The organism is Thioalkalivibrio sp. ALD1 (genome assembly GCF_000381245.1).
Lineage (GTDB): Bacteria > Pseudomonadota > Gammaproteobacteria > Ectothiorhodospirales > Ectothiorhodospiraceae > Thioalkalivibrio.
In genome coordinates this window covers 340090-569130 of record NZ_KB906241.1, presented here as the reverse complement: position 1 = coordinate 569130, position 229041 = coordinate 340090, and the positions used below count along the sequence as shown (strand labels likewise).

General features: G+C 65.1%; 214 protein-coding genes, 1 tRNA gene and 1 pseudogene (2 of these 216 cut by a window edge). 98 read left to right on the top strand and 118 right to left on the bottom strand.

Going from position 1 to position 229041, the window contains the following annotated elements; translation table 11 throughout:
• The 3 genes from F623_RS0102685 to F623_RS0102675 all read right to left on the bottom strand — a co-directional run.
• Positions 1-673, bottom strand: partial view of a molybdopterin-binding protein gene (locus tag F623_RS0102685; RefSeq protein WP_018860836.1) — the 5' portion only. Its footprint begins 107 nt before the window's first position; 673 of the gene's 780 nt are visible here — the first part of the coding sequence; the start codon lies at positions 671-673; its stop codon lies beyond the left edge, outside the window.
• A 6-nt stretch (positions 674-679) separates the two neighbouring features.
• Positions 680-1774 carry a ferrochelatase gene (hemH, locus tag F623_RS0102680; RefSeq protein WP_018860837.1) on the bottom strand — a complete coding sequence of 365 codons (1095 nt, stop codon included), beginning with the start codon at positions 1772-1774 and terminating at the stop codon, positions 680-682.
• 109 nt (positions 1775-1883) lie between these two features.
• Positions 1884-2465, bottom strand: a complete 582-nt coding sequence (locus F623_RS0102675; protein WP_018860838.1) for an HNH endonuclease — start codon at positions 2463-2465, stop codon at positions 1884-1886.
• A 392-nt stretch (positions 2466-2857) separates the two neighbouring features.
• Here F623_RS0102675 and F623_RS0102670 point away from each other — a divergent pair, with 392 nt between their 5' ends.
• The 8 genes from F623_RS0102670 to F623_RS0102635 all read left to right on the top strand — a co-directional run bounded on the left by F623_RS0102670 (position 2858) and on the right by F623_RS0102635 (position 15884).
• A complete protein-coding gene (locus F623_RS0102670; RefSeq protein WP_018860839.1) occupies positions 2858-3991 on the top strand; it encodes an NAD(P) transhydrogenase subunit alpha in 1134 nt (377 codons plus the stop codon).
• Positions 3988-4296 carry an NAD(P) transhydrogenase subunit alpha gene (locus tag F623_RS0102665; protein WP_018860840.1) on the top strand — a complete coding sequence of 103 codons (309 nt, stop codon included), beginning with the start codon at positions 3988-3990 and terminating at the stop codon, positions 4294-4296. The genes F623_RS0102670 and F623_RS0102665 overlap by 4 nt, the downstream gene beginning before the upstream one ends.
• Positions 4293-5681 carry an NAD(P)(+) transhydrogenase (Re/Si-specific) subunit beta gene (locus F623_RS0102660; protein ID WP_018860841.1) on the top strand — a complete coding sequence of 463 codons (1389 nt, stop codon included), beginning with the start codon at positions 4293-4295 and terminating at the stop codon, positions 5679-5681. Before F623_RS0102665 ends, F623_RS0102660 begins: the two co-directional genes overlap by 4 nt.
• Positions 5682-6056: 375 nt before the next feature.
• Entirely contained in the window at positions 6057-8252 is a 2196-nt protein-coding gene (locus F623_RS0102655) for a primosomal protein N' (RefSeq protein ID WP_018860842.1), read from the top strand.
• A 75-nt stretch (positions 8253-8327) separates the two neighbouring features.
• A complete protein-coding gene (argS, locus tag F623_RS0102650; RefSeq protein WP_018860843.1) occupies positions 8328-10091 on the top strand; it encodes an arginine--tRNA ligase in 1764 nt (587 codons plus the stop codon).
• 3 nt (positions 10092-10094) lie between these two features.
• Positions 10095-10679 carry an SPOR domain-containing protein gene (locus F623_RS0102645; protein ID WP_018860844.1) on the top strand — a complete coding sequence of 195 codons (585 nt, stop codon included), beginning with the start codon at positions 10095-10097 and terminating at the stop codon, positions 10677-10679.
• The gene (hrpA, locus tag F623_RS0102640; RefSeq protein ID WP_018860845.1) at positions 10679-14602 is read left to right on the top strand and encodes an ATP-dependent RNA helicase HrpA; all 3924 of its coding nucleotides are present in this window, start codon (positions 10679-10681) and stop codon (positions 14600-14602) included. Before F623_RS0102645 ends, hrpA begins: the two co-directional genes overlap by 1 nt.
• Before the next feature lie 25 nt (positions 14603-14627).
• Positions 14628-15884, top strand: coding sequence for an FAD-dependent oxidoreductase (locus tag F623_RS0102635; RefSeq protein ID WP_018860846.1), 1257 nt, complete (start codon positions 14628-14630; stop codon positions 15882-15884).
• 64 nt (positions 15885-15948) lie between these two features.
• On the opposite strand, the gene F623_RS0102630 is transcribed toward F623_RS0102635, so the two are convergent.
• Genes F623_RS0102630 through F623_RS0102620 form a run of 3 tightly spaced genes read right to left on the bottom strand, consistent with a single transcriptional unit; the run spans position 15949 to position 18351 of the window.
• The gene (locus F623_RS0102630; RefSeq protein ID WP_018860847.1) at positions 15949-17271 is read right to left on the bottom strand and encodes a HAMP domain-containing sensor histidine kinase; all 1323 of its coding nucleotides are present in this window, start codon (positions 17269-17271) and stop codon (positions 15949-15951) included.
• A gap of 40 nt (positions 17272-17311) precedes the next feature.
• Complete coding sequence (locus tag F623_RS0102625; RefSeq protein ID WP_018860848.1) at positions 17312-18028, bottom strand: response regulator transcription factor; 717 nt, start codon at positions 18026-18028, stop codon at positions 17312-17314.
• On the bottom strand, positions 18025-18351 hold the full coding sequence (locus F623_RS0102620) for a PepSY domain-containing protein (RefSeq protein WP_018860849.1): 327 nt from the start codon (positions 18349-18351) through the stop codon (positions 18025-18027). Before F623_RS0102620 ends, F623_RS0102625 begins: the two co-directional genes overlap by 4 nt.
• A 96-nt stretch (positions 18352-18447) precedes the next feature.
• Between F623_RS0102620 and F623_RS0102615 the strand changes: the two genes are divergently transcribed.
• The gene (locus F623_RS0102615) at positions 18448-18762 is read left to right on the top strand and encodes a DUF2288 family protein (protein WP_026278592.1); all 315 of its coding nucleotides are present in this window, start codon (positions 18448-18450) and stop codon (positions 18760-18762) included.
• A 7-nt stretch (positions 18763-18769) separates the two neighbouring features.
• A complete protein-coding gene (locus F623_RS0102610) occupies positions 18770-19162 on the top strand; it encodes a DUF3775 domain-containing protein (protein ID WP_018860851.1) in 393 nt (130 codons plus the stop codon).
• Between the two features lie 33 nt (positions 19163-19195).
• On the opposite strand, the gene F623_RS0102605 is transcribed toward F623_RS0102610, so the two are convergent.
• Positions 19196-19507, bottom strand: coding sequence for a PilZ domain-containing protein (locus F623_RS0102605; protein WP_018860852.1), 312 nt, complete (start codon positions 19505-19507; stop codon positions 19196-19198).
• Between the two features lie 225 nt (positions 19508-19732).
• Between F623_RS0102605 and F623_RS0102600 the strand changes: the two genes are divergently transcribed.
• Positions 19733-20047, top strand: coding sequence for a c-type cytochrome (locus F623_RS0102600; RefSeq protein ID WP_018860853.1), 315 nt, complete (start codon positions 19733-19735; stop codon positions 20045-20047).
• Between the two features lie 18 nt (positions 20048-20065).
• Positions 20066-21361 (top strand): FCSD flavin-binding domain-containing protein, encoded by a 1296-nt coding sequence (locus F623_RS0102595; RefSeq protein WP_018860854.1) that lies wholly within the window; start codon positions 20066-20068, stop codon positions 21359-21361.
• Between the two features lie 80 nt (positions 21362-21441).
• Here F623_RS0102595 and F623_RS0102590 read toward each other — a convergent pair whose 3' ends face one another.
• The gene (locus F623_RS0102590; RefSeq protein WP_018860855.1) at positions 21442-21642 is read right to left on the bottom strand and encodes a YdcH family protein; all 201 of its coding nucleotides are present in this window, start codon (positions 21640-21642) and stop codon (positions 21442-21444) included.
• A 90-nt stretch (positions 21643-21732) separates the two neighbouring features.
• Here F623_RS0102590 and F623_RS0102585 point away from each other — a divergent pair, with 90 nt between their 5' ends.
• A complete protein-coding gene (locus F623_RS0102585) occupies positions 21733-22503 on the top strand; it encodes a carboxylesterase (protein ID WP_018860856.1) in 771 nt (256 codons plus the stop codon).
• A gap of 103 nt (positions 22504-22606) precedes the next feature.
• On the opposite strand, the gene F623_RS0102580 is transcribed toward F623_RS0102585, so the two are convergent.
• The gene (locus tag F623_RS0102580; protein WP_018860857.1) at positions 22607-23347 is read right to left on the bottom strand and encodes a ferredoxin--NADP reductase; all 741 of its coding nucleotides are present in this window, start codon (positions 23345-23347) and stop codon (positions 22607-22609) included.
• 143 nt (positions 23348-23490) lie between these two features.
• On the opposite strand from F623_RS0102580, the gene F623_RS0102575 reads away from it, so the two are divergent.
• Both F623_RS0102575 and F623_RS0102570 read left to right on the top strand, forming a co-directional pair.
• Complete coding sequence (locus F623_RS0102575; protein ID WP_018860858.1) at positions 23491-24072, top strand: thioredoxin family protein; 582 nt, start codon at positions 23491-23493, stop codon at positions 24070-24072.
• Positions 24073-24181: 109 nt separating this feature from the next.
• Complete coding sequence (locus F623_RS0102570; protein WP_018860859.1) at positions 24182-24712, top strand: hypothetical protein; 531 nt, start codon at positions 24182-24184, stop codon at positions 24710-24712.
• 94 nt (positions 24713-24806) lie between these two features.
• Here the strand turns inward: F623_RS0102570 and F623_RS0102565 are convergent, their stop codons facing one another.
• On the bottom strand, positions 24807-25184 hold the full coding sequence (locus F623_RS0102565; protein ID WP_018860860.1) for a hypothetical protein: 378 nt from the start codon (positions 25182-25184) through the stop codon (positions 24807-24809).
• 86 nt (positions 25185-25270) lie between these two features.
• Here F623_RS0102565 and F623_RS0102560 point away from each other — a divergent pair, with 86 nt between their 5' ends.
• Positions 25271-25477: a hypothetical protein gene (locus F623_RS0102560; protein WP_017926221.1), complete on the top strand. Its 207-nt coding sequence runs from the start codon at positions 25271-25273 to the stop codon at positions 25475-25477.
• Between the two features lie 161 nt (positions 25478-25638).
• Here F623_RS0102560 and nadA read toward each other — a convergent pair whose 3' ends face one another.
• Positions 25639-26721 carry a quinolinate synthase NadA gene (gene nadA / locus F623_RS0102555; protein ID WP_018860861.1) on the bottom strand — a complete coding sequence of 361 codons (1083 nt, stop codon included), beginning with the start codon at positions 26719-26721 and terminating at the stop codon, positions 25639-25641.
• A gap of 135 nt (positions 26722-26856) precedes the next feature.
• Here nadA and F623_RS0102550 point away from each other — a divergent pair, with 135 nt between their 5' ends.
• On the top strand, positions 26857-27288 hold the full coding sequence (locus F623_RS0102550) for a hypothetical protein (protein WP_018860862.1): 432 nt from the start codon (positions 26857-26859) through the stop codon (positions 27286-27288).
• Positions 27285-27824: a protein disulfide oxidoreductase gene (locus tag F623_RS0102545; protein WP_018860863.1), complete on the top strand. Its 540-nt coding sequence runs from the start codon at positions 27285-27287 to the stop codon at positions 27822-27824. The genes F623_RS0102550 and F623_RS0102545 overlap by 4 nt, the downstream gene beginning before the upstream one ends.
• Positions 27825-27936: 112 nt before the next feature.
• Here the strand turns inward: F623_RS0102545 and F623_RS0102540 are convergent, their stop codons facing one another.
• Positions 27937-28782 carry an SUMF1/EgtB/PvdO family nonheme iron enzyme gene (locus tag F623_RS0102540; protein WP_018860864.1) on the bottom strand — a complete coding sequence of 282 codons (846 nt, stop codon included), beginning with the start codon at positions 28780-28782 and terminating at the stop codon, positions 27937-27939.
• Positions 28783-28917: 135 nt separating this feature from the next.
• Complete coding sequence (locus F623_RS0102535; RefSeq protein ID WP_026278593.1) at positions 28918-29352, bottom strand: type IV pilin protein; 435 nt, start codon at positions 29350-29352, stop codon at positions 28918-28920.
• Between the two features lie 172 nt (positions 29353-29524).
• Here F623_RS0102535 and F623_RS0102530 point away from each other — a divergent pair, with 172 nt between their 5' ends.
• The 12 genes from F623_RS0102530 to F623_RS0102475 all read left to right on the top strand — a co-directional run bounded on the left by F623_RS0102530 (position 29525) and on the right by F623_RS0102475 (position 41521).
• Positions 29525-30076 carry a GspH/FimT family pseudopilin gene (locus tag F623_RS0102530; protein WP_255349343.1) on the top strand — a complete coding sequence of 184 codons (552 nt, stop codon included), beginning with the start codon at positions 29525-29527 and terminating at the stop codon, positions 30074-30076.
• The gene (locus F623_RS0102525; RefSeq protein WP_369772111.1) at positions 30028-30849 is read left to right on the top strand and encodes a PilW family protein; all 822 of its coding nucleotides are present in this window, start codon (positions 30028-30030) and stop codon (positions 30847-30849) included. The genes F623_RS0102530 and F623_RS0102525 overlap by 49 nt, the downstream gene beginning before the upstream one ends.
• 83 nt (positions 30850-30932) lie before the next feature.
• Entirely contained in the window at positions 30933-32081 is a 1149-nt protein-coding gene (locus tag F623_RS0102520; protein ID WP_018860868.1) for a pilus assembly PilX N-terminal domain-containing protein, read from the top strand.
• Positions 32078-33940: a hypothetical protein gene (locus F623_RS0102515; RefSeq protein ID WP_018860869.1), complete on the top strand. Its 1863-nt coding sequence runs from the start codon at positions 32078-32080 to the stop codon at positions 33938-33940. Before F623_RS0102520 ends, F623_RS0102515 begins: the two co-directional genes overlap by 4 nt.
• Positions 33941-34082: 142 nt before the next feature.
• Positions 34083-34607, top strand: a complete 525-nt coding sequence (locus tag F623_RS0102510; protein WP_018860870.1) for a GspH/FimT family pseudopilin — start codon at positions 34083-34085, stop codon at positions 34605-34607.
• Positions 34608-34699: 92 nt separating this feature from the next.
• A complete protein-coding gene (locus tag F623_RS0102505; RefSeq protein WP_018860871.1) occupies positions 34700-35218 on the top strand; it encodes a GspH/FimT family pseudopilin in 519 nt (172 codons plus the stop codon).
• Positions 35219-35227: 9 nt separating this feature from the next.
• Complete coding sequence (gene pilV, locus F623_RS0102500) at positions 35228-35698, top strand: type IV pilus modification protein PilV (RefSeq protein ID WP_018860872.1); 471 nt, start codon at positions 35228-35230, stop codon at positions 35696-35698.
• Positions 35695-36729 (top strand): PilW family protein, encoded by a 1035-nt coding sequence (locus F623_RS0102495; protein WP_026278595.1) that lies wholly within the window; start codon positions 35695-35697, stop codon positions 36727-36729. Before pilV ends, F623_RS0102495 begins: the two co-directional genes overlap by 4 nt.
• Positions 36730-36731: 2 nt before the next feature.
• A complete protein-coding gene (locus tag F623_RS0102490) occupies positions 36732-37229 on the top strand; it encodes a PilX N-terminal domain-containing pilus assembly protein (RefSeq protein WP_026278596.1) in 498 nt (165 codons plus the stop codon).
• Positions 37230-37260: 31 nt separating this feature from the next.
• On the top strand, positions 37261-40785 hold the full coding sequence (locus tag F623_RS0102485; protein WP_231367683.1) for a pilus assembly protein: 3525 nt from the start codon (positions 37261-37263) through the stop codon (positions 40783-40785).
• Between the two features lie 14 nt (positions 40786-40799).
• Positions 40800-41111: a hypothetical protein gene (locus F623_RS0102480; protein WP_026278598.1), complete on the top strand. Its 312-nt coding sequence runs from the start codon at positions 40800-40802 to the stop codon at positions 41109-41111.
• Complete coding sequence (locus F623_RS0102475; protein WP_018860876.1) at positions 41108-41521, top strand: type IV pilin protein; 414 nt, start codon at positions 41108-41110, stop codon at positions 41519-41521. Before F623_RS0102480 ends, F623_RS0102475 begins: the two co-directional genes overlap by 4 nt.
• A 123-nt stretch (positions 41522-41644) precedes the next feature.
• Here the strand turns inward: F623_RS0102475 and typA are convergent, their stop codons facing one another.
• The 3 genes from typA to speA form a co-directional block, all read right to left on the bottom strand.
• Entirely contained in the window at positions 41645-43465 is a 1821-nt protein-coding gene (gene typA / locus F623_RS0102470; protein ID WP_018860877.1) for a translational GTPase TypA, read from the bottom strand.
• 253 nt (positions 43466-43718) lie between these two features.
• Positions 43719-43967: a YcgL domain-containing protein gene (locus F623_RS0102465; RefSeq protein WP_018860878.1), complete on the bottom strand. Its 249-nt coding sequence runs from the start codon at positions 43965-43967 to the stop codon at positions 43719-43721.
• A 4-nt stretch (positions 43968-43971) separates the two neighbouring features.
• The gene (speA, locus tag F623_RS0102460) at positions 43972-45876 is read right to left on the bottom strand and encodes a biosynthetic arginine decarboxylase (protein WP_018860879.1); all 1905 of its coding nucleotides are present in this window, start codon (positions 45874-45876) and stop codon (positions 43972-43974) included.
• A gap of 106 nt (positions 45877-45982) precedes the next feature.
• On the opposite strand from speA, the gene speE reads away from it, so the two are divergent.
• Positions 45983-46834, top strand: a complete 852-nt coding sequence (gene speE / locus F623_RS0102455; RefSeq protein WP_018860880.1) for a polyamine aminopropyltransferase — start codon at positions 45983-45985, stop codon at positions 46832-46834.
• A gap of 148 nt (positions 46835-46982) precedes the next feature.
• Here the strand turns inward: speE and fetB are convergent, their stop codons facing one another.
• The 6 genes from fetB to folB all read right to left on the bottom strand — a co-directional run bounded on the left by fetB (position 46983) and on the right by folB (position 51635).
• Positions 46983-47789: an iron export ABC transporter permease subunit FetB gene (gene fetB, locus F623_RS0102450; RefSeq protein ID WP_018860881.1), complete on the bottom strand. Its 807-nt coding sequence runs from the start codon at positions 47787-47789 to the stop codon at positions 46983-46985.
• Positions 47780-48400 (bottom strand): ATP-binding cassette domain-containing protein, encoded by a 621-nt coding sequence (locus tag F623_RS0102445; protein ID WP_018860882.1) that lies wholly within the window; start codon positions 48398-48400, stop codon positions 47780-47782. The genes fetB and F623_RS0102445 overlap by 10 nt, the downstream gene beginning before the upstream one ends.
• A gap of 203 nt (positions 48401-48603) precedes the next feature.
• Positions 48604-49857, bottom strand: a complete 1254-nt coding sequence (locus F623_RS0102440; RefSeq protein WP_018860883.1) for an ammonium transporter — start codon at positions 49855-49857, stop codon at positions 48604-48606.
• A 37-nt stretch (positions 49858-49894) separates the two neighbouring features.
• A complete protein-coding gene (locus F623_RS0102435; RefSeq protein WP_012981610.1) occupies positions 49895-50233 on the bottom strand; it encodes a P-II family nitrogen regulator in 339 nt (112 codons plus the stop codon).
• 65 nt (positions 50234-50298) lie between these two features.
• Complete coding sequence (locus F623_RS0102430; protein ID WP_018860884.1) at positions 50299-51015, bottom strand: TorF family putative porin; 717 nt, start codon at positions 51013-51015, stop codon at positions 50299-50301.
• Between the two features lie 254 nt (positions 51016-51269).
• Positions 51270-51635, bottom strand: a complete 366-nt coding sequence (gene folB, locus F623_RS0102425; protein WP_017926523.1) for a dihydroneopterin aldolase — start codon at positions 51633-51635, stop codon at positions 51270-51272.
• 111 nt (positions 51636-51746) lie between these two features.
• On the opposite strand from folB, the gene F623_RS0102420 reads away from it, so the two are divergent.
• Together F623_RS0102420 and F623_RS0102415 are read left to right on the top strand one after the other, a co-directional pair.
• A complete protein-coding gene (locus tag F623_RS0102420) occupies positions 51747-52739 on the top strand; it encodes an amidoligase family protein (RefSeq protein ID WP_018860885.1) in 993 nt (330 codons plus the stop codon).
• Positions 52740-52749: 10 nt separating this feature from the next.
• Positions 52750-53544 carry a gamma-glutamyl-gamma-aminobutyrate hydrolase family protein gene (locus tag F623_RS0102415; RefSeq protein ID WP_026278599.1) on the top strand — a complete coding sequence of 265 codons (795 nt, stop codon included), beginning with the start codon at positions 52750-52752 and terminating at the stop codon, positions 53542-53544.
• Here F623_RS0102415 and hmpA read toward each other — a convergent pair whose 3' ends face one another.
• Positions 53545-54726, bottom strand: a complete 1182-nt coding sequence (gene hmpA, locus F623_RS0102410; protein ID WP_018860887.1) for an NO-inducible flavohemoprotein — start codon at positions 54724-54726, stop codon at positions 53545-53547.
• 169 nt (positions 54727-54895) lie between these two features.
• On the opposite strand from hmpA, the gene argB reads away from it, so the two are divergent.
• Positions 54896-55774, top strand: a complete 879-nt coding sequence (gene argB, locus F623_RS0102405; protein ID WP_018860888.1) for an acetylglutamate kinase — start codon at positions 54896-54898, stop codon at positions 55772-55774.
• A 9-nt stretch (positions 55775-55783) separates the two neighbouring features.
• Here the strand turns inward: argB and F623_RS0102400 are convergent, their stop codons facing one another.
• A complete protein-coding gene (locus tag F623_RS0102400; protein WP_018860889.1) occupies positions 55784-56440 on the bottom strand; it encodes a DUF4124 domain-containing protein in 657 nt (218 codons plus the stop codon).
• On the opposite strand from F623_RS0102400, the gene F623_RS0102395 reads away from it, so the two are divergent.
• Positions 56433-57194, top strand: a complete 762-nt coding sequence (locus tag F623_RS0102395; RefSeq protein WP_018860890.1) for a sulfite exporter TauE/SafE family protein — start codon at positions 56433-56435, stop codon at positions 57192-57194. The two genes, F623_RS0102400 and F623_RS0102395, sit on opposite strands and share 8 nt — an antisense overlap.
• 75 nt (positions 57195-57269) lie before the next feature.
• On the opposite strand, the gene metH is transcribed toward F623_RS0102395, so the two are convergent.
• On the bottom strand, positions 57270-61061 hold the full coding sequence (gene metH / locus F623_RS0102390; RefSeq protein ID WP_018860891.1) for a methionine synthase: 3792 nt from the start codon (positions 61059-61061) through the stop codon (positions 57270-57272).
• 151 nt (positions 61062-61212) lie between these two features.
• Between metH and F623_RS0102385 the strand changes: the two genes are divergently transcribed.
• The gene (locus tag F623_RS0102385) at positions 61213-61953 is read left to right on the top strand and encodes an arginyltransferase (protein ID WP_018860892.1); all 741 of its coding nucleotides are present in this window, start codon (positions 61213-61215) and stop codon (positions 61951-61953) included.
• A 25-nt stretch (positions 61954-61978) separates the two neighbouring features.
• Here F623_RS0102385 and F623_RS0102380 read toward each other — a convergent pair whose 3' ends face one another.
• Both F623_RS0102380 and F623_RS0102375 read right to left on the bottom strand, forming a co-directional pair.
• The gene (locus tag F623_RS0102380) at positions 61979-62827 is read right to left on the bottom strand and encodes a methyltransferase domain-containing protein (protein WP_018860893.1); all 849 of its coding nucleotides are present in this window, start codon (positions 62825-62827) and stop codon (positions 61979-61981) included.
• Positions 62824-63621 (bottom strand): class I SAM-dependent methyltransferase, encoded by a 798-nt coding sequence (locus F623_RS0102375; RefSeq protein WP_019572142.1) that lies wholly within the window; start codon positions 63619-63621, stop codon positions 62824-62826. The genes F623_RS0102380 and F623_RS0102375 overlap by 4 nt, the downstream gene beginning before the upstream one ends.
• A gap of 472 nt (positions 63622-64093) precedes the next feature.
• Here F623_RS0102375 and purH point away from each other — a divergent pair, with 472 nt between their 5' ends.
• The 3 genes from purH to F623_RS0102360 are packed head-to-tail and all read left to right on the top strand — an operon-like array spanning position 64094 to position 69486.
• Complete coding sequence (gene purH, locus F623_RS0102370; protein ID WP_018860894.1) at positions 64094-65659, top strand: bifunctional phosphoribosylaminoimidazolecarboxamide formyltransferase/IMP cyclohydrolase; 1566 nt, start codon at positions 64094-64096, stop codon at positions 65657-65659.
• Between the two features lie 8 nt (positions 65660-65667).
• Positions 65668-66957 (top strand): phosphoribosylamine--glycine ligase, encoded by a 1290-nt coding sequence (purD, locus tag F623_RS0102365; protein WP_018860895.1) that lies wholly within the window; start codon positions 65668-65670, stop codon positions 66955-66957.
• A gap of 42 nt (positions 66958-66999) precedes the next feature.
• Entirely contained in the window at positions 67000-69486 is a 2487-nt protein-coding gene (locus F623_RS0102360; protein ID WP_018868090.1) for a glycogen/starch/alpha-glucan phosphorylase, read from the top strand.
• A gap of 13 nt (positions 69487-69499) precedes the next feature.
• On the opposite strand, the gene F623_RS0102355 is transcribed toward F623_RS0102360, so the two are convergent.
• From F623_RS0102355 to F623_RS0102335, 5 genes are all read right to left on the bottom strand, one after another.
• On the bottom strand, positions 69500-70381 hold the full coding sequence (locus F623_RS0102355) for an NAD(P)-dependent oxidoreductase (RefSeq protein WP_018860897.1): 882 nt from the start codon (positions 70379-70381) through the stop codon (positions 69500-69502).
• A gap of 13 nt (positions 70382-70394) precedes the next feature.
• The gene (locus F623_RS0102350) at positions 70395-72020 is read right to left on the bottom strand and encodes a BCCT family transporter (RefSeq protein ID WP_018860898.1); all 1626 of its coding nucleotides are present in this window, start codon (positions 72018-72020) and stop codon (positions 70395-70397) included.
• Between the two features lie 226 nt (positions 72021-72246).
• On the bottom strand, positions 72247-72828 hold the full coding sequence (gene rsmD / locus F623_RS0102345) for a 16S rRNA (guanine(966)-N(2))-methyltransferase RsmD (RefSeq protein ID WP_255349347.1): 582 nt from the start codon (positions 72826-72828) through the stop codon (positions 72247-72249).
• 28 nt (positions 72829-72856) lie between these two features.
• Positions 72857-74191, bottom strand: coding sequence for a pitrilysin family protein (locus F623_RS0102340; protein ID WP_018860900.1), 1335 nt, complete (start codon positions 74189-74191; stop codon positions 72857-72859).
• Positions 74191-75579, bottom strand: a complete 1389-nt coding sequence (locus F623_RS0102335; protein ID WP_018860901.1) for a pitrilysin family protein — start codon at positions 75577-75579, stop codon at positions 74191-74193. Before F623_RS0102335 ends, F623_RS0102340 begins: the two co-directional genes overlap by 1 nt.
• Before the next feature lie 89 nt (positions 75580-75668).
• Between F623_RS0102335 and ftsY the strand changes: the two genes are divergently transcribed.
• From ftsY to rpoH, 4 genes are all read left to right on the top strand, one after another.
• Positions 75669-76691, top strand: coding sequence for a signal recognition particle-docking protein FtsY (gene ftsY / locus F623_RS0102330; RefSeq protein ID WP_018860902.1), 1023 nt, complete (start codon positions 75669-75671; stop codon positions 76689-76691).
• A 311-nt stretch (positions 76692-77002) separates the two neighbouring features.
• Complete coding sequence (gene ftsE / locus F623_RS0102325; protein WP_018860903.1) at positions 77003-77674, top strand: cell division ATP-binding protein FtsE; 672 nt, start codon at positions 77003-77005, stop codon at positions 77672-77674.
• On the top strand, positions 77671-78600 hold the full coding sequence (locus F623_RS0102320) for an ABC transporter permease (RefSeq protein WP_018860904.1): 930 nt from the start codon (positions 77671-77673) through the stop codon (positions 78598-78600). Before ftsE ends, F623_RS0102320 begins: the two co-directional genes overlap by 4 nt.
• A gap of 103 nt (positions 78601-78703) precedes the next feature.
• A complete protein-coding gene (gene rpoH / locus F623_RS0102315; RefSeq protein WP_018860905.1) occupies positions 78704-79573 on the top strand; it encodes an RNA polymerase sigma factor RpoH in 870 nt (289 codons plus the stop codon).
• Between the two features lie 293 nt (positions 79574-79866).
• Here rpoH and ccoS read toward each other — a convergent pair whose 3' ends face one another.
• The 10 genes from ccoS to F623_RS0102260 all read right to left on the bottom strand — a co-directional run bounded on the left by ccoS (position 79867) and on the right by F623_RS0102260 (position 90437).
• Positions 79867-80085: a cbb3-type cytochrome oxidase assembly protein CcoS gene (ccoS, locus tag F623_RS0102305; RefSeq protein WP_018860906.1), complete on the bottom strand. Its 219-nt coding sequence runs from the start codon at positions 80083-80085 to the stop codon at positions 79867-79869.
• Between the two features lie 31 nt (positions 80086-80116).
• Positions 80117-82672: a heavy metal translocating P-type ATPase gene (locus tag F623_RS0102300; protein ID WP_026279338.1), complete on the bottom strand. Its 2556-nt coding sequence runs from the start codon at positions 82670-82672 to the stop codon at positions 80117-80119.
• Positions 82673-82687: 15 nt separating this feature from the next.
• Positions 82688-83515, bottom strand: a complete 828-nt coding sequence (locus F623_RS0102295) for a FixH family protein (RefSeq protein WP_018860908.1) — start codon at positions 83513-83515, stop codon at positions 82688-82690.
• 96 nt (positions 83516-83611) lie between these two features.
• On the bottom strand, positions 83612-85012 hold the full coding sequence (gene ccoG, locus F623_RS0102290; protein ID WP_018868092.1) for a cytochrome c oxidase accessory protein CcoG: 1401 nt from the start codon (positions 85010-85012) through the stop codon (positions 83612-83614).
• A gap of 165 nt (positions 85013-85177) precedes the next feature.
• Positions 85178-86116 (bottom strand): cytochrome-c oxidase, cbb3-type subunit III, encoded by a 939-nt coding sequence (ccoP, locus tag F623_RS0102285; RefSeq protein WP_018860910.1) that lies wholly within the window; start codon positions 86114-86116, stop codon positions 85178-85180.
• A complete protein-coding gene (locus tag F623_RS0102280; protein WP_018860911.1) occupies positions 86113-86331 on the bottom strand; it encodes a cbb3-type cytochrome c oxidase subunit 3 in 219 nt (72 codons plus the stop codon). Before F623_RS0102280 ends, ccoP begins: the two co-directional genes overlap by 4 nt.
• A gap of 29 nt (positions 86332-86360) precedes the next feature.
• Positions 86361-87095: a cytochrome-c oxidase, cbb3-type subunit II gene (gene ccoO / locus F623_RS0102275; RefSeq protein WP_018860912.1), complete on the bottom strand. Its 735-nt coding sequence runs from the start codon at positions 87093-87095 to the stop codon at positions 86361-86363.
• Positions 87096-87113: 18 nt separating this feature from the next.
• Positions 87114-88601, bottom strand: coding sequence for a cytochrome-c oxidase, cbb3-type subunit I (gene ccoN / locus F623_RS0102270; RefSeq protein WP_012981573.1), 1488 nt, complete (start codon positions 88599-88601; stop codon positions 87114-87116).
• A 206-nt stretch (positions 88602-88807) separates the two neighbouring features.
• Positions 88808-89680, bottom strand: coding sequence for a malonyl-ACP O-methyltransferase BioC (gene bioC / locus F623_RS0102265; RefSeq protein WP_018860913.1), 873 nt, complete (start codon positions 89678-89680; stop codon positions 88808-88810).
• A gap of 10 nt (positions 89681-89690) precedes the next feature.
• On the bottom strand, positions 89691-90437 hold the full coding sequence (locus F623_RS0102260) for an alpha/beta fold hydrolase (RefSeq protein WP_018860914.1): 747 nt from the start codon (positions 90435-90437) through the stop codon (positions 89691-89693).
• 105 nt (positions 90438-90542) lie between these two features.
• Here F623_RS0102260 and plsY point away from each other — a divergent pair, with 105 nt between their 5' ends.
• A complete protein-coding gene (gene plsY, locus F623_RS0102255) occupies positions 90543-91169 on the top strand; it encodes a glycerol-3-phosphate 1-O-acyltransferase PlsY (RefSeq protein WP_018860915.1) in 627 nt (208 codons plus the stop codon).
• Between the two features lie 9 nt (positions 91170-91178).
• Here plsY and tsaD read toward each other — a convergent pair whose 3' ends face one another.
• Both tsaD and F623_RS0102245 read right to left on the bottom strand, forming a co-directional pair.
• Complete coding sequence (gene tsaD / locus F623_RS0102250; protein ID WP_018860916.1) at positions 91179-92189, bottom strand: tRNA (adenosine(37)-N6)-threonylcarbamoyltransferase complex transferase subunit TsaD; 1011 nt, start codon at positions 92187-92189, stop codon at positions 91179-91181.
• 70 nt (positions 92190-92259) lie between these two features.
• Positions 92260-93393 (bottom strand): class I SAM-dependent methyltransferase, encoded by a 1134-nt coding sequence (locus F623_RS0102245; protein ID WP_018860917.1) that lies wholly within the window; start codon positions 93391-93393, stop codon positions 92260-92262.
• Between the two features lie 133 nt (positions 93394-93526).
• Here F623_RS0102245 and F623_RS0102240 point away from each other — a divergent pair, with 133 nt between their 5' ends.
• From F623_RS0102240 to F623_RS0102230, 3 genes are read left to right on the top strand one after another with little or no spacing between them, the layout of a single operon-like run.
• Positions 93527-94249 carry a pteridine reductase gene (locus F623_RS0102240; RefSeq protein ID WP_018860918.1) on the top strand — a complete coding sequence of 241 codons (723 nt, stop codon included), beginning with the start codon at positions 93527-93529 and terminating at the stop codon, positions 94247-94249.
• A gap of 56 nt (positions 94250-94305) precedes the next feature.
• Positions 94306-94560, top strand: coding sequence for an accessory factor UbiK family protein (locus F623_RS0102235; protein ID WP_018860919.1), 255 nt, complete (start codon positions 94306-94308; stop codon positions 94558-94560).
• Between the two features lie 60 nt (positions 94561-94620).
• Positions 94621-96126, top strand: coding sequence for a YifB family Mg chelatase-like AAA ATPase (locus F623_RS0102230; RefSeq protein ID WP_018860920.1), 1506 nt, complete (start codon positions 94621-94623; stop codon positions 96124-96126).
• Positions 96127-96191: 65 nt separating this feature from the next.
• On the opposite strand, the gene F623_RS0102225 is transcribed toward F623_RS0102230, so the two are convergent.
• A complete protein-coding gene (locus F623_RS0102225) occupies positions 96192-97037 on the bottom strand; it encodes a c-type cytochrome (protein ID WP_018860921.1) in 846 nt (281 codons plus the stop codon).
• A 190-nt stretch (positions 97038-97227) separates the two neighbouring features.
• On the opposite strand from F623_RS0102225, the gene F623_RS0102220 reads away from it, so the two are divergent.
• Both F623_RS0102220 and F623_RS13465 read left to right on the top strand, forming a co-directional pair.
• Positions 97228-97304 (top strand) — tRNA-Arg (locus F623_RS0102220).
• Between the two features lie 485 nt (positions 97305-97789).
• Positions 97790-97927 (top strand): hypothetical protein, encoded by a 138-nt coding sequence (locus F623_RS13465; RefSeq protein ID WP_018860922.1) that lies wholly within the window; start codon positions 97790-97792, stop codon positions 97925-97927.
• A gap of 132 nt (positions 97928-98059) precedes the next feature.
• Here F623_RS13465 and F623_RS0102210 read toward each other — a convergent pair whose 3' ends face one another.
• From F623_RS0102210 to F623_RS0102200, 3 genes are all read right to left on the bottom strand, one after another.
• Entirely contained in the window at positions 98060-99109 is a 1050-nt protein-coding gene (locus F623_RS0102210; RefSeq protein WP_018860923.1) for a DmsC/YnfH family molybdoenzyme membrane anchor subunit, read from the bottom strand.
• A gap of 25 nt (positions 99110-99134) precedes the next feature.
• A complete protein-coding gene (locus F623_RS0102205; protein ID WP_018860924.1) occupies positions 99135-99830 on the bottom strand; it encodes a 4Fe-4S dicluster domain-containing protein in 696 nt (231 codons plus the stop codon).
• A 67-nt stretch (positions 99831-99897) separates the two neighbouring features.
• Positions 99898-102804: a molybdopterin oxidoreductase family protein gene (locus F623_RS0102200; RefSeq protein ID WP_018860925.1), complete on the bottom strand. Its 2907-nt coding sequence runs from the start codon at positions 102802-102804 to the stop codon at positions 99898-99900.
• 229 nt (positions 102805-103033) lie between these two features.
• Between F623_RS0102200 and moaA the strand changes: the two genes are divergently transcribed.
• The gene (gene moaA, locus F623_RS0102195; RefSeq protein ID WP_018860926.1) at positions 103034-104038 is read left to right on the top strand and encodes a GTP 3',8-cyclase MoaA; all 1005 of its coding nucleotides are present in this window, start codon (positions 103034-103036) and stop codon (positions 104036-104038) included.
• A gap of 96 nt (positions 104039-104134) precedes the next feature.
• Here moaA and F623_RS0102190 read toward each other — a convergent pair whose 3' ends face one another.
• Together F623_RS0102190 and F623_RS0102185 are read right to left on the bottom strand one after the other, a co-directional pair.
• A complete protein-coding gene (locus F623_RS0102190) occupies positions 104135-105391 on the bottom strand; it encodes an inorganic phosphate transporter (protein ID WP_018860927.1) in 1257 nt (418 codons plus the stop codon).
• A gap of 27 nt (positions 105392-105418) precedes the next feature.
• Positions 105419-106099, bottom strand: a complete 681-nt coding sequence (locus F623_RS0102185) for a TIGR00153 family protein (protein WP_018860928.1) — start codon at positions 106097-106099, stop codon at positions 105419-105421.
• Positions 106100-106672: 573 nt separating this feature from the next.
• Here F623_RS0102185 and thiC point away from each other — a divergent pair.
• Both thiC and F623_RS0102175 read left to right on the top strand, forming a co-directional pair.
• Positions 106673-108562 carry a phosphomethylpyrimidine synthase ThiC gene (gene thiC / locus F623_RS0102180; protein ID WP_018868093.1) on the top strand — a complete coding sequence of 630 codons (1890 nt, stop codon included), beginning with the start codon at positions 106673-106675 and terminating at the stop codon, positions 108560-108562.
• A gap of 188 nt (positions 108563-108750) precedes the next feature.
• A complete protein-coding gene (locus F623_RS0102175) occupies positions 108751-109365 on the top strand; it encodes a hypothetical protein (protein ID WP_018860930.1) in 615 nt (204 codons plus the stop codon).
• Between the two features lie 158 nt (positions 109366-109523).
• Here F623_RS0102175 and F623_RS0102170 read toward each other — a convergent pair whose 3' ends face one another.
• Complete coding sequence (locus F623_RS0102170; RefSeq protein WP_018860931.1) at positions 109524-110621, bottom strand: diguanylate cyclase; 1098 nt, start codon at positions 110619-110621, stop codon at positions 109524-109526.
• Positions 110622-110742: 121 nt separating this feature from the next.
• The gene (locus F623_RS0102165; RefSeq protein WP_018868094.1) at positions 110743-111114 is read right to left on the bottom strand and encodes a DUF5362 family protein; all 372 of its coding nucleotides are present in this window, start codon (positions 111112-111114) and stop codon (positions 110743-110745) included.
• A gap of 132 nt (positions 111115-111246) precedes the next feature.
• Between F623_RS0102165 and F623_RS0102160 the strand changes: the two genes are divergently transcribed.
• Both F623_RS0102160 and F623_RS0102155 read left to right on the top strand, forming a co-directional pair.
• Positions 111247-111780 (top strand): FHA domain-containing protein, encoded by a 534-nt coding sequence (locus F623_RS0102160; protein WP_018860933.1) that lies wholly within the window; start codon positions 111247-111249, stop codon positions 111778-111780.
• 14 nt (positions 111781-111794) lie between these two features.
• Positions 111795-113480 (top strand): serine/threonine-protein kinase, encoded by a 1686-nt coding sequence (locus F623_RS0102155; RefSeq protein ID WP_018868095.1) that lies wholly within the window; start codon positions 111795-111797, stop codon positions 113478-113480.
• A 20-nt stretch (positions 113481-113500) separates the two neighbouring features.
• Here F623_RS0102155 and F623_RS0102150 read toward each other — a convergent pair whose 3' ends face one another.
• The 12 genes from F623_RS0102150 to soxY form a co-directional block, all read right to left on the bottom strand.
• Positions 113501-113857, bottom strand: coding sequence for a cupin domain-containing protein (locus F623_RS0102150; protein WP_018868096.1), 357 nt, complete (start codon positions 113855-113857; stop codon positions 113501-113503).
• An 8-nt stretch (positions 113858-113865) separates the two neighbouring features.
• Entirely contained in the window at positions 113866-115416 is a 1551-nt protein-coding gene (gene gpmI / locus F623_RS0102145) for a 2,3-bisphosphoglycerate-independent phosphoglycerate mutase (protein WP_018868097.1), read from the bottom strand.
• Positions 115417-115532: 116 nt separating this feature from the next.
• The gene (gene tatC, locus F623_RS0102140; protein WP_018868098.1) at positions 115533-116723 is read right to left on the bottom strand and encodes a twin-arginine translocase subunit TatC; all 1191 of its coding nucleotides are present in this window, start codon (positions 116721-116723) and stop codon (positions 115533-115535) included.
• Positions 116720-117427 carry a Sec-independent protein translocase protein TatB gene (gene tatB / locus F623_RS0102135; protein WP_018868099.1) on the bottom strand — a complete coding sequence of 236 codons (708 nt, stop codon included), beginning with the start codon at positions 117425-117427 and terminating at the stop codon, positions 116720-116722. Before tatB ends, tatC begins: the two co-directional genes overlap by 4 nt.
• 44 nt (positions 117428-117471) lie before the next feature.
• A complete protein-coding gene (gene tatA, locus F623_RS0102130) occupies positions 117472-117774 on the bottom strand; it encodes a twin-arginine translocase TatA/TatE family subunit (protein WP_018860939.1) in 303 nt (100 codons plus the stop codon).
• Between the two features lie 73 nt (positions 117775-117847).
• Positions 117848-118225 (bottom strand): phosphoribosyl-ATP diphosphatase, encoded by a 378-nt coding sequence (locus F623_RS0102125; protein WP_018860940.1) that lies wholly within the window; start codon positions 118223-118225, stop codon positions 117848-117850.
• Positions 118225-119016, bottom strand: coding sequence for an imidazole glycerol phosphate synthase subunit HisF (gene hisF, locus F623_RS0102120; RefSeq protein WP_018860941.1), 792 nt, complete (start codon positions 119014-119016; stop codon positions 118225-118227). Before hisF ends, F623_RS0102125 begins: the two co-directional genes overlap by 1 nt.
• Before the next feature lies 1 nt (position 119017).
• Positions 119018-119749 (bottom strand): 1-(5-phosphoribosyl)-5-[(5-phosphoribosylamino)methylideneamino]imidazole-4-carboxamide isomerase, encoded by a 732-nt coding sequence (hisA, locus tag F623_RS0102115; protein WP_018860942.1) that lies wholly within the window; start codon positions 119747-119749, stop codon positions 119018-119020.
• Positions 119750-119759: 10 nt separating this feature from the next.
• Entirely contained in the window at positions 119760-120416 is a 657-nt protein-coding gene (gene hisH, locus F623_RS0102110) for an imidazole glycerol phosphate synthase subunit HisH (protein ID WP_018860943.1), read from the bottom strand.
• Between the two features lie 28 nt (positions 120417-120444).
• Positions 120445-121038: an imidazoleglycerol-phosphate dehydratase HisB gene (gene hisB / locus F623_RS0102105; protein ID WP_018860944.1), complete on the bottom strand. Its 594-nt coding sequence runs from the start codon at positions 121036-121038 to the stop codon at positions 120445-120447.
• Between the two features lie 150 nt (positions 121039-121188).
• On the bottom strand, positions 121189-121473 hold the full coding sequence (gene soxZ / locus F623_RS12790) for a thiosulfate oxidation carrier complex protein SoxZ (RefSeq protein WP_038040115.1): 285 nt from the start codon (positions 121471-121473) through the stop codon (positions 121189-121191).
• Between the two features lie 46 nt (positions 121474-121519).
• Positions 121520-121993 carry a thiosulfate oxidation carrier protein SoxY gene (soxY, locus tag F623_RS0102095; RefSeq protein WP_018860946.1) on the bottom strand — a complete coding sequence of 158 codons (474 nt, stop codon included), beginning with the start codon at positions 121991-121993 and terminating at the stop codon, positions 121520-121522.
• 313 nt (positions 121994-122306) lie between these two features.
• Here soxY and F623_RS13000 point away from each other — a divergent pair, with 313 nt between their 5' ends.
• From F623_RS13000 to hslU, 8 genes are all read left to right on the top strand, one after another.
• The gene (locus F623_RS13000) at positions 122307-122444 is read left to right on the top strand and encodes a lipoprotein (RefSeq protein WP_018860947.1); all 138 of its coding nucleotides are present in this window, start codon (positions 122307-122309) and stop codon (positions 122442-122444) included.
• Positions 122445-123734 (top strand): diaminopimelate decarboxylase, encoded by a 1290-nt coding sequence (gene lysA, locus F623_RS0102085; RefSeq protein WP_018860948.1) that lies wholly within the window; start codon positions 122445-122447, stop codon positions 123732-123734.
• Positions 123731-124405 (top strand): trans-aconitate 2-methyltransferase, encoded by a 675-nt coding sequence (locus F623_RS0102080; protein ID WP_018860949.1) that lies wholly within the window; start codon positions 123731-123733, stop codon positions 124403-124405. Before lysA ends, F623_RS0102080 begins: the two co-directional genes overlap by 4 nt.
• Complete coding sequence (dapF, locus tag F623_RS0102075; RefSeq protein ID WP_018868100.1) at positions 124405-125241, top strand: diaminopimelate epimerase; 837 nt, start codon at positions 124405-124407, stop codon at positions 125239-125241. The genes F623_RS0102080 and dapF overlap by 1 nt, the downstream gene beginning before the upstream one ends.
• On the top strand, positions 125238-125978 hold the full coding sequence (locus F623_RS0102070; RefSeq protein WP_018860951.1) for a DUF484 family protein: 741 nt from the start codon (positions 125238-125240) through the stop codon (positions 125976-125978). Before dapF ends, F623_RS0102070 begins: the two co-directional genes overlap by 4 nt.
• Positions 125950-126903 (top strand): tyrosine recombinase XerC, encoded by a 954-nt coding sequence (gene xerC / locus F623_RS0102065; protein WP_018860952.1) that lies wholly within the window; start codon positions 125950-125952, stop codon positions 126901-126903. Before F623_RS0102070 ends, xerC begins: the two co-directional genes overlap by 29 nt.
• 180 nt (positions 126904-127083) lie before the next feature.
• On the top strand, positions 127084-127626 hold the full coding sequence (gene hslV, locus F623_RS0102060) for an ATP-dependent protease subunit HslV (protein ID WP_018860953.1): 543 nt from the start codon (positions 127084-127086) through the stop codon (positions 127624-127626).
• Between the two features lie 45 nt (positions 127627-127671).
• Entirely contained in the window at positions 127672-129006 is a 1335-nt protein-coding gene (hslU, locus tag F623_RS0102055) for an ATP-dependent protease ATPase subunit HslU (protein ID WP_018868101.1), read from the top strand.
• A 199-nt stretch (positions 129007-129205) separates the two neighbouring features.
• Here hslU and F623_RS13615 read toward each other — a convergent pair whose 3' ends face one another.
• From F623_RS13615 to F623_RS0102020, 7 genes are all read right to left on the bottom strand, one after another.
• Complete coding sequence (locus tag F623_RS13615; protein WP_018868102.1) at positions 129206-129502, bottom strand: hypothetical protein; 297 nt, start codon at positions 129500-129502, stop codon at positions 129206-129208.
• Between the two features lie 36 nt (positions 129503-129538).
• Positions 129539-130174, bottom strand: a complete 636-nt coding sequence (locus F623_RS0102045) for a hypothetical protein (RefSeq protein WP_018860955.1) — start codon at positions 130172-130174, stop codon at positions 129539-129541.
• Positions 130171-131403: a hypothetical protein gene (locus F623_RS0102040; protein WP_018868103.1), complete on the bottom strand. Its 1233-nt coding sequence runs from the start codon at positions 131401-131403 to the stop codon at positions 130171-130173. Before F623_RS0102040 ends, F623_RS0102045 begins: the two co-directional genes overlap by 4 nt.
• A 155-nt stretch (positions 131404-131558) precedes the next feature.
• Positions 131559-132593 carry a hypothetical protein gene (locus F623_RS12995; RefSeq protein ID WP_018868104.1) on the bottom strand — a complete coding sequence of 345 codons (1035 nt, stop codon included), beginning with the start codon at positions 132591-132593 and terminating at the stop codon, positions 131559-131561.
• A 37-nt stretch (positions 132594-132630) separates the two neighbouring features.
• Entirely contained in the window at positions 132631-133608 is a 978-nt protein-coding gene (locus tag F623_RS0102030; RefSeq protein ID WP_018868105.1) for a hypothetical protein, read from the bottom strand.
• Positions 133605-134219: a hypothetical protein gene (locus tag F623_RS0102025; RefSeq protein WP_018860959.1), complete on the bottom strand. Its 615-nt coding sequence runs from the start codon at positions 134217-134219 to the stop codon at positions 133605-133607. Before F623_RS0102025 ends, F623_RS0102030 begins: the two co-directional genes overlap by 4 nt.
• Before the next feature lie 97 nt (positions 134220-134316).
• Positions 134317-135369 (bottom strand): hypothetical protein, encoded by a 1053-nt coding sequence (locus tag F623_RS0102020; protein ID WP_018860960.1) that lies wholly within the window; start codon positions 135367-135369, stop codon positions 134317-134319.
• Between the two features lie 490 nt (positions 135370-135859).
• Between F623_RS0102020 and F623_RS0102015 the strand changes: the two genes are divergently transcribed.
• A complete protein-coding gene (locus F623_RS0102015; protein ID WP_018860961.1) occupies positions 135860-136765 on the top strand; it encodes a DMT family transporter in 906 nt (301 codons plus the stop codon).
• Between the two features lie 74 nt (positions 136766-136839).
• Here the strand turns inward: F623_RS0102015 and F623_RS0102010 are convergent, their stop codons facing one another.
• From F623_RS0102010 to F623_RS0101985, 7 genes and pseudogenes are all read right to left on the bottom strand, one after another.
• Positions 136840-138264, bottom strand: a complete 1425-nt coding sequence (locus F623_RS0102010; RefSeq protein ID WP_018868106.1) for an HlyD family type I secretion periplasmic adaptor subunit — start codon at positions 138262-138264, stop codon at positions 136840-136842.
• An 8-nt stretch (positions 138265-138272) separates the two neighbouring features.
• Positions 138273-140426: a type I secretion system permease/ATPase gene (locus tag F623_RS0102005; protein WP_018868107.1), complete on the bottom strand. Its 2154-nt coding sequence runs from the start codon at positions 140424-140426 to the stop codon at positions 138273-138275.
• 136 nt (positions 140427-140562) lie between these two features.
• Positions 140563-144393, bottom strand: coding sequence for a calcium-binding protein (locus F623_RS0102000; protein WP_231367687.1), 3831 nt, complete (start codon positions 144391-144393; stop codon positions 140563-140565).
• Between the two features lie 689 nt (positions 144394-145082).
• Positions 145083-146081 (bottom strand): hypothetical protein, encoded by a 999-nt coding sequence (locus tag F623_RS0101995; protein ID WP_018868109.1) that lies wholly within the window; start codon positions 146079-146081, stop codon positions 145083-145085.
• A gap of 209 nt (positions 146082-146290) precedes the next feature.
• Positions 146291-146987: pseudogene (locus F623_RS0101990) on the bottom strand (calcium-binding protein); the annotation flags it as partial.
• Between the two features lie 632 nt (positions 146988-147619).
• Positions 147620-148225: a hypothetical protein gene (locus tag F623_RS12990; protein WP_155984188.1), complete on the bottom strand. Its 606-nt coding sequence runs from the start codon at positions 148223-148225 to the stop codon at positions 147620-147622.
• Between the two features lie 268 nt (positions 148226-148493).
• A complete protein-coding gene (locus F623_RS0101985; RefSeq protein WP_018860967.1) occupies positions 148494-149852 on the bottom strand; it encodes a calcium-binding protein in 1359 nt (452 codons plus the stop codon).
• 441 nt (positions 149853-150293) lie between these two features.
• On the opposite strand from F623_RS0101985, the gene F623_RS0101980 reads away from it, so the two are divergent.
• Genes F623_RS0101980 through ubiB form a run of 4 tightly spaced genes read left to right on the top strand, consistent with a single transcriptional unit; the run spans position 150294 to position 153727 of the window.
• Positions 150294-150659, top strand: coding sequence for a gamma-butyrobetaine hydroxylase-like domain-containing protein (locus tag F623_RS0101980; RefSeq protein ID WP_018860968.1), 366 nt, complete (start codon positions 150294-150296; stop codon positions 150657-150659).
• Between the two features lie 2 nt (positions 150660-150661).
• Positions 150662-151411 carry a bifunctional demethylmenaquinone methyltransferase/2-methoxy-6-polyprenyl-1,4-benzoquinol methylase UbiE gene (gene ubiE, locus F623_RS0101975; protein ID WP_018860969.1) on the top strand — a complete coding sequence of 250 codons (750 nt, stop codon included), beginning with the start codon at positions 150662-150664 and terminating at the stop codon, positions 151409-151411.
• Positions 151412-151418: 7 nt separating this feature from the next.
• Complete coding sequence (locus F623_RS0101970) at positions 151419-152042, top strand: SCP2 domain-containing protein (RefSeq protein ID WP_018868111.1); 624 nt, start codon at positions 151419-151421, stop codon at positions 152040-152042.
• Positions 152042-153727, top strand: a complete 1686-nt coding sequence (ubiB, locus tag F623_RS0101965) for a ubiquinone biosynthesis regulatory protein kinase UbiB (protein ID WP_018860971.1) — start codon at positions 152042-152044, stop codon at positions 153725-153727. The genes F623_RS0101970 and ubiB overlap by 1 nt, the downstream gene beginning before the upstream one ends.
• 152 nt (positions 153728-153879) lie before the next feature.
• Here ubiB and odhB read toward each other — a convergent pair whose 3' ends face one another.
• Positions 153880-155193, bottom strand: a complete 1314-nt coding sequence (odhB, locus tag F623_RS0101960) for a 2-oxoglutarate dehydrogenase complex dihydrolipoyllysine-residue succinyltransferase (protein ID WP_018860972.1) — start codon at positions 155191-155193, stop codon at positions 153880-153882.
• A gap of 28 nt (positions 155194-155221) precedes the next feature.
• Positions 155222-158023, bottom strand: coding sequence for a 2-oxoglutarate dehydrogenase E1 component (locus F623_RS0101955; RefSeq protein WP_018868112.1), 2802 nt, complete (start codon positions 158021-158023; stop codon positions 155222-155224).
• A gap of 177 nt (positions 158024-158200) precedes the next feature.
• On the opposite strand from F623_RS0101955, the gene uvrD reads away from it, so the two are divergent.
• A complete protein-coding gene (gene uvrD, locus F623_RS0101950) occupies positions 158201-160414 on the top strand; it encodes a DNA helicase II (protein ID WP_026278604.1) in 2214 nt (737 codons plus the stop codon).
• 46 nt (positions 160415-160460) lie between these two features.
• On the opposite strand, the gene F623_RS0101945 is transcribed toward uvrD, so the two are convergent.
• Complete coding sequence (locus F623_RS0101945; RefSeq protein WP_018860975.1) at positions 160461-160991, bottom strand: DsrE family protein; 531 nt, start codon at positions 160989-160991, stop codon at positions 160461-160463.
• 160 nt (positions 160992-161151) lie between these two features.
• On the opposite strand from F623_RS0101945, the gene rpsT reads away from it, so the two are divergent.
• Positions 161152-161421 carry a 30S ribosomal protein S20 gene (gene rpsT, locus F623_RS0101940; protein WP_012981510.1) on the top strand — a complete coding sequence of 90 codons (270 nt, stop codon included), beginning with the start codon at positions 161152-161154 and terminating at the stop codon, positions 161419-161421.
• Positions 161422-161539: 118 nt separating this feature from the next.
• Here rpsT and ggt read toward each other — a convergent pair whose 3' ends face one another.
• Genes ggt through coaD form a run of 3 tightly spaced genes read right to left on the bottom strand, consistent with a single transcriptional unit; the run spans position 161540 to position 164019 of the window.
• Positions 161540-163243: a gamma-glutamyltransferase gene (gene ggt / locus F623_RS0101935; protein ID WP_018868113.1), complete on the bottom strand. Its 1704-nt coding sequence runs from the start codon at positions 163241-163243 to the stop codon at positions 161540-161542.
• Between the two features lie 2 nt (positions 163244-163245).
• Positions 163246-163494 (bottom strand): YfhL family 4Fe-4S dicluster ferredoxin, encoded by a 249-nt coding sequence (locus F623_RS0101930; RefSeq protein WP_018860977.1) that lies wholly within the window; start codon positions 163492-163494, stop codon positions 163246-163248.
• Positions 163495-163527: 33 nt separating this feature from the next.
• Complete coding sequence (gene coaD / locus F623_RS0101925; RefSeq protein ID WP_018860978.1) at positions 163528-164019, bottom strand: pantetheine-phosphate adenylyltransferase; 492 nt, start codon at positions 164017-164019, stop codon at positions 163528-163530.
• 142 nt (positions 164020-164161) lie between these two features.
• Between coaD and F623_RS0101920 the strand changes: the two genes are divergently transcribed.
• Positions 164162-164389, top strand: a complete 228-nt coding sequence (locus tag F623_RS0101920; protein ID WP_018860979.1) for a hypothetical protein — start codon at positions 164162-164164, stop codon at positions 164387-164389.
• 11 nt (positions 164390-164400) lie between these two features.
• Here the strand turns inward: F623_RS0101920 and F623_RS0101915 are convergent, their stop codons facing one another.
• The 3 genes from F623_RS0101915 to F623_RS0101905 all read right to left on the bottom strand — a co-directional run bounded on the left by F623_RS0101915 (position 164401) and on the right by F623_RS0101905 (position 166463).
• Positions 164401-165429: a PA2778 family cysteine peptidase gene (locus F623_RS0101915; protein WP_018868114.1), complete on the bottom strand. Its 1029-nt coding sequence runs from the start codon at positions 165427-165429 to the stop codon at positions 164401-164403.
• Positions 165430-165436: 7 nt separating this feature from the next.
• Positions 165437-165856 (bottom strand): PA2779 family protein, encoded by a 420-nt coding sequence (locus tag F623_RS0101910; RefSeq protein ID WP_018860981.1) that lies wholly within the window; start codon positions 165854-165856, stop codon positions 165437-165439.
• Positions 165857-166022: 166 nt separating this feature from the next.
• The gene (locus tag F623_RS0101905; protein ID WP_026278605.1) at positions 166023-166463 is read right to left on the bottom strand and encodes a hypothetical protein; all 441 of its coding nucleotides are present in this window, start codon (positions 166461-166463) and stop codon (positions 166023-166025) included.
• A gap of 157 nt (positions 166464-166620) precedes the next feature.
• On the opposite strand from F623_RS0101905, the gene F623_RS12985 reads away from it, so the two are divergent.
• Positions 166621-166860, top strand: coding sequence for a GDCCVxC domain-containing (seleno)protein (locus F623_RS12985; protein WP_081616571.1), 240 nt, complete (start codon positions 166621-166623; stop codon positions 166858-166860).
• Between the two features lie 9 nt (positions 166861-166869).
• Here F623_RS12985 and F623_RS0101900 read toward each other — a convergent pair whose 3' ends face one another.
• Positions 166870-168135 carry a 6-phosphofructokinase gene (locus F623_RS0101900; RefSeq protein WP_018868115.1) on the bottom strand — a complete coding sequence of 422 codons (1266 nt, stop codon included), beginning with the start codon at positions 168133-168135 and terminating at the stop codon, positions 166870-166872.
• Between the two features lie 220 nt (positions 168136-168355).
• Between F623_RS0101900 and F623_RS0101895 the strand changes: the two genes are divergently transcribed.
• The 4 genes from F623_RS0101895 (at position 168356) to F623_RS0101880 (ending at position 172767) form a co-directional block, all read left to right on the top strand.
• Complete coding sequence (locus F623_RS0101895; RefSeq protein WP_018868116.1) at positions 168356-169369, top strand: class 1 fructose-bisphosphatase; 1014 nt, start codon at positions 168356-168358, stop codon at positions 169367-169369.
• A gap of 106 nt (positions 169370-169475) precedes the next feature.
• Positions 169476-170447, top strand: a complete 972-nt coding sequence (locus tag F623_RS0101890; protein WP_018868117.1) for a chromate resistance protein ChrB domain-containing protein — start codon at positions 169476-169478, stop codon at positions 170445-170447.
• Positions 170444-171796, top strand: coding sequence for a chromate efflux transporter (chrA, locus tag F623_RS0101885; protein ID WP_018868118.1), 1353 nt, complete (start codon positions 170444-170446; stop codon positions 171794-171796). Before F623_RS0101890 ends, chrA begins: the two co-directional genes overlap by 4 nt.
• 11 nt (positions 171797-171807) lie before the next feature.
• Positions 171808-172767, top strand: coding sequence for an MBL fold metallo-hydrolase (locus tag F623_RS0101880; RefSeq protein WP_018868119.1), 960 nt, complete (start codon positions 171808-171810; stop codon positions 172765-172767).
• 63 nt (positions 172768-172830) lie between these two features.
• Here F623_RS0101880 and F623_RS0101875 read toward each other — a convergent pair whose 3' ends face one another.
• Positions 172831-173832, bottom strand: a complete 1002-nt coding sequence (locus tag F623_RS0101875; RefSeq protein ID WP_018860988.1) for a 2-hydroxyacid dehydrogenase — start codon at positions 173830-173832, stop codon at positions 172831-172833.
• Between the two features lie 297 nt (positions 173833-174129).
• Here F623_RS0101875 and F623_RS0101870 point away from each other — a divergent pair, with 297 nt between their 5' ends.
• The 3 genes from F623_RS0101870 to F623_RS0101860 all read left to right on the top strand — a co-directional run bounded on the left by F623_RS0101870 (position 174130) and on the right by F623_RS0101860 (position 177002).
• Positions 174130-175080, top strand: a complete 951-nt coding sequence (locus tag F623_RS0101870) for a PDC sensor domain-containing protein (protein WP_018860989.1) — start codon at positions 174130-174132, stop codon at positions 175078-175080.
• Positions 175081-175152: 72 nt separating this feature from the next.
• The gene (locus F623_RS0101865; protein ID WP_018860990.1) at positions 175153-175983 is read left to right on the top strand and encodes a PP2C family serine/threonine-protein phosphatase; all 831 of its coding nucleotides are present in this window, start codon (positions 175153-175155) and stop codon (positions 175981-175983) included.
• Between the two features lie 2 nt (positions 175984-175985).
• Complete coding sequence (locus tag F623_RS0101860; protein ID WP_018860991.1) at positions 175986-177002, top strand: LysM domain-containing protein; 1017 nt, start codon at positions 175986-175988, stop codon at positions 177000-177002.
• A gap of 5 nt (positions 177003-177007) precedes the next feature.
• Here the strand turns inward: F623_RS0101860 and pyrE are convergent, their stop codons facing one another.
• On the bottom strand, positions 177008-177643 hold the full coding sequence (gene pyrE, locus F623_RS0101855; protein WP_018860992.1) for an orotate phosphoribosyltransferase: 636 nt from the start codon (positions 177641-177643) through the stop codon (positions 177008-177010).
• A gap of 103 nt (positions 177644-177746) precedes the next feature.
• On the opposite strand from pyrE, the gene F623_RS0101850 reads away from it, so the two are divergent.
• Positions 177747-178520 carry an exodeoxyribonuclease III gene (locus tag F623_RS0101850; protein WP_018860993.1) on the top strand — a complete coding sequence of 258 codons (774 nt, stop codon included), beginning with the start codon at positions 177747-177749 and terminating at the stop codon, positions 178518-178520.
• An 18-nt stretch (positions 178521-178538) separates the two neighbouring features.
• Positions 178539-179966, top strand: a complete 1428-nt coding sequence (locus F623_RS0101845; protein WP_018860994.1) for an AmpG family muropeptide MFS transporter — start codon at positions 178539-178541, stop codon at positions 179964-179966.
• A 154-nt stretch (positions 179967-180120) separates the two neighbouring features.
• On the opposite strand, the gene F623_RS13460 is transcribed toward F623_RS0101845, so the two are convergent.
• The 6 genes from F623_RS13460 to F623_RS0101815 all read right to left on the bottom strand — a co-directional run bounded on the left by F623_RS13460 (position 180121) and on the right by F623_RS0101815 (position 184608).
• A complete protein-coding gene (locus F623_RS13460; RefSeq protein WP_012981484.1) occupies positions 180121-180285 on the bottom strand; it encodes a hypothetical protein in 165 nt (54 codons plus the stop codon).
• 92 nt (positions 180286-180377) lie between these two features.
• Entirely contained in the window at positions 180378-180890 is a 513-nt protein-coding gene (locus F623_RS0101835) for a peptidylprolyl isomerase (protein ID WP_018860995.1), read from the bottom strand.
• Positions 180891-180906: 16 nt separating this feature from the next.
• Positions 180907-181257 carry a hypothetical protein gene (locus F623_RS0101830; RefSeq protein ID WP_018860996.1) on the bottom strand — a complete coding sequence of 117 codons (351 nt, stop codon included), beginning with the start codon at positions 181255-181257 and terminating at the stop codon, positions 180907-180909.
• 157 nt (positions 181258-181414) lie between these two features.
• Positions 181415-183313, bottom strand: a complete 1899-nt coding sequence (gene aprA / locus F623_RS0101825; RefSeq protein WP_018860997.1) for an adenylyl-sulfate reductase subunit alpha — start codon at positions 183311-183313, stop codon at positions 181415-181417.
• Positions 183313-183792, bottom strand: a complete 480-nt coding sequence (gene aprB / locus F623_RS0101820) for an adenylyl-sulfate reductase subunit beta (protein ID WP_038029702.1) — start codon at positions 183790-183792, stop codon at positions 183313-183315. Before aprB ends, aprA begins: the two co-directional genes overlap by 1 nt.
• 42 nt (positions 183793-183834) lie before the next feature.
• A complete protein-coding gene (locus F623_RS0101815; protein WP_018860999.1) occupies positions 183835-184608 on the bottom strand; it encodes a hypothetical protein in 774 nt (257 codons plus the stop codon).
• Positions 184609-185179: 571 nt separating this feature from the next.
• Between F623_RS0101815 and sat the strand changes: the two genes are divergently transcribed.
• On the top strand, positions 185180-186370 hold the full coding sequence (gene sat / locus F623_RS0101810; RefSeq protein ID WP_018861000.1) for a sulfate adenylyltransferase: 1191 nt from the start codon (positions 185180-185182) through the stop codon (positions 186368-186370).
• A 67-nt stretch (positions 186371-186437) separates the two neighbouring features.
• Here the strand turns inward: sat and F623_RS0101805 are convergent, their stop codons facing one another.
• Both F623_RS0101805 and F623_RS0101800 read right to left on the bottom strand, forming a co-directional pair.
• On the bottom strand, positions 186438-187043 hold the full coding sequence (locus F623_RS0101805; RefSeq protein ID WP_018861001.1) for a CBS domain-containing protein: 606 nt from the start codon (positions 187041-187043) through the stop codon (positions 186438-186440).
• Between the two features lie 132 nt (positions 187044-187175).
• Positions 187176-187712: a metallophosphoesterase family protein gene (locus tag F623_RS0101800; protein WP_018861002.1), complete on the bottom strand. Its 537-nt coding sequence runs from the start codon at positions 187710-187712 to the stop codon at positions 187176-187178.
• Positions 187713-187949: 237 nt separating this feature from the next.
• On the opposite strand from F623_RS0101800, the gene F623_RS0101795 reads away from it, so the two are divergent.
• The 3 genes from F623_RS0101795 to F623_RS0101785 are packed head-to-tail and all read left to right on the top strand — an operon-like array spanning position 187950 to position 192543.
• On the top strand, positions 187950-190814 hold the full coding sequence (locus F623_RS0101795) for a molybdopterin oxidoreductase family protein (protein WP_018861003.1): 2865 nt from the start codon (positions 187950-187952) through the stop codon (positions 190812-190814).
• Entirely contained in the window at positions 190811-191542 is a 732-nt protein-coding gene (locus F623_RS0101790) for a 4Fe-4S dicluster domain-containing protein (protein WP_018861004.1), read from the top strand. Before F623_RS0101795 ends, F623_RS0101790 begins: the two co-directional genes overlap by 4 nt.
• Positions 191543-191559: 17 nt before the next feature.
• On the top strand, positions 191560-192543 hold the full coding sequence (locus F623_RS0101785; protein ID WP_018861005.1) for a DmsC/YnfH family molybdoenzyme membrane anchor subunit: 984 nt from the start codon (positions 191560-191562) through the stop codon (positions 192541-192543).
• A 70-nt stretch (positions 192544-192613) separates the two neighbouring features.
• Here the strand turns inward: F623_RS0101785 and F623_RS0101780 are convergent, their stop codons facing one another.
• The gene (locus tag F623_RS0101780) at positions 192614-193780 is read right to left on the bottom strand and encodes a hypothetical protein (protein ID WP_018861006.1); all 1167 of its coding nucleotides are present in this window, start codon (positions 193778-193780) and stop codon (positions 192614-192616) included.
• Positions 193781-193929: 149 nt separating this feature from the next.
• On the opposite strand from F623_RS0101780, the gene adk reads away from it, so the two are divergent.
• Entirely contained in the window at positions 193930-194586 is a 657-nt protein-coding gene (adk, locus tag F623_RS0101775; RefSeq protein WP_018861007.1) for an adenylate kinase, read from the top strand.
• 103 nt (positions 194587-194689) lie between these two features.
• On the opposite strand, the gene F623_RS0101770 is transcribed toward adk, so the two are convergent.
• The 4 genes from F623_RS0101770 to F623_RS0101755 all read right to left on the bottom strand — a co-directional run bounded on the left by F623_RS0101770 (position 194690) and on the right by F623_RS0101755 (position 198550).
• Complete coding sequence (locus tag F623_RS0101770) at positions 194690-195898, bottom strand: 6-phosphofructokinase (RefSeq protein ID WP_018861008.1); 1209 nt, start codon at positions 195896-195898, stop codon at positions 194690-194692.
• 267 nt (positions 195899-196165) lie between these two features.
• Positions 196166-197041 carry a dienelactone hydrolase family protein gene (locus F623_RS0101765; RefSeq protein ID WP_018861009.1) on the bottom strand — a complete coding sequence of 292 codons (876 nt, stop codon included), beginning with the start codon at positions 197039-197041 and terminating at the stop codon, positions 196166-196168.
• Positions 197042-197104: 63 nt separating this feature from the next.
• A complete protein-coding gene (locus F623_RS0101760; protein WP_026279340.1) occupies positions 197105-197980 on the bottom strand; it encodes a dienelactone hydrolase family protein in 876 nt (291 codons plus the stop codon).
• 105 nt (positions 197981-198085) lie between these two features.
• Positions 198086-198550, bottom strand: coding sequence for a tRNA (cytidine(34)-2'-O)-methyltransferase (locus tag F623_RS0101755; protein ID WP_018861011.1), 465 nt, complete (start codon positions 198548-198550; stop codon positions 198086-198088).
• Here F623_RS0101755 and F623_RS0101750 point away from each other — a divergent pair.
• The gene (locus tag F623_RS0101750; RefSeq protein ID WP_018861012.1) at positions 198549-199541 is read left to right on the top strand and encodes a dihydroorotate dehydrogenase; all 993 of its coding nucleotides are present in this window, start codon (positions 198549-198551) and stop codon (positions 199539-199541) included. The genes F623_RS0101755 and F623_RS0101750 overlap by 2 nt on opposite strands.
• A 32-nt stretch (positions 199542-199573) precedes the next feature.
• Here F623_RS0101750 and ntrC read toward each other — a convergent pair whose 3' ends face one another.
• The 6 genes from ntrC to F623_RS0101720 form a co-directional block, all read right to left on the bottom strand.
• Entirely contained in the window at positions 199574-201010 is a 1437-nt protein-coding gene (ntrC, locus tag F623_RS0101745; protein WP_018861013.1) for a nitrogen regulation protein NR(I), read from the bottom strand.
• Positions 201010-202107, bottom strand: a complete 1098-nt coding sequence (gene glnL / locus F623_RS0101740; RefSeq protein WP_018861014.1) for a nitrogen regulation protein NR(II) — start codon at positions 202105-202107, stop codon at positions 201010-201012. The genes ntrC and glnL overlap by 1 nt, the downstream gene beginning before the upstream one ends.
• A gap of 177 nt (positions 202108-202284) precedes the next feature.
• A complete protein-coding gene (locus tag F623_RS0101735) occupies positions 202285-202941 on the bottom strand; it encodes a DUF4124 domain-containing protein (protein WP_018861015.1) in 657 nt (218 codons plus the stop codon).
• Between the two features lie 87 nt (positions 202942-203028).
• A complete protein-coding gene (locus F623_RS0101730; protein ID WP_018861016.1) occupies positions 203029-203865 on the bottom strand; it encodes a hypothetical protein in 837 nt (278 codons plus the stop codon).
• Entirely contained in the window at positions 203865-204263 is a 399-nt protein-coding gene (locus F623_RS0101725) for a DUF2782 domain-containing protein (RefSeq protein WP_018868121.1), read from the bottom strand. The genes F623_RS0101730 and F623_RS0101725 overlap by 1 nt, the downstream gene beginning before the upstream one ends.
• Before the next feature lie 2 nt (positions 204264-204265).
• Positions 204266-204991 (bottom strand): TIGR00730 family Rossman fold protein, encoded by a 726-nt coding sequence (locus F623_RS0101720; RefSeq protein WP_018861019.1) that lies wholly within the window; start codon positions 204989-204991, stop codon positions 204266-204268.
• Positions 204992-205109: 118 nt separating this feature from the next.
• On the opposite strand from F623_RS0101720, the gene polA reads away from it, so the two are divergent.
• From polA to F623_RS0101705, 3 genes are read left to right on the top strand one after another with little or no spacing between them, the layout of a single operon-like run.
• The gene (polA, locus tag F623_RS0101715; RefSeq protein ID WP_026278609.1) at positions 205110-207827 is read left to right on the top strand and encodes a DNA polymerase I; all 2718 of its coding nucleotides are present in this window, start codon (positions 205110-205112) and stop codon (positions 207825-207827) included.
• Positions 207828-207841: 14 nt separating this feature from the next.
• Entirely contained in the window at positions 207842-208339 is a 498-nt protein-coding gene (locus F623_RS0101710; protein ID WP_018861021.1) for a hypothetical protein, read from the top strand.
• 10 nt (positions 208340-208349) lie between these two features.
• Positions 208350-208997 (top strand): SCO family protein, encoded by a 648-nt coding sequence (locus tag F623_RS0101705; protein ID WP_018861022.1) that lies wholly within the window; start codon positions 208350-208352, stop codon positions 208995-208997.
• Positions 208998-209256: 259 nt separating this feature from the next.
• Here the strand turns inward: F623_RS0101705 and yihA are convergent, their stop codons facing one another.
• Positions 209257-209871 carry a ribosome biogenesis GTP-binding protein YihA/YsxC gene (gene yihA, locus F623_RS0101700; protein ID WP_018861023.1) on the bottom strand — a complete coding sequence of 205 codons (615 nt, stop codon included), beginning with the start codon at positions 209869-209871 and terminating at the stop codon, positions 209257-209259.
• Between the two features lie 445 nt (positions 209872-210316).
• Here yihA and F623_RS0101695 point away from each other — a divergent pair, with 445 nt between their 5' ends.
• From F623_RS0101695 to F623_RS0101660, 8 genes are all read left to right on the top strand, one after another.
• A complete protein-coding gene (locus F623_RS0101695; RefSeq protein ID WP_018861024.1) occupies positions 210317-210940 on the top strand; it encodes a cytochrome c in 624 nt (207 codons plus the stop codon).
• A gap of 265 nt (positions 210941-211205) precedes the next feature.
• Positions 211206-213263, top strand: coding sequence for a cytochrome c biogenesis protein ResB (locus F623_RS0101690; RefSeq protein ID WP_026278610.1), 2058 nt, complete (start codon positions 211206-211208; stop codon positions 213261-213263).
• 25 nt (positions 213264-213288) lie between these two features.
• Positions 213289-214461, top strand: a complete 1173-nt coding sequence (gene ccsB / locus F623_RS0101685) for a c-type cytochrome biogenesis protein CcsB (RefSeq protein ID WP_018861026.1) — start codon at positions 213289-213291, stop codon at positions 214459-214461.
• Entirely contained in the window at positions 214462-215094 is a 633-nt protein-coding gene (locus F623_RS0101680; protein ID WP_018861027.1) for a thiol:disulfide interchange protein DsbA/DsbL, read from the top strand. It begins immediately after the preceding gene.
• A gap of 44 nt (positions 215095-215138) precedes the next feature.
• On the top strand, positions 215139-216782 hold the full coding sequence (locus tag F623_RS0101675; protein ID WP_018861028.1) for an acetolactate synthase large subunit: 1644 nt from the start codon (positions 215139-215141) through the stop codon (positions 216780-216782).
• Positions 216783-216832: 50 nt separating this feature from the next.
• On the top strand, positions 216833-217687 hold the full coding sequence (locus F623_RS0101670; protein WP_018861029.1) for an endonuclease/exonuclease/phosphatase family protein: 855 nt from the start codon (positions 216833-216835) through the stop codon (positions 217685-217687).
• Positions 217688-217801: 114 nt separating this feature from the next.
• Positions 217802-219082 carry a diguanylate cyclase gene (locus F623_RS0101665; protein ID WP_018868122.1) on the top strand — a complete coding sequence of 427 codons (1281 nt, stop codon included), beginning with the start codon at positions 217802-217804 and terminating at the stop codon, positions 219080-219082.
• Positions 219079-219966 carry a PfkB family carbohydrate kinase gene (locus tag F623_RS0101660; protein WP_019572136.1) on the top strand — a complete coding sequence of 296 codons (888 nt, stop codon included), beginning with the start codon at positions 219079-219081 and terminating at the stop codon, positions 219964-219966. Before F623_RS0101665 ends, F623_RS0101660 begins: the two co-directional genes overlap by 4 nt.
• 30 nt (positions 219967-219996) lie before the next feature.
• Here the strand turns inward: F623_RS0101660 and asnB are convergent, their stop codons facing one another.
• The 8 genes from asnB to F623_RS0101620 form a co-directional block, all read right to left on the bottom strand.
• The gene (gene asnB / locus F623_RS0101655; RefSeq protein WP_018861032.1) at positions 219997-222015 is read right to left on the bottom strand and encodes an asparagine synthase (glutamine-hydrolyzing); all 2019 of its coding nucleotides are present in this window, start codon (positions 222013-222015) and stop codon (positions 219997-219999) included.
• A gap of 88 nt (positions 222016-222103) precedes the next feature.
• Entirely contained in the window at positions 222104-223177 is a 1074-nt protein-coding gene (locus tag F623_RS0101650; protein WP_018861033.1) for an aspartate carbamoyltransferase, read from the bottom strand.
• Positions 223174-223296: a hypothetical protein gene (locus F623_RS13570; protein WP_018861034.1), complete on the bottom strand. Its 123-nt coding sequence runs from the start codon at positions 223294-223296 to the stop codon at positions 223174-223176. The genes F623_RS0101650 and F623_RS13570 overlap by 4 nt, the downstream gene beginning before the upstream one ends.
• Positions 223293-224759, bottom strand: coding sequence for a sodium:solute symporter family protein (locus F623_RS0101640; protein ID WP_018861035.1), 1467 nt, complete (start codon positions 224757-224759; stop codon positions 223293-223295). The genes F623_RS13570 and F623_RS0101640 overlap by 4 nt, the downstream gene beginning before the upstream one ends.
• Positions 224756-225499: a cysteine hydrolase family protein gene (locus tag F623_RS0101635; RefSeq protein ID WP_017925589.1), complete on the bottom strand. Its 744-nt coding sequence runs from the start codon at positions 225497-225499 to the stop codon at positions 224756-224758. Before F623_RS0101635 ends, F623_RS0101640 begins: the two co-directional genes overlap by 4 nt.
• Positions 225500-225535: 36 nt before the next feature.
• Positions 225536-226777 (bottom strand): Zn-dependent hydrolase, encoded by a 1242-nt coding sequence (locus F623_RS0101630; protein WP_018861036.1) that lies wholly within the window; start codon positions 226775-226777, stop codon positions 225536-225538.
• A gap of 69 nt (positions 226778-226846) precedes the next feature.
• Positions 226847-227245, bottom strand: a complete 399-nt coding sequence (locus F623_RS0101625; RefSeq protein WP_018861037.1) for a hypothetical protein — start codon at positions 227243-227245, stop codon at positions 226847-226849.
• A gap of 25 nt (positions 227246-227270) precedes the next feature.
• Positions 227271-227789, bottom strand: a complete 519-nt coding sequence (locus F623_RS0101620; protein WP_038040103.1) for a MarR family winged helix-turn-helix transcriptional regulator — start codon at positions 227787-227789, stop codon at positions 227271-227273.
• A gap of 405 nt (positions 227790-228194) precedes the next feature.
• On the opposite strand from F623_RS0101620, the gene F623_RS0101615 reads away from it, so the two are divergent.
• On the top strand, positions 228195-229041 hold the 5' portion of the coding sequence (locus F623_RS0101615) for a hypothetical protein (protein WP_018868123.1). 359 nt of this gene lie beyond the right edge of the window; 847 of the gene's 1206 nt are visible here — the first part of the coding sequence; the start codon lies at positions 228195-228197; its stop codon lies off the right edge, out of view.

The following is a 229041-nucleotide window of genomic DNA, read 5'->3' as shown; positions in this document are numbered from 1 at the left end:
GGCGGTCCATCCGCGGCAGGCAGGAGATGCGCAGGTCGGGGAAGGCGGCCTCCATGGCCTCGAGCACCGGGACCAGGCGGCTCTCGGTCACGTTCTCGAGCACCAGGACCTCCTCGACCGAGCCGGCAGCGGCGTCACGTCCGGGGAAACGCTGGTCCAGCACCCAGCGCACCATCGGTTCGGCCATGACCGGGAATCCCGGCACGCAGTGATGACGCTGGCAGCTAAGCCCCGGGATACCGTTGACCGGATTCGGGATCAGGCTGGCCCCTTCCGGCAGTTCGGCCATGCGCACGCGGTGCGGCCAGGCCTCTGCGCCAAAGCGTTCCTCGAGGATGGACATGAAGTCCGGGTGCGGCTGCAGGGGAAGCCCAAGCGCCTCGGCGAGGCAGGCGCGGGTGCGATCGTCCGGCGTGGCGCCGATCCCGCCAAAGCTGAAGACCTCCGCCCCGGTCGCCAGCGTCTCGCGAAAGGTCTGCGTCAGGCGGCCTGCGTGGTCCCCGACAATACGAATCCAGGCCAGCTCCAGCCCCTTCTCTGCCAGAGCGGCAGTGAGGTGTTCCTGATGCCGGTCACGGCGCTTCCCGCTGAGCAGCTCGTCGCCGATGATTACGGCGCCGATCTCGGTCTCGCCGGTTTGCTCGGCTCGCCCGGGCGCGGTGGTCTCGTCCATTGCGGCCTACTGCTGCGCGCCCAGGGCCAGCGCCCGTTCGCGGGCGGCGGCGCGGGCCTCGGGGGCATTGTCCGGATCGTCCAACCACGGGGCGATGTGCTGGTGGGCCAGCCCGGCCAGGAAGTCGAGATGGTCGTCCCGGTCGTTCAGCGCCGGGATGTAGTGGAAGCGTTCGCCACCGGCCTTGAGGAAGATCTCGCGGTTCTCGTCGCCAATCTCCTCGATGGTTTCCAGGCAGTCGGCCGAGAAGCCGGGGCAGATCACATCCACCGAGCGCACGCCCTCCTTGGGCAGTGCCTTCATGGTCTTGTCGGTATAGGGCTTCAGCCACTCCTCGCGGCCGAAACGCGACTGGAAGGTCACCTGCCACTGGTCGTCGTTCAGGCCAAGTTGGGCCGCCAGCTTCTGGCCGGTGGCATGGCACAGACAGTGGTACGGGTCGCCCTTGAGCAGATAGCGCTTCGGGATGCCGTGGAACGACATCACCAGGCGGTCTGCCCGGCCGTGCGTATTCCAGTGCTCGCGCACGCTGCTGGCCAGGGCCTCGATATAGCCGGGCTCGGCGTCGTAGGAGGCGACGAACTGCAGATCCGGAACCCAGCGCCAGCCCTTCAGTACGTCGGCCACCGCGTCGAAGGTGGAGCCGGTGGTGCTCCCCGAATACTGCGGATAAAGGGGCAGCACGATCACGCGGCGAACGCCCTGGCGGCGCAGCTCGTCCAGGCCCGCCTCGATCGACGGGTTGCCGTAGCGCATCCCCAGCGCGACCGGCACCTCCTCGCCGACCTGTTCGGCCAGGCGGTTGCGCACGCCCTCGGCCTGACGCCGCGAGATGGCCAGCAACGGCGAGCCGTCGTCGGTCCAGACGGTGGCGTACTTGGCGGCCGAGCGCCGCGGGCGGATGTTCAAAATGACGCCGTTGAGGATCAGCCACCACAGCGGGCGCGGGAACTCGACCACGCGCGGGTCCCAGAGGAATTCCTTCAGATAGCGCTTGAGCGCCGGGGCGGTGGGCTCGTCCGGCGTACCGAGGTTGGTCAGCAGTACGCCCGCCTTGCGCGGCTGGCCATGGCGGTAGTCCGCCTCTCCGAAGTACTTCATGGTGCTCCCTGCGGCAATAGAGGATGGATGACTCCTGTCGGAGTCACGCGGGTCAGGTTGGTTCCCTGCCAAGGATAGCGCGACCCACGCGCGGGGCGCGCGGGTGCGATCAGCCGAGGCGGCCGCGCAGGGGGCTGGTCCGGGGGAAATGTGCCAGCAGGAACTCCATCTGGTCGGCCAGCACCCGCTTGCCTTTTAGATAGATGTACTCCGCATGGGTGGGCGTGAACGGGATCGCCAGCAGCTGCATGTCGGCCTGCTCGGGGGTGCGCCCGGCTTTGTGGTTATTGCAGCGCTTGCAGGCGGTGACCACGTTGTTCCAGGTGTCCGCCCCGTTCTGGCTGATTGGGGTGACATGGTCGCGCGAGAGATCGCGCTCGTAGAAGTGCTGGCCGCAGTACAGGCAGAGATGCGCGTCGCGACGGAACAGCGTGGTGTTGTTGAGCGGCGGGGTGTAGTGATTGAAACGGGACTGGCGGGTACCGAAGGTGGCGATGATCGAGTTGACCTCGACCCGGGACTGCAGCCCGGTGCGGGCGTTGATGCCACCACGCACGCGATACAGCAGACTCCCGCAGGCGTAGGCGACCTGCTCGGTGTAATAGAGGCGCACGGCCTGCTCCAGGCCGATCCACTCCAGTGGCATGCCCGCTGCATCCGTACGCAGGACCTGATGCTCGGTCGGCAACATGACCTCGTCCCGTCTCCAAGGAAACACGGATTTGCTCACGCGGAATTTGAGCAGGCTCTACGCCGCCGGGCGTGAGCAAATCCATGCCCCCTTCGCCAAGTGGGCCGCTTGTGCGGCGCGGGATCGCACGAAACTTGCTTGACAATAAACAGGCCGAGCCCGCAACGCAATTACAGCCGCCTGAACACCGGTTGGCCACGTGGTTGCGGGCCCGGAGAACGCGCCCCATCAACGGGCTGTTTAAGCGCGAAGGCGATTCCGCTACACTTGCTGGCCGTTTTTTCCGCCGAACGGGCCACAAAAGCCACGTCCGGCGTCCTGATTTACCACCCGCGAGCGCGGCCGAACGTCCCGGAGGGATTGCGGGAACGTTTGGCCCGGGGAGAGAGCGCATGGCAATCAAATTATCCGTTCCCAAGGAGAGTGCCAGCGGCGAGCGCCGCGTGGCCCTGGATCCGACGGTGGCGGCCAAGTTCGCCCAGTTGGGTGTCACCGTGCAGTTGGAGAAAGGGGCCGGCACCAACGCCCATTTCCCGGATGCCTCTTACGAGTCGGCCACCGTGGTCGACACCGAGACGGCCTACGGCCAGGCGGACCTGATGGTCCGCGTGGCACCGCCGACGGTGGAAGAGGTCAATCAGCTGCCGGAGGGCTCGACCGTCGTCAGCCTCTTCCACGCCCATCGCAACCCGGACGTGGTCAAGGCGATGCAGGAACGCAAGATCCTGAGCTTCGCGATGGAACTGATCCCGCGTATCTCGCGCGCCCAGAGCATGGACGTGCTGTCCTCGCAGGCAGCCGTGGTCGGCTACAAGGGCGCGATCATGGGGTCGGATCTCTCCTGCCGCTTCTTCCCGATGCTGACCACCGCGGCTGGCACCATCCGCCCGGCCAAGGTCATCGTGATCGGTGCCGGCGTGGCCGGGCTGCAGGCGATCGCCACGGCCAAGCGCCTGGGCGCGATGGTCGAGGCCTACGACGTGCGCTCCGCGACCAAGGAGCAGGTCGAATCGCTGGGTGCGAAGTTCCTGGATCTGGGCGTCTCCGCCGAGGGTGAAGGCGGCTATGCCCGCGAACTGACTGCGGAAGAGAAGAAACAGCAGCAGGATGCCCTGAGCGAGTTCATCGCCAAGGCCGACGTCCTGATCACCACCGCCGCGATTCCGGGCCGCGAGTCCCCGAAGCTGATCCCGAAGGACATGGTCGAGGGCATGAAGCCGGGCGCGGTGATCGTGGATCTCGCGGCCGAGGGTGGCGGCAACTGCGAGCTGTCCAAGCCGGGCAAGACCAGTCGACACAAGGGCGTGATCATTCACGCCCCGCTGAACGTGCCCTCGCAGGTCCCGCTGCATGCCTCCGAGATGTATGCCAAGAACCTGCTCAATTTCCTCACGCCAATGATCGCCGAGGGCGGCGAGTTCAAGCCGGACTGGGACGACGAGGTCATCGCCAAGAGCGTGCTGACCCGCGACGGCGAGATCGTGCACGAGGCCACCCGTGAGGCCCTGAAGGGAGCGCAATCATGATCATCGAAGGCTTTATCGCGCTGTACATCTTCATGCTCGCGGCCTTCACCGGCTACGAGATCATCTCCAAGGTGCCGGTCATCCTGCATACCCCGCTGATGTCCGGTTCCAACTTCGTCCACGGCATCGTGCTGGTCGGGACCATGGTCGCGCTGGGCCATGCCCAGACGCCGCTGGAACAGGCGATCGGCTTTGTCGCCGTGATCCTGGCCGCGGGCAACGCCGTGGGCGGCTATGTCGTCACCGAACGCATGCTGGAGATGTTCAAGACCAGCAAGGACGACAAGAAGGGAGATAAAGCATGAGCCTGATCATCAACCTCGCCTACTTCGCGGCGGCGGTGCTGTTCATCGTCGGCCTCAAGCAGATGTCCTCCCCGACCACCGCGCGTCCGGGGATCATCTGGGCCGGCGTGGGCATGGTGATCGCCACGCTTGTGACCTTCGTGCATCCGGAGATCTCCGGTGGCGTGAACTACACCCTGATCATCCTGGGTATCGCCATTGGTGGTGCACTGGCCTGGTGGAGCGGCAAGAAGGTCGCGATGACCGACATGCCGCAGATGATCGCGCTGTACAACGGCATGGGCGGCGGCGCCGCAGCCGGTATCGGTGCGATCTACCTGCTGCAGGCCACCCCGGAGACGGTCACCAACACCGGCCTGGCGATCGCCGTGACCGGCTCGCTGATCGGCTCGGTGGCTTTCTCCGGCTCGCTGGTGGCCTACGCCAAGCTCGAAGGCCTGATGAAGAAGACCTTTACTTTCGGCGGCCAGCAGATCGTGAACATCGCGATCTTCGCGATCACCGTGTTGCTGGGCTTCATGATGGCCACCAGCGGCGGCGAGATCGGCTCGTTCAGCCTGCTGCTGTTCTTCGTGCTGGCACTGGCCTTTGGCGTGCTGATGACCCTGCCGATCGGCGGCGCCGATATGCCGGTGGTCATCTCGCTGTACAACGCCCTGACCGGCCTCGCGGTCGGCCTGAAGGGGATCGTCCTCGACAACCCGGCCCTGATGATTGCCGGTATCGTGGTCGGTGCGGCCGGTACTCTGCTCACACAGCTGATGGCCAAGGCGATGAACCGCCCGATCAAGAACATCCTGTTCAGCCAGTTCGGCGGCTCCTCCGGCGGTGCCGAGGAAGAGATCGAAGGCACGATGAAGGAGATCCAGGCCAACGACGCCGGGATCATGATGGCCTACGCCGAGAAGGTCATTATCGTGCCGGGCTACGGTATGGCCGTTGCGCAGGCGCAGCACAAGATCTGGGAGTTCACCCAGCTGCTGCAGAAGCGGGGCGTGGACGTGAAGTTTGCGATCCATCCGGTCGCGGGCCGCATGCCCGGGCACATGAACGTGCTGCTGGCCGAGGCCGGCGTGCCTTACGACATCATCTTCGATCTCGACGAGATCAACGAGGAGTTCAAGACCGCGGATGTTGCAATGGTGATCGGCGCGAACGACGTCGTGAACCCGGTGGCCCGGACCAATCCGGATTCGCCGATCTATGGCATGCCAATCCTGAACGCCGACCAGGCCCAGAACGTCATCTGCGTGAAGCGCGGCAAGGGCGCGGGATTCTCGGGCATCGAGAACCACCTGTTCTACGCCGAGAACAACCAGATGCTGTACGGCGATGGCCAGAAGGTGGCCGCCGAACTGGTAGCCTCGGTCAAGGCCCTCGGCTAGGCCAAAGCTGGGCCTCGCGCCCGGTACTCGCTTGCGAGCCCGGCCCCGTTTTTCGGCGGCCGGGCTTTTTTGTGCGCGGCCCCGGCAGGCGAATATCGAAGCAATCCCTGTACACGACCTGTACAGGATACCCACAGGCCGGGCCAAACGATGGCAGTTAGATGACAAAACACCCAACCGGAATCACGAATATCTTTTAAGATACTGATAAATATAAATAAAAATGGATTGGTCGGTTTTTAGCCATTCTGACACGACCCAAGCAGCAACAAGCATTTAGTGCCTTTCACCCCATTTCCTCCACAGAGTTGTCCACAGGTTTTGTGGATAACGATCACACTCTTGTGTCCACACGGACTGGCGTAGACTAGCCACATGCCCGAGACCGGAATTGCCCAGGTCGTACTCGACCGACCGCTGGATCAAGTGTTCGACTACCGCATCCCCGTCGGCACCGATCTGACGCCCGGACAGCGGGTCCGTGTGCCGTTCGGACGGGGTGAAACCATCGGCATCGTCGTCGCACTCGCGAACCAGAGCGACGTGCCCGAGAACAGGCTGCGCGAGGCGCTGCCCTCCCCCGATGCGGGACCCATCCTGACACCCACGGTACTGGAACTTCTGCGCTTCGGGGCCCGCTACTATCACCACCCGCTGGGCGAGGCTGCCTTGGGCACACTGCCACCCGGCCTGCGGCGGGGCCATCCCTTGCCCACCCTGACTCCGGAACCCCTTTGGCGGCTTACCTCGGCAGGTCACACGGCGCTCGCGGAAGGGCAGGTACGGGGCCGCCGACAACTCGCCATCCTGCGCGCCCTGCCCGCGCTCGGGGCCGCGCTGGACCGGACGACGCTGTCCACCACGGCTGCCCTACAGATCACTGCCAAGGACCTGCGACAGCTGGAGGAACACGGCTGGCTGGAACAGACGCGCGCCGATCCGCGCGAGCCCGTCCCCCCAACCGGTACCGACTACACCCTGACTCCCGAGCAGGAGACGGCCATCGCAACGGTCTCACCGGACGATCCTCGCCCGATGCTGCTGGAGGGCGTCACCGGCAGCGGCAAGACCGAGGTCTATCTGCGCATGGCCGCCGATGCGGTCGCGCGCGGCCGTCAGGTCCTGTTCCTGATACCGGAAATCGCGCTGACACCGCAGCTCGCCGGGCGCATCCAGCAGCGCTTCCCGGGACAGGTGGCGCTGCTGCACTCTGGACTGGCCGAGGGCGAGCGCCTGCGCGCCTGGGAGGCCGCCCGGCAGGGCGAGCGCCGCATCGTGGTCGGGACCCGTTCGGCCCTGTTCGTCCCGTTGCCCGAGCCGGGCCTGATCATCGTCGATGAGGAACACGACAGTGCGTTCAAGCAGCAGGACGGCTTTCGCTACAGTGCGCGGGATCTGGCGGTCAAGCGTGGCCAACTGGAGCACACCCCGGTCGTGCTGGGCTCGGCGACGCCCACCCTGGAGACCCTGCACGCCGCGCGCCAGGGCCGCTACACCCATGTACATCTGCGCACCCGGCCGGACGGCACGCAACCACCCGGTGTGGAAACGATCGATACCCGCGTGCACAACCCGGACGAGGGCCTGACCGCACCGCTGCTGGATGCGATGCAGCAGACCCTGGCCGAGGGCCAGCAGTGCTTTGTCCTGCTCAACCGACGCGGCTTTGCCCGTGTCCTGACTTGCGAGACATGCGGCTGGGTCGCCGACTGCCCGGACTGCGATGCTCACCTGACCGTGCATGCCCATGATCGCCGCGCGATCTGCCATCTGTGCGGGCACCAGGAGTCCCGCGCCGAACGCTGTCCGGAATGCGGCGAGACTCTGTCCCATCGCGGACTGGGCACCCAGCGTCTGGAGCAGGCCCTGGCCCGGCACTTCCCACAGACACCGATCATCCGTCTCGACCGCGACAGCGTGCGCCACAAGGGCGCCTTGGAGGCCGCACTGGATCGTATCCGGCAGATGGACGCCGCGATCGTCGTCGGCACCCAGATGCTGGCCAAGGGCCATGACTTCCCGCGCGTCGGACTCGTCGGCGTGATCGACGTCGATCAGGGGCTGTTCAGCGTGGACCTGCGTGCCACGGAACACACCCTGCAACTGATCGTGCAGGCCGCCGGTCGTGCGGGCCGGGGTGACGGTGGCGGGCGGGTCCTGTTGCAGACCGGCCACCCCGATCACCCGCTGATGCGCGGACTGGATGCCGGTAACTACCCGGCGATGCTGGAACCCCTGCTGGCGGAACGCGAGGCGGCCAGGATGCCGCCGTACGGGCATCTGGCCCTGGTCCGCGTCGAGGCCGCCGAGGCCGCGGCGGCGCACCGCCACGCGGAGACCATTGCGGGACACCTGCTCGCGACGCGGCACGGGGACCTGCGCGTGCTGGGCCCGGCCCCCGCCCCGCGCCACCGCGTGAACCGGCGTTTCCGCGAGCAAGTCCTGCTGCGTGCGGCCGAGCGCCAGGCCCTGCACCGAACGCTCGCGCAGGCGCGGCATTCCTGGCAGACCGAGGATCTGCCTCGCGGGGTTCGCATCGCAATCGACGTAGACCCAGTCTCGCTCGCTTGAACCCCGCATCCAGCGGGCACCGGGACCGGATTCTGGTTAGAATGCGGGCCTTTTGAGACGACGGACCCGGTTCCCTTGAAAGACGCCCTTACCCAGGCCCTCGCGGCCGCCCTGGAGACCCTGGTGGCCGATGGCCGTGTACCCGCCGATCACGGTGTCGAGGTACAGGTCACGCGTGCCCGCGACCGCGAGCATGGCGACTTTGCCAGCAACCTGGCGATGCAGCTCGCGCGCCCAGCGAAGACCAAACCGCGCGACCTGGCCGAGGCCCTGTGCGCCGCGATGCCGGCCGTGCCCGGCCTGGCCGGCACCGAGATCGCCGGCCCCGGCTTCATCAACTTCCGCCTCGCCGCGGATGCCCGCACCCAGGTGCTGGGCCGCATCGCCACCCAGGGCGCCGACTTTGGCCGATCGAGCGTGGGGAACGGCCGCCCGGTGCAGGTGGAGTTCGTCTCCGCCAACCCCACCGGCCCGCTGCATGTCGGCCACGGCCGCGGCGCGGCCTTCGGTGCCACCGTCGCCGACCTGCTGGATTTCTGCGGCTTCGACGTCACCCGCGAGTACTACGTGAACGACGCCGGGCGGCAGATGAACATCCTCGCCGCCAGCGTCTGGCTGCGCTACCTGGAACAGCACGGCGTGCAGGTCCTGTTCCCGGCCAACGGCTACCAGGGTGACTACATCTACCCGGTCGCCGAGTCCCTGACCGCGCAGATCGGCGAACAGGCCGTACACCCGGCCGAGGCCGTGACCCGCGACCTGCCGCCGGACGAACCGGCCGGCGGCGACAAGGAGATCTACATCGACGCGGTGATCGCCCGTGCCCGCGAGCTGCTGGGCCCGGAACTGTACCGCACGGTGTTCGACTGTGGACTGAACGCGATCCTCGAAGACATCCGCGACGACCTGCGCGAGTTCGGGGTCGAATACCAGTGCTGGTTCTCCGAGCGCAGTCTGGCCGACTCCGGCGCGATCGACGCCGCGGTGCAGGATCTCGAGGCGCACGGCGCGCTGTACGAGAAGGACGGGGCGCTGTGGTTCCGCTCCTCCGACTACGGCGACGACAAGGACCGCGTGGTGCGCCGCGAGAACGGCGACTACACCTACTTCGCCTCCGACATCGCCTATCACCGCGAGAAGTTCCAGCGCGGCTTCGAGCGCGTGATCAACATCTGGGGTGCCGACCACCACGGCTACGTCCCGCGCGTGCGCGCCGCGCTGCAGGCCCTGGGCCTGGAGGCCGACCGCCTGGACGTGTTGCTGGTGCAGTTCGCGATCCTCTACCGCGGGGGCGAACGCCTGCCGATGTCCACCCGCGCCGGGCAGTTCGTCACCCTGCGCGAGCTGCGCGACGAGGTCGGGTCGGACGCCGCACGCTTCTTCTACGTGCAGCGGCGCTGCGACCAGCACCTGGACTTCGACCTGGATCTGGCCAAGTCGCAGTCCAACGACAACCCGATGTACTACATCCAGTACGCCCATGCGCGCATCGCCAGCGTGCTGCGTACCGCCGCCGAACGCGGCCATACCGCCAGCGCGCTGGACGACGCCGGGCTGTCCGAACGCCTGACCGAGCCGCAGGAAGACGACTTGCTGGATCGCCTCGACCGCTTCCCCGAGGTGATCGCGGCGGCCGCCGAGGCCTGCGAGCCGCACCAGATCGCCCAGTACCTGCGCGAGCTGGCCGCCGGCTTCCATACCTACTACAACGCCGTGCCATTCCTGAATGCCGAGGACGCCAACGTCATCGGCGCGCGCCTGGCGCTGCTGACCGGCATCAAGCAGGTGCTGCACAATGGGCTGCGCCTGCTCGGCGTCACCGCCCCCGAACGGATGTAGCCCATGGCCCAGGCCCGCCGCAAGCGCCGCAAGACGACCCCCGCCCGATCTTCACGACCGATCCCGGGCTGGGTCTGGATGTTCGCCGGCCTGCTGATCGGGCTCGGGATCGCGGCCGTGCTCTATCTCCAGGGGGCCGACCGTTCGCCCGACATCGGCGCCCTGTTCGGCGAGCCGGAGACCCCGGCCGAGCGCGCACCCGCAGCGCAGCCGGAGCGCCTGCCCACCGATGATGAGCCGCGGTTTCGCTACTACGAGCTGCTGCCCGAAGACGAGGTGCGTGTCCCTCGGGGTGAGCGCGAAGTCCCGCAGGACCAGGTGGTCCCACCCCCGGCCTCCCCGGCCGAGGGCGATCCGGTGATCCTGCAGATCGGATCCTTCCGGCGGTTCGAACAGGCCGACGAGATGAAGGCCCGCATCTCCCTCCTGGGCCTGAGCCCGCAGGTACACGAGGTCCAGGTCGAGGGCGAGACCTGGCACCGAGTCTTTGTCGGCCCCTTCACCCAGGAGGACGACGTCAACCGCGCCCTGGACCGCCTGCGCTCGGAGAACATCGAGGCCCTGCGCCTGCGTCACCGGGACGGTTGATGGCCGCGGCCGGCCCGGACCTGGACGCGCTGGCGAGGACCGTGGAGGCCCTGCCACAGGGCAGCGAACGCCGCGAACTGGGCGAACTGCTGCGCCGGGCCCGCCAGCGGCACAAGCGCGGCCAACCCTGTGACCGGCTCGTCTCCACCCTGACCGAACGCCTTGCACACGCCGAACATGGCGCCGCCGAGCGCGAACGCCTGCGCCCGCAGCCCGTCTACGCCGGCGACCTGCCGATCCACGCCGAGCGCGAGCGGATTGTCGCCGCGATCCGCGAACACCCGGTGCTGGTGCTGTGCGGCGAGACCGGCTCCGGCAAGACCACCCAGCTGCCCAAGCTGTGCCTGGAGGCCGGGCGCGGCGAGGCCGGGCTGATCGGCCACACCCAGCCGCGCCGCATCGCCGCGCGCTCGGTCGCCAGCCGCATCGCCGAGGAGCTGGGCACGACGCTGGGGGGCGATAAGACCTCCACCGTCGGCTTCAAGGTCCGCTTCTCCGACCAGACCGGGCCGAACAACTGGGTCAAGCTGATGACCGACGGCATGCTGCTGGCGGAGCTGGCGCATGACCCGGAGCTGCGCACCTACGACACCCTGATCGTCGACGAGGCGCATGAGCGCAGCCTGAACATCGACTTCCTGATGGGAGTGCTCAAGCGCCTGTCGAAGAAGCGCCCGGAGCTGCGCATCATCATCACCTCCGCGACGCTGGATCCGGAGCGGCTGTCCGCGTTCTTCGACGACGCCCCGATCCTGACCGTGGCCGGCCGCACCTATCCGGTGGAGCTGCGCTACCGCCCGATCGAGCCGGAAGACGCGGCCGACGACGAAGACGCAGGCCGTGGCGAGCGCGACCTGTTCGACGGCATCCGCGACGCGGTCGCCGAATGCGAGCGTGCCGGCCCCGGCGATATCCTGGTGTTCCTGCCCGGCGAACGCGAGATCCGCGACGCCCACAAGGCCCTGCGCGGCCAGGTGCGCGCGGACACCGAGGTCCTGGCGCTATACGCGCGCCTGTCCGCGCGCGAGCAGTCACGGGTATTCCAGTCGCACGCCGGCCGACGCATCGTGCTGGCCACCAACGTCGCCGAGACCGCGCTGACCGTCCCCGGCATCCGCTTCGTGATCGACTCGGGGCTGGCCCGCGTCTCGCGCTACTCCTGGCGCTCCCGCGTGCAGCGCCTGAGCCTGGAGCCGATCTCGCAGGCCGCCTGCGACCAGCGCGCCGGGCGCTGCGGACGGCTGGGCCCCGGCATCTGCATCCGTCTGTTCGCGGAAGACGACTACCACCTGCGCCCGCCGTTCACCGACCCGGAGATCCAGCGCTCCAACCTCGCCTCGGTGATCCTGCAGATGGCCGCGCTGAAACTCGGCCAGCCGCGCCAGTTCCCGTTCGTCGACCCGCCCGACCCGCGCCTGGTCAAGGACGGCTACCGCCTGTTGGAGGAGCTGGGCGCGGTGGATGCCCGCGGCCGCATCACCCCGCGCGGTCGCCAGCTTGCACGCATGCCCATCGACCCGCGCCATGGCGCGATGCTGCTGGCCGGGGCCGACCACGGCTGCGTAACCGAGACCGCCACCATCGCGGCCTTCCTGTCGCTGCAGGACCCGCGCGAACGCCCGGCGGAGGCCACCCAGGCGGCGGACCAGGCCCATCGGGAGTTCCAGGTCGAGGGCTCCGACTTCATGGGTATGCTGCGGCTGTGGGAGGCCTGGCACACCGCGCGCGAGGACCTGGGCTCGAATGCCCTGAAACGCTGGTGCCGCGAGCACTTCCTGAACTTCCTGCGCATGCGCGAGTGGCAGGAACTGCGCGTGCAGCTGCTGCGCCAGGCCCGCGAGATGGACCTAAAGCCGAACCACCAACCGGCCGACGCCGAGCCCGTGCACCGCGCACTGCTGACCGGGCTTGTCAGCCAGATCGGGCAGAAGACCGAGCGCGGCGACTACCTCGGCGCGCGCAACCGCCGCTTCCAGATCCATCCCGGCTCGGTCCTGGCGAAGAAGAAACCGGCCTGGGTGATGAGCGCGGAGATCGCCGAGACCACCCGCGTCTACGCCCGCGACAACGCCCGCATCGAGCCCGACTGGATCCTGGCCGCGGCGGCGCATCTGCTCAAGCACCACATCTTCGAGCCGCACTTCCAGCGCCGCAGCGGACGCGTCGGGGCCTTCGACCGCATCACCCTGTACGGCCTGGTCGTCGCCCCGAAAAAGCCGGTGGACTTCGCAAGACACGACCCCGCCGAGGCCCGGCGCATCCTGATCCGCGAGGGCCTGGTCGGTGGCGAGCTGCGCACCCGCTCGAAGGGGGTGCAGGCCAACCGCGAGGCGGTGGCCGAGATCGCCGAGCAGGAGGCGCGCGGACGCCGGCGCGACCTGCTGGTGGAAGAGGATCGCCTGTTCGACTTCTATGACGCCCGCCTGCCGGCGGAGATCACCGACGGCACGAGCTTCGAGACCTGGGCGCGCAAGACCGAGAAGCGGGACCCCGACGCCCTTCGGATCGACCGCGCGGCGCTTCTGAACGAACCGGACACCACGCTCCCGCAAGGGGCCTACCCCGACCACCTGGAGGTCGAGGGCCTGCGTCTACCGCTGGCCTACCGCTTCGAGCCGGGCCAGCCGGACGACGGCGTGACCGTGACCATCCCGATCGCCGCGCTGAACGCGGTGCCCGACTGGCTGGGCGACTGGCTGGTGCCGGGGCTGCTGGAGGAGCGCGTGACCGGCCTGTTGAAGAGCCTGCCCAAGGGTCTGCGCCGCCAGTTCGTGCCCGCGCCGGACTTCGCGCAGGCCGCGCTGGCGCGCATCGAACACCGCCAGGGCCCGCTGATCCCGGCGCTGGCCGAGGCCCTGCACGCGATGACCGGCACCGAGATCCCGCTGGATGCCTGGCGCCCGGAGAACCTGGAGCCCCACCTGGTGATGCGCTTTCGCATCCTCGATCCAGAAGGCAACGAGCAGGCCAGCGGCCGCGACCTGGCCGCGCTGAAGCGCCGGCTGGGCGACAGCGCCGAGGCCCACTTCGACGCCAGCCGCCCGGACGAGATTACCCGCGAGGGGATCACCGAGTGGGACTTCGGCGCGCTGCCGGAGAGTGTCGAGTTCGACCATCAGGGGGCGCAGCTGCGTGCCTTCCCGATCCTGGTCGATCGCGGCGACGCGGTCTCGCTGGAGCTGGAACCGGACCCGACTCGGGCCACGCGCGCCCACCGCGCGGGCCTGCGCCGGCTGTTCCTGCTGGGCGCGCGCAAGACCGCGCGCGACCTGCGCCGCCAGCTCCCGGAGATCGAGCGCGCCTGCCTGAACTACTCGACGCTCGGCAGCTGCGAGGCGCTGCGCGACCAGATCCTGGAAGCCGCGGCCGACCGCGTGTTCCTGGCCGAGCCATGGCCGCGCGATACCGAGGCCTTTCGAGAGCGCCTGGAGGCCAGCCTGCCCGAGTTCTCGCCGACGGTGATGGAACTCTCGCGCTTGGCCGCCGAGATCCTGCGCCACTGGCACGACCTGCGCACGCGGCTGCAGGGGGATCTGCCGCTGTCCTGGATCGAGGCCGCGCGCGACATCCGCGGCCAGCTCGAGGCGCTGGTCCCGGCCGATTTCCTGCTGCGTACCCCGCACGCCGTGCTGCCCGAGCTGCCGCGCTACCTGCAGGCAATCGACAAGCGCCTGGAACGCCTGACTCAGGCGCCGGACAAGGACCGCGCGCGACGTGTGGCGGTCGAGCCGCTGTGGCAGCAGGCACAGGAGCTGATCGCGCGGGCGCCGGACCACCCGGATGTGCTCGCCTTTCGCTACCGCATTGAGGAGTTTCGCGTCTCGCAGTTCGCCCAGGAACTGGGCACTCGCGAGAAGGTGTCGCCGAAGCGGCTGGAACGCGAATACGCCGACGTAATCCAACGACTGGCAAGCGGTACATGAGCGTTCTTGATAGGGGAAGCAGCGGATGCGCGTAGTCGTGATCGGGGCCGGTGTGATCGGTGTGACCACTGCCTGGTACCTGCAGGAGGCCGGCGCCGACGTCGTGCTGGTGGACGCAGGCCCGCGGCCCGCCACCGGCTGCAGCCAGGCCAATGGCGGCATGCTGCATGCGAGCCATGCCGAGCCCTGGAACACCCCCGGCGTCGGCCTGGACCTGCTGCGCTTTCTCGGCCGCACGGAGTCGCCGCTGCTGTTGCGCCCCCGCGCCCTGCCCGGGCTGGCCGGATGGGGTCTGCGCTTTCTGTGGCACAGCCGCCGCTCACTGTTCGAGCAGCACACCCGCCTGAATGCCCGCCTGGCGGCGTTCTCGCTCCGGGAGATCGACCGCCTCCAGCAGGAGCTGGCAAGCGAGGGGCTGGACTTCGACTTTCGCCGCTGCGGCATCCTGAAGCTGTTCCAGGACCCGGCCAGCCAGACCCACAACCGCGCCGCGAGCGAGGCGATGCGTGATGAGGACGTGCGCTTCGAGGACTGGGACGTGGAGCGGATCATCGCGGAAGAGCCGGCACTGGCGCCGGTGCGCGAGCGCCTGTGCGGCGGGCTGTTCTTCCCCGGCGATGCGATCGGCGACGCGGCCCGCTTCACCGAGCAACTGCTCGCGATCGGCCAGCGCCGGGGCATCCGCTATTACCCGAACGTCACCGCCCGGCGCCTGCGCACCCACCGCGGCCGGATCGACGCGGTGGAGACCTCCGAAGGGCCGATCGCGGCGCAGGCCTGCGTGGTCGCCAACGGCTACCACGCCGCGGACCTGCTGCGCCCGCTGGGGCTGCACCTGCCCGTCGCCCCGGTAAAGGGCTATTCGCTGACCCTGCCGATGGACGCAGACTGCCGGCTGAACCTGCCGCTGATCGATGACGCCAACAAGGTGGTGATGACCCCACTGGGCAAACGCCTGCGCCTGGCCGGCACCGCCGAATTCGCCGGCCGTGACCGCCACCTGAACACCGAGCGGAGCGCCAATGTCCTCGACCAGTGCCGGCGCACCCTGACCGGCCTGCCCGCGACCTTCGACCCGGCGACGATGGCCCCCTGGACCGGGCTGCGCCCAATGAGCGCCCGCGGTACGCCGATCCTGGGGCCCACCTCCATCAACGGCCTGCACCTGAACACCGGGTCCGGACATCTGGGCTGGACGTTTGCCTGCGGGGCGGCGGCGCTGGTGCGTGCGGGGGTGCTGGGCGAATCGCCGTCTCTACCCATGGAAGAACTGAGGCTCTGATCGGCTCTGGGGCGATGCGTTGAGCAACGCGAAACGCATCATGAGGCAATACAGACCACGCCATTTACGACGCCGGGAATACCATGCGGATCCGTGCCCCATGCAGCTCCGGTGCCTGTTCGATATGCAGCTCGCCACCGTGATCCTGCACCAGGGCCTGGATAATGCTGAGACCCAGGCCCTGGCCGGCCTCGGCGTCGCTGCGTACGTCTGCGCGTTCCCCCCGCTCCAGCACCCGGGCGCGATCCGCCGGCGCGATACCGGGCCCATCATCGTCGATGGTCAGCGTAACGGCCTGCGGCGTGCACTGTGTCGAGATTCGCACACGGCTGGTCGCATGGCGGATCGCGTTGTCCAGGGTATTGCCGAGAAGCTCGAAGATCGCGCCCGGTTCCATGCGCAGGGCACAGCCCGGTTCGAGTTCGCTGTCCAGATCCACACCCTGCTGGCTGGCGAGCCGTCCAAGCGCCTGACAGGTTCGCTCGATGATGGGCGCCAGTAGCTCGGGCGCCTGGAAGGGCGCCGGACCCAGGCGCTGTGCCTGGCTGAGCTGGTGCTGCACCATGGCCTGCAGCCGGTCAACCTGGCGCTGCATGTCCTCGGAGTCGAGGTTCTGGCTCTCGAGGTTGAGACGCAGCGCGGAGATCGGGGTCTTCAGGCTGTGGGCCAGGTCGGCCAGGGCATTCTGCTGGCGTTTCAGTCGCGCGCGCTCGAATTCGATCAGGTCGTTGATGCTCCCGGTCAGGGCCTGCACCTCGGTCGGGTACGGCCCCTCCAGGCGCCTGTGGTCCCCGTGCCGCAGTGCCTCCAGATCGCCCTGTACGCGGCGCAACGGCCACAGTCCCCAGAACCACAGTGCCAGCCCAAGGGCGACGATCAACGAGATCGTCATGGTCATCAGCCCCTGCCAGAGGCTGGCGCGATACTGCTCCACCTGTTCTTCAAAGGCCTCACGATCTTCCAGCATCTGGAAAGTCAGTCCGACCTGGCCACCGTCCAGCTCCCATTGCACGGGCAGGCTGAAGGCGAAGAAGTCGTCCTCCGACCAGTCACGCAGGGAGATCCCCACTGCGGACGGGGAGCGCCAGAGCGTGCGCCCGTCCGGACCGAGGATGCGGGCATAGAGACCACTGGCGGGCAGTTGCAGGCGACTCTCGGGCAGCATCTCGGGGACGCGGACCTCGTTGCGCCCGACGACCTCGACCAGCCCCATCAACAGCAGAACCTGGGCCTCCAGGCGGGTCTCCACGGCATCCGCCGCATTGTCGCGAAATGCGGCCTCCAGCACCCAGGCCGTTAGCAGGGAAAACACCAGTACAGTAGCCCCTGCTACCAGCGCCAGGCGCAGGGTCAGGCTACTGCGGATCTGGCGCAGAGGGCGTCTCATCGGATATCGAACAAGGAGCCGGCGTCGCCCGTGCGCAGCGTCATGAGCCCGAGGCGGGATCGGACGGGGTGGCGGCATCCGCCTCGCGTACAAAGCGATAGCCCCGGCCGCGCAGGGTCTCGATCAGGCCCAGGCTGCCGTCCGGGTCCAGCTTGCGGCGCAGGCGCCCGATCAGCACCTCAATCACGTTGCTCTCGCGATCCTCGTCGTGTTCGTAGAGATAGTCCGCCAGCACTTCCTTGCTCAGCACACGCCCCGGCTGGCGCACCAGTGTCAGGAGCAGGCGGTACTCGAACGTCGTCAGCGAGACCGGCTCGTCGTTCAAGCGAACATCGTCGGTGGCGGTGTCGATCAACAGAGGGCCGAACTGCAGCTGTTCGCGACCGGCCTGCAGACTCCGACGCGCAAGGGCGCGCAGGCGAGCCACCAGCTCCTGAATGTGGAACGGCTTGGTCAGATAGTCGTCGGCACCCGCCTCGAGACCCTCGACCTTGTCCTGCCAGCGGTCGCGGGCCGTGAGGATCAGGATGGGCAGTTGCGGCTTCACCTCGCGAGCCTTGCGAATGACATCGAGGCCATCCATGCCGGGCAGCCCCAGATCCACCACCGCAATATCGCAGTGATACTCGGTTAGCAGGTACAGGCCGGTGTCGCCGTCCGAGGCGGTATCCACGCGGCAGCCGTTGTTCTCCATCTCCTCGGCGATCTGGCTGCGCAGAGCCAGATCGTCCTCGATCACCACTACGCGCAGATTCATGGGTCCAGCTCCGTCCCTTCCTCGATCTTGATCGTTCGCACCTGCTGGTTGTCGGTCAGGATACGCACGATAAACACGCGATTCCCGTACTCGGTCAAATCTTCGCGCGCGGACAGGACCCGCCCTGGATAGTTGGCTTCGACACGCGCCACCGCCTCGTCCAGCGTCCAGACGGCCGCATGCGGATCTTCGGTAATGAATTGCGCCTGCGCCGCGAAGGGCGCCAGCAGGACCGCCAGCAGGATCCCGAGCGCGCCCGCACGACCGATGAATCGGCGTCTCCGGGCACCGCCTTTGGCAACGGTCTCCGGTCCGGGGCGCATAACGGTGATCTCCGTGACAGGGTGGGTGAGCAAACTCTTGCAGCTACAAGGCTATAGGCCTAGCCTGAACGTTATCTGAAACCGGACGTTCCCGTCATGACTCAAGCCCCTGCCCACTCCGAACCCGAGGTACCTTTGGAGGAAGAAGCCGGCCCTCTGCGCTGGAACGAACTGATGCCGCATTTCGCCCGTGGCGTGGTGATTCGCGTGGCGCCCGAGCTGGACCTGATCGCGGTGGCCCGCGCGTTCCGTGACGACGCCACGCATCAGGTCAGCGAATGGCTGGCCAATGACCAGGTCGCCCGTGCCTCGGATGACGATGCACGCCGCTGGGCCGCGAATGACCCCGTGTTCACCGCGATCGTCGCCGCACCCTGGGTGCTCGCCCAGGAACGCAGCACGGCCCACTGATCCCGCCATGACCTCGCCGCTGGGCATCGAGGACGACACGCTGGCCCGCCTGATCCAGGCGGCGCGGGAGTTCCATGCCAAGGAGGAGGTCGTATTTCCGGACTCGAACCCCGACACGTCGGACGACGACTGGGCCATGCAGATCCTCGCCGATCATGCCGGCGATCTGACCCTGCGCGAGCTGGAAGACACCCTCAGCGGCCTCGGGCCGGAGTACCAGGCAGAGCTGCAGGCCCTCAGCGCCCTCGGGCGTGGCGACTACGGTGCCGAGGAATGGGAAATCGCACTGGAGGATGCCCGCGACGACTGGACACCCGATACCGCCCATCGCCTGATCGCCAACCCGATGATCGCGGACGAGTGGGAGGCCGGGCTGGAGCAGATGCAGGCTGTTGACTAGGGAGAAGGCAGCCCGGGGCCAGAGCGGCCCGAGTCACGCCCCCAGCTCGGACGGATCGAACTGCACGGCCACCCCGTCTTCCATGACGCGCACGACCTGTGCCCGCACCCGGGGTGGCTCGCCCCCGTCCCCGAGCAAGCCGAACACCTGCAGCATGAGTTCGTCGCCCGGATCGAGGCCCTTCAACACGCCAATCCCGGGCTGCTCCCGATCTTCCCAAGCGAGGAAGGCGCCTCCACCGGAGATATCATTCGTGGTGAGTCTTACCTGACTCCCGTCACTGCATTCCGCCACCACCTCGACGGTCATCGGGATGCGCGGATGGCGCCGACGTTCCCCTGTCATGGCCTTTCTCCTGCTGCAGATACCTTTTCGATGCATCGAAAAGGCGGATGGGTTGTGCTATATCCCAAATCAATGATCGTTCCATCACACGATCAGGCGCAACTCCGGGCGAACAAACCCGGAAATGCATCCCAGCCCGGCGACCACACCGGGTGCGAGGAGCGAGGCAGTACCGAGAAGACTGTCGCCATACAAAGCCACTTCAAGACGGAGGAGTCCGTTCACATGAAGCAATCACGTTTGTTTGTGGCGGGGCTTGTGGCCTCGCTGGCGATGGCCGGTACCGCATCCAAGGCAATCGCCGATAATGACGAAATCACCCGTGGCCAGCTGATGGCCGCTTCCTGCAAGGCCTGCCACAACGCTGCTGGCGCCGAAAAGGGCGTGCCCGACCTGGCTCGAATCTCGCCAGAGGTCATCCAGAGCCAGATGCGCGCGTTCCGCGATGGCGACCGTGACGCGACCATCATGGACCGCCACGCCAAGGGCTACACGGACGAAGAGATCGAAGCGATGTCGGTCTACTTCTCGCGCTTCTGATCACGGGGGATGACAACAATGCACAATTTTACTCGACGCCACTTTCTTAAGGCCTTCGGGGTCACCAGCGCGGCCGCACTGACCGGTATCGGCTGTGCCCCTCGTGCCGCCCGTAACGGCGCAAAGGCCCATGTGGTCGTGGTCGGGGGCGGTTCCGGCGGTGCCACGGCAGCGCGCTATCTGAAACAGTTCTCGCCCGACATGATGGTCACGCTGATCGAACCCAACGCCACCTACGTCACCTGCTACGGCAGTAACTGGGTGATCGGCGGGTTCGAGAGCATGGATGCGATCACGCACGGCTACCAGAACCTGCGCGACCGCGACGGTATCGACGTCATCGAAGACAAGGTCGTCGGTGTAGACACCGACAGCCGAACCGTGCGCCTCGAAAGCGGTGGCAGCGTGCAGTACGACAAGCTGGTCATGTCGCCGGGGATCGACTTCAAGTACGACGACATGCCCGGCATCGATGAGGCCGACGCCGAACGGATTCCACACGCCTGGAAAGCCGGTTCGCAGACCGAACTGCTACGTTCTCAGTTGCTGGAGATGCCCAATGGGGGCGTCTTTGTAATGGTCGCACCACCGAACCCGTTCCGCTGCCCGCCCGGACCCTACGAGCGGGTCTCGCTGATCGCGCACTACTTCAAGGAGCACAAGCCACGCTCCAAGATCATCGTGCTCGATGCCAAGGACAACTTCTCCAAGCAGGGCCTGTTCGAGGAAGGCTGGGCCCAGCACTATGGCGACATGATCGAGTGGCGCGGCGCCTCCGACGGTGGTCTGGTCGAGGAGATCGACGTCGGCGGGATGACCGCCCGCTCCGACAGCGGCTTCGAGCGCGTGCGCGCGGATGTAATGAACTTCATCCCGGCGCAGCGGGCTGGCCAGATCGTCCACGATGTCGGCCTCACCAACGACCAGGGTTGGGTCCCGGTCAACCAGCGGACCTTCAAGTCGGAGATGGATGACAACATCTACGTGCTGGGGGATGCCAGCGTGGCGGGCGCGATGCCGAAGTCCGGCCATTCGGCCAACAACCAGGGCAAGATCGTCGCCGCGGCGATCGTGCGCGAGTTGATGGACCAGGAGCCGATCGATCCCTCCTCGGCCAACACCTGCTACAGCCTGATCACCCCGGAACACGGGATCAGCGTGGCGGCCGTCTACAAGTACCAGGATGGTGCCCAGGCGGGCGTCGAAGGCTCTGGCGGTGTCAGCCCCTCGGGCGAAACCTCGAGCTTCCGTCGTCGCGAGGCCGAGTACACCCGGGCCTGGTACGCCGGGATCACCCGGGACATCTGGGGCTAGACTCGATTACAGCCGTCACGGCTGTAATCGATGGATGAAGACGGCGCCTGCGGGCGCCGTCTTCTTTTGGGTGCTTCGAATCAAGCGTTCAGGTCGGGAATCAGGCGACTGCGCAGTCGCTGGATGGAGTCTTTCAGCTGCAGCTTGCGTTTTTTCAACCGCTGAATCGCAAAGGCATCCGGCGCCGGTTGCTCGTGCATCACCGCAATTGCGGAATCCAGCGCCCGATGCTCGGACTCGAGCTCCGCCAGTCGTGCACGAATCTGACTCTCCGTCTCCAACAGCCCATCCTCGCTTGTTTGTTCGGGTCACGAGATACATCCAGCTCGCGTATCATCGCAGACCCACCTTGCCCGAACCATCCCGAACCCATGGCCATCCGCAACACCAGCCTGTCCATCGATACCCCGCGCGGCATCCAACTGAACGGCGTTCTGGCAGAACCCGACCAGGGTCCGCTACTCGGCCAGGCCTGCATCGCACACTGCTTCGCCTGTTCCAAGGACTTCCCCGCCACCGTGCGTCTGGCACGCGCGCTGGCGGAAGAGGGCATCGCCACGCTGCGCTTCGACTTCGCCGGCCTGGGCGACTCCGAGGGCCGCTTTCGCGACAGCACGCTCGAAACCTATTGCGAGGACCTGAACGCCGCACTGGACGCGGTGCAACAGGCCACCGGCGAGCCCACCGATCTCCTGATCGGGCACAGCTTCGGCGGGGCCATGGCCATCCATGTGGGCAGCCAGCGCGAGGAGTTGGGGGGTATTGTCACCATCGCCGCGCCCAGCCGGCCCGGCCATGTCGCGCATCTGTTCGGCGACATCGCCGACACCATCGAGCGCGAAGGCTTCGCCCGCGTCAATATTGGCGGCCGCCCGGTCGAGATCGGAAAACCCTTCCTGGACTCGATCGAAGAGCCAACGCTGGACAGCGCCCTGGAGCGCATGACACAACCACTGCTGCTCCTGCACGCCCCCGGCGATACCGTGGTCAGCGTCGATCATGCCCGTCGGATCTTCCAGCAGGCCCACCACCCCAAGAGCTTCGTCGCCCTGCACCAGACCGACCACCTGCTCTCGCGTCCCGAACACACGCGCTATGCCGCCGGGCTGATCCACGCCTGGGCCGCCAACCTGTTCGATTAACCCCAGCGCACGCTGAACTGTAGGAGGCCAGCCCTCTGGCCGATGGGGTTTTATTGGCGTCCAATCGGCCAGAGGGCTGGCCTCCTACAGCATGAACCAGGCTCTACCAGTAGTTTTCGGTCGTGATCTGCCCCGGCTTGCGGCGGCGATTCTTTTCCAACCCGCGCTCGCGGAGGATGGAGGCGGTGTCCTTCACCATGGCCGGGTTGCCGCACAGCATCACCTGCGAATGTTCCGGCGCGATCTTGAGCCCGGCGTGATGCTCCAGGCGACCTTCGGCAATCGCGGCCGGGATACGACCCTCGAGGCCGCCCGGGCAGGGTTCGCGGCTGACGAACGGGATGTACTGGAACTGTTGCGAGTCGCGTTCCTGGAACTGCCGGATCGTATCCTGGTAGGTCAGTTCGTCCGCCTTGCGCACGGCATGGATCAGCCGGATATTATCGAAGCGTTCCCAGGGGGTGTCGGTCTTCAGCATCGACAGGAAGGGTCCCAATGCGGTGCCGGTGGACAGCAACCACAGATCGCGGCTGTCCGGCAGCTCGTCCAGCGTGAAGAACCCCGTGGCGCGCGGCATCAACTCCACCGTGTCACCGGACTTCAGTTGCACGAGCCGGTTCGACAACGGGCCCTCGGGCACCGTGATCAGGTAGAAATCCAGCGGGGTTTCGTCCGGCGCGTTCACATAGGAATAAGGACGCGCGACCGGCTCGCCGTCGATCTCCAGGCGCAGCCGGTTGAACTGCCCGGCCTTGAACGGCTCCACATCCGCCTCCACCCGCAGCGAGAAGAGACGATCCGTCCACTGCTTGCACTCCTGCACGGTCCCCGTGACCCAGCCCATATTTCCGACTCCATGACTCAAGTATTATCCAGACTGGTGGCGTATCCGGATCGTTTCAAGCCGTCCTCCAGACGACGCGGATTAATCCACCCAGTCCCAATCCGTATAATCGGCACCCACACCTAACAGGCACTGGAGCAACCATGGCCCGCACCCCCTCGCAGATGATCGAACTCGGCACCGAGGCCCCGAACTTCTCCCTGCCGGACGTCGTCTCCGGCGACACCATCAGCCTCGACAGCTTCCCCGATGCGAAAGGCTACATGATTGCCTTCATCTGCAATCACTGCCCGTTCGTGCAACTGATCCGCCACGAGTTCGCACGCTATGGCCGCGAGTACGCGGACAGGGGCATTGCGGTGATCGCGATCAACTCCAACGACATCCAGGCGGTACCGGACGACGCCCCGGACAAGATGCGCGACGATGCCCGCCGTTTCGGCTACAAGTTTCCCTACTGCCTGGACGAGGACCAGTCCGTGGCCAAGGCCTACCATGCGGCCTGCACCCCGGACCTGTACCTGTTCGACGCCGACCGCAAGCTGTACTACCGCGGCCAGTTCGACGAAACGCGCCCCGGCTCCGACACCCCGGTCACCGGGCGCGACCTGCGCGCGGCCAGCGATGCCCTGCTGGCCGGCCAGACTGCCCCGGAGCCACAGCACCCGAGTCTGGGCTGCAACATCAAGTGGCGCCCGGGCAACGAGCCGGACTACTACGGCTGACCCACCTGCCGCAATGGGCTGGCCGAATCGACCGTGCGGGAGCGGGCTTGCCCGCGCGGCGGCCGTGCCCGCCGTATACTGAACGCACACTCCGAACCATGGCCACCGCATGCCGCCCAGCAACGTGATCGACGGCCCGCGGGTCGCCACCTGGCGCTGCCCGTCCTGCCAGGAGGCCGTCCCGCGCCTGCTGCCCAACGGCGAGAGCAACCGCATCCCGATCCCGCCGGCGCGCATGGCACTGCCGGACAATACCGTGCGCCAGGCCTGCGAACGTGTGCAGGGGCTGCGCGCACCGGAGATCTGCTTTGCCTGCGGCCAGGCCTACCAGGAGCTGCTGGGCACGCTTGTGCGCCCACCGGCCGAGCTGGGCGACGCCCGTGGCGAGCCCGGGCTCAATGACACCGGCATCATCGGGGCCCTGTTGCCTATCGCCGACCAAGGTACGCAGATCCTGATCTTCAACGTGGTCGACCAGGAACTGCGCTGCACCGAGATCGAGCGCCTGGCCACCTTCAATCCCGACCGCCTGACCTACCCTGGTTCGCGCGGCGCCATCGCCCCGCGCATCTGGGCCCTCTACGAAGACCACCTGGCCCAGCTGCATGCCCGGCCGCCCGTTCCATACCACCCCGAATAGCCGTTGTCATCGCGTGGCGCGCAGCGCCGAGGCGATCTTTCGGGGCACCCCCGGGCGCTCACATCAACGCGGCCTCTCGACAACACGCGATCCGTTACGCGTGACCGCCTTCCCCGTCATCGCCCCCGGCAGCATCCACACGCGCGAGCATGCGCATCCCGCCGGCCATACAGCGCAACGCCTCCAGGGTCTGCAGGTCGAAATCGGCCCCGGTCTCGTCGGGCAACTGCCAGTACTTCGGCCGACAACTCGCGGGACGGCGTGCCGGCATGACGCGGGCGGCAGACGTGTCGACCGCCACCAGCAGATCGGCCCAGGACAGGTCAGCGTCCGTGACGTCGGCCATCGCGTCCGCCGGGCGCACCTCGATCCAGTCCTCGAACTCGGCCGCCGCGGCCAGCTCCGCCACGCGCGCAGCGCGCCCATCCGGCCGTTCCGCCGCCACCAGCAGACGCGCACGGCGCTTATACATCTCCACTTCCTCGCAGGTGCTTTTGAATGGCACCGCAGGCCACCGTCAGGCTATAACCCAAATGATCGAAACGGAGAACGGACGCCATGGCCCACCTCGACTGGTCGCATTATCCGGTGAATGAACTCAAGCTCGTCTACAGCACGCTGCACGCGCAGCTGACGCTGGCGCCGGAGTTGATGGATTCGCAACTGATGGATGACCTGCAGACCCACCTGCAAAAGGCCGCGAAGGCCGACGGCGTGGACGTCTCCACCCACTCCCAGTGGGCCGCCTGGCTGAACGACCGCTGAGCCCCAGGAGCATCACTGCTTACAAGGGCCCGATCGGCCAGGGGGCTGGCCTCCTACAGTGGGTGACACCAAGGGCGTAGCAACCTCCATGCGAAAACCCGCACCTTGTGCCACCCCCGAAGGTCGCCTCGGCGCTGCGCGGCGCGCGATGACGGGCACCCCTAGGCGTCGCCGGCGGTGGCCTTGCGGTGTTCGGCGGCGAAATCGAGCATGCGCTGGGTAGCCACCAGGGCCTTCTGGCGCGCGGTTTCATCAACGAAGATCTCGTTCTTCGCGGGTTCCGCGGCGTCTTCCAGCGTCTCGGCTAGCGAAACCAGGTCGTTCATGGCCATCCACGGGCAGTGGGCGCAACTGGTGCAGGTGGCGCTGTGGCCGCCGGTGGGGGCCTCGATCAGGGTCTTCCCCGGGGCCGCCTGCTGCATCTTGTAGAAGATGCCCTTGTCGGTGGCAACGATGAACTCCTGTTCCGGGCGGTTCTTCACCGCCGCGATCAGCTGGCTGGTGGAGCCGACCACATCGGCCTGATGGATCACCTCCCGCGGGGATTCCGGATGCACCAGCACCGCGGCGCCGGGGTGGCGGCCGCGCAGGTCCTCCAGCGCCCAGGCGCGGAACTCGTCGTGCACCACGCAGGAGCCGTCCCACAGCACCATGTCGGCACCGGTGGTGCGGCGAATGTAGTCGCCAAGATGTTTGTCTGGGGCCCACAGAACCTTCTTGCCCTGATCGCGCAGGTGCTCGACCAGCGGCACGGCGATGCTGGACGTGACGACATAGTCGGCCTGCGCCTTCACGTCCACCGAGGTGTTGGAGTACACCACCACCGTGTGATCCGGATACTGGGCGCGGAACTTCGCGAACTCGTCAGCCGGGCAGCCTAGATCCAGCGAGCACTCGGCCTCCAGCGTCGGCATCAGCACGCGCTTCTCCGGGCTCAGGATCTTGGCCGTCTCGCCCATGAATCGCACCCCGGCGACCACCAGCGTCTCGGCCGGGTGCTCCTTGCCAAATCGCGCCATCTCCAGGGAGTCGGCCACACAGCCGCCGGTCTCGTCCGCCAGACGCTGTAACGACTCGTCCACATAGTAATGCGCCACCAGCACCGCGTTGCGCTCGATCAGCAGGCGCTTGATACGGCGCACCAGTTCGTCGCGCTGGGCATCGGTCAACGCATGCAGCGAAGCCGTCACGTGATCCGTGCGCGGAACCTGGAAGATTGGAATTTCGGCCACCGGTGCGGTCATGGGTCCTCAACACCCCGGCATGCGGGGTAAATTATCGTTGGCTAATAGTACGACAGGCTCCCGGGCGCTGTCGTTCCTACACATTGTGGGGGCGTCGCCGCGCATCCCAACCCGGGCGCCTATAATGCCCCGGCCATGACCGACCTGAAGCAGCAATACAAGGCAATGACATTCGAGGAACGCATGGACCTCGCACTGTCCGCGGACCTCGAGGCGCACTGGCGGCCCCTGCTGGTGCGCGACCAGCATGCCCAGGTGAAGGCCTACTTCTCCCGCCGCATGGATCTCACACCCGAGGAGGTCGCCCTGCTGCTGGCCGACCCCAACCAGACCGTGCGCCTGAACTGCGCCAAACGCCCCGACCTGACGCCCGAGCAGGTCGACGCCTGTGTGAACGACCGCGACCCGAATCTGCGCTACTTCGTCGCCCGCAATCCGCTTCTGACCGAAGCCCAGCGTGAACGCCTGATGGCTGACGAGGACGAACTGGTGCGCATCGCGGTGCGCAAGGGCCCGAAAAAACGCGGGACCCGCGCCCGCCCCGGACAGGCCGAGATGATCCGTTGACCGAGACCCGCCCCGACAAACCGAAACGCCCGAAGCCTTCCCGGCGCCGCCGCGCCCTGAGTTGGGGCATCCAGATCGGGATCGCCCTGGTGATCTTCCTGGCCGTGCGCGCCTGGATGGCGCGCGACATGGTCGAGGGCCCCGCCCCCGAGTTCGAGGCCCAGCTACTGGATGGCACGCCAGTAACACTCGCCGACTACGCGGACGAGCCCATGCTGCTGCACTTCTGGGCCACCTGGTGCCCGATCTGTCGCCTCGAGGAAGGCGAGATCGTGCGCCTGTCGCAAAGCCACCCGGTGCTCACGGTGGCCATGCAATCCGGCACGCCGGAAGAGGTGCTGGAGCACCTGAACGACCGCGAGCGCGAGCTGGCCGTGATCAACGACCCGCAGGGCAAACTCGCTTCGCAATACAACGTTCGCGGTGTACCCGCGACCTTCATCATCAACCCCGACGGCGAGATCGTCTTCCGCAAGCAGGGCTACGCCCCGCCCCTGGAGCTGCGCCTGCGCCTCTGGCTCGCCCGCTGGCTGTAGCCCCACCGCTCCACGGTGCAGTTCGCTGCGCTCAGTGCGCCCTACGCGTCACATCCCAACCGTAGGATGCGTTGAGCAAAGCGAAACGCATCGCGCTCAGGCAACCGAGCGTTTAATCATCCAACTCCCGCAGGACGCGGAAGCCGAGGTTGGTATCCATCTCGTCGATGTTGCGGCGACGCCGGGCGGCGCTGCGGGTGGCGACCGCCGGGTCGAACCACGAGCCGCCCTTGACCACGACCCACTCGTTGTCCGGGTCGCGACGGTATACGCCGTCGCGCGGCATGTTCGCGTGATCGTCATGCCAGGGCGTGGAAGTGAACTCCTGCACGTTGCCGTGCATGTCGTACAGGCCCCACAGGTTCGGCTGGAAGCTGCCGACATCCAGCGGACGGGACAACGGGAAACAGGCGGGCAGATACCACTTGCGGCGCTGCCGGCGCTCCTCGTAGGGGAACAGGGAATTGAAGTGCACGTCGCGGCAGCCAACCACCTCGCCGAAGGCAAAAGGCGTGCGTGTACCGGCCCGGCAGGCGTATTCCCACTCGGCCTCGGTGGGCAGACGATAGCGCTTGCCGGTTTCCTCGCTCAGCCAATCGAGATACTGCTGAATCGACGCGGGCTTGATGTTGAAGATCGGCGTGCGTGGCGTCCTTGGCCACACCAGCCAGTCCCAGGTCTCCCAGCCCGTCGCCTCGGCAAAGGCCTCCCACTCCTCCCGCGTAATCGCGAAACGGCCCAGCGCAAAAGGCTTCTCCAGCACCACATAGCGCCGCGGTGACTCATGCTCCTGATGCCCGTACTCCGAAGCATCCGAACCGATCTCGCACTCGCCCGCCGGGATCACCTGCAACTCGGGCGTCACCGCACCCGAACGCGCCTCGTCACGGAACGTGACATCCAGCCGCGCCTTGCGCGCCGCCCGCTGCTGCAGATCCAGCAGATCCGCCTGCTCCAAGTCCTGAACGCTCCGGGCTTTATCCAATTGCATTCCACAAGTGTCTGCCTACATGAATCATCAGGCAACAACAAATGCCCGCAAGTTCGGGCACTTGCTGAATGAATAAGGCCGATCAATGGAACACAGAGAAGGCTAGAAGCACTCCTCGGGAGTTCGATCCGTTTCACCCGTATCGCGCGTCACCGTCACAACCATGGGATTACACGTCGAGTCCGTGCGCCCGGAAACCTTGTCCGCCTGCACGGTAAAGGCGTTGGTTCCCGAAGAAGTGATCGAAAGTCGCCACCGCCCCTCATCACTATCGTACGTGGCCGACTGCCCATCACTCACAAGCCTCAGCCCGTCGTCATCCGACCCGAAATTACTCGAGTACTGCGGGTTATTGGCCCGGAATCGCTCCTGGCGGAGCAGTACATCTGTCAACGCATTCTGCCCATCCGCTCGCTCGGCCCGTGTGACGTAGCGGTCATAGGCAGGGAAAGCGATCGACGCGAGTATGGCCACGATCACAACGACGATCATGACCTCGATCAGCGTAAACCCGAGTACTCTGCGCTTTGCATACATGATCGTGCCCCCCTGCCCAGCGATTTCCCTGCCCCGAGAATACCACCAGTTCGTCAATCTTCCGGAACGCTCTTGCGAGCGGGGCATTCGCCCCCATGAGCGGTCAACCCGTGCCCGCTCGTTCAACCCATACTACATACACGAAATCGTATACCCGGCGAGGTCAATCCGCATGCCGCTTGCGCCCCCCATTTCTGCAAGCCAAATCACCCGCAGGTCACAGCCCTGCACGGGCTTCACCTTGATCGAATTGATCGTGGTGGTGTCCGTGCTTGCAATTATCGCGACGCTGGCAGCTCCCAACCTGATCAACTTACTCGACAACCGGCGCCTGAACGGTGCTGCCGAAGCCATCCTGGCGGAACTCCAGTTCGCACGATCGGAAGCGATCATGCGCTCCGGCGAGGTTACGCTGGAACTACCTTCCAACGGAGCCTGGCTTGTGGTCCGCGATGCCAACAATCAAGACATCCGACGGATCAACAACGATGATTTTCCCCGCATCCAGATTGCCGCCAACGAAACCTGGGATGACGGGATCCTGATGGATCCGGTGCGCGGCCTGGCGCTTCGCACGACCAACACCGATCAGGTGATTTCACCGGTCGCCTCCATAACGGTATCCGACCCGCGCGGACGATCCCTGGAAATTCGCCTGAACGCGCTTGGCCGGTCATGGATTTGCCAGCCCGATGGCAGTGGGCGTTTCGGGGCCTGCACCTGATGCGCACAGTAACGACGAAAGACACGGTCGTCACCCGCCCAGGGAAAGCAGTCCCTGGGCGACGGACTGCTCAGCATGGTGTGACACTGATCGAACTGATGATTGGTCTCGTCGTGGGCCTGATCGTGCTGCTCGCGCTTTCCACGGTTTACATCGTCACCGTAAATGCCAGCAACGAGACATTGTCATCGGTTCGTCTGAATCAGGACATGCGTTCCACCATGTTGATCGTCTCGTCGGACGTCCGGCGGGCCGGATACTGGAATCAGAATCTGAACGCGGCCAGCCCTTTCGCTCAGGGAACCGGACAGGGCTTGCAACTGGACGACTGCGCTTCCGAGAGCACCAACTGCGGGCGCCTGAATTACGCCTTCGACCGGAATCGTGACGGCACCATTGGCAACAACGAGTTGTACGGGTTCCGTCTTAGCGAAGGGTCGATCCAGATGCTGAATCCGTCATCGGACCCCGATGACGAAGAATGGGTGGTACTCGTCGGCGGGGCCAATGACCCAGTGGAAATCACCAATCTGACCTTTACGGCGATCGGAGATCCAGGGCAGGAAGGTCAGTTTCTCTGTCGAAACATCTCCACGGGCGAAGGGAGTTTTTCATCCTGCTCTGCTGATGCCAGCGAAGCCGGCGACCCAGGACAGACCATTCTGCAAAAGCGCCGCATTCGGATTGTCATGGAGGGTCAACTTGGTGACCACCGGGTCACGCTGACCGAGATCGTACGGGTGCGCAACGACCGACGGGTAACACTGCAATGAATCGAGTGACCCAGACTACGAGATCGACCCGCATGCGAAACTTTCCAGCGTTGTCGTCGCCTCCGAGGAGACAGGCCGGTGCCATGGCGTTGGTCGTTGGCGTCATCCTTTTCTTCGGCGCCACCCTGATCGCCCTTTACACCACCGACCCTGTTCGCACCGAGCAGCAAATGGCGGGCAACGAATACCGGTCGTTTCAGGCCCTAAACGCGGCTGAGGCTGGGCTGGGTTACATGCAGTCCATTTTCGTTTCCTACGACGTCGACAACCTCGATTGCGGCCCTCATTTTCTCGGCCCCAACAGTGATCGAGGTAGTTTCGAGATCGTCCGCATTGATGGTCAGGCATGTTCCGATTTCGAAGCCCCATCCGACGTCGCCGCAATCGGCTATGTAACCCTCGATATCGAGGTGGAAGGCCGTAGCGACGATGGATCCGCCGTTCGCCAGTTGTCGCAAAGCGTGTTCTTGATGGACTTTGGCGAAGGCGCTTCAGAAGGGAGCCTGGCTCCCCTCAACTTTGCTGGCGACGTCGACTTCGACGCACCAAACAGTAACTCGTTTCGGGTGGATGGCGCTGGCGGGCCGGCCATCTCACTCCAGGATGCAGCGAACCGCGACGCAGTAATCAACGCAATCGCGGAAGTGGGGCGTGCGGACAACTACGACGGGCCCATCTCGGACGGTGGTTTTGGCGAACCCTGGGACAATCCCAACGCACTGAATGACTTTGTCAGCGCCATCGAAGCAGAGGCCAATGTGATATCTGGCAACCATTCGGTTGGCGGCAACAGCAGTCTCGATGGCGTGAACGTCGTGAATGGAGATATGGAATTCAGCGGCAACGCGGGGGGGTCGGGTGTCCTGGTGGTGAAAGGGGGTCTGACCACATCCGGGACACCGCAGTTCGACGGACTCATCATCGTCCTGGGCGGAAGCTACACAGTGACCGGTGGTGGCAGTGGCGGCCTCGAAGGCTCCATGTTCGTCTCGAACTTGATTCAGAACAATGGGAGTTATGAATACGGCGAGACCACCTTCCAGAGCTCAGGCGGTGGTAACGCCGACTTCAATTACAATTTTGCGGCGCTCAATGCCGCCCGTGACCTTCTGAGCCAACAGGCACGGGACCTCTGGTATCTGGAGGATCCCACGGGACCGTCCGGGCCCAATATCTATGGCGCGGGCATTCAGACGGGCATCATCGCAGGCAGCTGGGTGGACTTCGAATGAAATATTCTTTCTATCGCACAGGCGATGCAGCGCTGCCAAAGGCGCGCACCCACGGCTTTGCTCTTCTTGAGGCCTTGATTGCGTTGATCGTATTCGCGGTAGGCCTGCTCGCCATCGCGCAGTTCCACGGCACACTGATGCAAACGAGCGGCCAGAGCAAAGCGTCCAGCGAAGCCCTCTATCTGGCCCAGCAGAAGATTGACGAATTGCGATCCGTCAGCTGGGAAGAGATGGAAAGCGGTAGCGAAACTGGGCTCGCGGGAACCAACGATGTCTTTGAACTGACCTGGGAAGTGACGAAGGTCGATGACCTCGCCAATATCACGGTACGCGTAGACGGCTCGGAGATTGAGGGCATACAGCTTTACACCTCGATTTCCCGCGTCGCTGATATCGCACTCGCGCAAAGCGACGGAGACGGCACTACCGGCACGTATCGAAACGAAGATGGCGAAGTCGAATTACCCAGTGATGCCCATGAAGGGCAAACGGTCGATGGCATGATGGTCCGCACGGACGAAAGCGGGGAGATCACCGAGATCATTGACCCGGATACCGGAGACTTCCTGGAAGTTCCGAACGGCAGTGCGCGCATTAGTGGGAACATCTTTTTCCGCGGGGACGACTTCCTGGACAACGGGCTCCCTCCAATCCAGATCACAGCCACGGGGAACACCCTTTGCCGTGTATTCCCCGGACAGGGACTCAGCCACAGCACCACATTTGGTAGCTATGAGGCGATCGGATATTCGTGTTACGTGTCCAACGGCTGGCTGGGCAATATCGTGGCCTTCCCGCAGGACCCGACGACACAGGTTTGCATTGGTTCGCCCAACGAGCGGCCTCAGGCATTCTCCGGCGGACTGGGCGGGGCCGTGGAACGCCGTTACTTTGGCAATCGCATCACCGAAGAGGACACGATTGTCGAAATCGGGATCACGGGTAGCACCATCGAAGGAAAGGCCAGCATCGGCACCGTATGCGATCGCGACGGAGACTGCCGCGACACGGAGGTTGAATATTTCGTCCCCGGAGGCCATCACTTCCTGGTAAAAGACGACTCCAGTGACTGCGAGCAAGCGATGCTCCAGTTCAGCGAGGAACACGTCGGGCACGAAAATCACCAAGCCGACAGTGCGGACAACCCCAATAACCCGTTCTACGACAACCCTGCCGGCCTGGTCTGCACTACGCGCCCGACTTGCGGTGCTGTAACGCAAACACGCACCACCTTCCGCACCCGAATGAGTGGATTCCTCGACGCGGACAGCAACGTCTCGACCGCCGATGCACGGATGTCGGGCGGCTCTCTCGAGTGCCAGACGTTCGGGCGCCTCGGGGACGGGGATGGCAGCGGAGCCTACTGGTGTCCGGTTACCGACCCCATGCGCAATTCCGCTCAGGGCGTCGTCGGCGCAGCCTCCGGATCCGGAGTCGAGGTAGACGAACTTTGGGGGTACCGAATCGAGCGCGACGGGCAGGGCGAGCTCATCGAAAAGCGTGCCGGGCGCTCGGCTTCCTCACTCAACATTGAAAAAATACTCGACTTCAACAGCTTCGGATTCGTACTAGCTGCCCGCGACAGTGGTGACGACGACGATGGTGACGACGACCCTCCCCCATCCGGATCGGAATGTACGACCGTCGTGCAGGGGAGCCGCCACAACCGAAATCAGATCGTTTCGGTCGATCTGCCCACTTCAGGGGGGACTTGTTCCCATCCGAGCAACAGTACCTATTCCTGCTCCATTGAAGCGCTCGAAGGGGAGACGATCGAACTGTTGGCTTCGGGGCCCGGTAACCAACTGCGTGAGTTCCGCGGAACAACGAACTGCGGCACGATCAACCATAACTTCTAGCAGCGTCAGACGGGTTGCGTCACGAGAACAAGGCTCGTGCCCGGATGACACGGACATCAAGCATATGGCACGTTCGCACCAGTGGCGATAATTTACGAACGCCTTTAGAGTCATAGCTAAACAACTCAGGGAGGAGTCTGGTATGCGCAAGGATGCGCTCGGGCTGACGCTCGTGGAATTGATGGTGACGCTGGTGGTTTTTGCGGTGCTGGTCGGTATCGCGGCCCCCGCTTTCGGCAATCTGGTCGAGCAGAATCGCGTGACCAGCGCGACGAATTCCTTTCTGACCACCCTGCACCTGGCGCGTAGCGAGGCGATCCGTCGCGGCTCGCCGGTCACGCTGTGCACATCTCAGGATGGCGCCACCTGTTCGGCGGCGATCGACTGGGACGGCGGCTGGATCCTTTACCAGAACGCCGCACTGGCCACACAACCGACAGGACCTGATGCGATCGTGCGCGTGGGGCAGGAGGCGCCGCGCGTGGGAATCACTGGCAACACCCCCACCCGTCACTACATCAGTTTCGATGCATTGGGACAGTCACAGCAGCTCTCCGGTGCCTGGCTAATGGGGACCGTCAGTGTCTGCGCGGGAGAAGGCTCGGGACGGGCGATCGTGCTGTCGAATACCGGGCGACCGCGCGTGGGCGAAGCAACATGCGGCTAAAGTAATTAAGACACCGTCCATTGCTGTATTTGGACCGCCGGTTAGAACAGGTCTACACGCGACCCTTCCCATCATCTAGAAATGAGCCCGTCATGGAAGACTCGGCTATCCGACAAACCCGGCGAAAGGGATTTTCGCTGGTGGAGTTGATGATTACGATTGCCGCGCTGGTAATCCTGATCAGCCTCGCCATCCCGCACTTCTCCACCCTCGTGGAGAATCACCGCACCTCGGCGACCACCAACGAACTCGTCAATGCCCTGAATCTCGCCCGCAGCGAGGCAGTCCGCCGCGGGCTGCCCGCAGCCGTATGCCCGGATGGCAACGACTGGGAGGGTGGCTGGGAGGCACGGGTGTTTGCCGTGGACGAAGACCCGAACGACTGCGGCCAGGGCACGGCCCTGCAGCAATGGTCAGGCCCGGCCAGTTCCATTCGGATCGCGGTCAATGGCTCACTCGCCTTCGACGCCCTGGGTGCCCAGTCCAGTCCGGAACCGACCGATGCCGCTATGCGCATCTGGCCACAAGACTGCAGCGGCGAGCGCGGCCGTTCGCTGCATGTCGAGCCGGGCGGACGCGTATCGACACAGCCCGAAAGCTGCCCGGAATAGGCCAAGTCGATGTCATCACGTCCACTCCCCGCCGCCCGTGTGGCCCGTACCCGTGGCGTCACCCTGATCGAGGTGCTCGTCGCCCTGGTGGTGCTCTCCATTGGCGTGATTGGGCTGGCGGCCCTCCAGGCGCAGGCGCTTCAGCTCAACCAGGGTGCCTATATGCGTGCACAGGCGACCAACCTTGCCTACGACATCGCCGATCGCATGCGCACCAACCGAGAGGCCGCCCTGGATGGCAACTATGACACGGGCTTCCAGTCACCACCCGATTGCGAGGCCCCGGGAACGGGGCCCGACCTGGCAAGCGCCGACCTGACGCAATGGCGGATGGCGCTGGCCTGTGCCCTGCCCGAAGGACAGGGCCGCATCGAACGCAACGGTGAGGTTTTCACCATCACCATTCGCTGGGACAACCGCCGCCTGGCGGAGGATGGCGAAGAGCCCTTTGAAGAGTTCGTCACGAGGACCGGGATATGAGTGCCGACTCCTCATCTGGCCGGAACAGGAACCGTGTGCGCGGCTTCACTCTGGTGGAGCTGATGGTCGCGATGGTGCTCGGGCTGTTGATCGTGGGCGGGGTCATCGCCCTGTTTGTCTCCACCCAGCAGACCTCGCGCACACAGGAAGCCATGTCGCGCGTGCAGGAGACCGGGCGCTTTGTGATCGAACGCATCGCTCGCGATGCGCGGGAGGCCGGCCACGAGGGCTGCCGTGGCGGCAATGTCAACAACCTGCTCGACACGGCAAGCGCGGATTTCGACCCCTGGTCGCACACGGTCGAATCGGCATTCCTGCCCCCGCAGCCACCCAGCGACCATCTTCGTGGTGACGTCCTGACCCTGCATGGCATGACCTCGATCGGGTCGGTTGCCGTCGCGGTGCCCAATACCACCGCACCGATCAACACGGTTGACCCGGTCGATGTTGCCCAGGGCGAGATCGTGCTGGTCGCGGACGAGGCCGGCACCACCTGCGAGCTTTTCCAGAACGCTCCAGCCCAGCCCGGCGTGCTCAGCCGCGCGACGGGCGCGAACATCTCGCCAGGGAACGTGGGCGGCGACCTCACGGATTTCTCCGGGCCCGCCACCCTCTCGATCTCCCGACTCGAAACCATCACCTATTACATCGGCGAATCCTCGGCCAGCCCCGGTGTGGCCAGCCTGTTCCGGCGCAGCACGGCGGATACCGATAGCAACGGCAACCCGGTGCGCCGCGAGATCGCCGAGGGGGTGTACGACATGCGCCTGGAGTTCGGGCAGGACAACAACGACAACCAGCAGGTCGACGGCTTCGTGGCCGCGGGCAATACCACCAGCTGGAGCGAAAGCGACTGGGCCAGAGTCGCCGCCGTGCGCGTCCACCTGCTCGTCTACAACGGGCTGGACAACAACGTGGTGGATCAGCCCCGCACCGGACTGCTGTTCGCCAACGAACTGTTCGATGCGCCGGACCGGCGTCTGTACCAGGTGTTCACCACCACCGTCGCCACGCGCAACCGGCTGGAATGACCATGAACGCAACACCTCGAAGCGTGCCCTGTCGGCATGGGCAGCAGGGCTCGGCCCTGATCGTCGGGCTGGTACTGTTGCTGGTGATCACGCTGATCGCCGTTACCGGCATGCGCAACACCATTCTGCAGGAACGCATGACCGGCAACATGCTGGACCGCAACCTGGCGTTCCAGGTCGCCGAGGCTGCCCTGCGGCATGGCCAGATGAATCTTGATCCCAGTACAGCAGCGGAGCCCGTGGGCGCGCCTGCCGATCCTCTCGCCTGGGAGGAGCGGCTCGCCAACGGAGGCGGAACGGCCTATGCCCCGCCGGACGCGGAGAGCTTCGGCCTGTACGCGATGCCCCGCTACTACATCGAGGCCGTGCCGGTTCCCCCGGTGGATGCGCTCGCCGCAGACGAAGCCCTGCCCAATCAGGATCTCTACCGGATCACGGTGCGCGCTCAGGGCGGATCACCCGAGGCTGTCGTAATCCTGCAGGCCACCTTCCGCCACTAACCCTCGGCCACCGCATGACGCAAGGATGCCCATGACGCCAGGAATCTCCACGCCACGAGCCGCACCCCGCCACGCCCTGGTTGCGGCCGCGCTGGGCCTCGCGCTGGCCAGTATGCCGGCGAGCGTGGCGGCACAGGTCGCCAACAAGCCGCTGTTCCTCACCGGGCCAGGCCTGCCACCCAACGTACTGCTGATCCTCGACAACTCCGACAGCATGCAGGAGGGCCTGAGCCAGGGCCGGGTCGCGATGGACTGGGATCAGTGCGCCCCGGGCGAGGACCTGGAGCCCGACACGTGCCCGGCCGGTGCGCGCTACGAGGACAGCAAGGGCAGCATCGTCAAACGTGTAGGCCAAAACCTGATCAACGAGTATCGAGGGCGCATCAACCTGGGACTGATGGCCTATCAGCAACATCCGCCTAGCAATGCCCGCAACGACGTCTTCATCAGCGCGGTAGACGACCCAGCCGACCTGGGTACCGTGCTCTGGCGCCTGGTCCACCGCCCGCATGACGTGCGCTACGCCTCCACCCCGAATCCCGATTTCTACGATCCGGACCACGAGGGCCCGTGGGATTCGGATACCAAGCGCTTCCGCGAACCCCACCCCACACGCGACGACGTCTGGGTCTTCTACAACGTGGCCGTGCCCGGCTATCAGTGGATCACGGCGGAGGATGGAGCGACCGGCTTTCCGGAACACGACGAGACCTGGTTCTGCGAATACACCGGAGACTTCACCGAGGACGACCTGTTTCCGTTCGACTGCTACCGCGATGTCACCGCGGGTTTCGGCGGGCAGCCCGTCTATTCGAACCAGATCCCGCTGAACCTGCTCGGCACCCTGACCGACAGCATGCGCCAGCGCGGTGTTACGCACTGGGGCGAGCACATGATCTTTTCCCAGCTCAATCAACCGGAATGGCGTGCCAACCATTCGCCGGGCCTCGGCTACCTGCATGTGCCCATCGGCGGATTCGATGCCGACGGCAACGTGGATCCCAACCACTGGGAAGCGATCGAGCGCAAGCTGGAGCCCCAACGCCACGACTGGTCACCCGGCGATGGCAATGTACTGGTGGACCCGGACTGGCCACTGATTGCCGCCGGGCTCACGCCACTCGAGGGGACGATGCGCACCGCGCGTGACTACTTCCTCGGACAAACCGAGCACTTCGGCAGCGATCAGGGGAATCTCGATACGCCCGAGATCCCGCGCAGTTGCGATGTCAACGCCGCGGTCTGGGTCACCGACGGCCTCCCTTCGGTACAGGCCGACGGCACCGAACTGGGCGACGACCCGGCCACCGCGATCCGCCAGGCGTCCGACGCGATCGAGGACTTCCACGCCACAACCGACGTCGACACCTACATCGTGGGCTTCGCTTTGCCTCCCGGAATCGGAGGCCTGGACGACGACATGCCGGAGAACCCGCTGGACCTTCTGGCCGAATCCGGTGGTACCGGTTCCGCCTTTGACGCGACCAGCGAGGACGGTCTGCAGGACGCCATGTCGCGCATCTTCGAGGGCGTAATCGCGGAGGCGACCGGCAGCTCGGCTGCTGTCGCAGCCAACTCCACCAGCCTGCAGGCGGGATCCGCGATCTTCCAGGCCGGCTTCGACTCCAGCGACTGGTCGGGAGAGTTGCGGGCCTTTCGGCTAACCAGCCCCGCCCTGGATGACGGCGAACTGATCGAGTCCATCCCCGCTTGGGATGCCGAGGCCCAGCTGCCACCACCTGCGGGGCGCAACCTGCTGACCTGGGCACCCAGCGAAGAACCGGATGATTTCTCACCGAGCTGGAGCCAGGGCGAGACCGTCGCCTTCGAATTCTCGGCACTGACCGATCCCCAGCAGGAAGCGCTGGGCGGAGAAGGGACGGGCCCGGAGCGGCTCGACTGGCTGCGTGGCATGTCGGATAACGAGGGTTTTGGCGCAGACCAGTTACGCCCCCGGCAGCGCCTTCTGGGCGATATCGTGAATTCACGCCCGTTGTTCGTACATGCACAGGACTTCGGGTATGGGCGTCTCGAAGGGGTCGGCGAGTCCTACAGCGACGCGCTGGACTCCTGGAGGACCCAGCGCCCACTAGTGGCCGTCAACGCGAACGACGGCAAATTCCATGCTTTCGACGGCCGACTCCCCTGCCAGGACAACACTGCCGAACCCATTGGTGGCTGCTCCTCGGAAGGCGGCCTCGAGGTCTTCGCGCTCGTCCCCAACGCCGTCTATGGCGACCTTCAGGATCTCTCCAGACCCGATTACGACCGGCGCTATGTGCTGGATGGCTCACCCCGGCTCGGTCACGTGCATGACGGAACCGGCTGGCGGCGCATCGTGGTGGCCTCGCAGGGGGCGGGTGGAACCGGCGTGTTCGCGCTGGATATCGACCGGCAGGAAGTCCTGTGGGAGATCGACCACCGTCACGAGGCATTCGAGTCCTCTCTCGGCCGGGTCATCGGCGACCCCGTGCTCGGGCGCGCCGCCAGCGGGCAATGGATCACCGCGATTCCGAACGGCTACGGCAGCGAGAACGGCCAGGCCTCAATCCTGATTCTCGACACCCTGAGCGGCGAACGGCTGTTCGAATGGACACCGAACCACTCGGACAACACCGCAGACAACGGCATGTTCAGCCCCGTACCCGTCGACACCAGCGGCGACCGCAAGATCGACCGCATCTACGCCGGGGATCTGAATGGCAATCTCTGGCGTCTGGATCTGGGTGGAAACGGACCCGCGCAGTGGGGTGCCCCGGGGTTCCTCACTACCGGCACCCAGACTTCACCGCTATTCCAGGCGCATGATGCGGGTGGCACCCGGCAACCGATCACGGCGCGTCCGGCGGTCGCGCGCGACGACAGTGGGCACGTGAACCTGTTCTTTGGTACCGGCCAGTATTTCGAGGTCGGCGACAACGACCCCGGCAACAGCTCCACGCAGAGCCTGTACGGGGTACGAGATCGCGATGAGGGCATCGTCGAACGCTCCGATCTGCTGGTCCAGGAGATCCAGCACGAGGTCCAGGCATTCGACTTTGATCTGCGCGTCACCAGTGATCACACCATGGAGGACAGCCAAGCCGGCTGGGTGATGGATCTTGTCTCGCCGCTGTTCGGTTTTCAGGGCGAACGGGTGGTGGAAGATGCCCTGATCCGCCACGGCGACCGTGTCGTCTTCGCGACCCTGATCCCCGAGCCCAGCAGCGATCCCTGCGACCCCGGTGGCGGGACCGGCTGGATCATGGAGTTCGATGCCTTCAGCGGCGGCCGGCTGGAGCGGTCGCCCTGGGACCTCAGCGGCGAAGGCTTTGGCGAAGAAAGTTTCGTGGACGTCCCGGTCGAGAACGAGGATGGCACCGTGGAATCGATCGCCCTGCCCGCCCACGGAATCCGCTCGCCAGTCGGCATCCCCTCGCGGCCAACCGTGGTCGAGGACCAGCAACGGCGGGATCGCGAATACAAACTGCCCGTTGGCTCCGGGGGAGAGGTCTGGCAGATGCCGGACGAGGAACGTCCGGGCTTCAACTGGCGCAGCTGGCGTCAGCTCCGATAACGGGGGGATACAGGATGAAAAAACCGAGAACAACCTTGCCCGCGATGGGCCGCAGACGGGCGATCGGGGTGCTGGTTGCGTTGAGTCTGTCCCCGACCTTCGCGATGGCTTACGTCGAGCAGGAACGCACGGTTGAAGGCGTGCTGGAACGCAGCCTTCCGGAACAGAAGCAGGTCGTCATCAATGGCGAGCGACTGCGCCTGCATTCCCGCATCCCGCATCCGAAACACCGCCGCACTCATGACGACACGAGCCCGGCGGTCGGCGACCGGGTGAGGGCCACAATCGCGGACGGCCGGGTCGTGCAGCTGGAGCGAAAACCATGACCCCCAAAGCACCTCGGGGCGGTCTCGGGTTCACCCTCATCGAGGTAATGGTGGTGGTCGCGGTCGTGGGCATCCTCGCAGCGATTGCCTACCCCTCCTACCAGAACCATGTGACCAACACCTGGCGGGGCAATGCCGCCGGCTGCCTGACCGAGGCTGCACAGTCGATGGAGCGACGCTACACCCGTGAAATGAGCTACGAGGGCGACCTGCCCAGCCGTGGCTGCATGACCGAAAACGGCATGCCGGATCGGTACAGCTTCCGTCTGGCCGAGGTCGAGCGGGCCTCGTTCCGGCTCGAGGCCGTACCCCAGGGGGTCCAGGCCAGCCGTGACACCCGGTGCGGCACCCTTACCCTGAACGAGCGCGGCGAACGCGGTGCCAACGGTACCGCGTCCGATTGCTGGTGAAATCGACGGGCCAGCCCGAACAAGCCCCGGCGATCCGATGCCCAAACAAAAGCGCCCGGCGGGTAAACCCGGCCGGGCGCCTGTTATTGCCTTGCCCCTTGTAGGAGGCGCTGGCGTTGACCGTTACGCCGAGGCGGCGCGGGCGGCCTTTTTGCGTTCGTGTTCGAGCAGGAACTTCTTGCGGATGCGGATGTTTTCCGGAGTGACCTCGACGAGTTCGTCGTCGTCGATGAACTCGATGGCCTGCTCCAGCGTCATGCGGATCGGCGGGGTCAGCTGGATGTTCTCGTCCGTGCCAGCGGCGCGGATGTTGGTCAGCTGCTTGGCCTTGAGCGCATTCACGACCAGGTCGTTCTCGCGCGAGTGCAGGCCGATGACCATGCCCTCGTAGACCTCGTCGCCGGGGCCGATGAACAGCTTGCCGCGATCCTGCAGGTTGAACAGCGCAAAGCCGAGCGCCTTGCCGGCAGCATTGGCGATCAGCACGCCGTTCTGGCGCGAGGCGACCGCACCCGGCTGGTAGGGGCCGTAGTGGTCAAAGATGTGGTGCAGGATGCCGGTGCCGGAGGTCGCGGTCATGAACTCGGTCTGGAAGCCGATCAGCCCGCGCGACGGGATGATGAAGTCCAGGCGCACGCGGCCCTTGCCGTCGGGCACCATGTTGGTCATGTCGCCGCGGCGTTCGCCGAGCTTTTCCATGATCGTGCCCTGGTGCTGCTCCTCGACGTCGACGGTGACGGCCTCGTAGGGCTCCTGCTTTACGCCGTCCACTTCCTTGATGACCACTTCCGGACGCGAGACGCCCAGCTCGTAGCCTTCGCGGCGCATGTTCTCGATCAGAATGCCGAGATGCAGCTCGCCACGGCCCGAGACCTTGAACTTGTCGGCGTCGTCGGTCTCTTCCACGCGCAGGGCGACATTGTGCTTGAGCTCTTCCAGCAGGCGGTCGCGCAGCACGCGCGAGGTCACGTACTTGCCTTCGCGCCCGGCGAACGGCGAGGTGTTGACCTGGAAGGTCATGGTCACCGTCGGTTCGTCCACGGTCAGCGGTTCCATCGCCTCGACGTTATTCGGGTCGCACAGGGTGTCGGAGATGTACAGCTCGTCCATGCCGGTGAAGGTAATGATGTCGCCGGCGCGGGCCTCCGCGACCTCGACACGCTCCAGGCCGTGGAAGCCCATGATCTGCAGCATGCGGCCATTACGTACCTTGCCCTCGCGGTCCACCACCTTCACCGGAGTGTTCGGCTTGATGCGCCCGCGCTTCACGCGGCCGATGCCGATCAGGCCCTGGTAGGAGTTGTAGTCCAGCGAGGAGACCTGCATCTGGAACGGGCCGTCGGCGTCGACGTTCGGCGGCGACACATGCTTGACGATCGTCTCCAGCAGGCAGGTCATGTCGCCTTCGGTAACACTGGAATCCAGTCCGGCGAAGCCGTTCAGCGCGGAGGCGAACACGATGGGGAAGTCCAGCTGCTCGTCGGTCGCGCCAAGGCGGTCGAACAGGTCGAACACCTGGTCCACGGCCCAGTCCGGGCGGGCGCCGGGGCGGTCGACCTTGTTGACCACCACGATTGGCTTGAAGCCCATCGCAAAGGCCTTCTGGGTCACGAAGCGGGTCTGCGGCATCGGGCCGTCGACCGCGTCCACCAGCAGCAGCACGGAATCGACCATGGACAGCACGCGCTCGACCTCGCCACCGAAGTCGGCGTGTCCAGGGGTGTCGACAATGTTGATGCGGTAGTCCTGCCATTCGATGGCCGTGTTCTTGGCCAGGATGGTGATCCCGCGTTCTTTCTCGATCGCGTTCGAATCCATGATCCGCTCGCCGTGGTCGCCGCGCGCATCAAGCGTTCCGGACTGGCGCAGGAGCTGGTCGACCAGCGTGGTCTTGCCATGATCGACGTGGGCGATAATGGCGATGTTGCGAAGCTTCTCGGTCATGGAATACAAACTCTGGATACTGGCAAAAGGGCCGACACTATACAGACTTATTCGTGACCGCGCTGCGACTTCCACGTTTTATGCGCAGGCTCCTTCGCCCCCGCGCTGCCAGGGCAACTCATCAGCCGCCTGATCGCCATCGATAACCGGCGCCCGGCCATCCCGGCCGTAACGCAGCGACAGAGCCGGAATGACCCAAAGTGACGCGGGTTCGGGAAGCATGGCGGCACCATGTGGGCGGCCGCGCGGAGGGTCAGGACCTGGACTCGTCTTCCGGCGGTGGGAGCTGGAGGTGGAAGCCCTGCTCATTGAGGTTGGCCAGGACCTTTTGCGGGTCTTCCTGGGCCAGGGCGCGCTCCGGGGTCAGCTCGAACTCCAGGGCGAACTCGAGGCGACCGAGTGCTCGACTCAGGCCGTCGGGGAGTTCGGAGAAGTCGCCCTTCTGCGGCAGATAGACGTAGGTATCGGCGCGCCGGGTCGCGCGGTAGACATAGCACTGCATCGGTTCAGTCCTCGAGATAGGTGTAGCCGGTCAGGCCCTGCTCCAGCTCCGCCAGCAGCCGGCCCGCGGCCTCGCCGCGCAGGCCGGCGGCGTCGATCTTGGCGCGGAAGGTGCGCCGCAGATCATCCGGGGCAAAGTGCACGTACGACAGCAGTTCGTCCACGGTGTCGCCGCGTTCTGGGTCGACCAGGCGATAGCCGCCTTCCGGCAGCAACTCCACGTTCACGGTGTCGGTGTCCCCGAACAGGTTGTGCAGATCGCCCAGGATCTCCTGGTAGGCGCCGACCAGAAAGATGCCGAGGTAGTACGGCTCGCGGTCGTTCCACGGGTGCAGGGCGAGCGTTGTGTGCGTGCCTTCGCGCTCCACGTAGTGCTCGATGTGGCCATCGGAGTCGCAGGTCAGGTCCTGCAGCACCGCGCGCCGCGTCGGCCGTTCGTCCAGCCGATGCAGCGGCATGATCGGGAAGATCTGGTTGATCGCCCAGGTGTCCGGGATCGACTGGAACACGGAGAAGTTGCAGAAGACCTTGTCCGCCAGCTTGTCGGTCAGCTCCGCGTGGATCTCCGCCGGCAGGGCCTCCGGCCGTGCCAGCAGCCGCTGGCACAGGGCAAAGTAGATCGCCTCGGCACGGGCGCGGTCGGCCAGCGACAGCATCCCGCGGGCAAAGCGCGCCTGCACCTCCGCCAGGCCGTAGGCGGCATCGTGGTAGATCTCGGACGCCGGGCGCTCGCCCTCGTCCAGCAAGGCACGCATGGCGGCGATCTCGGGCAGTTCGCCATTCTCCGCAGGCGGGACGTCGCCATCCCCCGGGGCCGGCTCGCAGTCGATCACGTTGGTGATCAGCACCGCATGGTGCGCGGTCAGGGCGCGCCCGGACTCGCTGAAGACCTCGGGCATGGTCAGACCCAGTTCCTCGCAGATGCGCTTGAGCGGGCGCAGGATGTTCAGCGCGTACTCCTCCACCGAATAGTTGATGGAGCATTCGTTGCGCGAGCGCGAGCCCTCGTAGTCGATGCCCAGCCCGCCGCCGACATCCACTACCCGCAGGGCCGCGCCGGCCTCGGTCAGCGCGGCGAAATAGCTGGCCGCCTCGCCCATGCCGTTCTGGATGTCGCGGATGTTCGCGATCTGCGAGCCCATGTGAAAGTGCAGCAGTTGCAGCCGGCCCAGCCAGCCGAGGCCGCGCAGGCGCTCGAGGATGCCCAGCACATCCGCCGCCGAGAGGCCGAACTTGGCCTTCTCGCCGCCGGTGTTCTGCCACTTGCCCTTGCCGATCGAGGCCAGGCGCACGCGCAGGCCCAGCAGCGGCTCGACCTGCATGGCCTCGGCCTGGCGGATCACCTCCTCCAGTTCGGAGGGTTTCTCGATCACGATGTACACGCGGTGTCCGAGCTGGCGCCCGATCAGCGCCAGGCGCACGTATTCGCGGTCCTTGTAGCCGTTGCAGATAATCGCCGCACCCGGGCGCGACTGCGCCAGTACGGCCATCAGCTCCGGCTTGGAGCCGGCCTCCAGCCCCACGCGCGGGGTTAGCCCCTCGGCATCCGGCTGATCACCGGCCGCCAGAATCTGATCCACCACACTGCGCTGCTGGTTGACCTTGATCGGATAGATCGCCGTGAATACGCCTTCGTACTCCAGCTCGCGCGCGGCGGTGTCGAAGGCCCGCGCCAGGCGGCGCACCCGGCCGTCCAGCACATCCTGGAATCGCACCAGCACCGGCGGGCCCACATGCTCCTCCCGCAGACGCCCCGCGAGCTCGTACAGATCCACGCCAGGGTGCTCCGGCCAGTCCGCGCGGCGCATCGCCACGTTGCCCGCGGCGTTCACCTCGAAGAAGCCACCGTTCCAGTGATCGATCCCGTAGGTGGCGCGGGCCTCGTCCAGATTCCAGGGCGTGTCAGACATGGCGATCCCGGGTTTGCGCATGAGTGTGACCAGTTGCCCGCAGCGTACGGGGCACTATCATAGCGGCGCATCATACCGTCCACCGCACCGGCAAGGGGAGCCGCCAATGGCACTCGACAACAACTGGTTCAGCGAACCGCACGAAGACATGGCGCTGTCCCTGCGCATCAAGCAGAAGCTGCACGAAGAACAGACCCCGTACCAGAGGATCGAGATCTACGAGACCGAGGCCTTCGGCAACCTGATGGTGATCGACGACTGCGTGATGCTGACCGGCCGCGACAACTTCATCTACCACGAGATGATGTCGCACCCGGTGCTGTATTCGCACAACGCTCCGAGGAACGTGGTGATCATTGGCGGCGGCGACTGCGGCACCCTGCGCGAGGTGCTCAAGCACGACGAGGTCGAGCGCGCCGTGCAGGTGGATATCGACGAGCGCGTCACCCGCCTGTCCGAGCAATACTTCCCGGAGCTGTGCGACGCCAATGACGATCCGCGCGCCGAGTTGCTGTTCGACGACGGCGTGCAGTACCTGAAGGACGCCGCCCCCGGCTCCATCGACGTGATCATCGTCGACTCCACCGACCCGGTCGGCCCGGCCGAAGGCCTGTTCTCCACCGCGTTCTACAAGGACTGCGTGAAGGCCCTGGGCCCGGACGGCCTGCTGGTGCAGCAGAGCGAATCGCCGCTGCTGCACACCGACAGCATCATCCGCCCAATGCATGACAGCCTGCGTGCGGCGAACTTTATCGACGCCCTGGCATTGCACTTCCCGCAACCGACCTATCCCTCAGGCTGGTGGACCTGCACCATCGCCGCGAAGGACTGCCCGGTGTCGTTCCTGCGCGAAGAGGCAGCCGAGGAACTGCCGTTTGTCACGCACTATTACAACGCCGCGATCCACCGCGCCGCCGGTGCCACCCCGGAGTTCTTCCGCCGCAAGCTGTTCGCCTGAGGCGGGCAGCCCCTTCAGCCTCCCACGCAAGGGGTTCCGCCGGCCGCGGCTTGATGCGGTTCGCTGCGCTCAGCGCATCCTACGGAGCTACCGAGCACCGCAGGGTGCAAAGAGCACATGCGAATTGCGCCGTGAGTGCGGGATCGGGCTAGGCGGGGCGGCCGGCCTTGAGGCGGTCGAGGCGCAGGCGTTCACGGGTGTCGAACAGGCGGCGGGAGGCGAACCAGACCGCGCCCAGGGTGCCGAAGCCGGTGCCCGCGGTGATCAGGAACATGATCAGGATCTGGTACTTCACGGCCTCCACCGGCGGGGCGCCGGCCAGGATCTGGCCGGTCATCATGCCCGGCAGGCTGACGATGCCGGCGGCGGCCATGGCGTTGATGGTCGGCATCAGGCCGGAGCGCGCGGCCTCGCGACGCATGGTCGTGACCGCTTCGCTCCAGGAGGCCCCCATCGCGAGCCGGCCCTCGATTGTTCGGCGCTCGCGCCAGACGGTCTGCGTCAGGCGGTCCAGTCCCAGCGCGATACCGGTCATGGTGTTGCCGAGCAGCATGCCCAGCAGCGGGATCGCGTATTGCGGCTCCCACCAGGGGGTCGGGCCGACCATGGTGGTCAGTGCCAGCACCGTGACCGCGAATGCCGAGATGAACATGGTCACGGTACCGATCCCGTAGCCCCACAGCCCGGCGAAGCGGCGCTGCTGGCGCGCCATCACCTCGTAGCCGGCCACCGCCAGCATGATCACCGCCATCAACGCCACCCAGCCAAGCTGGGCGTGGTCGAACAGCGTCTGCAGGATCAGCCCGACCAGCAGCAGCTGGATCACGGTGCGCGCCCCGGCGATCAGCAGGCTGCGCCCCAGGCCCATGCGCGCCCAGACGGTCACCCCGGCCAGCGCGACGACCAGCAGCGCCGCCAGCGTCAGATCGAACGGGGAAAGCGAGATCAGCTCCATGCGGGGGCCTCCAGCTTGCCGTTGCTGATGGTCAGGATGCGTCCACCGAGGCGCTGGCGTTGCAGCGTGTCATGGCTGACCCAAAGGGCCGCCGCCTCTTCCTCCGCCAGGTATGTGCGTACCGCGCGCTCGATGCGCCTGGTGTTCTCCAGGTCGAGGTTGGCGGTGGGCTCGTCCAGCAGGAGGACGCGTGGATGATTCAGCAGCGCCCGCAGAAGACCCAGGCGCTGCTTCTCGCCGCTGGAGAGCCGCTCGACCTCCCAGTGCAGGGATTCTTCCGGGAGTGCGACCTGCTCCAGCAGGTGCAGCGCCGTCTCGCGGGAGAAGTCGGCGGGCAGGTGCTCGTCCACGCGTTCGCTCCACCAGGCGGTCTCCGCCGGCACATAAGCAACCTGCCGGCGCCACTGCACCGGGGGCATCGAGTCGCGGGGCGCACCGGCCAGACGGACCTCGCCGGTATTCGGATCCAGGTCCGCCAGCGCGCGCAACAGCAGGGACTTGCCGGAGCCCGAGGCACCGGTAAGCTGCACCAGCTCGCCGGGCTGGAGTTGCAGTTCCAGCGGGCCCAGGTGGGCCGTTTTCAGCTCATGTGCTTCGAACAGGCGATCCATGCTGGCGGTTCCGGTCAGGCGAAAGCGGAATCGTAACCGAACCCGCGGGGGTTCGCGGGGGGCAAAAAAAGAGGGCGCCGGGGAGGCGCCCTGAAAGCCAACATCCTTGAGTCCTGGGAGACTGTTGCTGTCGGCGTCGGAGGAGACACTTTGGGGGTTCGACCCGGCCCTCCGGGCCGAACCCCTACTCGCGTTTCGAGCGTTTACTGCTTCCCGGTGAATTCCGGGTAGGCCTCGAGGCCACACTCGGTGATGTCGGCACCGATCTCCTCGTCCTCTTCGCTCAGGCGAATACCCATCACGGCCTTCAGGATGGCCCAGACAATCAGGGATGCCGTGAAGACGAAGGCGAAGATGGCGAGCAGGCCCGCGATCTGGCCGAAGAACGTCGCGTCCGGGTTGGACAGCAACACGGCCATCACACCCCAGATACCGGCAGTACCGTGCGCGGAGATCGCACCAACCGGATCGTCGATCTTCAGCTTGTCCAGCGCGACGATCGAGAAGACCACGATCACGCCACCGATGGCACCGATGATCATCGCCAGGAACGGGCTGGGCATCAGCGGCTCGGCCGTGATGGACACCAGGCCCGCGACCGCGCCGTTCAGTGCCATGGTCAGATCAGCCTTGCCGAACACCAGACGGGTGGTGATCAGGGCGGCGACCACACCCCCGGCCGCGGCCAGGTTGGTGTTGGCGAACACGGCGGCCACGGCGTTGGCGGACTCGATGTCCGAGACCTTCAGCTCGGAGCCACCATTGAAGCCGAACCAGCCCAACCACAGGATCAGCACGCCCAGGGTCGCCAACGGCATGCTGGAGCCCGGGATCGCGTTGATCTGACCGTCCTTGCCGTACTTGCCCTTGCGCGCCCCGAGGAGCAGCACACCGGCCAATGCCGCGGCGGCACCCGTGAAGTGGACGATGCCGGAACCGGCGTAGTCGAGGTAGCCGATCTGGTCGAGGAACCCTTCACCCCAGCTCCAGAAGCCCTGGATCGGGTAGATGAAGCCGGTCAGCACGACCGCGAAGGCCAGGAAAGCCCACAGCTTCATCCGCTCGGCCACGGCACCCGAGACGATGGACATCGCGGTGGCCACGAACACGACCTGGAAGAAGAAGTCGGCACGATCGGAGTAGTAGATGTCGCCATCGCTACCCAGTACCTCGCCCACGGCATTGTCGCCGGTGATCAGGAAGCCCAGGCTCGGGATTACGGAGCTCAGGCCATCGCCGTACATGATGTTGTAACCGATCAGCATGTACATGATGCTGGCGATCGAATACAGGGCGATGTTCTTGGTAGCGATTTCGGCGACACTCTTGGTGCGCACCATCCCGGCCTCGAGCATGGTAAAGCCCGCGGCCATCCACATCACCAGTGCACCGGCCACCAGAAAATAAAATGTGTCCATCGCATAGGCGAGTTCGACAACTTGTTGTTCAATTTCCATGATTGAAATTCCTCATTCGATGGAAGAGGGAAAACCCTTAAAGGGCCTCCGGGCCGGTCTCGCCCGTGCGAATACGCACGACCTGCTCCACCGGTGTGATAAAGATCTTGCCGTCGCCGATCTTGCCCGTACTGGCAGACTTGGAAATGGCCTCGACCACCTGATCGACCAAGTTCTCGTCGACAGCCACTTCCAGTTTCACCTTGGGCAGAAAATCGACCACGTATTCGGCTCCGCGATAGAGCTCGGTATGGCCGCGCTGACGACCAAAACCCTTTACTTCGGTCATGGTCATTCCTTGCACGCCGATCTCCGAGATCGCCTCGCGGACATCATCAAGCTTGAACGGCTTGATCACGGCGGTAATCATCTTCATGTCGGACTCCTTGAGCGGGTCCACCAAAAGGCGGACCCGCAGTTACTTGAGGGGAAAAGCCGGGTTTAGAACGTCTTGGTCCAGCCCACCCAGGCGCCAACGTCCTCGTCGGACTCATCGACGTATTCCAGGTTGAAACTGAACTCGCCCCAGTCACCGGCATCGCGGGTGAGGCTCGCGGTGTAGTGGGTGTAGTTGTCGTTTTCGTCGGTGTCGTCGAAGGTCTGGCGGCCGACCAGGAAGCCGACGCTGTAGACATCCATGAACGGGATATCGAGGCCGCCGTAGTAGTACGTATCCTTGCGCTCGAGCGCCGAGTCGGAGCTGTCGGTGACGACGTGTGCGATACCGCCATAGAGGCCTACAGGGCCGGTGTCGAAACTCAGCTCGCCGTAGATCTCGCCGAAATCGGCGCTCAGGGAACCGGTGTCGTCACGGGCATCGGGGTAGGCGTAGTAGACGTAGCCGACGTCGTAGCCAAGACCGTTTTCGAAGTCATCGGCGAACCCAAGATAAAGATCCAGCTCGTAACTCGTGTCGTCCCCGAAGTCGACATTGGAGACCCAGGTTCCGGTATAAAATCCGGATGCGTGTTCGTAATCTATGCCACCCTGGATCGCGGCACCGTCATCCGTTTCAGAACCACCACGGAAGTAGTAGTTGGAGACCGCCCCGATGTTGACGGAAAGCTCCGCGGTGGCGGTCGAGGTAAAGACCACGCCACCGGTCGAGCCGACAGTGACAATGGCGGCGGCCAGTGCGGAACGAGTGAACTTCTTCATGTTGTGTTCTCCCAGTTGTGCAATTGAGTGTCGCGTAGTCGACACCCGGTCCTTGCACGGGCCGTGCCACATCGGGAAAACGGAGCCAGATCGGCTTTTCACAACACCTGTTGCAGGCGAACGACGCTCGCGCGCACGAAAGTAGTGCGCACTAAAAGTGCACACGCACCATGTTGGGTCAGAGAATGAGGAATCTGTGACCGGCCGCACGGCCGGCACCGAAACGGACTAAGTCAGGAACAGGCGTAAGGGGATCAGGCGGAGGCTGGCAGGGTGCCGCGTTCGACCACGATGCCGACCTCGGCCACACCGGCAACCGCACCGGGCTTGCCCAGTTCGATGCGCACCCAGGGGGTGCGGAACTCGGCCATCAGGGCCTCCGCGACCTCCTCGGCCAGAGATTCCAGTAGCGCGTGAGGCTCGCGCGTGACGATCGCGCGCACGGCGTTAGCCACCGCCTCGTAATCGACCGTATCGGTGATCTCGCCCGAGTGCGCGGCGATGCGCGTATCAGTAGCCAGCTGGATGTCAAAGCGCAGGGGGCGCTGGATGCGCTGTTCCCAGTCATAGACACCGACGACGGCATCAATGCGCAGATCCTTGAGGTAGATTCGATCCATCCCGTACCTTCGCGGTCCGGCCCTGGCGGCCGGCGCCTATCGTACTGGCTTGCCCACGGCAGGTACACCGAACCGTTATCATGACGCGGCACCTTCCCAAGGACATTCCTGATGCCCGAGCGCTTTCACGATCTGCCGTGGCCAGATAACCCGGATGGGTCGCCCCGAAAGGTGGGCGTGGAGATCGAGATGGCTGGCGTTTCGCTCGAGCGCATGGCGGAGGCGATCCGCACCGAGTTTGGCGGCCAGGTGCGCTGTGACAACCCGTTCGTCGCCCGGGTCTGCGATACGGACCAGGGCGATTTCCAGGTCGAACTGGACGCCCGGGTACTGAAGGACCGGGCCTATCGCAGCCACCTGCGGCGGCTGGGCATCGAACTCGACGACACCGACGAGGCCGCGCTGGACCGCTGGCTGGCCGATGCCGCCGGGCGCCTGGTACCGCACGAGATCGTCGCACCACCGATACCGGCCTCGGCACTTCCCCGCCTGGACCGTGTACGTGCCGTACTGCAGGAAGCCGGTGCCCTTGGGACCGAGCGCTCGTTGCTCTACGCCTTCGGGCTGCAGCTCAATATCGAGGTCCACAGCACCGATGCCGCCTGGATCCTTGATGTCCTGCGGGCCTTCCTCCTGCTGTACGAGGTGCTGACGAACGCGGGCGAGATCGACCTGGCCAGGCGCCTGTCGCCCTACATCCGCGCGTTCCCCGGCACCTTCGTCCGCGAGACCCTGAACCCGGACTTCCAGCCGGGCCAGGGGGGACTGATCGACCATTACCTCGCACACAACGCCACGCGTAATCGGCCGCTGGACATGCTTCCGCTGTTTGCCGAGCTGGACCGGGACCGCATCAACGCCGCCCCGGTGGAGCATGAACTGATCAAGGCCCGGCCCGCGTTCCACTATCGCCTGCCCAACTGCGAGATCGACGACCCCGAATGGAGTCTGGCCCACCCCTTTAACGGCTGGGTCGAAGTGGAACGGCTCGCCGCGGACCGGGAACGCCTGCAGCGGATGAGCCGCGAATACCTGGAACGTCCCACTCAGGCACTGGGTCGCTGGGCCGATGACTGGGCCAGGAGGCTGCGTGGCTGGTTCTGAATACGAGGCCCTGAGCGACCCCGAGCCGGCGCGGCGTCCAGTCGTCGCGATCACCGGCCCCGACCAGGGTGGAGGCCCCGCCTGGCTGTTTACCGCGCTGGCCGTCTGGCGCGCCGGCGGGCGCCCCCTGCGCGTACGCCCCGGCAAGCCGCGCCCCCATTGCGCGTTCGACGCACTGGTGGTCGGGGGCGGTGCGGATGTCGATCCCCAACTGTACGGGGAGTCGCTGCCTCAGGGCCCGAACCCGGAGGCCATTCGCGGCGCGGAACGCCGCCTGTCGCAACGACTGATCGGGTACCTGTTCTACCCCGCGCTCTGGCTCCTGAGGCGGCTGTTCCAGTCGCACGGCGGCGTACTGGACGTGGAGCGTGACCGGCTGGAAAAGGCATTGATCCATCGCGCGCTGGACGAGCACCGCCCGGTACTGGGCATCTGCCGCGGGATGCAGCTGATCAACGTGGTGCGCGGCGGGACGCTACAGCAGGATCTAGCCGAGTTCTATGTCGAGACCCCGCAGGCGCGCAGCCTGCTTCCGGTCAAGCCGGTCATGCTCGATAGCCGCAGTCACCTGGCCCAGATACTGGGCGAAGGCGCGATCCGTGTGAACGCGCTGCACAATCAGGCGGTGGACAGGCTGGGCCGGGGGATGCGCATCGTCGGACGCGAGGAGACGGGCGTCGTTCAGGCGATCGAGGCCGAGCATGGCTGGTGCATCGGCGTGCAATGGCACCCAGAATACCTCCCACAAAAACGCCGCCACCAGCGCCTGTTCCGGGCACTGGTGGCCGCCGCCCAGCCGCTGTGATCAGGCTTCCAGCGCCCGTGCCGGGCCAAAGAACTCGAAAAAACAGCGTTCCTCGGGCACGCCAAGCTCGCGCAGCTGCTGGCGAACCTGCCGCATGAACGGCGTCGGCCCCAGAAAGTACACGTCGACCTCGGTGCGATGCGGGAGCCACTCGGCGAGCTTGTCCCGAGTCAGGAAGCCGGTCGCGTCGGCGGCATCCTCGTTGGCAGGCTCGCTGTAACAGAAGTACGGACGCAGGTGATCGTGCTCCCGTGCCCGCGCCTCGACCTGCTCGCGAAAGGCATGGACCCCACCGTGGCGGGCGCAATGGATGAAGTGCACCTGGCGTCCGGCCTCCAATGCCGGGTCCAGCATGGCCATGGTCGGGGTAATCCCCACGCCCGCCGAGATCAGGGCCAGCGGACGATCGCTTTCGCGCAAGACGAAATCTCCGGCCGGCGGGGTGAGTTCCAGTACATCGGCCTCCTGGATGCGGTCGTGCAGAAACCGAGATACCCGGCCTTCCGGCTCCCGTTTCACGCTGATGCGCAACCCGTGCGCGCCCGGCGGGATAGAAAGCGAGTAGTTTCGGCGCAGCTCTTCGCCATCAATATCGACCTTCAGCCCGATGTACTGGCCGGGCTGGAACGGGGGGACTGGCCCGCCGTCCTGGGGCTCCAGATAGAACGAGGTGATCTCCTCGCTCTCCGGCACCTTGCGCCGCACGACAAACGAACGCAGTCCGCGCCAGCCGCCCGCCTGCGCCTCGGCCTGCTGATAGGCATCCTCCTCGGCAGCGATCAGGATATCCGCCAGCTGCTGGTAGGCCGCACCCCAGGCCTCCAGCACGGCATCGGTCGCGATCTCCTCGCCCAGCAGCTCGCGCATTGCCCGCAGCAGGCACTCGCCCACAATCGGGTAGTGCTCCGGCTGCACCTGTAGCGACACATGCTTGTTCACGATCTGCCCGACCAGCGGGCCCAGGGCCTCCATCTCGTCGATGTGCCGCGCGTACTGCAGCACCGCATTCGCCAGCGCCCGCGCCTGCTGGCCGCTCGCCTGATGCGCCTGGTTGAACAGGGGCCGCACCTCTGGGTAATCGCGAAACATAATGCTGTAGAAGTGGCGGGTCAGGTCTTCGCCCCCGGATTCCAGGATGGGGACGGTCTTCTGGATAATGGACTTGTGGTCGTCCGACAGCATGTATCTCTCCTTATGTTGTATTGTGTGTGCAGCTTTATACGGGAGCGGCAACCCACCGTCAAACGCCGTATTTCTAACGCACCTTAAAGCCGGGTACCGGCACCTCAGGCGCCTGCCTCTGTCACGGTGGTAAACTGCGCGGCCGCATTCCTGAACAGCCAGAACTGCCATGGATACCCATACGGCCCATTCCGTAGCCCATGTCCTGATCGAGGCGCTGCCCTATATCCAGCGCTTCGCGGGCAAGACGATCGTGATCAAGTACGGCGGCAACGCCATGACCGAGGACCACCTGAAGGCCTCGTTCGCGCGCGACATCGTGCTGCTCAAGCAGGTGGGCGTGAATCCGGTGGTGGTGCATGGCGGCGGGCCGCAGATCGGCCAGCTGCTGGAACGGCTGGGTAAGCAGACGGAGTTCGTCAACGGCCTGCGTGTGACCGACCGTGAGACCATGGACGTGGTGCAGATGGTGCTCGGCGGGATCGTGAATCAGGAGATCGTCTCGCTGATCAACCGCTTCGGCGGGCGCGCGGTGGGCCTGACCGGCAAGGACGGCCAGATGATCCGCGCAAACCCGCTGCGCGATTACGGCGCCTCGGAGGGGCAGCCCACCGTGGACCTGGGCCATGTGGGCGAGGTCGAGGGCGTGGACCCGGCGATCGTGCATACCCTGGACGAAAGCGACTTCATTCCGGTGATCGCGCCGATCGGCTTCGACCGCGACGGCAAGGCCTACAACATCAACGCCGACACCGCGGCCGAGAAGCTCGCGGTGGTGCTGGATGCGGAGAAGCTGTTCCTGCTGACCAACACCCCGGGTGTACTGGACGGCAACGGAAAACTACTACCCAAGCTGACGGCCCCGGAAGTGGACGAGATGATCCGGGACGGGACGATCCACGGCGGGATGATCCCGAAGATCCGCTGCGCACTGGATGCCGTGCGCAGCGGCGTCAACGCCACGCATATCGTCGATGGCCGTGTGGAGCATGCCGTGCTGCTGGAACTCCTGACCGACGAAGGTGTGGGGACCCTGATCAGCCGCTAACGACAGTTTCTAACCGTCGCCGTCCATTACAAGCCGCTGATAATCCTCGCGGTCCAGGTCCAGCCGCTGCTGAATGGCAGACAGGCGGTCTTGCTGCCCCTGCCGGTAGGCACGTTCGCGCGCAATGCGTTCTTCCAGGTCATCAAGCTGGGCCTTGAACCGCTCCCGTGACGACGCCGATTCGCTGTCGGCATACTGCTGACGGATACGTTCGCGTTCCCGCAACAACGTCGTTTCCTGCGCCTCGGAACGCGCGATATCCCCGCCGATAGCGGACTCGCGGCGCGCACGAAGTTCCTCGATTTCCTCAAGGTTTTCGTAGGCCTGTCTTAACTGATGCGCGCGCGTGGCCCGGTCGGCCCGGGCCTGGCGCGCGGCCTCCAGTTCCTGCTGCGCCTGCTCCTGTTCGGCGCGGGCCTGCTCGCGCTCCTCGAGGGTGGGGGGAGCAGGTATGATCTCCCGCATAAGACCACGGGAATCAAACACGCGCCGCTCGCGCTGGCTGGCCTCTGGCTGTGGGGTGTTCGAGTAATGCACCGTGCCGTCATCATCGACCCAGCGATAGATTTCCGCATGAGCCGGCAGCGCCAGCACCAGCGCCACCAGGCCCCAAAAAACGCCGCGCCGCCACACGGAATCGCGCTTTCCGCCCCCTGACATGACCATACTCGAACACCTCGGCCTGCTCTTCATCGCCATCCTGGCGAATGGATTCTCCGCCCTTGCGGGCGGCGGGGCCGGCTTGTTGCAGTTGCCGGTCCTCATATTTCTGGGGCTCCCCTATCCCGTCGCCCTGGCCACACACAAGATCGCCACCGTTGCGCTTGGCGCCGGGGCCAGTCTGCGGCACCTCAAGCAAAGCACATTCGAACCGGCTCGCCTAGCCGTCATTCTTGCGGCCGGTCTTCCCGGGGTGCTGATCGGTGCGTGGCTGGTGCTGGAAATCCCCCCGCGGGCCGGCGAGATCGCCCTGGGCCTGCTGACCGTCGCCCTGGGCTGGTACTCCTGGCGCCGGCCACAGCTGGGCCAGGCCGTGCGCGAGACGGACAAGACCCTGCAACACGCCCTGATCGGAGCGCTGGGCCTGTTCATCATCGGCATCCTGAATGGCTCGCTGGCCTCCGGCACCGGGCTCATGGTGACGCTCTGGCTGGTGCGCTGGTACGGCATGAGCTACACCCAGGCGGTCGGTTACACAATGGTACTGGTGGGGCTTGTCTGGAATGGCGCCGGGGCACTGCTGCTCGGCACCTTCGGCACGGTCCAGTGGGACTGGCTGCCGGCACTGCTGATCGGCAGTTTTATTGGCGGCTATCTGGGGGCAGCACTGGCTCACCGCTACGGCAATCGGCTGGTGAAGCGCACCTTCGAGGTGGTCACCGTGCTGACCGGGATCGCGCTGCTGGCACCGGTGCCCTGATCAAGCGCGAAAGCACACACGAAAAGAAGCCCCGCACGAGGCGGGGCTTCGGTTAGCGGCACATCCAGCCAGCGGTCAGGCCGACTTGGCCTCGCGTTCGGCCTTGGCTTCCGCCTTGGCCTCGTCGCTGTCGTCGTAGCCGATATTCGGCGCGAGCCAGCGCTCGGCCTCCTCGAACGACATGCCCTTGCGCTGGGCATAGTCCTCGACCTGGTCGCGGTTGATCTTGCCCAGACCGAAGTAGCGCGACTCCGGATGGGCGAAGTACCAGCCAGACACGGCCGAGACCGGCAGCATCGCGTAGCTCTCGGTGAGCGTCATGTCCGCATGCTCGTCGGCCTGCAGCAATTCCCAGAGCGTGCCCTTCTCGGTGTGCTCGGGGCAGGCCGGGTAGCCCGGGGCCGGACGGATGCCCTGATACTTCTCGTCGATCAGGTCCTCGTTTTCAAGCGCCTCGTCCGGGACATACCCCCAGTAGTGCTTGCGCACGTACTGGTGCATGCACTCGGCAAAGGCCTCCGCCAGACGATCCGCCAGGCTCTTCACGAGGATCGCGTGGTAGTCGTCGTTGGCCTTCTCGAACTCCTCGGCCTTGGCATCGACGTCACCACCGGCGCTGACCGCGAAGGCCCCGATGTAGTCGGGACCGCCGACGTCCTTCGGCATCAGGAAGTCAGCCAGCGAATGGCTGGGCTGACCACGGCGCTTCTCGGTCTGCTGACGCAGGTGGTGCAGCTTCGTCAGCACCTTCGATCGGCTCTCGTCGGTGTAGACCTCGATATCGTCGTCATTGACGGTGTTCGCCGGGAAGAAGCCGACCACACCGCGCAGGGTGGCCCACTTCTCCTCGATCATGCGATCGAGCATTTCCTGGGCATCCTTGAACAGCTTGCGCGCCTCTTCGCCCACCTTCTCGTCGTCGAGAATGCGCGGGTAGGCGGCGTGCAGCTGCCAGGAGTGGAAGAACGGCGTCCAGTCGATGAAGTTCTTGACCTCGTTCAGGTCGAAGTCGTCGAAGCGCAGCAGCACGGAGCCGTCGCCATGCGGGTGCAGCAGCTTCGGCTCGCCCGGCAGCTTGTCGGTCTCCAGTGCCTTCGGCTTGGTCGGGGAGTAGCTCGACCAGTCGATCTGCGGCTTGTTGGAACGCGCCTTTTCCAGCGAGAGCCACTGAACCTTCTTCTTGCGGCCGGCCGTCTGGATCCGCAGCTTCTCGTACTCCTCGCGGATCTCGGCGGCGTAGTTCTCGCGCAGCTCGGGGCTGATCAGGCTCTGCGCCACACCCACCGCCCGCGAGGCGTCCTTCACCCAGACCACCGGGCCGGAATAGTTCGGTTCGATCTTCACCGCGGTGTGGGCACGCGAGGTGGTGGCTCCGCCGATCATCAGCGGGGTCTTCATGCCTTCGCGTTCGAGATCGGCGGCGAAGTTCGCCATCTCCTCCAGCGAGGGGGTAATCAGGCCGGACAGACCGATCACGTCGACGTCGTGCTCCCTGGCCGCCTTCAGGATCTCGGCACCGGGCTGCATGACTCCGATATCGATGACCTCGAAGTTGTTGCACTGCAGCACCACACCGACGATGTTCTTTCCGATGTCGTGGACGTCGCCCTTAACAGTGGCCATCAGGATCTTGCCGTTGTTCTCGGTGCCGGTCTTCTCGGCCTCGATGTACGGGATCAGATGGGCCACGGCCTTTTTCATCACGCGCGCGGACTTGACCACCTGCGGCAGGAACATCTTGCCCTCGCCGAACAGGTCGCCGACCACGTTCATGCCGTCCATCAGCGGGCCCTCGATCACCTGGATCGGGCGGTCGTAGGCCTGGCGCGCCTCTTCGGTGTCATCCACCACGTAGGTGTCGATACCCTTGACAAGCGAGTGCTCGAGGCGCTTGGTGACGTCCCATTCGCGCCACTCGAGGTTCTCTTCCTTCTTGCCGCCGCCCTGGCCCTTGTACTCCTCGGCCAGATCGAGCAGCCGCTCGGTCGAATCGTCGCGACGGTTCAGGACCACGTCCTCCACCGCTTCCTTCAGCTTTTCGTCGATGTCGTCGTAGACCGCCAGCTGGCCGGCGTTCACGATCCCCATGTCCATGCCCGCCTTGATGGCGTGGTACAGGAACACCGCGTGGATCGCCTCGCGCACCGGTTCGTTGCCGCGGAAGGAGAACGACACGTTGGACACGCCGCCGGAGACCAGCGCGTGCGGCAGGTCGTTCTTGATGCGGCGGGTGGCCTCGATGAAGTCCACGCCGTAGTTGTTGTGCTCCTCGATACCGGTCGCGACCGCGAAGATGTTCGGGTCGAAGATGATGTCCTCGGCCGGGAAGCCGACCTTCTCGGTCAGCAGCTTGTAGGCCCGGGTGCAGATCTCGACCCGGCGGTCCTCGTTATCGGCCTGGCCGTCCTCGTCGAAGGCCATAACCACAATCGCGGCGCCGTAGCGGCGGCACAGCTTCGCCTGTTCGATGAAATTCTCCTCGCCCTCCTTCATGGAGATCGAGTTGACCACCGGCTTGCCCTGCACGCACTTCAGGCCCGCCTCGATGATCTCGAACTTGGAGGAGTCGATCATCACCGGGACACGGGCGATGTCCGGCTCGCCGGCCAGCAGGTTGAGGAAGCGGACCATCGCGTCCTGCGACTCCAGCATCCCCTCGTCCATGTTGATGTCGATGATCTGGGCGCCGCCCTCGACCTGGTTCAGCGCGACTTCCAGCGCGACGTCGTATTCCTCGTTCTGGATCAGCCGCAGGAACTTGCGCGAGCCGGTCACGTTGGTGCGCTCGCCGACGTTCACGAACAGCGAGTCGTCGGTGATGTTGCACGGCTCGAGGCCCGACAGACGGCAGGCCGGGGCGATCTCCGGCACCTTGCGCGGCGGGTGCTTCTCCACCGCCTCGCGCATCGCGCGGATGTGCTCCGGCAGCGTGCCGCAGCAGCCGCCGATGATGTTCAGCATGCCCTGCTCGGCCCAGGGGCCGACGTCGTCGGCCATCTGCTCCGGGGATTCGTCGTAGTCACCGAACTCGTTTGGCAGACCGGCGTTCGGGTGCGCGGAGACATGGGTGTCAGCAATGCGCGACAGCTCTTCCACGTACTGGCGCATCTCTTTCGCGCCCAGCGCGCAGTTCAGGCCGATGGAGACCGGGTTCGCATGACGCACCGAGTTCCAGAAGGCCTCGGTGGTCTGGCCAGACAGGGTACGGCCGGAGGCGTCGGTGATGGTCCCGGAGATCATGATCGGGAGGTCCTTCCCGAGCTCGTCTTCCAGAGTCTTCACCGCGAAGATCGCGGCCTTGGCGTTCAGGGTGTCGAAGACCGTCTCGATCAGCAGCAGGTCCACGCCGCCCTCGACCAGGGCCTCGGCGGCCTCCTTGTAGGCATCGACCAGGGTGTCGAAGTCGACGTTGCGTGCGCCCGGGTCGTTCACGTCCGGGGAGATCGACGCGGTGCGGTTGGTCGGACCGAGGATGCCGGCGACAAAGCGCGGCTTGTCCGGGGTCTTCTCCGTCCAGGCGTCGGCGGCCTTGCGCGCGAGCTTCGCGGATTCGCGGTTCAGCTCGGGGACCAGGTCCTCCATGTGGTAGTCCGCCATCGCGATGCGGGTACCGTTGAAGGTGTTGGCCTCGATGATGTCGGCGCCGGCCTCGAGGTAGTCGTTATGGATCTGCTCGATGATGTCCGGACGGGTCAGCGACAGCAGGTCGTTGTTGCCCTTCAGGTCGGACTCCCAGTCCTTGAAGCGCTCGCCGCGATAGTCGGCCTCCTCCAGCTTGTACAGCTGGATGGTCGTGCCCATCCCGCCGTCCAGGATCAGGATGCGCTCTTTCAGCGCCTTCTCGATGTCATTTCGCGTTGCCGTCATGTGCGGTACACCATTGTGTTGAATGGATTCATGGTCGTGGCCGGGCGTTCACGCCCGGCGGGAACCCTACCCCGGGACAGAGTTCCGGATTGTGCTGTACAGGTCCGGCCTCCTGTTTTGCGCCGGTCGCGAGTCGTGTCACGATAGCCATATGCAGGAGCACCCGATCCGTTGGTTTGTTACGGCCCCGCAGGCCTGTCCCTATCTGGACGACCGCGAGATGCAGAGCCTGCTGGTCGACCCCGCAGTCAACCTGGGCGGGGCACGCTACGGGCAACTGCTCGCCGAAGGCTTTCGCCGCAGTGGACAGTTCGTCTATCGCCACCACTGCCCGACGTGCGCGGCCTGCGTGCCGGTGCGTATCCCCGTCGCGGACTTCGCGCCCAACCGCAGCCAGCGCCGGTGCCTGAAACGCAATCATGATCTCGCGGTCACGATTACACGGCCACCGGACCAGCCGGGGCATACCCCCTGCGCGGATCTGGACGAGCACATGCCGCTGTTCTCGCGCTATCTCGCCCATCGCCATACCGGCGGCGGCATGGAACGCATGGGGCGCGACGATTACGCGGGCATGCTCAGCCACCGCAACGGTCCGGTGGATATCCTCGAATTCCGCCGGGACCACACCCTGGTGGCCGTTGCACTCACCGATCGCACCCCGCAGGGGCTGTCGGCCATGTACAGTTTTTTCGATCCGGAGACCCCGGAACGCGGACTGGGCACCCTCGCCGTGCTTACGCAGATCGCGCATGCCCGGCGGCTGCGCCTGCCGCATGTCTATCTCGGGTACTGGATCGACCAGGCCCCGAAGATGGCCTACAAGACCCGCTTCCGGCCCATCGAGGGCCGGGTGGGCGGAGTCTGGAAGCGTCTGACGGCCTGCGCATAGCGGCCGACGGACACCCCCGGCCGGCTTACTCGCCCGGCTTGCGGAAGCGGAAGATGCCCCAGGTCAGATAACCCGAGTTGCCGCCATCCACCCAGTGCTGAAGCCCCTGCTTCATGCGGTCGATGTAGTCCTGGGAGATATAGCCACGCAACTCCTCTTCACGCGACTCCAGTTCCTGCTTCACACGACCATAATGCGTCGCGATCTGGTTGGAGTGCTCCTCGAAGCTGACCTCGTAGAGTCCCGCTTCCTTGGCCGCCTCGCGATAGAGCGAGGGGCTGGCCAGCGAGTCGAGGTGGATGCGGGCCAGGATCGGATCAAGCACGCCATCCGGGCAGTTGTCGGTCTGCATCGGATCAGTGAAGATCAGCCAGCCACCCGGCTTCAGCACGCGCGCGGCCTCCTTGATCACTTCCTTTTTCTTGTCGTTCTGGCTGTGCAGGAACGAGTCCTCGGACCAGACGACATCGTAGGAGGCATCCGGCTCGTCGACCTTCTCGAAGGAGCCGTCGACCACGGTGATCTTGTGGTCGAGATGACGCGCCTTGTTGATCTCGCGATCGCGCTCGTTCTCCTTCTCGGAGAGGTTGAGCGCGGTTACGTCACAGCCGTAGTTCTCGACCAGATAGCGGGCCACGCCACCATAGCCGGCGCCCATGTCGAGCACGCGCCATTCCGGCTGCGGCTCGCCGAGCAGGTCGGACATGTGCGCGACGGTGCGCCGGCTGGCGTCACCGATCGGCTCGCCCTGGTACTCGTACATGCCGATGTGCAGGTCTTCGCCACCCCACACCAGCTTGTAGAAGGTATCGGCGTCTTCGCTGTTGTAGTAGTCGCGCGCCGTCTCGACGACGTCGGAATACTGAGTGCTCATCGGTTCTCGTCCTCGATGTAACGCTTGTCGGCGACGTGGATGAAGAAGTCCGGATCCGTCTCGCGGTAGGTCTCGATCTGCTGGAAGCCGACCTCGCGCATCAGGCGACGCACATAGGCCTTGCGCAGCGGGAACATGTTCAGGAAGTACTCGGAGCCATCCGGGAAGCGGTACTGGAAGCGGGCCAGGCCTTCATCCACATGCGCCGGCTGCACCTGAACGTCGTCGCCACAGTAGTAATACGTATGCTTGGACGAGTAGCCGTGGTCCATGATGGTGTCGTAGTTGCGTTGATCGAGGATCAGCACGCCATCGTGGTTCAGGGCGGAGTAGAACTCCGCCAGGGCCTTGCGGCGGTCGTGTTCGTTGAACAGGTGGGTAAAGGAATTACCCAGGCAGACCACCGCGTCGTAACGGCCGTAGATGTCGCGGTTCAGCATGCGCCAGTCGGCCTGCACGGTGCGCAGGATGTGGCCTCGCTTGCGACCGTTCTCGAAGGCCTTGGCCAGCATCTCCGGGCTGCCGTCGGCAGTGACCACATCGAAACCCGCCTCGCGCAGCTGCACGGAATGGAAGCCGGTACCGGCCGCCACGTCCAGCACGCGCTTGGCGCCGCGCTTTTTCAGCTCCTCAATAAAGAAGGTGCCTTCGCTCTTGGCGCGGTTGTCCCAGTCGATCAGGTCATCCCACTTGTCAACAAAACCGGTGGTGTACTCGTTGCGATAGTTCTCGGTATCGCGACGCTCGGTCGGCTTCTCGCCGAAATCCTGATCATTCTTGATGTTCGCGGACATGCTGATTCCTCTTGGCTGTGCTGCGTTATTCACGCGGTCCAGCCGACCTTCGGCCGGACCGCCGGAACCAAGCCCACCGGACGCCGTCGCGCACCTCGCTCGGGCGGCACATCGACGATGATCCGGACCGGGCTGACTGCGCCCGGCGATCAGGCGTCCTCTCCCGCAGGCGCGTTGTCGGGCAGCGCCTGCGGCCGGCCGAAGCCGGTTTTCCCTCGCATCCGAAGGGCAGTCGAGCCCGGATGCCGAACCGTGGTCTGGCGGATCCAGCCGCCTGGTTCGGGGAAACGGTAACGGCGCCTCGCAACGCGTCGGGTCGCGGGCGATTGGTTCCGAAATCGTTTTTATACCCTGAAGGTTTTGCACAAAAATTACAAGTTGGCGGCCGCCATGGGGCGCTCGCGCACGGGCCACCCGGCCGGGCGAGCTTCGCTATAATGGGGGTTTTGATCCGATTCCAGAGGCCCCCCGAATGACCGCCAGCCGCCCCGTCCGCCGAGCCCTGCTGTCCGTATCCGAAAAGACCGGCGTGGTCGAACTCGCACGCGCCCTGCACGAGCGAGGCGTCGAGCTCCTGTCCACCGGCGGCACCTCGCGGCTGCTGGCCGAACAGGGCCTCCCGGTAACCGAGGTTTCGCAGCACACGGGCTTCCCCGAGATCATGGACGGACGGGTCAAGACCCTGCACCCGCGGATCCACGGCGGCCTTCTGGGGCGGCGCGATGTCGATGCCGCGGTGATGGCGGAGCAGGACATCGCACCGATCGACCTGCTGGTGGTCAACCTGTATCCGTTCGAGGCCACCGTCGCCCGTCCCGGCTGCACGCTGGCGGAGGCGATCGAGAACATCGACATCGGCGGACCGGCGATGCTGCGCGCGGCGGCCAAGAACTATCGCGACGTGACCGTCGCCACCAGCCCGGACCAGTACGGCGCCATCGTCGACGCCCTGACCGAGCACGGCGAGGTCCCGGCGCATCTGCGTTTTCGCCTGTCGGTGGCGGCCTTCGACCATGTCGCCCGCTACGACGCGGCGATCAGCAACTACCTCTCGGCGCTGGACGAGAACGGCGAGGCGGAACTCTTCCCGGGTCAGCTCAATGCCACCTTCGAGCGTGTCGAAGCCCTGCGCTACGGCGAAAACCCGCACCAGCGCGCCGCGTTCTATCGCGATCCCGCGCCGGCACCCGGCTCGCTGGCCAGCTACCGCCAGCACCAGGGCAAGTCCCTGTCCTACAACAACCTGGCCGATGCCGACGCCGCCTGGGAATGCGTGCGCCAGTTCGAGGCCGGGGCCTGCGTGATCGTGAAGCATGCGAACCCCTGCGGCGTGGCCGTCGCCCCGACCCAACTGATGGCCTACGAACGCGCCTTTCAAACCGACCCCACCTCGGCCTTCGGCGGCATCATCGCCTTCAACCGCCCGCTGGACGGCGACACCGCGCACGCGATCATCAGCCGCCAGTTCGTGGAGGTAGTCATCGCCCCGGAGATCACCCCCGGTGCACTGCGTGCCCTGTCCACGAAGAAGAACGTGCGGGTGCTGGAGATCCCGCCCGCGGCGACCGCCCCGGGCCTCGACTACAAACGCATCGGCGGCGGGCTGCTGGTGCAGGATGCCGACCGTGGCTCGCTCGGCGATGTGGATTTGAAGACCGTGACCGCCCGGGCGCCGTCGGAACAGGAAACCAAGGACCTGTGCTTCGCCTGGCAGGTCGCGAAGTACGTGAAATCGAACGCGATCGTCTATGCGCGTGACGAACAGACCATCGGGGTTGGCGCCGGGCAGATGAGCCGGGTCTACTCCGCACGGATCGCCGGCATCAAGGCAGCCGACGAGGGCCTGCAGGTGGCCGGCTCGGTGATGGCCTCGGACGCCTTCTTCCCGTTCCGCGACGGGATCGACGCGGCCGCCGAGGCCGGCATCACCGCTGTGATCCAGCCGGGCGGCTCGATGCGCGACGAAGAAGTGATCGCCGCCGCCAACGAACACGACATCGCGATGCTGTTCACCGGCATGCGCCACTTCCGCCACTGAGGTCCGTGATGAACGTACTCGTTATTGGCAACGGCGGCCGCGAGCATGCCCTGGCCTGGAAACTCGCCCAGTCCCCACGCGTGCAGCGGGTGCTGGTCGCCCCCGGCAACGCCGGCACCGCGCGCACGGACAAGTGCGAGAACCACGCGGTGGACGTCACCGACATCGATGGCCTGCTGGCCCTGGCCGAACGCGAGGACATCGCGTTCACCGTGGTCGGCCCGGAGGCACCGCTGGTTGCCGGCGTGGTGGATGCCTTCCGCGCCGCCGGGCGCCGCTGCTTCGGCCCCACGGCAAAGGCCGCGCAGCTTGAGGGCTCCAAGAGCTTCGCGAAAGACTTCATGCAGCGCCACGGCATCCCCACCGCCGCCTACGGCAGCTTCGAGGACGAGGCGGCCGCGCTGAACTTCATCCGGGCCCACGGGGCGCCGATCGTGGTCAAGGCCGACGGCCTGGCCGCTGGCAAGGGCGTGATCCTGGCGCAGACCGAGGACGAGGCCCGCGCTGCGGTGCGCGACATGCTGGCCGGCAACGCCTTTGGCGAGGCGGGCCATCGTGTGGTGATCGAGGAGTTCCTGCGTGGCGAGGAGGCGAGCTTCATCTGTATGGTGGACGGCGAGCATGTGCTGCCGCTGGCCTCCTCGCAGGACCACAAGGCGCGTGACAACGGCGACCAGGGTCCGAACACCGGCGGCATGGGTGCCTACTCGCCGGCCCCCGTCGTCACGGACGAGTTGCATGCGCGCATCCTGCGCGAGGTCATCGAGCCAACCGTACGCGGTATGGCCGCCGACGGCGAACGCTACACCGGCTTTCTCTACGCCGGCGTGATGATCGACGCCGACGGCAACCCGAAGGTGCTGGAATTCAACTGCCGCTTCGGTGACCCGGAGACCCAGCCGATCCTGAGCCGCCTGGAATCGGACCTGGCCGACCTGATCGAGGCGGCGCTGGACGAGCGACTGGACCAGATTGAGGCGCGCTGGGATGCGCGCGTGGCCCTGGGCGTGGTACTGGCGGCCGGCGGTTATCCAGGCGCCTACCGCAAGGGCGACGTGATCACCGGCCTCGAGGCCGTGGAGCACGACCCCGAGGCTTATGTATTTCATGCCGGGACCGCAACACGCGAGGACGGCTCGGTCGTAACCGCGGGCGGGCGCGTGCTTTGTGTAGTAGGCCTCGGGAACGATGTGCAGTCTGCACAGCAAAAGGCCTACGAAGCCGTGCAACGGATCCACTTCGAGGATATATACTGCCGGACCGATATCGGCTATCGCGCCGTCGCTCGCAAGGGGTAAACCCGGGGCGGCGGCTCAAACTTTGATCCTGGAGACCGCCTGATGGCCGCCCCCGAAGTAACGCACCTGCCCCACCTCCCCAATGATGTGGAGGGCCTGCGGCAATCGATCCGTGATGCCGTCGTTCGCGTAGTGGGAGAAGACCCGCGCCAGGCCACCGACCGTGACTGGATGGAGGCCCTGGCCTTCGCCATCCGCGAGCGCATGGTCGAACGTCGCCTGTTGACTCGGCGCCAGTTCGCCGAAGAAGACGTCAAGCGCGTCTATTACCTGTCGATGGAGTACCTGATCGGGCGCATGCTCGAGGCGAACCTGCGCAACATGGGCATCCTCGACGAGGCGCGCCAGGCGATGTCCGACCTCGGCGTGGACCTCGGCAAAATCCTGGACCTTGAAGACGATGCGGCTCTGGGCAACGGAGGTCTCGGTCGGCTGGCCGCCTGCATCCTGGAATCGCTGGCCACCCAGGGCTACCCCGGTTATGGCTACGGCATCCGCTACGAATACGGCATGTTCCGCCAGGAGTTCGAGCCCTACCGCCAGGTGGAGCACCCGGACAACTGGCTGCGCTACGGCAACCCCTGGGAGTTTCCGCGCTCGGACCGCAAGTTCTCGATCCATTTTTACGGCTACGTGGTCGAACACCACCACCCCAATGGCGAGACCCGCTACACCTGGGAAGACGGGGAGGAAGTCCTGGCCATGGCCTACGACTATCCGACGGCGGGCTATGGGCGACGCAACGTCAACAATCTGCGCCTGTGGGCCGCGAAGGCGACCCAGGACTTCGACCTGCGCTACTTCAACGAAGGGGACTATATCCGGGCGGTCGCGGACAAGAACCAGTCCGAAACCATCTCCATGGTGCTGTACCCGAACGACGCCACCGCGATCGGCAAGGAACTGCGCCTGAAGCAGGAATACTTTTTCGTTTCCGCCTCGCTGCAGGATGCTCTCGAACGCCATCTGGCGCTGGGCTACCCGCTCGACGCCCTGCCGGACAAGGCCGCGATCCAGCTGAACGATACCCATCCGGCGATCGCCGTAGCCGAACTGATGCGGCTGCTGATCGACTGCCACGACCTGCCCTGGGATCGTGCCTGGGATCTCACCCGGCGGACCCTTGCGTATACCAACCACACCCTGATGCCCGAAGCGCTGGAGACTTGGCCGGTACCACTGATGCAGCATGTGCTGCCGCGCCACATGGGCATCATCTACCAGATCAATCACGACTTTCTGGAGGAGGTGCGGCACCGCTACCCAGGCGACAATGAACGTCTGGAGCGCCTGTCGATCATCGACGAGGAAGGCGAACGCCGGGTCCGCATGGCGCACCTGGCGGTAGTCGGCTCGCACCACATCAATGGCGTGGCCGCACTGCATACGCGCCTGCTGCAGGAAACCCTGTTCGAGGACTTCTACCAGCTCTGGCCGGAACGCTTCGTCAACGTGACCAACGGCGTGACGCCGCGGCTGTGGATGATCCAGTCCAACCCTGCGCTGACCGAGCTCCTGGGACGCCGCATCGGCAACGACTGGCAATACGACCTGGAGCGCCTGCGGGCCCTGGAACCCTACGCCACCGATCCGGAGCTACAAAAGGAGTTCATGGCGGTAAAGCGGGCCAACAAGGTCCGGCTCGCAGAGCTGGTTCGCGAACGCACCGGGGTTGAGTTGAACCCGGATGTGCTGTTCGACGTCCAGGTGAAGCGCATCCACGAATACAAACGCCAACTGCTGAAGTTGCTGCACGTGATTGACCTGTACCGCCGCATCCGTGCCGGCGAGGACGTCCCGTCGCGCGTGGTGCTGTTCGGCGGCAAGGCAGCCCCGGGCTACGCCCGCGCCAAGGCGATCATCCAGGTGATCAACGAGGTGGCCGATATCGTGAACCATGACCCGGCCGTCGGCGATCGCCTGAAGTGCGTGTTCTTCCCGAACTACGAGGTCAGCGCCGCCAGCATCATCATTCCCGCCGCGGACATCTCCGAGCAGATCTCCACTGCCGGCTTCGAGGCCTCCGGCACGGGCAACATGAAGCTGGCCCTGAACGGGGCCCTGACCATCGGCACGTTGGATGGCGCCAATATCGAGATCCGCGATGCCGTCGGCGACGAGAATGTCTTCATCTTCGGGATGACCGCCGACGAGGTTGTGGAACACCGCGCCAGCGGCGAGCAGCCGTCCGCCATCCTGGAACGTACACCCGGCCTGGCGGCTGCCGTGGACATGATCGAGTCCGGGTTCTTCACCCGCGACGATCCGGAGACCCACCGCGATCTCGGGCGCTACCTGCGCGAGGACGACCCGTTCTTCGTGCTGGCCGACTATCAGGCCTACGCGGAGGCCTGCGATCGAGCGGACGCCCTGTATGCGGATACGTCTGCCTGGGCCGAGGCGGCGATCCACAACGTCGCGCGCATGGGCTTTTTCTCCATCGACCGCACTGTACGCGACTACGCCAACCAGATCTGGGACATCATCCCGGAGCCGGTGACCCCATCCAGGACCAACGGCGCCGCATGATGGCGCACCTTCGTCAGTGCGCGGAAGGCTCCGGGGCGATGGCGCTGTAGATCGCGGAATAGTCGGCATCCGCCAAGCCGCGATCCTGCGCCTGCTCCAGCAGCTGCGCCAGAAGCGGCAGCCATGGACCAACGAGCTGCGCGTCCTCGGCGGCGCGATCGACCAGGCGGACGTCCTTCAGCAGGTGCTTGACCGGGAAATTCGCCGTCCCGAAGTCGCCGGAGAGCATCTTGTCCAGTTTCTTGTCGAAGGTCGGCGCATACAGCGCCGACTCACGCAGGATGTCCATGAAGGTATCGACGTCCGCCCCTTCACGGCGGACCAGCCCGAGACTGAGGGAGAAGGCGGCGGTGAGGCTGGCAATCAACTGATTGAACGCAAGCTTCAACGCCGCACCCTGGCCCACCGGGCCGACATGCCGCGGGTTCTCGCCCAAGGCGGCCAGCAGCGGACGGGCCCGCCCGAAATCCTCCGCCGCATCGGCCCCGGCCATGACCAGCAAACGCCCTTCGCGCGCTTCCGGAATCGACCCCAACACCGGCGCCTCGACGTAACAGGCCCCGGAACGGCGCAGGTGCTCGGCCAACTGGCGGCTCTCCGCCGGCAGGATTGTCGCCATCTGGATCACGCAACGCCCGTTCAGCGCGCCTTCCGGCAATGCCCCCAGCACCGACCGGATTGCGGCGGCGTCGGAAAGCATCAGCACCAGGGTGTCGGCCCCTGCGACGGCGATCGCCGGCTCGGTGTGGACCGTCACCCCCTCGCTGGCCAGGTCACTGGCTCGCTCTGACGTGCGGTTGTACGCCTCGACGGCAAAACCGGCGCGCAAAAGACGCAGGCCCATGGGTTGCCCCATGAGCCCGCAGCCCAGCAGCGCCACGCGCGACGCAGCCATAAAACACCTCCTCCTACTTGATCTTTTCGTCCAGGTCTTCCGAATACCCTAAAAGGGTATGCGGAGGGGGGGCCTCTTTCTGGTACTTGGTCGGGGTCAAGGCCTCGGTTTGATGCAGGCTCTTCCACAGGCCGATTACCATCACCAGCATCACGACCGAAAATGGGAGACCGACACTGATCGCAGCGGCCTGCAACGCGGCAAGACCTCCAGCCAGCAACAGGATCGAGGCAACAACCCCCTCAAGGATCGCCCAGTAGACCCGCTGGGTTACGGTCGGGTTGCGTACGTCACCCGACGCCAGCGTGTCGATGACCAGGGAGCCTGAGTCCGATGAAGTCACGAAGAAGGTCACGATCAGAACGGTAGCCGCGGCCATCACCAGCACGGCAAACCAGTCCCACAACGGCATGGCCTGGATGGTCGCGAACAGCGCGGTGGAGACGCTCTCCTCGACTGCACCGGTCAGATCGGCCACGCCGCCCAGTTCGTAGCTCATCGCGGTTCCACCGAACACGGCCAGCCAGACGAAGGCGGCGGCGGTCGGGGCGAGAAGCACACCGGCCACGAATTCACGGATCGTGCGCCCGCGCGAGACACGGGCGATGAACATACCGACATACGGTGCCCAGGAGATCCACCAGCCCCAGTAGAAGATGGTCCAGGCAGTGGCCCAGCCGGTTTCGTCGATGGTATCCGCCCACAGACTCATCTCGGGCAGGTGCTGCACGTAGTTGCCGGTCGACTCCACCAGCACACGCAGAATGAACAGTGTCGGCCCCATGATCAGGAGCAGCGCGACCAGGAGCGCCGCCAGTCCGATATTAAAGTTGGACAGGCGTTTGATCCCGCGGTCGATCCCCAGGGCAACGGACCCCACCGCGATCAGGGTGATGATCGCGACCAGGGTGATCTGCATCTGCGTGGATTCCTCGATCCCGAACACGAAATTCAGGCCCGAGTTTATCTGCATGACCCCAAGGCCCAGCGAAGTAGCCACCCCGAACATGGTCCCGAACAGGGCCAGGATGTCGATCAGATGCCCCCAGGGCCCATAGATGCGGTCACCGATGAACGGATACAGCGAGGAGCGGATCAGCAACGGCAGGTTATGCCGGTAGGCATAGTAGGCCAGCGACAGGCCGACGACGATGTAGATCGCCCAGGCGTGCAACCCCCAGTGAAAGAAGGTATAGCGCATCGCCTCGGCCGCGGCCTCGCTGGTTTCTCCCTCGGCATGCGGCGGACTCAGGTAATGGTACATCGGCTCGGCGATGCTCCAGAACAGCAACCCGATGCCCATGCCCGCGGAGAAGAGCATCGCGAACCAGGCGGCGTAACTGAAACGCGGCACCTCGAACTGGTCCCCCAGCCGTATGGCCCCATAGCGCGAAAACATCAGGTACAAAGAGAAGACGAGGAAGATCGTCACCACCAGCATGTAATACCAGCCGAGATATTCGGAGATGCCGGTCTGCAACTGCTCGAAAATGACTTCCGCCCGCTCCGGGAACAATGCCCCGAACAGCACGAACACCGTGATCGCAAGGGTGGAAACCCAGAACACCGGGCTGCAGATCACGCCAAACCCGGCGATCCGGGTCTGGTTCAGCCCCGGGCTCGAAGACGACTCTTCCATGCTTGGCTCCCCTATTCTTGTGTTGCATTCGGACGCCGCACCGGCGTGTTCGGCACACATCGGGACATTGCATCCCGATCCTTCCCGCATGCCTGACGGTCGGGGACGCGCTCAGCCAGCGAAATCGTGGAGCCGACTGATAACGCCCTTACCGTAGCCAATGGCCTGGCAAACTGCAAAACGCTTCAGGAAACACGGATCCATGCGGGGAGCGCAAACGTGCATGTCAATCCGTGTTTCCTTTACCGGCCGATTCGTCGGAACGGCGCCTGAGCAGGAGGCCTCGAGCCTGCCCGCTCACCCGCTCGCGCTCGATGTCCCAGCCGGCATTGATCACAAAGGCCGGGGCGACCTCGGACTCCAATTCCGCATAGACGTACGCGGACGGCGCGAGCCAGTCCTGCGCGACCAGAGCGGCGAGTGTCGGGGCCACCAGCTCCTGACCAAAGGGGGGGTCAAGAAAGACAAGGTCGAAAGCCCCTCCTGTGGGAGGCTGGCCCAGCAGCCGGGCCACGTTGTCGCGGCGAATGTGTACCTGGTCTGCGCCAAGACGTTCCCGGTTGGCCTCGAGCTGGGAGGCCGCCCGCGCGTCACGCTCGACGAGCCAGACTTCACCTGCGCCCCGCGAGGCGGCCTCGAACCCCAGGACACCGGTGCCGGCATACAGGTCCAGCACCCGCGCTCCTGGCAGGTGCGGCTGCAGCCAGTTGAACAGGGTCTCGCGCTGGGCATCCGCAGTCGGGCGCAGCCCCCCGACAGATAGCACGGGCAACCATTGGCGGCGCCAGGCCCCGCCAATGATACGGATGCGCGCGCTGCGCCCCGGCGGGGCGCGCCTAGTCTTCCTGACCACCAACGATGACCGTCACCAGGGCTTCCGGGTTGAGGCGGTCGGCCAGTTGCGCATTCATCGCTTCCAGCTCCACCGCCTGAATGCGCTCGACATAACGCTCCAGATAGTCATCGGACAGTCCATAGAAACCAATCATGCCGAGCAGACTGACGATGTCACTGTTGGAGGCCAGCGACAACGGAAACGAGTTGATCACGTTCTCGCGCGAGGCCTCCATCTCGTCGGGTTCCACACCGTCGGCGTGCCAGCGCAAGACCTGCTCGCGCAGCACCTCGACGGCCTCGTCCGCCTGCTGCACGCCGGTCTGCATGTTGATCACGAACGGCCCTTCGGCCGCCATCGGCTGGAAGCGGCTGTGCACCGAGTAGGCCAGCCCACGGGCGCTGCGCACCTCCTGGAACAGACGCGAGGTGAAGCCGCCACCACCCAGGGCGTGATTCGCCAGCGTCAAGGCGAAGTGGGCCTCGTCCCCCCGGCGCAGGGCCGGCGCCCCCATGAAGATGTGTGCCTGCTCGGACGGAAACGCGATTCGTTCCTCCACGGGTTCTTCGCGCATCGGCACCGGTGGCAGGGGGTCAACCGCATCGCCACGGGGCAGCGCGGCCGAGATCCGCGCAGCCAGTTCCTCGGCCTGCTCGCGGCTCACCCCGCCGGTGATCGCCAGCGAGCCGTTCCCTGCCGCGTAGTGACGTTCGAAAAAGGCCCGCGCATCGTCGCGCGTAATCGCCTCCAGGGTGTCGACCTCGCCACCCGGCCAACTGGCGTACGGATGACCCTCATACATCAACTCGTAGAAACGTCGACTGGCCACCGCGGCCGGTTCCTGGCGCTCGCGCTGCAGGGACTGCAGGGCCTGCCGGCGGCTGCGCTCGAAATCGGCCTCGGGAAAGGCGGGGGCGGACAGCACATCGGCCAGGGTGCCGACGGCCGTGTCCATCCAGTCCGGCTCGGTCAGCGTTCGCAGGCTGATGATCGCCATATCCCTCAGGGAGCTGGTGCTGAATCGGGCGCCGACCGATTCGAAGCGTTCGGCCAGTTCGGAGGCATCCATGTCCTCGGTGCCATGACGCAGGCCACGAGAAGTCATCATCGCCAGGCCTGGCAGATCGCCATCCCGCGCCGCGCCGCCATCGAAGGTCAGGCGCAGGTCCACCATTGGCAGGTCCGGTGCCTCGACATACAGGACACGCAGCCCCTCGTCGGTCTCCCAGCGGTCGATCTCTATCGCCTGGGCCGGGATCACCAGCAGGGTCAGCGGCGCCAGGGCCAGACCCGCAAACAGGGAACGACGCGCGAGTTTCTTGATTGCGTGCAGCATTAGTGATCCCCCTCCGGATAGCCACCATCGAGATCCGGGGCACCGTAGGGCCCGGGCGCCGGGGTATCTTCGTCATCCATCGGCTGCGGGTCGAGGATCCCGACCGTGCGCCGCTCGGGGACCAGGTACTCGCGCACCACGCGCTGAACATCCTCGGCCGTCACCTCGCGCACCCGCTCCAGGAACCGATCGTTCTCGCGCCAGCCGACACCAACGGTCTCGAGCATGCCCAGCTGGAAGGCCTGGGCCCGCACGGAATCCCGCTCGTAAACCTCCGAGGCGATCACCCGTGCCTGCACACGTTCCAGTTCGCGATCATCCACGGGCTCCTCGGCAAGGCGGTCGATCTCGTCCAGCAGCGCCTGCTCCAGGCTCTCGATATCCGTCCCCGAGGCGGGCACGGCAGCGACCATGAACAGGTCGTCCAGACGCCCGAACGGGCTGTAGCGCGCGGAGGTGGCGCTCGCCAGTTCCTGTCCCCGGACAAGTTCACGGGCAAACCGCGAGGCCTCGCCCGAATCCAGAATGCCGGCGGCCACCAGTAGGGCATAGGCATCCTCGTGCGAATCCAGCGTATTCAAGACCGGGGCCTTCCAGCCCATCATCAGAAACGGCACCTGGGCGGGGGCCTGCACGGTAATCCGACGTTCCCCGGTCTGCGGAGTCTCCCGGCGCGGCTTGGCTTCGGGCAGGTTGCCGCTAGGGATCGAGCCAAAGTGCTTCTCGGCGGCGGCGATCACCTCGTCGGCGTCGACATCGCCCACAACCACAACGACCGCGTTATTGGGGTGGTAGTAGCGGTCATACCAGTCCTGGAGATCCTCCAGGGTGTAGGACTCGATGTCGGTCATCCAGCCGATCACGGGCTGGCCGTACGGATGATTGAAAAAGGCCGTCGCCATCAACTGCTCGCGCAGCAGGGCATTCGGCTGATCCTCCACGCGCAGGCGCCGCTCCTCCTGCACGACCCGCAGCTCCGGACGGAACTCGTCCTCCTGCAGCTTCAGGTGCTGCATGCGCTCCGCCTCCATGGCCATCACCGTCTCCCAGTGATCGGACCCGATGACCTGGTGGTACCCCGTATAGTCGCGTCCGGTAAACGCGTTCTCGCGCCCGCCCATGCGCGCGACGATGCGCGAAAACTCGCCCGGCTCGTATTTCTCGGTGCCGCGAAACATCATGTGTTCCAGCATGTGCGAGATGCCGGTGATGCCGCTGTGTTCATCGGCGGATCCCACGCGGTACCAGACCATGTTGGCCACCACGGGTGCGCGCCGGTCCTCCAGCACCAGCACGGTCAACCCGTTGTCGAGCGTGGCCTCCACCACGTCCGACTCGATATCCAGCTCCCCGGCCACGACACTGGCACCGATCAGCCAGACGGCCATCCATCCAACGAGACTTCCGAGCACTGCTCTACGCATTGCAATACGATCCCCGTGCTAGCATGAACACTTTCTACTGGACCACCTGAAACATGTTCGGTTTCCGCAAGAAGAAATCCGAAGAATCCACCGCGCCCAGCCCCGAAACCACGCCGGAGGCGCCGCCGGAAACCGCTGCGGATGGCCAGCCAGCCCGTGGGGGCGGCTGGTTCCAGCGCCTGCGCCAGGGCCTGGCCAAGACCGGCCAGGCGCTCGGCGGCGACCTCAAGAGCCTGTTCCGGCGCAAGATCGACGACGAACTGTTCGAAGAGCTGGAGGAACGTCTGCTCCTGGCCGATGTCGGCCTGGATGCGACCCAGCGGATCATGGATCGTATCACCCGCGAGGTAAAACGGCGCGAACTGGACAACGCCGACGCGCTGATGGACGCGCTCGAGACCGCAATGGTGGAGATTCTGGAGCCGGTCTCGCGGCCCCTGGAGATCCCGCAGGCCGAGCGACCCTTTTCGATCCTGGTGGTCGGCATCAACGGCGCCGGGAAGACCACCACGATCGGCAAGCTGGCGCATCGCTTCCAGGCGGAGGGCCGTTCGGTCCTGCTGGCCGCCGGGGATACCTTCCGAGCGGCCGCCGTCGAGCAGCTGCAGACCTGGGGCGAACGCAATGATGTCCCGGTGATCGCGCAGGGAACCGGGGCCGATTCGGCCTCCGTGGTCTACGACGGCCTCCAGGCTGCCCAGGCGCGCAAGACCGACATCCTGATCGCCGATACCGCCGGACGCCTGCACACTCAGACCAACCTGATGGACGAAGTACGCAAGGTGAAACGCGTGATGGGCCGCCTGGACGAGAACGCCCCGGACGAGGTGCTTTTGGTGGTCGATGGCGGCACCGGCCAGAACGCATTGAACCAGGCACGCCAATTCCACGAGGCCCTGGGCCTGACCGGCATCGTGGTCACCAAGCTGGACGGGACCGCCAAGGGCGGCGTCCTGTTCGCGCTGGCGGAGCAACTGGGCGTGCCGGTGCGCTTTATCGGTGTGGGCGAGAAGGCCGAAGACCTGCAGCGCTTTGATGCCCGCGCGTTCGTACGCGCACTGCTAGGGAAAGACTGATCAATGTACACGCTCGCGTTGGTACCCCAGGTTTTCCGAGACAAGGCGCGTCGAGCAGCGGGTAGTGGTTCTACCCGCCCGTTTTTGACTGGTTCGGGGCGCAACGCAGGATCGGGGAACCTGGGGTGCCAACCCCGAAGGGGCTCGGCCGCCCGTTGTTATCGCAAACGGGCGCTCGCACGGCGTTGCGGCTCCCTTGTGCAGAATGACTGCACGGCAGTCGCCGCGCCTTGTTCGCGCGCAAAAGCGACTCGAGCGCGAGCGTGTACATTGATCAGTCTTTCCCTGGATCGCGAGGAAAACCAGGCAGCATGATCCAGTTGCAGCGCGTAACCAAGCGCTTTGGCAGCGCGGCCGATGCGCTGTCCAATGTCAGCCTGAGAGTGGATGCGGGCGCCATGGCCTTTGTCACCGGCCCGTCCGGGGCCGGCAAGAGTACGCTGCTGCGACTGATCGCCGGGCTGGAGCGCCCGACCCGCGGTCGTATCCGCGTGAACGGGCACGAGCTGGACCGCCTGTCGGCTCGGGCCATCCCGCGTTTTCGCCGCAGTATCGGCCTGGTCTTTCAGGACCATCGCCTGCTGTTCGACCGCCCCGTGTTCGACAACGTCGCCCTGCCGCTGGAGATCCTGGCCTATCGCCGCCCGGAGATGCGCAAGCGGGTACGCGCGGCGCTGGACAAGGTCGGGCTGCTGCACAAGGAGACGGTCAACCCGCGCACCCTGTCCGCTGGGGAGCAGCAGCGCGTCGGCATCGCCCGGGCCATCGTGCACCGGCCGGTGCTGTTGCTTGCGGACGAGCCAACCGGCAACCTGGACCCGGCCTTGTCGGAAGAGATCCTCGCGCTGTTTGACGACTTCAACCGAGTGGGCATGACCGCATTGGTCGCGAGTCATGACCTGGAGCTGATCGGCCGCATGGGCAAACCGGTCCTGCACCTGGAAAACGGCCGCATCGAAGCCCGCGGCGGGGCGAGCGCATGAGACCCGGGCGCCGCCTGTTCGATGCCCTGCCCGCCTGGCTGGACAGCCACCGCGATGCCGCTCGGCGCAGTCTTGGCCGGCGACTGCAGGCCCCGGTACTGAGCCTGATCACCATCGCGGTACTGGGCTTCATCCTCGCGCTCCCCGCCTATCTCTGGGTGCTGCTGGACAACGCGCGCGCCCTGTCGGCGCATGTCGACCACGACCCGCGCATCGCGCTTTATCTCGATCATGTCGACGAGGAAACCGCCGACCGGCTGCAGGATGCGTTGGATGACGACGAACGCGTTGCACGCTGGGAGCGCATCGACGCCGACACCGCACTCACTGCTTACCGCGACAGCCTGCCGGACCCGGAACTGCTGGACTGGCTGGAGGACAACCCGCTACCGGACGTGATCGATGTTGTACCCGCCAGCACGCAGCCGGACACGGTGGCGGCACTGCGCGACGACCTGCGGGCACTGGCGCCCGACGCCGGAGTGGTCGCCGACGACGAATGGGTACGCCAGCTCAACAGCCTGCACGAGCTGGGTCTGCGCATCCTGTCCGTGGTCGTCGCACTGCTGGGCCTCGGCGCCGTGTTGATCCTGGCGCTCGCCACCGCCTCGGAGCTGCGCGAACGTCAGGAAGAGATCGCAATCTCGCGCATCAGTGGCGCAACCCACCGCTTTCTGCGCCGCCCGTCGCTGTACGGGGGTGTGCTGACCGGGTTCGGTGGGGGTATCTTCAGCGTGATCCTGCTGCTGGTGGGGGTCGCGTTGAGCCGCGAACCGCTGACCGAGGCCGCCGCCGCGTTTGATCTGGAGTTCACCCTGCGCCTGCCGCATGCCGGGGATATTCTGGGCCTGATCCTGGTGGGCCTGATACTGGGCTGGCTGGGCGCACGACTGGGCAGCGGCCATGCCCTGCGCGACGCGCCCTGAGCGCGCGCGGAGCAACAAAAACTCCCGGAACTTTCAGCGGGTTTAGCACTCTATTCCCGCGAGTGCTAATCTCTGTCTTTATTCTCTGGAGGCATCCATCACGATGAGCAGCAAGGCCCTGGCAACCGTGCATGCAGACCTGCCCGTTCCCGTCGGGAACCTGGACCATTACATGCAGGCGGTCAGCCGGATCGAGGTACTGGACCCGGAACAAGAGCGCGAACTCGCCCGGTCGCTGCACGAACGCAACGACCTGGACGCGGCGCGCCAGCTGATCCTGCACAACCTGCGCTTCGTCGTGCATGTGGCCCGTGGCTACCAGGGCTACGGCCTGCCCCTGGGTGACCTGATCCAGGAAGGCAATGTCGGCCTGATGAAGGCCGTGCGGCGCTTCGACCCGAACCAGGGGGTCCGCCTGGTCTCGTTCGCGGTGCACTGGATCCGCGCCGAGATCCACGAGTTCATCCTGCGCAACTGGCGCATCGTGAAGGTGGCAACGACCAAGGCGCAGCGCAAGCTGTTCTTCAACCTGCGCAGCGCCAAGCAGCGCCTCGGCTGGATGTCGAACGACGAGGTATCGGCCGTCGCCCGAGACCTCGGGGTATCCGAAAATGACGTCTGGGAGATGGAGCGGCGACTGTCCAGTCAGGATGCGAGCTTTGACCCCGCGCCCGACAGCGACGACGAGCACAGCTACCTGGCCCCGGCCCAGCGCCTGAGCCTCGAGGACATGAGCGACGACCCGGCGCAGGTGGCCGAGGACGAGGACTGGGACCGTCATTATCAGGAACGGCTGGCCAGCACCCTGGGCGAGCTGGACGAGCGCTCCAGGGACATCCTGGCGCGGCGCTACATGAGCGAGCCCAAGGCGACGCTGCACGAACTGGCGGCGGAATACGGCGTCTCCGCCGAGCGCATCCGCCAGATCGAGAACAACGCGATCAAGCGCATCCGCACCGCCTTCGCCGACTGACGCGACAACCTCGGCTGCGCCCAACGAAAAAAGGCCCCGACCGCTTGTGCGATCGGGGCCTTTTTTGATGGCTTCCGGCGCCGCTCAGGCGGCGCGCGGGAATCCCTGGCTCAGCCGCCGAACAGGATCACCGAGAAGAAGCTGATCCAGGACCAGATGATCAGGGCGGCAGTGAACGTCAACGGGAAGTTCGCAAAGGTAAACCACTCACGCATAGCCAAAGCCCTCAACACACATCGATTTAAGAATGGATAAAGGGTAAGCGGGAGGAGGCCACGGCGCAAGTTTCCGGATCAGCGCGGTCGGTCTTCCGGTCGCTGCGTCTCCCCGGTCTTCCGGTCCTTTTCGTCGTCGGTGGTCGGGATCCGCGGGTCATCGTCATCCATCAGGATACGGTGCGCCGGGCCCTCGAGGTCATCGTACTGCCCCGACCGTATCGCCCACAGCAGGACCATCCCCACGACCAGGGCAAACAGCATCGCCAGCGGAATCAGCAGGTACAGAATCGACATGGCAACCAGTCTACTCGTCCTGCGCCGAGCCTCAACCCGGGGGCGAGGCGGGCGCCTCGGTGGGCGCGCGACTATCGTGCTCTCGCGGAGCAACCACGCGGTCGCGCCCCGGACGCAGACGCAGGGCATTCCCCACCACCAGCAAGGAGCTCATCGACATCCCCAATGCGGCCAGCCAGGGCGTGAGCAGGCCGGCCGCGGCAATCGGCAGAGCCACTACGTTGTAGGCAATCGCCCAGGCAATATTCTGGCGCACGATCCGGGTCGTGCGACGGGCCTGATCCAGCGCCTCCGGTAGCCGATCCAGGCGGTCGGACGTCAGCACGAGATCGGCCTGGGTCTGCGCCAGACGGGTGCCGCCGCCCATCGCCAGGGAGACGTCGGCTCCCGCGAGTACCGGCGCGTCGTTGATTCCTTCCCCGGCCATCAGCACGGTGCGGCCCTCGGCCTGGAGTTCGCGTACGTGGCGCAGCTTGTCCTCCGGCGTCAGGCCGCCATGAAACCGGTCGATGCCCAGGTGTTCGGCGAAGCGCTGCCCCGCCTCCGGACGGTCGCCGGTCAGCAGGATTACCTCGAGCCCGCGGGCGGACAGCGTCGCGACGGTCTCGGCCGCCTCCGGCCGTGGTGTGTCGGCGAGCCAGAAGGTCGCAACCGGCTCGCCGTCCACCACCAGCCAGATCGGTGAAGCGAACGAATTGTCCACCGGGGCCTCGGCGGCCGGAGGCTCCGTTTGCGACAGCATTCCACGCCCCCCGATTGCCACCTTGCACCCCTCAATCTCGCCAGTAAGGCCGCTTCCCGGCTCATTGTGTACGGCCCGGGCTGTCACGTCGGAGGCGGCCCCGGCCTCACGGAAGGCACGTGACAGCGGGTGCTCGGAATGGGCCTCCAGCGCGGCCGCCCAGGCGCGCCAGTCCTGCCCTGGCGGCGGCGCCACGTGATCGTTCTGCGCCACCACGCGCGGGCGGCCCTCGGTCAGGGTGCCGGTCTTGTCGAGGCAGACGGTATCGACACGCGCCAAAGCCTCCAGGGTGCGTCCACGTGTCACCAGCAGGCCGAGGCGCGACAGCGTACCCGTCGTCGCGGTCAGCGCGACGGGTGTTGCCAACGCCAGCGCGCAGGGGCAGGTGGCGACCAGCATCGCCACCATCACCCACAGCGCCCGGCTCGGGTCGATCCAGGCATACCAGACGAGGCCTGCCAGCGCGGTCAGGAGCAGGACCGCCCCGACAAACCAGCCGGTTCCGGTTTCCGCGAGCCGGGCGATCCGGGGTTTCTCGCTTTGCGCGCGATCGAGCAGGCGCTGGATTGCGGCCAGCGTGGTCTCGGCGCCGACGCGGCGTACCTCAATGACCAGCGGACCATCGACATTGACGGTGCCACCCACCACCTCGTCCTGCGCGGCGACGGGTTCGGGGTCCGGTTCACCCGTGAGCAGAGCGCGATTGATGGTGGAGCGCCCCTGGACGACGACGCCATCCGCAGGGACCGATTCGCCGGGGCGGACACGCACATGATCGCCGGGGATCAGGTCGCCGAGCGCCACGGGCTCCTCCTGGCCACCGGCATCCAGGCGATGGGCCAGTGCCGGCACCAGTCGATCCAGGCGATCGATGGCCTGACTCGCATGCTGGCGCGCGATCAGCTCGAGGTAGCGACTGGTCAGCAGGAAGAAGACAAACATGACGACCGACTCGAAGTAGACATGCTCGCCGGTCCCGAGCAGGACCGCGTAGAGGCTGGCCACGTAGGTGACGATGATCGCCAGGCTCACCGGGACATCCATGCCGAGCCTTCGCTGGCGCAGGTCGCGCCAGGCGCTCTGGTAGAACGGGATGGCCGAGTAGAACACCACCGGGGTGGTCAGGGCCGCTGCCACCCAGCGCATAAACTGCATCAGGTCCGCGTGCTGGGGGTCGTCCTCGCCCAGCCAGATCGCCAGCGCCAGCATCATCACCTGCATCATGCCGAGGGCGGCCACGCCGATCCGGCGCAGCGCGATACCGCGCTCGCGGGCAATCGCCTGCTCGCGGGTGCCCGGGTCGTACGGGTGGGCGTGGTAACCGATATCGCGGATCGCCTTGAGGATCTCTGACAGGGCAATGCGCTCCGGATCCCAGACCAGGCGGGCACGATGGGTGGAGTAGTTGATGCTGAAGGCAATCACACCCGGTAGCGACTGTACATGGCGCTCGTTCAGCCAGACGCAGGCGGCACAGGTGATGCCCTCGAGGATCAGCGCGGCCTCGAGTCGGGAGCCGTCACCGGTGTCTGCCGCCGGCGTCACGAACGAGCGCTGGACGGCCTCGGTATCGAAGAGTTCGAGCTCGCGCAGCTCGTCAGGGACCAGTGGCTCGCCGGCCTGCCCGGGCGGCGTCGGTCGGTGATGGTAGTAAGCCCCCAGACCGCGTTCGATGATGGCCCCGGCAACGGCCTGGCAGCCGGGGCAGCAGGTCGGCCGCTCGCGCCCCTCGAACAGGACCGGGTAGTTCGCACCGCCCGGAATCGGCAAACCGCAATGAAAACAGCCACCGCGCGTGTCAGTGGGCGTGGCCGTGGAATCGGGTTCGGGGCGATATCCGCTCACCGGCGGTCGGCGAGATCAGCTGGAATGACCGCGCACGCGCGTACGCGCCTGCTGCTCCACCAGCTGTCCGTCGTGCTCGACATGGAAACGCAGGTCCCAGCGTCCCGGCGATGGCAGCGTCAGCTCGACCTGATAGAGCCCTTCACCAATCGGCTGCATGCTGAAAGCCTGGTCGCGGCGCTCGTCGGCGACCCACATGAAGGTGCCGCTGACGTCGGCGTCGGAGATCGGCCGCCCCTCGGCGTCGCGGACTTCAACCTGGAACGTGGCGGTCTCGCCCTGAACCGGGCTTTCCACCCAGCCTTGGCGCACCTGCCAGCCGAGTTCGCGCTGTTCCTGGAGCCGCGTCATGCGATGCACGGCGAGGGCCTCGTCGCGCTCCTGGATGCCGCCGACCGTACCGGGGAAGGCCGAGGTGACGCGCTCGGCCGGTGTCTCGGGCTCGGGCAGCAGGGTGCCGATGTAGCGCTCCGGCATGCCGTTATGGGCGAGCGTGATCAGCACCGCCTGAACCGACGCGATGATCGTAAAAAAGCCGACAATCACCAGCGGGGCCCAGTGCAGGCTGAACGACCCCTTCTGCCCATCCTCGGCTTCCGCCTCCTTCTGCGTCAGGATAATGCCCAGGCCATAAGGCACGATAATGTACAGTGCCAGATGAATCGCGAACACGTCCGCACCCTGCCAGGTCAGGATGGAGGCCGGGATGAACACAAACAGCATGATCGCCACCACCACGGCCGCCGTGTTGTAGGCGCGCAGACGGGTGAACTTGTAGATCAGCGCGAACAGCAGGGCGAGCGCTGCGCTGCCCAATCCAAGGGAAATGACGAGATTGCTCATGATGTCTTCATCGTATCGTTCCGGCGCAGCAGGGTATCACTCGGTTGGCGCCGCGCCAGTTTCGCCAGCCGTATTGTCGTAATCTTTCCCGGGCCATCAGCGGTAGCTGAAGCGGGCATCGGCCTCGACGGGCTCGATTCGCCCTTCACGGTCACTGATCACGAAATGGAAACGGATCGGTGAATCCGCGCCGGCCTCCACATCGTGGCGCACTCGAGCCAGCACGGTCAGGCGCTGGCCGGGTTCGAGCCGGATCTGCTCGACCTGCCCGAGGTCGAGATCCGCGCCTTCCAGACCCGCGATATCGAGGGCGAAATCCAGCTCCTGGTCGGAGACATTGTTCAGGCGCAGCTCGTAGCTGTTTTGTACCCGGCCATCGGACATCTGCACGAACAACGGCTGGCGCACCTGGTTGACGTTCACATCGACCGGCGGGCGCTCGAGGATGCTGAATACCAGCGCCCCGATCACCACCAGGACCGCGGCTCCGTACCCCAGGGTCTTGCCCTTCAGCCAGCGCGTCTTTTCACCCTGCAGCTCGTGTTCCGAGGAATAGCGGATCAGCCCGCGTGGCCATCCCTGCTTGTCCATGATGGTGTCACAGGCATCGATACACAGTGCACAGTGGATGCACGAGACCTGCAGCCCGTCCCGGATGTCGATGCCCGTCGGGCAGACCTGGACGCAGTAGCCACAGTCAATGCAGTCCCCAATTCCGGCCGCCTGTCGTTCCTCGCGCGTCTTCAGTCCAGCCTGCACCTTCGCACGCCCGGCCGTGCCCTCGCCACGGTTCGGGTCGTACGAAACGATCAGGGTATCCTGGTCGAACATCACGCTCTGGAACCGGGCATACGGACAGATAAAGGTACAGACCTGTTCACGCGCCAGTCCGGCAAAGGTATAGGTGGTTGCAGTCAGCAGGCCGGCGGTCACGTAGGCGGCAAACCTAGCATCACCAGTAAAGAAGTCGCGCACCATGGTCGGTGCATCGGCCCAGTACAGGACAAACCCAAGCCCGGTCGCAAACGCCACGAGAAGCCAGGACAGGTGTGTCGCACCCAGCTTCCAGAGCTTCTCGAAATTCCACGACTGTTTGGAGAGACGGATACGGGCCGGGCGCTCGCCCTGGATCTTGCGCTCCAGGTACATGAACACGTCGGTCCACAGCGTCTGGAAGCAGAAATAGCCACAGAACACACGACCCAGCACCCCGGTGACGAAGAACAGCAGAAGGGCGGCCAGCACCAGGAAACCCGCCAGCCAGAAAATGTCCTGCGCGTAAACGACCAGATCAAACAGGAAGAACTGCCGGTTCGGGATGTCGAACAGCACGGCCTGGTTCGGCCCGAACTCGCGATCCCAGCGCAGCCATGGGAGGCCAAAAAATACCCCGTAGGCCAGAAACAGGATCCCGGTCTTGAGGTTGCGAAATCGGCCTTTGACCGATCGCGGATGGATCGGTATGCGGGCCTCGTAGATTGGCTGGCCTTGCGCCATGAATCCTCCCGGGCAGAACCCGGCGTGCGCACACCACCATGTGCGAGGGAATGTATCCCAACGGAAGCAGGGGCCCGTACGGCCGTCAAGAAACCCGCGCGGAACCCCTGTAGTGCAACCCGGGGCGCGCCCGCTGGCGAGCCCCGGCGATAAATCCTTTACTACTTACTGACCGCCACCCAGGGAATGGACGTACGCGGTCAGCATCTTGATCTCCTCGTCAGACAGACGATCGGCAAAGGCGGGCATTTCGCGCTGGATGCCGTCGCGGACGAAGTTGGCCACCAGGCGCAGACGCTCGGAATCGCTGTCCGCACCCGGCACGTCGATCAGACCCCAGATGTTATTGGTCAGATTCGGCGCGCCCTGCGAGGCCAGCCCCTGTCCATCTTCGCCATGGCACTGGAAGCAGCCGCCTTCCATACCGGTAAAGATCCGCTCGCCGGCATCCGACATGTCGGAATCGACGTCGTAATCGTTCAGCGACAGCACATAGGCCGCCACTTCGTTCAACTGATCACTGGAGAGCGTGTCACGAAAAGCCGGCATGAAACCCATGCGACCTTCGCGAATCGTCTGCTCGATCTGGTCCACGGTACCGCCCCACTTCCAGTGGTCGTTACGCAGGTTCGGGTACTGGCCGATCACGCCGGCGCCACCAACCTGGTGGCAGGCCGCACACCACGTGCCAAAGGAGCCCTGCGCATACGCGTTCACGAAACTCATGGAGTCGGCATCCGCCAGGATCGTCTCGTAGTCCTGCGCGGCGACCTGCTCCAGCATCTCGCGCTGGCGCACCGCGTATTCGCCGGTCTGCATGTCACGGGCCAGCAGGGCACGGGTGTTCCAGTGCGTGGTGCGCTCTTCGCCACCCACCTCGTAGGTGATGGTGGCAAAGCCCTTGGTGAAGCTGTCGCCGATCGGCCAGGCCGGATAGATCAGCCAGTAGACCAGCGCAAACACGACCGTGGCGTAGAAGCCCCACAGCCACCAGCGCGGGAGCGGGTTGTTGTATTCCTGAAGATCCCCGTCCCAGACGTGCCCAGTGGTTTCGACCTGGTTCTTGTCGCCCTGGTTTTTATCGTGGTTGTCCTGTGTGCTCATTGCTTTTCGCTCTCGGTTTTGTCGCGCCGGGCCGTGGGCTCCAGGTGCGAATCATCTTCTTCCAGAGGAATGTAGCGGTACGTCTCGAACTTCTTGGCCCGTGTCGGCTTGGCGAACAGGTAAATCACGATTCCGATGAACGTGCTCATGAACAGCACCAGCGCGAACATCTTGCTGTTGCCGAGATCCGTGATCCATTCCCAGGCTGCTGCCATATCTCCCAACCTTGGCCGGGCCGAATTCCCTAGCGGAATTCGGCAAAGTGGCCGTCATCGTATTCGCTGAAGTCCACCATGGTGCCGAGCACCTGCAGGTAGGCCACGAGGGCGTCCATCTCGGAGATGAACGAGGAGTCACCGTCGAAGTTCTCTTCCTGCGCCTGTTCGATCAGCATCTCTTCGGCGTTGTTGATATCGAACATCCGGGCGTGTTGCTCGCCGAACTTCTCGACATTGGACTCGTACTCCTCCTCGGTAATCGAGTACGGCACCCCGACGCGCTTCAGGGCGCGCATGCGCGCCGCGATATCGGAATAGTCCAGCGGCGTGGTCGCCAGCCACGGATAACCGGGCATGATCGACTCGGGCAACAGGGACCGCGGGTCGATCAGGTGCTGAACGTGCCATTCGTTGGAGTACTTGCCTCCCACGCGTGCCAGATCCGGTCCGGTGCGCTTGGAGCCCCACTGGAACGGGTGGTCATACATCGACTCCGCCGCCAGCGAGTAGTGGCCGTAGCGCAGCATCTCGTCACGGAAGGGCCGCACCATCTGCGAATGGCAGGTGTAGCAACCCTCGCGGACGAAGATGTCACGCCCACGCTGTTCCAGCGGGGTGTAGGGGCGCACGCCGTCCACTTCTTCGATCGTGTCGTCGATGTAGAACAGCGGGACGATTTCGACCAGGCCGCCCACACTGATCACCGCGAGCGTCAGGATGATCAGCAGGCCGGCATTGGTTTCAACGCTTTCGTGCTTCATGGATCTAGTCTCTCCCTATCAGGCCGTGCGGGCTTCGGCCGCGCGGGCTTCTTCACGCTCGCGAGCTTCGGACTTGATGCCCATGCGGACGGTCATGGCGATGTTCCAGGCCATGATCAGCATGCCGGCGAGGAAGAACCCGCCACCAATGGCACGCACCACATACGGACGATGCAGGAACACCACCGACTCGGTGAAGGTGTAGGCGAGGTTCCCGTACTGGTCGAAGGCACGCAGCATCAGGCCCTGACCGATACCGGCCACCCACATCGCGGTGATGTACAGCACGATCCCGATGGTCGCCAGGAAGAAGTGCACGTATACGAGCTTGAGGCTGTACAGGTTGACGCCCCACAGACGCGGGATCAGGTGGTACAGCGAACCGAAGGTGATCATCGCCACCCAGCCCAGCGCACCGGAGTGCACGTGGCCGACGGTCCAGTCGGTGTAGTGCGACAGCGCGTTCACGCTCTTCAGCGACATCATCGGACCTTCGAAGGTCGACATGCCGTAGAACGACAACGCCGTGATCAGGAACAGCATGATCGGGTCGGTGCGCAGCTTATCCCAGGCCCCCGACAGGGTCATGATGCCGTTGATCATGCCACCCCAGGAGGGCAGCAGCAGCAGGATGGAGAAGGTCGCCGCCAGGGTGGAGACCCAGTCCGGCAGGGCGGTCCAGTGCAGGTGGTGCGCCCCCACCCACATGTACAGGAACACCAGCGCCCAGAAGTGGATGATCGACAGCTTGTACGAGTAGATCGGTCGACCGGCCTGCTTGGGCACAAAGTAGTACATCATCCCGAGGAAGGCCGCGGTCAGGAAGAAGCCCACCGCGTTATGGCCGTACCACCACTGACGCATCGCGTCCTGCACGCCGGAGAACAGCGGGTAGGAATCGGTGTGGAAGATGCCGACCGGCACCTCGAGGTTGTTGAAGATGTGCAGCAAGGCTGTCGCCAGAATGAACGACATGAAGAACCAGTTCGCCACATAGATATGCGGCTGGTTCCGACGCAGCAGGGTCTGCAGGTAGATCCAGAAGTAGGCCACCCACACGACCAGGATGATGATGTCGATCTGCCAGTTGAACTCGGCGTATTCGCGACCCTGGGTGATCCCCATGGTGTAGGTGATCACGCCGAGGATCAGCGCCAGGTTCCACCCGTAGAAGGTGAAGCTCGCCAGCGAATCACCATACAGCCGTGTCTGACAGGTGCGCTGGACGACATAGTAGGACGTCGCAAACAGGGCGTTACCACCGAAACCAAAGATGACCGCCGTGGTATGTACCGGACGGAATCGGCCAAAGGTGATCTGGGCGATATCGAAGTTCAGGAACGGAAATGCGAGCTGCGAGGCAATCCAGACCCCGGCCGCCATGCCAAACACGCCCCAGAGGACGGCGGCAATCGCGAAACGCTTGACGATCGCGTAGTTGTACTGCTCGGTTGAAGCGACTGACGTTGCGGGTACGGAACCCGCCGTAGTGGCTGCTTGCGACATGACTTTTTCCACCTTGCTGCGGGGAACACGGATGTCCCGATGGTTTCGGGGGGCGTGAACTTTACCCCATTCCAGACGCACAAAAAACCAAGACCGCCTGTAACACTCGGAAATAGCCCCAAATCAGGCGGAACTTTCAGCGCCGGAGAGAATACATCTTTATGGTCTTGCTCTGCGAGGGGCCAATCGCCCCGCATTGATCTGGATCAAGAGACCGGCCGAACGGGAATCACCCGGCCTTGCGGTTTCGAGGGCGGCGGGGCCTCCGGCACCCAGGCGTGACCGTACACAACCTCCCAGGTCGCCGGCAGACGATCCTCGACTGCGAACGCCCGCGCATAGGCTTCCGCCACAGCCTGCAGCCGACGCGGGCCCAGCAGTCCGCGCGCACGCCCGGCCAGCGCATTGCGCACCCCCACCCCGCGCAGATCCCGCAGCAGGGTCTGGAAATCGCCGTAGGTGAGCGTCAGGGTCTCCTGGTCCATTACCGGGTCCGCGAACCCCGCGCGCACCAGGGCGTCGCCGATGTCATGCATATCGACAAAGGCATTCACGTGTTGCGCGCCCCCGCCGTCGACCTCGGCAAAGGCCGCGCGCAACTCGCGCAGGGTATCCGGGCCGAAGGTGGAAAAGGTCCACAACGCCCCCGGCGCCAGCACACGCCGCACCTCCGTGAAGGCCTGATCGAGGCTGGAACACCACTGCAGCGCCGCACTGGAGGCCGCCAGATCGTAGTGCGCCTCCGGCAGGGGTAGTGCCTCGATGTCCGCACATACGGCCAGCGGCCGGCGCCACCAGTGGCCCCGACGCTGCGCCGCCGCGACCATACCCGGGGCAAAGTCGACACCGGTCAGCTCGGCCTTGCGGTAGCGCTGCCGCAGGAGATCCAGTGCCTCCCCGGTCCCGCAACCCAGATCGAGCACGCGGGCCGGTTGCAGCTTGACCAGATCGAGTCGCTCGAGCAGCCGCCCCTGGACCTCGCGCTGCAGCACCGCATGGGCCTCGTAGCCCGCGGCCGCCCGCCCGAAGGCCTCGCGTACGCGCGCCTTGTCCAGTGCGTATTCATCCGCCCCCGTCATGGATCGCCGATCACTCCAGTGCCGCTACAAACTCGTTTATAAAGGCCGCCACGGGCGCCGGGTCCCGCCACCACTGCGCATGCCCCCCGGGCCGCACGGCCAGCCGGGCGTCCGGGCACAGGCGATGCAGGTCGTCCGCCACGGTGGGCGGCACCAGCGCATCCCCCTCGGCGAGACAGGCCGCGACCGGCACCGGACTGGATTGCCAGCAGGCGCGCTGGTCGCGACCCATCAGGCAGGCCAGTCCGGCCGCGAGGCCCGAATCGGTCGCCGGGGCGCCCTCCAGCTCTCCGACCAGATCGGCGGCCAGCGAGGCCGCTTCCGGCGAGCCCCTGGCACAGAGCATCGCGAGGCGCCGGTGCAACCGCCGTCGGGGGCCCTCGAGGGCCAATTGAAAGTCCGCAAGTTCCGCGACCGGCAGCGCATGGGCCCAGTCCGGGGCCGCCGCAAAACGCGGCGTGGCATTAAGCAGCATGAGCCCGCGGGTATCCAGCATCGTTCGCGCCAGCTCCAGTGCAACCAGCCCACCGAGCGACCAGCCCACCCAGACGGGATGCGACAGTGTGCGCGGCAGTTGGGCCCGGATGGCCTCGCAGGTGGCTACAGGATCGCCCAGGGCCTCGCCGCCAGCGAGTTCCCCGTGCCCGGGCAGGGCCGGCGCGTGGATCTCGAACCCGGGCAGCGCGGCACGCAACGGGGCCCAGACGGCCGGGGAAAACCCCCAGCCATGCAGCAGCACCAGGGTCGGGCGCGTCATGGCGGGCCAACCCGCCGCCACCCTGAACTCAGCGCCCCGGCTTGCGTATCATGGGCGCCGGTTCGCGCCGAACCCCACCCAACCGAATCTTCAGGTCGAGTTTGCATGGACATCGTACTGGGCATTGTCATCGCGTATCTGCTGGGATCGCTTTCCACGGCCATCGTCGTGAGCAAATTGCTGCGGCTACCGGACCCGCGTCACACGGGCTCGGGCAACCCCGGTGCGACCAACGTACTGCGCTACGGCGGCAAGAAGGCGGCCATCATCACGTTGATCGGGGATGTCGGCAAGGGCTGGCTGCCGGTGTTCGTCGCCGCCCAGCTCGGCATCTTCCCGACCTGGGCGCTTGGCCTGATCGGCCTGGCCGCCTTCCTCGGACACGTGTTTCCCGTGTACTACCGCTTTGGTGGGGGCAAGGGCGTGGCCACTGCCCTGGGCGTGCTACTGGCGCTCAACCCGCTGGTCGGCGGGCTCACGCTGCTGACCTGGCTCGTGGTCGCCGCGATCTGGCGCTACTCCTCCCTGTCGGCCCTGGTCGCGGCGACCCTGGCACCCGTCTATTTCGTGTTCCTGGAGCCGGACTTCTGGGTCGCGCTGATCGTGGCGGGCATGGCCGTGGTGCTGTTCATCCGCCACGACAGCAACATCCGCCGCCTGATGCGCGGCGAGGAAGGCAAGATCGGCCACAAGAAGGACGAGGCCGAGACGGAAGCACCCCCCCGAGACTAGCGGTCTGCCTCAGGCGGTGAGTTCCGCCAGCGGCCAGCGGGCACGCGCCGTGATCGCCGGGGCCTGGTCGTCGGGCACCCAGCCCGCCTGCAGGCGGCGCAGCCCGGCGAGCGCGATCATCGCACCGTTGTCCGTGCAAAACTCGATCCGCGGAAAGTACACCGGTACCCCCTGCTGCGCGGACATCGCCTGCAGCCCGGCGCGCAGCCGGGTGTTCGCGGCCACCCCGCCGGCGACCACCAGCGCCGGAGCCTGGCTCTGCTCCAGCGCCCGGCGGGTCTTCTCCACCAGGGTCTCGCTGACCGCCTCCTCGAATGCGCGCGCGACATCCTGCGGGCGGTATTCCTGCTTGTTCAACGCAGTCAGCACGGCCGTCTTCAGGCCGGAAAAGCTCATGTCCAGCCCCGGCCGGTCGAGCATCGGGCGCGGCAGACGCAGGGCATCGCTCGCCCCCTGCTCGGCCAGGCGCGACAGGGCGGGACCGCCGGGATAGCCCAGCCCCAGCAGCTTGGCGGTCTTGTCGAAGGCCTCGCCAGCGGCGTCGTCGATGCTCTCGCCCAGCAGTTCGTAGTCGCCCAGAGACCGGGCATGGATCAGCTGCGTGTGCCCGCCCGAGACCAGCAGCACCAGGAACGGGAAATCAAGCCCGGCGTCTTCCAGGAACGGGGCCAGCAGATGGCCTTCGAGATGGTGCACCGGCATCGCCGGCACGCCCCAGCCCCAGGCGAGCGAGCGTGCGACCGAGGCCCCCGTCAGCAGGGCCCCGAGCAGTCCCGGCCCGCCGGTATAGGCGATTGCATCCAGCTCGGGCCCCTTCACGCCCGCCTCGTCCAGCACCGCCCGCAGCAGCGGCAGCAGGCGCCGGATGTGATCGCGCGAAGCGAGCTCCGGGACCACGCCGCCGTAGACCGCATGCAGGTCGGTCTGGCTGTACAGCCGGTGTGCGAGCAGGCCGCGCCGATCATCGATCAGCGCCACGCCCGTCTCATCGCAGGAGGTCTCGATACCCAGGACTTTCATAGGAGCAGCATGCCTCGGGGCGCTGATACGGGGAAGGATTCCGGGCGAACCGGACGGGATTGCGAGTCCCTCACAGGCGGCCGCGCCGATCGGGGATCGCGGAGAAGTCGAGCGCGGCACAGGCGCGACCCAGGGCCATCACCTGAAAGCGCTCGCCCATCTCTCCGGGCAGGGTGAGCATGCGCACGGCCTGGGCGGCCTGCATGGTCTTGCGGGCATCCTCGCCACTGCCGACGCGCGCCTCGAAGCGCTGCGCCAGACCCGCACCCAGCAGGAACTCGCCCTGCGCGGCATAACCGAGCACATCGAGCCCGGCTGCATCCGCGGCCTCGGCCACCGCGGTGAAATCGACGCTGGCCGTCAGGTCCATCAGCCCGGGCTGCGCCAGGGGATCCAGCATCATCTGCTGGCGGTAATAGCCGACCAGCGTGCCCTGGTGGCGCTCCGGGGCGTAATACGCGGCCCGCGGGAAACCGTAGTCGACCAGCAGCGCCACACCCTGTTCCAGGCAGGCGGCCACGCTCGCGACCCAGGCCGCCTGCGCCGGACGCCACTCGGAGGTGTACCCGTCGGGCCAGGGGCCATGTGCTGCCTGCAGCTCGCGCACGGCATCCTCCAGTGGCTCGGGGGCCGGCTGTTCCGCCAGCACCAGACTGCCGTCCCCATCCACTGTGACACCCATCTGCCAGGGCTGGCCCTCACGCCAGCGAAAGAGCTCCACCGGCAGCGCGTCGAGCACCTCGTTCGCCAGCACCACGCCCTGGATCGGCTCCTCGGGCAGGGAATCGAGCCATTCCACCCGAGCATATTCCTCCGGCTCCAGGCATTCGGCCAGATACTCCTGCTGCACGGCGCGCAGGTCCGGGCTGACCTCGATAATCTTGTAGCGCCGCCAGCCCACACCCAGCTCGCGCAACGTCACGAGCACATCGCCCGCCAGCCGCCCGCGGCCCGCGCCAAACTCCAGCAGCTGCCCCGCCCCCACCATCTCGTCGCGCAGCAGCGGGGCCAGCCAGCTGGCCAGGGTCTCGCCGAACAGCGAGGACAGCTCCGGCGCGGTCACGAAATCACCACCCGCGCCCAGCTTGCGCGCCCCGTTCACGTAATAGCCGAGCCCCGGCGCATACAGCGCCTGGTGCATGTAATCGACAAACGGGAGGAACCCACCGTGCTCGGCGATACTCTGTTGCAGGGAGTCGTGCATCTGCCGCGCGATGGCGGCGGCCGGGTCGTCTGGCGTGGTTGTGCTAGGTTTCGGCGGCAGCATGGCGGCAAATGGTACCAAGGCGAGGCATGACGTGACGGAACACACACAGGGAACACCACAGGACGCAGGGGTGGTACTGGTCACCGGCTCCGCGCGCCGTGTCGGCGCGACCATCGTACGCTGGCTGCATGACGAGGGTCTGCGCGTGCTGATCCACTATCGCGGATCGCGCGACGACGCTGCCGCCCTGGCGGATTCACTGAATGCCCGGCGCAAGGACAGCGCGCGCATCCTGCAGGCGGATCTGCTGAACCTGAACGAGATCCAGCGCCTGGCACGCGAGGCGGAAGAGGCCTGGGGGCGGCTGGATTACCTGGTCAACAATGCCTCGACCTTCTACGCGACCCCAGTCGGCGAGATCGATACGCAGGCATGGGATGACCTGGTCGGCTCCAACCTGAAGGCCCCCACCTTTCTGACCCAGGCCTGTGCGCCAGCGCTCGCGCGCACCCGGGGTGCGGTGGTCAACATCGTGGACATTCATGCCCTGCGCCCGCTGAAGGGTTACCCCGTGTATTCCGCGGCGAAGGCGGGACTCTGGGCCTTGACCCAGGCCTATGCCCGCGAACTGGGCCCGGACGTGCGTGTTAACGGCGTCGCACCCGGCGCGATCCTCTCGCCCGAAGACCCGAACAATGCCGGCACGCACGAGGCGATGGTCGAGCGCACCGCACTCAAACGCGAGGGTCACCCGAACGACATCGCACGCACGGTACGCTTTCTGCTGCTGGATGCGCCCTACATCACCGGGCAGGTGATCCCGGTGGACGGCGGACGCTCGGCCTCGCAGTAACGATCCGCGCGACGCGCTACACTGAGTTATCCCGAATCAAGAGAAGAGAACGGCCCATGATCGACCCCAAACGCTTTGACGATCTCGCGCGCCGGATCACCGAGAGCCTGCCGGAATCCGTGCGCCACATGCAGGAAGATGTCCAGCGTCAGGTCCGCTCGTCGCTGCAGCATGGCTTCGAGCGCATGGACCTGGTCACCCGAGAGGACTTCGACGTCCAGGTCGCGCTGCTGGAACGCACGCGCGAACGCCTGGCCGAACTGGAAGCCCGCGTGGAGGCACTCGAAGCCGAGCGCAAGACCGAGGAGTAACACGCCCCACAGAACCGCCGGGCACGGAGGCCCGGACCCGCGAATCTACGGAGGGCAAGGATGCCCATTGCCATTACCCATGCCCGCGCGGTCGCCGGCATCCAGGCACCGCTGGTCACCATCGAGACGCACCTGGCCAACGGCCTGCCGTCGTTCCAGATCGTCGGCCTGCCGGAGGCGGCCGTGCGCGAGAGCCGCGACCGCGTGCGCGCGGCCATCCAGACCAGCGGCTTCGACTTTCCCCGCCGCCGCATCACGGTCAACCTGGCCCCGGCCGACCTACCGAAGGATGGCGGGCGTTTCGATCTGGGCATCGCGCTGGGCATCCTCGCCGCCAGCCAGCAGATGCCGAGCAACGCCCTCGAGGGGCGCGAGTTTCTGGGCGAACTGGGGCTGGACGGGACCCTACGGCCGGTCGGCGGCACGCTGGCCGCCGCGCTGGCGGCCGCCGTTGACGCGCGCGAGCTGATCGTGAATCCCGAGGACGGGGCCGAGGCGGCTCTGGCCAGCGCCGCGCGGGTGCGCACGGCCAGCCACCTGATCGCGGTCTGCGCCGGACTGCAGGGCCAGGGCGAGCTGGACGAGGGCCGCCCCGTCGAAGCGGAACCGGATCGTTACCCCGACCTGGCCGACGTGCGCGGACAGCACCAGGCACGTCGCGCGCTCGAGATCGCGGCCGCCGGCGGCCACCACCTGCTGATGGTCGGCCCGCCCGGCAGCGGCAAATCGATGCTGGCCGCACGCATACCGGGCATCCTGCCACCGATGTCCGAGGCGGAGGCGCTGGAGACCGCCGCGATCCACAGCCTGCGCGACACCGGCCACCTGCAGCGCGACTGGCGCGCCCGGCCGTTCCGCTCGCCCCACCACACGGCCTCGGGGGTCGCGCTGGTCGGTGGCGGCTCCACGCCACGCCCGGGCGAGATCTCTCTGGCCCATCACGGCGTACTGTTTCTGGACGAGCTGACCGAATTCCAGCGCAGTGTGCTGGATGTCCTGCGCGAGCCGCTCGAGACCGGGACGATCCATATCGCCCGGGCCGCCCGGCAGGCAGAGTTTCCCGCACGGTTCCAGCTGGTAGCCGCGATGAACCCCTGCCCACAGGGCTTCGACTGCGACCTCGGGGCACGCTGCCAGTGTTCCCCGGAACAGATGGCGCGCCACCGGCGGCGCCTGTCCGCCCCACTGCTGGACCGTATCGACCTCGCCATCGAGGTCCCGCGCATCCCGCCACCCGAGCTGGCCACGCACGGCGCCCCCGGCGAAGACTCAGGGACCGTCGCGCAGCGCGTCGCCCTCGCCCAGGAACGTCAGCGGCAACGCCAGGGGGCACTCAATCGTGAACTGGCGGGCCAGGCGCTGGGCCAGCACGCCATTCTCGAGGCGGAGGATCGCGCGCTCCTGGACCGGGCGGCGGAGCGCTATCGGCTGTCGGCACGCGCCTACCACCGTATCCTGCGGCTCGCACGCACGATCGCCGATCTCGAACCCAGCGATCCGATCACGACCGCGCACCTGACCGAGGCGCTCAGCTATCGCGCGCTCGATCACTGGCGAACGCAGTAGGCCACCCAAAGAAAAGGCCCGCGCGGCGACTGCCGGCGCGGGCCTCGAGACCGAGTCAGGTCCGATCAGTCTTCGAAGGTCGCGATAAAGACCGAAAGATCGGCGATGTCTTCGTCCGACAGGCGAGACGCGTTCGGCGCCATCAGGGCCGTGCGATCACCCACGGTCTCGCCGGCACGGTAGCGCACCAGCTTGTCGGCGATGTACTCGGCGGTCTGGCCGGCGATCTTCGGGAAGGCGGGTGAACCCTGGCCCTGGGCGCCGTGGCAGGCGATGCAGGTGGAGTACAGGGATTCGCCGCGGCTCACGTCACCATCATCCAGGGCGATCCCTTCCAGAGCATCGTCGTCCTCGACAGCCGCCTCGTCATCTTCGGCCACGGCCTCGTCGTTGCCGTTTTCATCGCCGTTGGCGTCTTCCGGCTCCCAGCCATGGTCAATGCCGGCTTCATCCAGCATGTAGGCGACTACCAGCTTCACTTCCTCGTCGCTCAGGCTGTCATCGCCGCCGCGAGGCGGCATCGCGCCCATGCCGCTGATGGCATTATCGAACACCTCGTCCAGGCTGCGCTCGTCGAGACGGGCGGCCCAGGCGTCGGAATCGTCCTTGATCGGGGCGTCGGAGGCGCCCGTATCGTGACAGGCTGCACAGACATTGCTGTAGATATCGCCCGGGCTCAGGTCGGCGGCCTCTTCCTCGGCATCCACGGGTCCCGAGGCCACGCGACCAATGGGCTGGATGCGCTCGGCGATGCGGTCACGCTCGGCCTCGCTGGGCTCGCCCAGCTGGAGCCCTCCCATGAAGTTCGCCAACTGGATCAACAGGTAGATCACAGTGGCGAGCAGCGCCACGGATGCGATGAACAACAACACCTTGTTACCGGTGTCCATCTTGATCGGTTGATTCGCCACTTGTCTCCCTCCGAAAGGTGCGGGCCGCGCGCGGCCGTAATGGTTCCTAGCCCAAGTCTTCCCACGCGCCAGGCGCGCAAATCGGGCGCCGAGTATAGGGCATCGTCCCGCTCGGGACCACAAACCCAGTAGGGCAGTCAAAAAATGCGCTGGACGGACCCATTCGGCGCCCCGTATCATGACCCGTCTTGCGCCCGTAGCTCAGCTGGATAGAGCGCTGCCCTCCGGAGGCAGAGGTCAGAGGTTCGAATCCTCTCGGGCGCGCCATTACGCAGAAAGGGGCCCTCGTGGCCCCTTTCTGCGTAATGGGGTGTCTGAGGGCCCGATTCGAACCTCCGTTCGAGCCGAGGCCCGCGCAGCGGGCCGACGCGCGGTACCGCCGCAGGCGGTGCCGGTCCGCAGGACCAAGCGACCGCAGGTCGCGCAGCCATCCTCTCGGGCGCGACGCCTGAACACCCCCGAGCCCAACGCCGCGCCCCCGTCGAATCAAGGCCTGCGCAGCGGCACGGCATCGCAAGTCACCCCCTCGGCGATAGCCTCGGGGCGTTCGCCGGCGCGAAGCCGTGCTTCGCGAAACCCCGGCTCACCCTCTCGGGCGCAATATCGTTGTGCTTCCCAACAGGCTCTCGCTCCACCAACCAGGCGCACCAACATCCTGAGCCGCAAATGCCACCACTCCCTTGATCCAGATCAAATCGAGGCCCCGGCAGTGGCGCTAGCGTGAGGGTGACCACTGAAATCGGGAGAGCGTGATGCTGACGGAAATCATGTTTCAATCGCCCATCGGAATCCTGACGATCCTGACCCTCGTGGGCATCGTGGCGTTCTTCGTGTATGTCGGATACTTCATCCTGCACGGCATGCACGAACAGGACGACAAGACGAAGTAACAAAGCCGAGTTTGCTGTACACCATAAAGAAACGGGCCAGGATTCTGGCCCGTTTCTGGTTGCGTGTTCGCTTCCCAACCTCCCGGCGGTTCACCGGCAATATACCGGATAACCGCGGGTAGCTGGCCGGCATTACGAGCCGGAGCCCCCGGGGGTATCCCCCAGTTCCCAGCGGCGCGCGTCGGTCGGGTCGGTGGCCGGCGCAACCGCGGCTCGGCCGCGAGCGGGCTCGGCCAGGGAGTTGGTGCAGGTCTGGGCCCCGTGGTACAGACGCACGACGTGCTTGGCCTCGGCGAAGAACAACCAGCGTTCCATGCCGATGCCAATCAGGCTCGAGACCGCCGCCAGCCAGGCGATGCCCGCCGGGGCACCCGACAGGATCGACGCGAACACCAGGACCGGGGCCACAAAGCCGAGCAGGAAGACACCCATCTTCACGTTGTCGATGGTGTCCTTGCGCGGGTCGTAGCCAAACTCGTCGGTCAGGAAGGTGCCGGCCGTGTGGCCGGTATCCAGCAGACGCACGGTGGCCCGGTTGAAGGTCGTGGCGGTGTTGATCGTCGGGCCGTTCACGCGCGAGATCCAGAAGTAGTAGATCCCCTTGAGCACGGCGGCGGCGACCAGCGCGACCATCGCAACACCCGCATGCAGCGTCGTGGCATTGCCAAACACGGTGGCAATCGCGGCAAACAGCGTGGTGCCGGTCGCGATGCCCAGCATGATGTAGTTGGCCGGGGTCAGCGCGGTATTCCACTGGCGGATGGTCTTCAGACAACCGTAGATCATGCCGGTGGAGAACAGGGTGATCACGGCCAGCACGGCGGCGATCACCCCTGCCAATGCCGGCAGTGGCCCGATGGCCGCGCCCTGCAGCAGGACGCCCAGGCCATAGATCCCGGCGAAGGGATAGAACAGCACCGCGAACACGGCCTCGCGCGACAGCCAGGAGGTCTTGAAGCGCATGAACGAGCGCCAGGCGTTCTTCTTGTTCGCCAGGTGGCCGGTGGAGAGCATCAGCCCCAGGGTGATCATCCCCAGCGACGCCGCGCCGTGCGCCAGCAGCTCGCCATGGCTCATGGCCGGGCCGATGCCCGCGAGATGGAAGGCCGCCAGCAGGATGAACAGGCCGTAGCCCGCACCGGAGATGACGGTAAACAGGATGACGGAAAATGCCGGATGCATATGAATTCTCCCGATCGGGCCGCGCCTAGCGCGCGACCATCTTGTTGACCCAGTCCTTCACCGAGCTGACCACGCGGTTGGCCCGCACGTCGTCGATGGGAATGGGACGGGTGATACGCGGGGGCAGATAGGTGTTGACCGGCTTGTAGCCCAGCTCCGGCATCTGCTTCACACCGCCGCGCTCGCGCACCAGGCGGCTGACCTCGGAGTTGTCGTCGTCGAAGTCACCGAAAAACCGGGCATGGGCCGGGCAGGTGATCACACAGGCGGGCTGGCGCTCTTCCGGCGGCAGCTGCTCGTCGTAGATGCGGTCCACGCACAGGGTGCACTTCTTCATTACGCCGTCTTCGCGGTCCAGCTCGCGCGCGCCATAGGGGCAGGCCCAGGCGCAGTAGTTGCAACCCATGCACTTGTCCTGGTCGACCAGCACGATGCCGTCTTCCGGACGCTTGTAGGAGGCGCCGGTCGGGCAGACATTCACGCAGTCGGCATGCTGGCAGTGCATGCAGGACATCGGGATGTTCACGGTCTTGTTGTTGGGGTAGTCCCCGACCTCGTAGTGGCGCACACGGTTGAACCAGACGCCGCTCGGGTCCTCGCCGTACGGGCGATAGTCGGTCAGCGCACCGGTGGTGCCACTGGTGTTCCACTGCTTGCAGGCCACCGCACAGGCGTGGCAGCCCACGCAGGTGTCCATGTCGATTACGAGTCCAAGTCGCATACAACTACTCCTCAAATTTCCTCGGGCCGCCGGCCGGGGCCGGCGGCGTGGCCCGGATCCGTGATACCTAGCGGTCTTCGTCCAGCGAGCCGCGGGTCAGCACGTCACGGATGGAACGATTCAGGTGCACCGGCTTGTGCGCGGCGTAGCGCAACTGGTCCGGGGCCTCGGTCATGCCGGGGGCCGGCTTGACCGTCTCGAAGTCGGGCCAGGTGCTGGTCTCTTCCGGATCGGCCGGGGTGATCTTGACCTTCAGGTCGTACCACGCGGCCTGGCCGGTCACCGGATCGGAGTTGGTGATCTGGTCCACCGGATCGCCCTTCTTCGGCAGCAGCTCGCTGATCAGGTGGTTCATCAGGAAGCCCTTGTTGGACTCGTTCGCATCCGGCTTGAGGCCCCAGGCACCCTTCTGCTTGCCGATGGCGTTCCAGGTCCAGACGGTGCTCGGCTCGCAGCCCTCGATCAGCTTGACCTGCACGCGGACACGGCCGTTGTGCGACTCCATCCACACCCAGGACAGGTCCTCAATGCCCATGGACTCCGCCTTACCGCGGTTCATGTACAGGTAGTTCTGGGCGCAGATCTGGCGCAGCCAGGCGTTCTGCGAATCCCAGGAGTGGTACATGAACATCGGGCGCTGGTTGACCGCGTAGAACGGGTACTCGTCCTCGTCGATCCGGGTCTGCTCCAGCGGCTTGTGCCAGATCGGCAGCGGATCGAAGAACTGGGTCAGGCGATCCTTGTGCTCCTGCTTGGTCGGCTGCGGGCCGTCATACAGGCCCTGGCCGGCCAGCTTGAAGCGCTGCTGGGTCTCGGAGTAGAGCTCGATCGTGATCGGATCGGTCTTGCCCACCCAGCCGGCGTGCTTGGCCAGCTCCAGGTACTCCTTGTTCGCGTAGCGGTAGAACTGCTGGTTCGGCGCCAGGTGATGCACGAAGAACCCCTGGTTCTCGATGTACGCCTCCCACTGCTTCGGGTTCGGCTCGCCACGCAGGTGGGTCTGGCCGTCCTTGCCGCGGTAGCCGGACAGGAAGCCGATGCCCGGCTCCTTCTCGAAGTTGACGATGAAGTCCTTGTAGTCCGCGAACTTGCGGCTGCCGTCATCGTTGGTGAACGCCGGGAACTTCAGACGCCCGGCCAGCTCGACCATCACCTCCTGCCACGGACGCACGTCGCGATCGACCTCGAGGATCGGGTGGCGGATGGAGTCCGCCGCCGCGGCCGGCTCGGAGATCGGACGGTCCAGCATGGAGATCGTGTCGTAGCGCTCCAGATAGGTCGTGTCCGGGAGCACCAGATCGGCAAAGTTGACCGTCTCCGAGTGGAATGCGTCCGCGACCACCAGGAACGGGATCTTGTACTCGCCGCTGTCGTCCTTGGCCCGCAGCATGTCCATCACCTCGGCGGTATTCATCGAGGAGTTCCAGGACATGTTCGCCATGAAGAAGATCAGCGTGTCGATCGGGTACGGATCGCCGTTGACCGCATTCGTCACCACCATGTGCATCAGACCATGGTTGGAGATCGGGGCATCCCAGGAGAAGGCCTTGTCGATACGCAGTGGGTTGCCGTCGTCATCGATGACCAAGTCCTCCGGCGCGGTCGGAAAACCGAGCGGCGGGCTCTTCAGCGGGGTGTTCGGCGCGCATTCCTTGGCCGGCTTGATGCCCGGCGGGACGTGCTTGGGATACGGCGGCTTGGCCAGATGACCGCCGGGGCAGTCCACCGAACCCAGCATGATCTGCAGCAGATGGATCGCGCGGCAGGTCTGGAAGCCGTTGGAGTGCGCGGAGATGCCGCGCATCGCGTGCATGGAGACCGGACGGCCGAACACCTTGTCGTGCTTGCGGCCCCAGGAGTCGGTCCACTCGATGTCGAGTTCGATCGTCTCCTTGAACGCGACGTGGGCCATTTCCAGGGCCAGGCGCTCGGTCTGGTCGGCCGGAACGCCGGTGATCTTCGCAGTGTTTTCCGGGGCATATTCCTCGGACAGGTAACGCTCGGCCAGCAGCGTCATCACGGTCTTGACCGGGCGGCCGTCGGGCGCAGTGTACTCGCCGAACAGCGCCGGCTTGATGTCGACCTGGGTGCCGTCGACGAACGCTTCCTGCTCCAGTTCCCAGACCAGCGGGTTGCCGGCCTCGTCACGCAGGATCAGGCCATCGCCCTTCTGCCCCGGGGTCTGCACCACCAGCTGGGTGGCGTTGGTGTAGCGCACCAGGAAGTCCCAGTCGAACTGGTCGTTCTTCAGCAACACGTGCAGCATCGACAACGCGAACAGGCCGTCGGTACCGGGCTTGATGCCCACCCACTCGTCGGCAATCGCCTGGTAGCCGGTGCGCACCGGGTTGATCGCGACGAACTTGCCGCCGCGGCGCTTGAGCTTCTCCAACCCGATCTTGATCGGGTTGGAGGCATGGTCTTCCGCCACGCCCCAGAGCATGTGGTACTTGGTGCGGTCCCAGTCGGGGTCGCCGAATTCCCAGAACGCGAAACCGGTGGTGTACAGACCGCCAGTGGCCATGTTGACCGAGCAGAAACCACCGTGGGCCGCCCAGTTGTAGGTACCGAACTGGGTCGCCCAAAGACCGGTCAGGGCCTGCATCTGGTCGCGGCCGGTGAAGAACGCCAGCTTGCGCGGGTCGGTCTCGCGGATCTTCTGCAGACGCGTGGACAGCATGTCCAGGGCCTCGTCCCAGGAGATCGGCTCGAACTCGCCGGCGCCACGCTCGGTGCCCGGCTTGCGGCGCATCGGCTGGTGCAGGCGCGCCGGGGACTGCTGCTTCATGATGCCGGCGTTGCCCTTGGCGCAGAGCACACCCTTGTTGATCGGGTGGTGCCGGTTGCCCTGGATATAGCGGACCTTGTTGTTCTGGACCGTAACCTTGATGCCGCAGCGGCAGGCACACATGTAGCAGGTGGTGTACTTGATCTCCTGCTCGCTGTGGTTCTCGAACTCGGGTAAGGCACTCATTCAGGCGACCCCATAGATTATGGTTTGCTTATTCACGCTCGGCATATTGGCCATAAAGCGGACTTTTGGCCAACGAAAAGTTCTTATCTAGAAATAAGCAAAAATAATCTACGAGAGAATTTATTTATTGCCACGTCGAATCTGGGGCCTTGTTGTGGCAATCACGGAAAAGTGGTCTACGATGTGTACCATGAAACATATCGCCCCCATCGGCAGGACGGGACACCCCATGGAAGAACGACTCAAGGACGAGAATGCGCTGGTCGACGCCTTCGGCCGCCGTATCGAATATGTCCGTCTCTCGGTCACCGACCGCTGCGACCTGCGCTGCTTCTACTGCATGCCCAAGGGCTTTCGTGACTTCGAGGAGCCGGAGCACTGGCTGAGCTTCGACGAGATCGAACGCGTGATGGGGGCCTTCGGGCGGCTTGGCACCCGCCGCGTGCGCCTGACCGGCGGCGAGCCGCTGGTCCGCAAGAACCTCCCGGACCTGGCCGCACGCCTGAACGCCCTGCCCGGCATCGACGACATCTCGCTGTCCACCAATGCCACGCGCATGGCGCGCCATGCCCAGGAGTTGAAGGATGCCGGCGTGGCCCGCATCAACGTCAGCCTCGACTCGCTCAAGCCCGAGGTCTTCAAGGAGATCACCGGCGGGAAGCTGGAAAAGGTCCTGGACGGCCTGATGGCATCCAAGGCCGCCGGGCTCGACCCGATCAAGATCAACATGGTGGTAATGGGCGGGATCAACGAGCCGGAGGTCGAGGACATGGTCGACTTCTGCATCGAACACGGCTTCACCCTGCGCTTCATCGAGACCATGCCGATGGGCGATACCGGGCGCGAGGCGAAAGAGGGTCACTACGTGAACCTGCAGGACGTGCGCGCCCGCCTGGAACAGCGCTACAACCTGGTACCCGGCGTGATGCCCGGCGGCGGCCCGGCCCGCTACATGCAGATCCCGGATACCGACGTGCGCATCGGCTTCATCACGCCGATCTCACAGCACTTCTGCGACACCTGCAACCGCGTACGCCTGTCGGTCGACGGCACCATCTACACCTGCCTGGGCAACGACCACAGCCTGAACCTGCGCCCCTACCTGCGTGAAGGCTGCAGCGATGCGGAACTCGAAGAACTGGTGATCCAGGCGATCAACCTGAAGCCCGAGCGTCACGAGTTCTCGGAACGCCCGGAGAAGGTCATGCGCTTCATGTCCATGACCGGCGGCTGACACCACCGCGAGAGCTCACCGCAACAAGAACCCCAACAAGAAAGGTCCATCTCGCTGGACGGGCCTTTCTTGTTCAGGGCCCGGCCACCACGGTGACTAGCTGAGCACCCCGCGCAGGATGAAGAAGAACACGATGGCGAGGATCGCCCCGGCCGGCAGGGTCACGATCCAGGACATGAAGATCATGCGCACCAGGCGCAGGTCGATCGCCGCGATCCCGCGCGCCATGCCAACACCGAGGATTGCCCCCACCAGCGTATGGGTAGTGGAGATCGGCAGCCCGGTACCGGAGGCCAGCACGACGGTTGCGGCCGCCGCCGCAGTGGCCGCGTAACCGCGGCTCGGGGTGAGCTGGGTGATGCCGGTGCCAACCGTGGCGATCACCTTGTGGCCATAGGTGAACAGCCCGAAGACGATCCCGAAACCACCCAGCAACAGCACCCACATCGGCACCACGGTCTCCGGGTCCACCTCGCCGGTGTGGATCACATCCACCACCGCCGCCAGCGGCCCGACCGCGTTCGCCACGTCGTTGGAGCCCAGCGCAAAGGCCATCGCGCAGCCGGTCACGACCATCATCACGCCGAAGACCTTCTCGACATCGCTGAAATGCGAGCCATGGGCTTGCGGGGAGATCTCCTCGAAACGCAGGCGCCGAATCGCGAGGAGCCCAACCGCCACCACTCCCAGGCTGATCAGCACGGCAAACCCGTAGGCCTGCGCGGTGGTCAGGTCCAACCCGACATGCGTCAGCCCCTTGAACATCGTGACCAGCGCGGTGACGAGGGCCGTCAGGAAGATGTACAGCGGGGCCCAGCGCTTGGCGTTTTTCAGGGGGTCGACGGTATCCAGGATCAGCAGCTGAATGCTGCGGAACAGCGCGAAGGCGATCATGCCGCCGATCATCGGCGAAAGCACCCAGGAGATCGCGATGGTCCCGACGCGCTCCCAGCGCACCACCTCGAATCCGAGGCCCACCACCGCAAAGCCGATGATCGCGCCGATGATGGAGTGCGTGGTGGAGACCGGCCAGCCGAAATAGGAGGCGGTCAATAGCCAGGTGCCCGCTGCCGCCAGGGCCGCGAGCATGCCGAAGACCAGTAACGAGGGACTGTCCGCAAGCAGAGCCGAGTCCACCATCCCGCTACGGATGGTCTGCGTGACCTCGCCGCCCGCCAGCCAGGCCCCGGCGAACACGAACACCGCGGCCACAAAGACCGCCTGGCGAATGTTGAGGGCCCGCGAGCCGACCGAGGTACCCATCGCATTGGCGACATCGTTGGCGCCGATGCCCCAGGCCATGAAGAGCCCGAAGATGACTGCAAGGCCGAGCAACAGGGTGTCGTATTCCATGCCGTCTGCGTCAGTTGGTGGCGGTGTTTACTTGGCCAGCATCAGTTGCAGGCGGCTGCCCACGCGCTGGGCCAGATCGGCCAGCTCGCCAATGGAGTCAATCACGCGGTACATGAACATCACGTTCACCGGGGGCAGCTCCGCCTCCTGGGCAAACAGGATCTCGCGCACCTCGCGTTGCGCCTCGTCGGATTCGTGCTCGATCTGGTCGAGCTCGGTCAGGATGTCATTGACCACCTCGACCTCGTGCCCGCGAAAGCCCGCCTCGACCAGTTCGTCGAGCTCGTCGACCGCACGGCCAGCCTGATTCACCGCATCCACACTGCGGTCCAGAAAGCGTTGCAACGGATCCTGCATATTGGCCGGGAACTGCATCTGACGTCCGAGCATCAACCCCGCGATGTCCTTGGCCATGTTCGCGATACGGTCCTGGATCAGCAGGGTATCGAGCACGTCGCGCCGCGACATCGCCAGCATCATCCCCTTGGGCAGGTGCAGCCGCAGATCCTTCTTCAGGCGGTCCGCCTCGTGTTCGAGCTTGACGATCTTCCGCTGCTGAGCGCGCGCAGTATCCCAGTCGTCCCGGGCCATGGCCTCGATGAACGGCGGGAGCTCGGCGATGCAGGCACGCACCTTCTCCATGTGCGCCTGCAAGGGGCGCACCGGCGAACGGCCAAACAGTTCGAAGACGAAGTTCTTGGGGCTCATGGCGGCGCGAAGAATGTCACAAAGGCGCAATGTACCGCAAAACAACCCTCGATACCCTGTCCCCTGCAGGCGAATGCGCGCCGCGTGCGCTACACTCGCGATCAGAGCTGGGGGTGCCCGCGCCATGTGCCGGGCTGAGAGAGTCCCCTAGGGAAACACGGACCAATGTACACGCTCGCGTTGGTGCCTCAGGTTTTCCGAGACAAGGCGCGCCGTGCAGCGGGTAGTGGTTCTACCCGCAAGCGGTGCAACGCAGGATCGGGGAACCTGGGGCACCAACCCGCAACTTAATCAACGAGGGGGCTTGGCCGCCCGTTGTTGATCAAAAGCGGGCGCGCGCACGGCGTTGCGGCTCCCTTGTGCAGAATGACTGCACGGCAGTCGCCGCGCCTTGTTCGCACGCAAAAGCGACTTGAGCGCGAGCGTGTACATTGGTCCGTGTTTCCCCGCACCTGAACCGGTTAACACCGGCGGAGGGAAGCTCGGTCAACGGTCTGCTGTACCCGGGGTTCCTGCTCCCGCGATCGCCCTGCCCGCGCTCCCTTCGCCTCACGCGACAGCAGAGGTCCAATCATGAGCGCCATCCCCGAGTCGTTTGCCCGCAAGACCGCCGAGGTCTCCGCAGAAGTCACCCGCCCGTTCCCGAACTCCGAGAAATGCTACGTCGAGGGTTCGCGCGCGGACATCCGCGTGCCGTATCGCGAGGTCGCGCAGACACCGACGATGACCTCCGGCACGCCCGAGGACAATCCGCCAATCCCGGTCTACGACACCTCCGGCCCCTACACCGATCCAGAGGCGAGTATCGACCTGACCCGCGGACTGCCGGACCTGCGCGGCGGCTGGATCGACGAACGCGGCGACACCGAGTGGCTGGACGGCCCTAGCTCGGAGTACGGCCGCGCCCGCGCCGCCGACCCGGAGCTGGCGAGCCTGCGCTTCGAGCACATCCGCCCGCCGCGCCGCGCGAAGGCCGGCGCGAACGTCTCGCAGATGCACTACGCCCGGAAGGGCATCATCACCCCGGAGATGGAGTACGTCGCGATCCGGGAGAACAACCGCCTCGAGGCGCTGCGCGCCGACCCGCGCTACCAGAAGCTGCTGCGCCAGCACGCCGGCGAGTCCTTCGGCGCCTCGATTCCGGAAGAAATCACCCCCGAGTTCGTGCGCGAGGAGATCGCCCGCGGCCGCGCGATCATCCCGGCGAACATCAATCACCCCGAGCTCGAGCCGATGATCATCGGCCGCAACTTCCGGGTGAAGGTGAACACCAACATCGGCAACTCCGCGGTCACCTCCTCGATCGGGGAGGAGGTTGAAAAACTCGTGTGGTCCGCGCGCTGGGGCGGTGACACCCTGATGGACCTGTCCACCGGCAAGAACATCCACGAGACCCGCGAGTGGATCCTGCGCAACTCGCCGGTACCGATCGGCACCGTGCCGATCTACCAGGCGCTGGAGAAGGTCGACGGCAAGCCCGAGGACCTGACCTGGGAGCTGTTCCGCGACACCCTGATCGAGCAGGCCGAGCAGGGCGTAGACTACTTCACCATTCATGCCGGCGTGCGCCTGCAGTACGTACCGCTGACCGCCGACCGCGTGACCGGCATCGTCTCCCGCGGCGGATCGATCATGGCCAAGTGGTGCCTGGCGCATCACCAGGAGAACTTCCTCTACACCCACTTCGACGAGATCTGCGAGATCATGAAGGCGTTCGATGTCTCCTTCTCGCTGGGCGACGGCCTGCGCCCCGGCTGCCTGGCCGACGCCAACGACGCCGCCCAGTTCGGCGAGCTGGAGACCCTGGGCGAGCTGACGCAGAAGGCCTGGGCGCAGGACGTGCAGGTGATGATCGAGGGCCCCGGCCACGTCCCGCTGCAAAAGGTCAAGGAGAACGTCGACAAGGAGCTGGAGGACTGCTTCGAGGCGCCGTTCTACACCCTCGGCCCACTGGTGACCGACATCGCCCCGGCCTACGACCACATCACCTCCGGCATCGGCGCGGCCAACATCGGCTGGTACGGCACCGCGATGCTCTGCTACGTGACACCGAAAGAACATTTGGGCCTGCCCAACAAGCAGGACGTGCGCGACGGCATCATCACCTACAAGATCGCTGCCCATGCCGCCGATCTGGCCAAGGGCTTCCCCGGCGCGCAACTGCAGGACAACGCACTCAGCAAGGCGCGCTTCGAGTTCCGCTGGGAGGACCAGTTCAACCTGGCACTGGACCCGGAGCGCGCGCGCGAATTCCACGACGAGACCCTGCCGAAGGAGGCGCACAAAGTCGCCCACTTCTGCTCCATGTGCGGGCCGAACTTCTGCTCGATGAAGATCACCCAGGACGTGCGCGACTACGCCGCGGCGCAGGGCATCAGCGCGGACGAGGCCCTGCAGAAGGGCATGCAGGAGAAGGCGGTCGAATTCGTCGAGAAGGGCGCGGAGATCTACCGGAAGGCCTGACGGTCCGTTAACGAAATCTGGCTGGCCAGACAGAGCAGGCCAACCAGAATCGAGAACTGATACCAAATTCGCAAGGAAGCGCTACCGATCGGTCGTTAAGCGCAACCCGTCACTGGCTCCAGACAGGTGGGGCGTCTACGCTTTGTGTACTGCGCCCAGCATCAATCGGCTGCCGGGAGGAGTACGGCATGGCGACCACCCGTTGCCTTCGTAGCGCCATTGCCCTTGCCGCGGTGCTGGCCGTCTGTCAGGTCGGGACGGCCGCGGCCGAGGAAGACGGGATGGCCCGACAGTGGGCGGAAACCTCGGTCTTCGCCTATGGCGCGCGCTGGACCGACACCCGCTTCGTCGAAATCCTCCGTTTCCAGACCGAGATGCAGGACTCGCACCTGGCGGCGGTCGGCATCTCCCGCCGCCTGCACCGCTTCGGTGACCACCTGCATCTCGAAGGCGAGGTCAACGTCGCCCGGCACTGGGGTCAGCAGGATCACTTCGAACTGAACGCGGCCGCCAACCTCCGCTGGACCCGTTTCCCCTGGGACCACCTGGTGGACACCTCGGCTGCCTGGGGCATAGGCCCCTCGCGTGCCTTCGGCGAGCCAGTCATCGAAGATAGCCGCCCCAGCCGCACACAGGCATTCATGATGGCCGAAATCGCCTTCGCCCCTCCCGCGTCGCGGGACAGTTCCTGGGAAGCCTTCCTGCGCATCCATCACCGTTCCGGCGTCTTTGGTGTGGTCAGCGACGCCAGCGGCTCCAATTTCATCGCCACCGGACTACGCTTCCACTTCGGCCCCCGATAACGCGCGACTTGGCTCACCAGCCGCCGTCTGATCCGACTCAATGCGGCTTGCAAGGACTCTCGGCAGCGGGAGTGCGGCCTCGGTGTTCGCCCTGGTGGCCCCACCGCGAGGCATGCTCACATCCAGAGTCCGACACTACTGTGTACGAGTCTCCTTGATCAGCGTACCTCTAGGCGGTTGCGGCCGTTCTTCTTGGCCGCGTACAGGGCCTGGTCGGCCCGATCGAAGGTGTCGACCATACGTTCGCCCGGACGGTGTTCGGTCACGCCGAAGCTTGCCGTCCGCCGGCCTACCGTGTCGAAGTCGAAGGCATTGATCCGGGCCTGCAGGTCGCGGGCAGCCACCTGCGCCTGCGCGATATCGGTTTGCGGCAGCAGCACGAAGAACTCCTCGCCGCCAATCCGGCCAATGGCATCCACCTTCCGCAGATTCTGGCGCAGCAGGTCGGCGAACTGCCGTAGCACCCTGTCGCCGGCATTGTGGCCCCAGGTATCGTTCACCGCCTTGAAGTGGTCAATGTCGATCAGGATCACGGAAAACGGCTGGCCATAGCGTTCGGTACGGGCACGTTCCTCCTCGAACAGTTGTTCGGTGTGCGCCCGGTTCGACAACGAGGTCAGTTCGTCGATCTGCGCGGAACGCTCGAGCTGGCGTTGTTGCAGGAAGGTGTGCTTGCGGGCGCGCTCCAGAATGAAGGCACTGAGTCCGCCAAACGAGAAGGCGGCCAGCACCCACAGTAGATGCAGCTGTATCAATTCGCCCTGCATGGGTTGGTGGAAGGCAGCCGCAATCACCAACGCAACGATTGCGATCGCGGCAATGGATGCCTGACGCAGGGGCAGACCCGATATTGCAAAGGTCCACATGATGCTGAGATAGATCTCGGGGGCGAACACCAGGAACTGCGGCGATCCCGTATTGAGATAGAGATTGGCGCCATTCGCGACGACCGGCGCCACCATCAGCAGGGCCCACATCGGCCGCTGCAGGGATGCCCGGAAGCTCATCGCGGCCACCGCCAGCAGCATTCCGGGCACCAGGGCCGCATGAGCGAGCAGCCTCGCGCTGTGCAGGTCGGTCGCCACCGACTGCTCGACGGCGCTGAACAGGAAGTACATCAGGGCCGTCAGAAGCGCGATGTAACGGACCTGCGGGATGCGCACCTGGCGATGCCAGGTATCGAACGCCCGCCGGACGGTCAAGTCTTCCTGGTGCAGCGGATCCCTCAGGGCCCGCAGGCGCCTGGTGCTACCCAATCGCCGACTCCTTTCGTTGTTCGGGCGCGCAAATACCCGGCCCTGCACTTCCCCCGCGCACCCAACGAACAGGTCTGGGCGAGGCATGCTCGTTGAAAGTGGCGAGCCTCTGAAACCGCGATTACATAGCGCCGGCCATACCGCCCAAGCCCATCATGCCGATACCGAAAAGCATACCGACGACCATCAGGATCAAATAGATCAGCAGCAGCACTCCGAAGATGGTGAAGTAGATTCGCAGTCGGCTCAGTGCGTACTTGATCTCCAGCGGGTCGGCGCTGTCGAAGGCGCGCTGCGAGGCGCCTGCCGCCTGCATCAGTACCACTCCGGCCCAGATCGGGATCCAGGCAATCAGGATGCCGACAATGGACAGGGCGGTAAGCACACCCGAGATGATCAGCATCACGCCGATCAACTGCATCCAGAACTTGCCCCGAACCAGTGGTTCGATCAACTCGCGAAGCTGCGGGTTGCCTGCGGAATCTGCTTCCATGCGAATACTCCTGGCTGTTGTGTTGGCGCGCCTTCGAGCATAGCAGCACGGCCGACGCGCCGTGCATTGTTCGCCATGGGAGCGAAGGGCATACTCGGGCGGGTACTACCGTAGCTGCGCAATGGAGGCCGCATGAGTGATCAGGGACGAGACAAGGGGCGCGAGCGTAGTGGGCCGCAGGGGACCATGCTGTTCCAGGGCGCAGCGCTCCCCGAGACTGAAACCAGCGAAGAACAATCGCACACCCCGCCCGGCGGACACCCCGTGCTGGTGGGTGTCGTCGGCCCCTTCCGCCAGCAGCGCCTGACCCTCAAGCCCGGCAAGCAGTCGGTTGGCCGCCAGGGGGACAACGACATCGTGCTGCAGGAGGACAGTGTCTCGTCCCAGCACGCCTGGCTGGTCAATGACAGCGGGGCCTGCCGCGTGGTCAACCTACTCTCGACGAACGGCACCTGGGTCAACGAGCGCAAGGTCCACGAGGCCACATTGAACGATGGCGACCATGTTCGCTTCGGGCGCGCGGAATTCATCTTCCGGCATCGCGATGATGGTTCGGAGGTGGTGCCCACCAGTGGCGTGCGGCGATCTTCCTGGCGCTGGATCGGACTGGCAGTCGCCATCCTCGTGCTCGCCGCAGTCGCGCGCGTCCTCCTCGAGAGCACCTGAGCGAGCAGCCCGGCGTGCAGCGGATCGGTCGCTACGGCGTAGGCGAGGAGATCGGCCGCGGGGCCATGGCCGTGATCTATCGCGGTTACGACCCGGAGATTCGGCGCGAACTTGCGATCAAGTACCTTCAGGATGACTACGCCAGCCGGCCCGAGTATCGCCGACGGTTTCTGGCCGAGGCCCGCGCGGCGGGTACGCTGACCCATCCGGGGATCGTGACGATCTTCGATGTCGGCGAGTCCGACGATCGCCCATTCATCGCAATGGAACTGCTGGACGGCATCACGCTCGCCGCATTCGCCAGCCAGTTTCGCCCGCTGCTGCTGCGCAACGTGTTGAAGATCGCGATCCAGCTGACCGAGGCGCTGGATTACGCCCACCGCAATGGTGTGGTGCATCGCGACATCAAGCCGGAGAACATCCTCGTCACCAGCGCCACGGTGAACATCAAGGTGATGGACTTCGGCATCGCCCAAACGCTGAACGACCCCGCCTGGCGAGCCGGCTCGGACGGCTATGTCGCCGGCTCGCCCCACTACATGGCTCCGGAACAGATTCACGGCCGACCCACCGATGCCCGCGCGGACCTCTACTCGGTGGGCGTCGTCCTGTATGAGCTGCTCACGGGTTCGACACCATTTCGCGGACACGAGGTGGAGGGGCTGCTGACCCGAGTGGTGCGCGACCCGGCACCGCCCTTGCGGCCGGTTGTCCGGGATTGCCCGCCCGAGCTGATCGACCTGGTCGAACGCCTGCTGGAGAAGCAGCCAGAGCAGCGCTACCAGTCGGCCGGGGAACTGCTGGTGGACCTGCAACGTATCGATGAAGAGCGCTTGGAACGCGAGCGTGCCGGAGCCGGCCGACGGATCATCCCCTTGCGCTGGCGCTGGCCCGCGATACTCGGGGCGACGGTAGCCATCACCCTGCTGTTCGCCGGCACCCTCGTACAGAAAAAACAAAACGAGGTGCTCACCGACCTGGCCTTTGACTACGGCGCCACACTGGCGCAGATCATCTCGGTGGAGAGTGCGGAAGACCTGCTGCTGGAGGATGCTGTTGCCGTACAGGGACGGCTGCGCGACATGCAGAACAATCGCGAGATCGCGCTGTTGAGTGTGGCCGACCACCGGGGACGAGTGGTGGCGAGCAGTGACGACTCATCGCTTGGCGGTGCGTTTGAGTCGCCTCCCGACGAACATCTGCTGACCCGACGCGGGGAACAGGCGATCTGGGCCAGGGAGGGCCCGGACGGGCGCGAGATGTTCGTGTTTGAGGCCCCAGTGCGTTTCCAGGAGATGGAGATCGGGCGGCTGCAGGTGGGGCTTTCGACCCGATCGCTGCGCGCCGCCAACCAGACCACGCTCCTGGCCCTGACGTTGCTGGCACTGGTGACGCTGCTCGCCGTATCGATCGGCGCCTATGTGCTTGCCCGACGCTTGCAGGCACCCCTCGATACCCTGCGCGGCGCCCTGGATCAGATCGGACAGGGTCGACTGGACACACGCATCCGCACGCAGCGTCGCGATGACTTCGAGCGGGTATACGCCGCCTACAACGCAATGGCGGACTCGCTCGAGGCCCGGGTGAAACAGCGCCAGGCTCCACGACAGGACCCGCGTGCGGAAGCCGACAGCGAGCGAACACTGGTACTGGAGGAAAAAGCGGAGTCAGTACGCTCGGAACGCAACCCACCGGCCTGAGCCGGGCGGGACGCCCCCGATTACAGAAGCTCGGTGTCGTCGTGCGAGTAAGGCGGCGAACAGCTGCACAGGATATGCAGTGGCTCGGCCCCGATGTTGCGGATGTTGTGCGGGGTGCCTGGGTGGATGCAGACGGTATCCCCGACGGTCACCTCGAAGGTCTCCTCGCCGAGCCGCATTTCGCCGCGGCCGCGGGTAATGTGATAGAGCTCCTCGGTCTTCGCATGGCGATGCAGGTGCGTGGTCGCACCCGGCTCCACGACCGCTTCTGCCAGACTCTGAGCCGCATTGCCGTGGCTGTCCGGGTGCATCAGCTCGCGAATCTCGGAGCCGTCCTTCGTGTCATAGGCCGGGATGTCGGTGTAGCGCGTGTGCATGATCCGCCTCACGCGGGCTCCGGGACTTCCTCGAGCAGCAGGCTGGTCCCGCCCATCGCCGCAGGCTTGGGCACACCCATCAGCTCCAGAACGGTCGGGGCCACATCGGCCAGGCCGCCACCGGTGCGCAGGCGCCAGCGCTGCGAGTCGGTGATCATGCACATCACCGGGTAGATCGTGTGCTGAGTGTGCGGGTCACCCGTCACCGGGTCGACATATTCGTCGCAGTTGCCGTGGTCGGCAGTCACGATCACGGAATACCCGGCCTCCTTCGCGGCATCCAGCACGCGCCCGACCTCGCGGTCCAGCGCCTCCACCGCCTCGATCAGTGCCTCGCGCTTGGCCGTATGGCCCACCATGTCGCCATTGGCAAAGTTGACCAGGATGAAGCCGTAGCGACCGCTCTCCATCGCCTGGATGGTCTCGTCGGCCACCTCGACCGCGCTCATCTCCGGCTGCTCGTCGTAGGTATCCACCGCCGGCGAGGGCACCATTACGCGCTGCTCACCCGCGTACGGTTCTTCCTTGCCGCCATTGAAAAAGAAGGTGACGTGGGCGTACTTCTCGGTCTCTGCGCAGTGAAACTGCGGGATGCCGGCCGACGCAATGGTGCTCCCCAGGGTGGTAGAAGGACGCTCCGGCGGGAAGGCGATCGGCGACAGGAATCGCGGGTCGTACTCGGTCAGGCAGGTCTCGGCCACCGGGCGGAAATCTCCCCGATCGAAGCCGTCGAAGTCGTCCAGACCCAGCGCCGCCGTCAGCTGGCGCGGCCGGTCGTTGCGGAAGTTGAACAACACGCAAACCGCATCCTGTCCGAGCGGGGCCCCGCCATTGATGATGCGGGGATTGATGAACTCGTCGTCCTCGCCGGCGGCGTAGGCGGCCTCGATGGCCTCGCGCGCAGAGCTGGCGGGCTCGCCTTCAGCGTAGGCGATTGCGCGGAAGGCCTTTTCGGTGCGGCTCCAGCGCTTGTCGCGATCCATGGCGTAATAGCGGCCACAAACCGTGGCGATAGCCCCGCCGGCGCTCGCCAGTTCTTCTTCCAGCGGGTCGAGGTAGTTGAGCGCGGAGCGCGGCGCCGTATCGCGCCCGTCGGTGATCATGTGGACCATCGGGCGCGCGCCCTCGCGCTGGCAGATCTCGACCAGCGCGCGCAGGTGGCGGATATGGGAGTGCACGCCGCCATCGGAGACCAGGCCGATCAGGTGTAGCGGAAGGTCATTATTGGCAGCCGCTCTTGCCGCACTGACCAGGGCATCGTTCTCGAAAAAGCTGCCTTCGGAAATGGCATCGTCGATGCGCACCAGATCCTGGTTGATCACGGTGCCCGCGCCGAGCGTCAGGTGCCCCACCTCGGAGTTGCCCATCTGCCCATCCGGCAGTCCGACGGCCCGGCCACAGGCATCCAGCGTGGTGTGGGCATGGGTGGACAGGTACTCGTCGAGGCGGGGTGTGTTGGCCTCGGCATAGGCATTGTTCACCTTGGAGGGGTTTACTCCCACCCCGTCCATGACGATCAGCAGGACAGGGCGGCGGGGGGTCGGACGCGGGTCGGCCATCGCGGGTTCGTTACCTGGGTCAATGGGTTATCAGGGCATTTTAGCAAGTTCCGATGCGCGTATGGACGCTACAGGAATTCCCGGAGGCGCGGACGTGTGAAGCACGTCAGCGTCTCCTAACGAAAACGGCCCTCGTCATAGTCGTCCTGCGATGGCCCTTCCTCACCCGGGACATCGTCGCTGGCAGATTCTTGCGCATTGCCGCCTTTCGTCGAGTCCGACTCGGCAGCTTCGTCGGCCTGGGAACGCGAGGACTTGCGGGCCTCCCGCTGACGCTGGAGCTCGGCCTGCTCCGCCTCGATGCGGTCCAGCTCGGCGTCCATCTCCTCGTCGGTCATTGGGGTATAGCCGGCGCGCGCGGAGGCCGGGGTCTCCCGGGCGCCGTCACTGGAGGTTGCCGCTCCACCCGTGGCTGCGGCGGCCGCGCCCTTGCGTCGGGCCCCGCCGGGCGCACCCTTGCCCCCGCCACCGGGACCATCACCCGGATCATCGGGACCATCACCCGAATCATCACTCAAGTCATCGGGCTCATCGCCCCCCTGCGCGCGACGCTTCTGAGCCTTCTTGCGTTCCATGATGCGCGAGAGCACCAGGCCGATCTCGAACAGCAGCCACATCGGCAACGCCAGCAACGTCTGCGAGATGATATCTGGCGGCGTAAGCACCATGCCGACCAGGAACACCCCGACAATCACATAGGGGCGTTTCTTGGCGAGCTTCTCCGGCGTCGTCGCGCCCAGCGAGACCAGCAGGATCGTCGCCACCGGCATCTCGAACGCGATCCCGAACGCGATGAACAGCATGATCACGAACGCGAGATAGCGGGAGATATCGGTCATCACCGCGACACCCTCGGGCGCCGTCGCCGTAAAGAAGGCGAAGATCAGCGGGAAGACCACGAAGTAGGCAAACGCCATGCCGAGGTAGAAGAGGATGGTGGACGAGGCCACCAGCGGCACGGCCAGGTTCTTTTCGTGGCTGTACAGCCCCGGCGCGACAAACGCCCAGACCTGATAGAGCAGGTACGGGATGCTGATCACCACCGCCAGCAGCAGCACCAGCTTGAACGGGATCAGGAACGGCGCGGCCACGTCGATCGCGATCATGCTGGTGCCTTCCGGCAGGTGCTGCATCAGCGGATCGGCCAGCCACGTATAGATCGGGTTGGCGAACGGGAACAGCACCAGGAACACCACCAGAATGGCGATGAACATCCTGAGGATACGGTCACGCAGCTCGATCAGGTGCGTGAGCAGGGTTTCGGTGGCCTCCGGACTCGGTTCGACCTCCGGCTTGGTCTTGCTCATGAGTGCTTGTCGGGGGCCTGGTCGTCGTGAGTGGAGTCGTCTTGATCCGGGGCCGCATCCGGGTGATCCGCGGATTCGGCTTCAGCCGCCTTCCCGGTCCGCCGCGGGCGTACCGCCGGTTTCTTGCGCTTGGGTCGGTCGGCCTCACCGGCTCGCGCCTTGCGCTCGGCTTCCAGCGCCGGATCGTCGGTCATCAGGTTGCCGTCCATACCCGACCGGGTCGGCACGCGCCGGACCGGGGCCTCGCCATTATCCGAGTCGGAGTCGGCTTCGCCCTCTGCCTCGTCGGTGGCGGGCGTGCGGCGCGGGCGTACCGCCGGCTTTTTCGGCTTGGCGGAAGCGGCCTTGTCATCCAGGGCACGTTGCTCGTCCTTTGCCAGGCCCTTGCGCGTGGCGGCCTTGCCCTCGATATCTTCGCGCAGATCCTTTTCGGTTTCCTCAAGGTCTTCGCGGAGATCCTTCTCGGCCTCCTCCACCGTGCCTTTGAGCTGGCGGATCTCGCGCTCCTGGCTCTTGAGCATCTTGCGCAACTCTTCCGTCTGCAGCTCCTGCTCGAAGTCGGAGCGCACGCTGTGCACGAAACGCCGGGTCTTGCCCACCCAGCGCCCTATCTCGCGCGCAAGGCCGGGCAGCCGCTCCGGTCCCACGACCAGCAGCGCGACCAGCACGATGATGATGATTTCCCAGAAACCGATGTCGAACATGCGCTAGGGCCGCTCGAGTCCGGTGTTCCCGCGCGTGGCGCGGATCAGGATTTCTTGTCCGACTGCGAGGTCTCGGTGTCCTTCTCCGAGCTCTTCTTCGCCTCGCCGTCGACTACACGCCCCTTGTCGCCCGTCTGGTCTTCGACCTCGGGGGTCTCGTCATCCTGACCTTCCGCGTTTTCATCCTGCTTGTTCTGGCCGTCCGGATCCTTGACCGCCTGACGGAAGTTCTTCAGCGCGGAACCGACGTCGCCGCCCATGTTGCGCAGCTTCTTCGTGCCGAACAGCAGCACGACGATGAGCAGGATAATAAGAAGTTGCCAGATGCTGATGCCACCAATACCCATGGACTCTCTCCAAGATCATTCAACTTTGGGATAAGCCTGAACGGCGCCAGGCCCACAATCAATACGCAGCGTTTTATTTATCGTTTTTGTCGGAGCGCTGCCCACTGGCCCGTCGCGCGGCCTTTTCCGCGATACCGGACAATCCGAAGCGCCGCGCCAGCTCGTCGAGGACGTCGTCGGGGTGACGGCCCCGGGCCGCGAGCACAATCAGGCTATGAAACCACAGGTCAGCCATCTCCGATACCAGCGCGTCGCTGTCGTCGTTCTTGCCGGCGATGATGGTCTCCGCCGACTCCTCGCCGAGCTTCTTCAGCATCTCGTCGAGCCCCCGGGCGTGCAGCTTCGCCACGTAGGACTGCTCCGGGTCGGCCCGGCGCCGCTGCTCGATCACCTCGGCCAGCGCGCTCAGAAGCTCGTTACCTGTCGGGGACTGCGCCTTACCGCCGGCCATCAGGCGACCACCCCGACATCATTGGGCCGCACCGGCACGCCCGCCGCGGCCATTGCGTCCTTGGCCTCGCCCACCGTGTGCTGACCGAAATGGAAGATGCTGGCCGCCAGCACCGCATCGGCATGGCCCTTGGTCACGCCCTCGACCAGGTGCTGCAGTTCGCCCACGCCACCGGAGGCGATGACCGGGATACCCACCGCATCGCTGACCGCCCGGGTCAGTTCCAGGTCGAACCCGATCCGGGTGCCATCACGATCCATGCTGGTCAGCAGGATTTCGCCGGCCCCGAGGGACTCCATCCGCTGCGCCCACTCGACGACCTCCAGACCGGTTTCGCGACGCCCGCCGTGAGTAAACACCTCCCAGCGGGGAGGCTCGCCTTCCGCGCTGACCCGCTTGGCATCGATCGCCACCACGATGCACTGGCTACCGACCCAGTCGGCCGCCTCGCGCACCAGCTCCGGGCGGTGCACGGCGGCGGTATTAATCGAGACCTTGTCGGCGCCGGCATTGAGCAGGCGTCGGATGTCCTCCACCGCGCGCACGCCGCCACCGACGGTCAGCGGGATAAAGACCTCGCGCGCGACCTCCTCAACCACATGCAGGATGGTGTCGCGGTCGTCACTGGAAGCCGTGATGTCCAGGAAGGTAATCTCGTCCGCGCCCTGCGCGTTGTAGCGTCGCGCGACTTCCACCGGGTCGCCCGCATCGCGTATACCCACGAAGTTCACACCCTTGACGACTCGGCCAGCATCGACGTCCAGACAGGGGATGATGCGCTTGGCCAGCATCTCAGCCCCCGGAGGCCGCCTTGCGTGCCTCTTCAAGGGTGAACGCACCCTCGTACAGCGCACGGCCGACAATCGCCCCCATGATGCCTTCTTCCTCGTTCTCGGCGAGCTGGCGCAGATCATCCAGCGAACTGATACCCCCCGACGCGATGACCGGCACCCGCACGTTGCTCGCCAGGCGGGCAGTGGCCTCCACGTTGGGTCCCTTCATCATCCCGTCGCGGGCGATATCGGTATAGACGAAGGCCATCACGCCATCCGCCTCGAAATGCTGGGCAAGGTCGATCACGTCGTGGTGCGACAGCTTCGACCAGCCATCCACGGCCAGCTTGCCGTCCTTCGCATCCAGCCCGACGATGATGCGCCCGGGAAACTCCAGGCACAGATCATTGACGAAGTGCGGCGCGCTCACTGCCCGGGTGCCGATAATCACGAACTCCACTCCGGCGTCCAGGTAGGCCTGCACGGTGTCCTCGTCGCGAATCCCGCCGCCAATCTGGATCGGCAGGTCGGGAAAGGCCTCGGCGATCGCATGCACGGCCTCGGCATTGCGCGGATGCCCCGCGAAGGCACCATCCAGGTCGACGATGTGCAGCCGCTCGGCCCCAGCATCCACCCAGCGCTTCGCCATCTCCACCGGGTCCTCGCCGAACACGGTGGAATCCTCCATCTTGCCCTGGCGCAGGCGCACGCACTTGCCTTCCTTCAGATCGATTGCGGGAATGACCAGCATCTTCGACTCCTCACACGGCCCCGGGACCCTCGCCGTCCCAGCGCAGAAAGTTGTGCAACAGGCGCAGCCCGCAGGCGGCGCTTTTTTCCGGATGGCACTGCATCGTAAACAGCGAGCCCCGCGCCAGTGCCGAGGCAAAGGTCTCGCCATAATCGGTGCGCCCGGCGACATCCGCCTCGCTCTCCGGCAACACGCGATAGCTGTGCACAAAATAGAACCACGGCGTCTCGGGCAAACCGTGCCACAAAGGATGATCGCCGGCCGGCAGCACCCGGTTCCACCCCATGTGCGGAATCTTGAGGCGCCGCCCCTCCGGGCCCTCGCGTTCCGGGAAGCGCACGACTCGCCCGGGCAGTATGCCCAGAAGATCGACCCCGCCGCTCTCCTCGCTGTGCTGCATCAGGATCTGCTGCCCCAGACACAGGCCGAGGAAGGGTCGATCCGCAGCCAGTTCGGGCAACAGACGATCAAGTCCACGGGCACCCAGCGCCCGCATCGCATCGCCAGCCGCTCCCTGACCGGGAAAGACCAGGCGGTCTGCCTCGCGCAGGGTGTCCGGGTCGTCCGTCAGCAATATGCGCTGGTCGGTGCCGGACTCGTGTTCGAGCGCGCGAACCACCGAGTGCAGGTTACCCATGCCGTAGTCAATGACGGCAACTGTTTCCATGGCCGGGAGATCCCTTCCGTGATTCGCGTTACAGACTGCCCTTGGTCGACGGGGTGATCCCCTCCGCGCGCGGATCGGCCTCGGCCGCCATGCGCAGGGCACGCCCGAAGGCCTTGAAGATCGTCTCGGCCACGTGGTGCGCGTTGTCTCCGCGAAGGCTGTCGATGTGCAGGGTCATCCAGGCGTGGTTGACCAGGCCCTGGAAAAACTCGTGAAAGAGATCCACATCGAACTCGCCGATGTGCGAACGCCGGAAGTCGGCATGCATCTCCAGCCCCGGACGTCCGGAAAAGTCGATCACCACCCGCGCCAGGGCCTCGTCCAGCGGCACGTAGGCATGGCCGTAACGACGAATGCCCTTCTTGTCCCCCAGGGCCTTCGTCAGCGCCTGCCCGAGCGTGATGCCGACATCCTCGACGGTGTGGTGCGCGTCGATGTGCAGGTCGCCCTGCGCACGCACGGCGAGGTCGACCATCCCGTGGCGAGCCACCTGGTCGAGCATGTGGTCAAGGAACGGGACACCGGTTTCCAGTGTGCTGGTGCCCGTGCCATCAAGGTTAAGCTCGACGGCGATCTGGGTCTCCAGGGTGTCGCGGCGGACGCTAGCAGTACGTTCAGTCATGATCCCGATTCAACGCGGCAAAGGCTCAGTGTAGCAAGGCTGGCCGCGCCCCGGTACGCACGGCGGTTCGCGGCCTCCATTCGTCATGCAGCGGACAAAAAAAAGCCGGGGCCCGAGGGCCCCGGCTGGACTTCAGGAAGCGAGGCTTCCTTAGCCGACTTCGACTTCGGTCGAATCGGATTCGCCCTTGTTGTCCGTCCAGGAGACGGACACGGTGTCACCGGCGGACCCGTCAAACTCGACCTGCAGGAACGGGTTGCGGGAGACGGTGAAGTTCCAGTGGGCGGTCACGGCATCTTCGCCGTTACGCTTGATTTCCACGGTTTCGATGAAGTGCGGGCCACCGTCATCATCGGGGACCAGCATGTCGTGGCTCATCAGAGCGCGGACATTGACAACGCCGTTACTTTCCTGGGCGCGAACTCGAATAGACATATCTTATTCCTCCAATAGGGTTCAGATCAGCGGTTCAGGGTCGGCCTTAGCCGCCGCAGCCACCGACCGTGACCTTCACTTCGCGGACGGTCTTGTACCAGTCATCGCCAGACTTCACGGCGGCGATCACGTTGGAGGACTCGCCCATACGGATACGGCTGGACACTTTCGGCTTGGTGCCGTCGGCCAGGACATAGCGGCCGCTCAGGGAGAAATCGTTCTTCTCGACGAAGATGGCGATTTCGCTCACGTCGTCCATGCCGGTTTCGACGGAGACCGGGACCACGGCGCCGTTTTCGGCGATTTCCGGGGCGCTCAGGTCGATATCGTCGCTGTCCGGGATATCGCTGGAGCCGAGCGCGGCTTCCATCGCGGCGTCCAGGCCCTCGGCCTCGAACATTTCGGACGGCCAGGCGGCCAGCAGCTTGCTCGGAGCCAGCAGGCCAGCCCCAACAGCCACGCCGACAGTGCCGGCGGCGAGAGTGCCTTTCAGGAAGACACGACGCTTGGTGCTAATCATGGAGATCTCCTCTCATCTTTTTTGGGTCAGTTCCGGGTTATCCGGCGGCGTTTTTACGGTTGCCCGTGTTCACGCCTGTTGCTTTGGACGGCGACCCTCGGGGTTCTATTCCGTTGGGTCGGGCTCCATCGCTGACCAGCTTCAGTGGTCTTCTGCTGGTCTGGCAGGTTCATCCTCCCAAAGTTCGCTGAATCGATGATGAACGAATCACCAAGGGCTCAAAATCGGGTGAATGACGACGGATGGACCTGAAGCCAGCGCCGTATCAATGGCACACTATCGGCCTTCATTGCAACGACACCCCGGAACGAACATGCGTTCATGCAAGGCCCAGTGGCTCCTGATTGCGGTCGTGGTCGTGCTTGGCACGATGCAAATGCTCGCCTCCTGCGGACAGAAGGGCGATCTGTACCTGCCCGATGACGACGACGCCACCGAGGAGCGCCGCTGAATGGATTACTTCGACTATCACGGTGACACCCTTTACTGCGAAGGCGTCGCCCTCGACAGCCTCGCGGAACTGGTGGGCACACCCGCCTACGTTTATTCCCGCGCCACGCTGGAGCGGCACTATCGCGCGTTCAGCGAGGCCCTGATCGGCACCCCGCACCAGGTCTGCTTCGCGGTGAAGGCGAACTCCGCGCTGGGGGTGCTGAACGTGCTCGCACGCCTGGGCGCCGGCTTCGACATCGTCTCCGGCGGCGAACTGGAACGCGTGCTGCGCGCCGGCGGCGACCCGGCAAAGGTCGTGTTCTCCGGCGTCGGCAAGACCGCGGCCGAGATGCGCCGCGCGCTGGACGTCGGCATCCACTGCTTCAATGTCGAGTCCGCCTCGGAGCTGGAACGGCTGGAGTCCGTTGCGGCCGAGGTGGGCGCGGCCGCGCCGGTCTCGATCCGCGTCAATCCGGACGTCGATGCCGAGACCCACCCCTATATCGCCACCGGCCTGCGCGAGAACAAGTTCGGCGTCGCCATCGAGGAGGCGCCGGCCCTGTATGCTCGGGTGCGTAACAGCCAGCACCTGGAGGCCACCGGCGTCGATTTCCACATCGGCTCGCAGCTGACCCGCATCGATCCGTTCACCGATGCCCTGAAGCGGGTGCTGGCACTGGTCGACCAGCTGGCGGCAGACGGCATCGAGCTCGAACATATCGATGTCGGCGGCGGGCTGGGCGTGCGCTACCGCGACGAGACGCCACCAGAGCCGGACGCCTGGGCCAGCGCACTGCGCGAGGTGATGGGCGAGCGCCCGCTGAAGGTATTGCTGGAGCCGGGCCGCGCGATCGCGGCGAACGCCGGCGTGTTCCTGACCCGGGTGGAGTACCTGAAGCATACCGAGGCCCACGACTTCGCGATCGTCGACGGGGCGATGAATGACCTGCTGCGCCCGGCCCTGTACGGCGCCTGGCAGGAGATCATCCCGGTGGTGCAGCGCAAGGACACCGAGACCCGCACCTACGACATCGTCGGCCCGGTCTGCGAGACCGGCGACTTCCTCGGCCGCGAGCGCGAATTGGCGCTGGCCGCCGGCGACCTGCTGGCCGTGCGCTCGGCCGGTGCCTACGGCTATGTCATGGCCGGCAACTACAACTCGCGCCCGCGCCCTCCGGAAATCATGGTCGACGGCGACCACTTCCAGGTCATCAACCGACGCGAGCAGGTCGATCACTTGATGATGCGCGAGAGCATGCTGCCCCAGGACCCGGACGACGACGCCCCGCCCGGGAGGGTGGACCCGTGATCCCGCGCCGGCCCGAACCAGAGCTGATGCTGGAGCAGGAGCAGGCCCGCGCCTATGCCGAGGCCGACTTCGCCACGCCGCACGAAGGCTTCGTGGACGCCTTCGCCGAGGCCTTCCCGGGCCCGATCAGCGGCCCTGTGCTCGATCTCGGCTGCGGGCCGGGCGATGTCTCGCTGCGCTTCGCCGCACGCTACCCGGCCTGCGAGGTCGACGGGCTCGACGGCGCGCCCGCGATGCTGGCCGCCGGTGACGTGCTGATGGCCGACCACCCGGCCGCCCCGCGCGTACACCTGGCCGAGGGCTGCCTGCCCGCGGCGCGCGGCCCGCGCGCCCCGTATGCCACGATCATCAGCAATTCCCTGCTGCATCACCTGCATGACCCGACCGTGCTGTGGCAGGCCATCCGGCGCGATGGCGCGTCCGGCGCAGCCGTGTTCGTCATGGACCTGCGGCGACCCAACTCGGAGACAGCGGTCAAAGCCCTGGTCGCGGAGTACGCAGCCAACGACCCGGACGTGCTGCGCCGCGACTTCGAACACTCCCTGCACGCGGCCTTCACGCCAGACGAGGTACGCGCGCAGCTGGCCGACGCAGGACTCGACGGCTTCACCGTCCGCGCCACCTCGGACCGGCACATGATCATCTTCGGGCAGCTGCCGGAGGCCACCTGATGCGCCTGGAATTCACCAAGATGCACGGGCTGGGCAACGACTTCGTGGTCATCGACGGCACGCGCCAGGACGTCCACCTGGACGAAGCGACGCTGCGTCATCTGGCGGATCGCCACTTCGGCATCGGCTGCGACCAGATCCTGCTGGTGGAGCCCCCGGGCGACCCGGTGCAGGCCCTGTTCCGCTACCGCATCTTCAATGCCGATGGCTCCGAGGTGGAGCAGTGCGGCAACGGTGCGCGCTGCTTCGCCCGCTTCGTGCGCGAGCAGGGCCTGACCGAGGCCCGCGAGATCCCGGTCGAGACCCTGGGCGGACGCATCGTGCTGCATGTGGAGGACGACGAGCGCGTGCGGGTCAACATGGGGCGGCCGGTGTTCACGCCCGAGCAGATCCCGCTGGTCGCCGAACACGAGGCCGATGCCTACACCCTGGACGTGCAGGGCCACGCGATCACGCTGGGCGCGGTGTCCATGGGCAATCCCCATGCGGTGCTGCTGGTCGACAACGTCGCGAGCGCGCCCGTGGCCGAGGTCGGGCCGCTGATCGAACGGCATGAGTGCTTCCCACGCCGCGTGAATGTCGGCTTTGCCGCGCTGCGCGACCGCGGCCATGTGGGCCTGCGGGTCTTCGAGCGCGGGGTCGGCGAGACGCTGGCCTGCGGCAGCGGCGCGGCCGCCGCGATGGCCATCCTGCGCCGGCGCGACCTGGTCGACGACGAGGTTGAAGTCTCGCTGCCGGGCGGTACCCTTGTGCTAAGCTGGAACGCACAGGCCGAAGCCCCGGTTTGGCTAACCGGACCGGCCACCACGGTTTTCAACGGCTGGATCGATCTATGACTGGGCAATCCTCCAACGCCTCTGCTACTACGAAGACCCCCAAGCCGCAGGCGACGGACGACAAGAACAACAAAACGCTTACCGCGGCCGACGTCGAGGCCTACCTGCGCGATCACCCCGATTTCTTCCAGGACCACCTGCCACTGCTGGACATCCTGCGCCTGCCGCACCCGGCCGGCGGGGCGGTATCGCTGATGGAGCGCCAGGTCGCCCTGCTGCGCGAGAAGCACCGCGCGATGGAGCAGCACATGGGCGAACTGGTCGAACGCGCCCGCGACAACGAGCGCATGGGCCAGCACCTGCACGAACTGGCCAAGACCCTGATGCGCGCCGAGAACCTGGATGCCGTACTGGCACTAACCCAGGACGCCCTGCGCAACGAGCTGGGCGCCGAGCGCGTCAGCATCCGCCTGGCCGACCGCGAGGTGGACGACCTGCATGCCCTGGAATCCGGCGAACTGAGCACGTTCGACCCGCTGTTCGCGCGCGGCAAGGCTCAGTGCGGTCGCGTTCCGGGCGAGATGCTGGACGTGCTGTTCGACTCGGCCGACGGCATCGGCTCCGCGATCCTGATGCCACTGGGCGACGAGTCCGACCGCATCGGGGTACTGGGGCTGGCCAGCGACTCCCCGGACCGTTTCCAGCCCGACATGGGCATCTATTTCGTCACCCATATCGGCGACCTGCTGGCCGAATCGATCCGCTGCCATGTCGAGCGGACCCACGCCGCCGCCTGAGGCGGCGACCGATTCTATCCCTCCACAGGATGCGGACATCGCGGCCTTTCTGGGGCATTTAAGCGATGTTCGCGGACATTCGCCGCATACCGTCAATGCCTACCGGCGCGACCTGAATCGCCTGCGCAACCTGCACACGGGCCCGTGGGCCGATCTCAAGGCCGCGGACATGCGCCGCATCGCCGGACAGCTCGCCCGCCAGGGCCGCCACCCGCGCTCCATCCAGCGCTTCCTGTCCGCCGCGCGCGGCTTCTTCGCCTATCAGGTCGAACACAACCGCATGCCGGCCAACCCCGCCGCCGGCCTGCGCGGACCGCGCGCAGGACGCGCCCTGCCGCGCGATCTCGACGTCGACCAGACCCAGCAGGCCCTGACCCCGGCCGAGGACCTCGACCCGATCCTGGCCGCCCGCGACCAGGCCATGCTGGAGCTGCTGTACTCCTCCGGGCTGCGCCTGTCCGAGCTGACCGGGCTGGACCTGATGGATCTCGACCTCGATACCGGGCTGGTACGCGTACTCGGCAAGGGCCGGCGCGAGCGCAGCGTCCCGGTGGGGCGGGTGGCACGTGATGCGATCCGCAGCTGGCTCAAGCGCCGGGGCGACTGGGCCGCACCCGACGAACGCGCCCTGTTCGTGACCCGCCGCGGCGCCCGCATCGGCAACCGCGCAGTCCAGCGCCGCGTGGCCGAGGCCGGCCGGCGCGCCGGGCTGGACGTGCGCCTGCATCCGCACCGGTTGCGCCATGCCTTCGCCAGTCATCTGCTGGAATCGAGTGGCGATTTGCGAGCCATTCAGGAACTTCTTGGTCACGCCAACCTTGAAACCACCCAGATCTATACCCATCTCGACTATCAGCACCTGGCACAGGTGTATGATGCCGCCCACCCGCGTGCCCGGAGAGACCGTTCGCCAGGCAAACGCTGAGTCCAGCTTTCTCCGGGCGGGGAACCAACAGCAACGACCGGGACCCAACCGCTTCCGGACCGCAAAAACCCCGGGCGTCGCCACAGCCTGACTCCCTAGTGTTTGCGAGCAGCCCCTGGCGGCCTCGCAGAGCAACGAGGCAGGCGGCCGACCCCCACCGCAGCACAAAGGAGAGCGCCCGTGGAACAGTTTCGCGGCACCACCATCGTCTGCGTCCGCAAGGACGGCGCCGTCACCCTCGGAGGCGACGGCCAGGTATCGCTTGGCAACACCGTGATGAAGGGCAACGCGCGCAAGGTGCGCCGTGTCTACCACGACCGCATCCTGGCCGGCTTTGCCGGCGGCACGGCCGATGCCTTCACCCTGTTCGAGCGCTTCGAGGGCATGCTGGAGAAGCACTCCGGCAACCTCACCCGCTCCGCGGTCGAACTGGCCAAGGACTGGCGCACCGACCGCGCCCTGCGCCGGCTGGAGGCCCTGCTGGCCGTGTCCGACCGCGAGAACTCCTTCGTGATCTCCGGCAACGGCGACGTGATCGAGCCGGAAAACGCGCTGATCGCGATCGGCTCCGGCGGTCCGTACGCCCAGGCCTCCGCCCAGGCCCTGCTGCAGAACACCGACCTGTCGGCCCGCGACATCGTGGAGAAGTCGCTGAACATTGCCGCCGACATCTGCGTGTACACCAACCACAACATCTCACTGGAGAGCCTGGACGCGGAATAACGCGCCCGGCCCCACACGAACGATTCGACCAAGGCCCCTTTTGCCATGACCGACATGACCCCCCGCGAGATCGTCCAGGAACTGGACCGCTACATCATCGGCCAGGACGAGGCCAAGCGCTCCGTCGCCATCGCCCTGCGCAACCGCTGGCGCCGCCGCCAGCTCCCCCCGGAGCTGCAACCGGAGGTCACCCCCAAGAACATCCTGATGATCGGCCCGACCGGCGTCGGCAAGACCGAGATCGCCCGGCGTCTGGCCAAGCTGGCCCGCGCGCCGTTCATCAAGATCGAGGCGACCAAGTTCACCGAGGTCGGCTATGTCGGCCGCGACGTCGAATCGATCATCCGCGACCTCGCCGAGGCCGCGGTGAAGCAGCTGCGCGACGAGGCCATCAAGGAGAACCGCGTCAAGGCCGAAGACGCGGCGGAGGAGCGCATCCTCGATGCCCTGCTGCCCCGCCCGCGCAACGCCGGTTTCACCGAATCCGCGCAGGACGACTCCAACAGCGACACCCGCCAGAAGCTGCGCAAGCGCCTGCGCGAGGGCGACCTGGATGAGCGCGAGATCGACATCGAGGTGCAGCAGAACCCGCACGGCGTGGAGATCATGACCCCGCCGGGCATGGAGGAGATGGCCAGCCAGCTGCAGTCGATGTTCCAGAACCTCGGGGGCCAGAAGACCCGTTCGCGCCGGCTGCAGATCGCCGAGGCGCGCAAGCTGCTGATCGAGGAAGAGGCCGCGCGCCTGATCAACGAAGAAGAGCTGAAGCTGCAGGCGATCGACCGCGTCGAACAAAGCGGCATCGTCTTTCTCGACGAGATCGACAAGGTCGCCAAGGGCAGCGACAAGGGCAGCAGCGGCGAGGTCTCGCGCGAGGGCGTGCAGCGCGACCTGCTGCCGCTGATCGAAGGCACCACCGTCTCCACCAAGCTGGGCATGGTCCGCACCGACCACATCCTGTTCATCGCCTCCGGTGCCTTCCACCTGTCCAAGCCGTCCGACCTCGTGCCGGAGCTGCAGGGCCGACTCCCGATCCGCGTCGAGCTGGGCCCACTGTCGGTGGACGCCTTCGTGCGCATCCTGACCGAACCCACCGCCTCGCTGACCGAGCAGTACACCGAACTGATGAAGACCGAAGGCGTGGAACTGCGCTTCGAGGAAGACGGCGTGCGCCGCCTCGCCGAGATCGCCCACGACGTGAACGCGCGCACCGAGAACATCGGCGCCCGCCGCCTGCACACCGTGCTCGAACGCCTGCTGCAAGACGTCGCCTACCGCGCCCCGGACGTCGACGGCGCCGTCATCGTCGACCGCAGCTTCGTCGACGAACGCCTCGGCGACCTGGTCGAAAACGAGGACCTCTCCCGCTACATCCTCTAAAGCCCGGCCCTGCCGACCGTCCCCTACCCCGAGCGGCAGGGCCAACAAGTTCACGCCGGGGACGCTGGCGAGTTTGGCTCGCCTCCATCCACTCCCCGCGTGGCGTGGGGCCACAGGGCGACACCATCAGCAGAATGGTGGCGGCCTTCAGCGCCCATTTCACGGCATATTCAACCCTCCCCGAAATAGGCGCGGTTCGTTACGCATGAACCGGCCGGCGAAACACAAACAGGGCACGGACCATATAAGGCGTCACAAGCGGGAGGTAGAACGCCAACGTCATCTCGAGCCATCGTGGCACGCCTTCGGGCGCATACCAGACACCCAGAGCCCCCAGGAAGAACACCACAAACGGGGCCAGCAAGGTCAGACCTGCGTAGGACATCCGCGCCCCCAGGCCCGCGCGTCTACGGGACCCAAGAATGATCAGGCTGAAAGGGGCCGCCCAGACAAAAAGAAAAGACAGCCATAGCGAAAAGTAAGCCACGGTGTACATGGACGATTACCTTCCTGGATCCGCTAGCAAGGGAGGTCAACCAACGCGGGCGGCCCTGAGAAGCCTCGGAATCTCCGCGATCATCGAGAGATGGACCCCGATGAAGGAACCGCAGAACAAGGCCAGCGGCACCCAGACAGTCGCAACACCCATCTCGGTCTCGAAAAACAAACCGTAATGCCGGTACGATCGCTCACTCGGGCTCGAAACCGCCTCCAGATCGGAAGAAAGGACGAAAAAGGCAACGGCGTAGTACACGATGGGCATCGCGACGAGGATAACCCCCTGCCTAAAGATCCCCTCTTGGAGAAAATTGACTGCCATGCCGAAGATCGATCCGCGGCGATTACAGCAGGCTACCAGCGCAGCAGTAGCGACCACCAAGACGAAAAACACCACAAATACGTACGGCATCTGTGCGCGAAGGCCGTAGGAGCTGTTCGTGAACCCACGCGCGGCGGGAACATGCTCCCATAGCCAGCCCGCCGGAGCGGCCAGCCAGAATGGCGGCGCTGCAGGGTCCATGTAATAAAGGATGTAGACGAGGACCCCTTCGGCGAGAAGCGCGAACGCACCCATTGCCATCAGGGCGTACCGCCAACGGCGGGCCTCGGCCTCTGTCGGCCCGGGGTATCTCGTCAGAAGCTCGATGAGCGATTCACGAATGCTCACGGGCCCTCTTCTGCGTTCTCCACGGAGTCCACCTCAAGGCCCAGAATGAGATCGCGCACGGCCACCTTCATTTCGCGCCACGCGACAAGCTTGTCGCGTGGAAACCGAAACGCTACGCGGGCCCCCCATTCAGGAATGGTGAACTTATAGCGGCATGTATGAATAAAATCGGGATTCGCCGCACTTCCGGCCCGGCATTGGAAATAGTCGGTCACAACACCGTCGACGTCACCCTTCCAATAAAGCGTCTGGTTCCATAACTCGAGCTTATCCGTCCCCGGCCCCACAGGCTGCGCCCACTGGAGCCCGGTTTCGGGGTCGCGCCCCCTCATTTCATACCGAACATTTTTCAGATATTTGTAACGCCCCTTCTCATCATCCCACTCATGAGTGATGCGCTCACCCTCGTCGAGTCTCTGCATGACTCCTCGAAGGGCGGGGGCCCAATCACCGCGCTCACGGAGAAGTTCATACGAAAACTGGCCATCGCGACGAAAGTCGGAAATCGCCACCACGCCGATTAACAGCCAGACATCGCCATCAGGGTCATCCCTGGTCCAGAAGCTGGACTGTGTCTCCGGGCTTCTCGGGACCATGTCTGGCCAGCGAACGTATAGGGAGAAGGCCTGCGCATCGTCCTCGAAGGTGAGCTCATCGGGCTTCGGTGTATCCGGACTTCGTGGCGCCCAGGCGCTCTGATCCTTGTACTCGATGCCGACCAGAGCAAGGTAATTGGAGGGAATCGCAATCGGCACGCCGTTGATGTTCGCCTTGCGGATCGAGGCCGTTGAATCGTGGGGACCGACATCAAGGCTCTCCACCACGACATAGCCGTGGAGCCATTGAGTAACACGATTATGGGTCAGCATCACGCCAACGAAGACAAAGGCCGCGATACCCAAGAACAGGATGTGCCGGTGCCAGGCCCCGACGAAAGGGCGGAAACTCCTCAGGTCCCGGTCGGCGGTCCCAGGATGAGGGTGTCGAAGCAGGAAGTGCCAGGCAATCAGCCAGGGAACAACCACGAAGGCCAGCAGGGTCAGTGCGATCATGGCGATTATCGCGGACTCCGGCCCGAAAAAGGCCTTGCCGGCAACCATCAGCGCCGGGGGCGCCGCCAGCACCACTAGCGCGTAGATCATGCGTGTGCGGGACGGTGCCCGGCAGCGCTCGGAGAGGATCCCGACGGCCGTCAAAAAGGCGATGACATAGGGGATCAGCCACACCATGGCAACACCTCGGCAAGTGGGGCGGCATCAGGCAATGTGGTCATCCTTTTCCCTGCCAGATGAAAACACGAACTGAGCCGATCCAGCCGCGCCCAGGGCCGCATGGAGTGGCGACGCCCCGGCAATATATGCACGCGATTCGAGATCAACTGAACCTAATCCGAAGCGTCATCAACGTCACCAGGCGCCCGGAGCTGGTCGACAAGTTTTTTTACGTCATGATCGATTCGGCGCCACTCGGGAAGGTACTTGAGGGAGAAGCGATACTCGAGCGCGATGCCATGGCTGAACGCGCTCTTTGCCCTACAGGAGGGGGAGGGCACATTCTCGGGATCCGCGCAATAGATAACGGATGCTTCGGATTCATCCCGAGGAAGGAAACGGACACCAGCGCCCCGAAAAACGTCCAGGCCTTGATTGTCCAACTCAATGCCATAGGGTTTCGCAGCTTCTGCGGGCAGGCGTTGATCCCGGTCGTCAAGCCCCCTTCGCATGGCCCGCACGTTGTTCTCGGTGAAGTCTTCTGCCCAAATCGTTACGTCAATGCGATCACCGCGTCCCCCTCCATCGATATTCCAGAGGTGTTTCTCGTCGGGATGGTAGGGCCTGAGATCGGGGAGAAGGGCGCTGAAGGCCAGAGCTTCGACTTCGACGCGCCCTTGCTTTGCCCGGGGCCAGTAGCCGCGTTTGGCATACCCCTCCATGAAGAAGTACCCCATCGGGATGTCGAAGTGCTGACCGGCGACCTCGGCACGGACCACCTCCTGTTCAAGATGGTCCGCACCGATACGGTCGTAGACGAGCTGCGTCAGAGGATTGAGAGTCCCCATCACTCCCGCAACCACGAAAGCCAGGATGCCCAGGATCGTGATATGGCGCGGCCAGGCACCGACCGAAAGACGGAAGCTCTTGAGCCCGGGGTCGGGCGTGCCCGGATGAGGGTGGCGGCGGAGGAAATGCCACGCCAAGGCCAGCGGGGCGACTACAAAAGCCAGCAGAACCACGACGACGAACGCGCCTTCGCCGGGGCTTGACCCCAAAAAAGCACCGACACCAAGCATCAAGGCTGGGGGCGTCACCAAAACTACTGCCGCGTATCTCACCCGAGTGGGGAGTAATGCCCGGCGGCGCTCGGAGAGGATCCCGACGGCCGCCAAAAAGGCGATCACATAGGGGATCAGCCACGCCATGGCAACACCCTGGTAATTGAGAAAGTCTCGCTACTCATCAGTCGTTCTCCGGATGGCCTGAATTGGAAGGTTCCTCGCGTGTATCAACGGGCTTCGCCTCGAAAGCGAGGATGAGTTCGCGCACGCTGCTTCGAATCTCCCGCCACTGCGGCAACTGGTCGCGTGGATAGGTGACTGCGAGCTGCGCGCCCCACTCGGGCAACTTGAATCGGTGCCGGCAAACCGGGCGGCTGTCGGGCCTTGGCATCTGCCCGTTGTAGCAACGAATCATGTCACTCACGTAGCCGTCGAGATCGCCTTTCCAGTGGAGTGTCTGGTTCCAGGTTTCGAAGCACGCCGTTCCCGGCCCCACGGGTTCCGCCCATTGCAGACCGGTGTCGGAGGCCTCTCCTCTCATCTCGAAATGAACTGATACTTCTTCGTGACCGCCGCCGATGCCGCAAACGGGACCATCTGGTGAAGACAAATGACGCCTCTGTGGGCGCTCCTCAAGCCGCCCGATCCTTCCACGCACAACCGGCGCCCAACCAAGATCCCGCCCGATCGCCTCCGGATCGTTGTAGGCACTGAGACCGATCCTTAGCCAGACATCGCCATCCGGATGGTCGCGGTTTCGGTAGCTCTCCAATGTCTCCGGGGTCTGCGGCGTCATGTCTGGCCATCGGACATCAACCGCAAAGGCATGGGCGTCATCCTCGAAGGTGCGTTCGTCTGGCTTCGGCGTATCCGGGCCGCGCGGGGCCCAGGTGCTCTGGTCCTTGTATTCGATGCCGACCAGCGCGAGATAGTTGGACGGGATCGCAATCGGCACACCATTGATGTTGGCCTTGCGGATCGGAGGCGAAAATTCCTGGATCTCGAGCCGTGGCGGTTCGCCATAGATTTCGTGCAGGGCGTCGAACATCCCCAACTCGGAGAGCCAGGGCCGCGCGAGGCCCGACCACAGGGCGGAGCCCGCCAGCCAGATCGCCACCAGGACGACCACAATCAGGGCCAGCCGGCCGGCGCCACTCATGCGCCCCGTCCCCGGTTCTTCCCGCTCGCCGAAAACGAATCGCTCGCCAGGGTTCCCAGCATAAAGAGCCACGCGGAAGCCATCGTCGTGGATAAGTACAGCACGAAAAAGAGGGAGGTCGCCGCGACCGCCGGTATCTCGAACAGAGGATCAAGGTTTTCGGTCATGCGACCCGATGGACCAGGCCCTGCCGCTGGCAGGACGGCATACAGCTGGGCGAAGACGACAAACGCAAAAAACGCAAAGAACCAGGTGAGCGATCCAATCAGCTTCAGAAGCGCCATGCCGGAAGGCCGCTCGGGGCGTACGGATCTGGACATCCTGAAAAGCAGGTAAACGAACAGAAACGGCTGAAATGCGATGGCTGCCGCCACGGCTACCCGGATGCCCTCGGTGTCCCGACGGGATTCAGCGATCGTGTCGATCATGGGAAGCCCGCCGGCAACCCCGTCAGAAAGCCACCGAACGGCCGTAGCGATGCCTGCATCCCCTGCGAGACCCACCTGCGAAACCAGGACCGTCACAACCAGAGGCACCCAGAACACGAGGCCAAAGGCTCCGAGCTTTTGGTAATTGAAAAAGGGCTTGGGCGGCTTCGCCTGACGCGTCATGAGTCCACGCCCCGATTCTGCGCCCGGATCACGAGGACGGGGTCGATAGTGAAACGGGACAGCCGATCACGGGGGATGGAAAAACACGCGAAAGGCCTCATGACGCTTCACCCTCGACTGAAAGGGAGTCCAGGAGCTGTCGGACCTCACGATCTATCCGCTGCCAGTCCGGAAGGTGCTCGAGGCTGAAGCGATAGGTCAATGCGAGATCGTCGCGAAAGGCGGTCATGGCCATGCATTCAGAAGCGGGCTGCTCGCCTGGCGGGGTACACCGGATTACGAGGTCCTTTGATGCGTCCTCGGGCACAAAAAGCGACGACGAACCCGGGCCCTTCGGGTCGGTCTCCTGTGGATCGATCTCGAACATGACGAGGCCATCATCGGATGTCCGGCCGTCCTGAGGCTTCTCCCTGGCGAGCCGTCCCATCGGGGCAATAAATCCGGGAGGCGGCTCGTTCAAGAGCATGATTTCCACCCGGTCTCCGAGGGCGTCGTCATCCCGAACCCAGCGATCCCGGTCTTCGTGGTGAAAAGGCCGCAGATCTGGCAGGAGGGTGCTCAACTGGAGGGTCGCCGGTTCATGTCGCCCCTCTCTGGGTCGCGGCCAGTGCCCCAGCTCTTCATGGACAAAGTAGAAAAACCGCACCGGCACATCGAATTGGTGGCCTGACAAGTCGAAATGCGCCGTTGCGACCTTCAGGTGAATCCGGCCCGCATAGTCATTAAGCATGCGCGAGGCCGGGTTCTCCGTGAAGACGACCAGCACCAGCAGGGCTACGAGGGCCAGCTCCAGCCGCCAGTAGCGAAACGTAAGGCGGAAGCTGCGCGGTGCGGGGTCGGCGGGCGCGCCCGTCTCCAACCGCACTGGGTGACGCCGCCGAAACCACCAGACGACCATCAGCGGGATGCCAATGAACGCGAACAGGGCCAACGGCAGTCCCGTGGACACCTCGCGCGCATACTCTTCCAGAAGGAGCATGAACCCCAGCATCACGGCCACCGGCAGGGCCAGTACGAGCAGGGCATAGCCGATCCTGACAGCGGCCGGCGCGCGACGGACGGCCACCAACATCCCACTGGCCGCAACAATGGCAACCGCCAGGGGAATCAGGGCGATGAGCACTGATCCCATCAGGCCGACAACGTTCACAGGGCAATCCTGGACCGAGGTAGGCACCCGAAACGCGGCCCCAGAACGTCGACGCGCCGAAGACAGACGCGTGCAAACGTGGGCGCACGAAAGACAATGGGGGCTGCGAGATCGAGGTGTGCCGGTGCGGCGAACGCGCCAGTCCGTGGCGAGGTCATGGACATTCCCTTTCCATGAGTAAGGCTGCAGATGCTGAGTGGCCTTTCAATCCGTGTCAAGGCACGCCCTGGTATGTCGCCCCGAAGGACACAACTCACTCCAATCGCAGATGTGTCCAGCCGCACAGTCATCGTGTGGTTCGGTGAGGGCGGCTTCGCTCCTGTGTCCACGACCTTCTCTGGACCATGTATCGTGCATGGGCTGAAGGCAGGATGCGGGAACCTTTTCAGACAACGGTCCGGTTGGGCTCTTGGCCGCCTGCACGTAAATCTCGGCTACGTTTCGTCCCCGATGGCGGCCCGTTCCGTACAACAATCGAAGGGAGATCTTGATGGGCCTGGGTGTGGGACTCGTGGTGCTGGCAGCCTTTTTCTGGGGGCTGTCGGGCGGGATCGGCGGCATCCTGATGGCCGAGGGCTGGGACGCCTTTGTGGTCTCGTTCTACCGCGGCGCCATTGGCCTGTTGTTTGTGCTGATCTGGCTGGCCTGGCGGCCAGGGGGCAGCGGGCTGGGCAGCGCCCGGATGTGGTTCTGGTCGGCCGTGGCCGGCCTGGGTGTGGCCGGCAACTTCGCGTTCTACTTCCTCAGCATCGCGCACGGCAGCGTGGCGGTCGCGGCCACGCTGATGTACTGCGCCCCGGTGTTTGTCTACATCATTTCCTTCGCCCTGAAGCTGGAGACCCCAACCACGCTCAAGCTGGTGGCCATCGCGATGGTCATGGTCGGCATCGTCCTGCTCACCCAGATCTACGACACTGGAGCGGGCGGCGTAACGCTGATCGGTGCCGCTGCCGGCCTGCTGGCGGGCCTGTCCTACGCGATCTTCATCTTCGGCTTCAAGTACGCCGGCCAGCACGGCAGCCCCCAGGCGATTCTCGCGATCGCCTTCGGCGTGCTCGTCATCCTGCTGATGCTGCCCGGCGACAACACCCAGATGGCCGCCGTGCTGACTACCACCGACTGGCCGCTGTTCCTGGCCCTCGGCATCTTCGGCGCCGGCCTGTCGTTCGCCTTCTACATCAACGGACTTCGGACTACCGTCCCCGCCGTCGCCTCGATTGTCGCAATGATCGAGCCGGTCACCGCCACGCTGTTCGGCGTCGTGATCCTGCACGAAAGCCTGGCAATGGTGCAGATCATCGGCATGGCCCTGATCCTGGTCACCGTCACCGCCCTCAGCGTGTCCTCCCGCGCCACCCCGCCCCCCGTCCCCGAGCGGGGCCGCGACGCCGAGTAGCCCGGCATCAGTCCGCGCCGATCGAAGGCGGTTTCCACGGCATCCGAGCGGTATAGCCCGGATGCAGGCTGGCCTCAGCGCTCGTTCAGGCTTTCGCGTGCGGCACGCAGCAGCGGCGCCAGGAAATACTCGATGATCCGGCGATAGCCGGTCTTGATCTCGACGGTGGCCATCATCCCCGGGGCGATGCGGACATCCTCGCCATGAACGTCCACAGTGTCCTTTTCCAGACGCACACGCACCACGAACACGAGGCCCTGGTGTTCATCCTGTACCGCGTCCTGTGATACGTCCGTGACCACACCATCGATCGTGCCGTAGCGGGTGTAGGGGAAGGTCTGCAGTTTCACCTCGGCCTCCTGGCCCGCCCTCACGAACCCGATGTCCTTGTTGGGCAGGGTGGCTTCGACTTCCACTGCGCCATCCTCGGGGACCACGACCATGAGCGGACTGGCCGGCTCGACGACACCACCCACCGTGTGCACGGCCAGTTGTTCCACTGTTCCATCCACGGGGGCGCGCAAGCGTGTCAGGTCATCCAGACGGCGGGCCTTGATCAGTTCCTGGCGCAGGGATTCGGCATCCGATCGTGCCCGGTGCAGGGTGTCCAGTGCCTCGCGGCGGCTCTCCGCCTGCAGGGCCTTACGCTGCTCCCGGACCTCATGCAGTGCCGCTTCGGCCTCGGCGAGACGGGCCCGCTGGGCGGCTAGCTGGTGCGTCGTCTCAATGTAGTTCTGTTCCAGCTCCAGTTGCTCGTGCGCGGCGGCCATGCCCTGGTCCGACAACTGCCGCAGATCCTCGCTGCGGCGCCGGATAATCGGGATGGTGTTTTCCAAGCTGATCACCATCGCCCGCGTGGCTTCCATCTCCTGCTCGCGTCGCGCGGTTTCCGCATTGAGTTGCTGGATGCGCGCCCGGTAGTGATGGACATGCCCGACCAGCACGCGCTCCTCAATCTGCCGGGCGTCTTCCGGGACGGGGTAGTCGGTGTTCAGGAGCGGGATGCCCGCGTCGGTCTCGAGGGCCTCCAGAAAGGCCTCCGACCGGGCGGCCGCCAGACGCGCGGACCGATATTCCACACCCAGGCGTTCCAGGTCGGCACCGGGCAGGGTCGGGTCCAGTTCGACGAGGATTTCCCCCGCCTGCACGCGCTGCCCATCACGAACGTGGATGGCATGCACGCTGGCGGTTTCGGTCGCCTGGATGGTCTGGGTGCGACCATCGGGCACTACGCGGCCCTCCGCTACCGCAACGATGTCCATCTGCCCGACCGTGGCCCAGATCACCGTGAGTACGGCCAGCAGCACGATTACACCCATGATCACCCGCGGTAGCGGGTGGATCGGCGTTTCCTGCAGCGACATCGCCGCGGGCAGGAACTCCTGCTCGTAGGGCTGTCGCCGGGGCGGATCCATTTCCCGGCGACGCGCCCACGCACGTGCGAACACCCGCCGGTAGCGGCCGCCAATGTCACCCCAGGCCTGGCGCAGCATCCCCATCGGTCGCCTCACTCGCGCTGCAGACTCAGCAGGCCGGCATAGATCCCGCCCGGCCGCTGGGCCAGTTCGTCGTGCGAGCCCGATTCGACAATCTGCCCATGATCCATCGCGATGATGCGGTCGGCCCTGCGAACGGCGCTCAGGCGGTGGGCAATGATGATGACCGTCCGCCCGCGGGCGATCCGCTCCATGTTCTGCTGGATGACCCGTTCCGACTCGTAGTCCAGTGCGCTGGTGGCCTCGTCGAAGATCAGGATGCGCGGGTCATTCATCAGCGCACGGGCTATCGCGATGCGCTGGCGCTGCCCGCCGGAGAGGCTCGAGCCGTGCTCGCCAACCGTTGTGTCGTATCCCTCCGGTGTTTCCAGAATGAAGTCATGCGCGCCCGCCAGCCGGGCGGCGGTCATCACCTGCTCCAGCGGGGCGCCGGGGCTGGCCAGGGCGATGTTCTCACGAATACTGCGATTGAACAGCATGTTCTCCTGTTGCACGACGCCGATCTGCCGGCGCAGCGAACTGATCTCGGCGACCGCGAGATCGGTGCCATCGACCAGAACACGCCCGCGCTCCGGGACATACATACGGGCAATCAGCTTCGCCAGCGTGCTCTTGCCGGAACCCGAGCGGCCGACCACACCGATCACCTGGCCAGGGGGAATCTCCAGACTCACACCACGCAGGACCTCGGGCCCGTCGGGGCGATAGCGGAAATGCACCTGGTCGAACTCGATCCTTCCCTCCAGCCGCGGCAGGCTGCTGCGGTTGGCAAAGGAGGACTCCGTGGGTGCATTGAGGATGTCGCCCAGACGCTGCATGGAAATCCCGACCTGCTGGAAGTCCGTCCACATATTGGCCAGGCGCATGATCGGCTGGGCGACCCGAGCGGCCAGCATGTTGAAGGCAATCAGCTGACCAACGGTCAGATCCCCCTCGATCACCAGACGCGCACCGAGCCACAGCGTGCCCACGGTCACCAGTTTCCCCACCAGCGAAATCAGTTCGCGCGCGATGGTCGACAGACGGGTCGTGCGAAGTCCGGCGGATACATAGCCGGACAGCTGTTCATCCCACTTCTTGGTGGTCTGCGGCTCCACCGCCATCGACTTGAGCGTGTCGATGCCGTTGATGCTCTCGACCAGAAAGGCCTGGTTCTCCGCCCCGCGGTTGAACTTCTCGTGCAGGCGCGCCCTCAGCGGCGGCGTGATCAGCACGGAGATCAGCACGTACAGCGGCAGCGAGGCGAGGACGATCAGTGTCAGCCAGCCGCTGTAAAACAGCATGACCGCGATGAAGACCACGGAGAAGAACAGATCGAGCAATAACGTGAGCGCGTTGCCCGTCAGGAACTCGCGGATGTTCTCCAGCTCCCGCACGCGCGCCACCGAATCGCCCACACGCCGCGATTCGAAATACCCCATGGGGAGGTTGATCAGGTGCCGGAACAGACTGGCCCCGAGCTCGACGTCGATGCGGCTGGCCGTGTGCGCCAGCACATAGCTGCGCAGGCCGGACAGCACCACCTCGAACACCATGACCGCCAGCAGCCCGATGGCCAAGACGTCCAGCGTGGTCAGGCTGCGGTGCACCAGCACCTTGTCCATCACCACCTGGAAGAACAGGGGTGTGACCAATGCGAAGATCTGCAGGAAGAACGAGGCCAGCAGCACCTCGCCCAGCAGCTTTCGGTGCTTGACCAGCGCGGGCACAAACCAGGTGAAGTCGAACTTGCCAAGCTCGGCCGTCAGCGAGGCCCGCGAGGTGAACAGGATCAGATCCCCCGTCCACAGCTCTTCCAGCGCCTCGCGCGTGATGCGTTCGGCGCGCCCACGACCGGGGTGCTGGACCAGAACGTCCTGTTCCCCGGCGCGCGCCAGCACAAAGAAGCGCCCGTCCACGGCCTGCGCGATAGCGGGCAGCGGCGTGCGATCGAGGCGCGAAAGCGTTGTCCGCACCCGCTTGGACTTCAGGCCGAGATGCCGAGCACCGCGCATGATGTGGTCGCCATCGAACGGCTGGCCATCCGGCGCGAATTCGTGGCGCAGCTGTGCCGGGTTGGCGGCCACGCCATGATACTGCGCCAGCATCGCGAGCGCGGTCAGTCCCGTGTCGATGGCCCCGTTCTCGCTGTGCGAGTCCGGGGCCGCCTTCCCTGGCGAATCCATGCTGCCTCACTGTTATGCCAACGGCATCCTGCCGCTGGCATGCAAAAAGCGGCGGCCCCGAGTCGCGGGCCGCCGGATGTCCTGTGTAGTAAGTGGGGCCGGCGCGTGAGCGCCGCCCGCACGAAGGGCTACTCGGTCACTGCCATGCGGATGCGACCACGGGCTGTAGCTGCTCCCGGTACGCCTCGGGAATACGGCTCTCGTCGGCCCCCGGCGGGTCGAATGCCGCCATGGCCTGCACCAGGTTATTCACCTCTGATGCCGTCAGGACCTCGCCACTCGAAAGCTCGACCTGATCCAGGGTCTCGCCCTGCGGCCCGAACCAGGAGTCGACCGTGATGCGATCCTCCGTACCGATAACCTCCACCGACAGATCGCGGCCATCCTGCCGGAACCAAAGCTGGTCCGTCGCGATATCCTCGCCCAGGAGCAGCGTGTCCTCGCCCGGGTCGCGGGCGCGCTCCACGATGCGGTCGTGGCCATCGCCGCGTTCGAAGAAGTAGGTATCGCTGCCGGCGCCCCCGTGCAGGACATTGTTGCCGCGACCGCCGTGGATGAAGTTGTCGCCGCCTTCACCGCGCAGCACGTTATCACCGTCATTGCCGATCAGGATGTTGTCGAGCTCGTTGCCCCAACCGCGATAATCGCCATCCCCGGTCAGCGTGAGATTCTCGACATGATCGGGCAGGCGGAAATTGGTCTCCGCCTTTACGGTATCGGTGCCCCCATTCTCCTGGGCGATCACCTTGGTGCCCGGATTGCTGACCACATAGGTGTTGTCTCCGTCGCCGCCATACAGGAAGTTGGCGGAGCGCCCGCCCCCGATCAGCACGTTGTTGCCGCTCACGCCATAGAGGTGATTGGGGCGCTCGGTGCCGATGATGATGTTGTCCTCGTCATTGCCACGCCCCACCCGGGCGTCTCCGACCAGCGTCAGGTTCTCCACGTTGTCCGGCAGGGTATAGTCAAACGGGCTGATCACCGTGTCCGTGCCCTGGTTCGGCTTCTCGATGACCACGTCCTCCTCGCTGTTGAGGATGTAGGTGTTGTCACCGCGGCCGCCGGCCATCACGTTCGCGCCGGCCACACCGTTGAGGACATTGTCGCCATTGTTGCCCTGGAGGTAGTTGTCCAGCTCGTTGCCGGTGCCGTCGATGTCGGCCGAGCCGGTGAGGATCAGGTCCTCGACGTTGTCGGGCAGGGTATAGGTGACCGAGGAGCGGATGGTGTCGTGGCCCTCGCCGGGCTTCTCGATCACCACGTCGTCCTCGCTATTGACCACGTAGATGTCGTCGCCCGCGCCCCCGATCATGATGTTGGCACCGGCGCGGCCATCGATGTAGTTGTCGCCCTCCACGCCGTTCAGCACGTTGTCGCCAGTGTTGCCGATGATCACGTTGTCGAGTTCGTTGCCCGTGCCCTCGAGATCCTCGCCGCCCATCAGCGTCAGGTTGTCCACGTTCTCCGGCAGGGTGTAATCGATGTAGGAGTGGACAGTGTCGTTCCCCTCACCCGGCTTTTCGATCACCACATCCTTGTCGCTGCGCACCACGTAGGTATCGTCGCCCGCGCCACCGATCATGATGTTGGCGCCGCCACGACCGTCGATGTAGTTGTTGCCCTCGACCCCGTTCAGGACGTTGTCGCCGGTGTTGCCGATGAGTTCGTTGTTCAGCTCGTTGCCGGTCCCGTGAAGATCCTCGCTGCCCTGCAGGTGCAGGTTTTCCACGTTATCCGGCAGGACGTAGTCGATATGCGACTCGACCGTGTCATTGCCTTCGCCGGGTTTTTCGACCACCACGTCATCGGCGCTGTGCACCACGTAGGTGTTGTTGCCGCGGCCGCCGATCATGGTGTTGGCACCCGCCACCCCGTCGAGCCGGTTGTTGCCGGAGTTGCCGATCAGGACATTGTCCAGCTCGTTGCCGGTGGCACTGATCCCGCTGCGGCCCAGCAGCGTCAGGTTGTGCAGGTTGTCGGACAGGGCGAACGACACATGCGACTGCACCGTGTTGGTGCCATCCCCCGATTCCGCGATCACCTGATCATCCCGGTGCCGCACCACGAACAGGTTGTCGCCGTCGCCGCCCACCAGCACGTCGGCATCCCGCCCGCCATGCAGCCAGTTGTCGCCGGTCCCGCCGGTCAGGATGTTCTCGCCCTCATTGCCGACCAGGATGGCGTTCTCCTCCCCGCCGGTCAGCTCGTCTCCCTCGGTCGAGCCGAGCTGCAACGCGGACAGGTCGAAGCTATGACCATCGGCGAAACGAAGGGTGTTGATCCGGTGGCGCTCGGAATCGGCGCTACCAAACCAGTTTTCGATGGTGACGCTGTCGCGGCCGTTGCTGTGCGCCAGCACCAGCGAACTGCCCTCCGCACGGATGTCCAGATCGCCGGCGCGGATCTCCGGGCCGAACTCCAGCACGCTGTGACCCTCGTCGCCATGCATCTCGATGATGGTGTTATGACCCTGGCCCACATCGAAGCGGTAGGTGTTGTTACCGGCACCGCCATACAGGATGTCGTCACCCGAACCGGCCCGCAGCACGTCGTCGCCATCACCGCCCAACACCCAGTCGCCACCGGACCCGGCGGTAAGCTCCGCCCCGTCGTTGCTCGCGAACACGATTTCGGACACGGCCATGCCTTCGCCATCGGCGCGCACCCCGTCCCAGCCGAAGTCGGCCAGGGCCTCCAGCACGGCCGGATCATCACCGGCCTTTGCGAGCCAGTCGCGCAACAGACCATGGGAGTCGAAGCCCATGGGCGAGAGCTGTTCGCCGGTGGCACGCTGCAGTTCCAGAAGATCCGCCACGCCACGGGCCGGGTCGGCATCGAACTGCTGGTTCAGGGCCTCCGTGGTGCCCGCAAAGTCGATAAAGTCGATACGGATGCCGTCTTCATCGAAGACCAGGTCCATCCCTTCCAGATAGGGCGCCAGGTGGGTCTGGCGCATCATCTGTGCATACATAGTGGTCTGCAGGATGTCGAAGCCCGCACGCAGTTCGCGCGAAGCCATGATCCTCGGGTTCGGACTGCCGTGCTGGCGGAACTCCCGCCCCAGGAACGCCTCCAGTGTGGCGACCTTGCGCCCGTCGATATGGGCGCCCCGGCCCTCCGGGTCCACATCACTGACACCCGCCCACTCGTACAGCAGGTTCTCCATGCGGGCTTCGCGCGCCTTCACGTCGGTCTCGGCCATAAAGGCCTCAACCTCCCCGCGCAACTGTCCGCTCTGGTCCCGCACCAGCGCCTGATGCAGGTCATGCACCTCGCCATAGCCCATCAGGTCGGGCAGAGTGGCAATATCTTCCGGCACGTCCAGGCGCTCACGCGCCTCGGTGATGGCCGTATCCTGGATGAACCACACGTCCGTCGCCTCGCCTTCGCGGCCGTCGGCCCACTCGAACCGCCCGATCTGGCGATGCTCGTTGCCGTGCTCGTCCACGTAGGTGGAGTTGGTGTAGCCCAGATCGATGGAGGCAATGCCGACTTCATCCAGGGTCAGCAGTTCACCCTCGTCCACCACGCCGTTGCCGTTGGCGTCCTGCCACAGCCGCAAGTCGCCCCAGGCCTCGTCGCCCGGGTCGATGCGGCCATTGCCGTTGGTGTCGTGGATCGCCAGCGCTTCGAAGCCGTTCATGGCCGTCACGCCTTCCTCGATCTCGCTGGCGTTGCCGAACAGCTCGCTGCCGGTCTCGATCTCCTCGTTCCCGGTCAGATCCATCGCCAGCAGTGCATCCCCCGGCCCCACCCAGCCGGTGGCCTGCGCAAAGCCGTCGCCGTTGTGGTCGAACTGTACGCCGGCCTCCAGGCCCAGCGTGGAAATGCCGTTGCCGTCTAGGTCCAGGATGATGGGCGAGGCGTGGGACTGGCCACGGTTGAAGAAGTCCCGGATGTCGTCAATGAACTCGCCGCCCGTCCAGTAGTTCCAGGGCGACTCCAGAGCGCCTGACGGCCCTCCCATTTCCTCGAAAAAGTCTGTCAACCAATCCCGGCTGTCGGTAATACCTTGCTCCCCAAACGCAAGCGCTAACTTCCAAGCCGCTCCACGATTATCAAAGCGACTTGACCAAGACCGCATTTGCTCTTTTTGTTCGTCTTCGACAAAACTACTTGTAAAGGCCATCCACTGATGCAGCCCTCCGGCCAAGACGAACTCCTTGCCAAGGTTACCGGCTGCATCCAGAGTTTTTTCCCAGTGCTCCTGCGCAGCCTGTTCTCCGAAGATTTCATAAGGCGTATTCAGGGTCCATGCATCCTCGCCAAGGCCTGCATCTACAAACACTCGATCATGAAATCTTTGTGCTTCTCGCGCATCGATCTCCCGATTGATCGTTCCCGTGGCATTATCTGGATTATCAAGGATACCTTGCAACGTATCCAGATACCCGGTCGCCATATCTTCGCGGATGGCATCGATATCCGCCTCGGTCAGGTCTATGCCCTTCGCCTCGGCCGTGTTCTTCATGAACTCTATCGCCGCCACACCCGATAGCGTATCCCCTTCGACCACTCCCTTGGCGAGTATCGAGTACCGATCGCCGAAAGACGCCAGATGGTCGTACATGTCGGCCAGCCGTCCCTGATCGGCAAGGCTTCTGGCATGGTCAAGATCGCCCTGCGTGATGGGCGTGTGCAGCGTATAGGTACTCATCAGTCACTCTCCTTGTGCGTGGGTGTGGAATCTTTCTCGGTGAGGTCTTCTGGCTTCGCCTCGAAGCCAAGAATCAGTTCGCGCACGTCGGACCGAATCTGGCGCCATTGCGGCAGTTGGTCGCGCGGGTAGGTTACTGCGACCCGAGCGCCCCACTCGGGCAGCTTGAATTGGTGGCTGCAGACCGGGCGACTCTCGGGATTCGGCATTTCGCCGTTGTAGCACTCGATCATGTCGCTCACGTAGCCGTCGAGATCGCCTTTCCAGTGGAGGGTCTGATTCCAGGTATGAAAGCGCTCGGTCCCCGGCCCCACGGGTTCCGCCCATTTCAGACCTGTCTCCGGGTCGGTGCCGCGCATTTCGTAGCGAATATGTACAGTTTCAGTCTCACCCCACAACTCCGATGAAGTGCGGGGAGGGAGCCTCCTGGTGTGAGTGCGCCCCTCAATCATTTCGATCCGGCCCCGCACAACCGGCGCCCAACCAAGATCCCGCCCGATGGCGTCCGGATCGCTGTAGGCGCCGAGGCCAATCTGTAACCATGGATCGCCATCGGGATCGCGCCTGCCCCAGTAGCTTTGATTCGTTTCCGGGCTGCGCGGCTTCAGATCCGGCCATCGGACATCAACCGCAAAGGCATGGGCGTCATCCTCGAAGGTGCGTTCGTCTGGCTTCGGCGTATCCGGGCCGCGCGGGGCCCAGGTGCTCTGGTCCTTGTATTCGATGCCGACCAGCGCGAGATAATTGGACGGGATCGCAATCGGCACACCATTGATGTTGGCCTTGCGGATCGGGACCGGACGCTCCTCGACCAGCGGCGGGGGCTCCCCATAAAGCTGGCGCCAGGCTTCGGGTACGCCATGCTCGATCAGCAACGGTCGGGCGATACCCGACCACAGGGCCGAAGCGACAATCCACAGCAGAACCAAAACCCCGACCAGCAGGCCGACTCGGCCCCAAGCGGTTCCGAGCCAACGAGGACCCCGCTTACCGCTCATGGTAGGTTCCTTCCCGGCAGGGAAAGCCGGAGCCGGCGCCCGTGAACGGGCATGCTGGATCATCCAGGCGGGAACGGAGGGTTGTAGCAAACGCGGTGCCGATCCGAGGCGAAGTCATGGCTTATCCCTGTCCATGAGTGATGGATTGAAAGACTGCCGGCCTCAGGCGACCCTGTCAAAGTTGCTGCCGAAGGTCTGCGCGTTGGCGGCAGGGCGCACCAGCGCCTGATGCAGGTCATGCACCTCGCCATAGCCCATCAGGTCGGGCAGAGTGGCAATATCTTCCGGCACGTCCAGGCGCTCGCGGGCCTCGGTGATGGCCGTATCCTGGATGAACCACACGTCCGTCGCCTCGCCTTCGCGGCCGTCGGCCCACTCGAACCGCCCGATCTGGCGGTGCTCGTTGCCGTGCTCGTCCACGTAGGTGGAGTCCGAGTAGCCCAGATCGATGGAGCCGATGCCGACTTCGTCCAGCGTCAGCAGTTCACCCTCGTCCACCACGCCGTTGCCGTTGGCGTCCTGCCACAGGCGCAGGTCGTCCCAGGCCTCGTCGCCCGGGTCGATACGACCATTGCCGTTGGTGTCGTGGATGGCGAGCGCCTCGAAGCCATTCATGGCCGTCACGCCTTCCTCAATCTCGCTGGCGTTACCGAACAGCTCGCTGCCGGTCTCGATCTCCTCGTTCCCGGTCAGGTCCATCGCCAGCAGCGCATCCTCCGGCCCCACCCAGCCAGTGGCCTGCGCAAACCCGTCACCGTTGTGATCGAACTGCACGCCGGCCTCCAGGCCCAGCGTGGAAATGCCGTTGCCGTCCAGATCCAGAATAATCGGAGAAGCGTGGGACTGCCCACGATCATATCTAGCCTGAACATCATCAACTTTCTTATCCGTGCTACTCCCCGTCACAAAATCGAAGACGGAATCCCACCCCGGGAAGAGCTTTTGTGATATGAGACCAAGGCCAACGGACGCTGCCACTGCCGCCGCAAGGGGGGCCACCATGGCCCCACCCGCGATGCCAAATGCTGTAAGTAACGCCTTCGATCCCGCCAGTCCGACACTCCAACCAGCGACCCCTCCCAAGGCTCCAAATAGCGCCCCCGAAGCCCCATCCACGTCACCGGATGAATACTTCTCATACGCATCACCGGCCGTGTAAACAGTACCTAGCACCCCCGTAGCACGCCCGACTCCCGCTAGTGCGCGAGATTCGACCAAGGCATTGAACTCGCGCGCCGTCATCGTATCTCGGTTCGACGCAAGCTCCGAAAAGGCAGACGCTTGCCGCTGATACAGCTGCGCTTCTCGCGAATGACCCGCCTCTTGAGCAAGATGCGCCCGCTCCAGCGCCGTTTGATGCATTTCGTTTACTGCTCGAGCGCGCTCATCCGCAAGCGCGGTCGAGAATTCCTCAAAAGACTTAGATGCATCCAATGAGAGTGTTTCAGTGAGCCGAGTCGCAGCTGAAAGGGTATGCCCCGAAAGGCTTTCCAGAAACTCTCTATATTCCTTATGATGGACTTCTTCCTTGATTTCACTCACGACAAATCACTCCTTCTTCCAAAAATATCACTGACCAAGAGACCCAACATGACAAACAAAGCGGATGTTAACAAAGAAAGAAAATACAAAACAAAATACAAAAAAGCTGCCGCCACGACTGGAACCCCGAACCAAGGATCAAGCGCCTCCGTCATGCCGCCCGACACCCTGTCCGGATCAGCAGCAGGCAATACGGCATAAAAATAGCTAAAAACTACAAATATAAAAAACATCCAAAACCAGAACGTGCCCCAAATAAGCCTCACAAGAGTAGCCCCATAAACGCGTTCGCGACACAATGATCTCGGCATTCTAAAAATAAAAAAAATAAGCGAAAAAGGGGCGACCACAATAACTGCGGACAAAGCTATTCTTATGCCTATGGCATCTTGACGAGTGTCTGCGATCGTATCGATAAGCGGAACCCAAACTGCGACAACCTCAGAACCTCCCTGAATTGCACGATGGACTGCAGATTCCCCTGAAAAGTCAAAAAGTGATATCAACACAATCACCGCCAATGGCCCCCAGAACACCACACCAAAAGCGCGGAGCTTGCTCGAATCAAAAATTGTTTTTTGTGACTTCGATTGCGCGCTCATGTGTCATATCCCTATGTATCGGGGCCTTCCGGGATCAGGCTTAGCCGTTCTCGCAAGCCGTTTGAGTCAATCCGAGACTTTTCCGCAGTGTCGAGCGAGGCGGAATGAGCGATGCCTCGTGCCCAGTGTTTGGTCCAGAAGGCGGCGACACCTTGCTTCCGGTGTCCAGGGCGCTCTGGGATCCCAGTGGGAGGGCTTCCGAATGAACCGGCGGGCATCGGTTTTCTGGAAACTGTTCGGCAGCCACGTTGCAAACCGCTTCTTACCTTCACGGTCTGACGCGGAAAGATGCGTCGGGGAGATCGATGATCTCTCCGTCGGCAAGACGCACGGCGTGCAGGCTGTGGCGCTTGGGGTGGATGGAGCCAAACCAGTTCTGGATGCGGATGCTGTCCTCGCCGTTGCGGTGGGCGAGGACCAGTTCGTGGCCTTCCACCTGGATATCGAGGTCTTCGGCGCGGATGCCCGGAGCCACTTCGATGACGCTACGGCCGCGGTCTCCGTACATCTCGATCAGGGTGTTGTGGCCGCTGCCGACGCCGAACCGGTAGGTATTGTTGCCGGCTCCGCCGTACAGGAGGTCATCACCGGGACCGGGGTGCAGGGTGTCGTCGCCATACCCGCCGAGCAGCCAGTCCCCACCGGGTCCGGCCTTCAGCGTTGCGCCACCCTCATGCGCCACCACGATCTCGCGCGCCGCCGTTCCCTGCCCGTCCATGCGCACCGCGTCCCAGCCCAGCGCCATTAGCGCGCTCTGTAGAGCAGGGTCGTTCCCGGCCTCGAGCAGCCAGTCGCGCATCAGGCGGTAGGGATCGAAGCCCATTGCCCGCAGGCGCTCGCCGCCAGCCCGTTCAAACTCGAACAGATCGGTCAGCCCCCGGGCCGAGTCACGCACGAAGGTTTCCTGCAGGTTGCTTGTTGTGTCGGAGAAGTCGAAGCCGAGACCGGATGCGTTCACGCGAAAGGCGATCGCATCGAAATAGGGCGCCAAGTGCGTTTGCCGCATGAGCTGGCTGTACATCTCCGTTTTCAGGATGTCGAAGGCCTTGTGCAGCTCAGCGGCACCGCCGGGGCGCGGATTCGGGCTCCCCTGCTGGCGGAAATCCCGCTCCAGAAAGGCCTCCAGAGTGGACAGCTTGCGGCCATCGATGTTGGGCCCGCGGCCTTCCGGGTCGACATCGGCGGCGCCGGCCCACTCGAACAGCAAGCCCTTCATGCGTGCACGACGAGCCTGCACGTCGAGCTCGTCTCGAAAGGCGTCGAGGTGTTCGCGCAAACGCCCGTTCTCGTCATGCTCCAGGGCTTTGCGAAGATCCGGCACGCGACCATAGCCCCGGAGATCCGGCTCGGCTCCGGCGGACTCCAGAAGGTCCCGACCAGAATGATCGCTAAAGGACGACGAATCCAGCTGCCGTTGAGAATCCCCGGATGCAGGTTCCGGCGAGCCGTCACTCGAGGACCGTCCCATCGAGAATGAGCGGCCCGTGGCTGCGGAGTATCCTCGCTCAAACCCGTCGGCAAACTCGACCGCAAACTGGTTCATGCCGTTGCGAACATCGGGCATGTACGCGTACCCGGCGCCCAGTCCGGCCAGCACCAGTAATACGGTAACCAGGGCCGGCTTCATGCGATCGCCTTCCGAGCGACCCAGGCAGTAACAGCCAAGTTCACGTGCGCAGTGGTCGATTGCGAGGGCGACCGGCCAAGGCTGCGGGGCCAAGAAGCCTCAGATCGGTCGTACGCGAGACACCCGAACTCACTAGGGCCTGCCCATGGAATGCTGGCAGGGCCTCCGCAGCCGGATCCTTCTCGAAGTGTGGACGCGCCAATCCGTGGCGAGGTCATGGACAATCCCTTTCCATGAATATGGTTGCGCAGCCTGAAGAGATGCCGGCTGGGTGTCAAGGCAGCGGCGCGTAACCCGCCGTTCCGTCAGGCCTGCGCTGTGCGGGGAGATGCCACGCTGACCTGCAGGGCTGGTATCCTCGCAGTCCGTTTATGGTGGCCGCTTTGGGCGGTCGCGCAAGACCTTTCCGGGCTCGCCCCGACCGAGGATTCTGGAGGCCGCATGAGCAGTAAGCACCGACCCACCGATATCCAGTTGCATCAGAAGTCCCGCATCCTGGAGCTGACCTACTCCGACGGCTCGCATTTCGAGCTGCCCTGCGAATTTCTGCGCGTGTACTCGCCCTCGGCCGAGGTACGCGGGCACGGCCCGGGCCAGGAGGTGCTGCAGGTGGGCAAGGAGGATGTGAACATCACCGGGATCGAGCCGGTCGGTAACTATGCGGTGAAGCTGGAGTTCTCTGACGGCCACGACACCGGCATCTATGATTGGGACTACCTGCACAAGCTCGGCACGGAGCAGGAAAGTCTGTGGCAGGATTACCTGGATCGGCTGAAAGAGGCCGGCCACGAGCGCAAGACGCACTGACGATGAAAGAAGAGCCCGGCAAGACCCACTTCGGCTACCAGAGCGTCCCCGAGTCCGAGAAAGCCTCGCGGGTCGGCGAGGTGTTCCACTCGGTCGCCTCGCACTACGACGTGATGAACGATCTGATGTCGATGGGCATCCACCGCATCTGGAAGCGCTACACCCTGGAGCGCACCGGCGTGCGCCCGGGCATGAAGATCCTGGATCTGGCCGGGGGCACCGGGGACCTGGCCGGGGCCTTTGCCCCGCGCGTCGGGCCGAAGGGGCAGATCGTGGTCTGCGACATCAATGCCTCGATGCTGGAGGCCGGGCGCGACCGCATGCTGGACGAGGGCCACGTGGGCAACCTCGACTTCGTGCAGGCGGATGCGGAACAGCTCCCCTATCCGGATGACTACTTCGACCGCGTGACCATCGCCTTTGGCCTGCGCAACGTGACCCGCAAGGAGCGCGCGCTGGCCGAGATGCGCCGGGTGATCAAGCCGGGCGGGCGCGTGCTGGTGCTGGAGTTCTCGCAGCCGATGGCGCCGCTGCGCCCGATCTACGATGTTTATTCGTTCAAGATGCTGCCGCTGATGGGCAAGCTGGTCGCCAACGATGCGGACAGCTATCGCTACCTGGCGGAGTCCATCCGCATGCATCCGGATCAGGAGACCCTGGCCGGGATGATGCGCGATGCCGGGCTGGAGCGGGTCGAGTATGACAACCTGACCGGCGGCATCGTCGCCCTGCACCGCGGCACGAAACTGTAGCGTTTTCATGGCCGAACCCATCGCACTGCCCAGTCCGTTCACGGCCCTGATCGAGGTCGCGCTGAACGAGCACCTGGCGAGCGCGCCGGAGAAGGACCGGGCGCGCTTGGCCGGGCGCGCGATCGCTATCGTGATCGAGCCCCCGGGGCTGGCCTTTTCACTGGTCGGGGCCGCGGATCGCCTGCAGGTCGTCGGTGGTGTCGAGGACCCGGTAGATGTGCAGCTGGCGGGCTCGCCGCTGTCGCTGGCCGCGGCGCTGGGGCGCGACGACCGCTCCGGGCTGACCATCACCGGTGACGCCACCGTCCTCTCCGATCTGCAGCATGCGCTGCGCGACTCCGGGGTCGACTGGGAGGGGCTGTTCGAGCGCTTTGCCGGCGCCGGGGCCGCCGGGCCGTTGCGCCACCTGCTGGATCAGGCCCGCGGGAGCCTGCGCCACCTCGGCCGCCGCTCCGCCGAGGACACCGCCGACTATCTGCGCGACGAGCTCGAGTGGCTGCCGGCCGGCGGGGCGTTCGAGGCCTTTGCCGAGGATGTCGCCGACCTGCGTGATGGCGTCGCTCGACTGGATGCACGCCTGCGCCAGCTGGAGGCCAGCACCGCCTCCGATACCCACGACCGGCAGGCCTGATGCGCCGCGCGCTGTACCGGGGGCTGCGGCTGTGGACCATCGCGCGGGTCCTGGTGCGCTATCGCCTCGATGTCATCCTGTTCACGCTGAAGCCGCTGCGGCCACTGAGCTTTCTGCTCTACCTCGCGCCCTGGAACTGGTTTCGCCGCACTGAAGGCACCCGCGGCGAGCGCATCCGCCGCGCGCTGGAGGACCTGGGGCCGATCTTCATCAAGTTCGGGCAGATGCTGTCCACCCGACGCGACCTGCTGCCGGACGACATCGCGATCGAATTGGCGCGGCTGCAGGACCGGGTGCCCCCGTTCCCGTTCGAGCAGGCGCGCGCGCTGATCGAGGCGGAACTGGAACGCCCGATCGAGATCGCCTTCGCCACGTTCGAGGACACCCCGATCGCCTCGGCCTCCATCGCCCAGGTACACGCGGCCACGCTGCAGGACGGGCGCAAGGTGGTGGTCAAGGTCGTGCGCCCCGGCATCCTCAAGACCATCCGCGCGGACCTCGAGGTGATGCACCTGATCGCGGACCTGGCGGATCGCTACTGGTCCGAGGCCAAGCGCCTGCGCCCGCGCGAGGTGGTGGACGAATACGAAAAGACCGTCACCGATGAGCTGGACCTGATCCGCGAGGGCGCGAACGCCGCCGCGATCCACCGCAACTTCGAGGACAGCCACCTGCTGTACATCCCGGAGATCATCTGGGACTACACCCGCCGCAACGTACTGGTGATGGAGCGCATCGGCGGCATCCCGGTGGCGGACATCGCCGCGCTGCGTGAACGCAATGTAGACCTGAAGCTGCTGGCCGAACGCGGGGTGGAAATCTTTTTCACCCAGGTATTCCGGCACAACTTCTTCCACGCCGACATGCACCCGGGCAACATCTTCGTCGATGCCACCCACCCGGACGACCCGACCTACCTGGCGGTGGACTTCGGCATCGTCGGCTCGCTGCTGGACTCCGACCAGCGCTACCTGGCGGAGAATTTCCACGCCTTCTTCAACCGCGACTACCGCCGGGTGGCGGAGCTGCACGTGGAATCCGGCTGGGTGCCGAAGGACACCCGCGTGGACGAGTTCGAGGCGGCCATCCGCACCGTCTGCGAGCCGATCTTCCAGCGCCCGCTGGAGGAGATCTCCTTCGGCCAGGTACTGCTGCGGCTATTCCAGACCGCGCGACGCTTCAACATGGAGGTGCAGCCGCAGCTGGTGCTGCTGCAGAAGACCCTGCTGAACATCGAGGGCCTGGGCCGCCAGCTTTATCCGCAGCTGGATCTGTGGACCACCGCCAAGCCGTTCATCGAGGACTGGATGCACGAGCGCATGGGCGTGCGCGCATTCATCCGCAATGCACAGCAGCACCTGCCGCGCCTGCTCGCCCAGCTGCCCGAGATGCCCATGCATCTGGAAAAGGCCCTGACGGTAGAGGAGCAGCGCGCCGAGCGCGACGCCGCCCTGCGCCAGCAGATCCGCGATCTGGAAGAGGGGCTGCGCCGCCAGAACCGCCGGCGACACGAGGCCTGGGGAGGCGCGGGGCTGCTCGCCCTGGCGGGGCTGGCCACCCAGCTCGACGTGCCCACATGGCTCGGCCTAGCCTGGCCGGCTTGGCCACTCGGCCTGGTCGGCGCCGCCATGCTGCTGTTCGGGCTGCGCCCGGGCCCGTACCGCCGCCCCGTCGACCGTACCTGAACCCCACGAGCCGACTCGCCCGTTCGGTCACGGACCGTGTCGGTGCCGACTGTAGGAGGCCAGCCCTCTGGCCGATGGCGACTTATCCAACACCCCTCGGCCAGAGGGCTGGCCTCCTACAGGGAGCGGCGGGGCGGCCCGGGGCGGAGAGGTCAGACGTCGAGGAGCAGGCGTGCCGGGTCCTCGATTGCGTCCTTGATGGCGACGAGGAAGCGTACGGCGTCGGCGCCGTCGACCAGGCGATGGTCGTAGGAGAGGGCGATATACATCATTGGTCGGATCACCACCTCGCCGTCCACCGCAACGGGGCGTTCCTTGATCGCGTGCATGCCGAGGATGGCACTTTGCGGCGGGTTCACGATCGGGGTGGAGAACAGCGAGCCGAATACACCGCCGTTGGTGATCGTGAAGGTGCCGCCACGCAGTTCGTCGATATCCAGCTTGCCGTCGCTGGCGCGCTCGGCGAAGTCGCGGATGCGGCGCTCGATGTCGGCGACGCTGGCGTTGCCGGTATCGCGCAACACCGGCACCACCAGCCCGCGCGGCGAGGACACGGCGATGCCGATGTCGCTGTAATGGTGGTAGACGATCTCCTCGCCATCCAGCGCGGCGTTGATGATCGGGAAACGCTCCAGCGCGCGACTGGCAGCGGCGACGAACAGACCCATGAAGCCCAGCTTGATCGAGTGGCGTTTCTCGAAGGTTTCCTTGTAGCGGGCGCGCAGGTCCATCGCCGCAGACATGTCGATCTCGTTGAAGGTCGTCAGCATCGCGGTGGACTGCTTGGCCTCCAGCAGCCGCTCGGCGATGCGCGCGCGCAGACGCGTCATCGGGACACGTTCGATACCGCCGGCGGACGGCGCCCGCTCGCGCTCCGGGGCACGCCCCTGGGGCGACGCAGAAGACGGCGCCTCGCTGCGGCGCGACCGGTCCGTCTGCACGCGCTCGACGTCCTCGCGCAGGATGCGGCCGTCCTCGCCGGTGCCCTCGACATCCTCGGCCTGGAGCCCGGCCTCCTGCAGCAGGCGCCGCACGGACGGGCTGGGCGGCGGCGCGGTACCGGAGTCGCGATCCGACGCGCCGCTGGCACTGTCAGGAGTCTGGTCAGCTGTCCCGGCCTCGGCAGTCTGCCCGGACGTCTCCCCTGACTCATCAGAGGATTGCGCGGGCTCCGGAGGCTCCTCCTCTTCGGCATCGACATCGTTTTCAACAGACGTCTCGGCCGCACCCAGATAGCCGATTACCGCATCGGTCTTTACGGTGTCACCTTCGCTGACCTCCAGCGACGTCAAGGTGCCAGCAGAAGGGGCGGAGACCTCGAGCACGACCTTGTCGGTCTCCAGCTCGGCGATCAGCTCATCGCGCTTGACCGCATCGCCCGCCTTCTTGTGCAGGGCGACCACCGTCGCATCGGCGACGGACTCCGGGAGTTCGGGGACCTGGATCGGGGTGGGGTCGGATGCCATCTCTCTTCCTTGTGCCGTGCGTCAGTGTTCAGGGCGTGGGGTGCGGGGTATCGCGCGAGCTGATCGGGCCGAACGCGCGATCGAGCAGATCCTTCAACTGTGCCTTGTGGACCTCCGGATAACCGACCGCCGGCGCGGCGGCCGGGGGCCGCGCGACCGCGTGCAGCGTCTGGCCGCGCACCGCCAGCATCGGGTTGATGCGCGGGGCCACGAACTCCAGATAGCCCTGGTTCTCGGGCTCGTCCTGCACCCAGACAAACTCCTCCGCGTGCGGATAGCGCCCAAGCAACTCGGTCAGGCGCGCCTCGGGGAACGGGTAGCACTGCTCCAGGCGCAGGATGGCGACATCCCAATGATCGCCCTCGGACTGGCTGGCGGCCAGGTCATAGTAGATGCGCCCGCTGGTCAGCAGCACACGCTTGACGGCGTCGGGGTCCTTGATGCGCGCATCGTCGATCACGGTCTGGTACTGCCCGTTCGCCAGGGCGTCGAGATCGGAGACGGCCTCCTGGTGGCGCAGCAGGCTCTTCGGGGTCATCACGACCAGCGGCTTGCGGTACGGACGCACCATCTGCCGCCGCAGCAGATGGAAGATCTGCGCGGGTGTGGTCGGCACACAGACCTGCATGTTCTCCTGCGCGGCCAGTTGCAGGAAGCGCTCGGGGCGTGCCGAGGAATGCTCCGGGCCCTGGCCCTCATAGCCATGCGGCAGCAGCAGCGTCAGCCCGCACAGCCGGCCCCACTTCTGCTCGCCGGAGGAGATGAACTGATCAATCACCACCTGCGCACCGTTCACGAAATCGCCAAACTGCGCCTCCCAGATCACCAGTGCCTCCGGCGCGGCGGTCGCATACCCGTACTCGAACGCCAGCACGCCCTCCTCGGACAGCAGCGAATCGATGATCAAAAAACGCGGATGATCCGGATCCAGTCGCCGCAGGGGTACCAGGGACTTGCCAGTTTCCTGGTCGTGCAGCACCGCATGACGGTGGAAGAATGTCCCACGCCCGGAATCCTGCCCGGACAGACGGATGCGGTAGCCGTCCTGGATCAGCGCCCCATAGGCGAGCGTCTCGGCCGCGCCCCAGTCCAGCGGCTGTTCGCCCGCGGCCATAGCGCGGCGCGCGTCGAGGACCTTTTGTACGCGCGGATGGACCTGGAAGTCCTCCGGCGGTGTGGAGAGCTGGTCCAGCATCCGTGACAGACGGTCGGCCGGGACCCCTGTCTCCACGTCCTGATCCCAGGTCTGATGCAGGTACGGTTCCCAGTTGGTCGTGGTGCCGTGCCCATTCTGGTGCAGCGACAACGCGACCGGCTCGCCGGCATCCAGACGGCCGCGATAGGACTCCATCTCGTCGTCCTGGGACTGCTCATCGGTCAGCCCGGCCTCGATCAGTGTGCGGGCGTAAAGCTCGCGGGTCGTCGGCAGGTCACGGATATGCCGGTACATGTGCGGCTGTGTAGCGGCCGGCTCGTCGGCCTCGTTGTGCCCCTGTCGGCGGTAGCAGACCAGATCGATCACCACGTCCTTGCCGAAGCGCATGCGGTAGTCCAGCGCGACCTGGGTGACGAACACCACGGCCTCGGGGTCGTCGCCGTTCACGTGCAGGATCGGCGCATTCACCATCTTGGCGACATCGGTCGCGTAATGTGTCGAACGCGCGTCCTTGAGCGTGGAAGTGGTAAACCCGATCTGGTTGTTCACCACCACGTGCACCGTTCCCTTGGTGGAGAACCCCCGGGTCTGGGACATGTTCAGGGTCTCCATGACCACGCCCTGTCCGGCGAACGCGGCATCGCCATGGATCACCACGGGCATCACCCGGTTGCCCTTGCGGTCGCCGATACGCACCTGGCGGGCGCGCACCGAGCCCTCGACCACGGGCGTCACGATCTCCAGATGCGAGGGGTTGAACGCCAGTGCCAGATGGACCGGGCCACCGGGTGTCTCGACACCCGAGGAGAAACCCATGTGGTACTTGACGTCCCCGGTGCCACGATCATCACGCGGACGCCCTTCGAACTCGCCGGCCAGTTCCGAGGGGGCCTTGCCGAACAGGTTGACCAGCACATTCAGGCGCCCGCGATGCGCCATGCCGAGCACGATCTCCTGCAGCCCGCGCGCGCCACCGCGCTGGACCAGCGCGTTCAGCAGCGGGATCAAGCTCTCCGCGCCCTCCAGGGAAAAGCGCTTTTGCCCGACATAGCGCCGATGCAGATAACGCTCCAGGCCCTCGGCCGCGACCAGGCGTTCAAGAATGGCCAGCCGCGTATCGTCGTTGAAGTCGAAATGGCCATGGGCCGATTCCAGGCGCTCCTGCAGCCAGCGCTTTTCCTCGGTCGCCGCGATATGCATGTACTCGGCACCGATCGTCGCGCAATAGGTCTCGCGCAGAACCCGCTCGATCGTGTCCAGGGACACCGGTCCCTCGATGAACAGGGAGCCGGGATCGAACAGGATGTCCGGGCCGACTCGATCCAGGCCGTGATACTCCCGGCTCAGCTCCACCGGAGGTTCGGGCGCCTCGCGCTCCAGCGGATCCAGACGCGCCCCGAAGTGGCCCAGGTAGCGATAGGAATTGATGAACTGCAGTACCCGGATCTGCAACTGCTCGTGCGCCAGATCCGGGCGATCGCTGGAACGCCGACGGCGCTCCCGACGCCGCGCCCCCTCCAGCGAACGAAAGTAATCGGCCCAGGCCGGCGGCACGGACTCCGGGTCCTCGCGGTAGCGTTCCAGCAGGGTCTCGGCGAAAAGCAGGTTGTCCGGGTGCAGCTCCTGTCCGGAGACCGGCGTATCCAGCCGGTGCAGCGAGGGCATGTCGTTCATTCGCGATGTTCCGATTACTCTTGCGCGGTGTTGTTACTTGGGACCACTCTCGGCGGCGAGGTTCCCCGCACGGGACCGATGAAGGTTGTGTCCGAGAGTAGCGCGTTTGCGCGGGCGAAGGCACACGTCCCGCATGCGCAACGTGCGATTCCGCCCGGGTTTCCCTACCATTCGCGCATGGATGTCTCTCCCCTGCTCGATTCCCTGAACCCGGCCCAGCGCGAGGCCGTGGCCGCCCCGCCGCAACCGCTGCTGGTGCTGGCCGGTGCCGGCTCCGGCAAGACCCGCGTGCTGGTACACCGCATCGCCTGGCTGATCGGCGTGGAGGGCGTGGCTCCGCACAGCCTGCTGGCGGTCACCTTCACCAACAAGGCGGCGGCCGAGATGCGGGGGCGCATTGAGGCGCTGCTGGGACACCCGGCGACTGGACTGTGGGTCGGCACGTTCCACGGGCTGGCCCACCGCCTGCTGCGCCAGCACTGGCAGGATGCCCGGCTGCCGCAGGGCTTCCAGATCCTCGACTCCGACGACCAGTTGCGCATGGTCAAGCGCGTGCTGCGCGGCCTGGAGCTGGACGAGGCGCGCTGGCCACCGAAACAGGCGCAGTGGTACATCAATGCGCGCAAGGACGAGGGCTCGCGCCCGGAACACCTGCCGGATACCGGCGACCCGGTCGCGCGCCAGTGGGTGCGTATCTACACCACCTACCAGCAGGCCTGCGAGCGCGCCGGGGTGGTGGACTTCGCCGAGCTGATGCTGCGCTCGCTGGAGCTGCTGCGCGACAACAAGGCCCTGCTGGAGCACTACCGCACGCGCTTTCGCCATGTGCTGGTTGACGAGTTCCAGGACACCAACGACATCCAGTACGCCTGGCTGCGCCTGCTGGCCGGCGACAGCCCGGTATTCGCGGTCGGCGACGACGACCAGTCCATCTACGGCTGGCGCGGCGCGAAGATCGAGAACATCCAGCACTTCCAGCAGGACTACCCGGGCACCCAGGTCGTGCGTCTGGAGCAGAACTACCGCTCCAGCGCCAACATCCTGAACGCCGCCAACGCGCTGATCCGCCACAACTCAGGCCGCCTGGGCAAGGAGCTGTGGACCGAGGACAAGGAAGGTGCCCCGGTGCGCCTGTACACCGCGCTGAACGAGCAGGAAGAGGCGCGCTTCGTCGCCGAGACCATCGCCCGCCATGTGGACCAGGGCGGGCTGTACCGCGAGTGCGCGGTCCTGTATCGCTCCAATGCCCAGTCGCGCGTGCTGGAGGAGACCTTCATCGCGCGGCGCATGCCCTATCGCGTCTACGGCGGCCTGCGCTTCTTCGAGCGCCAGGAGATCCGCGACGCCCTGGCCTACCTGCGCCTGGCCGGAAATGGCGATGACGATGCCGCCTTCCTGCGCGTGGTCAACCAGCCGCCGCGCGGGATTGGCGAAAAGACCCTGGAGGGCCTGCGTCAGGCAGCCCAGGCGGCGGACACCAGCCTGCTCCAGGCGGCCGCCCATGCGGTCGACTCCGACGCCATGCCCGGGCGCGCGCGCAACGCGGTCGCCAGCTTCGTACAGCTGATCCACACCCTGCAGCAGGAGCTGCCGCGCCAGCCGCTCGCCGATCAGGTGGAACAGGCGATCGAGCGCGCACAGCTGCGCGAGCACTACAAGAAGGAGAAGGGCGAGCGCGGCGAGGCGCGCCTGGAGAACCTGGACGAACTGGTGGGTGCGGCGCGGGCCTTCGACATGGAATCCACCGCCGAGAGCGAGGAAGGCGAAGGCAACCGCCTGACCGAGTTCCTTGCCCACGCGGCGCTGGAGGCCGGCGAGGGCGCGGCCGACCCGCACGAGGATGCGGTGCAGATGATGACCCTGCACTCCGCCAAGGGCCTGGAGTTCCCGCTGGTCTTCCTGACCGGCATGGAGGAGGGCCTGTTCCCCAACGCGCGCTCGCTGGAGGAGCCGGGACGGCTGGAGGAGGAGCGCCGCCTGGCCTACGTCGGCATGACCCGCGCGGAGCAGGAGCTGTACCTGATCCATGCCGAAACCCGGCGCCTCTATGGCCGCGAGTCCTACAACGTCGCCTCGCGCTTCATCCACGAGATCCCGGAGGACGCGCTGGAGGTGCTGCGCCCGCAGGCCTCGCCGTATGGCGCAGGGCGCTTCGCAGCCAGCCGCCAGCGCAGCGCGGGCTGTGGATCACTGGATACCGCGGATGCCTCCGCCCGCGACAATGGTCTGTCCATCGGGGCCCGCGTGCACCATGCAAAGTTCGGCGAAGGCCTGGTTACCCAGTTCGAGGGTTCCGGCAACTCGGCACGAGTGCAGGTGAACTTCGCCCACGCCGGATCCAAGTGGCTGGTACTCGGCTTCGCCAAGCTCGAGGTCCTGGGCCAGCACTAAAAAGCCCCGCCGAGGCGGGGCTTCGGGTTACGGACTGCAGGACCGATCACTCGATCTTGATGTAGGCGAATCCCTTCTCGTTCTGCAACTCGGCGATGCGTACCACACCCGAGGGCACAAACTCGACGTGGTCGTAAACCTCATCCTGGTCCAGACCGATCTGCGAACGGGTGATCTCGCACAACTCCAGCTTGACGCCATGGGTGCTGGCCAAGCTCATCAGGCGACCGCGCAGGGTATCGCGTTCTTCCTTGAGCTCCTCGTCAGCTTCGAAAGGTGTATCGGCGAGGTCGTCGTCAGTCAGGAAACGGATGCCGTGCGCGACGAACACGATGCGCACGTCCACATCCATGAACTCGTTCTGATAGTGCGTCATCATGTTGTTGATGCTCGTCAGCATCGCGGAAAAACGCCGGGGGTCAGCGAAATCGGCGTGATACACCACCTTGGCCTCGGGCTCCATGGCCTCGGCGCGGGGCGTGAACGCCAGCGCGGCGAACAGCAGGCCCGTCAGCATCAGGGCCATCGCAAAACCGGGCAGGCGTGCCATTCGAACGGCGCGGGAGAGCGGAAACATCGTAGTTCTCCTTGTAGGGTGGTCTTGTCTTATACAGTAGACGTCGCGACCGGGCCACGCCATCCATAACGGGCTCGCCCCAAGGTTGACGCGAACCTGGGCCAGCGGTATGCTCTGCCGCCTTTTCCAGAACCTAGCGCATCAACGCGAGGGAAGTACTTTGGCGAATATTGCTTCTGCCCGTAAGCGGGCCCGTCAGGCGGTCAAGAATCGCGCTCACAACATGGCGCTGCGCTCCCGTTTCCGCACGGCCATGAAGGCTGTGCTGAAACCGTTGCAGCAGGGCGATGCCCAGGCGGCCAGCGAGGCCTACAAAAAGGCCGTGCCGGTCATCGACGCGACCGTGAGCAAGGGGCTGATCCACCGGAACAAGGCGGCCCGCCACAAGAGCCGTCTGAACGCCCGCATCCGCGACCTGGCCCAGGGCTAACGGCCCCGGCCGTTCGGGGCCCTGCTCCGAACCGGATCGCCCGCAAAGCCGCGCCCGGATCATGTCCGGGCGCGGCTTTTTGCGTGGACACTCCAGGGCGTAGCCATACGGGCACGTATTATTCGATCAGTACGCGGGCACGCCCCTCGCCTCGCGGATCGGAGGCGGCCTCCAGCCGTCCCTCGCCGCGATTCCACAGGATCGCCTGCATGTCACCGAACGGCCGCACCTGCGGCACCAGGCGGTGACCACGCGCCACCAATTGTCCACGCGTGTCCATATCGAACACGCTCGTCTCGTGTTCCACGCGATCCGGCAGGTACTGGTGATGGTAACGCGGCTGTTCGACGATTGCCTCCGCGTCCAGGCCTTCCACCACACCCAGGATACCGTGCAGCACCATGGTGATGATGCGGCTCCCGCCCGGGGTTCCCAGGATCGCCACCCGATCGTCGGTCTCGACAAAGGTCGGGCTCATGCTCGACAGGGGCCGCCGATACGGGGCAATCGCGTTGGCCTCAAACCCGATCAGGCCGTAGGCATTGGGCACGCCCGGCTTGGCCGAGAAGTCGTCCATCTCGTTGTTCAGCAGGACCCCGGTACCGGGCACCACATAGCCGGAACCGAACGGGTAGTTCAGCGTCAGCGTGGCGGCCACGCGGTTGCCGTCGGCATCGATCACGGAGAAATGAGTCGTTTCCGGGCTCTCGGTGGCCTGCGCCGGATCCGGAACATCCGCCTGCGGGTCCACCGATAGCGGCAGGTAGCGACTGGGCGTGGCTTCGTCCGGGTGGATGGTCGCACGCAACCCGGCCGCGTAGTCGCGCGACAATAGCCGCTCCAGCGGCATGTCGACATGATCCGGATCGCCCAGGTACTCGGCACGATCACGGTAGGCGCGGCGCATCGCCTCGATGGTCAGGTGCGCACGCAGATCCGGGGCCAGCTCTTCGAGGTCGTAGAACGACAGGATGTTGAGGATCTGCCCCAGGGCGACGCCGCCCGAGGACGGCGGCGATGCGGTGGTAATTCGCGCGCCGCGATACTCGATGTGGATCGGGTCGCGCTCGACGACCTTGTAGCCCGCAAGATCCTCCAGCGTCCAGATACCGCCCGCCTCGCGCACGCCTTCCACCAGGCGCTCGGCCAGGGCCCCGGTGTAGAAGCCGTCGCGGCCCTCTTCGGCCAGGCGGCGCAGGGTATCGGCCAGGTCCGGCTGCACCAGGCGCATGCCCGCGTCCGGCACGTCGCCATTATCGAGGAAGATCTGCGCGGCATCAGCGCCATCCCGTAGCGCCTGGTGGCGGAAACTCGCCATCTGGTTGTAGCGGCCGCCCACCTCGACACCATCTTCTGCCAGGCGGATCGCCGGCTCCAGCGTATCGCCAAGCGGCAGGCTGCCGTAGTGGCGGGACAGGTGATCGATACCCGCTGGCATACCGGGGATGCCAGCCGCGAGCACCCCATCGAGCGACAGCCCCTCGACCACCTGGCCATCATCGTCCAGGTACATGTCGCGATGCGCCTCGCCCGGGGCCGTCTCGCGGGCATCCAGCATTACGCTGCGGTCATTTTCCGCGTCGTAAAGCAAAAAGAACCCACCGCCGCCAAGGCCGGAACCGTAGGGCTCGGCCACGCCCAGGGCAGCCGTCACGGCGACGGCGGCATCGAACGCGTTGCCCCCTGCGGCGAGGATGCGCTCGCCCGCCGCGGTGGCCTCCGAATGGGCGGAGGCCACCGCTCCCTGGCCGGGCCCCTCGGCCTGAACGGGCGCCGCCAGTAGGGCGGCAACCAGGGCGACGGGGAGCAGGCGCCCAAGCATCGTTACGCGCCCATCAGCTTCTCGTACTTCGCCTGCAGCTGCTCGCGCGTCTCCCGACGGTCAGGATCCAGCGGGATGCAATCGACCGGGCAGACATCCTGGCACTGCGGTTCGTCGTAATGCCCGACGCACTCGGTGCAGCGCTCCGGGTCGATCTCGTAGATCTCGTCACCGGGATAGATGGCCTCGTTCGGGCACTCGGGCTCGCAGACATCGCAGTTGATGCATTCATCGGTGATCATCAGGGCCATGGGCTTTTCCTCGCATCCAGTCGCGGGCCCAGCCTAGCGGGCCTCGCCGTTTTGTTCGGCCAGCATACGCGCCACGCCGGGGCTTACGAATTTTGAGACGTCTCCGCCCAGACGGGCGATTTCCCGTACCAGACTGGAGGAGACGAAGCTGTATTCCTCCGCCGGGGTCAGGAACAGCGTTTCGACCTCGGGAGCCAGCTGGCGGTTCATTGCTGCCAGCTGAAATTCATGTTCGAAATCCGATACCGCGCGCAGGCCGCGCAGGATCACGTTCGCCCCCTGGGCGTGGACAAACCGAGCCAGCAGGACGTTGAAACCCTGGACCTCGACCCCTTCGATTCCCTTCACCGCCTCCTCGGCCAGCGCGACCCGGGTTTCCAGTGGAAAGGCCGGTCCCTTGTTCGGATTGGCGGCCACCGCGATCACCACGCGATCAAACAGGCGCGCGGCACGGCGCACGATATCGGTGTGCCCGTGGGTAATCGGGTCGAAGGTGCCGGGATAAATCGCGGTGACTTGGGGCATGCCAACAGCCAGCAGGGAACAAGTCCCGTATTAGACCGCAAGGGGTGGGGGCACACCAAACACCCCCACACGGGCATGTTCGGAAAACGCCGGGCCAGGCTTTACACTGCCCCGTCTCGTCCACCGCCGCTTGAGGCTACCGATGACCGATGACTACCGCCCGCCGCTCGCCGATTACTGGGACCAGCTCGAGGCCCGCTACGGGGGCGGGTTCAACTTCCACCAGATCTCGCGCGAGGAACTCGCCCAGCTGATCGAGCACCTGCGCCACGCCGTGAAGGAAGACCCGCAGGTCACGGACGTCGAGAAACAGAACCTGGGGCTGGTCCTCAAGCACGCCGAACAGACTCTGGAAAAGCGCAAGGCCTGACGGGCTTCCCGCTACTCCTGCGGCGCGCGTGCTTCCAGCGCCGCGGGGCAGGACGGCAGGGCGCGACACTGATCGCCGTCGTCAGGCGCCCCGGCCGCAGCCCCCAGGGTCGGGGCATAGCTCCCGGGTCCCGCCAGCTCGCCCGCGCAACTGGCGGCCTCGCGGGCCTGCTCGCCACACTGGCGGGCAATCAGCACATGGGCCAGGTTGTTCCAGCCCTCGTGCCGTTGCGGATCACGGTCGATCAACTGACGCAATGCGTCCTCCGCCGTCGGAAGATCGCCCTGGGCGAAGGCCACGTTCGCGAGTCCGACATAGCCAATCGGGTGCTCCGGCCAGCGTTCCATCGCAGTCTGATAGCCAGTGGCGGCGGGGCCCAGACGTCCCACCTGCTCCAGCTCGTTCACCGCCCGCAGCCAGCGCAGCGGTTCGGCCGTGGCCGGCAACTGGTCCGGTTCGATCACCAGAAAGGCCCAGCGATCACCACGGGCCCAAGTACGCTCGAAGCGGGAAAACGAATTCACATGGCGCTCGATGGGTCCGCTGCGCAGGTACACCTCGCGCTCTTCCAGGTCGTAGCCCATCACCACGGCAAAATGCCATTCGGGGAACATCGCCACCCCGAGGTTCTGGAACACCACCACCGGGTTACCCTGCGCCACTTCGCGCAGTATCGCCTCCAGCTGCGGCTCCACGCGGTAGGCCACCAGGTCACGGGCACGGGCCGCCGCGCGCATCTCCGCCTGCAGGCTGCCCTCGCGGGCCGGGATATAGACCTCGTCGATCAACTCTTCCAGCGAGGCATCGATCCCACGGGCCCCCAGCACCGTGGCCAGGGCTGCCGGACCGCACTGGTAATCCTCCTGCGGGAAGAATGGGGTGTCTTCCAGCTCGACGCGGGTGGGCAGGTCGTCCGGGGTTTCACTGGATAGTTGGGCGCTTTGCGGCGCAGTGGCGCAGCCACTGAGCCAGAGCACGGCGAACAGGCCGCAAACGAGCGCGGCGAGCCCGGGGGCTCGCCGCCAGAACAAAGGCATCATCAGGTGTCTAGCGTTCGCGGGCAGGGCCCACAAACGCAAAGATATCGGTCACACCGACCGCATCCAGGATCACCAGCACGATGAACACGATCGCGACCACACCCACTACACCGGCGGCGCCGGCCGGATCGGTCTCCATGCGGGCCTCAAGCTGGGCCAGCTCGTCCGGCGTCAGGCGGGCTACACGCTCCTGGGCACGGTCGGGGTCCACCCCCATCTCGACCAGCTTTTCGCGAACAGCCTGATCATCCAGCTGCTTGAGCAGTTGAGCGCGGGTGTCATCAGCGCTCGTCTGCTGGATCATGGATCCAGTATCCACCATCCCTACGCCGGCGAAAGCTGGGGTCGCGGGCAACAAGGCCAGCGCCATCGCAACCAGGAAAGCGGCAGGGGCGGACAACCAACGGCGATGCGGTGCGTGGGACATGGTCGAACTCCTTTTTCGATTGAACAGGCCCGACAATCCGCCGGGAAAGCTATTTCAGTGTACCCGCCGGCTCGGATGCGCCAAGCCCTGAATCGCTCATTTTTTTAATACCCGTCACGCAATTGAGCGCCATGCCGGACACTCGGACCGCGACACGCGGATGCAATCAGGTCTCCTCGGCCGGGTCAACCTTCTCGATCTCGTACTCCAGCACCTCGACCGAGCGGGCCCAGGCACCGCCACAGACGCTGTCGTCGCGCGTGCGCTCGCGCATGTCGCCGGGAGCAATCGTGCCAAAGCGACGCACCGTCGTACGAACGTCGTCATCGAGTTCGCCCGGGCAGGTGTAGGCCGTCTTGGTCACGGTCACATCGACGTAATCATCGCTCTCGTTCACCACGCGCCATTCACCACGCACGTTGTCGCAGCCATGGTCGCGCAGGCGGTATTCGACCTTGATATTGTCAGGTGAACCGTCGGCCGGCAGCCAGTAGGCGCCCTGCGCCGCCACGGTACCGGGCGCGGCGAACGCGAGGCTCATCAAGGCTGCGGCTGAAAAGCCCACCAATGTCCGGTTCAAAATCTGGCTTGTCATGATGTCCTCCACAATCTCTGGACCTTGGCTGGCCCTCTTGCGTGGCCTTTATCACACATTAGACGCCGGAATTACGCCGTATATGCCGTTTCCGGGCGCCACAAAGGGTTTTTCCTCACCGGAAAAACCCGTACGTTGACACATGATCGCACCTTCGCCTGAAACTCGGATGAATGAAATCGTCCTGGATTCGACTCTGACCTGCCCCGAGTGCGGGCACGAGAAGACAGAAACGATGCCTGTCGACGCCTGCCAGTGGTTCTACGAGTGCACGGGCTGCGGCGTTTTGCTGCGCCCGCTTCCAGGCAATTGCTGCGTGTTCTGTTCCTTTGGAACCGTGCCCTGCCCGCCCCTTCAGCAGAAAGGCCCGGGCGGCTGCTGTACACCCGCGAGACCTTCGGGCCGATGACCTGGGTGCCTACTCCGTCTTGACCTCGAACGGGGGGCAGCGTTTTGGCAGCAACTCACCACGAATGCGTGGATAGCAGGGGAGGCCGCGCTCGAATGGCGGCGCGTCCTCGCCCTGGATCAACGGCCGCAGATAGTCCCGCGCGGCCTGGGTAATGCCGTAGCCATCCGGGGTGATGTAGTTGCGTGGCATGCCCTGTTCGATATCGGCCACGGTCTCCAGCGAGGTGAATCCGATACTCCAGCGGTACGGCTTGCTGGAGTCACGCCGGATGATCGGCATGAAGGCATCCTCCCCCGCTACCACACCTTCCACCGCCACCCGACCACAGGCATAGGCCTGCTCCACATCCACCTTCGACGCAATATGGCGCGCGGCTCGCTGGATGTAGTCCACCACGGCCCAGTGCAGCTTGTGGCCCGTCTTGTCGCGGATCAGTTCGGCCAGGCGCGGAGCGGCGCCCCCAAGCTGGGTGTAGGCATAGACATCGTGGTTCTGCGCCACCGAGAACAGGCCCCCGTCGGGATTCTTGAGCCCCTCAGAGACCACCACCACGCAGTAGCCGTGGCGCTCGATGGTGCGGTTCAGGTGTTCGAGGAAATCCTCCTGGTCGAACGGGATCTCGGCGAACAGAATCAGCATCGGCGGCTGGCCGTCGAACTCCTGCGCCAGCGCCGCTGCGGCCGCCAGCCAGCCGGCATGGCGCCCCATCACCTCCATCACGAACACCTTGGTGGAACTGGTATGCATGGATTCGACGTCCAGGCTGGCCTCGCGTACCGCCGTGGCGATGAACTTGGCGGCGGAGCCAAACCCCGGGCTGGAATCAGTGACGGCCAAATCGTTGTCGATCGTCTTCGGCACGCCGATGGCCTTGATCGGAAAGCCCATGCGTTCACCCATCTTCGCGATCTTCAGCGCCGTGTCCATGGAGCCGCCACCACCGTTGTAGAAGAAGGTGCCGATGTCGTGGGCGCGAAAGACCTCGACCAGACGCTCGTACTGCTCCGGGTCCTTGTCCGGGTCGCCCAGGTCAAAGCGGCAGGAGCCAAACGCCCCACCCGGTGTATGGCGCAGGGCCGCCAGGGTCAGCGGGTCTTCATGATCAAGGTCGATGATCTCTTCGCGCAGGACACCCAGGATGCCGTCGCGCGCCGCATAGACCTTGCCGAAATGGGCGGGATGGGCGCGCACCGCCTCGATCACTCCCCAGGCGCTGGCGTTGATGACGGCGGTGACCCCGCCCGACTGGGCATACAGCGCGTTCTGCGGCATATAAATCCTCCATTTTTGTTGGGGGTCCCGGATGGCGAGCAAACGCAGTGCCAGGGCCGTCGCTCCGCCATCAGTGCTACAGATCGGCCACAAAGGGTGCTTTTGCTACACTATGCCGCCTTTGACACCCGGCGCGCCGGGGCCGTTCGCCCCGCGATGGGGCTGGTGTGCCCCATTTCGCGCTGTGTCGCCCGATTCACAACAGCATCAGGATTGCATCATGCATATCGGCACCACTCTGACCAACTGCATCATCGAAACCCAGCGCGGCATCCAGGGCGCAACCGGCGAATTCACCGGTCTGCTGAACGACATCTCCGTGGCGTGCAAGAAGATCTCCAACCTCGTCGACAAGGGCGATCTGGTTGGCGTGCTTGGCTCCGCCGGCTCCGAGAACGTGCAGGGCGAGACGCAGAAGAAACTCGACATCATCACCAACGAGGTGTTTATCGAGAGCCTGAGCCACAACGGCCATGCGGCCGGCCTGGCTTCCGAGGAGATGGACGAGATCTGCGAGATGCCGGCCGGTGCCCCGCGTGGCCATTACCTCGTTCTGTTCGATCCGCTGGACGGCTCCTCCAACATCGATGTGAACGTCTCCGTCGGCACCATTTTCTCGATCCTGAAGGCCCCCGAGGGCGTGACCGACCCGAAGACCGAGGACTTCCTGCAGCCGGGCACCAAGCAGGTCGCCGCCGGCTACTGCCTGTACGGCCCGTCCACCATGATGGTGATGGCCACCGGCCAGGGCGTGAAGATGTTCACCCTGGACAAGGACTTCGGCGAGTTCCTGCTGACCAAGGACAGCGTGAACATCCCGGAGGACACCCAGGAGTTCGCGATCAACATGTCCAACGGCCGCTTCTGGGAAGCGCCGATCAAGCGCTACATCGACGAATGCCTGGCCGGAAAGGAAGGTCCGCGCGGCAAGGACTTCAACATGCGCTGGGTCGCCTCCATGGTCGCCGAGGTGCACCGCATCCTGTGCCGTGGCGGGGTGTTCATGTACCCGATGGACACGAAGATGCAGGCCAAGGGCACGACCGGCAAGCTGCGCCTGATGTACGAGGCCAACCCGATGAGCTTCATCGTCGAACAGGCTGGCGGCGTCGCTACCACGGGCCGCGAACGCATCATGGATATCAACCCCGAGGGCATCCACCAACGCGTGCCGGTGGTCCTGGGCGCGAAGAACGAAGTGGAGCGCATCACCGGCTACCACAACGAGGGCTGATCCCTCGGTCTGGCAGCGCAAAGCCCGGCCCCGCAAGGCGCCGGGCTTTTTTGTGTCCGGAAGGCGATTGTTGTAACGCACGTTACGTTGCTGATATATCTGTAACATGGATTCGCCGAATACCGACTGGCAACTACTCATCCTCGCCTTTCAGAGCGGGCAGGACTCGACCCGGGTCCGACTTTGGCGTGCGCTGAAGGCGCTGGGCGCCGCCACGCTGCGTGACGGCGTCTATCTCCTGCCCAACCGCTCGGATCTTCGCGATGCCCTGCTGGATCTGGCGGAATCCGCGCGCGCTGCGGGCAACCAGGCCTATCACCTGCCGGTGGCGGCCAACGCCGAGGAGCAGGCGCACTACCGCAGCCTGTTCGACCGCGAGGCCGAGTACCGCACGCTGCAATCAAATGCCGAGACGCTCCTGGGTCAGTTGCCCGGGCTGAGCGAGGCCGAATTGCTCAAACGCCTGCGCCAGATTCATCGCGAGGCGGAGCAGCTACGCCGTACCGACTATTTCCCCGGGTCCGGACGCGGATCACTGGAGGCCCAGTTGGCCCGGCTCGAGTCCGCGGCTCAGGCAACGCTCTCGCCGGATGAACCCTCGCCCGCGCCCGACACCGGCATCGACCGCCTGGATCCGGCGGACTACCGAGGCCGGCTGTGGGCGACCCGCGCGGCCATGTGGGTCGACCGGGTCGCCAGCGCCTGGCTGATCCGCGAATTCATCGACCCCGAGGCGCGCTTTGTCTGGCTCGACACGCCGGCCGAATGCCCGGCCGAGGCGCTGGGCTTCGATTTCGACGGGGCCGCCTTCACCCACGTCGGCGACCGCGTCACCTTCGAGGTGCTGCTGGCCGCCTTCACCCTGGAGCACGACAGCGGTCTGGCCGGCCTGGCCGAGATGGTGCACTTCCTGGATGTCGGCGGCCGCCCCATCCCCGAAGCGCCGGGCTTCGAGAGCATCCTGACCGGGGCCAAGCAACAGTGCGCGGACGACGATGCCCTGCTGGCCCGGGTGACCCCGGTGCTGCACGACCTACGTCAGGCCTATGAACAACAATCCGGAGGGGCCTCCAGATGACGGATTCCGAGCAGGCGACAACACCACGACCCGACCCGCCCACTCGAGCCGAGGCCTTTCGCTACTGGCTGAAACTCGGCTTCATCAGCTTCGGTGGCGCCGCCGGGCAGATCGGAATGATGCACGACGAGCTGGTGGAACGGCGTCGCTGGGTCTCCGAGAAACGCTTTCTGCATGCGCTGAACTACACCATGGTGCTGCCGGGGCCCGAGGCCCAGCAGCTGGCGACCTATCTCGGCTGGCTGCTGCACGGCACCTTCGGCGGACTGATGGCCGGACTGCTGTTCATCCTACCGTCGTTGTTCCTGATGATAGGGCTGTCGTGGGCGTATCTGGTCTTTGGCGACGTTCCTGCGGTGGAGGCCGTGTTCTACGGCATCAAGCCGGCAGTGGTCGCGATCATCGTCTATGCCGGCTGGCGCATCGGCGGGCGGGTGCTCAACAACGGCCTGCTGTGGCTGATGGCCATAGCGGCCTTCCTGGCGATATTCGCGCTCAACATCCCGTTCCCGTACATCATCATCACTGCCGGGATCCTCGGCTGGCTGGGCAGTCGCGTCTGGCCCGAACGCTTCCAGAGCGGCGAGTCGCACGGGGCTGGCCGTGTCGAGTCGCGTGGCCCGGCGGTGGTGGACGACGACACACCACCCGCCCCCTGGATGCAGTTCCGCTGGGCACGGGTGATCCGCTTTCTGGTCGTGGGCCTGGGCCTGTGGGCCGTTGTGTTCGGGGCCCTGCTCGCCGTGTTCGGCTGGGATGCCACGCTGACCCGCATGGGGCAGTTCTTTACCCAGACTGCGCTGGTCACCTTTGGCGGAGCGTATGCGGTGCTGCCCTATGTATACCAGGGCGGGGTCGAGACCTATGGCTGGCTGAGCCCGACGCAGATGATCGACGGCCTGGCCCTGGGCGAATCCACGCCTGGACCGCTGATCATGGTCGTCACCTTTGTCGGCTTCATCGGGGGCTGGACGCAGGCCTTTCTCGGGCCAGACCAGATCGTGCTGGCCGCCCTGCTCGGGGCCCTGGTCGCAACCTTCTTTACCTTCCTGCCGTCGTTCCTGTTCATCCTGGTCGGCGCACCGCTGGTCGAGCGCACCCGCGGGGACCTGCACTTTACCGGGCCGCTGACGGGCATCACCGCCGCCGTTGTCGGGGTGATCGTGAACCTTGCCGTCTTCTTTACGTGGCACGTGCTGTGGCCGGACGGATTCGACGGTGCCTTTGAGTGGTTCTCCGCTCTGCTGGGCATCGCTGCCTTCATCGCCCTGGCCCGCTTCCGGGTCGGGATCATTCCGCTGATCGCTGTCTGCGCCGCTCTCGGCGCTGGGTATCAGCTTCTGTTCTAGGAGTTCGTGACATGCTGAAAAACACGCGCAACAGGGCCCTGCTCGTTCTGGCCCTGGCGGCTTTGGCTCTAAGCCCGATGCTCGCGGCCAAGGAGGCGCCCATCCTGCCCGAACCCGAAGCGGTCTCGGACCATGCCCGTGCCTGGGTCGGGCCGTACGGCGGGCCGGACACTGAAAACCAGGGCTTTCGCATGAACCTGGGTTACGTGGTCGGCGAAGACGCCGTGGCCGTGATCGATTCCGGCCATACCCCGGAGATGGCCAAAGAGATGCTGGAGCATATCCGCGCGACGACCGACAAGCCGGTGCGCTACGTAATCAACACCAACTCGCAACCACACCGCTTCATGGGCAATGACGTCTTCCGCGAGGCCGGGGCCGACATCCTGGCCGCGCCAGAGGCCGTCGACCGCATGCAGGGGAACGCCTCGATGTTCGCCATGCAGCTCGAGAACGCGCTGGACCGGCCGGAAGGTTCCACCGAGCACCCCGAACCGCCGAACGTGATGGTCGAGGACCGAGAGGAACTGGACCTGGGCGGTGTCACGCTGACGGTTCGCCATGTGGGCAGCGCCCACACCCACGGCAGTCTGATCGCGGTAGTCGAGCCCGACAACGTCGTGTTTGCCGGTGACGTGCTCTACGGGGGGCGCCTGCTGGCCATCCTGCCCGACGGCAGCATGGAGGGTTGGCTGGAGGCCTACGAACTCCTGCAGAACGAATACTCGGATGCGAAGTTCATTCCGGGCCACGGTGAACCGGGCGCACTGTCGACCTTCGACCACCCGACCCACGACTACCTGCGCGCGCTGTGGGACCACATGTTTGAGGCGGCGGACATGGGCACCGACATGCAGTCCGCGATCCGCGCCTTTGACGACTCGCCCTGGCAGGATCTGGCCGACTTCGACGACCTGGCCCCGCGCAATACGAATATCGCCTATCAGGAAGCCGAAAGCGCCCTGTTCTAGCGACCAGCCACGTCCGGCGCCCGCCGGCGCCGGACGTTTCGCTCGACCGCTTTACGATCCGCCCTATACGATCCGCCCATCGAGTTGCGCGCCCGCACTCGGGTCATCGAGCATCGTGCGCAGATTGTTGCTGGTCTGCTGCGCAATACTTTCCAGAGCTTCGCGGGTCAGAAAGGCCTGATGGCCGGTCACCAGCACGTCGTCGCGCTGCATCAGCCGCGCCAGACGGGCGTCCGGAAGCCCCTGCGCCGACCAGTCATAGAAGAACAGGCCGGCTTCATCTTCATAGACATCGAGCCCCAGCCCGCCCAGTTGCCCCGAATCGAGCGCCGCTTCGGCTGCGTCGGTATCGAGCAAGCCGCCTCGCCCGGTATTGATCAACAACGCACCACGCGGCAACCGTGCAATGCGTTCGGCATTCATCAGATAGCGTGTCTCGGGGGTAAGCGGGCAATGCAGACTCACCACCTCGGAGGCCGCCAGCAGATTGTCCAGCGCACAGTACTCGACCCCAGCGGCCTGCAGATCCGGATTGGGGTAGGGGTCGTACGCCAGCACATGCGCCCCGATGCCCTGAAGCGCACGCGCGAAGGCGGAGCCGATATTGCCTGTGCCAATCACGCCGACGGCGCGCCGCGCCAGATCGAAACCCACCAGGCCCGTCAGGGCGAAATTGCCGCGCCGCACGCGCTCCCAGGCCTGCGGGATATGGCGGTTCAGAGCCAGCAACAACGCCAGTGCATGTTCGGCGACGGCATTGGGGGAGTAGGCGGGCACACGGGCACACTGCATGTCCAGCCCCTGGGCGTGCGCTCGATCCAGGTTGTCGCAACCAGCGCAACGCAATGCAATCACCCGAATACCAAAGTCACGAAGCCGGTCGAGTACAGCCGGCCCCAGGTCGTCGTTCACGAATGCACAGATCGCACCCGCGCCCTCTGCCTCGCTCACCGTCCTGGCGTCGAGCTTGGCTTCGATGAAGCGGGGTTCAAGACCGACCTGTCGAAAAGCCGGGGTCAAAAACTCGCGATCATGGCTCTGCGTACTGAATACGGCGACTTGCATCAATATCGGCTCCACACGAAACAATCGCACCCATCTTCGCGGCAGGCGAGCCACGAGCCAAGTCGCCCGCACTTCGACGACCGCATATGTCGTGGCATGGTTGCATCACCAGCACACACTGTGCCAGCACGCCCCTGGCGCCACGCCATCGTCCAGTCGCCGGTGCATGCCTGCAGGCACAGTTCCTGCTAAATACCGACAGCGTCAGTAACACGCGAACGCCCGGAGGCCCGTCACGACAGTGCCATCCATGATCGGGGATAATCACGCTGCACTGAGAAGAGGCGACAGCGCACCATGACGGAACTGAAAAAGGCAATCGAGCACCAGCGCGAATACCTGGAGGCCCGACTACAGGAGCCGCTGGCCGACATTGCAACGCGCCTGAGCGCAGCCTGGCCACAACGCGAGACGCTGGATTCGATCCTGGAGGAGGCGATCCGGCAAATCCCCGAGGCCACCTTCGTGTATGCGCTGAATACCGAGGGTATCCAGCTGTCCGACAACATCTCGCGCAGCGGCGTGCTGCCGGAACATTTCGGTCGCGACCGCTCGCAGCGTCCCTACATGAAGGAAGCCGTGCCGGCCGAGGGCTTTCTGCTCTCGGAGGCGTACATCAGCCTGCTCGGTCGCCGCCCGTCACTGACTGCGCTGCAGCTGGTGCGCGACAAGAACGGCACGGCACTCGGCTTCCTGGGTGCGGACTTCGACCTGCGCAACCTGCCGGATCTGTCGGAGGACCTCTACGAGGAGCCCAGCGAGTGGCGTCAGATCAAGGGCGATCCGTCCATCCGTGGAACGCTGTTTCTGCAAAGCCGCACCGAGAGTCTGATGGACCAGAACATGGACACCGCGCTGGCCATCCTGGACGAACTGTTTACCGAACGCGGCGTGTTCCAGGGGGTGTTCCACTTTTCCAGTTCGCGGGCGACGCTCTGGACCACCGAGGACCCTTACCGCTACCGCATCCTGACCCACGAGTCGCTGGCCGATCCGGATGTCTGCCTCGCCTTCCCTCACGAACCGTATCCGGAGGAGGCCCTGATCCCGAAGGAGGCCGTTGGCCGCGTACTGCAGGGGCTGAAGGCCCTGCGCTTTGCCGACGAAACCATCTACCTGCGCTCGGCTTCGATAAACCTGTTCAACGGCATGGTCAGCCTGACCTTCTCCTGCGACGGCTCCCACTACATGACCTGGGACGACTTCCTCGGCCGCTCCATCGACTTCTGGATCGGCGCCACGGGTTAAAGGACGCCCGTCGCACTGACAGTAGCCCGTCCTCTGGGCCATGATGGGCACGACATCAGGCAGGGGCCCGGTATGGAGACCGCAGTAGCCAAGGAGATCGGTGGGCGCCGCGAACAACAGGACGCGGCCTGTGTATTGACCTGTCCGGACAACCAGCATGCGCTGCTGGTGGTGGCCGATGGTATGGGCGGGCACGCCGACGGGGCGTTTGCGGCGCGCACGGCGATCACTACCGCCGAGCGCCTGTGGGACGACTGCGCTGCCCACCCGCAGGATCCGCCGGCACTGCTGGAGAATCTCTTTCGCCAGACGCAGGCCGCTCTCCATGATCCCGGAGCCGCGCCCGACAAACAACCAGGCACCACGCTGGTGGCGCTGTATGTCGGGCCAGAGCGGGCCTGGTGGGCGCACTGCGGCGACAGCCGTCTGTATCACTTCGAGGGGGAGCGCCTGATGACGCGCACCCGGGACCACACCCGCGTGCAGGCGCTGGTCGATGCCGGCGAGATCCGCGAAGAAGACATGGCAACACACCCCGAACAGAACCAGCTCCTGCAGGCCCTGGGCGTAGTGGATCCGTTACGGGTGGACCATGGCGATGCCCCGCTGACATCCGACAGCCGCTTCCTGCTGTGCTCCGATGGATACTGGGAACAGCTGGGTCCCGAGGAGAGCGCTCGATGGATGAGTCACCCGGATCTTCAGGCAGCCTGTACACAGGCGGCCGCCCGCGCGGCACAGCGCGGCGGCGCGCATGGCGACAATGTGTCCATCACCGTATGGCGTGCACAGGCCATGACCACCCCCGATCGGCACCACCTGCGTGCCGCCATCCGGCCGATGCTGCTGGGAGGTCTGCTACTGCTCGCCGTCCTTGCCATCCTCTTCTGGCCCCTGGACTGAACATGACGCGTCTTGTTGTCGGGGCAGCAATTCCCCTCGTCGCCCTACTAGCCGGCTGCGCGATACTGGGAGTCGAAGGGGATGAACCGGTCACCGAGGTACCCGAGGTTTCAGAAGAGGCCCCTGCAGAAGGATCCGCGCCGGCGGAGGACCTGGCCATCGCGGAGATCATCGAGGCCCTGCAGGAAGGGGACATAAAACGGGCAGATCCCGCGCTGGACCGATTCCTGGAGGAAGAGCCCGAGCACAGGGTCGCGCGCAGCCTGCGCGCGCAGCTGGATGCGGACCCACGCGAGGAACTGGGCTCGGCCTACTTTTCGCACACCGTGGAGCCGGGTGAGACACTGGGCCAGCTGGCCCGACGGTACCTGGGCGACGCCAATCGCTTCCTGATCCTCGCACGCTACAACGATATCGATCGCCCGTCGCGGCTACTGGCGGGCCAACGCCTGCGCATACCGGAGACTGCCGCGCGCGAGGCACCCGCCGCCAATGCAGAGGGGCTCGACGAGCAGTTGGCGGCCCTTGGCGGAAGGGACGACGAAGATGCCTACCTGCGCGCGATCGAGGCCGACCTGGAGGCGGGTCGTTACGGAGAGGCGCGCGATGGGGTGCGGCAGGCGCGTGCACAGGCCGATAATGGCCTTCGGGGGCAGCGACTCGACGAGCTGGAACGCGCGGTGGAGGGCCGCTACTGGGAGCAGCGCGGGCACGAGGCCCGGGATGCGGGTGACGCCGAGGCCGCGTTGGCCGCCTACGACCGCGCACTGGAGGCCGACTCCAGCCGTGACGCGGCCCGGGAGGCGCGCGAGAAACTGCGTGAACAGCGCAAGGACGAGCTGCATTCAGCGGCCATCCAGCGTTACCGCAATCAGGACCTGGAAGAGGCGATTGCCCTGTGGGACGAGGCGCTAAAGCTGGACCCCGAGTTCGAGGCCGCACGCGGATACCGCCTGCGGGCCTTGGAACTGCAGCGCCGCCTGGAGCGGCTGGGACGCTCGGAAGAAGGCGCTTCCTGAGCCGGTCAGACCCCGTATTCGGCGCGGTAGGCGCGCAGGGCCTCGAGGTGCTCGGGGGCGCGGCCGGTCTGCTCCAGCATCTGCACCAGGTCCCCCAGCCGAGCCACGCGCACGACCTCCATTCCCAGATCGTCCTCGACCTCCTGAATCGCCGAGCGCTCGCCACGGCCGCGCTCTTCGCGATCCAGGGCAATGGCCACCGCCACTGGCGTGGCGCCCGCCGCGCGGATCAAGTCCACCGATTCACGGATCGCGGTGCCGGCGGTGATCACGTCGTCCACGATGAGTACGCGCCCGGCCAGTGGTGCGCCCACGATGTTGCCGCCCTCGCCATGGTCCTTGGCCTCCTTGCGGTTGAAGGCCCAGGGACGGTCCATGTCGTGATCGCGATACAGTGCTTCGGTGACGGCCGCGGCCAGCGGGATGCCCTTGTACGCAGGGCCAAAGACCAGGTCAAAGGCGACCCCGGAATCGACGATTGCCTGCGCATAGAACTCGCCCAGGCGCACGAGATCGGAGCCCCGGTTGAACAGGCCGGCATTGAAGAAATACGGGCTCACCCGCCCCGACTTCAGTGTGAACTCGCCAAAGCGCAGTACGTCGCGTTCCAGGGCATAGTCGAGAAAGGCATGGGCGGTCATCGTGGGGCTCCGGTCGGAAAACGCCGTATTCTGACACAGCCGTGGCCGTAATCATCGGGCCAGCCCTTTCCTGCACCGGCGCGCGCCGGTATTGTTCCCCGCCATGCGCATACTCTCGATGAACGCCAACGGCATCCGTGCCGCCGCCCGCAAGGGCTTCTTCGACTGGCTCCCGGCGACCGAGGCCGACGTGGTCTGCATCCAGGAGACCAAGGCTCAGATCCACCAGATTCAGGGCGAGCCTTTCCATCCCCCCGGCTACCACAGCGCCTACGTGGATGCGGTAAAGCCCGGCTACAGTGGCGTGGCCCTGTACAGCCGACGCCAGCCGGACGAGGTGATCACGCGCATCGGCTTCGAGGAGGCGGACAACGAGGGCCGCTATGTGGAGATGCGCTTCGGGGAACTTTCCGTGGTGTCGCTCTACCTGCCATCGGGTTCCTCGGGGGACCACCGGCAGGATTCCAAATGGCGGTTTCTGGACTTCTTCCGGCCGTGGCTGGCCGAGCGCATGCAGGACGGGCGCGAGTGGGTGATCTGCGGCGACTGGAACATCGCCCACAGGGAGATCGACCTGCGCAATTGGAAATCCAACCAGAAGAACTCGGGCTTCCTGCCCGAGGAACGCGCCTGGCTGGATCACCTGTTCGACGAGATCGGCATGGTGGATGTATTCCGCCGGCTGGACGACCGTCCCGAGCAGTACACCTGGTGGTCCAATCGTGGCCAGGCCTGGGCAAAGAACGTGGGCTGGCGCATCGATTACCAGATCGCCACCCCCGGCATCGCGGAGACCGCCCGGGACCCGTACATCCATACGGATGATCGCTACTCCGATCACGCCCCGTTCTGGATCGACTATGACTACACGCCCTGATTACGCACAGGCGTCCGCATGAGCACGGCCGCCGAGTCGCAGAACCGCCCGGACCGCGACTGGCGAGCGGCGCTGGCCGTCTACCGCCACCCGCGGGTGGTGGGCATGCTGTTCCTCGGTTTTGCCGCCGGACTTCCGCTACTGCTGACGGGTGGCACCTTTACCGCCTGGCTGCGCGATCTCGGGGTCGAACTCGCCTCCATCGGTTTCCTCTCCTGGGTGGGCATGGCGTACAGCATCAAGGTGCTGTGGGCCCCGATCGTGGACCGGATGCGACTCCCGTTGCTAACCCGGATCTTCGGGCGCCGGCGCGCCTGGATGCTGGCCGCGCAGGCCACCATCATGCTGGGGCTGTTCGGGATTGCCTTCACCGACCCCACCGAGCAGCTGTGGCTGGTCGCGGTATGGGCGGTGCTCACGGCCTTTGGGGCCGCCACCCAGGATATTGCGATTGATGCCTACCGCATCGAGGCGGTCAGCCAGGAGCGGCAGGGGGCAATGGCGGCCGCCTACGTCTTCGGCTATCGCGTGGCCCTGCTGACCGCCGGTGCGGGGGCATTGCATATCGCAGCCGCCGGCAACTGGAGCCTTTCCTACGCTGCGATGGCCACGCTGATGCTGGTCGGGGTCGTCTGCACCCTGATCGTGCGCGAGCCGGAAGTCGCGACGCGCGACGCGAAGACCACGCAACTGGAAGAGCGCGTGGTGCATTACATCAACAACACCGCGGACACCGGCCTCTGGCGGGACTTCAAGGCCTGGTTCATCGGCGCAGTCGTGTGTCCGTTCGTGGAGTTCTGGCAGCGCTTCGGAAAGATCGCCCTGCTGGTGATCGCGTTCATCGCCATCTTCCGCATCAGCGACATCTTCATGGGCGTGATGGCCAATCCGTTCTATCTGGACCTGGGCTTTACCAAAGACGAGATCGCCAATATCGCGGCGGCCTTCGGGCTGGCGATGACCCTGACGGGAGCCGCCCTTGGCGGATTGCTGGTGGTGCGTTTCGGGATCATGCGCATGCTGATCGCCACCGCCATCCTGGCCCCGGCCACCAATCTGACGTTCTCCTGGCTGGCCACGCTGGGGCCGGAGCTCTATGGCCTCGTATTCGCGATCATGGCGGACAACCTCTCCGGCGGGATGGCGATCTCGGTTTTCATCGCCTATCTCTCCAGCCTGACGAATTCGGCTTACACCGCCACGCAATATGCCTTGTTCAGCTCGATCATGACCCTACCGGGCCAGTTCCTGGCCGGCTTTACCGGCATATTCGCCGAGCATCTTGGTTGGTTCTGGTTCTTCGCGAGTTCTGCGCTCATTGGTATTCCCACCATCCTGCTGGCGCTTGCCCTGATGCGCTGGGCCAACCCGGACCGCATGGCCCAGCCTGGAAGGCCACCGGAACTGCAAGAACCGCCGCAGGAACAAGAACGCTCCCCTTCGTAGAGACTTACCGGGGTTCAAGACGCCCCCCCTCGCATGGCCCCGCAGGCCCAGACCTGAGCGACACAAAATCGCCCGCCGGCGATGAACATCGCGGGCGGGCGGCAGGTAAGGCTGCGCCCCGTTCGACAAGGGGCGGTTGTCGGCTACCCCGGCTTCAGGGGCGCTTCGGTGTGGTGTACTCGGCCTCTTTCTGGAAGGACTCCCAGATCGTTTCGTAACCGACAAACCCCTTTTCGTTAGGCGGCATCTGACGGGTCACGAGATAACGGGACTTGCCATCCGGGACCTGCGGGTGTTTCTTCTCGGTATCCTGGCTCATGTTTCATTCACCTCGCTTCGATGAAAAAAAGGGGATGGGACACTCACGTCTCGCTCCCCAGACATACTGACAGGCCGGGTGAACCGGCTCCATCACTCGATGGGCACCGCTCGTCCGCTGTCGATTTCCGGGCCCGACTCCACCTTGCCACCATGCTCGATTTCTTCAGCAGTGGCATCACGCACCAACAACACATTCAGCTTGAAAATCACCTGTCGGCCACACAGTGGGTTATTGCCATCGATGGTGATCGTCTTGTCGTCGAGCCGCGTAACCAGAAAGTTCTTGGTCTGGCCTCGATCGTTTTCCATCAGGATCGCCGTACCGACTTTGCGGTACTCCTCCGGCACGTTTTCGATCGCTTCCGTGATCACCAGGGACTCGTCGCGCGGACCGTACAGCGCATTGCAATCGATGGGGACCTCGATGGTTTCGCCCTGCGCCTTGCCCTCAAGCTCGCCCATCACCTTGGGCGACAGGACTTCATTGACGCCGTGCACATAACCCAGCGGGAACTCGACCTCGGTCAGGACCTGGCCGGATTTCTCGTCGATGACCTGATAGTTCAGTTCGACGTACTTGTTGTCCTTGATTACATCTGTCATTCAAAGTCCCGCAATCTCAAAAAATGGACGCACCGAAGATCCGCACCTCGCCTTCCTCGTAACCGAGGACCATGCGGCCAAGCCACTCGCCTTCCTTCTTCGTGCTGCGCACCCGGTACAGAACGGTCACGTGTTCGCCGCGACGGATGATGCCGAGGAAATCCCAGTCCTCCTTCAGGTTGCGGGTCAGTTCGCTCTGGGCGAACTGTTTGCCCACTTCAACCTCGTTAAGGCCGAACAGCAGATGATAGGAGAACCGGCGGACGAACTTGCCGTACTGGCCCTTGTTCGAGTACTTGATCAGATCACTCCACATGGGGTGGGCGATCTCCAGGATCTCCTCGTCGGAGTGATCGATGATGTTCATCGACGTCTCCTGCGGTGTCTGTGCTTCAGCTGCACTGGTCATGTTGAAACCCCCGGGGGGTGGCGGTTGAAAGAGAAGACCAACGCGCGAACGCGTTGGCCAACGCTGCTTCCGGTCGTGGTGACGGGGTCGCAGCCGACCCCGTCACGTTAGCACCCTAGGCTTCCGCTTTCTCGGGCTCGGCCGGGGCCTCGTCCTTGTCGACCAGGTGATAGCACGGCGCCTTCTCCATGGTGTACTCGCCGGTCTTCGGATCACGACGGGAGACCGTCAGGTGATGCCAGTTCTTGTCGTCGAGCTTCATGTAGTCGCCGCGATAGTAGTAGCCCGGCCAGCGCGTTTCCTTGCGGAACAGCGTGTGGTGGAAGACGCTCTCGGCCGTGCGTACGCGGTGCTTCAGCTCCCAGGCACGCAACAGCTCGTGGATGTCCTCCGCGGCCAGCTTTTCCAGGTCCTCTTCGAGGATGTGCATCTTCTTCAGGCCGATATTGAGCAGCTTTTCGTTGGTCATGTAGCTGACCGTCACGCCACCGCAGTATTCGTCCATCAGCTTCTGCAGGCGGTCAAGACCCTGGCGCGGGTTGATGTAGTTCGGGTTGACCGAACCGGCAACAACCTCGTTGCGGTAGATCTTGTAGTGCTCGAGCGGTTTGTAGATCTCCTCTTTGCGCTTGTTGATCTGCGAATCGGAGACGCGGATACCGTCGGCCTTGCCATCGTCGATGTACTTGCAGGCAGCCTTTGCGGCCAGCCGGCCTTCGGTGAAGGAACCGGAGGAGAACGCATGCGGCGTCCCGCCCACGGCGTCGCCGGCACCGAACAGGCCTTCGACACTGGTCATGCGATTGTAGCCCCAGAAGTACTCGGGCGGGGAGACATCCTCCGGACCGGAGCACCAGGCGCCGCAACCCGTTGCGTGCGAGCCCATCACGTAGGGCTCCGAGGTGGTCAGCTCGGGGTTCTCGTTCTTGGGGTCGACGTCGGTGGCGGCCCACAGCACAGCCTGGCCGACGGTCATGCCCAGGAAGTTTTCCCAGCCCACCTCTTCAAGGTGCGGATCCTGGAAGGCCTCCATGGTAACCATGTGGATCGGACCACGACCAGCGTTCACTTCGTTGAGGAAGGCATGGTTGCGCAGGCAGGTCGGGATCGGACGGTGGGTCCGGTGGGAGGCCTCCGGATCGAGGTACTCCTTGCCGACCATCTCCTGTAGCCCTGGCCACCACTTGGACTCGTACTCTTCACCGTTGCAGTTCTGCGTACGGGTCTTCAGGTGCAGGAAGTAGGCACCGACCGGGCCATAGCCATCCTTGAAGCGGGCCAGCACGATGCGGTTTTCCATCTGGGTCATCTTGGCGCCGGCATTGATCAGCAGACCGTAGGCCGAACCGGAAGACCACGGCGCGTACCAGACGCGGCCCGCACCTTCACCGACCGAACGCGGCTTGAAGATCATCGAGGCGCCGCCCGCGGCAACGATTACCGTCTTCGACTTAAAGACGTGATAGTTGCCGGTACGCACATTGAAGCCCACGGCCCCGGCCACCCGGTTCTCCTTGGACTCGTCCATCAGGAGATGGGTGACACAGATGCGGTTGTAGATCGTGTCGGCGGACTTCTTGGCGGCCTCGGCCACGATCGGCTTGTAGGACTCGCCGTGGATCATGATCTGCCAGCGGCCCTCACGCTGGTAGGCCCCCGTCTTCGGGTCGCGCATCAGCGGGAGACCCCACTCCTCGAACTGGTGCACGGTGGAATCCACGTGGCGCGCCATGTCGAACAGCAGATCCTCGCGCACCATACCCATCAGGTCGATGCGGGCGTAGCGCACGTGGTCTTCTGGGTTGTTCTCGCCCCAGCGGGTCCCCATGTAGCAGTTGATCGCGTACAGGCCCTGCGCCACCGCGCCGGAACGGTCGATGTTGGCCTTTTCAGCAATCACGACCTTCTTGTCCTGGCCCCAGAACCGGGCTTCCCAGGCGGCACCCGTGCCGCCCAGGCCGGCGCCACAAACCAAGATGTCGATGTTGTCTTCGACGATTGTCTTGTAGGCCATCAGTAGTACACCCCTTCTTTCAGTTTGAGACCGGCGGCCTCAAGCGTGTGCAGATCCCCCTCATCCATGCGGATGTACTTGGGCTCGTTGAACAGCAACTGGCTGTCCCGCATCGACTTGTCCGGCGCGGGTACGTCGGCCAGCTGCGGGATGTGCTTGCCCCAGGGCTTGGTAGTGATCGGCGACAGGAAATTCTTTTCCCGACCATCGCGGAACTTGATCTTCCAGGCGATGGTGCCGCGCTCTTCGTCGCGGTCGACGCGCACGCTGTGGCCCAGAGGCGCGAAGTCCGCGTAGCCGCGTACGTCAATGGCGTGGTGCGGGCAGGCCTTGACGCAGGAATAGCATTCCCAGCACATGTTGGGTTCGATGTTGTAGGCACGACGGGTGGTTTCGTCGATATGCATGATGTCTGACGGGCAGATGTCCACGCAGTACCCACAGCCATCGCAACGGGTCATGTATACGAAAGTTGGCATGGTAGTCCTCGATCGATGCTGATGTTCGGGTAAATGGCTTTATTAGTAGTGGTTGGGCTCTTCGCGCTGGATACCCTTCCCCATGTCCATCGGCGCGTCACGCAGCAACTCCATCGAGTGGCGCTGCTGTTGCTCGGGGTCGTCGCGCGTGAGGGTCGGGAGGTTCTCGGCGGAACCATCAGCCCGGGTAAGGCGCTTCTGATAGGCCGCGGCGGGCTTGAAGAACATGTGCGCGAACTTGGACCAGTAGACCGTCGCGAACAGCGTCGTGGTGGCCGCCAGGAACAGCGCAAAGAACAGCCAGCCGAGCGCAGTACCCTGGGTCAGCGACCACAGGATGGCGAACGTCGACATCGCCAGCAGCGACACGATGAACAGGTCGGCACGGACCAGCTGGTACCAGCGGCGACCTTCGGAATTCACATCGACGCGAATGAAGAACCAGAACCAGTAGCCACCAAAGGCGAGCGACAGAGCACCCAGGTGCCACAGGACCGGCCACACCCCGGCTGCCGGCTCGGTCGCGTAACCAAAGATCAGCACGGCGGAGGAGACCACAAACACGATAAAGCCCCACATGGTGAAGAGGTGGGAGGCGCGACGCGTCGGATTCTTGAATTCGCCAGAGGTGATGACCTCTTTCCCGATGGTCTGCATCGCCATCGAAAATTTCTCGCCACCACTCACGGTACGGGTTGCGTTCTTTTCCCCTTTCTTGGCGTTCTCGAAGAAATACGTGGCGCTCCTCTTGTGCATCATGTCGAGGATCGTGCCAGCAGCCACCAGGATGACCATGAGCACGACATACCACTGCATTGCGGCTGGTGGAATAAACGCAGCCAGTTCGGCAAAGGGATTACTAGTGATCACGGCGTCAGGCCTCCTCAACATGTCCAATTGGCCCACCGAGTCTGTGATAAATCGATCTTGCGCTTCAAATCAAACTTGCTTGCCGCGACATAAGCGGAATGAATGGGTCGATATGCTAATTTAGGGAAACGCTAATCTATGGCGTCAGCCGCCGCTTTATCCCGTACCGGGATTCCACCCTGAGCCGGTATCTGTTTGGAAAGTCGTGGCACGCGGCCTTTGGCATCGTGCAACCCATGGTTGCGGGCCTGTCGACCACGAACGACCGGCCGGAGGCGCGGGGCCCCGGACCGAGCCGCGTCGACCCTGCCCACCACAGGCCCCTTGTGTCAGCGCAGGCTGGATAGGGGTCAAGTAACCCGGCGCTTTATGGACTATCTTGTGCTACGTTCGGGTTCGACTCGCACGGCGGCCAAACACGCGCCCGGCCGATCGCATGCGATCCGAGCACGACATCCGGCGGCTTCGGCCGCCCCATACATAGCCCACAACCAGCGTCGGCAGGAGACAAAGCCCCATGATCAAACCGCACGGTGCAGACACCCTGAAGCCCCTGTTTGTCTACGAACCCGAGCAACATCACGCCCTGTTGAAAGAGGCCGAAACCCTTCCCTCCGTGATGATCAGCTCCGCTGCCGCGGGCAACGCCGTCATGATGGGAGGCGGCTATTTCACGCCTCTGACCGGCTTCATGAACGTCGCCGACGCGATGAGTTGCGCGGAAAACATGAGGACCACCAGCGGGCTGTTTTTCCCGGTCCCTGTGGTCAACCTCCTGGAGAACGCGGATGCCATTCGCGGGGCCAAGCGCATTGCCCTGCGCGACCCCAACATGGAAGGGAATCCGGTTCTCGCGATTCAGGAAGTCGAGGCGATCGAGGAGTTCACGCCCGAGCAGATGGCGACCATGACCGAGAAGGTCTATGGCACGACCGACATGGAGCACCCCGGAGTGGCCGCCTTCAACAGCGTAGGCCGCGTCTGCGTGTCGGGTCCCATTCAGGTACTTCACTTCTCCTATTTCCAGGACGACTTCCCCGACACCTTCCGCACCGCCGTGGAGATCCGCAACGAGATCGCCGAACGCGGCTGGAACAAGGTGGTGGCCTTCCAGACCCGCAATCCGATGCACCGCGCCCACGAAGAGTTGTGCCGCATGGCGCTGGAGCAGCTCAATGCCGATGGCGTGGTGATCCACATGCTGCTGGGCAAGCTGAAACCCGGCGATATCCCGGCCCCGGTGCGGGACGCCGCGATTCGCAAGATGGCGGAGATCTACTTCCCTCCGAACACGGTGATGATCACCGGTTACGGCTTCGACATGCTCTATGCGGGGCCGCGAGAGGCGGTGCTGCACGCGCTGTTCCGCCAGAACATGGGGGCCACCCATTTCATCGTCGGTCGTGATCATGCCGGCGTGGGGGATTACTACGGCCCGTTCGATGCCCAGACCGTCTTCGATACGGACGTCCCGGACGGCGCCTTGGAGATCGAGATCTTCCGGGCGGACCATACCGCCTTCTCGAAAAAGCTCGGCCGCGTTGTGATGATGTGCGATGCGCCCGACCACACAAAGGAGGACTTCGTGCTCCTGTCCGGCACCAAGGTGCGCGAGATGCTGGGCCGCGGCGAGGCGCCTCCGGTCGAGTTTTCGCGCCCGGAAGTGGCGGAGATCCTGATGGACTACTACCAGAGCATCAACAAGTAGCGGGACCGGGCTGCGGCCCGGTTCACGAGGAGAAATGGTGGCGGGGAATCCCGCCACCGTTTTGCATTCAGTAGGTCTTCGACAATGCCGCCTGGATCTCGGCGAAGGTCCGTGCGACATCGAATGTCTGCACCGACACCCCCAGCTGGCGGCCAATCTGCGTGGCCGAGAACATACCCCGGATGCGGGTCTCACCAGTAGCCGGGTCAGTCTGCCCGACCAGCGCATGCTGACGCCCCCAGTCCTTCAGGGTCGCGATAATGTCGCCGACATCAGCCTGCATCACCCGCTGCATGTCCAGGAGATCCACGTCCTCCAGGGGCGCCATCAGGTCGCGCACTCGCAGGTCCTCGTGCCGCAGGCCACGCTCGTTGACCATCTGGATCGGGCGTTCTCCCTGCGTGTCACGCGCCGTGATCAGACCACGCACGCGCCGCGCATCGTCGACCACAATCAGCAACCGCACACCCTTGGCAATCATCTGCTCCGTCGCCTGACCCAGTGTCGCGTCGGGACCGATCGTGGCCACCGGCACGCGGCGGAAGTCGGTCAGCACACACAGGGCCGAGGAGGCCAGCGTGACCCGCGGTTCCTCGTCGGTTACCTGCTGCAGCCCGGTTCCGGGAGCCGCCTTGCTCGATGGCAGGGGTTTGTGCGGAAATTCTGCGGTCATCGCGTTTCTCCATCCAGGGTGGGAACCTAGACGATGCCCTGACAAACGCGTGCTGACAAGCCAACCCCGTGCGACACGAGCATTGCCGCGATATGCGACAGACGGGGATAGCGCCCAACGGCCCCCGACAGGTCACTGCGTTGCGGCCGCAGCCTCCTCCGGCGTCGGCCGGATCTCGAACGACATGCTGTCGAGGTCCCCCAGCGCCCAGGTAGCCTCGGGCGCACCAAGACCGGCCACAGTACCTGGATTGACGACCCAGGTGGTCCCGTCCTTCACATGCGGTTGCTGGCGAATTTCAGTCTCGTGGCTGTGCCCGCAGCAAACGAGATCGTAGTCTCCCGTGCAGGCCATTGCATGGGCGTAGTGGGGATAATGTGTGACAAAGATGCGGCGGCCACCGAGGGTGATGGTGGCATCCAGCCCGTAGTAATGCAGCAGGCCGTTGGACTGGTGGGCGATGCGCGAGATCGCGACCGGGTCACCCAGGTTGTTGCCATGCACCGCGTGGATCGGCACACCCAGCTTCAGCGAGGCGCGCAGCGTATTTCCGCCAATTACGTCACCACAGTGGATGACGGCCTCGGCCCCCGCGGCAATACCGGCCTCGATCGCCCGGGCCAGCATGGGGCCGCGGTCATGGCTGTCGGAAACAATGCATACCTTCATGGGATTCGCAGGCCTCTGTTTTCAAAATCCTGGCGCGAAACCATAACACTGCCGCGTCCATGCTCGCGGCCACTCCCAATCCGGGCCTCTCGCGAAACCGATCGCCGGATGCCCGATTGCTCCCGAAATGCCTTGTGGTGGACCCCCCGGAACTGCATAGTGGGAGTAACCCCGGGCGGCACACAGGGGGACGCAAGTATATCGTAATTGTCTAAACTTTCAAGGCGTTAACGATCTATGGCACAGACCCCGTCGCACGAAATCAAGAACACCACCTGTTACATGTGCGCCTGCCGTTGCGGCATCCGGGTGCACCTGCGTGACGGGGAGGTGCGCTACATCGATGGCAACCCCGAGCACCCGATCAACGAAGGCGTGATCTGCGCCAAGGGCGCCTCCGGGATCATGAAGCAGCACTCGCCGGCACGGCTGACCCAGCCGCTGCGGCGCAAGGCCGGCGCCGAGCGCGGCGATGCCGAATTCGAGCCGATCTCCTGGGAGGAGACCTTCGAGATCCTCGCCGAGCGCCTCGGGCACATCCGCGAGACCGACCCGAAGCGCTTTGCGCTGTTTACCGGGCGCGACCAGATGCAGGCCCTGACCGGGCTGTTCGCCAAGCAGTTCGGCACCCCCAACTACGCAGCACACGGCGGCTTCTGCTCGGTGAACATGGCCGCCGGCATGATCTACACCATCGGCGGGTCGTTCTGGGAGTTCGGCGGCCCCGACCTGGAACGCTCGAAGCTGTTCGTGATGATCGGCACCGCGGAGGACCACCACTCCAACCCGCTGAAGGTCGCAATCTCCAAGTTCAAGCGCCAGGGCGGGCGCTTTATCTCCATCAACCCGGTGCGCAGTGGCTACTCCGCGATCGCCGACGAATGGGTCCCGATCCGTCCGGGGACCGACGGCGCCCTGCTGCTGGCGCTGATCCACGAGATCATCAACAAGGGCCTGTACGACCGCGACTTCCTGGTGCGCTACAGCAATGCCGGCCAGCTCGTGAACATGGACGAGGAGCAGGACGAGTTCGGCATGTTCCTGCGTACCGAGAAGCCGCCTGAAGAAGGCTGCTACGACGCACAGAATCAGCTCTGGTGGGATCGCAAGACGGGTCGCCCGGTCGCCACCCATACCCCGGGGGCCGATCCCTTCCTGCTCGGCGAATTCACACTCGACGACGGGACACGGGCGAAGCCCTCGTTCCAGCTGCTGCAGGACCGGGTCGCGGAGTACACCCCGGAGTGGGCCGAGCGCGTCACCGGCATACCGGCCAAGGATATCCGCCGCCTGGCTCACGAGATGGGCGTGACCGCGCGTGATCAGCGCATCGAACTGCCGATCGCCTGGACCGACTCCTGGGGCGTGGAGCACGAGTCGGTCACCGGCAACCCGGTTTCCTTCCATGCGATGCGCGGGCTGGCCGCCCACTCGAACGGCTTCCATACCATCCGTTCGCTGTCGATCCTGATGTCGCTGCTGGGCACGATCGACCGCCCCGGTGGCTTCCGCCACAAGGCCCCGTTCCCGCGTCCGATCCCGCCCTGCGCCCGCACCCCGAAGGGGCCGGAGGGCGTGCAGCCCGGCAAGCCGCTGGACGGCATGGTGCTCGGCTGGCCGGCCAGCCCGGACGACCTGTTCGTGGACGACAAGGGCGAGCCGGTCCGGCTCGACAAGGCCTTCTCCTGGGAGTACCCGCTGGCCGTGCACGGCATGATGCACAACGCGATCACCAATGCCTGGCGCGGCGACCCCTACCCGATCGACACCCTGCTGATCTTCATGGCCAACATGGCGTGGAACTCGACCATGAACACGGAAGAGGTCCGCAAAATGTTGAACGACAAGGACGACAACGGGGAATACAAGATCCCGTTCCTGGTCGTCGCGGATGCCTTCCAGTCGGAGATGACTGCGTTTGCCGACCTGATCCTTCCGGACACCACCTATCTGGAGCGCCACGACGTGATGTCGATGCTGGATCGCCCGATCTCCGAGTTCACCGGCCCGGTGGATTCGGTGCGCATCCCGGTGGTGCCACCCAAGGGCGAGTGCAAGCCCTTCCAGGATGTACTGATCGAGCTCGGGTCGCGTCTGAAACTGCCGGCCTTCGTGAACGAGAAGGGCGACCGCAAATTCCGCGACTATCCGGACTTCGTGGTCAACTACGAGACCGAGCCGGGTTCCGGCATCGGCTTCCTCGCCGGGTGGCGCGGCAAGGGCGGCGAGAAGTCCCTGCGCGGCGAACCGAACCCCAACCAGTGGGAGATGTACGCGAAGAACAACTGCGTCTTCCAGTACGAACTGCCACGCAGCTACCAGTACATGCGCAACTGGAACAAGGGCTATCTCGAGTGGTCGCAGCGCAACCGCATCACGCGCTATGGCGAACCCGTGCTGATTCACCTCTACTCCGAGGTGTTGATGAAGTTCCGCGCCGCCGCCCAGGGCAAGGGGACCACACGCAAGGTGCCGGCGCACCTGACCAAGCGCGTCGAGACCTTCTTCGACCCGCTGCCCTTCTATTACGACCCGCTGGAACACCAGTCCACGGACAAACACACCTACCCGCTGGCCGCGGTCACCCAACGGCCGATGGCGATGTACCACTCCTGGGACTCCCAGAATGCCTGGCTGCGCCAGATCCACGCCCACAACTTGCTGTACGTAAACGCGCGCACCGCGCGGGCCGCCGGCATCGAGGACGAGGACTGGATCTGGGCGGAAAGCCCCTGGGGCCGAGTGCGCTGCATGGCCAAGTACTCGGAGGCCGTCGAACCCGGCACCGTCTGGACCTGGAATGCAATCGGCAAGGCCGCGGGGGCCTGGAACCTGACCCCGCGCGCCAACGAGGCGCGCAAGGGCTTCCTGTTGAACCACCTGATCTCCGAGGAGCTGCCGGGGCATGACGGCCCGATCTCGAATTCCGATCCGGTCACCGGTCAGGCGGCCTGGTATGACGTCCGCGTACGAATCTACAAGGCCGAAGAAGGGGAGCCGCAGGAGACCTCCCCCCAGTTCAAGCCGCTCAAACCGTATCCCGGCCAGTCCACACGGGCACGTGTTTTGAACTTCTTTGCGGGCATAGGAGGCAAGAAATGACCCAACTCGCCCTCGTCATCGATCTCAACGTCTGCGTGGGCTGCCACGCCTGCGTGACCAGTTGCAAGGAATGGAACACCTCCGGCGACGCCGGTCCGCTGGTCGACCAGAATCCCTACGACGCGGACCCTACCGGTACGTTCTTCAACCGGGTGCAAACCTTCGAGGTGGGTGAATACCCGAACACCGAGACGGTGCACTTTCCGAAGTCCTGCCTGCATTGCGAGGAGCCGCCCTGCGTACCGGTGTGTCCGACCGGCGCCTCCTACAAACGCGAGTCGGACGGCATCGTGCTCGTCGACTACGACAAGTGCATTGGCTGCAAGTACTGCTCCTGGGCCTGCCCCTACGGCGTGCGCGAGGTGGACGCCGAAAGCAAGGTGATGACCAAGTGCACCCTGTGCGTGGATCGCATCTATGACGAGGAGTTGCCGGAATGGGACCGCAAGCCGGCCTGCGTGCGGGCCTGCCCGACCAATGCGCGACTGTACGGCGATATCCATGACCCCGAGTCGGTCGTCTCGAAGGCGATCCGCGAGGCGGGTGGCTACCAGTTGATGCCGGAATGGGGGACCAAGCCGGCCAACCATTACCTGCCACGGCGCAAGACCCAGCTGACCATCCGCGAGGACGAGGTGGAACGCGCGGACAATCCGCTGAAGATCGACAGTCAGTTGCCGAAGCCCGGGCAGGACGAACCCTCGCTCGACGACGTCACCAGCTGGTAAACAGGGACGAAGACACTATGCATCCAGCCTTCTCGGTCATTTTTCTCACCACCCTGATCGGCGCCGGACAGGGCCTGTTTCTCGGCCTGTTCGGTGCCGAAGCCCTGAGCCTGCTGGGCGTGCTGCCGCCCCCGGGTTCGGACTTCCTGGCGCTTGGCTCCGCGCTCGCGCTGGCCTTCCTGGTGCTGGGACTGGTCGCCTCGTTCTTTCACCTGGGTCGGCCGGAACGCGCCTGGCGCACCGCCACCAAGTGGCGCACCTCCTGGCTCTCGCGCGAGGTGATCGTGCTCCCGGCGTTCATGGGCCTGGTGTTTCTCTACGGCGCGGCCCATGCATTCGGGTTCAACCCGCCCCTGGGTACGCTGGCCGGAGACATACCCGTGCTGCCAACCATGGTGCTCGGTGCGATCGGGGCGTTGCTGGCCATCGTGCTGTATGTCACCACCGCAATGATCTATGCCTGCATCAAGTTCCTGCAGGAATGGCATTCGCCACTGACGGTGGTGAACTACACCGTGCTGGGCGCCGCCAACGGCTTTACCCTGGCCGCCGCCTATGCTGCCTGGGCCGGTGTCCCGCTGGTCGCCTTCATGGCGACGGTGGCGATCGTGCTGACCGTTCTGGGGCTGGGCACCCGCAGCGCGTCGCTGGTGCGCAACGCCCGCATCAAGTCGAAGTCGACCCTGCAGACCGCGATCGGGGTGAAGCACCCGAAGATCCAGCAGAAGTCCCAGGGCTTCATGGGCGGGTCGTTCAATACGCGGGAGTTCTTCCACCACATGTCGGCGGCATTTCTGCGCGGGATGAAATGGATCTTCCTGCTAGGCGCGTTCGTGGTCCCGGCGATCCTGCTGCTGGTCGTGCTGGTCACTCGGGTCGACCCAGTCAACGTGCTGATCGCCGCGTTCGTGATTCAGTATCTGGGCATGGTCGCCGAGCGCTGGTTCTTTTTCGCCCAGGCCAACCACCCGCAGAACATCTACTACCAGTCAGTCGCCTGACCATGACCGGGGGCGGTCCGTCCGCCCCCGGTACATCATTCATTATCCGGGCACACCCGATCCGGCCCGGTCAGCCGGCAGGCCAGCCCTCGGTCGCAATCCCCTCGCCCAGGTCGACCTCGACCAGGCGGCGACGCACTTCCAGCAGCTTTTCTACAAGGGCCGGTTCGACACGCTCGTAGGCCTCCGCGTCCGGCACCCGGTTGACGACGACGCCCAACAGTTCGGTGATCGCGTTGCCGATTGAATTCTGACTAATGGTCACGATCAGACGGCCCTCGTCATTGCGGTAGATCAGCTGCTTGAAGGCCGGCTGCCAGCGGATCGCATGGGCGTACTTGGCATCCGTGAAGCAGCGATCACGTACCTTCTTCGCGGTCTTCAGGAAATCGTTGTTGAACAGCAGCACCTCCTCCACCGCATCGGGAAAATGTACGCCCTCGGGCATCGGCGCATTGCGGGTGGAGACCTGCGAAAAGAAGGTCCGGTAGAAGTCCAGAAAGCCCTGCAGGACCGCGTCGTATTCCCGCCAGAAGCGGATATCCTTCAGCGCCTCGACCCCACCCTGGATCTCCCAACTCGGGAGGCCGTGCGGGTAGCCGGTCAGCCCCAGGCGTGCCTGGTGATCCGTAGCGGGACGCAGGATTTGCAGATCCAGGGCCCGGGTAAAAAACGTCCGATAGACATCGCGCATATAGGCCTGGAACAAGCTGTGCTGGCCGCCATCGGTCAGGTTGGGGTTGCCGGGGTCCGCCAGTGGCGCCTCGGTCAGCGTCGCCATGGGAAAGACGATGAAGTGATTGTGCAGCATGCGGATGCTGGGCACGCCCGGCGCGGTCAGCGGCCAGGTCGCGTCCAGGCTGGCCTCGCCCGCCAGCACCAGGGCCTCGGCCGGGTCCGGATACTGCTCCAGCATGTACTCGATGATCACCCCGTTCATCCGATTCCAGACATGCCGCACCGGCTCCGGCACCTGGGTGCGCCGCACTGGGCGCCCCATCGGGTCGAGGATGGTCTGCGAGGTGTTGTAGATGATGGAGCAGTCGAATTCGTTGCTGTGCCCCAGCGCCTTGCGGTAGAGCAGGAGGTTCTCCGGATTCACCAATAATCCGTTGTTGTGGACCAGGTCGGCGAGGTTTTCGGTGCTGTTGAAGAACTCGTTGGGCTTCATGCCTTCCGGGATATCCAGGGGGATAGGCCGAAAGGGCGTGGTGATCTCGCGGGGGCCGGCTTGCATGTCGGTCTATGACTCCTTACGGGGCGGGTGTCAGATAGGCATGGGCAGGCTTGTACCCACAACCACAACCCTTGTACTGTAACTTGCGCGGCTCGGAAGCGTCCGCCGCGACCTTAGCACAACCACCCACTCCTCATAGGAGCGAGAGTATGCGACTGATTCTGTTGGGGGCGCCCGGCGCCGGCAAGGGCACTCAGGCCCAATATATCTGCGAGAAGTACAACATCCCGCAGATCTCCACCGGAGACATGCTGCGCGCAGCCGTCAAGGCGGGCACTCCACTGGGTCTGAAGGCCAAAGAGGTCATGGATGCAGGCGGCCTCGTCTCCGACGACATCATCCTGGGCCTGGTGAAGGAACGCGTGGAGCAGCCCGACTGCTGCGACAGCGGCTTTCTGTTTGACGGCTTTCCGCGCACCATCCCGCAGGCCGAGGCGCTGAAAGAACAGAACGTGCCGCTCGACTTTGTGGTGGAGGTGGATGTCCCCGACGAAGAGGTGATCCGCCGCATGAGCGGGCGCCGCGTGCATCCTGGATCCGGCCGCACCTACCACATCGAGTTCAACCCGCCGAAGGTCGAGGGCAAGGATGACGTCACCGGCGAGGATCTGATCCAGCGCGAAGACGACAACGAAGAGACGGTGCGCAAACGCCTGGAGGCCTATCACAGCCAGACCCAGCCACTGGTCGAGTTCTACTCGAAATGGGCGGACAGCGGCGAGTCCGATGCGCCGAAGTACGTCCACATCAAGGGAACCGGATCGGTGGAAGACATCCGCGACCAGATCTTCAAGGCTCTGGGCTAAAAAAAGACCCGCCTGGCATTCCGGGCGGGTCGTCTTGATTGGGGCCGCGGCCCCGCGCCTGCTGCCCCTGGCCCCGAACACGGGACCAGGGGCTTTCTTGTTACTAGCGACCGAGTACCTTGGTCACCTTGTTCTGACGCAGGCGATAGGCGTCCGGCATGCCCGAGCCCAGCAACGGGCGCAGATACATGCGGAAGGCGTCGGTGACGTCGGTGCCTGAGGCATCGATGAACTCGTCCGGCATGACCTTGGTCTTGCCGGCGACGGCCTCCAGCGGCACGTACTCGTAGTCCACCGAATAAAAGCCGGTACGCTTGATCGCGACCGAGCCGTCGCGGCCCTGCCACATCGCAAACTGCACGGCCTTCTCGCCCACCTCGCGGGCCTCGCGCTGGTCGACGTCCGAGACACAGCCAATAAAGGCACGTTGCAGATAGCCGAAGGTGTCGCCGCGCACGCGCTTGACCCCCAGCTTTTCCCGGATCTCGCCACAGAGCATGTCGGCCAGGGCGCCGGTGCCCGAGAGCTGAACATTACCGTGGGCATCCTTCTCGACATCCTTGGCGAGCTTGGTCGCAATCGGTTCTCCGTCCGCGTCGTGGATCCCCTCGCTGACCGCGATCACGCAGCGGCCGTAACGGTCCATGGTCGCCTTGACGTCCGAGAGGAAGCGGTCGACCTCGAACACCCGTTCGGGCACATAGATCAGATGTGGCCCGTCGTCCGGGAATTTCTTCCCGAGGGCGGAGGCCGCGGTCAGGAATCCGGCATGGCGGCCCATGACCACTGCCAGATAGATCCCCGGCAGGGCATAGTTGTCGAGGTTGGCGCCGACAAAGGCCTGGGCCACAAACCGCGCCGCCGAGGGAAAGCCCGGCGTATGGTCGTTCTCCACCAGGTCATTGTCGATCGTCTTCGGAATGTGCACGCAACGCATCGGATAGTTGGCCTTGCGCGCCTCCTCGCTGACGATACGCACGGTGTCGGAGGAATCATTGCCGCCGATATAGAAGAAGTAGGTGATCCCGTGGGCCTTCAGGACCTTGAAGATCTCCTTGCAGTAATCGAGGTCCGGCTTGTCACGCGTGGAGCCCAGTGCCGAGGAGGGCGTCCGAGCGACCATCTCCAGGTTGTGGGTGGTCTCCTGGGTCAGGTCCAGGAATTCCTCGTCGATGATCCCGCGGACCCCGTGGAAGGCCCCGTACACCAGTTCGACGTCGGTAAACTTTCGGGCCTCGAGGACCGCACCCACCATGGATTGATTGATTACCGCCGTCGGGCCTCCACCCTGGGCGATCAGAACCTTGGCCATCCTTACTCCTCCTTATTGCGACTGCAGTGCGAACAAACCGGGGACCCGCCGCGAAGCGACCGGGGCTTCTCGATTTCACGAAGCCCGAAGATAGCAAATTCCACAACGCCCGTATGCAAACGTCTTCTTTATTATCAAAGGCTTATAAAGGAGGCTGACCGAGCCCGCCGGACCCCATGACGGGATGCGCAGGGCTCGGTTCGATCAGGAAGGGAAAGCGCCCGAGGGAGACGCCGAGCAAGGCCGGCGCCCCTTCCCCGGGCGATGTCAGTCGTCGCGCAGGTGCTGATTGACGAAGCGGGTGACGCGGATCATCGCGTCACGCGAGGCCAGGTCGTCGGCGAAGGTGCGATTGTTGCCGTTGCGAAAATCGAAGCCGCGGCCAACGCCCGGATACTCGATCCAGGTCACATCACCACCGCGGCTTTCCAGCCCGTCGGCGGCCATCTTGGCGGTCCGGTGGCGCTGATACTGCTCGTCCTCGCCGATCAGGATCATCATCGGGATCTCGAGCTGGTTCACCTCGTTGGCATAGCGATACACCTGATGGGGTTCGCCGAGGTTCGGGTCCTGCAGATGCGGGTAATAGCCAGCCCAGCAGGCGACATCTTCGACCTGCCGCTCGTAGGTCACCGCCACCTTCAGCGTCTTGTAACCCCCGCGCGAAAGAGACACCAGGCAGGCACGGTCCCCAACGATGTCGTCGCGCTCGAGCAGGACATCCAGACCCTTGTTCAGATCACCTTCCAGCTCGTAGTCATGATCCAGCGGATGGCTCTCCATGAAACGACCGGTGTACATGTCCGGCGCCATCACCACGAAGCCCCGCGCGGCCAGACGCTTCACATGAAACTCGGCCAGATCGCCCAGGCCTCGCCGACCGTGGGCCCAGAGGATGGCGGGGTAGGCCTTGCCATCGGCAGGACGCGCGACCATGGCCGGAATGTCCACGCCGTCGCGTTCGTACTCGAAACGCTCGACCTGCACCTCGTGGTTTTCAAGATCGGAATACAGGACACCATCCTCCCACCAGTCGTCATTCCACCACCAGTTGTCGGAACCGGTGGGTTCGTCCGCGGCGAGCGGTGCGACAATGAGGCTGGCGGCAGCCAGCAGGCTGAGCGAGCGCAGAGCAGAAAACATAAACCCCGGACCTTTTTTTGAGACCACGCGGGCTACCCGGCGGGCGCCCCTCCCTGGGCGATTTCAGTCGTCGCGCAGGTGCTGATTGACGAAGCGGGTGACGCGGATCATCGCATCACGCGAGGCCAGGTCGTCGGCGAAGGTGCGGTTGTTTCCGTTGCGAAAATCGAAGCCGCGGCCAACGCCCGGATATTCGATCCAGGTCACATCACCGCCGCGGCTTTCCAGGCCATCGGCGGCCATCTTGGCGGTCCGGTGGCGCTGATACTGCTCGTCCTCGCCGATCAGGATCATCATCGGGATCTCGAGCTGGTTCACCTCGTTGGCATAGCGATACACCTGATGGGGTTCGCCGAGGTTCGGGTCCTGCAGATGCGGGTAATAGCCAGCCCAGCAGGCGACATCTTCGACCTGCCGCTCGTAGGTCACCGCCACCTTCAGCGTCTTGTAGCCCCCGCGCGTGATGGACACCAGACAGGCACGGTCACCCACGATGTCGTCGCGCTCGAGCAGGACATCCAGCCCCTTGTTGAGGTCGCCTTCCAGTTCGTAGTCGTGATCCAGCGGATGGCTCTCCATGAAACGGCCGGTGTACATGTCGGGCGCCATCACCACGAATCCCCGCGCCGCCAGACGCTTCACATGAAGCTCGGCCAGATCATCCAGGCCTCGCCGACCATGGGCCCAGAGGATCGCGGGGTAAGCCTCGCCATCGGCGGGGCGCGCCACCATTGCCGGGATGTCCACGCCGTCGCGCTCGTATTCGAACCGCTCGATCTCGACTTCGTGATTCTCGAGATCGGAATACAGGACACCATCCTCCCACCAGTCGTCATCCCACCACCAGTTGTCGGAACCGGTGGCTTCGTCCGCCGCGAGCGGCGAGACGATAAGACTGGCGGTGGCCACCAGACAGAGCGCACGAAGAGCAGAAAGCATAAATCCCGAACCCCTTTTTCTTTGAGGCCGCGAGGGCTACCCGGCCGGAGCCCCGCAGCGATGAGCTACGTCTCAGAGCTTAGAGCAAAGCGCGATGTCCTGCCTTTACTCCCCGCCCGGAAAACCAATCTGGCGCCAGGCCTCGTAGACCACCACAGCCACCGCGTTGGAGAGATTCAGGCTGCGGCTGTCGGGCTGCATGGGCAGGCGCAAGCGATGCTCGGGAGGCAGCGCTTCGAACACCGATTCGGGAAGACCGCGGGTCTCCGGGCCGAACAGCAGGGCATCGCCGGACCGGAACCCGGCCTGGTCGTAACGGGCCTGCCCGCGCGTGGTCAGGGCGAACACGCGTTGCGGCCGGGTCGATTCCCGCCACTGTTCGAGGCTGTCATACTCTTGCACCCGGGCCAGCTCGTGATAGTCGAGCCCGGCGCGGCGCGCGCGGGCGCTGTCCAGCTCGAAACCGAGCGGGTGGATCAGGTGCAACGCCGCCCCGGTGTTGGCCGCCAGACGAATAATATTGCCCGTGTTCGGCGGGATTTCCGGTTCATAAAGGACGATGTGAAGCATGAGTGATTCGCGCACCGATCCGCGGCTGGCCGTTGATTTCTGCGGGCTGCATTTGAACACGCCCCTGGTGCTGCTGTCCGGCTGTGTCGGCTTTGGCGAGGAATACACCCGGGTCGCCGGGTTCTCCAACCGCGACGCAGGTGCGATCTGTCTGAAGGGCACGACCGGCCAGGCACGCCTGGGCAACCCGCCGCACCGCGTCTACGAGACCCCGGATGGCATGCTGAACGCGATCGGGCTGCAGAATCCGGGCGTGGACAGGGTGGTGGACGAGATCCTGCCCGTGCTCGATTTTGAGGAGACGCGCTTTTTCGCCAACGTCTCCGGCTCGACCATCGAGGAGTACATCGAGGTCACCCGGCGTTTCGACGACTCGCCGATCGATGCCATCGAGATCAACATCTCCTGCCCCAACGTGAAAGAGGGCGGCGTGGCCTTCGGCAACGACCCGGAGATGTCCGCACGCGTGGTCGAGGCCTGCCGTTCGGTGACCTCCAAGCCACTGATCACCAAGCTCTCGCCCAACCAGACCGACATTGCCGAGAACGCGCGCCGCTGTATCGACGCCGGGACCGACGGCTTTGCAGTGATCAACACCCTGATGGGCATGGCGGTCGACGTCGAGAACCGCCGCGCGGTGATCGGCAACAACCAGGGCGGACTGTCCGGCCCGGCGATCAAGCCGATCGCGCTATTGAAGGTACAGCAGGTCTATCAGGTGGCCGCGCCGCACCACATCCCGATCATCGGCCAGGGCGGCGTGCTGACCGCGCGCGACGCGCTGGAATTCCTGATCGCTGGCGCCAGTACCGTGGGTGTCGGGACGGGGCTGTTCTACGACCCGCTGTGCCTGCCGAAGATCCTCGACGGCATCCGTGACTACATGGATCGCCACGGGATCGAGCAGGTCAACGAACTGACCGGAACCCTGCAGCTCAACAGCGGGATCTCCGCCTGCGCGGCACCGGCCCCGGAAGACCCCACGACCTGACCCGGCTCAAGGAAACACTGATCCATGTTTCCTTAGTCGTCGTCGATGCCCAGTTCCTGAATCTTGCGGGTCAGGGTGTTGCGGCCCCAGCCCAGCAGGGCGGCGGCCTGCTGGCGGTGGCCACCCGTCACATTGAGCGCCTCGCGGATCACCGTGCGTTCCAGTTGCGGCAGCACCCGCCCGAGCAGGTCGCGCTCGCCTTGCTGCCAGTGCGTCCGTGCCACCTGAGCCAGGTCGCTGGTCCAGTCGCGGGGCGAGGGATGGTGCGTATCGGCCAACTCGCCGCGCACCTCCGCGGGCGGGCTCTCGTGATGCAGCTCGGCCGGCAGGTCGTCCAGATGCACCTCCCGACCCGAGGCCATAACCGTAAGCCAGCGGCAGGTGTTTTCCAGCTGGCGAACGTTCCCCGGCCAGGGCAGACGTTGCAGCTCGCGCACCACCTCCGGACGCATGGTTTTCGCCTCGACCCCCAGCTCGCGCGCCACCTCGGCCATGAAATGCTGCACCAGCAGCGCGATGTCCTCGGGGCGTTCGCGCAACGAGGGCACATGGATGCGGATCACGTTCAGGCGATGGAATAGGTCTTCGCGGAACAGGCCGGCGCGAACGCGCTCCTCGAGGTCCTGATGGGTCGCGGCGATGATGCGCACGTCCACGCGGATCGGGGTGTGCCCACCGACGCGATAGAAGGTGCCGTCCGCCAGCACCCGCAGCAGACGCGTCTGCAGATCGAACGGCATGTCGCCGATCTCATCGAGGAACAGCGTGCCGCCATCAGCCTGCTCGAAGCGGCCCTTGCGGCTCTGACTGGCACCGGTAAAGGCGCCACGCTCATGGCCAAACAACTCGCTTTCCAGCAGATCTTTCGGGATCGCGGCGGTGTTCAATGCGATCAATGGCTGGTCGGCGCGCGGGCTGTGCTGGTGCAGGGCTCGCGCAACCAGTTCCTTGCCGGTACCGGATTCGCCATTAATCAAGACGGTGATGTTGCTGCGCGACAGACGCCCGATCGCGCGGAACATCTCCTGCATCGCCGGCGCCTCGCCGATGATGGGTGTGTCCTCGATCCGGGCACCTCCCTCGGCGTTTTGCTGTGCGGTCGCCCGCGCCTCCAGCGCCCGCTGAACCAGGGCCACGGCATCGTCGATGTCGAAGGGCTTGGGCAGGTACTCGAAGGCCCCCGTCTGGTAGGCCCCGACCGCGCTCTCGAGATCCGAAAAGGCCGTCATGATGATCACCGGCGGCGGATCCGGACGGGTCTGCATGCGCGCCAGAAAATCGAGGCCGTTAAGTCCCGGCATACGGATGTCGGCCACCACGGTATCCGGGGCCTCGTCCGTCTCGAGAGCGGCCCAGGCCGCGTCGGCCGTTTCGAACCCGCGCACCTGTATACCGGCACGCTGCAGGGCACGATCCAGCACCCACCGGATCGAGTCGTCGTCGTCAATGATCCAGACGATGGGGTCCATCAGGCAGCGGCCTCCTGGGTCTTTTCGGATTCGATGGGCAGCAGGATGTCGAACGAAGTGCCGCCCGGTCGGGAGTGACATTCAATGAGTCCGTTGTGCAACTGGATCAGGCTCTGCGCGATGGGCAGACCGAGCCCGGTGCCGGCGGCGCGCCCGGTCACCATCGGGAAGAAGATGCGCTCGCGGATCTCCTCCGGGATGCCGGGGCCGTTGTCCCGCACACTCAGGCGCGCCACCAGTCGGTGGCGGTGGCCGGAAATGGTGTACTGGCGCAATACGCGCGAGACCAGAGTGATCTCGCCACCCTCGTTCAGCGCCTGCACCGCGTTTTGCACCAGATTCAGGATGGCCTGCACCAGCATGTCGCGATCGGCGCGCACATCGGGGATGCTCGGGTCGTAGTCGCCGCGGATCTTCAGGCCCAACGGCAACTGCACGCTGACGAGGCCGCGCACATGCTCGAGTACTTCGTGCAGATTGACGGCCTCGAAACGGGGCAGGTTGTGAGGCCCGAGCATGCGATCGACCAGACCACGCAGCCGGTCCGCTTCGCGGATGATGATGCCGGTGTATTCCTTCAACCCGTCATCGTCCACCTCGCTGGCCAACAACTGTGCCGCGCCACGCAAACCACCCAGCGGGTTCTTGATTTCGTGCGCCAGCCCCCGGGTTACCGCACGCGTGATCGCCTGCTGCTTCTGTAGCTGCTCTTCCCGGCTGATGCGCTCATGGCGATCAATGGCATTCAACTCGAACAGAAGCTGTGGTCCCGAGCCGTCGTCGCCACGCAGCGGCGTGATGGTGATGTCCGCCAGAAAGGGCTCGGCGCGCAAGGGCTCCATCTGTCGTGCCCTCAGGGTGATCGGCTGATCGAGCGAAAGCACCGACCGCAGCCGGCTGGACAGGCTGCGGTCGAGCCGGAGCCACTGTCCCAGCCCGTGGCCGACAATGCGCTCGCGGCTGAGGCCCAGCAGGACCTCGGCCGCACTGTTCAGACTCACCAGGCGCAACTCGTCATCCGTCACCAGCACGGCGGTGGACAGGTCGTCCCACCAGGGCCAGGGAGCTGGAGCGGACTTGGCAACGGGATTGTTCATCAACGGACCTCAAGCAGGAATCGCGCCAAGCGGGGGTACCTCGCGGGTTGGATTGCCTGCGGGCGGGAAAGCGGTTATGGCGGATTCCATTAGGGCACCCAGCGAGGCCTGCCCCATTATAGTGCTTTATATGCACTATAATGGGGCGTTCGCTGCACGCCAATGGTGCGATCGGTGTCAGTTCGGCGGAGTCTGCGGGGCTTGCGGCTGCGGAGCCCGCGGGGCCTGCGGGGCACGAGGGGCCTGTGGCGCCCCGCCTTGGGGAAACTGCTGCGGACGCTGTTGCTGCTGCTGTTCGCGCGGAATGGCCATACGCAGCACGTTGAACTGAATGGGTTCGCTGCTGGCAAGCTCCTGCCCGGCGTCGTCCTCCACCCGGGCCTGCAGGCTGTACTCGCCGCGATCGAGACCCTCGAACGTGATATTGGAGCCACGGCTATCCCCAGCCTCCTCGCCGTTCAACAACCAGACCACACGGTGGCCGGCGTCGGCGTCCAGTGCCGGGTTCAGCTCGATCTCGGCAGTAACATTGCCATCGTTGGCTCGCACGCCGGAACCATCCTCCGGCTGCGTGATGGCGATGCGCTCGTAGCCTGGCGGCGCGTCCTCCTCCTGCTGCTGAGGTCGAACCGGGCGCTGCAGGATCTCGCGGGCGCCCTCCAGTGGCACACCGCGCATGGGTTCGCGCACATCGACCGACTCGCTGGCGCGGCCCTCGGGAGGACGGTCGCCAAAGTGCACATTGCCCTGGTCATCGGTCCAGCGGTAGATCTCGGCCTGGGTCAGCGCCGGGAGGCACAACGCGATTAGAAACAGCACCCAGACCTTGTTCATCGCCGATCTCCTTGGGCCGGTATCCTTGATCAGCCCCCTCTAGGGAGCACCGATCTGTCAGCCTGGGAAACACTGATCAGTGTTTCCCTAGGCGGCGCGCACCCACAATCCCTGCACGCGGGCCGCGTGCCCCTGCAGCGCAACGAGCCGTTGCCGCTCGGACTCGCCCGCCGCACCCGATTCGCGCCGGGCGATCCAGTCCTCCAGCGCCGCCAGGCGCAGCAACGTCGGTGCCGCGCCGCGCTCGATCGCGGCCAGCGGGCGCCTGGCATGGTAGCCCGCCAGCAACGCACGGTAGGCATCGCCACGGATCTCGCCCGCCTCGTCCACCGCGAGCGCCAGCGCGATGCGGGCGAGCTGCCAGAAAGCGGGCACCGGCGCCGGTGGCATCACCAGATCCGCGGGCCCCGCCCCATCCGGATAGACCCGCACCGAGTGCCAATAGCTCCCGGCCAGCGGCAGATCCTCGAAACGATAGAGGCTCTGGTGGCGGAGTTCGGCATCCAGCGTCTCCCGCTCGTCGGCCGACAGCGTCTGGCCCAGCGAATCGGCGCGTTCACGCAGCAGCTGTTGCAGCACCCCGCGGCGGTAGCCCGTGGCGTCCGGCATCGCACTCGCCGGATGCCGCGCCTGCCAGTTGGCGGCCTGCTGTCCCAGGGCATCGAGGCTTCCGGGGCCCTCGGCGGACAGCGGCTCGCGTAACGCCTGGCCCCGATCCAGCAACAAGGTTCGCATCCCATCGGCATCGGCCATGGCCAGCGGGCTGATGCCTGCGTCGTCAAGCGCAGCCTCGATACCGGAGGCGGCATCCGCCGACAAACGCAGACACTGAACGGGCTGCCCCGCCAGCAAGGCCTCGCCCTCGCGAAACTCGATGCTTACCCCGCAGGCCTCGGCACAGGCCTGGCAGTCGTTTTCGTTCATTACCATTGGAAGATCACCCAGGACGGCGGTACGAAATCGGGTTCCAGCTCGCGCTGTCGGCGATCGAGCAGGCCGTCGCCGGTGCTGTCGATCAGGTAGTAGGAGGGACCGGCCGCGGGGATCACCTCAACCATCACAAGCTGCCCGCCCATGCGGTACTCGCGCCGGGTCTCCCCATCGCGTTCGATGATCACGATGTCGGCCTCTTCCAGGCCGCGCTGCTCGCGCGCGCGTTCGTCGAGCACGGGCGGCGCGGGGTCGGCCTCGGCCTCGTCCGGCATCTCGGGCGGCGGCGGGGCATCATCCCACTCGCGCTCCTGCTGGGCAATGGCCAAAGCCGGCGCGAGAAAAAGACCGGCCAGGATGGCGGCGGAATAATGGGTGCACTTAGCGGCCATGCTCACAGCTCCATCATGCGTTTCTTTTCTTCCGCGGAAGGCTCGAAGCTGCGCGCCTCGTAATGCTCGAAGATCACGTCCACGACGTCTTCCGGGGCATCCACCAACGAGTATAGCTTCAGGTCCTCGGCATCGATTGTGCCTTCGGACACAAGAGTGTCGTCGAACCAGTGCAGAAGCCCCTTCCAGAACTCGGAGCCGACCAGCACGATCGGGATGCGCCGGGTCTTGCCGGTCTGCACCAGCGTCAGGATCTCCGCCAGTTCGTCCAGCGTGCCAAAGCCGCCAGGGAGCACCACGTACGCAGAGGCGTACTTCACGAACATCACTTTGCGCGAGAAGAAGTGACGAAACCCGAGGCCGATGTCCTGATAGGGGTTGGCGCTCTGCTCGTGAGGGAGCTGGATATTCAGGCCGATGCTTGGCGACCGGCCGGCGTAGGCACCCTTGTTGGCCGCCTCCATGATGCCCGGGCCGCCGCCGCTGACCACCGCGAAGCCGGCATCCGACAACTGGCGGGCAACCTCTTCGGCCAGCTGGTAATGCGGATGCCCCGGCGGAAAGCGCGCGGAGCCAAAGATGCTCACGGATGGTTTGATATGCGCCAGGCGCTCGAAACCCTCCACGAACTCCGCCATGATCTGGAAGATCTTCCAGCTCTCGCGGGTCAGGGCGGAATCGTCAATGGGGCGCAGGCCGGGGTGTTCGGCGCGTTCGCGGTCGTTCATGCGGCGGGTTCCTCGTGTCGAAGGCCAAGCGTAACGGCCGCCCCGGGTCCGTACAAATGGTCGTGGCCTGAGACGGGGCTGTAGAATGGCGCGCACCTTCCGTACGGATGCCGCATTGATGCCACAACCACCCCTTGTCCTGGTCGACGGCTCGTCATATCTGTTCCGGGCCTTCCATGCCCTACCGCCGCTGACCGCGCCGGATGGCGCCCCGACCGGGGCGATGATCGGTGTGGCGAACATGCTGCGCAAGCTGCGCGCGGACTACGGCCCGGAACACATGGCGGTGGTGTTCGACGCCAAGGGCAAGACCTTCCGCGACGACATTTACCCGGAATACAAGGCCACCCGCCCGCCCATGCCGGAGGAGCTCGCGGCCCAAATTGAACCGCTGCATGAACTGGTGCAGGCCATGGGGCTGCCGCTGCTGTGCGTCGAGGGGGTGGAGGCCGACGACGTGATCGCGACCCTGGCCGACCAGTCGGCCCGCGCCGGGCACGACGTGGTGATCTCGACCGGCGACAAGGATCTCGCCCAGCTGGTGAATGACCGCATCACGCTGGTCAACACCATGAGCGGGGTCACACTGGACCGTGAGGGCGTGCAGGAGAAGTTCGGCGTGGCCCCGGAGCAGATCGTCGACTACCTCGCTCTGATGGGCGACAGCGTCGACAACATCCCGGGCGTGGACAAGGTAGGCCCCAAGACCGCGGCCAAGTGGATCGCGACGTACGGCGACCTCGACACCATCCTGGAACAGGCCGGCGATATCGGCGGCAAGATTGGCGAGAACCTGCGCGCCGCGGCCGACCGCCTGCCCACCTCGCGGGAGCTGATCACGGTCAAGCGCGATGTCGAGCTGGACGTCGGCCCCGACGATCTCAACATCCGCGAGCCGGATCACGGGCGCCTGCTGGAGATGGTGCGCCGCTACGGCTTCACCCGCTGGCGCGCGGAGCTGGAGGGTGGCGAAGCCGAGGCCGGCGACAGCGCCGACAACGGGGGCAATCCGGGCCCGTCCCAGGCGAAGGGCGACTACCGCACGTTGCGCGAGGAGACCGAACTGGCCGAGCTGCTGGAACGCCTGGACAAGGCCGACCGGGTCGCCTTCGACACCGAGACCACGAGCCTGGATGCCATGCGCGCCGAGATCGTCGGCATGTCCTTCGCCTTCGAGCCGGGCACCGCGTACTACCTGCCGCTGGCCCACACCGGGCCGGATGCCAAGCCGCAGCTGCCACGCGAGAAGACGCTCGAGCGCCTGAAGCCGTGGCTGGAGTCGGAGCGCCACGGCAAGCTGGGCCACCACCTGAAGTACGACCGCAACGTGCTGGGCAATCACGGCATCACCCTGCGCGGCATCGTTGACGACACCCTGCTCGAGTCGTTCTGTCTGGATGCCGGAGCCAACCGCCACGACCTGGACTCCCTGGCCGAGCGTCACCTGGACTACCAGACCACGCACTACGAGGACGTGGCCGGCAAGGGGGCCAAGCAGATCCCGTTCGCCGAGGTGGATATCGGCATCGCCACCGATTACGCCGGCGAGGATGCCGACATCTGTCTGCAGCTGGATGCGGTGTTCCAGCCGCGCCTGCAGGCGGCCGAAGGCCCAGCATTTGTCTATCGCGAGATCGAGATGCCACTGGTCCCGGTGCTGGCGGATATCGAACGCGTGGGCGTAAAGGTGGACCCGGACCTGCTCGGCGAGCAGAGCCAGGAGCTGCTGGCCGAGATGGAGCGCATCGAGCGCGAGGCCTTCGAGGAGGCCGGCGGCGAGTTCAATCTCGGCTCGCCCAAGCAGATCCAGGAGATCCTGTTCGAGCGCCTGGGCCTGCCGGTGCTGCGGCGCACGCCCAAGGGCCAGCCCTCCACCGCCGAAGACGTGCTGGAGCAAATGGCGGACGACTACCCCCTGCCGCGCCTGATCCTCGAGCACCGCGGCCTGTCCAAGCTGCGCAGCACCTACACCGAGACCCTGCCCCGGCGCATCCACCCGGAGACCGGGCGGGTGCACACCTCCTACCACCAGGCGGGGGCGGCCACCGGGCGGCTGTCATCCTCGGAGCCGAACCTGCAGAACATCCCGGTGCGCACCGAGGCCGGCCGGCGCATCCGCCGCGCGTTCATCGCCGAAACGGGCCACCAGCTGCTGGCGGCGGATTATTCGCAGATCGAGCTACGTATCATGGCCCACCTGTCGCAGGATGCCGGCCTGCTGAAGGCCTTTGCCGAGGGCCAGGACATCCACCGCGCGACCGCCGCCGAGGTCTTCGGGCTGGACTCGGAACAGGTCTCCGGCGATCAGCGTCGCGCGGCCAAGGCGATCAACTTTGGCCTGATCTACGGCATGTCCGCCTGGGGCCTGGCGCGCAATCTCGGCATCGAGCAGGGCGAGGCGCGCGAGTACATCGAGCGCTACTTCAAGCGCTATCCCGGCGTGCACGACTATATGGAACGGGCGCGCGCCTCCGGGCGCGAGAACGGCTACGTCGAGACCCTGTTCGGCCGCCGCCTGTACCTGCCGGAGATCAACAGCCGCAACGGGGCGCGACGCCAGCAGTCCGAGCGCGTGGCCATCAATGCCCCGATGCAGGGCACCGCCGCCGACATCATCAAACGCGCGATGGTGGGGGTCGCGAACGACCTCGCAGGGGCGAAGATCGATGCCCGCATGATCATGCAGGTCCACGACGAACTGGTGTTCGAGGTGGCCGATACGTCGGTGGACGACCTGACCACGCTGGTGCGCAAGGCCATGAGCGGGGCCGCCGATCTCGAAGTGGAGCTGGTCGTGGACGTCGGTGTCGGCGCCAACTGGGACGACGCCCACTAGGGAAACACCGACTAATGTTCACCCACCGTTTCAACCGGATTGCCGCCTGGCTGGTGGCCCTGCTGCTGCTCGCGACGGCCTGGGTTCTGGCCGACCGTTACCTGGATGATGGCGGCTCGGTGGGTCTGCCGGTGGTCCAGCCGGAGGCCTGCGATCTGAATGCCGGGTCATGCACAGCCGAGTTAGCCGAGGGAGGCACAATCACGCTCGCCATCAGTCCGCGGCCTGTACCCATGCTGAGCGAGCTCCAGTTGCAACTGGTGCTGGATCAGCAGGCGCAGGAGGTCCTGGGGACGCACGATACGCTGGAACTCGATCTGGCGGGCGTGGAGATGTTCATGGGCTACCAGCGCCCGACACTGGAGCACACCGGCGAAGGCCGGTACCACGGCACGACCACCCTGCCGATCTGCGTGACTGAATCCATGACCTGGGCCGCCACGGTCATGCCCGCTGGCGCCCCGGACGAGGCCTTTGCACAATTCCGTTTTGTCACGGCGCGCGATCACTGATGAGTCCGTTATGAACCGTATACCCGTCAGCAGTCTGTTCTGGGCCTTCGCGGTGGTCGCCGCCGGAGCCCTGCTCGTGTACGTCACCCTGGAGCCGGGCGAGCCGCCGGCGCGCGATTTCGCGGGTCACGCACAACTGCCCGTTGCCGACGACGTACGGGGCGGACCCATCGAGCTGCCAGTGGCGACCCACGCGGAGCGCTTCGACCTGGACGACTACGCGGGCCAGTACGTCTGGCTGTATTTCGGCTATACCAGCTGCCCGGACGCCTGCCCGACCAGCCTGGGCTGGATTGGCGGGGCGCTGAACCGCCTGCCGGACGACATGCAGGGCCAGGTGAACGGCGTGTTGATCAGCGTCGACCCGGAACGTGATACCGAAGACCGTATGGCGGATTACGTGGGCCATTTTCATGCCGACATGCACGCGGCGACCGGGCCCGAGGACGACTTGCGGCCGGTGGCCGAGCGTTATGGCGTCTACTTCGAGCGCCATGCAACCGATTCCGCCATGGGCGATGTCATCGACCACAGCTCGTCCACCTACTTGATCGGGCCCGATGGCGAACTGCTGGAAATCCACCCTCACGGGACCAGCGCCGCCGAACTGGTCGAGTCCCTGCTGGGGCACGCGCAGTCCGGGGAAGACGCTGATTAAGGGGTGATTTCTTGTTGCCTGGCGCACGCGCTCAGGAGTGTGAAGCCAGTCACGGTCATTTAGGCGAACCGGTGGAACTCCAGCCGACAAACGCTTTCATATTCTACAAGCGCTCTAGCCCAGCGCGAGCCCGCTTCTCTCCCTGAGCGGGCAGGCCTCGCTCCCCCCTGTCGAGGCCGAATCTTGCCCCGGTCCCACCCCAAGGCCGGGGCATTTTTTTGTCTGGGGTTCATGGTTCGCGTCCGAAGGCGGGCCGCGGTCAGTCTGCAGCCGGTTGGAGCCACTCAGTCAGCAGACCGCGCAAATCGTCGACCCCCTGATTCTTCAATGAAGAAAAGGTCTGCAAGGTCGCTTCTACCCCCAACCCTTCCAGCTCGCGCTGGGTCGCGTGCAACTGTTTGTCGGCCGCCTGCCGCGAGAGCTTGTCAGCCTTGGTCAGCAGGCAATGCAACCGACAGCGGTCCAACGGCACCCATTCCAGCAGCTGACGGTCAAGATCGGTCAGGGGACGACGGATGTCCATGATCAGTACCAGCCCTGCCAGGCACTCGCGCGACTGCAGGTAATCCCCCAGCAGCCGATCCCAGCGCTGGCGCTGACCTGCGGACACCTTCGCGTAGCCATAGCCGGGCAGATCCACCAGTCGCCAGTCGTCCCCCGGAGGAAGTGCGAACAGATTGATCTCCTGGGTACGCCCCGGCGTGCGACCCACCCGAGCCAGGGCCTTGCGACCGCACAGGGCATTCAGGGCGCTGGACTTGCCGGCATTCGAACGCCCGGCGAAGGCGATCTCGATGCCGTCATCCTCCGGGAGCTGTTCGACCTGGGCCACGCCACGCAAAAAGCGGGCTTCACGGAATTGGGGTTCGGACACGAGAGAGCGTTCCTTGGCCGAGTGCGGTGCTCGGGATATTTTTGAGCGCAATTTAGCATTGTGCTATAAACTGCGCCGCTCAAGGAAACACTGGTCAATGTACACCCTCGCGTTGGTACCCCAGGTTTTCCGAGACAAGGCGCGTCGTGCAGCGGGTAGTGGTTCTACCCGCAAGCGGCGCAACGCAGGATCGGGGAACCTGGGGTACCAACCCCACAACCGATTCAATGCCGGGGCTCGGCCGCTTTTGCGCGCGAACGGCGTTGCGGCTCGCTTATGTAGCTCGGCTACACTGCGCTCACCGCGCCTTGTTCGCACGCAAAAGCGACTCGAGCGCGAGGGTGTACATTGACCAGTGTTTCCTTCATGTTGATCGCCCTGCCAAGGGGCACAAGGAACGCGGGTCCGACCCGGCACGCATATACATGCAGGAGAATTTTCGACCATGAACCACAAGCTTTCCGCTCTCTTTGCTGCCCTGTCCGTCTCCCTGCTGCTCCCGCTGTCGGCAGCACAGGCAGGCGATCCCCAGCGCGGCCAGGGAATCTCCCAATCCTGCGCGGCCTGCCACGGGGCGGACGGCAATTCGACCAATCCGGAGTGGCCGAAGCTCGCGGGGCAGCACCCGAAGTACATCGTCAAGCAGCTGCGCGACTTCAAGGAGGGCGAGACCCGCTCCGACTCCCTGATGGCGGGCGAAGTCGCGGACCTGGACGAGCAGGACATGCGTGACTTGGCCGCCTTCTACGCCGAACAGTCCGGCACCACCGAGACCGCCGACGAGGACGTCGTCGAGCGTGGCGAGCGTATCTACCGGGGCGGCATCCCGTCGAAGGACGTCGCGGCCTGTATCGCGTGCCACGGCCCGAACGGGCAGGGCAACCCGGAGGCCATGTTCCCGAAAGTCGCGGGGCAGCACGCCACCTACAGCGCGAACCAGCTGCGCAAGTTCCGTGACGGCGAGCGCACCAACGACGCCGGCCGCATGATGCGCAACGTGGTTCAACGCATGTCCGACGAAGACATCGAAGCCGTGTCGCAATACATGGCCGGGCTGTCGTCCGACTGAGCGTGCAGGAGCGGCCGTGCAGTGCAGGCGGCGAACCTCCCAGGGAAGGGGCGGCCATGGCCGCCCCTTTTTTGCTGTCCAGGGCGGACAAAACCCGCCACCGCCGGGAATGGCGAACGGGTTGTGCACGTCACACAGATCGGACCACAGAGGTCAGCCGCTTCTCATAACAGGGTTTGCGCGAAACTTCCGTGCAGTTTGTCTAGGAAATTGAACCCGGACAGGGGTGCTTCGCATAGTCGCGAAGGCTAAAGCAGGTTACAAAATGTCGAATAACGAACAGGTGGCAGGTTCTTCCCCAGCAGCCACCGCCCGCAGCAAATCCGCCCGCGCTCCGCGACGCAGCCGCATCCTGGTCGAGTTCATGGGGTCAATGAATCTGGCGATCACCTTGCTGGTGGCGCTGGCCATTGCCTCCGTAATCGGCACCGTGCTCGTCCAGAACCAGCCTTATACCGATTATCTGATCGACTATGGCCCGTTCTGGCACGAGATCTTCGCCGGCATGGGGCTTTACCAGGTCTATTCCGCCACCTGGTTCCTGCTGATCGTCACCTTCCTGGTGGTTTCCACCTCGTTCTGCGTCTATCGCCAGAGCCCGGGGATCCTGAAGGACCTGCGACGCTACAACCTGCAGGTGAAAGAGAAATCCCTGCGTTCGTTCCACTCCAGCGCAACCGGCGAACTGGATCAGTCGCAGGACGAGTTCCTGGATCATGCCCGGCGCGTACTGAAGGCTCAGGGCTTCAAGGCACGCGAGAAGAAATCCGAAGGGCAGACGGTGATCGCGGCCATGAAGGGCCGCTGGAATCGCCTCGGCTACCTGCTGACCCACGTCGGCATCGTGGTGATCTGTGTGGGCGCGCTCGCGGACGGGCAGACCCTGCTCAAGGTAAACGAGTGGCTGGGCAATATCGAGATCGAGACCCGTGGCATCCCGGTGTCCGAGGTGCCGAAGTCAGCCTGGGTGCCCGTATCCAATCCCTCGTTCCGCGGGATGGTCGAGATCCCGGAGGGCTCCTCCGCGGATGTGGTGTTCCTGCCGATGCGCGAGGGCTATTTCGTCCAGCAACTGCCGTTTCGCATCGAACTGGAGGAGTTTCGCATCGAGCGTTTCTCCACCGGGGCGGAAAGCTCCTACGAGTCGGACCTGATCATTCATGACCCGAACCGCGATGAGCCCCTGCGCCACACAATCTCGGTCAACCACCCGCTAATCTACAACGGCTACGCGATTTATCAGGCCAGCTTTGCCGACGGCGGGACCAAACTGGACATCGAGGCCATCCCGCTGGGGGCGGAAGCGCTGCGTTCGCTGGAGGTTCCGGGCCGGGTATTCCAGGAGCAGGAGATCCCGACGCCGCAGGGTGACACGCGGACCATCGAGTTCATCGACTTCCGTGACGAAAACGTCGTCCCACTGTTGAACGAGGAAGGGCAGCGAGAAAACCGACACCTCGGTCCCGCATTTGACTTCCGCCTGATGGACCGCACCGGCCACGGGCTGTACTACCGCAACTACATGCGCCCTGCGTTGCAGGAAGGCGCGATGTACTTCCTCAGCGGCGTGCGCGAGAGCCCGGGCGACGAGTTCCACTACCTGTTCCTGCCAGCAGACGCCGATGACTCGCTGGACCGCTTCCGCACCTACCTGGCGATGCTGCACAACGCCGAGGTGCGCAATGCCATCGCGCGCGAAGTCGCGGCCGATGACCCCTCCGGTGCCGCGATCGCCCAGACCACGGCGGAACTCATGCGCCTGTTTGCCGAAGGCGGCTACGGGGCCGTGCACGCCGAGCTTGACCGACGCGTACCGGAAGAACAGCGCGAGCAGGTCGGACAGCTCCTCATGCGGGTGCTGCATGCCGGGTTGCAGGCCCTGTACATGGAGGTCCTCGAGGATGAGGGTGTCGTCTCGATCCAGGAAGAGGAACAGCGCTGGCTGGAAGACGCCGTCTCGGCGATTAACGCGATCAGCCTTTATGAATCACCGTTCTTCTTCCAACTCACGGACTTCGAGCACCGCGAGGCTTCGGGTCTGCAGATCGCACGTGCGCCGGGACAGAGCACCGTGTACACCGGCAGCGTGATGCTGATCATCGGGATCTTCCTGATGTTCTACGTGTCCTATCAGCGTCTGTGGATTATCGCCCGACGCCGCGAGGACGGCGACGGAACGCAGGTGACCATGGCCGGCACCAGTAACCGGCACAAGGTAGAATTCGAGAAACGTTTCGCGCATCTTAAGCGCTGGATCATCGATCAAAAGCCGGCCAACGGGTCCGACGATGATCACCGTGAATCAACCAATAAGAACGACTAACCGGTAGCAGTCGGAGGAGCGATCCATGTCAGTACCCCACGAGGCCCTGGATTTTGAACGGCCCAGCATCTTCCGGCGCATCCGGCCGCTCGACTGGGCATACTTTGCGCTGGTGCTCGCCGTTGCCGTAATCGCGCACTGGCAATATGGCCACCTGATGGATCGTTATGACACCGGCGGGCTGATCCTGGCCGCCGGCATGAGCGCCTGGCTGGGCTGGTTCTGGCGGCCCTGGCAGCTCTTTTCCATCATCGTCGCCGCGCTCTCGCTGTTCGGCGTCTGGCTGTACGGTGACGACCTGGCCCGCGGCAGTACGAATTTCTGGCTGAACTACGTGGGCTCCGGTCAGGCGGGCGTGATGTGGATGAGCGTGATGCTCTACATGGCCACTGCGACCTACATCCTGGGCCTGTTCAGCAAATCCGACTTCCCGTCTCGCCTCGGGGCCGCGTTCGCCTGGATTGGGTCGGGCGCCGGCCTGATGGCGCTGATGGTCCGCTGGCGCGAGATCTATCTGACCGATCCGACCTGGGGCTACATCCCGGTGTCCAACCTCTACGAGGTGTTCATCCTGCTCGCGGTGATGACCACGCTGATGTACCTGTACTACGAGCAGCGCACGGGCCAGCGCACCATGGGCGCGTTCGTGATGCTGGTGATCGCGGCCTCGGTGACCTTCCTGCTGTGGTACATGTGGGATCGCCAGGCGCACGAAATCGAACCGCTGGTGCCTGCCCTGAACTCCTGGTGGATGAAGATCCACGTGCCGACGAACTTTGTCGGCTACGGCGGATTTGCCATCGCGGCCATGCTGGGCGTGGCCTACCTGCTGAAACACCGCTTCGAGCGCACCCGACCGGATGCCGCGATCACCCACCGGCTGCCCAGCAAGGAGGCACTGGACGGCGTGATGTACAAGGCCATCGCGATCGGTTTCGCCTTCTTCACCATCGCGACCGTATTGGGTGCGATGTGGGCGGCCGAGGCCTGGGGCGGCTACTGGACCTGGGATCCGAAGGAGACCTGGAGCCTGATCCTGTGGCTGACCTACGCCTCCTGGCTGCACATGCGATTCACCAAGGGCTGGCGCGGACCGGTCATGGCCTGGTGGGCCATCATCGGCCTGTTCGTGACCACGTTCACCTTCCTCGGCGTGAACATGTTCCTGTCCGGCCTGCATTCCTACGGAGAGCTGTAAATGAGGCGTCGTGATTTCCTGAGTGCGATGGGTGGAGCCGGGCTGCTGCTGGCCACCGGCACCAGCCTGGCGGCCGAGTATCGGGACGGCCAGAACTTCCGTACGATTCAGCCGCCTGTGCCAACCGGCCTGGACGATGGCAAGATTCAGGTCGTCGAGGTGTTCTGGTACGGCTGCCCGCACTGCTACTCATTCGAGCCCTATGTCCAGGAATGGCAGAAGGGGCTGGACGACGATGTCGAGTTCGTTTATCTGCCCGCGCCGATGAACGATGTCTGGGCCCTCCATGCGCGCGTGTTCTACACCGCGCAAAAGCTCGATGTCCTGGACGAAGTCCACCAGGCCTTTTATGACGCCATCCATGACCAGGGGCGCGAGATGCGGTCGGAAAGCGCGATTTTGCGTTTTATCAGCCAGCGCGGCCTGGACGCCGACGAGTTCCGCGACGTCATGCGCTCGGAAGAGATTCGCCGCAAGGTCACCGAGGCCGGTCAGGATGTACAGGAGTACGGGGTCGAAGGCGTGCCCACGCTGGTCATCGATGGCGAGGCCATCGTGTCGGCCAGCATGACACGCAGTCACCAGGAGATGCTCGACGTCGCCGATTTCCTGATCGAACGGGCACGGGGCTGATCCCGGCCGTGCCCCAATCTCCTGTCGGCCGGGTGACGTAACGCGTGAGCACGACCGTCACCACGGCCCAGCGGCTGGTCGAATGTCTGGAACAGGAACAGGTCGAGCGTGTATTCGGCCTGCCCGGCGAAGAGAACATGGCCGTTCTCGACGCGCTGGCCGATTCCCCGATCGAGTTCATCACCACGCGCCATGAGCAGGGCGCGGCCTTTATGGCCGACGTGCACGGCCGTCTGTCCGGACATGCCGGCGTCTGCCTGGCAACCCTCGGCCCGGGTGCGACCAACCTGATCACCGGCGTCGCCGATGCCAACATGGACCACGCACCGCTCGTCGCGATCGCGGGCCAGGCCAGTACCCACCGTCTGCACAAGGAGTCGCACCAGGTCCTTGACCTGAAGGGCCTGTTCCAGCCGATCACCAAATACAGCTCCAGCGTGGTCGAACCCGAGATCCTGCCAGAGGTCGTGCGCAAGGCATTCAAGTGGGCCGAGGGCGGCAAACCCGGAGCCAGCTTTATCGAACTGCCGGAGAATGTCGCGGCGCTGCCGTGTCCCAACCCCCCTCTCCCGGCCCATGCCGGCCCCGAGGCCGTACCCGCCGAGGCCTCGCTGGAAGCGGCCGCTCGGCTGCTCAATTCGGCGCAGCATCCGCTCATCCTCGCCGGCAACGGCGTGATCCGCTCGGGCGCCAGCGGCGCGCTGTCGCAGCTCGCCTCCGCGTTGAACATCCCGGTGGCCAACACCTTCATGGCCAAGGGCGTACTGCCCTTCCGCCACCCGCTGGCCCTGGGCTCGGTCGGACTGCAAAGCCAGGATTTCGTGAACTTCGGCTTTCACAAGGCCGACGTGATCGTCTGCATCGGATATGACCTGGTGGAGTATCCGCCGAAGCTCTGGCATCCCACCGGGGACCGCACGCTGATCCACATCGACTCCGCTCCGGCCGAGGTTGATGGCCACTACAATGTGTCCGCCGAAGTGATCGGCGACCTCAACACCTGCCTCGCACGCCTGATGGATCTGGTCGACCCACGCGAGGAGACCATCCTGCGCCCGCTGCGTCAGAGCTTGATCGACGACATGAACGAGCACTGCGAGGACACCCAGTTCCCGCTGAAGCCGCAAAAGCTGATCTGGGACCTGCGCACGGCAGCGGAGCTGGATGCGGTGGTGATTACCGACGTCGGTGCGCACAAACTCTGGATGGCGCGCATGTTCCGCTGCGAACTTCCCAACACCTGCCTGATCTCGAACGGCTTCGCCAGCATGGGCATCGCCCTGCCGGGGGCCATCGCGGCGGCACAACTCTACCCCGAACGCCAGGTGATCGCGGTCACGGGCGATGCCGGCTTCCTGATGAACGTGCAGGAACTGGAAACGGCCGTGCGGCTGGGTCAAAACTTCGTCGTACTGATCTGGAACGACAACGCCTACGGCCTGATCGAGTGGAAGCAGGTGCGCGAATACGGTCGCAAGGCCTTCGTCGACTTCGGAAACCCGGACTTTGTCCAGCTGGCACGCTCGTTCGGAGCCAGCGGCGTGCGCATCGGCCCTGACGACAGCCTCGAGGCCGCCCTGCGCGAAGCATTGGCGGCGCCCGGCGTCACAATCATTGACTGCCCGGTCGACTACAGTGAAAACCTGAAACTGACGGAACGTTTGGGCGAACTGGTCTGTCCATTCTAGTGCCGCCCCCCATGGGTCGCGGTCGTCGCACAGGGATTACACCAACCGATATGGGCAACGCCTCTGGAGCCAACGCCGAAGTCGAGCCGGCTGTTCCGGCGCCGGCTTCGCCGGGCCTCACCTATCAGCACGAGCAGGGTGCGCAGCGCCTGCGCTTGTTGAGCTTCAATGCGCAGGTGGGTATACCGTCCTCGCGCCTGCACCACTATGTGACCAATAGCTGGAAGCATGTCCTGCCCTACAAGGGCCGGCTGGGCAATCTCGACCGCGTTGCCCGCTTTATCTCGGACTTCGACATCGTGGGCGTTCAGGAGCTGGATGGTGGCAGTTTGCGGTCGAATTTCGTCGATCTTGCGTCGTACCTTTCCGAACGTGCCCGATTTCCGCACACCTACAATCGCATCAATCGCGACCTTGGGCAGTTCGCCAAGCACTCACTGGCGCTTTTTTCACGGCTGGAACCACAACGCGTGGAGATGCACCGGCTGCCGGGCCCGCTGCCCGGGCGTGGCGCCATCGAGGCACGCTACCCAATGGGCGATGGCCAGGAGCTCGTCCTGTTTCTTCTGCACCTGGCGCTGGGTCGCCGAGCCAGACGGGCACAGCTCGACTATGTCGCCGAACGCATCCGCTCCGAACGGCACGCAATCGTGATGGGGGACCTGAATTGCCAGCAGGACAGCCTGGAGATTCGTCACCTGGTCGCTCGCACCGGGCTGATGGAACCGATGAGCTGCCCGGCGACCTACCCCTCCTGGGATCCGCGTCTGGTCTTCGACCATATCCTGCTGACACCTGACCTCCATGTCAGCGACATGCGCGTGTACAACGTCGCGCTGTCAGACCACCTTCCGGTTGGCATCGAGATCGAGCTGCCACAAAGCCAGGCACTGCGAAGCGCCTGACGGCGGCCGTCCCAACCAGATCCCAAGCGCCACCGTCGGCTTTGCTGGCAACGACAGCAAATCCGCGCTTAAATAGGGCCAATTCAAATTCCCCGAGTACCCCGAGACCCCGCCATGTCCGCCTCTGACTTCCGCAGGACCATCATCGACCTGGAGCGGAGGCTGGATGTCGAACAGGCACGACAGGATGCCCTGCGCCGCGTCGCCCTGCGGGCCCTTTCAGTCGTCGCCGCCCGTGTCCCCGCGCTGGAGGGCGCTGCCCATGAGCTGACGCGCGCGATCGAGACGGATCCTGCGGATACCGCCTTGCTCGACCGGCTCGGCGGCCAACTGGCAGACGCGATGCGCTCCAGCGATCAGCGCGCGGACCTGGCGGATACCATCCTGAATGTGGTCGAGCGCGGCCTACATGGCTTCGAATTCCTCGATTCCGAAATGGGGGAGTTCGCCCGCGCGACCGACCACCGCGACACGATCGAAATCGAACGCACGCTGGCTCGCGTGTTCTCCGTCCTGCACGACAAGTGCCAGACCGCACTCCACGAACGGGAGGAATTGACCGAGGTGGTCGGCGAGATCTGGAGCCGCCTGGAGGAAGTCGACCAGGCCCTGTCGGAGGATGAGACGCGGGGTCAGCGGGCCCGTACCTCTCTAAGCGCACTGCACGAGGGGATCTCCGGCGATGTACAGGCCCTCAAGGGCGACCTGAACGCCAGCGACGACCTGCAGAGCCTGCGGGCACGCGCGATCGCGGGACTGGATCGCGTCGTGGTCCGCGTAACGGAATTTCGCGAACAGCAGGAGGGCGAACTGCGCTCGGCGCTCGAGCGCAATCGGCACCTGCGCGGCAAGGGCCGCGCACTCGAGTCGCAGATCCAGGTCCTGCACAAACGGCTTGAACAGGCGCGCGCGGAGGCCGCGCGTGACAGCCTCACCGGCCTCCCCAACCGCACCACATTTGAACGCATGCTCGAGGATCTCCGGGCCGCACTGGTCGGCGGGATGCACGCCAGCCTGGTGGTCTGGGACATCGACCGCTTCAAGGCGATCAACGACGAGTACGGCCACAATGCGGGCGACAAAGTGCTCAAGGCGGTGGCCGAGATCCTGGCCGAGGGACTGCACGGCTCCGACTTTGTCGCGCGCTACGGGGGCGAGGAGTTCGTGATGGTGCTTTACGGTTCGCCGGACGACGTGCGCGAACGTGCGGAGACGATCCGCCAGGCCGTGGATCGCCTGATCGTGCGTGCAGGCCATACCCGACTCAAGGTCACGATCTCGGCCGGCATGGCTTCGATCGATCCGGGTCTGCCGGCAGAGACCATTTTCGACCTGGCCGATCAGGCCCTGCTCAAGGCCAAGAAGAACGGTCGCGACCGCATCGAGCACGCATGACGACGAGGACCACGGAACCCGTGCTGGTCTTTGGAGAGGCCCTGTTCGACGTCTTCCCGGACGGACAGCAGGTACTGGGTGGCGCCCCATTCAATGTCGCCTGGAACTTGCATCAACTGGGCGCAACGGCCTGCTTTGTCGGCGGCGTTGGACGCGATGACGCGGGCGCCCAGATCCGCTCCGCGATGCGCGCCATTGGTATGGACGAACGCGGGCTCTATGACCACCCAAGCGCACCTACCGGGCGGGTCGATATCCACCTGGATCGGGGCGAGCCCAGTTACGACATCGTGCCGAACCAGGCCTATGACGATGTGTCCCCAAGTTGGGCCGAGACCCTGCCCGACCCGCCCGCGTTGCTGTACCACGGCACCCTGGCCCTGCGCGCGGGCAACCGCGGGCTGCTCGATCACCTGCGCAACCGGGCTCGACGCCGTTTCGTAGACGTCAATCTGCGCGCGCCCTGGTACTCGCTGGAGGATGTGCACACATGGGTGCGCGGTGCGGACGTCATCAAACTCAACCGCGATGAGCTGGATGAACTGATGCCCGGCTCCACGCCTGACCGGCGTGCACACGACCTCCTGCGCAAGGCGGAGGTCCGCGAGGCCGTAATCGTGACCCTGGGAGCCGAAGGTGCCGAGGTACATCCGGCGCATGGCGATGTGGTGAAGGCCCCGGCCCCGGACGTTACGGGGTTCCGCGATGCAGTCGGCGCCGGAGACGCCTTTGCCAGTGTCGCGATCATCGGGCTTGTTCAGGGCTGGGCCACACCGCTCATTCTGGACCGGGCGCTGGAGTTTGCCGCCCGCGTCTGCACGCTCCAGGGGGCCACCTCCCAGGATGCGGCGTTCTACCACGCCGCAAGGGAGAACTGGGAGTAGCGAGGGGCATCAAAGCCCCTACAGGGCCGTTCAGGGCCGCCAGCCGAACTCGTCGGCCTTCTGGCGGGCCAGCGCCGGGATGTCGGTGGCGACGAACTTCTCGTGCAGCACCTGCACCCCGATCATGTGGTTGATCACAGCATCCAGCTGGACCTGGGTGGCCGCCGGGGTGTTCTCGTCCTCGTGGATTTCGAACACACGACGCACACCTTCCGGGTCCAGCAGACCCGCCTCGGCCACCTTCTCGGGCGAAAGGTAGCGATCGGCCAGGGCCTTCATCGCCGCCCACTTGACCGGGTCGGTGTGCGCCGGCGGGGCCATGAACGCGAACTTCTCGCGCTCGTAGAGCACCTTGGGCAGCAGGCCCTTCATCGATTCGCGCAGCACATACTTCTCGGTGCGGCCCTTGATGCGCATGGTCGGCGGAAGGTGGGCACAGAATTCGGCCAGGTGGTGGTCGAGGAACGGCGGGCGCGCCTCCATGGAGTTGGCCATGTCCATGCGGTCACCACCCCAGGTCAGGATCTGGCCCTCCAGCATGGTCTTGATCCAGACGTACTGGGCCTTGTCCAGCGGATGACGGCCTTCCAGCATGTCGTCATCCAGGGCGTTGGCGATCGCCTTGCCCGGCTGGTAGCCCTCCATGCGTTCGCGGCGTTTCGGGTGCAGCAGACCCGGGACGTGCTCGGCCGCTGCCAGCCAGGGCTGCAGGCACGACGGGGTAAAGCCCATCATCTTCGTAAACTCGGGGTCGTCGACCTCGTCCTCGGCCAGCATGGCGCCGGAGAACAGCTCGTTGGACTCGTTCAGCATCTGCTGCCAGGCGGCGCGGTCGGCCTCGGGCAGGGTGTCCAGGCCGTGCAGGAACATGTCGCGGCGGAAGGCCGGGTAGCCGCCGAACAGCTCGTCCGAACCCTCGCCGGTGACCACCACCTTGTAGCCCGCCTCGTTCACGTGGCGGCTCATCAGCAGCTTGGCCACGCCGAGGGTATTGTAGATGGTGCGCTCGGCGTGCCACAGGGCCTCTTCGAAGTTGTCGTAGAGGTGGTCGGCGTCCAGTTTCAGGATGTCCTGATCGGCGCCGACGCTCTCGGCCATCTCGCGGGCGATCGCGGTCTCGTCGTAGTCGTCGTTGTCGAAGCCGATGGTGAACGCCTTGACCGGCGACTGTTGGCTGGCCGAGGCCAGGCCCAGTGTGATGCAGGAGTCGATCCCGCCGGAGAGGTAGCAGGCCACCGGTACGTCGGCCTCCAGGCGCAGCTGGACCGCCTCCATCAACTGACTGCGCACACCCTCGATCCAGTAGTTCTCGTCGGTGTTCTCCTCTGGTGGGCGCTCGCTGGCCAGCGGGAAGTCCATGTCCCAGTACTTCTCCTGACGCACCTTCAGCTTGCCGTGGGCGCGCTCGACGATGACCATGTGGCCGGGCTTCACCTGCTGGATGCCCTCGAAGGCGGTGGTGCCCGGGACCATAGTCTGCATCAGCTGATGATAAAGCCCGTCATCGGCGAACTGGCGCGGAACATCGGGGTTGGCGAACAGCACCTTCAATTCGGAACCGAACACGAAGCTGCCGTTGGCCTCGGTGAAGTACAGGGGTTTGATGCCGAAGCGGTCGCGGATCAGCACCAGGCGATCATGCTCGCGGTCATACAGCGAGATCGCGAATTCGCCGCGGAAGTGCTTGATCGCGTCCTCCAGGCCCTCGCGCCGGTACAGGTGCATGACCATCTCGGAGTCGCTCTTGGTGCGGAACTGCACCCCGCGCGAGGTCAGGTCGGTGCGGATACGCTTGTAGTCGTACAGCTCGCCGTTGACTGCGGTCATGATCGATCCGTCGGTCATGCAGAACGGCTGGCGTCCGCGGTTCTCGTCCAGGTCGATGATCGACAGCCGGGCGTGCGAGAAACCCACGCCACGATCGTCCTGGGTGCGATAGCCAAAGCCGTCGGGCCCGCGGTGATACTGGATCGCGGCCATATTGACCAGGGTCTGCGGGTCCACCTTGCGATTGGGGTCGGCGTGAAAGATTCCGGCGATGCCACACATGGCATGTCTCCTTGGTTCGATTACGTGATGCGAGCGGGGCGCGGTTCATGGCGCGCCACGCCGCTCGCGGTTCAATTGCTACGCTGAATCAGTCGTCCGGGGTGTCCATGACGGCACTGATGCGGCGGACCACCGTGGTCAACAGCGCCATGCGCACGAACACGGCCCCGCGGGCCTGGGCGAAGTACCAGTTGTGCGGGGTGTCGTCGAGATCCGTGGACAATTCGTCACCGCGGGCCAGGGGGTGCAGGATGACCGCGCCCTTCTTGAGCGGCGAATTGCGGTCCAGTTTCAGACCCTCGCCCATGGATTCGAAGGTATCGCCCACCCAGGCAATCGCGTTGATGTAGACGACGTCCAGTTCCGGCAGCAGCGGGTCCAGTTCGTGCACTACGCGAAGTTTCAGGCCAGCCTCTTCCAGTTCTTCGCGCTGGCCGGGATCGAAGTTCTCGTCCTCACGCGAGATGATCGCTACCTCTTCGACCGCATCCGGGAACAGGCTCAGCATGCGCAGCAGCGAACGCACGGTGCGCATGCGCGAGGGCACCCCGATGATCCCGACCTTGATGCGGTTCTCCGCGGCCACGGAGCCGGTGAACAGTTCCGGTCGCCACTTGGCCAGGGTGTAGACATCGGCCAGGGCCTGGGTTGGATGCTCGTCGATGCCGTTGCCGGCGTTGACCAACGGGATACGCAGGTTCTCCAGCATGTTGTGCGCCGCCTCGCCATCCGAGGAACGCAGCACCAGCACGTCGCCGTAGTTGTTGAACATCTCGGCGATGTCCGCTAGCGACTCGCCCTTGGCGATGCCGGTGCTCTTGGGGTCGGTGATCGACATCACCGCCCCGCCCAGGCGATGCCAGGCACTCTCGAACGACAGCCGCGTGCGGGTTGAGGGCTCGTAGAACGCGCTGATCAGGATCTTGCCGGCCAGCGGCAGATGCATCAGTGCCGGCGTGGTTTCGTACTGCGCGGCCAGGCGAAAGAGCTGCAGCAATTCGTCGCGCGAGAACTGCTGACTGGAGACCACATGCGCGGCTGCCAGCTTCAGGAGCGGGTCCGGGTCTTCCTCCACCGCCTCGACTAGGGCCTTCGGCCGGTCGGTACCGGCGGCGCCGTCTTTCGGGTGGAGCACGTGCAATGGATCTTCTGTGTAGTTCACCAGAGGCGTCCTTTTTTCCAGTCGCGAATGAACATCGCCAGCAGCAGGATCGGGGTCAGTGTGGCCACCAGCGTGGCCACCACCACGATTACGGACAGGGCGGTCGTCGAGATGATCATGCGGTCCGGACCTCCTCGGCCGTGGCGTCGCGGGACAGGCGATCCCAGTCAAACGGCCGCGGCGCCAGCCAGGTACTCAGCACCATCACGGCCAGGGAAACGGCCGCGCCCACCAGTGCCGCGACATAAAAACCGATCAGGAAATAGCTGGCCAGCCCAATGCCCGACCCCAGTATCATCGACCAGGCCGCGCCGTGCGGGTTCGCGCGCCGCCAGTACAGCCCGGCCACAATCGGCCAGATCGCCGAGGCCACGAACGCACCCGTGAAGTACAGCAGCTCGGCCAGCGAGCCGATGATCGGCAGCTCGCCGCGATAGCTCGCAGCCAGCCAGGTCAGCAGACCCAGCAGCACGACGATCACCTTGGTCGCGCGGAACTGATTCTGTTCACTGGCCTGCGGGCGGATGTGGCCCCGGTAGATGTCGCGGGTAACCAGGTCCGAGGTGGCCGCCAGCAGCGAGTCGAGACTCGAGGCGAGCGCGGCGAAGACCACGATGAAAACCACGATCGCGCCGGTCAGCCCGAGCACCTCGGCCGCGACCAGCGGCCCGACCATGTCCGCGGCGGGCACATTGATGCCCAGTGCCGGCGTGGCGAGGGCGATGAAGCCGGCCACGATCGGGATCGGCAACCACAGCAGTCCGCCCAGCAGGTAGGCACGGAAGCCGACGTTGCGCCCGAAGGCGAACGCGCGCGACCACCAGACGTTGGAGTGGAAGATCTCGCCCACCCCGAACAGCAGGTTGTTGAACAGGAACATGATCGCGGCCGGGAACAGCAGGCTCAGCAGTTCCGGACGCTCTTCCATCAGGTTGAAGTGGATCGCCTCGAAGCCAACCTTGTCGATGGTCAGCCAGGCGATGAACGCCGCGCCGGCGATGATGATGATGGTCTGGATGAAGTCCGTGCCGATGACCGCGCGCAGACCGCCCAGCAGGGTGTAGATCACGCAGACGGCCAGGATCACGGTCATGCCCACGCGGTAGTCGATCCCGGCCAGGGCATTGATCAGCACCCCGCCGGCCATCGCCATCGAGACCAGCCAGCCGAAGGCGTAGATCAGAGAGACCAGCAGGAACACGCGCCAGGTGAAGGTGCCGAAGCGCAGGCGTATGAAGTCCCCGGAGGTGAAGCCGCGTGGCATCAGCTCGCGGATGCGACGCGCCAGCGGCGCGAACAGGACCAGGCCCAGCGCGCCCAGCGAATACCCGAGCATGCCCCAGACCCCCAGCTGCAGCGCCAGCTGCGGGGCAGTCATCGTAGTGTTGGCCGTCACCCAGGTGGCCATCGCGGTCGCGGTGGCCAGCGCGAGCCCCACGTTGCGACCGGCCAGCATGTGGTCCTCGGCGGTCTTGTTATGACGACCCAGCCACCAGCCGAGCGCCACCCAGAGGATGCTGAACGCAATCAGCAGCCCCCAGGCGATGGAGGTCGGGAGGATCGGGTCGTCGAGGCCGGTCACGAGGCCTCCTTCACCTTCTTGATCTCGCGGATCGCCTCGTCGGTGGTCATCACGCGGGCGTAGCGATCCTTGATGGTGGTAATCGTCGCCTTCTGCATCTCCGGGGTCACCGTCGCGGTGGCGTCGTCCATCAACGTGACATAGAAGCCCAGATCACAGGCATCGCGCACGGCCGTGGATACACACTCGTTGGAGTACACGCCGACGATGAACAGCGCCGAAATGTTCAGGTTGCGCAGGATGTAGTGCAGGTTGGTCGAGTTGAAGACCCCGCTGGCGGTCTTGTCCAGCACGATCTCGTCGCCCACCGGTGCCACCTGCTCGACGAACTCCGCGTCCTTGGAGCCGGGCGCGGCATGCAGACCCAGGCGCTTGTGTCCCGGACTGCGGTCGCGGCCGTCGTGGGTCAGTGAGCGGATGCGCGTGTGGATGACCTCCAGCCCCTGCTCGCGAAACGCGTCCTGCAGCCGGCGCACGTTCGGCAGCACCGTCTGCTCCAGGCGGTTGAAGTAGTACTCCTGCGCCTCGGGCGGTACCCCCGACTGCACCGAGTCGGCGAACACGCCGTGACCGCGCGCGGCGTCGAGGTACTGCAGGTCGATACACAGCAGGGCGACGTGATGCTCGCGCAGCTCCTGACGCAGGACCGGGGTCGTGATCAGGCTCTCCTGGTACTGCTCGCGCAGCGGATCCAGGGAGTCGTAGTCGGTGAGCTGGGAGACGTTGTCGTTATTGGCCATGCCGAGCGGTCCTTGGGTCGCGGTGACGAGAAATGCTCACGAACGGGCGGCCAGGGCCAGGGCGCTTTGCAGCGTCAGGTTGGCGCCGGTCTCGATGTCCTCCCAGTTTGTCCATTCCGCCGCGGAATGGCTACGCCCCTGCAGGCTCGGCACGAAGATCATGCCGGTACGCGTGATCGCGCTCATGCTCTGCGTGTCGTGCGCGGCCCCGCTCGGCATGGTCAGGTACTCCAGGCCCATGCGTTCGGCCGTCGCCTCGATGGTCTGCACGATGCCCGTGTCGCAGCGCACCGGATCGATCTCGGAGAGCACATCGAACTCGAACATCAGGTCGCGCCGGCGCGCGAGGCTGGACAACGTGCGGCGGGCCGCGTGGGCCAGCGCGGTCAGGACTTTCTCGTCGGTATCGCGCACCTCGAAGGAGAACGTCGCCATGCCCGGCACGGTGTTCGCCGCCCCCGGCGAGAGCTCCACGCGGCCGATGGTCGCGCGCGAGTTCGGGCTGCCGTGTTCCTCCAGCAGTCGATTGATCTCGCCGCCGAACTCGGCCAGCCCCTGGAAGGCATCGATGCGCATGTCCATGGGCGTGGTGCCCGCATGGTTCGGCTGCCCCTTCAGGCGCACCTCCCACTTGAACAGGCCGGTGATCGCCTCGACCACGCCCACGCTCAGGCCGCGGCGATCCAGCACCGGGCCCTGTTCGATATGGGTCTCGATGAAGGCATGCAAGGTGTGCGGGTCGCGTCGGGCACTCAGCGCATCATCGGCGTTAAGTCCCCAGTCCGCCATCGCCTCGACCAGGGTGATGCCCTCGAGGTCACGGGCATGGCTGATGCTTTCCGGAGTCAGCTTGCCGGCAATCGCCTGGGAACCAAACATGCCGCCAAACCGGCCCTCCTCGTCGGTAAAGTCGATCACCTCGAGCGGATACTGCAGCTCGACCGCGTTCTCCTTGGCCGTGCGCAGGACCTCCAGCCCGATCAGCACACCGAGCGCACCATCCAGTGGCCCGCCACCGGGCACGGTATCGAGATGCGAGCCCATGGCGACCACCGGGCGCTTGCCGTCGTAGTCCAGGCGACCGTGCAGATTGGCGGCGCCGTCTTGCCAGACATCCAGCCCCGCGGCCTCCAGCCGGCCACGAAACCACTCGCGCCCGGCACGGTCACCCTCGCTGAAGGCACGCCGGTGCAGACCACGGTCGGCATCGCGCCCGATCTGGGCCAGGTCGCTGATGTCCTGTTGCAAGCGCGGCATGTTGATCTTGAGTTCGTGCATCGTGTTCTCCGTCAGGGCCTCCAGCCCCGGTCGCAGTGCACGCGGATCGACGGGGCGGGGCAGATGAATTCAGTCGCGCGGCCGGCCGCGCAGGATGGCCACGATCAGGACCAGGAAGACGACGCCACCCAGTACAAAGAAGCCGAAGGCCCGGGTCAGGCTGTGATGCGCCACCTCGACGCGGGCCTCGTCGGCCCAGTCGTCCGCGCCCTCGGCCCTGAGGCGAAAGCGATACTCGCCATCCGGGAGGCCGCTGATCACGCTGCTGGTATCCCCGCCGCGATAGATCACGCGGGCGTCATCGAAGTCCGGGCCGCTTGCCTGTTCGAGTTCGACTGGGCCCTCGGCGTTCCATTGCAGTGTCAGGCCGCCATCACGCGTGTCGCTGGGCGGGTCGTCGAATCGCGGCTCGGCCAGAGCAACCAGCGGCAACAGCAGCAACAGGCTGGAGAGCAGGAGAGAGCGCATGGCGCATTCCCGGCGGCAACGCCGCTCAGGTCTTCACCTCGAACGGCTGCAGACCGGCGCGAGGCTCGGTGGTGTTCATCGCCTCGACCAGCAGGGTCAGCCCCTGATCCAGCTCCGCCAGGCGCTCGGACGGGAGGGCGTGCAACGCGCGGTTCAACTCGCCCTGGGGGGCCGCCGGGGCATCGGACAGGAGCTCCTCCCCCTTGGGCGTGACATACAGCCGTACGATGCGCTGGTCCTTCTCCGGGCGGCGGCGCTCGACCAGCCCGCTGTATTCCAGCTTGTCCAGCAGGTTCGAGGTGGTCGAGGCATGGACCGACAGCCGGCGAGAAAGATCGCTGACATTCAGCCCGGGCGTACGCTGCAGCTCCCACAGGGCCCACAACTGCGAGGCGCTGATGCCACAGGCACGCTCGACGGCCCGCGAGTGCCCCTGCAGGGCGCGGATGATCACGCGCAGCTGACGGATCACGGAACGCGGCAGATCCGGTTTCCCTTCCGTCGCGGGGCGTTGAGGTTCGTTCTGGGCAGAAACAGCTGACATCACAGTCGGGCTCAGTGTGGCTATTGCCATATAGTTTTGTACAAAAATACTATTAGCGCAAGTCTGGGCTACTCAGTCATTGGACAAGACGTGTACATGCGTCTATCTAGGGGAGGGGCCACGGAGATGGTCCATTCGGCCAGGTACGGCGATCTATTCCTTGCCGGCAATGCCATCATTAAGGACCGCGCTCGCGGTCAGATCTTGGGACGCACTACTACAGGGGACAGGGACAGGCAGGTCGGCATCAAGAGGAGTTTGACCAAACCGGCAACGTCCGCGAAGCGCGGCCATCCATCAGAGGAGTGCATATGCTGTACACCAACCCTCTCGCGGCGGGAATGGGTCAGTCGTCTCCCCAGAATGCTTGACCTCCCTGACGGACCTTTTCGGGAGGAGAACAGCATGGACAAGTACACGTTGCGCCGGCCCCTGGGTATGGGGCTGTCCGGAGCCATGGCGCTAACCTTGGCCCTTAGCCCGCAGTCCGCGGCCGCCGAGTACGACGGCATCCAGGTGGGGAATCTGACCATCGGGGGCGCCCTGCGGGCGAACTACATCCTGGGCGACTACCCCGATGGCGATCGCCGCGAATGGGGCAAAGGGGGCGACTTCACCCTGGATACCGCCCGCATCAACCTGGATTACGAGAATGGCGCCTGGCTCGGGAAGCTCGAGTATCGCTGGTACGAGGGATACAACATGCTGCATACCGGCTGGGTCGGCTATCAATTCGACAACGAGAGCCAGCTCGAAGTCGGCGTGACCCGCGCGCCCTTCGGTCCCGGACCCTGGGGTGTCTCCCAGAGCTGGTTCTTCGACCAGCACTATTACCTCGGCCTGTCGGACAACATGAACCTCGGCGCCAAGTACACGATGCCGATGGGCGACTGGACCTGGGATTTTGCCTATTTCTATTCCGATGCCGGTTCCTACTCGGGTGATACCGAAGACAGCGCCCGCTACTCCTACGACGTCGTAAACGAGACCGGAGACGGTTACGAAGAGCGTAACCAGGTGAATATCCGCGGCATTTACAGCATCCCCGATACCGATCACGAGGTGGGCTTCTCGGCGCAGTACGGAGAGCTGCGAAGTCGCGGGCCTCAGGATGACGGAGACCACTTCGCAGTATCCGGCCACATGGTCAACAGCTGGGGCAACTGGACACTAGCCAGCCAGCTGACCTATTACAAAATGGATGTGGACGAACACACGCTGCTCGACGGCAGCGTCACAGACCGCCGCATTG

Bases quoted from the DNA above. Each gene is read 5' to 3' on its own strand.
- hemH (WP_018860837.1), bottom strand. From the start codon at position 1,774: ATGAAGTACTTCGGAGAGGCGGACTACCGCCATGGCCAGCCGCGCAAG.
- F623_RS0102675 (WP_018860838.1), bottom strand. From the start codon at position 2,465: ATGTTGCCGACCGAGCATCAGGTCCTGCGTACGGATGCAGCGGGCATG.
- F623_RS0102670 (WP_018860839.1), top strand. From the start codon at position 2,858: ATGGCAATCAAATTATCCGTTCCCAAGGAGAGTGCCAGCGGCGAGCGC.
- F623_RS0102665 (WP_018860840.1), top strand. From the start codon at position 3,988: ATGATCATCGAAGGCTTTATCGCGCTGTACATCTTCATGCTCGCGGCC.
- F623_RS0102660 (WP_018860841.1), top strand. From the start codon at position 4,293: ATGAGCCTGATCATCAACCTCGCCTACTTCGCGGCGGCGGTGCTGTTC.
- F623_RS0102655 (WP_018860842.1), top strand. From the start codon at position 6,057: ATGCCCGAGACCGGAATTGCCCAGGTCGTACTCGACCGACCGCTGGAT.
- F623_RS0102645 (WP_018860844.1), top strand. From the start codon at position 10,095: ATGGCCCAGGCCCGCCGCAAGCGCCGCAAGACGACCCCCGCCCGATCT.
- hrpA (WP_018860845.1), top strand. From the start codon at position 10,679: ATGGCCGCGGCCGGCCCGGACCTGGACGCGCTGGCGAGGACCGTGGAG.
- F623_RS0102635 (WP_018860846.1), top strand. From the start codon at position 14,628: ATGCGCGTAGTCGTGATCGGGGCCGGTGTGATCGGTGTGACCACTGCC.
- F623_RS0102630 (WP_018860847.1), bottom strand. From the start codon at position 17,271: ATGAGACGCCCTCTGCGCCAGATCCGCAGTAGCCTGACCCTGCGCCTG.
- F623_RS0102625 (WP_018860848.1), bottom strand. From the start codon at position 18,028: ATGAATCTGCGCGTAGTGGTGATCGAGGACGATCTGGCTCTGCGCAGC.
- F623_RS0102620 (WP_018860849.1), bottom strand. From the start codon at position 18,351: ATGCGCCCCGGACCGGAGACCGTTGCCAAAGGCGGTGCCCGGAGACGC.
- F623_RS0102615 (WP_026278592.1), top strand. From the start codon at position 18,448: ATGACTCAAGCCCCTGCCCACTCCGAACCCGAGGTACCTTTGGAGGAA.
- F623_RS0102610 (WP_018860851.1), top strand. From the start codon at position 18,770: ATGACCTCGCCGCTGGGCATCGAGGACGACACGCTGGCCCGCCTGATC.
- F623_RS0102605 (WP_018860852.1), bottom strand. From the start codon at position 19,507: ATGACAGGGGAACGTCGGCGCCATCCGCGCATCCCGATGACCGTCGAG.
- F623_RS0102600 (WP_018860853.1), top strand. From the start codon at position 19,733: ATGAAGCAATCACGTTTGTTTGTGGCGGGGCTTGTGGCCTCGCTGGCG.
- F623_RS0102595 (WP_018860854.1), top strand. From the start codon at position 20,066: ATGCACAATTTTACTCGACGCCACTTTCTTAAGGCCTTCGGGGTCACC.
- F623_RS0102585 (WP_018860856.1), top strand. From the start codon at position 21,733: ATGGCCATCCGCAACACCAGCCTGTCCATCGATACCCCGCGCGGCATC.
- F623_RS0102580 (WP_018860857.1), bottom strand. From the start codon at position 23,347: ATGGGCTGGGTCACGGGGACCGTGCAGGAGTGCAAGCAGTGGACGGAT.
- F623_RS0102575 (WP_018860858.1), top strand. From the start codon at position 23,491: ATGGCCCGCACCCCCTCGCAGATGATCGAACTCGGCACCGAGGCCCCG.
- F623_RS0102570 (WP_018860859.1), top strand. From the start codon at position 24,182: ATGCCGCCCAGCAACGTGATCGACGGCCCGCGGGTCGCCACCTGGCGC.
- F623_RS0102565 (WP_018860860.1), bottom strand. From the start codon at position 25,184: ATGTATAAGCGCCGTGCGCGTCTGCTGGTGGCGGCGGAACGGCCGGAT.
- F623_RS0102560 (WP_017926221.1), top strand. From the start codon at position 25,271: ATGGCCCACCTCGACTGGTCGCATTATCCGGTGAATGAACTCAAGCTC.
- nadA (WP_018860861.1), bottom strand. From the start codon at position 26,721: ATGACCGCACCGGTGGCCGAAATTCCAATCTTCCAGGTTCCGCGCACG.
- F623_RS0102550 (WP_018860862.1), top strand. From the start codon at position 26,857: ATGACCGACCTGAAGCAGCAATACAAGGCAATGACATTCGAGGAACGC.
- F623_RS0102535 (WP_026278593.1), bottom strand. From the start codon at position 29,352: ATGTATGCAAAGCGCAGAGTACTCGGGTTTACGCTGATCGAGGTCATG.
- F623_RS0102530 (WP_255349343.1), top strand. From the start codon at position 29,525: ATGCCGCTTGCGCCCCCCATTTCTGCAAGCCAAATCACCCGCAGGTCA.
- F623_RS0102525 (WP_369772111.1), top strand. From the start codon at position 30,028: ATGGATTTGCCAGCCCGATGGCAGTGGGCGTTTCGGGGCCTGCACCTG.
- F623_RS0102520 (WP_018860868.1), top strand. From the start codon at position 30,933: ATGGCGTTGGTCGTTGGCGTCATCCTTTTCTTCGGCGCCACCCTGATC.
- F623_RS0102515 (WP_018860869.1), top strand. From the start codon at position 32,078: ATGAAATATTCTTTCTATCGCACAGGCGATGCAGCGCTGCCAAAGGCG.
- F623_RS0102510 (WP_018860870.1), top strand. From the start codon at position 34,083: ATGCGCAAGGATGCGCTCGGGCTGACGCTCGTGGAATTGATGGTGACG.
- F623_RS0102505 (WP_018860871.1), top strand. From the start codon at position 34,700: ATGGAAGACTCGGCTATCCGACAAACCCGGCGAAAGGGATTTTCGCTG.
- pilV (WP_018860872.1), top strand. From the start codon at position 35,228: ATGTCATCACGTCCACTCCCCGCCGCCCGTGTGGCCCGTACCCGTGGC.
- F623_RS0102495 (WP_026278595.1), top strand. From the start codon at position 35,695: ATGAGTGCCGACTCCTCATCTGGCCGGAACAGGAACCGTGTGCGCGGC.
- F623_RS0102490 (WP_026278596.1), top strand. From the start codon at position 36,732: ATGAACGCAACACCTCGAAGCGTGCCCTGTCGGCATGGGCAGCAGGGC.
- F623_RS0102485 (WP_231367683.1), top strand. From the start codon at position 37,261: ATGACGCCAGGAATCTCCACGCCACGAGCCGCACCCCGCCACGCCCTG.
- F623_RS0102480 (WP_026278598.1), top strand. From the start codon at position 40,800: ATGAAAAAACCGAGAACAACCTTGCCCGCGATGGGCCGCAGACGGGCG.
- F623_RS0102475 (WP_018860876.1), top strand. From the start codon at position 41,108: ATGACCCCCAAAGCACCTCGGGGCGGTCTCGGGTTCACCCTCATCGAG.
- typA (WP_018860877.1), bottom strand. From the start codon at position 43,465: ATGACCGAGAAGCTTCGCAACATCGCCATTATCGCCCACGTCGATCAT.
- F623_RS0102465 (WP_018860878.1), bottom strand. From the start codon at position 43,967: ATGCAGTGCTATGTCTACCGCGCGACCCGGCGCGCCGATACCTACGTC.
- speA (WP_018860879.1), bottom strand. From the start codon at position 45,876: ATGTCTGACACGCCCTGGAATCTGGACGAGGCCCGCGCCACCTACGGG.
- speE (WP_018860880.1), top strand. From the start codon at position 45,983: ATGGCACTCGACAACAACTGGTTCAGCGAACCGCACGAAGACATGGCG.
- fetB (WP_018860881.1), bottom strand. From the start codon at position 47,789: ATGGAGCTGATCTCGCTTTCCCCGTTCGATCTGACGCTGGCGGCGCTG.
- F623_RS0102445 (WP_018860882.1), bottom strand. From the start codon at position 48,400: ATGGATCGCCTGTTCGAAGCACATGAGCTGAAAACGGCCCACCTGGGC.
- F623_RS0102440 (WP_018860883.1), bottom strand. From the start codon at position 49,857: ATGGAAATTGAACAACAAGTTGTCGAACTCGCCTATGCGATGGACACA.
- F623_RS0102435 (WP_012981610.1), bottom strand. From the start codon at position 50,233: ATGAAGATGATTACCGCCGTGATCAAGCCGTTCAAGCTTGATGATGTC.
- F623_RS0102430 (WP_018860884.1), bottom strand. From the start codon at position 51,015: ATGAAGAAGTTCACTCGTTCCGCACTGGCCGCCGCCATTGTCACTGTC.
- folB (WP_017926523.1), bottom strand. From the start codon at position 51,635: ATGGATCGAATCTACCTCAAGGATCTGCGCATTGATGCCGTCGTCGGT.
- F623_RS0102420 (WP_018860885.1), top strand. From the start codon at position 51,747: ATGCCCGAGCGCTTTCACGATCTGCCGTGGCCAGATAACCCGGATGGG.
- hmpA (WP_018860887.1), bottom strand. From the start codon at position 54,726: ATGCTGTCGGACGACCACAAGTCCATTATCCAGAAGACCGTCCCCATC.
- argB (WP_018860888.1), top strand. From the start codon at position 54,896: ATGGATACCCATACGGCCCATTCCGTAGCCCATGTCCTGATCGAGGCG.
- F623_RS0102395 (WP_018860890.1), top strand. From the start codon at position 56,433: ATGACCATACTCGAACACCTCGGCCTGCTCTTCATCGCCATCCTGGCG.
- F623_RS0102400 (WP_018860889.1), bottom strand. From the start codon at position 56,440: ATGGTCATGTCAGGGGGCGGAAAGCGCGATTCCGTGTGGCGGCGCGGC.
- metH (WP_018860891.1), bottom strand. From the start codon at position 61,061: ATGACGGCAACGCGAAATGACATCGAGAAGGCGCTGAAAGAGCGCATC.
- F623_RS0102385 (WP_018860892.1), top strand. From the start codon at position 61,213: ATGCAGGAGCACCCGATCCGTTGGTTTGTTACGGCCCCGCAGGCCTGT.
- F623_RS0102380 (WP_018860893.1), bottom strand. From the start codon at position 62,827: ATGAGCACTCAGTATTCCGACGTCGTCGAGACGGCGCGCGACTACTAC.
- F623_RS0102375 (WP_019572142.1), bottom strand. From the start codon at position 63,621: ATGTCCGCGAACATCAAGAATGATCAGGATTTCGGCGAGAAGCCGACC.
- purH (WP_018860894.1), top strand. From the start codon at position 64,094: ATGACCGCCAGCCGCCCCGTCCGCCGAGCCCTGCTGTCCGTATCCGAA.
- purD (WP_018860895.1), top strand. From the start codon at position 65,668: ATGAACGTACTCGTTATTGGCAACGGCGGCCGCGAGCATGCCCTGGCC.
- F623_RS0102360 (WP_018868090.1), top strand. From the start codon at position 67,000: ATGGCCGCCCCCGAAGTAACGCACCTGCCCCACCTCCCCAATGATGTG.
- F623_RS0102355 (WP_018860897.1), bottom strand. From the start codon at position 70,381: ATGGCTGCGTCGCGCGTGGCGCTGCTGGGCTGCGGGCTCATGGGGCAA.
- F623_RS0102350 (WP_018860898.1), bottom strand. From the start codon at position 72,020: ATGGAAGAGTCGTCTTCGAGCCCGGGGCTGAACCAGACCCGGATCGCC.
- F623_RS0102340 (WP_018860900.1), bottom strand. From the start codon at position 74,191: ATGCTGCACGCAATCAAGAAACTCGCGCGTCGTTCCCTGTTTGCGGGT.
- F623_RS0102335 (WP_018860901.1), bottom strand. From the start codon at position 75,579: ATGGCCGTCTGGCTGATCGGTGCCAGTGTCGTGGCCGGGGAGCTGGAT.
- ftsY (WP_018860902.1), top strand. From the start codon at position 75,669: ATGTTCGGTTTCCGCAAGAAGAAATCCGAAGAATCCACCGCGCCCAGC.
- ftsE (WP_018860903.1), top strand. From the start codon at position 77,003: ATGATCCAGTTGCAGCGCGTAACCAAGCGCTTTGGCAGCGCGGCCGAT.
- F623_RS0102320 (WP_018860904.1), top strand. From the start codon at position 77,671: ATGAGACCCGGGCGCCGCCTGTTCGATGCCCTGCCCGCCTGGCTGGAC.
- rpoH (WP_018860905.1), top strand. From the start codon at position 78,704: ATGAGCAGCAAGGCCCTGGCAACCGTGCATGCAGACCTGCCCGTTCCC.
- ccoS (WP_018860906.1), bottom strand. From the start codon at position 80,085: ATGTCGATTCTGTACCTGCTGATTCCGCTGGCGATGCTGTTTGCCCTG.
- F623_RS0102295 (WP_018860908.1), bottom strand. From the start codon at position 83,515: ATGAGCAATCTCGTCATTTCCCTTGGATTGGGCAGCGCAGCGCTCGCC.
- ccoG (WP_018868092.1), bottom strand. From the start codon at position 85,012: ATGGCGCAAGGCCAGCCAATCTACGAGGCCCGCATACCGATCCATCCG.
- ccoP (WP_018860910.1), bottom strand. From the start codon at position 86,116: ATGAGCACACAGGACAACCACGATAAAAACCAGGGCGACAAGAACCAG.
- F623_RS0102280 (WP_018860911.1), bottom strand. From the start codon at position 86,331: ATGGCAGCAGCCTGGGAATGGATCACGGATCTCGGCAACAGCAAGATG.
- ccoO (WP_018860912.1), bottom strand. From the start codon at position 87,095: ATGAAGCACGAAAGCGTTGAAACCAATGCCGGCCTGCTGATCATCCTG.
- ccoN (WP_012981573.1), bottom strand. From the start codon at position 88,601: ATGTCGCAAGCAGCCACTACGGCGGGTTCCGTACCCGCAACGTCAGTC.
- bioC (WP_018860913.1), bottom strand. From the start codon at position 89,680: ATGACGGGGGCGGATGAATACGCACTGGACAAGGCGCGCGTACGCGAG.
- F623_RS0102260 (WP_018860914.1), bottom strand. From the start codon at position 90,437: ATGACGCGCCCGACCCTGGTGCTGCTGCATGGCTGGGGGTTTTCCCCG.
- plsY (WP_018860915.1), top strand. From the start codon at position 90,543: ATGGACATCGTACTGGGCATTGTCATCGCGTATCTGCTGGGATCGCTT.
- tsaD (WP_018860916.1), bottom strand. From the start codon at position 92,189: ATGAAAGTCCTGGGTATCGAGACCTCCTGCGATGAGACGGGCGTGGCG.
- F623_RS0102245 (WP_018860917.1), bottom strand. From the start codon at position 93,393: ATGCACGACTCCCTGCAACAGAGTATCGCCGAGCACGGTGGGTTCCTC.
- F623_RS0102235 (WP_018860919.1), top strand. From the start codon at position 94,306: ATGATCGACCCCAAACGCTTTGACGATCTCGCGCGCCGGATCACCGAG.
- F623_RS0102230 (WP_018860920.1), top strand. From the start codon at position 94,621: ATGCCCATTGCCATTACCCATGCCCGCGCGGTCGCCGGCATCCAGGCA.
- F623_RS13465 (WP_018860922.1), top strand. From the start codon at position 97,790: ATGCTGACGGAAATCATGTTTCAATCGCCCATCGGAATCCTGACGATC.
- F623_RS0102210 (WP_018860923.1), bottom strand. From the start codon at position 99,109: ATGCATCCGGCATTTTCCGTCATCCTGTTTACCGTCATCTCCGGTGCG.
- F623_RS0102205 (WP_018860924.1), bottom strand. From the start codon at position 99,830: ATGCGACTTGGACTCGTAATCGACATGGACACCTGCGTGGGCTGCCAC.
- F623_RS0102200 (WP_018860925.1), bottom strand. From the start codon at position 102,804: ATGAGTGCCTTACCCGAGTTCGAGAACCACAGCGAGCAGGAGATCAAG.
- moaA (WP_018860926.1), top strand. From the start codon at position 103,034: ATGGAAGAACGACTCAAGGACGAGAATGCGCTGGTCGACGCCTTCGGC.
- F623_RS0102190 (WP_018860927.1), bottom strand. From the start codon at position 105,391: ATGGAATACGACACCCTGTTGCTCGGCCTTGCAGTCATCTTCGGGCTC.
- F623_RS0102185 (WP_018860928.1), bottom strand. From the start codon at position 106,099: ATGAGCCCCAAGAACTTCGTCTTCGAACTGTTTGGCCGTTCGCCGGTG.
- thiC (WP_018868093.1), top strand. From the start codon at position 106,673: ATGAGCGCCATCCCCGAGTCGTTTGCCCGCAAGACCGCCGAGGTCTCC.
- F623_RS0102175 (WP_018860930.1), top strand. From the start codon at position 108,751: ATGGCGACCACCCGTTGCCTTCGTAGCGCCATTGCCCTTGCCGCGGTG.
- F623_RS0102165 (WP_018868094.1), bottom strand. From the start codon at position 111,114: ATGGAAGCAGATTCCGCAGGCAACCCGCAGCTTCGCGAGTTGATCGAA.
- F623_RS0102160 (WP_018860933.1), top strand. From the start codon at position 111,247: ATGAGTGATCAGGGACGAGACAAGGGGCGCGAGCGTAGTGGGCCGCAG.
- F623_RS0102150 (WP_018868096.1), bottom strand. From the start codon at position 113,857: ATGCACACGCGCTACACCGACATCCCGGCCTATGACACGAAGGACGGC.
- gpmI (WP_018868097.1), bottom strand. From the start codon at position 115,416: ATGGCCGACCCGCGTCCGACCCCCCGCCGCCCTGTCCTGCTGATCGTC.
- tatC (WP_018868098.1), bottom strand. From the start codon at position 116,723: ATGAGCAAGACCAAGCCGGAGGTCGAACCGAGTCCGGAGGCCACCGAA.
- tatB (WP_018868099.1), bottom strand. From the start codon at position 117,427: ATGTTCGACATCGGTTTCTGGGAAATCATCATCATCGTGCTGGTCGCG.
- tatA (WP_018860939.1), bottom strand. From the start codon at position 117,774: ATGGGTATTGGTGGCATCAGCATCTGGCAACTTCTTATTATCCTGCTC.
- F623_RS0102125 (WP_018860940.1), bottom strand. From the start codon at position 118,225: ATGGCCGGCGGTAAGGCGCAGTCCCCGACAGGTAACGAGCTTCTGAGC.
- hisF (WP_018860941.1), bottom strand. From the start codon at position 119,016: ATGCTGGCCAAGCGCATCATCCCCTGTCTGGACGTCGATGCTGGCCGA.
- hisA (WP_018860942.1), bottom strand. From the start codon at position 119,749: ATGCTGGTCATTCCCGCAATCGATCTGAAGGAAGGCAAGTGCGTGCGC.
- hisH (WP_018860943.1), bottom strand. From the start codon at position 120,416: ATGGAAACAGTTGCCGTCATTGACTACGGCATGGGTAACCTGCACTCG.
- hisB (WP_018860944.1), bottom strand. From the start codon at position 121,038: ATGACTGAACGTACTGCTAGCGTCCGCCGCGACACCCTGGAGACCCAG.
- soxZ (WP_038040115.1), bottom strand. From the start codon at position 121,473: ATGTCTATTCGAGTTCGCGCCCAGGAAAGTAACGGCGTTGTCAATGTC.
- soxY (WP_018860946.1), bottom strand. From the start codon at position 121,993: ATGATTAGCACCAAGCGTCGTGTCTTCCTGAAAGGCACTCTCGCCGCC.
- F623_RS13000 (WP_018860947.1), top strand. From the start codon at position 122,307: ATGCGTTCATGCAAGGCCCAGTGGCTCCTGATTGCGGTCGTGGTCGTG.
- lysA (WP_018860948.1), top strand. From the start codon at position 122,445: ATGGATTACTTCGACTATCACGGTGACACCCTTTACTGCGAAGGCGTC.
- dapF (WP_018868100.1), top strand. From the start codon at position 124,405: ATGCGCCTGGAATTCACCAAGATGCACGGGCTGGGCAACGACTTCGTG.
- F623_RS0102070 (WP_018860951.1), top strand. From the start codon at position 125,238: ATGACTGGGCAATCCTCCAACGCCTCTGCTACTACGAAGACCCCCAAG.
- xerC (WP_018860952.1), top strand. From the start codon at position 125,950: ATGTCGAGCGGACCCACGCCGCCGCCTGAGGCGGCGACCGATTCTATC.
- hslU (WP_018868101.1), top strand. From the start codon at position 127,672: ATGACCGACATGACCCCCCGCGAGATCGTCCAGGAACTGGACCGCTAC.
- F623_RS13615 (WP_018868102.1), bottom strand. From the start codon at position 129,502: ATGTACACCGTGGCTTACTTTTCGCTATGGCTGTCTTTTCTTTTTGTC.
- F623_RS0102040 (WP_018868103.1), bottom strand. From the start codon at position 131,403: ATGGTGTGGCTGATCCCCTATGTCATCGCCTTTTTGACGGCCGTCGGG.
- F623_RS12995 (WP_018868104.1), bottom strand. From the start codon at position 132,593: ATGGCGTGGCTGATCCCCTATGTGATCGCCTTTTTGGCGGCCGTCGGG.
- F623_RS0102030 (WP_018868105.1), bottom strand. From the start codon at position 133,608: ATGAGTGGCGCCGGCCGGCTGGCCCTGATTGTGGTCGTCCTGGTGGCG.
- F623_RS0102025 (WP_018860959.1), bottom strand. From the start codon at position 134,219: ATGACGCGTCAGGCGAAGCCGCCCAAGCCCTTTTTCAATTACCAAAAG.
- F623_RS0102015 (WP_018860961.1), top strand. From the start codon at position 135,860: ATGGGCCTGGGTGTGGGACTCGTGGTGCTGGCAGCCTTTTTCTGGGGG.
- F623_RS0102010 (WP_018868106.1), bottom strand. From the start codon at position 138,264: ATGGGGATGCTGCGCCAGGCCTGGGGTGACATTGGCGGCCGCTACCGG.
- F623_RS0102005 (WP_018868107.1), bottom strand. From the start codon at position 140,426: ATGGATTCGCCAGGGAAGGCGGCCCCGGACTCGCACAGCGAGAACGGG.
- F623_RS0102000 (WP_231367687.1), bottom strand. From the start codon at position 144,393: ATGGGAGGGCCGTCAGGCGCTCTGGAGTCGCCCTGGAACTACTGGACG.
- F623_RS0101995 (WP_018868109.1), bottom strand. From the start codon at position 146,081: ATGAGCGGTAAGCGGGGTCCTCGTTGGCTCGGAACCGCTTGGGGCCGA.
- F623_RS12990 (WP_155984188.1), bottom strand. From the start codon at position 148,225: ATGAGCGCGCAATCGAAGTCACAAAAAACAATTTTTGATTCGAGCAAG.
- F623_RS0101985 (WP_018860967.1), bottom strand. From the start codon at position 149,852: ATGAAGCCGGCCCTGGTTACCGTATTACTGGTGCTGGCCGGACTGGGC.
- F623_RS0101980 (WP_018860968.1), top strand. From the start codon at position 150,294: ATGAGCAGTAAGCACCGACCCACCGATATCCAGTTGCATCAGAAGTCC.
- ubiE (WP_018860969.1), top strand. From the start codon at position 150,662: ATGAAAGAAGAGCCCGGCAAGACCCACTTCGGCTACCAGAGCGTCCCC.
- F623_RS0101970 (WP_018868111.1), top strand. From the start codon at position 151,419: ATGGCCGAACCCATCGCACTGCCCAGTCCGTTCACGGCCCTGATCGAG.
- ubiB (WP_018860971.1), top strand. From the start codon at position 152,042: ATGCGCCGCGCGCTGTACCGGGGGCTGCGGCTGTGGACCATCGCGCGG.
- odhB (WP_018860972.1), bottom strand. From the start codon at position 155,193: ATGGCATCCGACCCCACCCCGATCCAGGTCCCCGAACTCCCGGAGTCC.
- F623_RS0101955 (WP_018868112.1), bottom strand. From the start codon at position 158,023: ATGAACGACATGCCCTCGCTGCACCGGCTGGATACGCCGGTCTCCGGA.
- uvrD (WP_026278604.1), top strand. From the start codon at position 158,201: ATGGATGTCTCTCCCCTGCTCGATTCCCTGAACCCGGCCCAGCGCGAG.
- F623_RS0101945 (WP_018860975.1), bottom strand. From the start codon at position 160,991: ATGTTTCCGCTCTCCCGCGCCGTTCGAATGGCACGCCTGCCCGGTTTT.
- ggt (WP_018868113.1), bottom strand. From the start codon at position 163,243: ATGCTTGGGCGCCTGCTCCCCGTCGCCCTGGTTGCCGCCCTACTGGCG.
- F623_RS0101930 (WP_018860977.1), bottom strand. From the start codon at position 163,494: ATGGCCCTGATGATCACCGATGAATGCATCAACTGCGATGTCTGCGAG.
- coaD (WP_018860978.1), bottom strand. From the start codon at position 164,019: ATGCCCCAAGTCACCGCGATTTATCCCGGCACCTTCGACCCGATTACC.
- F623_RS0101920 (WP_018860979.1), top strand. From the start codon at position 164,162: ATGACCGATGACTACCGCCCGCCGCTCGCCGATTACTGGGACCAGCTC.
- F623_RS0101915 (WP_018868114.1), bottom strand. From the start codon at position 165,429: ATGATGCCTTTGTTCTGGCGGCGAGCCCCCGGGCTCGCCGCGCTCGTT.
- F623_RS0101910 (WP_018860981.1), bottom strand. From the start codon at position 165,856: ATGTCCCACGCACCGCATCGCCGTTGGTTGTCCGCCCCTGCCGCTTTC.
- F623_RS12985 (WP_081616571.1), top strand. From the start codon at position 166,621: ATGAATGAAATCGTCCTGGATTCGACTCTGACCTGCCCCGAGTGCGGG.
- F623_RS0101900 (WP_018868115.1), bottom strand. From the start codon at position 168,135: ATGCCGCAGAACGCGCTGTATGCCCAGTCGGGCGGGGTCACCGCCGTC.
- F623_RS0101895 (WP_018868116.1), top strand. From the start codon at position 168,356: ATGCATATCGGCACCACTCTGACCAACTGCATCATCGAAACCCAGCGC.
- F623_RS0101890 (WP_018868117.1), top strand. From the start codon at position 169,476: ATGGATTCGCCGAATACCGACTGGCAACTACTCATCCTCGCCTTTCAG.
- chrA (WP_018868118.1), top strand. From the start codon at position 170,444: ATGACGGATTCCGAGCAGGCGACAACACCACGACCCGACCCGCCCACT.
- F623_RS0101880 (WP_018868119.1), top strand. From the start codon at position 171,808: ATGCTGAAAAACACGCGCAACAGGGCCCTGCTCGTTCTGGCCCTGGCG.
- F623_RS0101875 (WP_018860988.1), bottom strand. From the start codon at position 173,832: ATGCAAGTCGCCGTATTCAGTACGCAGAGCCATGATCGCGAGTTTTTG.
- F623_RS0101870 (WP_018860989.1), top strand. From the start codon at position 174,130: ATGACGGAACTGAAAAAGGCAATCGAGCACCAGCGCGAATACCTGGAG.
- F623_RS0101865 (WP_018860990.1), top strand. From the start codon at position 175,153: ATGGAGACCGCAGTAGCCAAGGAGATCGGTGGGCGCCGCGAACAACAG.
- F623_RS0101860 (WP_018860991.1), top strand. From the start codon at position 175,986: ATGACGCGTCTTGTTGTCGGGGCAGCAATTCCCCTCGTCGCCCTACTA.
- pyrE (WP_018860992.1), bottom strand. From the start codon at position 177,643: ATGACCGCCCATGCCTTTCTCGACTATGCCCTGGAACGCGACGTACTG.
- F623_RS0101850 (WP_018860993.1), top strand. From the start codon at position 177,747: ATGCGCATACTCTCGATGAACGCCAACGGCATCCGTGCCGCCGCCCGC.
- F623_RS0101845 (WP_018860994.1), top strand. From the start codon at position 178,539: ATGAGCACGGCCGCCGAGTCGCAGAACCGCCCGGACCGCGACTGGCGA.
- F623_RS13460 (WP_012981484.1), bottom strand. From the start codon at position 180,285: ATGAGCCAGGATACCGAGAAGAAACACCCGCAGGTCCCGGATGGCAAG.
- F623_RS0101835 (WP_018860995.1), bottom strand. From the start codon at position 180,890: ATGACAGATGTAATCAAGGACAACAAGTACGTCGAACTGAACTATCAG.
- F623_RS0101830 (WP_018860996.1), bottom strand. From the start codon at position 181,257: ATGAACATCATCGATCACTCCGACGAGGAGATCCTGGAGATCGCCCAC.
- aprA (WP_018860997.1), bottom strand. From the start codon at position 183,313: ATGGCCTACAAGACAATCGTCGAAGACAACATCGACATCTTGGTTTGT.
- aprB (WP_038029702.1), bottom strand. From the start codon at position 183,792: ATGCCAACTTTCGTATACATGACCCGTTGCGATGGCTGTGGGTACTGC.
- F623_RS0101815 (WP_018860999.1), bottom strand. From the start codon at position 184,608: ATGCAGTGGTATGTCGTGCTCATGGTCATCCTGGTGGCTGCTGGCACG.
- sat (WP_018861000.1), top strand. From the start codon at position 185,180: ATGATCAAACCGCACGGTGCAGACACCCTGAAGCCCCTGTTTGTCTAC.
- F623_RS0101805 (WP_018861001.1), bottom strand. From the start codon at position 187,043: ATGACCGCAGAATTTCCGCACAAACCCCTGCCATCGAGCAAGGCGGCT.
- F623_RS0101800 (WP_018861002.1), bottom strand. From the start codon at position 187,712: ATGAAGGTATGCATTGTTTCCGACAGCCATGACCGCGGCCCCATGCTG.
- F623_RS0101795 (WP_018861003.1), top strand. From the start codon at position 187,950: ATGGCACAGACCCCGTCGCACGAAATCAAGAACACCACCTGTTACATG.
- F623_RS0101790 (WP_018861004.1), top strand. From the start codon at position 190,811: ATGACCCAACTCGCCCTCGTCATCGATCTCAACGTCTGCGTGGGCTGC.
- F623_RS0101785 (WP_018861005.1), top strand. From the start codon at position 191,560: ATGCATCCAGCCTTCTCGGTCATTTTTCTCACCACCCTGATCGGCGCC.
- F623_RS0101780 (WP_018861006.1), bottom strand. From the start codon at position 193,780: ATGCAAGCCGGCCCCCGCGAGATCACCACGCCCTTTCGGCCTATCCCC.
- adk (WP_018861007.1), top strand. From the start codon at position 193,930: ATGCGACTGATTCTGTTGGGGGCGCCCGGCGCCGGCAAGGGCACTCAG.
- F623_RS0101770 (WP_018861008.1), bottom strand. From the start codon at position 195,898: ATGGCCAAGGTTCTGATCGCCCAGGGTGGAGGCCCGACGGCGGTAATC.
- F623_RS0101765 (WP_018861009.1), bottom strand. From the start codon at position 197,041: ATGTTTTCTGCTCTGCGCTCGCTCAGCCTGCTGGCTGCCGCCAGCCTC.
- F623_RS0101760 (WP_026279340.1), bottom strand. From the start codon at position 197,980: ATGCTTTCTGCTCTTCGTGCGCTCTGTCTGGTGGCCACCGCCAGTCTT.
- F623_RS0101750 (WP_018861012.1), top strand. From the start codon at position 198,549: ATGAGTGATTCGCGCACCGATCCGCGGCTGGCCGTTGATTTCTGCGGG.
- F623_RS0101755 (WP_018861011.1), bottom strand. From the start codon at position 198,550: ATGCTTCACATCGTCCTTTATGAACCGGAAATCCCGCCGAACACGGGC.
- ntrC (WP_018861013.1), bottom strand. From the start codon at position 201,010: ATGGACCCCATCGTCTGGATCATTGACGACGACGACTCGATCCGGTGG.
- glnL (WP_018861014.1), bottom strand. From the start codon at position 202,107: ATGAACAATCCCGTTGCCAAGTCCGCTCCAGCTCCCTGGCCCTGGTGG.
- F623_RS0101735 (WP_018861015.1), bottom strand. From the start codon at position 202,941: ATGAACAAGGTCTGGGTGCTGTTTCTAATCGCGTTGTGCCTCCCGGCG.
- F623_RS0101730 (WP_018861016.1), bottom strand. From the start codon at position 203,865: ATGAACGAAAACGACTGCCAGGCCTGTGCCGAGGCCTGCGGGGTAAGC.
- F623_RS0101725 (WP_018868121.1), bottom strand. From the start codon at position 204,263: ATGGCCGCTAAGTGCACCCATTATTCCGCCGCCATCCTGGCCGGTCTT.
- F623_RS0101720 (WP_018861019.1), bottom strand. From the start codon at position 204,991: ATGAACGACCGCGAACGCGCCGAACACCCCGGCCTGCGCCCCATTGAC.
- polA (WP_026278609.1), top strand. From the start codon at position 205,110: ATGCCACAACCACCCCTTGTCCTGGTCGACGGCTCGTCATATCTGTTC.
- F623_RS0101710 (WP_018861021.1), top strand. From the start codon at position 207,842: ATGTTCACCCACCGTTTCAACCGGATTGCCGCCTGGCTGGTGGCCCTG.
- F623_RS0101705 (WP_018861022.1), top strand. From the start codon at position 208,350: ATGAACCGTATACCCGTCAGCAGTCTGTTCTGGGCCTTCGCGGTGGTC.
- F623_RS0101695 (WP_018861024.1), top strand. From the start codon at position 210,317: ATGAACCACAAGCTTTCCGCTCTCTTTGCTGCCCTGTCCGTCTCCCTG.
- F623_RS0101690 (WP_026278610.1), top strand. From the start codon at position 211,206: ATGTCGAATAACGAACAGGTGGCAGGTTCTTCCCCAGCAGCCACCGCC.
- ccsB (WP_018861026.1), top strand. From the start codon at position 213,289: ATGTCAGTACCCCACGAGGCCCTGGATTTTGAACGGCCCAGCATCTTC.
- F623_RS0101680 (WP_018861027.1), top strand. From the start codon at position 214,462: ATGAGGCGTCGTGATTTCCTGAGTGCGATGGGTGGAGCCGGGCTGCTG.
- F623_RS0101670 (WP_018861029.1), top strand. From the start codon at position 216,833: ATGGGCAACGCCTCTGGAGCCAACGCCGAAGTCGAGCCGGCTGTTCCG.
- F623_RS0101665 (WP_018868122.1), top strand. From the start codon at position 217,802: ATGTCCGCCTCTGACTTCCGCAGGACCATCATCGACCTGGAGCGGAGG.
- F623_RS0101660 (WP_019572136.1), top strand. From the start codon at position 219,079: ATGACGACGAGGACCACGGAACCCGTGCTGGTCTTTGGAGAGGCCCTG.
- asnB (WP_018861032.1), bottom strand. From the start codon at position 222,015: ATGTGTGGCATCGCCGGAATCTTTCACGCCGACCCCAATCGCAAGGTG.
- F623_RS13570 (WP_018861034.1), bottom strand. From the start codon at position 223,296: ATGATCATCTCGACGACCGCCCTGTCCGTAATCGTGGTGGTGGCCACG.
- F623_RS0101635 (WP_017925589.1), bottom strand. From the start codon at position 225,499: ATGGCCAATAACGACAACGTCTCCCAGCTCACCGACTACGACTCCCTG.
- F623_RS0101630 (WP_018861036.1), bottom strand. From the start codon at position 226,777: ATGCACGAACTCAAGATCAACATGCCGCGCTTGCAACAGGACATCAGC.
- F623_RS0101625 (WP_018861037.1), bottom strand. From the start codon at position 227,245: ATGCGCTCTCTCCTGCTCTCCAGCCTGTTGCTGCTGTTGCCGCTGGTT.
- F623_RS0101620 (WP_038040103.1), bottom strand. From the start codon at position 227,789: ATGTCAGCTGTTTCTGCCCAGAACGAACCTCAACGCCCCGCGACGGAA.